Annotated in this window: 182 protein-coding genes and 22 pseudogenes; 99 read left to right on the plus strand and 105 right to left on the minus strand. The window is 71.6% G+C overall.

Annotated elements, in window-relative coordinates; all coding sequences use genetic code 11:
• Positions 1–127: 127 nt before the first annotated feature.
• The 3 genes from RM609_RS03420 (at position 128) to RM609_RS03430 (ending at position 3,155) form a co-directional block, all read left to right on the plus strand.
• A complete protein-coding gene (locus RM609_RS03420; protein ID WP_311607793.1) occupies positions 128–1,876 on the plus strand; it encodes a SpoIIE family protein phosphatase in 1,749 nt (582 codons plus the stop codon).
• 82 nt (positions 1,877–1,958) lie between these two features.
• Positions 1,959–2,405, plus strand: coding sequence for a hypothetical protein (locus RM609_RS03425; protein WP_311607794.1), 447 nt, complete (start codon positions 1,959–1,961; stop codon positions 2,403–2,405).
• A 42-nt stretch (positions 2,406–2,447) separates the two neighbouring features.
• On the plus strand, positions 2,448–3,155 hold the full coding sequence (locus tag RM609_RS03430; protein ID WP_311607795.1) for a TetR/AcrR family transcriptional regulator: 708 nt from the start codon (positions 2,448–2,450) through the stop codon (positions 3,153–3,155).
• Positions 3,156–3,459: 304 nt separating this feature from the next.
• Here the strand turns inward: RM609_RS03430 and RM609_RS03435 are convergent, their stop codons facing one another.
• Positions 3,460–4,281 carry a class I SAM-dependent methyltransferase gene (locus tag RM609_RS03435; RefSeq protein ID WP_311607796.1) on the minus strand — a complete coding sequence of 274 codons (822 nt, stop codon included), beginning with the start codon at positions 4,279–4,281 and terminating at the stop codon, positions 3,460–3,462.
• Between the two features lie 291 nt (positions 4,282–4,572).
• On the opposite strand from RM609_RS03435, the gene RM609_RS03440 reads away from it, so the two are divergent.
• Positions 4,573–5,736, plus strand: a complete 1,164-nt coding sequence (locus RM609_RS03440; protein ID WP_311607797.1) for a PP2C family protein-serine/threonine phosphatase — start codon at positions 4,573–4,575, stop codon at positions 5,734–5,736.
• An 18-nt stretch (positions 5,737–5,754) separates the two neighbouring features.
• On the opposite strand, the gene RM609_RS03445 is transcribed toward RM609_RS03440, so the two are convergent.
• On the minus strand, positions 5,755–6,339 hold the full coding sequence (locus RM609_RS03445) for a dihydrofolate reductase family protein (protein WP_311607798.1): 585 nt from the start codon (positions 6,337–6,339) through the stop codon (positions 5,755–5,757).
• Positions 6,340–6,458: 119 nt separating this feature from the next.
• Here RM609_RS03445 and RM609_RS03450 point away from each other — a divergent pair, with 119 nt between their 5' ends.
• Positions 6,459–7,043 (plus strand): TetR/AcrR family transcriptional regulator, encoded by a 585-nt coding sequence (locus tag RM609_RS03450; protein WP_311607799.1) that lies wholly within the window; start codon positions 6,459–6,461, stop codon positions 7,041–7,043.
• Here the strand turns inward: RM609_RS03450 and RM609_RS03455 are convergent.
• Complete coding sequence (locus RM609_RS03455; protein WP_438828374.1) at positions 7,018–8,283, minus strand: cytochrome P450; 1,266 nt, start codon at positions 8,281–8,283, stop codon at positions 7,018–7,020. The two genes, RM609_RS03450 and RM609_RS03455, sit on opposite strands and share 26 nt — an antisense overlap.
• Before the next feature lie 188 nt (positions 8,284–8,471).
• On the opposite strand from RM609_RS03455, the gene RM609_RS03460 reads away from it, so the two are divergent.
• Complete coding sequence (locus RM609_RS03460) at positions 8,472–10,046, plus strand: APC family permease (RefSeq protein WP_438828386.1); 1,575 nt, start codon at positions 8,472–8,474, stop codon at positions 10,044–10,046.
• A 64-nt stretch (positions 10,047–10,110) separates the two neighbouring features.
• Here the strand turns inward: RM609_RS03460 and otr(A) are convergent, their stop codons facing one another.
• On the minus strand, positions 10,111–12,090 hold the full coding sequence (gene otr(A) / locus RM609_RS03465) for a tetracycline resistance ribosomal protection protein Otr(A) (protein ID WP_311607801.1): 1,980 nt from the start codon (positions 12,088–12,090) through the stop codon (positions 10,111–10,113).
• 235 nt (positions 12,091–12,325) lie between these two features.
• Positions 12,326–13,264 carry an SGNH/GDSL hydrolase family protein gene (locus RM609_RS03470; protein WP_311607802.1) on the minus strand — a complete coding sequence of 313 codons (939 nt, stop codon included), beginning with the start codon at positions 13,262–13,264 and terminating at the stop codon, positions 12,326–12,328.
• Positions 13,265–13,443: 179 nt separating this feature from the next.
• Here RM609_RS03470 and RM609_RS03475 point away from each other — a divergent pair, with 179 nt between their 5' ends.
• Together RM609_RS03475 and RM609_RS03480 are read left to right on the plus strand one after the other, a co-directional pair.
• Positions 13,444–14,640: a PucR family transcriptional regulator gene (locus tag RM609_RS03475; RefSeq protein WP_311607803.1), complete on the plus strand. Its 1,197-nt coding sequence runs from the start codon at positions 13,444–13,446 to the stop codon at positions 14,638–14,640.
• A 101-nt stretch (positions 14,641–14,741) separates the two neighbouring features.
• Positions 14,742–15,848: a PP2C family protein-serine/threonine phosphatase gene (locus tag RM609_RS03480; RefSeq protein WP_311607804.1), complete on the plus strand. Its 1,107-nt coding sequence runs from the start codon at positions 14,742–14,744 to the stop codon at positions 15,846–15,848.
• Between the two features lie 11 nt (positions 15,849–15,859).
• Here RM609_RS03480 and RM609_RS03485 read toward each other — a convergent pair whose 3' ends face one another.
• Positions 15,860–16,078 carry a hypothetical protein gene (locus tag RM609_RS03485; protein ID WP_311607806.1) on the minus strand — a complete coding sequence of 73 codons (219 nt, stop codon included), beginning with the start codon at positions 16,076–16,078 and terminating at the stop codon, positions 15,860–15,862.
• A 123-nt stretch (positions 16,079–16,201) separates the two neighbouring features.
• Here RM609_RS03485 and RM609_RS03490 point away from each other — a divergent pair, with 123 nt between their 5' ends.
• On the plus strand, positions 16,202–16,939 hold the full coding sequence (locus tag RM609_RS03490) for a TetR/AcrR family transcriptional regulator (protein ID WP_311607808.1): 738 nt from the start codon (positions 16,202–16,204) through the stop codon (positions 16,937–16,939).
• Positions 16,940–16,982: 43 nt separating this feature from the next.
• On the opposite strand, the gene RM609_RS03495 is transcribed toward RM609_RS03490, so the two are convergent.
• The 5 genes from RM609_RS03495 to RM609_RS03515 form a co-directional block, all read right to left on the minus strand.
• Positions 16,983–18,110: a tetratricopeptide repeat protein gene (locus tag RM609_RS03495; RefSeq protein WP_311607809.1), complete on the minus strand. Its 1,128-nt coding sequence runs from the start codon at positions 18,108–18,110 to the stop codon at positions 16,983–16,985.
• Positions 18,107–19,384 (minus strand): ATP-binding protein, encoded by a 1,278-nt coding sequence (locus RM609_RS03500; protein ID WP_311607810.1) that lies wholly within the window; start codon positions 19,382–19,384, stop codon positions 18,107–18,109. Before RM609_RS03500 ends, RM609_RS03495 begins: the two co-directional genes overlap by 4 nt.
• Positions 19,385–19,444: 60 nt before the next feature.
• Positions 19,445–20,572: an amidase domain-containing protein gene (locus tag RM609_RS03505; RefSeq protein ID WP_311607815.1), complete on the minus strand. Its 1,128-nt coding sequence runs from the start codon at positions 20,570–20,572 to the stop codon at positions 19,445–19,447.
• A 192-nt stretch (positions 20,573–20,764) separates the two neighbouring features.
• Positions 20,765–22,015 (minus strand): cytochrome P450, encoded by a 1,251-nt coding sequence (locus RM609_RS03510; RefSeq protein WP_311607821.1) that lies wholly within the window; start codon positions 22,013–22,015, stop codon positions 20,765–20,767.
• Positions 22,016–22,118: 103 nt separating this feature from the next.
• Positions 22,119–23,045 carry a DMT family transporter gene (locus RM609_RS03515; protein WP_311607823.1) on the minus strand — a complete coding sequence of 309 codons (927 nt, stop codon included), beginning with the start codon at positions 23,043–23,045 and terminating at the stop codon, positions 22,119–22,121.
• A gap of 316 nt (positions 23,046–23,361) precedes the next feature.
• On the opposite strand from RM609_RS03515, the gene RM609_RS03520 reads away from it, so the two are divergent.
• Entirely contained in the window at positions 23,362–24,795 is a 1,434-nt protein-coding gene (locus RM609_RS03520; RefSeq protein ID WP_311607831.1) for an alkaline phosphatase family protein, read from the plus strand.
• A gap of 98 nt (positions 24,796–24,893) precedes the next feature.
• On the opposite strand, the gene RM609_RS03525 is transcribed toward RM609_RS03520, so the two are convergent.
• The 9 genes from RM609_RS03525 to RM609_RS03565 all read right to left on the minus strand — a co-directional run bounded on the left by RM609_RS03525 (position 24,894) and on the right by RM609_RS03565 (position 42,712).
• On the minus strand, positions 24,894–25,637 hold the full coding sequence (locus RM609_RS03525) for an IclR family transcriptional regulator (protein WP_311607832.1): 744 nt from the start codon (positions 25,635–25,637) through the stop codon (positions 24,894–24,896).
• 281 nt (positions 25,638–25,918) lie between these two features.
• The gene (locus tag RM609_RS03530; RefSeq protein ID WP_311607834.1) at positions 25,919–26,983 is read right to left on the minus strand and encodes a class I SAM-dependent methyltransferase; all 1,065 of its coding nucleotides are present in this window, start codon (positions 26,981–26,983) and stop codon (positions 25,919–25,921) included.
• Complete coding sequence (locus RM609_RS03535) at positions 26,980–28,146, minus strand: glycosyltransferase (RefSeq protein WP_311607836.1); 1,167 nt, start codon at positions 28,144–28,146, stop codon at positions 26,980–26,982. The genes RM609_RS03530 and RM609_RS03535 overlap by 4 nt, the downstream gene beginning before the upstream one ends.
• Positions 28,143–28,937, minus strand: a complete 795-nt coding sequence (locus RM609_RS03540; RefSeq protein ID WP_311607837.1) for an alpha/beta fold hydrolase — start codon at positions 28,935–28,937, stop codon at positions 28,143–28,145. Before RM609_RS03540 ends, RM609_RS03535 begins: the two co-directional genes overlap by 4 nt.
• Complete coding sequence (locus RM609_RS03545) at positions 28,934–29,254, minus strand: acyl carrier protein (RefSeq protein ID WP_311607839.1); 321 nt, start codon at positions 29,252–29,254, stop codon at positions 28,934–28,936. Before RM609_RS03545 ends, RM609_RS03540 begins: the two co-directional genes overlap by 4 nt.
• A complete protein-coding gene (locus RM609_RS03550; protein ID WP_438828387.1) occupies positions 29,251–33,708 on the minus strand; it encodes a beta-ketoacyl synthase N-terminal-like domain-containing protein in 4,458 nt (1,485 codons plus the stop codon). The genes RM609_RS03545 and RM609_RS03550 overlap by 4 nt, the downstream gene beginning before the upstream one ends.
• A gap of 56 nt (positions 33,709–33,764) precedes the next feature.
• Positions 33,765–40,559: an SDR family oxidoreductase gene (locus tag RM609_RS03555; protein WP_311607841.1), complete on the minus strand. Its 6,795-nt coding sequence runs from the start codon at positions 40,557–40,559 to the stop codon at positions 33,765–33,767.
• A 280-nt stretch (positions 40,560–40,839) separates the two neighbouring features.
• The gene (locus tag RM609_RS03560) at positions 40,840–41,664 is read right to left on the minus strand and encodes an SDR family NAD(P)-dependent oxidoreductase (RefSeq protein WP_311608492.1); all 825 of its coding nucleotides are present in this window, start codon (positions 41,662–41,664) and stop codon (positions 40,840–40,842) included.
• Positions 41,665–41,749: 85 nt separating this feature from the next.
• Complete coding sequence (locus RM609_RS03565; RefSeq protein WP_311607842.1) at positions 41,750–42,712, minus strand: helix-turn-helix transcriptional regulator; 963 nt, start codon at positions 42,710–42,712, stop codon at positions 41,750–41,752.
• A gap of 304 nt (positions 42,713–43,016) precedes the next feature.
• Between RM609_RS03565 and RM609_RS03570 the strand changes: the two genes are divergently transcribed.
• From RM609_RS03570 to RM609_RS03600, 7 genes are all read left to right on the plus strand, one after another.
• Positions 43,017–44,033 carry a 3-oxoacyl-ACP synthase III family protein gene (locus RM609_RS03570; protein ID WP_311607843.1) on the plus strand — a complete coding sequence of 339 codons (1,017 nt, stop codon included), beginning with the start codon at positions 43,017–43,019 and terminating at the stop codon, positions 44,031–44,033.
• 151 nt (positions 44,034–44,184) lie between these two features.
• A complete protein-coding gene (locus RM609_RS03575) occupies positions 44,185–44,895 on the plus strand; it encodes an SRPBCC family protein (protein WP_311607844.1) in 711 nt (236 codons plus the stop codon).
• Complete coding sequence (locus tag RM609_RS03580) at positions 44,882–46,648, plus strand: thiamine pyrophosphate-binding protein (RefSeq protein ID WP_311607846.1); 1,767 nt, start codon at positions 44,882–44,884, stop codon at positions 46,646–46,648. Before RM609_RS03575 ends, RM609_RS03580 begins: the two co-directional genes overlap by 14 nt.
• Before the next feature lie 103 nt (positions 46,649–46,751).
• Complete coding sequence (locus RM609_RS03585; protein ID WP_311607848.1) at positions 46,752–48,350, plus strand: FAD-binding oxidoreductase; 1,599 nt, start codon at positions 46,752–46,754, stop codon at positions 48,348–48,350.
• A gap of 12 nt (positions 48,351–48,362) precedes the next feature.
• Entirely contained in the window at positions 48,363–49,361 is a 999-nt protein-coding gene (locus RM609_RS03590) for a histidinol-phosphate transaminase (RefSeq protein ID WP_311607849.1), read from the plus strand.
• 121 nt (positions 49,362–49,482) lie between these two features.
• Complete coding sequence (locus RM609_RS03595; RefSeq protein ID WP_311607850.1) at positions 49,483–50,322, plus strand: NAD(P)H-binding protein; 840 nt, start codon at positions 49,483–49,485, stop codon at positions 50,320–50,322.
• Between the two features lie 59 nt (positions 50,323–50,381).
• Complete coding sequence (locus RM609_RS03600) at positions 50,382–51,431, plus strand: methyltransferase (RefSeq protein ID WP_311607852.1); 1,050 nt, start codon at positions 50,382–50,384, stop codon at positions 51,429–51,431.
• A gap of 264 nt (positions 51,432–51,695) precedes the next feature.
• Here the strand turns inward: RM609_RS03600 and RM609_RS03605 are convergent, their stop codons facing one another.
• From RM609_RS03605 to RM609_RS03625, 5 genes are all read right to left on the minus strand, one after another.
• On the minus strand, positions 51,696–52,619 hold the full coding sequence (locus RM609_RS03605) for a MurR/RpiR family transcriptional regulator (protein ID WP_311607854.1): 924 nt from the start codon (positions 52,617–52,619) through the stop codon (positions 51,696–51,698).
• Positions 52,620–52,699: 80 nt separating this feature from the next.
• On the minus strand, positions 52,700–53,371 hold the full coding sequence (locus RM609_RS03610) for a response regulator (protein WP_311607855.1): 672 nt from the start codon (positions 53,369–53,371) through the stop codon (positions 52,700–52,702).
• Positions 53,368–54,651, minus strand: a complete 1,284-nt coding sequence (locus RM609_RS03615) for a sensor histidine kinase (RefSeq protein ID WP_311607856.1) — start codon at positions 54,649–54,651, stop codon at positions 53,368–53,370. The genes RM609_RS03610 and RM609_RS03615 overlap by 4 nt, the downstream gene beginning before the upstream one ends.
• A 10-nt stretch (positions 54,652–54,661) precedes the next feature.
• A complete protein-coding gene (locus RM609_RS03620; RefSeq protein ID WP_311607858.1) occupies positions 54,662–55,846 on the minus strand; it encodes an acyltransferase family protein in 1,185 nt (394 codons plus the stop codon).
• Entirely contained in the window at positions 55,843–56,805 is a 963-nt protein-coding gene (locus RM609_RS03625; RefSeq protein ID WP_311607860.1) for an alpha/beta hydrolase, read from the minus strand. The genes RM609_RS03620 and RM609_RS03625 overlap by 4 nt, the downstream gene beginning before the upstream one ends.
• 152 nt (positions 56,806–56,957) lie before the next feature.
• On the opposite strand from RM609_RS03625, the gene RM609_RS03630 reads away from it, so the two are divergent.
• Entirely contained in the window at positions 56,958–58,514 is a 1,557-nt protein-coding gene (locus tag RM609_RS03630) for a GMC family oxidoreductase (protein WP_311607863.1), read from the plus strand.
• Positions 58,515–58,593: 79 nt separating this feature from the next.
• The gene (locus tag RM609_RS03635; protein ID WP_311607864.1) at positions 58,594–59,658 is read left to right on the plus strand and encodes a cobalamin-independent methionine synthase II family protein; all 1,065 of its coding nucleotides are present in this window, start codon (positions 58,594–58,596) and stop codon (positions 59,656–59,658) included.
• A 63-nt stretch (positions 59,659–59,721) separates the two neighbouring features.
• On the opposite strand, the gene RM609_RS03640 is transcribed toward RM609_RS03635, so the two are convergent.
• From RM609_RS03640 to RM609_RS03680, 9 genes are all read right to left on the minus strand, one after another.
• Complete coding sequence (locus tag RM609_RS03640; protein ID WP_311607866.1) at positions 59,722–60,372, minus strand: DUF4360 domain-containing protein; 651 nt, start codon at positions 60,370–60,372, stop codon at positions 59,722–59,724.
• Between the two features lie 52 nt (positions 60,373–60,424).
• The gene (locus tag RM609_RS03645; RefSeq protein ID WP_311607867.1) at positions 60,425–61,069 is read right to left on the minus strand and encodes a DUF4360 domain-containing protein; all 645 of its coding nucleotides are present in this window, start codon (positions 61,067–61,069) and stop codon (positions 60,425–60,427) included.
• 198 nt (positions 61,070–61,267) lie between these two features.
• The gene (locus RM609_RS03650) at positions 61,268–62,161 is read right to left on the minus strand and encodes a DODA-type extradiol aromatic ring-opening family dioxygenase (protein WP_311607869.1); all 894 of its coding nucleotides are present in this window, start codon (positions 62,159–62,161) and stop codon (positions 61,268–61,270) included.
• 12 nt (positions 62,162–62,173) lie between these two features.
• Positions 62,174–63,148, minus strand: a complete 975-nt coding sequence (locus tag RM609_RS03655) for a quinone oxidoreductase family protein (RefSeq protein WP_311607870.1) — start codon at positions 63,146–63,148, stop codon at positions 62,174–62,176.
• Positions 63,148–65,028 (minus strand): asparagine synthase (glutamine-hydrolyzing), encoded by a 1,881-nt coding sequence (gene asnB, locus RM609_RS03660; protein ID WP_311607871.1) that lies wholly within the window; start codon positions 65,026–65,028, stop codon positions 63,148–63,150. The genes RM609_RS03655 and asnB overlap by 1 nt, the downstream gene beginning before the upstream one ends.
• A 16-nt stretch (positions 65,029–65,044) precedes the next feature.
• Entirely contained in the window at positions 65,045–66,559 is a 1,515-nt protein-coding gene (locus RM609_RS03665; protein ID WP_311607873.1) for a 4-hydroxyphenylacetate 3-hydroxylase family protein, read from the minus strand.
• On the minus strand, positions 66,556–67,428 hold the full coding sequence (locus tag RM609_RS03670) for a TauD/TfdA dioxygenase family protein (protein WP_311607874.1): 873 nt from the start codon (positions 67,426–67,428) through the stop codon (positions 66,556–66,558). The genes RM609_RS03665 and RM609_RS03670 overlap by 4 nt, the downstream gene beginning before the upstream one ends.
• Positions 67,418–68,227 (minus strand): TauD/TfdA family dioxygenase, encoded by an 810-nt coding sequence (locus RM609_RS03675; protein ID WP_311607875.1) that lies wholly within the window; start codon positions 68,225–68,227, stop codon positions 67,418–67,420. Before RM609_RS03675 ends, RM609_RS03670 begins: the two co-directional genes overlap by 11 nt.
• Positions 68,224–69,231 (minus strand): L-tyrosine/L-tryptophan isonitrile synthase family protein, encoded by a 1,008-nt coding sequence (locus RM609_RS03680; protein WP_311607877.1) that lies wholly within the window; start codon positions 69,229–69,231, stop codon positions 68,224–68,226. The genes RM609_RS03675 and RM609_RS03680 overlap by 4 nt, the downstream gene beginning before the upstream one ends.
• Positions 69,232–69,277: 46 nt before the next feature.
• Between RM609_RS03680 and RM609_RS03685 the strand changes: the two genes are divergently transcribed.
• Complete coding sequence (locus RM609_RS03685; RefSeq protein WP_311607878.1) at positions 69,278–70,915, plus strand: hypothetical protein; 1,638 nt, start codon at positions 69,278–69,280, stop codon at positions 70,913–70,915.
• Positions 70,916–71,251: 336 nt separating this feature from the next.
• On the opposite strand, the pseudogene RM609_RS34425 reads toward RM609_RS03685, so the two are convergent.
• From RM609_RS34425 to RM609_RS03705, 3 genes and pseudogenes are all read right to left on the minus strand, one after another.
• Positions 71,252–72,601 (minus strand): annotated as a pseudogene (locus tag RM609_RS34425) (AfsR/SARP family transcriptional regulator); the annotation flags it as partial.
• Between the two features lie 136 nt (positions 72,602–72,737).
• Complete coding sequence (locus RM609_RS03700) at positions 72,738–73,445, minus strand: RraA family protein (RefSeq protein WP_311607883.1); 708 nt, start codon at positions 73,443–73,445, stop codon at positions 72,738–72,740.
• 114 nt (positions 73,446–73,559) lie between these two features.
• Entirely contained in the window at positions 73,560–74,291 is a 732-nt protein-coding gene (locus tag RM609_RS03705; RefSeq protein ID WP_311607885.1) for a transglycosylase SLT domain-containing protein, read from the minus strand.
• A 638-nt stretch (positions 74,292–74,929) separates the two neighbouring features.
• Between RM609_RS03705 and RM609_RS03710 the strand changes: the two genes are divergently transcribed.
• Positions 74,930–76,519 carry a M4 family metallopeptidase gene (locus RM609_RS03710; RefSeq protein WP_311608493.1) on the plus strand — a complete coding sequence of 530 codons (1,590 nt, stop codon included), beginning with the start codon at positions 74,930–74,932 and terminating at the stop codon, positions 76,517–76,519.
• 71 nt (positions 76,520–76,590) lie between these two features.
• On the opposite strand, the gene RM609_RS03715 is transcribed toward RM609_RS03710, so the two are convergent.
• Positions 76,591–77,244, minus strand: coding sequence for a transglycosylase SLT domain-containing protein (locus tag RM609_RS03715; protein WP_311607887.1), 654 nt, complete (start codon positions 77,242–77,244; stop codon positions 76,591–76,593).
• A gap of 352 nt (positions 77,245–77,596) precedes the next feature.
• On the opposite strand from RM609_RS03715, the gene RM609_RS03720 reads away from it, so the two are divergent.
• From RM609_RS03720 to RM609_RS03750, 7 genes are all read left to right on the plus strand, one after another.
• Positions 77,597–78,658, plus strand: coding sequence for an AI-2E family transporter (locus RM609_RS03720; protein WP_311607889.1), 1,062 nt, complete (start codon positions 77,597–77,599; stop codon positions 78,656–78,658).
• 114 nt (positions 78,659–78,772) lie between these two features.
• Entirely contained in the window at positions 78,773–79,927 is a 1,155-nt protein-coding gene (locus tag RM609_RS03725; RefSeq protein WP_311607891.1) for a PP2C family protein-serine/threonine phosphatase, read from the plus strand.
• Positions 79,924–80,856 (plus strand): cyclase family protein, encoded by a 933-nt coding sequence (locus RM609_RS03730; protein ID WP_311607892.1) that lies wholly within the window; start codon positions 79,924–79,926, stop codon positions 80,854–80,856. The genes RM609_RS03725 and RM609_RS03730 overlap by 4 nt, the downstream gene beginning before the upstream one ends.
• 81 nt (positions 80,857–80,937) lie before the next feature.
• The gene (locus tag RM609_RS03735) at positions 80,938–83,808 is read left to right on the plus strand and encodes a SpoIIE family protein phosphatase (RefSeq protein ID WP_311607894.1); all 2,871 of its coding nucleotides are present in this window, start codon (positions 80,938–80,940) and stop codon (positions 83,806–83,808) included.
• Positions 83,809–83,854: 46 nt separating this feature from the next.
• Positions 83,855–85,417, plus strand: a complete 1,563-nt coding sequence (locus tag RM609_RS03740) for a sugar ABC transporter ATP-binding protein (RefSeq protein WP_311607895.1) — start codon at positions 83,855–83,857, stop codon at positions 85,415–85,417.
• Positions 85,414–86,448, plus strand: coding sequence for an ABC transporter permease (locus RM609_RS03745; protein WP_311607898.1), 1,035 nt, complete (start codon positions 85,414–85,416; stop codon positions 86,446–86,448). Before RM609_RS03740 ends, RM609_RS03745 begins: the two co-directional genes overlap by 4 nt.
• A 23-nt stretch (positions 86,449–86,471) precedes the next feature.
• Entirely contained in the window at positions 86,472–87,590 is a 1,119-nt protein-coding gene (locus tag RM609_RS03750; protein WP_311607900.1) for a substrate-binding domain-containing protein, read from the plus strand.
• A gap of 91 nt (positions 87,591–87,681) precedes the next feature.
• Here RM609_RS03750 and RM609_RS03755 read toward each other — a convergent pair whose 3' ends face one another.
• A complete protein-coding gene (locus RM609_RS03755) occupies positions 87,682–88,236 on the minus strand; it encodes a GNAT family N-acetyltransferase (protein WP_311607901.1) in 555 nt (184 codons plus the stop codon).
• Between the two features lie 159 nt (positions 88,237–88,395).
• On the opposite strand from RM609_RS03755, the gene RM609_RS03760 reads away from it, so the two are divergent.
• The 6 genes from RM609_RS03760 to RM609_RS03785 all read left to right on the plus strand — a co-directional run bounded on the left by RM609_RS03760 (position 88,396) and on the right by RM609_RS03785 (position 95,066).
• Positions 88,396–88,716 carry a hypothetical protein gene (locus RM609_RS03760; protein ID WP_311607902.1) on the plus strand — a complete coding sequence of 107 codons (321 nt, stop codon included), beginning with the start codon at positions 88,396–88,398 and terminating at the stop codon, positions 88,714–88,716.
• Positions 88,717–88,789: 73 nt separating this feature from the next.
• Entirely contained in the window at positions 88,790–89,524 is a 735-nt protein-coding gene (locus tag RM609_RS03765; RefSeq protein ID WP_311607903.1) for a hypothetical protein, read from the plus strand.
• Positions 89,517–90,242, plus strand: coding sequence for a hypothetical protein (locus RM609_RS03770; RefSeq protein ID WP_311607904.1), 726 nt, complete (start codon positions 89,517–89,519; stop codon positions 90,240–90,242). The genes RM609_RS03765 and RM609_RS03770 overlap by 8 nt, the downstream gene beginning before the upstream one ends.
• Positions 90,239–92,131 (plus strand): carbamoyltransferase C-terminal domain-containing protein, encoded by a 1,893-nt coding sequence (locus RM609_RS03775; protein WP_311607906.1) that lies wholly within the window; start codon positions 90,239–90,241, stop codon positions 92,129–92,131. The genes RM609_RS03770 and RM609_RS03775 overlap by 4 nt, the downstream gene beginning before the upstream one ends.
• A gap of 46 nt (positions 92,132–92,177) precedes the next feature.
• Positions 92,178–93,479, plus strand: a complete 1,302-nt coding sequence (locus tag RM609_RS03780) for an MFS transporter (protein WP_311607908.1) — start codon at positions 92,178–92,180, stop codon at positions 93,477–93,479.
• A gap of 141 nt (positions 93,480–93,620) precedes the next feature.
• Positions 93,621–95,066 carry a glyceraldehyde-3-phosphate dehydrogenase gene (locus tag RM609_RS03785; protein WP_311607909.1) on the plus strand — a complete coding sequence of 482 codons (1,446 nt, stop codon included), beginning with the start codon at positions 93,621–93,623 and terminating at the stop codon, positions 95,064–95,066.
• Between the two features lie 179 nt (positions 95,067–95,245).
• Here the strand turns inward: RM609_RS03785 and RM609_RS03790 are convergent, their stop codons facing one another.
• Positions 95,246–96,625, minus strand: coding sequence for a helix-turn-helix domain-containing protein (locus RM609_RS03790; RefSeq protein WP_311607910.1), 1,380 nt, complete (start codon positions 96,623–96,625; stop codon positions 95,246–95,248).
• A 204-nt stretch (positions 96,626–96,829) separates the two neighbouring features.
• Here RM609_RS03790 and RM609_RS03795 point away from each other — a divergent pair, with 204 nt between their 5' ends.
• From RM609_RS03795 to RM609_RS03810, 4 genes are all read left to right on the plus strand, one after another.
• A complete protein-coding gene (locus RM609_RS03795) occupies positions 96,830–97,831 on the plus strand; it encodes a Gfo/Idh/MocA family protein (RefSeq protein ID WP_311607912.1) in 1,002 nt (333 codons plus the stop codon).
• Positions 97,828–99,081 (plus strand): DegT/DnrJ/EryC1/StrS family aminotransferase, encoded by a 1,254-nt coding sequence (locus tag RM609_RS03800; RefSeq protein WP_311607913.1) that lies wholly within the window; start codon positions 97,828–97,830, stop codon positions 99,079–99,081. Before RM609_RS03795 ends, RM609_RS03800 begins: the two co-directional genes overlap by 4 nt.
• On the plus strand, positions 99,078–99,536 hold the full coding sequence (locus tag RM609_RS03805; protein ID WP_311607914.1) for an NUDIX hydrolase: 459 nt from the start codon (positions 99,078–99,080) through the stop codon (positions 99,534–99,536). Before RM609_RS03800 ends, RM609_RS03805 begins: the two co-directional genes overlap by 4 nt.
• 122 nt (positions 99,537–99,658) lie before the next feature.
• Positions 99,659–99,925, plus strand: coding sequence for a VOC family protein (locus tag RM609_RS03810; protein WP_438828375.1), 267 nt, complete (start codon positions 99,659–99,661; stop codon positions 99,923–99,925).
• Positions 99,926–99,938: 13 nt separating this feature from the next.
• Here RM609_RS03810 and RM609_RS03815 read toward each other — a convergent pair whose 3' ends face one another.
• Both RM609_RS03815 and RM609_RS03820 read right to left on the minus strand, forming a co-directional pair.
• Positions 99,939–100,970, minus strand: a complete 1,032-nt coding sequence (locus RM609_RS03815) for a helix-turn-helix transcriptional regulator (RefSeq protein WP_311607916.1) — start codon at positions 100,968–100,970, stop codon at positions 99,939–99,941.
• 31 nt (positions 100,971–101,001) lie between these two features.
• Entirely contained in the window at positions 101,002–102,708 is a 1,707-nt protein-coding gene (locus RM609_RS03820; protein WP_311607918.1) for an amidohydrolase, read from the minus strand.
• Positions 102,709–103,033: 325 nt separating this feature from the next.
• On the opposite strand from RM609_RS03820, the pseudogene RM609_RS34430 reads away from it, so the two are divergent.
• Positions 103,034–103,432: pseudogene (locus RM609_RS34430) on the plus strand (cytochrome P450); the annotation flags it as partial.
• A gap of 159 nt (positions 103,433–103,591) precedes the next feature.
• Here the strand turns inward: RM609_RS34430 and RM609_RS03825 are convergent.
• Complete coding sequence (locus tag RM609_RS03825; protein WP_311607919.1) at positions 103,592–104,491, minus strand: MBL fold metallo-hydrolase; 900 nt, start codon at positions 104,489–104,491, stop codon at positions 103,592–103,594.
• Positions 104,492–104,677: 186 nt separating this feature from the next.
• Here RM609_RS03825 and RM609_RS03830 point away from each other — a divergent pair.
• Together RM609_RS03830 and RM609_RS03835 are read left to right on the plus strand one after the other, a co-directional pair.
• Positions 104,678–105,630, plus strand: a pseudogene (locus RM609_RS03830) (amidase); the annotation flags it as partial.
• A gap of 74 nt (positions 105,631–105,704) precedes the next feature.
• Positions 105,705–106,271: a TetR/AcrR family transcriptional regulator gene (locus RM609_RS03835; protein WP_311607920.1), complete on the plus strand. Its 567-nt coding sequence runs from the start codon at positions 105,705–105,707 to the stop codon at positions 106,269–106,271.
• On the opposite strand, the gene RM609_RS03840 is transcribed toward RM609_RS03835, so the two are convergent.
• The gene (locus tag RM609_RS03840; RefSeq protein WP_311607921.1) at positions 106,255–107,460 is read right to left on the minus strand and encodes an FAD-dependent oxidoreductase; all 1,206 of its coding nucleotides are present in this window, start codon (positions 107,458–107,460) and stop codon (positions 106,255–106,257) included. The genes RM609_RS03835 and RM609_RS03840 overlap by 17 nt on opposite strands.
• A gap of 160 nt (positions 107,461–107,620) precedes the next feature.
• On the opposite strand from RM609_RS03840, the gene RM609_RS03845 reads away from it, so the two are divergent.
• A complete protein-coding gene (locus RM609_RS03845) occupies positions 107,621–108,124 on the plus strand; it encodes a TetR/AcrR family transcriptional regulator (protein ID WP_311607922.1) in 504 nt (167 codons plus the stop codon).
• 190 nt (positions 108,125–108,314) lie between these two features.
• On the opposite strand, the gene RM609_RS03850 is transcribed toward RM609_RS03845, so the two are convergent.
• Both RM609_RS03850 and RM609_RS03855 read right to left on the minus strand, forming a co-directional pair.
• Positions 108,315–108,650, minus strand: a complete 336-nt coding sequence (locus tag RM609_RS03850; RefSeq protein WP_311607923.1) for a hypothetical protein — start codon at positions 108,648–108,650, stop codon at positions 108,315–108,317.
• A gap of 188 nt (positions 108,651–108,838) precedes the next feature.
• Entirely contained in the window at positions 108,839–109,489 is a 651-nt protein-coding gene (locus tag RM609_RS03855) for a DUF1707 SHOCT-like domain-containing protein (RefSeq protein ID WP_311607924.1), read from the minus strand.
• Positions 109,490–109,607: 118 nt separating this feature from the next.
• Between RM609_RS03855 and RM609_RS03860 the strand changes: the two genes are divergently transcribed.
• A complete protein-coding gene (locus RM609_RS03860; protein WP_311607925.1) occupies positions 109,608–116,954 on the plus strand; it encodes a type I polyketide synthase in 7,347 nt (2,448 codons plus the stop codon).
• Here RM609_RS03860 and RM609_RS03865 read toward each other — a convergent pair.
• Complete coding sequence (locus tag RM609_RS03865) at positions 116,863–118,176, minus strand: hypothetical protein (protein WP_311607926.1); 1,314 nt, start codon at positions 118,174–118,176, stop codon at positions 116,863–116,865. The two genes, RM609_RS03860 and RM609_RS03865, sit on opposite strands and share 92 nt — an antisense overlap.
• 131 nt (positions 118,177–118,307) lie before the next feature.
• Here RM609_RS03865 and RM609_RS03870 point away from each other — a divergent pair, with 131 nt between their 5' ends.
• From RM609_RS03870 to RM609_RS03880, 3 genes are read left to right on the plus strand one after another with little or no spacing between them, the layout of a single operon-like run.
• Positions 118,308–118,523 (plus strand): ferredoxin, encoded by a 216-nt coding sequence (locus tag RM609_RS03870; protein ID WP_311607927.1) that lies wholly within the window; start codon positions 118,308–118,310, stop codon positions 118,521–118,523.
• Position 118,524: 1 nt separating this feature from the next.
• Positions 118,525–119,880, plus strand: coding sequence for an NAD(P)/FAD-dependent oxidoreductase (locus RM609_RS03875; protein ID WP_438828388.1), 1,356 nt, complete (start codon positions 118,525–118,527; stop codon positions 119,878–119,880).
• A gap of 16 nt (positions 119,881–119,896) precedes the next feature.
• The gene (locus RM609_RS03880; protein WP_311607928.1) at positions 119,897–121,114 is read left to right on the plus strand and encodes a cytochrome P450; all 1,218 of its coding nucleotides are present in this window, start codon (positions 119,897–119,899) and stop codon (positions 121,112–121,114) included.
• Positions 121,115–121,155: 41 nt separating this feature from the next.
• Here RM609_RS03880 and RM609_RS03885 read toward each other — a convergent pair whose 3' ends face one another.
• Positions 121,156–122,106 (minus strand): SDR family oxidoreductase, encoded by a 951-nt coding sequence (locus RM609_RS03885; RefSeq protein ID WP_311607929.1) that lies wholly within the window; start codon positions 122,104–122,106, stop codon positions 121,156–121,158.
• A 125-nt stretch (positions 122,107–122,231) separates the two neighbouring features.
• Between RM609_RS03885 and RM609_RS03890 the strand changes: the two genes are divergently transcribed.
• Positions 122,232–122,798 carry a TetR/AcrR family transcriptional regulator gene (locus RM609_RS03890; RefSeq protein ID WP_311607930.1) on the plus strand — a complete coding sequence of 189 codons (567 nt, stop codon included), beginning with the start codon at positions 122,232–122,234 and terminating at the stop codon, positions 122,796–122,798.
• 76 nt (positions 122,799–122,874) lie between these two features.
• On the opposite strand, the gene RM609_RS03895 is transcribed toward RM609_RS03890, so the two are convergent.
• Entirely contained in the window at positions 122,875–123,285 is a 411-nt protein-coding gene (locus tag RM609_RS03895) for a pyridoxamine 5'-phosphate oxidase family protein (protein ID WP_311607931.1), read from the minus strand.
• Between the two features lie 179 nt (positions 123,286–123,464).
• On the opposite strand from RM609_RS03895, the gene ctaD reads away from it, so the two are divergent.
• Positions 123,465–125,129, plus strand: a complete 1,665-nt coding sequence (ctaD, locus tag RM609_RS03900) for an aa3-type cytochrome oxidase subunit I (RefSeq protein WP_311608495.1) — start codon at positions 123,465–123,467, stop codon at positions 125,127–125,129.
• A 53-nt stretch (positions 125,130–125,182) separates the two neighbouring features.
• On the plus strand, positions 125,183–125,638 hold the full coding sequence (locus RM609_RS03905; protein ID WP_311607932.1) for a hypothetical protein: 456 nt from the start codon (positions 125,183–125,185) through the stop codon (positions 125,636–125,638).
• A 59-nt stretch (positions 125,639–125,697) separates the two neighbouring features.
• Here RM609_RS03905 and RM609_RS03910 read toward each other — a convergent pair whose 3' ends face one another.
• The 3 genes from RM609_RS03910 to RM609_RS34435 form a co-directional block, all read right to left on the minus strand.
• Positions 125,698–126,351, minus strand: coding sequence for an HhH-GDP family DNA glycosylase (locus RM609_RS03910; protein WP_311607933.1), 654 nt, complete (start codon positions 126,349–126,351; stop codon positions 125,698–125,700).
• Positions 126,352–126,367: 16 nt separating this feature from the next.
• The gene (locus tag RM609_RS03915) at positions 126,368–126,535 is read right to left on the minus strand and encodes a hypothetical protein (protein ID WP_311607934.1); all 168 of its coding nucleotides are present in this window, start codon (positions 126,533–126,535) and stop codon (positions 126,368–126,370) included.
• Between the two features lie 641 nt (positions 126,536–127,176).
• Positions 127,177–127,566: a glycoside hydrolase family 15 protein gene (locus tag RM609_RS34435; RefSeq protein WP_369016226.1), complete on the minus strand. Its 390-nt coding sequence runs from the start codon at positions 127,564–127,566 to the stop codon at positions 127,177–127,179.
• Positions 127,567–127,910: 344 nt separating this feature from the next.
• Here RM609_RS34435 and RM609_RS03920 point away from each other — a divergent pair.
• Positions 127,911–128,339, plus strand: a pseudogene (locus tag RM609_RS03920) (IS5 family transposase); the annotation flags it as partial.
• A 21-nt stretch (positions 128,340–128,360) separates the two neighbouring features.
• Here RM609_RS03920 and RM609_RS03925 read toward each other — a convergent pair.
• Both RM609_RS03925 and RM609_RS03930 read right to left on the minus strand, forming a co-directional pair.
• Positions 128,361–128,846: a hypothetical protein gene (locus tag RM609_RS03925; RefSeq protein WP_311607935.1), complete on the minus strand. Its 486-nt coding sequence runs from the start codon at positions 128,844–128,846 to the stop codon at positions 128,361–128,363.
• A gap of 428 nt (positions 128,847–129,274) precedes the next feature.
• Complete coding sequence (locus RM609_RS03930; RefSeq protein WP_311607937.1) at positions 129,275–130,144, minus strand: universal stress protein; 870 nt, start codon at positions 130,142–130,144, stop codon at positions 129,275–129,277.
• A 194-nt stretch (positions 130,145–130,338) separates the two neighbouring features.
• Here RM609_RS03930 and RM609_RS03935 point away from each other — a divergent pair, with 194 nt between their 5' ends.
• Positions 130,339–131,211, plus strand: coding sequence for an alpha/beta fold hydrolase (locus RM609_RS03935; RefSeq protein WP_311607939.1), 873 nt, complete (start codon positions 130,339–130,341; stop codon positions 131,209–131,211).
• Positions 131,199–132,422: a hypothetical protein gene (locus RM609_RS03940; protein WP_311607940.1), complete on the plus strand. Its 1,224-nt coding sequence runs from the start codon at positions 131,199–131,201 to the stop codon at positions 132,420–132,422. The genes RM609_RS03935 and RM609_RS03940 overlap by 13 nt, the downstream gene beginning before the upstream one ends.
• Positions 132,423–132,437: 15 nt before the next feature.
• Here RM609_RS03940 and RM609_RS03945 read toward each other — a convergent pair whose 3' ends face one another.
• Positions 132,438–133,010, minus strand: coding sequence for a hypothetical protein (locus RM609_RS03945; RefSeq protein WP_311607942.1), 573 nt, complete (start codon positions 133,008–133,010; stop codon positions 132,438–132,440).
• Between the two features lie 135 nt (positions 133,011–133,145).
• Positions 133,146–134,057, minus strand: a complete 912-nt coding sequence (locus tag RM609_RS03950; RefSeq protein ID WP_311607944.1) for a nuclease — start codon at positions 134,055–134,057, stop codon at positions 133,146–133,148.
• A 267-nt stretch (positions 134,058–134,324) separates the two neighbouring features.
• Here RM609_RS03950 and RM609_RS03955 point away from each other — a divergent pair, with 267 nt between their 5' ends.
• The 6 genes from RM609_RS03955 (at position 134,325) to RM609_RS03980 (ending at position 140,716) form a co-directional block, all read left to right on the plus strand.
• On the plus strand, positions 134,325–134,453 hold the full coding sequence (locus RM609_RS03955) for a hypothetical protein (protein WP_311607945.1): 129 nt from the start codon (positions 134,325–134,327) through the stop codon (positions 134,451–134,453).
• 97 nt (positions 134,454–134,550) lie between these two features.
• Positions 134,551–137,778 (plus strand): lantibiotic dehydratase, encoded by a 3,228-nt coding sequence (locus RM609_RS03960; protein ID WP_311607946.1) that lies wholly within the window; start codon positions 134,551–134,553, stop codon positions 137,776–137,778.
• Positions 137,775–139,076 carry a lanthionine synthetase C family protein gene (locus RM609_RS03965; RefSeq protein WP_311607947.1) on the plus strand — a complete coding sequence of 434 codons (1,302 nt, stop codon included), beginning with the start codon at positions 137,775–137,777 and terminating at the stop codon, positions 139,074–139,076. Before RM609_RS03960 ends, RM609_RS03965 begins: the two co-directional genes overlap by 4 nt.
• A gap of 79 nt (positions 139,077–139,155) precedes the next feature.
• Entirely contained in the window at positions 139,156–140,133 is a 978-nt protein-coding gene (locus RM609_RS03970; protein ID WP_311607954.1) for a JmjC domain-containing protein, read from the plus strand.
• The gene (locus RM609_RS03975) at positions 140,130–140,357 is read left to right on the plus strand and encodes a hypothetical protein (RefSeq protein WP_311607956.1); all 228 of its coding nucleotides are present in this window, start codon (positions 140,130–140,132) and stop codon (positions 140,355–140,357) included. Before RM609_RS03970 ends, RM609_RS03975 begins: the two co-directional genes overlap by 4 nt.
• 134 nt (positions 140,358–140,491) lie before the next feature.
• Entirely contained in the window at positions 140,492–140,716 is a 225-nt protein-coding gene (locus tag RM609_RS03980; RefSeq protein ID WP_311607957.1) for a hypothetical protein, read from the plus strand.
• Positions 140,717–140,739: 23 nt separating this feature from the next.
• Here the strand turns inward: RM609_RS03980 and RM609_RS03985 are convergent, their stop codons facing one another.
• Positions 140,740–143,700, minus strand: a complete 2,961-nt coding sequence (locus tag RM609_RS03985; protein ID WP_311607959.1) for an AfsR/SARP family transcriptional regulator — start codon at positions 143,698–143,700, stop codon at positions 140,740–140,742.
• A 197-nt stretch (positions 143,701–143,897) separates the two neighbouring features.
• Here RM609_RS03985 and RM609_RS03990 point away from each other — a divergent pair, with 197 nt between their 5' ends.
• Positions 143,898–144,767 carry a universal stress protein gene (locus RM609_RS03990; RefSeq protein ID WP_311608496.1) on the plus strand — a complete coding sequence of 290 codons (870 nt, stop codon included), beginning with the start codon at positions 143,898–143,900 and terminating at the stop codon, positions 144,765–144,767.
• Between the two features lie 57 nt (positions 144,768–144,824).
• Here the strand turns inward: RM609_RS03990 and ftsH are convergent, their stop codons facing one another.
• The gene (gene ftsH / locus RM609_RS03995) at positions 144,825–146,630 is read right to left on the minus strand and encodes an ATP-dependent zinc metalloprotease FtsH (RefSeq protein WP_311607961.1); all 1,806 of its coding nucleotides are present in this window, start codon (positions 146,628–146,630) and stop codon (positions 144,825–144,827) included.
• A gap of 277 nt (positions 146,631–146,907) precedes the next feature.
• On the opposite strand from ftsH, the gene RM609_RS04000 reads away from it, so the two are divergent.
• A complete protein-coding gene (locus RM609_RS04000) occupies positions 146,908–147,801 on the plus strand; it encodes a universal stress protein (protein ID WP_311608498.1) in 894 nt (297 codons plus the stop codon).
• A gap of 174 nt (positions 147,802–147,975) precedes the next feature.
• Here the strand turns inward: RM609_RS04000 and RM609_RS04005 are convergent, their stop codons facing one another.
• Both RM609_RS04005 and RM609_RS04010 read right to left on the minus strand, forming a co-directional pair.
• The gene (locus tag RM609_RS04005; RefSeq protein WP_311607962.1) at positions 147,976–148,896 is read right to left on the minus strand and encodes a hypothetical protein; all 921 of its coding nucleotides are present in this window, start codon (positions 148,894–148,896) and stop codon (positions 147,976–147,978) included.
• A gap of 347 nt (positions 148,897–149,243) precedes the next feature.
• On the minus strand, positions 149,244–149,834 hold the full coding sequence (locus RM609_RS04010) for a hypothetical protein (RefSeq protein ID WP_311607963.1): 591 nt from the start codon (positions 149,832–149,834) through the stop codon (positions 149,244–149,246).
• Between the two features lie 148 nt (positions 149,835–149,982).
• Between RM609_RS04010 and RM609_RS04015 the strand changes: the two genes are divergently transcribed.
• On the plus strand, positions 149,983–150,264 hold the full coding sequence (locus tag RM609_RS04015) for a 4-hydroxyphenylacetate 3-hydroxylase N-terminal domain-containing protein (protein WP_311607964.1): 282 nt from the start codon (positions 149,983–149,985) through the stop codon (positions 150,262–150,264).
• On the opposite strand, the gene RM609_RS04020 is transcribed toward RM609_RS04015, so the two are convergent.
• Complete coding sequence (locus tag RM609_RS04020; protein ID WP_311607965.1) at positions 150,251–150,409, minus strand: hypothetical protein; 159 nt, start codon at positions 150,407–150,409, stop codon at positions 150,251–150,253. The genes RM609_RS04015 and RM609_RS04020 overlap by 14 nt on opposite strands.
• Before the next feature lie 44 nt (positions 150,410–150,453).
• Here RM609_RS04020 and RM609_RS04025 point away from each other — a divergent pair, with 44 nt between their 5' ends.
• Together RM609_RS04025 and RM609_RS04030 are read left to right on the plus strand one after the other, a co-directional pair.
• Positions 150,454–150,783 (plus strand): 4-hydroxyphenylacetate 3-hydroxylase C-terminal domain-containing protein, encoded by a 330-nt coding sequence (locus tag RM609_RS04025; protein ID WP_311608500.1) that lies wholly within the window; start codon positions 150,454–150,456, stop codon positions 150,781–150,783.
• A 500-nt stretch (positions 150,784–151,283) separates the two neighbouring features.
• Positions 151,284–152,495: a cytochrome P450 gene (locus RM609_RS04030; RefSeq protein WP_311607969.1), complete on the plus strand. Its 1,212-nt coding sequence runs from the start codon at positions 151,284–151,286 to the stop codon at positions 152,493–152,495.
• A 22-nt stretch (positions 152,496–152,517) separates the two neighbouring features.
• Here RM609_RS04030 and RM609_RS04035 read toward each other — a convergent pair whose 3' ends face one another.
• The 7 genes and pseudogenes from RM609_RS04035 to RM609_RS04065 form a co-directional block, all read right to left on the minus strand.
• Positions 152,518–153,108, minus strand: coding sequence for a GTP-binding protein (locus RM609_RS04035; RefSeq protein ID WP_311607970.1), 591 nt, complete (start codon positions 153,106–153,108; stop codon positions 152,518–152,520).
• Positions 153,095–153,463, minus strand: a complete 369-nt coding sequence (locus RM609_RS04040; RefSeq protein ID WP_311607972.1) for a DUF742 domain-containing protein — start codon at positions 153,461–153,463, stop codon at positions 153,095–153,097. The genes RM609_RS04035 and RM609_RS04040 overlap by 14 nt, the downstream gene beginning before the upstream one ends.
• Positions 153,463–153,867, minus strand: a complete 405-nt coding sequence (locus RM609_RS04045; protein WP_311607973.1) for a roadblock/LC7 domain-containing protein — start codon at positions 153,865–153,867, stop codon at positions 153,463–153,465. The genes RM609_RS04040 and RM609_RS04045 overlap by 1 nt, the downstream gene beginning before the upstream one ends.
• Positions 153,864–156,182, minus strand: a complete 2,319-nt coding sequence (locus RM609_RS04050; RefSeq protein WP_311607975.1) for a sensor histidine kinase — start codon at positions 156,180–156,182, stop codon at positions 153,864–153,866. Before RM609_RS04050 ends, RM609_RS04045 begins: the two co-directional genes overlap by 4 nt.
• 323 nt (positions 156,183–156,505) lie before the next feature.
• Positions 156,506–157,549 carry a hypothetical protein gene (locus RM609_RS04055; RefSeq protein WP_311607976.1) on the minus strand — a complete coding sequence of 348 codons (1,044 nt, stop codon included), beginning with the start codon at positions 157,547–157,549 and terminating at the stop codon, positions 156,506–156,508.
• A gap of 96 nt (positions 157,550–157,645) precedes the next feature.
• Positions 157,646–157,783: pseudogene (locus tag RM609_RS04060) on the minus strand (macro domain-containing protein); the annotation flags it as partial.
• 36 nt (positions 157,784–157,819) lie between these two features.
• Complete coding sequence (locus RM609_RS04065) at positions 157,820–158,920, minus strand: cytochrome P450 family protein (protein WP_311607978.1); 1,101 nt, start codon at positions 158,918–158,920, stop codon at positions 157,820–157,822.
• Positions 158,921–159,284: 364 nt separating this feature from the next.
• Here RM609_RS04065 and RM609_RS04070 point away from each other — a divergent pair, with 364 nt between their 5' ends.
• The 8 genes and pseudogenes from RM609_RS04070 (at position 159,285) to RM609_RS04105 (ending at position 169,973) form a co-directional block, all read left to right on the plus strand.
• Positions 159,285–160,058 carry a GNAT family N-acetyltransferase gene (locus RM609_RS04070; protein WP_311607980.1) on the plus strand — a complete coding sequence of 258 codons (774 nt, stop codon included), beginning with the start codon at positions 159,285–159,287 and terminating at the stop codon, positions 160,056–160,058.
• On the plus strand, positions 160,055–160,984 hold the full coding sequence (locus RM609_RS04075) for a lysophospholipid acyltransferase family protein (RefSeq protein WP_311607981.1): 930 nt from the start codon (positions 160,055–160,057) through the stop codon (positions 160,982–160,984). The genes RM609_RS04070 and RM609_RS04075 overlap by 4 nt, the downstream gene beginning before the upstream one ends.
• A 72-nt stretch (positions 160,985–161,056) precedes the next feature.
• Positions 161,057–161,362: an acyl carrier protein gene (locus RM609_RS04080; protein WP_311607982.1), complete on the plus strand. Its 306-nt coding sequence runs from the start codon at positions 161,057–161,059 to the stop codon at positions 161,360–161,362.
• On the plus strand, positions 161,359–162,594 hold the full coding sequence (locus tag RM609_RS04085; protein WP_311607983.1) for a beta-ketoacyl-[acyl-carrier-protein] synthase family protein: 1,236 nt from the start codon (positions 161,359–161,361) through the stop codon (positions 162,592–162,594). Before RM609_RS04080 ends, RM609_RS04085 begins: the two co-directional genes overlap by 4 nt.
• On the plus strand, positions 162,591–164,768 hold the full coding sequence (locus RM609_RS04090) for an MMPL family transporter (protein WP_311607984.1): 2,178 nt from the start codon (positions 162,591–162,593) through the stop codon (positions 164,766–164,768). Before RM609_RS04085 ends, RM609_RS04090 begins: the two co-directional genes overlap by 4 nt.
• A gap of 171 nt (positions 164,769–164,939) precedes the next feature.
• Positions 164,940–166,328, plus strand: a pseudogene (locus RM609_RS04095) (pyridoxal phosphate-dependent decarboxylase family protein); the annotation flags it as partial.
• A pseudogene (locus RM609_RS04100) lies at positions 166,232–167,185 on the plus strand (3-methyl-L-tyrosine peroxygenase-related protein); the annotation flags it as partial. The pseudogenes RM609_RS04095 and RM609_RS04100, both read left to right, overlap by 97 nt.
• Positions 167,169–169,973 carry a pyridoxal-dependent decarboxylase gene (locus RM609_RS04105; RefSeq protein ID WP_311607989.1) on the plus strand — a complete coding sequence of 935 codons (2,805 nt, stop codon included), beginning with the start codon at positions 167,169–167,171 and terminating at the stop codon, positions 169,971–169,973. The pseudogene RM609_RS04100 and the gene RM609_RS04105, both read left to right, overlap by 17 nt.
• Positions 169,974–169,985: 12 nt before the next feature.
• On the opposite strand, the gene RM609_RS04110 is transcribed toward RM609_RS04105, so the two are convergent.
• The 3 genes from RM609_RS04110 to RM609_RS04120 form a co-directional block, all read right to left on the minus strand.
• Positions 169,986–170,405, minus strand: a complete 420-nt coding sequence (locus tag RM609_RS04110; RefSeq protein ID WP_311607991.1) for a hypothetical protein — start codon at positions 170,403–170,405, stop codon at positions 169,986–169,988.
• Between the two features lie 185 nt (positions 170,406–170,590).
• Positions 170,591–172,063, minus strand: a complete 1,473-nt coding sequence (locus RM609_RS04115) for an MFS transporter (RefSeq protein ID WP_311607993.1) — start codon at positions 172,061–172,063, stop codon at positions 170,591–170,593.
• On the minus strand, positions 172,060–173,475 hold the full coding sequence (locus tag RM609_RS04120) for an FAD-dependent monooxygenase (RefSeq protein ID WP_311607995.1): 1,416 nt from the start codon (positions 173,473–173,475) through the stop codon (positions 172,060–172,062). The genes RM609_RS04115 and RM609_RS04120 overlap by 4 nt, the downstream gene beginning before the upstream one ends.
• Positions 173,476–173,681: 206 nt before the next feature.
• Between RM609_RS04120 and RM609_RS04125 the strand changes: the two genes are divergently transcribed.
• Together RM609_RS04125 and RM609_RS04130 are read left to right on the plus strand one after the other, a co-directional pair.
• A complete protein-coding gene (locus tag RM609_RS04125) occupies positions 173,682–174,533 on the plus strand; it encodes a hypothetical protein (RefSeq protein WP_311607996.1) in 852 nt (283 codons plus the stop codon).
• A gap of 27 nt (positions 174,534–174,560) precedes the next feature.
• Positions 174,561–175,166, plus strand: coding sequence for a hypothetical protein (locus tag RM609_RS04130; RefSeq protein ID WP_311607997.1), 606 nt, complete (start codon positions 174,561–174,563; stop codon positions 175,164–175,166).
• Positions 175,167–175,452: 286 nt separating this feature from the next.
• On the opposite strand, the gene RM609_RS04135 is transcribed toward RM609_RS04130, so the two are convergent.
• Positions 175,453–176,247 (minus strand): maleylpyruvate isomerase family mycothiol-dependent enzyme, encoded by a 795-nt coding sequence (locus RM609_RS04135; protein WP_311607999.1) that lies wholly within the window; start codon positions 176,245–176,247, stop codon positions 175,453–175,455.
• A 533-nt stretch (positions 176,248–176,780) separates the two neighbouring features.
• Between RM609_RS04135 and RM609_RS04140 the strand changes: the two are divergent.
• The 3 genes and pseudogenes from RM609_RS04140 (at position 176,781) to RM609_RS04150 (ending at position 181,773) form a co-directional block, all read left to right on the plus strand.
• A pseudogene (locus RM609_RS04140) lies at positions 176,781–178,987 on the plus strand (MGH1-like glycoside hydrolase domain-containing protein).
• Between the two features lie 1,075 nt (positions 178,988–180,062).
• Positions 180,063–180,275, plus strand: coding sequence for a hypothetical protein (locus RM609_RS04145; protein WP_311608001.1), 213 nt, complete (start codon positions 180,063–180,065; stop codon positions 180,273–180,275).
• 241 nt (positions 180,276–180,516) lie between these two features.
• Positions 180,517–181,773: a protein-glutamine gamma-glutamyltransferase gene (locus tag RM609_RS04150; protein WP_311608002.1), complete on the plus strand. Its 1,257-nt coding sequence runs from the start codon at positions 180,517–180,519 to the stop codon at positions 181,771–181,773.
• A 276-nt stretch (positions 181,774–182,049) separates the two neighbouring features.
• Here RM609_RS04150 and RM609_RS04155 read toward each other — a convergent pair whose 3' ends face one another.
• The 3 genes and pseudogenes from RM609_RS04155 to RM609_RS34440 all read right to left on the minus strand — a co-directional run bounded on the left by RM609_RS04155 (position 182,050) and on the right by RM609_RS34440 (position 184,151).
• A complete protein-coding gene (locus RM609_RS04155; protein WP_311608004.1) occupies positions 182,050–182,211 on the minus strand; it encodes a hypothetical protein in 162 nt (53 codons plus the stop codon).
• Between the two features lie 606 nt (positions 182,212–182,817).
• Positions 182,818–183,375, minus strand: coding sequence for a TolB family protein (locus tag RM609_RS04160; RefSeq protein ID WP_311608005.1), 558 nt, complete (start codon positions 183,373–183,375; stop codon positions 182,818–182,820).
• 312 nt (positions 183,376–183,687) lie between these two features.
• Positions 183,688–184,151 (minus strand): annotated as a pseudogene (locus RM609_RS34440) (transposase domain-containing protein).
• A 175-nt stretch (positions 184,152–184,326) separates the two neighbouring features.
• Between RM609_RS34440 and RM609_RS04165 the strand changes: the two are divergent.
• Positions 184,327–185,349: a GNAT family N-acetyltransferase gene (locus tag RM609_RS04165; protein WP_311608007.1), complete on the plus strand. Its 1,023-nt coding sequence runs from the start codon at positions 184,327–184,329 to the stop codon at positions 185,347–185,349.
• 55 nt (positions 185,350–185,404) lie between these two features.
• Positions 185,405–185,686: a hypothetical protein gene (locus RM609_RS04170; protein WP_311608009.1), complete on the plus strand. Its 282-nt coding sequence runs from the start codon at positions 185,405–185,407 to the stop codon at positions 185,684–185,686.
• 298 nt (positions 185,687–185,984) lie between these two features.
• Here RM609_RS04170 and RM609_RS04175 read toward each other — a convergent pair.
• Positions 185,985–186,248: pseudogene (locus RM609_RS04175) on the minus strand (macro domain-containing protein); the annotation flags it as partial.
• 246 nt (positions 186,249–186,494) lie between these two features.
• On the opposite strand from RM609_RS04175, the gene RM609_RS04180 reads away from it, so the two are divergent.
• Positions 186,495–188,441, plus strand: a complete 1,947-nt coding sequence (locus tag RM609_RS04180; RefSeq protein WP_311608011.1) for an APC family permease — start codon at positions 186,495–186,497, stop codon at positions 188,439–188,441.
• A gap of 138 nt (positions 188,442–188,579) precedes the next feature.
• Here the strand turns inward: RM609_RS04180 and RM609_RS04185 are convergent, their stop codons facing one another.
• Positions 188,580–188,720 carry a hypothetical protein gene (locus tag RM609_RS04185; RefSeq protein WP_311608012.1) on the minus strand — a complete coding sequence of 47 codons (141 nt, stop codon included), beginning with the start codon at positions 188,718–188,720 and terminating at the stop codon, positions 188,580–188,582.
• A gap of 1 nt (position 188,721) precedes the next feature.
• Positions 188,722–189,948 carry an amidohydrolase family protein gene (locus tag RM609_RS04190; RefSeq protein WP_311608014.1) on the minus strand — a complete coding sequence of 409 codons (1,227 nt, stop codon included), beginning with the start codon at positions 189,946–189,948 and terminating at the stop codon, positions 188,722–188,724.
• An 84-nt stretch (positions 189,949–190,032) separates the two neighbouring features.
• Between RM609_RS04190 and RM609_RS04195 the strand changes: the two genes are divergently transcribed.
• Positions 190,033–190,992 carry a LysR family transcriptional regulator gene (locus RM609_RS04195; RefSeq protein ID WP_311608015.1) on the plus strand — a complete coding sequence of 320 codons (960 nt, stop codon included), beginning with the start codon at positions 190,033–190,035 and terminating at the stop codon, positions 190,990–190,992.
• On the opposite strand, the gene RM609_RS04200 is transcribed toward RM609_RS04195, so the two are convergent.
• Together RM609_RS04200 and RM609_RS04205 are read right to left on the minus strand one after the other, a co-directional pair.
• Positions 190,976–191,950, minus strand: a complete 975-nt coding sequence (locus RM609_RS04200) for an aldo/keto reductase (RefSeq protein ID WP_311608502.1) — start codon at positions 191,948–191,950, stop codon at positions 190,976–190,978. The two genes, RM609_RS04195 and RM609_RS04200, sit on opposite strands and share 17 nt — an antisense overlap.
• Before the next feature lie 68 nt (positions 191,951–192,018).
• Complete coding sequence (locus RM609_RS04205; protein ID WP_311608016.1) at positions 192,019–192,951, minus strand: oxidoreductase; 933 nt, start codon at positions 192,949–192,951, stop codon at positions 192,019–192,021.
• Between the two features lie 259 nt (positions 192,952–193,210).
• Between RM609_RS04205 and RM609_RS04210 the strand changes: the two genes are divergently transcribed.
• Together RM609_RS04210 and RM609_RS04215 are read left to right on the plus strand one after the other, a co-directional pair.
• Positions 193,211–194,053 carry a helix-turn-helix transcriptional regulator gene (locus RM609_RS04210; RefSeq protein WP_311608017.1) on the plus strand — a complete coding sequence of 281 codons (843 nt, stop codon included), beginning with the start codon at positions 193,211–193,213 and terminating at the stop codon, positions 194,051–194,053.
• Positions 194,054–194,332: 279 nt separating this feature from the next.
• Positions 194,333–195,193, plus strand: coding sequence for a YwqG family protein (locus RM609_RS04215; RefSeq protein WP_311608018.1), 861 nt, complete (start codon positions 194,333–194,335; stop codon positions 195,191–195,193).
• A 473-nt stretch (positions 195,194–195,666) separates the two neighbouring features.
• Here RM609_RS04215 and RM609_RS04220 read toward each other — a convergent pair whose 3' ends face one another.
• From RM609_RS04220 to RM609_RS04230, 3 genes and pseudogenes are all read right to left on the minus strand, one after another.
• Positions 195,667–196,545 carry a TauD/TfdA family dioxygenase gene (locus RM609_RS04220; RefSeq protein WP_311608019.1) on the minus strand — a complete coding sequence of 293 codons (879 nt, stop codon included), beginning with the start codon at positions 196,543–196,545 and terminating at the stop codon, positions 195,667–195,669.
• Positions 196,546–196,765: 220 nt separating this feature from the next.
• Positions 196,766–196,879 (minus strand): annotated as a pseudogene (locus RM609_RS04225) (IS5/IS1182 family transposase); the annotation flags it as partial.
• A gap of 56 nt (positions 196,880–196,935) precedes the next feature.
• Positions 196,936–197,358 (minus strand): hypothetical protein, encoded by a 423-nt coding sequence (locus tag RM609_RS04230; RefSeq protein WP_311608021.1) that lies wholly within the window; start codon positions 197,356–197,358, stop codon positions 196,936–196,938.
• Positions 197,359–197,537: 179 nt separating this feature from the next.
• Here RM609_RS04230 and RM609_RS04235 point away from each other — a divergent pair, with 179 nt between their 5' ends.
• Together RM609_RS04235 and RM609_RS04240 are read left to right on the plus strand one after the other, a co-directional pair.
• Complete coding sequence (locus RM609_RS04235; RefSeq protein ID WP_311608023.1) at positions 197,538–198,743, plus strand: ATP-grasp domain-containing protein; 1,206 nt, start codon at positions 197,538–197,540, stop codon at positions 198,741–198,743.
• Positions 198,740–200,440 carry an IucA/IucC family protein gene (locus RM609_RS04240; protein ID WP_311608025.1) on the plus strand — a complete coding sequence of 567 codons (1,701 nt, stop codon included), beginning with the start codon at positions 198,740–198,742 and terminating at the stop codon, positions 200,438–200,440. The genes RM609_RS04235 and RM609_RS04240 overlap by 4 nt, the downstream gene beginning before the upstream one ends.
• A gap of 139 nt (positions 200,441–200,579) precedes the next feature.
• Here RM609_RS04240 and RM609_RS04245 read toward each other — a convergent pair.
• The 3 genes and pseudogenes from RM609_RS04245 to RM609_RS04255 all read right to left on the minus strand — a co-directional run.
• Positions 200,580–201,317 (minus strand): annotated as a pseudogene (locus tag RM609_RS04245) (IS5 family transposase); the annotation flags it as partial.
• Between the two features lie 105 nt (positions 201,318–201,422).
• Positions 201,423–201,866: pseudogene (locus RM609_RS04250) on the minus strand (IS5 family transposase); the annotation flags it as partial.
• Positions 201,867–202,046: 180 nt separating this feature from the next.
• Positions 202,047–202,577 (minus strand): hypothetical protein, encoded by a 531-nt coding sequence (locus RM609_RS04255; protein WP_311608027.1) that lies wholly within the window; start codon positions 202,575–202,577, stop codon positions 202,047–202,049.
• A 340-nt stretch (positions 202,578–202,917) separates the two neighbouring features.
• On the opposite strand from RM609_RS04255, the gene RM609_RS04260 reads away from it, so the two are divergent.
• Together RM609_RS04260 and RM609_RS04265 are read left to right on the plus strand one after the other, a co-directional pair.
• Positions 202,918–203,223 carry a hypothetical protein gene (locus RM609_RS04260; RefSeq protein WP_311608028.1) on the plus strand — a complete coding sequence of 102 codons (306 nt, stop codon included), beginning with the start codon at positions 202,918–202,920 and terminating at the stop codon, positions 203,221–203,223.
• 416 nt (positions 203,224–203,639) lie between these two features.
• Positions 203,640–203,833: pseudogene (locus RM609_RS04265) on the plus strand (IS5/IS1182 family transposase); the annotation flags it as partial.
• A gap of 23 nt (positions 203,834–203,856) precedes the next feature.
• Here the strand turns inward: RM609_RS04265 and RM609_RS04270 are convergent.
• Positions 203,857–205,127, minus strand: a pseudogene (locus RM609_RS04270) (transposase).
• Positions 205,128–205,270: 143 nt separating this feature from the next.
• Between RM609_RS04270 and RM609_RS04275 the strand changes: the two are divergent.
• Positions 205,271–205,708, plus strand: coding sequence for a glutaredoxin domain-containing protein (locus tag RM609_RS04275; RefSeq protein ID WP_311608030.1), 438 nt, complete (start codon positions 205,271–205,273; stop codon positions 205,706–205,708).
• Between the two features lie 169 nt (positions 205,709–205,877).
• Here the strand turns inward: RM609_RS04275 and RM609_RS04280 are convergent, their stop codons facing one another.
• The 4 genes and pseudogenes from RM609_RS04280 to RM609_RS04295 form a co-directional block, all read right to left on the minus strand.
• Positions 205,878–206,711: an NAD(P)H-binding protein gene (locus RM609_RS04280; RefSeq protein ID WP_311608033.1), complete on the minus strand. Its 834-nt coding sequence runs from the start codon at positions 206,709–206,711 to the stop codon at positions 205,878–205,880.
• 438 nt (positions 206,712–207,149) lie between these two features.
• Positions 207,150–207,353, minus strand: a complete 204-nt coding sequence (locus RM609_RS04285) for a cold-shock protein (protein ID WP_030069301.1) — start codon at positions 207,351–207,353, stop codon at positions 207,150–207,152.
• A 251-nt stretch (positions 207,354–207,604) separates the two neighbouring features.
• Positions 207,605–207,871 (minus strand): annotated as a pseudogene (locus RM609_RS04290) (MarR family transcriptional regulator); the annotation flags it as partial.
• A 170-nt stretch (positions 207,872–208,041) separates the two neighbouring features.
• Positions 208,042–208,380: a MerR family transcriptional regulator gene (locus RM609_RS04295; RefSeq protein ID WP_311608035.1), complete on the minus strand. Its 339-nt coding sequence runs from the start codon at positions 208,378–208,380 to the stop codon at positions 208,042–208,044.
• An 892-nt stretch (positions 208,381–209,272) separates the two neighbouring features.
• Here RM609_RS04295 and RM609_RS04300 point away from each other — a divergent pair.
• Together RM609_RS04300 and RM609_RS04305 are read left to right on the plus strand one after the other, a co-directional pair.
• Positions 209,273–209,926 (plus strand): recombinase family protein, encoded by a 654-nt coding sequence (locus RM609_RS04300; RefSeq protein WP_311608036.1) that lies wholly within the window; start codon positions 209,273–209,275, stop codon positions 209,924–209,926.
• 87 nt (positions 209,927–210,013) lie between these two features.
• On the plus strand, positions 210,014–210,430 hold the full coding sequence (locus tag RM609_RS04305; RefSeq protein WP_311608038.1) for a Tn3 family transposase: 417 nt from the start codon (positions 210,014–210,016) through the stop codon (positions 210,428–210,430).
• A gap of 94 nt (positions 210,431–210,524) precedes the next feature.
• On the opposite strand, the gene RM609_RS04310 is transcribed toward RM609_RS04305, so the two are convergent.
• Positions 210,525–212,027 (minus strand): carboxylesterase/lipase family protein, encoded by a 1,503-nt coding sequence (locus RM609_RS04310; protein ID WP_311608039.1) that lies wholly within the window; start codon positions 212,025–212,027, stop codon positions 210,525–210,527.
• Positions 212,028–212,171: 144 nt separating this feature from the next.
• Here RM609_RS04310 and RM609_RS34445 point away from each other — a divergent pair.
• Positions 212,172–212,492 (plus strand): annotated as a pseudogene (locus RM609_RS34445) (Tn3 family transposase); the annotation flags it as partial.
• Between the two features lie 13 nt (positions 212,493–212,505).
• On the opposite strand, the pseudogene RM609_RS04315 reads toward RM609_RS34445, so the two are convergent.
• A pseudogene (locus RM609_RS04315) lies at positions 212,506–213,418 on the minus strand (Vgb family protein).
• A 5-nt stretch (positions 213,419–213,423) separates the two neighbouring features.
• Positions 213,424–214,089: pseudogene (locus tag RM609_RS04320) on the minus strand (CatB-related O-acetyltransferase).
• Between the two features lie 27 nt (positions 214,090–214,116).
• On the opposite strand from RM609_RS04320, the pseudogene RM609_RS04325 reads away from it, so the two are divergent.
• Both RM609_RS04325 and RM609_RS04330 read left to right on the plus strand, forming a co-directional pair.
• Positions 214,117–214,383 (plus strand): annotated as a pseudogene (locus RM609_RS04325) (aminoglycoside phosphotransferase); the annotation flags it as partial.
• A gap of 637 nt (positions 214,384–215,020) precedes the next feature.
• A complete protein-coding gene (locus RM609_RS04330; RefSeq protein WP_438828376.1) occupies positions 215,021–215,500 on the plus strand; it encodes a hypothetical protein in 480 nt (159 codons plus the stop codon).
• Between the two features lie 323 nt (positions 215,501–215,823).
• On the opposite strand, the gene RM609_RS04335 is transcribed toward RM609_RS04330, so the two are convergent.
• Positions 215,824–216,579, minus strand: coding sequence for an RICIN domain-containing protein (locus tag RM609_RS04335; RefSeq protein WP_311608042.1), 756 nt, complete (start codon positions 216,577–216,579; stop codon positions 215,824–215,826).
• A gap of 502 nt (positions 216,580–217,081) precedes the next feature.
• Between RM609_RS04335 and RM609_RS04340 the strand changes: the two genes are divergently transcribed.
• Positions 217,082–217,456 (plus strand): hypothetical protein, encoded by a 375-nt coding sequence (locus RM609_RS04340; RefSeq protein WP_311608044.1) that lies wholly within the window; start codon positions 217,082–217,084, stop codon positions 217,454–217,456.
• A 74-nt stretch (positions 217,457–217,530) separates the two neighbouring features.
• Here the strand turns inward: RM609_RS04340 and RM609_RS04345 are convergent, their stop codons facing one another.
• Both RM609_RS04345 and RM609_RS04350 read right to left on the minus strand, forming a co-directional pair.
• The gene (locus RM609_RS04345) at positions 217,531–218,070 is read right to left on the minus strand and encodes an IS5 family transposase (RefSeq protein WP_311608045.1); all 540 of its coding nucleotides are present in this window, start codon (positions 218,068–218,070) and stop codon (positions 217,531–217,533) included.
• A gap of 46 nt (positions 218,071–218,116) precedes the next feature.
• A complete protein-coding gene (locus tag RM609_RS04350; protein ID WP_311608047.1) occupies positions 218,117–218,701 on the minus strand; it encodes a DinB family protein in 585 nt (194 codons plus the stop codon).
• A gap of 326 nt (positions 218,702–219,027) precedes the next feature.
• On the opposite strand from RM609_RS04350, the gene RM609_RS04355 reads away from it, so the two are divergent.
• Positions 219,028–219,504 (plus strand): GNAT family N-acetyltransferase, encoded by a 477-nt coding sequence (locus RM609_RS04355; protein ID WP_311608049.1) that lies wholly within the window; start codon positions 219,028–219,030, stop codon positions 219,502–219,504.
• 16 nt (positions 219,505–219,520) lie between these two features.
• Here the strand turns inward: RM609_RS04355 and RM609_RS04360 are convergent.
• A pseudogene (locus RM609_RS04360) lies at positions 219,521–219,927 on the minus strand (transposase); the annotation flags it as partial.
• Between the two features lie 571 nt (positions 219,928–220,498).
• On the minus strand, positions 220,499–220,858 hold the full coding sequence (locus RM609_RS04365) for a hypothetical protein (protein WP_311608050.1): 360 nt from the start codon (positions 220,856–220,858) through the stop codon (positions 220,499–220,501).
• 178 nt (positions 220,859–221,036) lie between these two features.
• On the opposite strand from RM609_RS04365, the gene RM609_RS04370 reads away from it, so the two are divergent.
• The 3 genes from RM609_RS04370 (at position 221,037) to RM609_RS04380 (ending at position 225,452) form a co-directional block, all read left to right on the plus strand.
• Complete coding sequence (locus tag RM609_RS04370) at positions 221,037–222,176, plus strand: peptidoglycan DD-metalloendopeptidase family protein (RefSeq protein WP_311608051.1); 1,140 nt, start codon at positions 221,037–221,039, stop codon at positions 222,174–222,176.
• Positions 222,177–222,247: 71 nt separating this feature from the next.
• Positions 222,248–224,041, plus strand: coding sequence for a family 43 glycosylhydrolase (locus tag RM609_RS04375; protein WP_311608053.1), 1,794 nt, complete (start codon positions 222,248–222,250; stop codon positions 224,039–224,041).
• A 55-nt stretch (positions 224,042–224,096) separates the two neighbouring features.
• A complete protein-coding gene (locus RM609_RS04380; protein WP_311608055.1) occupies positions 224,097–225,452 on the plus strand; it encodes a peptidoglycan DD-metalloendopeptidase family protein in 1,356 nt (451 codons plus the stop codon).
• Between the two features lie 189 nt (positions 225,453–225,641).
• On the opposite strand, the pseudogene RM609_RS04385 reads toward RM609_RS04380, so the two are convergent.
• The 4 genes and pseudogenes from RM609_RS04385 to RM609_RS04400 form a co-directional block, all read right to left on the minus strand.
• Positions 225,642–225,833, minus strand: a pseudogene (locus RM609_RS04385) (telomere-protecting terminal protein Tpg); the annotation flags it as partial.
• Between the two features lie 113 nt (positions 225,834–225,946).
• Positions 225,947–226,384, minus strand: a complete 438-nt coding sequence (locus tag RM609_RS04390) for a DUF2267 domain-containing protein (protein ID WP_311608057.1) — start codon at positions 226,382–226,384, stop codon at positions 225,947–225,949.
• Between the two features lie 56 nt (positions 226,385–226,440).
• A complete protein-coding gene (locus tag RM609_RS04395) occupies positions 226,441–226,836 on the minus strand; it encodes a DUF2267 domain-containing protein (protein WP_311608058.1) in 396 nt (131 codons plus the stop codon).
• Positions 226,837–226,933: 97 nt separating this feature from the next.
• Positions 226,934–227,365, minus strand: coding sequence for an Hsp20/alpha crystallin family protein (locus tag RM609_RS04400; protein ID WP_311608059.1), 432 nt, complete (start codon positions 227,363–227,365; stop codon positions 226,934–226,936).
• 128 nt (positions 227,366–227,493) lie between these two features.
• Between RM609_RS04400 and RM609_RS04405 the strand changes: the two genes are divergently transcribed.
• Positions 227,494–228,126, plus strand: coding sequence for a type III effector protein (locus RM609_RS04405; protein ID WP_311608060.1), 633 nt, complete (start codon positions 227,494–227,496; stop codon positions 228,124–228,126).
• A gap of 561 nt (positions 228,127–228,687) precedes the next feature.
• Here the strand turns inward: RM609_RS04405 and RM609_RS04410 are convergent.
• A complete protein-coding gene (locus RM609_RS04410; protein ID WP_311608062.1) occupies positions 228,688–229,254 on the minus strand; it encodes a P-loop NTPase family protein in 567 nt (188 codons plus the stop codon).
• A 453-nt stretch (positions 229,255–229,707) separates the two neighbouring features.
• Entirely contained in the window at positions 229,708–230,091 is a 384-nt protein-coding gene (locus tag RM609_RS04415; RefSeq protein WP_311608063.1) for a winged helix-turn-helix transcriptional regulator, read from the minus strand.
• A gap of 101 nt (positions 230,092–230,192) precedes the next feature.
• On the opposite strand from RM609_RS04415, the gene RM609_RS04420 reads away from it, so the two are divergent.
• Positions 230,193–230,594 carry a RidA family protein gene (locus RM609_RS04420; RefSeq protein ID WP_311608065.1) on the plus strand — a complete coding sequence of 134 codons (402 nt, stop codon included), beginning with the start codon at positions 230,193–230,195 and terminating at the stop codon, positions 230,592–230,594.
• Positions 230,595–230,686: the final 92 nt, after the last annotated feature.

The following is a 230,686-nucleotide window of genomic DNA, read 5'->3' on the forward strand; positions in this document are numbered from 1 at the left end:
CGGGGCGTCCGCCCGGCCGTCGCCCGCCTCGGCCGGTGGCCGCCGGGGCCGTCGCGCGTGCGGCTCCCGGGCCGGGCGGCCAGCATGGACGGTGGCCGCCTCGGGCCGGTGAGACGAGGAGGAGACGGTGGCCCCTGACACGCCGCCTCCGCGATGGCTCTTCCCCGCCGAGGCGGACACGACGGGCGGAGCGGACGAGGAGGCGGCGCGGGCGCGTGAGCACCGGCTGCTGCGGAACGTGCTGGAGGGCACCGCGGCCTCCGTCTTCGTGCTCGACCCGCAGTTGCGCTACCTCTACGTCAACCCCGCGATGGCGCGGATGTGCGGCATACCCGCGTCCGCGTTCCTGGGCCGGACCATCGGCGACGTCCTGCCCGAGGTCCGGCGGCCCGAGGACGTCCTGCGCCAGGTGCTCGCGGACGGCCTGCCCCGGGAAGTCTCCGTCACGGGACGCACCCACGCCCGCTCCGCCTACGCGCAGCGGCAGTGGCGCACCGTCTATCACCGGCTGGAGGACGGGGGCCGGATCGTGGGCCTCTGCGGCATCGGCGTGGAGGTGAGCGGCCTTCGCCAGTACGTGACGGAGCTGGAGGCCGCCCATCAGCGCCTCGCCCTGCTCGACACGGCCGCCACCCACGTGGGGACCACCCTCGACGTGGAGACCACGTGCACGGAACTGGCCGACTTCCTGGTGCCGGAGCTGGCCGACGCGGCGAGCGTCGAGATCACCGAGGAGGAGGCCGGCGGGACGCCGCCCCCGGCGCCGGGCATGCTGCGGCTGCGCCGGATGGCCCTGGCGGCGGTGCCGGAACTGATGTGGCACCTGGCCCGGTTCGGCGAGCCGGGGGACCATGTGGACGTCCAGCGGGGCTCGGCGATCCGCCGGTGCCTCGACACCGGGCAGCCGTGGGTGGGCAACCTCGCCTCGGACGAGCTGCTCCGGCGGATGGCCCCGGACCCCGGCCGCGTCACGGCCTACCGCGCCGCCGGGATCCACTCCCTGCTGGTGGTGCCCCTGCCCGCGCCACAGCACCCGGTGGGGACGATCATCCTGTCGCGGGCGGGGGAATCGCCCCCGTTCGCCGAGGACGACATCGTGGTGGTGCGGGAGCTGGCCGCGCGGGCCGCCGTGACCGTGAGCAACGCCCGTCAGTACACCCATGAGCACGCCATGGCCCTGGAGTTGCAGCGCGCCCTGCTGTCGGAGCCCGGCAGCCCGCACCCGGATGTCGAGACGGCCTCGCGCTATCTGCCGGCGGGCCGCAGCGCCCTCGTCGGCGGCGACTGGTACGACTCGCTGGCGCTGCCCGACGGACGCACCCTCCAGGTGATGGGCGATGTGATGGGCCATGGATTCGCGGCGGCGGTCGCCATGAGCCAGTACCGCTCGCTGCTGCGGACGGTCGCCACGTCCGGCGCGTCGCCCGCCGCGATCCTGGAGCGGGCCGACCGGGACGCCGCCCGGATCGGCCTGGACCGTGTCGCCACGTGCCTGCTGGCGCTGATCGATCCCGGCGCGGGCACGGTCACGGCCGCCCGCGCCGGGCACCTGCCGCCCGTGCTGCTGCGCCCGGACCGCGAGGGCGAGTTGCTGGACGTACCGGCCGGTCCCCCGCTGGGCACCGCGCTGTGCGGCTACGAGGCGTTCACGGCGCGGATGCCTCCCGGCAGCGTCCTGCTGCTGTACACGGACGGGCTGGTGGAGCGACGGGGTGTGGACATCGACGTGTCGTTGCGGTGGCTGACGCGGCTCCGGCTGCCGCTGGCCGGCCCGTTGGACGGTGTCCTCGACACCCTGCTGTCCCGGCTCGCCGAGGGACCCGCCGAGGACGACATCGCCCTGCTCGCCGCGCGGCTGCGCCGGGACCCGGCCTGAACGCCCGGCTTGAACGTGTTCAAAAACAGGTCTACAGTCCCGATCAAGAAAGTTTTGAACACGTTCAAGAAAGGCATGGGACGTGGACCTCACAGTCATCGCGTACGCCGTCTACCTGCTGGTCGGCCTGGGACTCACGATCTGGGTCGCCCGTACGCTGAGCCGCAACGGCCAGGTCTTCCTGGCCGATGTGCTGCACGGGGACGAGAAGCTCGCCGGCGCCGTCAACCACTTGCTGGTGGTGGGCTTCTATCTCGTCAACCTGGGATTCGTGGCGCTCTACCTCCAGGACGACACCGCGGTCACGAACGCCCGCGAGGTGTTCGAGACCCTGTCGCGGAAGCTCGGCGTCGTACTGCTGGTGCTCGGCGTGATGCACCTGGGCAATGTGTACGCGCTCAACAAGTTCCGCCGCCGCGGCATGACGGACCGTGGGCAGCTCCCGCCCGTCCCGCCGCAGGGATGGCACACCGCCCCGCAGGGTTACCCCGGCCCGCAGGGACCGTGGGCGGCGCCGGCCGGGCAGTGAACCGGGCACAGCCCCTTCAGGCCGCGCGGCTAGGCTCTGACCGTGTCAGCAGAGAACGAGCCCCGAGCCCCCAAGAGCGAGCAGACCCGCGCCCTGATCCTGGAGACGGCGCTGAGACTGTTCCAGGAACGCGGCTACGACAAGACCACGATGCGGGCCATCGCCAAGGAGGCCGGGGTCTCCGTCGGCAACGCGTACTACTACTTCGCCGGCAAGGAGCACCTGATCCAGGGCTTCTACGACCGGATCGGCGCCGACCACCAGAAGGCGGTCCGCGAGGTGCTGGACCGGGAGACCGACCTGGAGGCGCGGCTGGCCGGGGTGCTGGAGGCGTGGCTGGACGTGGCCGGGCCGTACCACGAATTCGCGGCGCAGTTCTTCAAGAACGCCGCCGACCCCGACAGCCCCCTCAGCCCCTTCTCCCCCGAGTCCGAGCACGCCCGCGAGGCGGCCATCGCCGTTCACCGCGAGGTGCTGGCGGGCTCCAGGGCGAAGGTGCCGGCCGAGCTGGCCGACGTACTGCCGGAGCTGATGTGGCTGTCGCAGATGGGGCTCACCATGTACTGGGTCTTCGACCGCTCCGCCGGCGGCGAGCGCAGCCGCCGGCTGGCCGGCCGGGGCGCCCGGCTGACCGCCCGGGGCGTGGTGCTGGCCCGGTTCCGGGTGCTGAGGCCGCTGGTGCGCGAGGTGCACGAGCTGTTCACGGACTTCCTGCCGGGAATGGCCGGGAAGGTCGCCGCCCGCGCCTGAGAGCCGGGCACCGGGGGCCGGAATCCGGTCCGGACATTCCAGATGTTACCGGCCGGTCTCCCCTTGACATGGGATATAGGGGGAGGAAAATGGCGATTACACCAGACAACCGGTGAGAGCCGCACCGTTCGATGGAGACGTTCATCGAATCCGAGTGACCCCCATCTCGGCAACTGGCCAGGCCCCCGGAAGGGCCCAGAACCGAAGGCGAAATCGAGGCGACGACCGAGATTCGCGGGTCGGGGATGGAGCGCCGGGGGCTGTGTATGTCCGGACCCGGGCACGCACGGCGGCTCGGCGGTGACTAAACGTGTCCGGCGGTGCCGGGCTTCCTCCCCTGGACCGAGTACATCAGGCAGGAGGCGGCCAGGAAGTCGGGGTGGCTCATGGCCGCCCGCGCGGCCTCGAGCCCCTCGTCGGTCAGGCCGGCCGCCAGGAAGCGGTCGCGCAGATGCCATGTGTTGTGGATCTGGAGGGCCGTTCCCGGCGAGCCCGCGCGCCACCGCTGGACCTCGGGCTCCGCGTCGACGTCCGTCAGCCCCGCCCCGTGCATGGCGGTGGCCGCGTCCCGACCCCAGGTCAGGCCCGCTCCGGCGGACTCCAGGAGGGCGATCTTGGCGTCGAGGTACGCGCCGTAGGCGGCCCGCGCCGCGTCGCCGGACTCCCCCACCGGGATCAGCGGGCCGTAGGTGGTCTCGTCGAACTCGTCGAGCTGGAGCCGGCCCCCGGGCCGCAGCGCGGCGACGAGCCGCCGGAGCACATCGAGGCGTCCGGGCAGATGGAGCAGGACGAGACGGGCGTGGATGACGTCGAACTCGTTCTCAGGGAGCGGGTCGCTCGTGATGTCGTGCGTGAGCACCCGCAGGCCCGGCGCGGGTGCCAGGTGCAGCGGTGTGACGTCCGTGGCCAGCACCGATCCCGTGGGCGCGACGCGTCCGGCCAGCCACCGGGCCACGCTGCCGCCCCCGGCCCCCACCTCCAGCACACGGGCGCCGGGGCCCACGCCGAGCCGGGCCAGCCGGCGGGTGGTGAAGGGGTCGTAGGCGGCCGCCAGACAGCGGTGCTGTTCAGCCGCGTTCTCGTTCTCGTTGTCGAAGACATAGCCGCGCGGCGGTGTCGTCGTCACGTAAACGTCCCGTCCCGTCCCGGAGGTCGTCGTCGCCGGCCCGTCGTGCGTGCTCGGGCGTGGGTGTTCCGGGCCGAGGGTACGGCTGCGGCACCGGCGCGTACAGGTCGCCTCCGGCGGCGGCGCGGGGAGGCGGCGCCACCTCGGCCGATGGAACGGGCTCGTTCGGCCGGACGGGCGAGTGCCGCTGACGGGTTCGTCGTACGGGCGTGCCGCCGTGGCTCAATGGCGGGACGCGCCGCCGCGCGTCGTGCCCGCGGCGGCGCGGTGACCGTGCGAGAGGAGTGGCGGGTGAGGCAGCGGCAGCGCGACGACGCCGGCGGGGCCGACGTCGCGCGTCCGGCGCGGCTCAGCGGCGCCACCGGCCTGGAAGCGCCCGTGACGCCGGTCTGGATGCGGTGGCTGCCCGCCGTCTTCGTCGCCGCCGTGCTGCTGCTCGAACCGCTCACGCCTGTGAAGTGGCCCGTGAGCTTCCTGCTCATCGCCCTTCCCGTGATCGCCGCCTTCGCGCACGGCCCGGTCGGCGTCGCCGCCGTCACGGTCTTCGCCGTCGGGCTGGAGGGCGCCCTGGCCGGCAGCGTGTGCTGCGCGGGGCGCCCCTCGCACGATCTGTGGGAGCGTCACTACGTCGGCGCGTATGTCTCCACCGCCGTCGTCGGCGTCCTGGGCACCGTTCTCGCCGCGCACCGGCGGCGGCAGGCGGCCCGGCTGGTGCGGGCCGGCTCGGTCGCCAAGGCGCTGATGCTCACGCTGCTGCGGCCGGTGCCCCGTGAGGTCGGCGGGGTGCTGGCGGCCGGGGTCTACCGGCCCGCCGAATCCCTGGTCGGCGGCGACCTCTTCGAGATCCGGGCGACGGACGCGGGTGAGCGCGCCGTCGTCGGCGACGTCCGCGGCAAGGGGCTCGCCGCCGTGCGGACCGTTGCCGATCTGCTGGGCTGCTACCGCCAGGCCGTCCACGACGCGGGCCATCTGGCGGAGATCGCCGTCAGCATGGAGCGCTGCGTCGCGCGCGAGGCGGCGGCGGTGCCGGACGACGAGCTGTTCGTCACCGCGATCCTCGTCGAGTACGACGCGCTCGCGCGGCGGGTGGAGATCGTCAACTGCGGCCATGTCGAGCCCGTCCTGATCTCGGACGGCGAGGTCCGTACCCTCGCCGGGCCGCCCGCCCTGCCCCTGGGCCTGGCGGCGCTCACCGACGAGGCCCCCGTGGCCTACAGCCACCCCTTCGGGCCCGGCGACGTGCTGCTGCTGTGCACCGACGGGCTGGTCGAGGCCCGTGACGCGTCCGGGGACTTCTATCCCCTCCTGGACCGGCTGCGCGACCGCTTCGGCGGCCGCCCGGCCCCGGACCCGGAGGAGGTCGTCGACTTCCTCGATGCCGACCTCCCCCGGCACACCCTCGCGCTCCACGACGACGTGGCCGTCCTCGCCATCGCCCCGCGCGCACGGCCGTAGCCGCACGCGCCCGGCACGTCAGCGCTTGCGGCTGTACGTCCGTACCAGGACGCCGTTGTCGAAGGCGCGGACCGACTCCAGGGCGAAGTCGGTGACCGCGAAGTCCGCGCCGAACATCGGCATGCCCGACCCGTAGACCTGCGGATAGGTCTTGATCACCAGTTCGTCGATCTCGTCGAGCAGCTCGCCCGCCAGCTGGGAGCCACCGCAGAGCCAGATGCCGAGCTCGCCGTCCTCCGCCTTGAGCTTCCGGATCGCGCCGGGCACGTCCTCCGTGATGAGCGTGACGTTCGCATCGGGCGACTCCCCGAGCGTCCGGGACGCCACATACTCGCGCAGATGCCCGTACGGGCTGGTGATGTTGACGTCGAGGGCGACCTGGTAACTGCCCCGGCCCTGGACGACCGTGTCGAACCGCCGGTGCTCCAGGTCCGTCATGCCGAGGGCCGCGCGGCCCTCGGCGGAGACGGTCTCCGGGTATTCCGTCCTCAGGTAGTCCAGGAACTCCTCGTTGACGAACTGGTACATGGACGACGCGTCACCCTTCGGGTCGCCGATGAAGCCGTCGATGGAGCAGGCGACGTAGTAGGTGAGCTTGCGCAAGGCGTTCCTCGTTCTCGTAGACGACATACGAACCACTTCGCATATAGTGCTTCACCTGTAGTGGTTGCGCAAGCCCCTTTTCACGGCTCATCGAGCGGCTCACCGAGAGGACATGACGGATGGCCAGGAACCCGGAACGAAGAACGGCACTCGTCGACGCCGCCATCGAGGTACTGGCGCGCGAGGGGGCGCGAGGGCTCACCTTCCGCGCGGTCGACGCGCAGGCCGGGGTGCCCGTCGGGACGGCGTCCAACTACTTCACCAGCAGGGACGATCTGTTCACCCAGGCCGGCCGGCGCATCCATGTACGGATGACGCCCGACCCCGCCCAGGTCGGCGAGGCCATGCGGGCGGCCCCCTCGCGCGAGCTGGTGACGGAGCTCATGCGGTGGCTGGTGCGCCGTATGACCGCCGAGCGCACCGGCTATCTGGCCATGCTGGAGCTCCGGCTGGAGGCCACCCGCCGCCCGGACCTCCAGGCCGAGCTCAACCGCGCCGTCCGCGCCGCCCTGGAGGAGAGCGTCCGTTTCCACCTGGACGCCGGCCTGCCCGGCGACGCGGACACCGTGCTCGTGCTCTATCTCGCCATGACCGGTGTGCTGCTGGAGCACTTCACGCTGCCGGACGTGCTCTCCGGCACCGAGCTCGACCGGCTCGTGGAAACGGTGGTCAGCCGGATCATCCCTCCGTCGGGTCCCAGGTGACCGGAAGCCGGTGGGCTCCGTAGAGGTTCATGTCGTCGCGCAGCGGCACCTCCTCGGGCGGGACGGCCAGGCGCAGCGACGGGAAGCGGGTGAAGAGGGCGGGCAGGGCGACGCGCAGCTCCACGCGGGCCAGTTGCTGGCCCAGACACTGGTGGATGCCGTGGCCGAAGGCGAGGTGGCCGGTGGCGGTGCGGCTCAGGTCCAGGGTGTCGGGGTCGGTGAACCGGGCGGGGTCGCGATTGGCGGCCTGGACGGAGAGGGTGACCGTCTCGCCGGCCTTGATCAGCGTGCCGTCCACCTCGACGTCCTCCAGCGCCGCCCGCACCCCGGTGTGGCCGATGCTCAGATAGCGCAGCAGTTCCTCGACGGCCTGGTCGGCGATGCCGGGGTCGGAGCGCAGGGCGGCGGCCTGTTCGGGGTGGTTCAGGAGGGCGAAGGCGCCCAGCGCGATCATGTTCGCGGTGGTGTCGAGGCCGGCGGCCAGGAGGAAGCTCCCGAGGCCGGCGACCTCCTCGTCGGTGAGGTCGGTGGTGGTCAGGTCGCTGAGCAGGTCGTCGGTGGGGGCGGCGCGCTTGACCGGCACCAGTTCGCGGACGAATTCCCCGAGCGCGGTCAGGGCGGAGTACTGCTCCTCGGCCGTCGCGCTCGTGCCGCTCACCGTCGCGGCACGGTTCCGGAAGCCCTCGCGCTCGTCCTCGGGCACGCCCAGCAGTTCACAGATCATCAGGGCCGGTACGGGGTGGGCGTAGGCCGCCACGAGATCGAGGTCCGGGCCCTGGCGCTCCATGGCGTCGAGGTGCTCGGCGGCGATCTCCTCGACGCGGGCGGTGAGGGCGCGCATCCGGCGGACGGTGAAGTTCCCGGCGAGCAGCCGCCGGTAGCGGGTGTGCTCGGGCGGGTCGATGCCGGTGAGGTCCCCGAGGGTGGCCGGGGGCAGGGTGGTGACCCCGGGGATGGCCACGGGCAGGTGTAAGGACTCGTACCGCGAGCTGAAGCGGCGGTCCGCCCCTATCTTGCGGATCACGGAGTGGCCGGTGGCCAGCCAGCCCAGATGACCGTCGGGGTAGCGCATCCGGCGCAGCGGTTCGGTGTCGCGCAGCCGGGCCAGCTCGGTGGGCGGGTCGAAGGGGCAGCCCTCGGGGCGGCTCAGCGGCAGCCCGGGGAGCGGGTCGGGCTCGGGGCGCGGCGCGGTCGCCTGGGCGGTCCGCTCGGGCGGATTCATCGACGGTTCGTTGTGCAAGGTGCCCTCCGGGTGCAGAGTGACGTGCGGGAACGGTGATGACGCCGTGTGGCGTCATCATGGCCCACAAATAGCGCCAAATTAAGATCGATTAACCGACATACTGGCTCAACTCACACCTTCAAGGCGCTATGGCAGGCACTCACTCGTCTCCGGAGGGCTCTCACGTGTCGGACCGTTCGCTGCCGGTGGAGCCCGGCACGCCCGAAGTGGCCGTCCAGGAGCGGCGACTCCGCCGCGACCTGGGGTTCTGGGGACTGACCGGAATCGGCTTCTCCAACATCGTCGGCTCCGGCTGGCTGTTCGCCGCGATGTACGCCTCCCAGACGGCGGGGCCCGCGTCCCTGCTGACCTGGGTCGGCGCGGGCCTGCTGTGCGGGCTCGTCGCCCTCGTCATGATCGAGCTCGGCGCGTCGCGCCCCGAGGGCGGCGGAACGGTTCGCTGGCCGCTGTACGCGAGCGGCCGTCTGGTCGGCACGGTCGTCGGCTGGTCGGTGCTGCTGTCGGTGGGCGGCACCGCGGCCGAGATCAGCGCGATCATGCAGTACGCCAACCACTATCTCCCCGGCCTCTACACGGGCCACACCCTCAGCGTCTCGGGCCTGGGCGTCGCCGTGGCGCTGAGCACCCTGCTGACGGCGCTGAACTGGTTCGCGGTACGGACGTTCGCCCGGCTCAACAACCTCGTCTCGGTCTTCAAGGTCGTCATGCCCGTGGTCACCGTGCTCGCGCTGCTCGCCTCCGGCTGGCACTCGGGACGGCTGACCGACCACGGCGGTTTCGCTCCCTACGGCTACGCGGCCTGTCTGTCCGCGCTCGCCGGGGGCGGCGTGGTGTACTCGGTGAACGGCTTCCAGGCCCCGCTGGACTTCTCCGGCGAGGCCCGCGACCCCCGCCGGACCATCCCGGCCTCGGTGCTCACCGGCATCGGGCTGGCCCTGCTGATGTATCTGGGGCTCCAGCTGGCCTTTCTCTTCACCGTTCCCGAGGACCTCCTCGGCGGTGGCTGGAAGGGCGTGAACTTCGAATCGCCCTTCGGCCAGCTGGCGCTGATCTTCAATCTCCACTGGCTGTCCACGCTCCTCTACGCGGACGCGGTCGTCTCGCCGGGCGGCTCGGCGTACGTGGGCGTCGCCATCGACGCCCGCCACACCTACGCCCTCGCCAAGAACGGCACGCTGCCCCGGGCGCTGATGAAGGTCGACAGCCGCTCCGGGATCCCGCACCGGGCGCTGGCGCTGAACCTCGCCGTCATCGTGGTCTTCCTGCTGCCGTTCGGCGGCTGGCAGCACATCGTCAGCATCATGGGCGACATGTACCTGCTGATCTATGCCGCGTCGGCCGTCGCCGCCGCGGTCTTCCGGAAGCAGCCGGGTGGGGAGATGGCGGGCTGGGTGCCCGGGCTGCGCTGGATCGCGCCCGTCAGCTTCGTGGTGTCGAGCGAGTTCGTGTACTGGTCGGGATGGCACGACCTGCGGCTGGCGCTGCCGCTCGTGCTGGGCGGGCTGCTGATCTTCCTGGCGATGCGGCGCTCGGGCCATGAGGACGTCCCGCTCGTCGCCGAACTGCGCACCGGTGCCTGGCTGATCGTCTATCTGGCCGTGCTGACGCTGCTCTCCTGGCTCGGCACCTTCAAGGGCTCGGGCCGGCTGCCCGCGCCGTACGACTCGCTGACCGTCGCCCTCGTCGCGCTGGGCGTCTTCTTCTGGGCGGTCCGTTCGGGCGTACGACAGCTGCCGCCCGCGGTGGGCGCTCACGCGTGACAGACCGGCGGCCCGGCGGAGCGCCCGGGCGGAACGGATCCGCCCGGGCCGTCCGACGAGGGCGCTACAGGCGCTTGAGCACGTGCAGCAGATACGCGTCCCGGTTCAGCGGGTCCGGGCCCTGGGGGCGCGGCCGCACCGGCTGGTGTCCCCGGACGGGCCGGTAGCCGTGGAAGGCGGACAGGAAGACGCCCTCCCCCTGGGTGAGCCCGGGGACCCGCTGCTCGAAGCCGTGCGTCCGGCCCGCCGCCAGCAGGCCCTCCAGCCGGTAGACGTCGCCGTCGGCGACGGGCGGGAAGGGGGTCGCGCCCACCTCGGCCAGCCTGGCGAGGACCGGGCTCAGGGCGCCTGTGGGCAGCTCCAGTTCGAAGGCGTTCACCGGTTCGTGGACCTCGGTCCCGGCCCGGCGCAGCGCGTCCATCAGCACCAGCGGGGTGACCTTGCGGAAGTCGTCCGCGGCGCTGACGGGGCTGGCGTAGCCGGTGTGGGTGAGCGTCACCAGGCAGTCGGTGACCTGCCAGCCGTACAGGCCGTGCCGCAGGGTCGAGTGGACGGTGTCCTCGATGGCCTTGTGGAACGCCCGGGGCAGTGAGCCCAGTTCGACGCCCAGGCGGAACACGACGCCCTCGCCGGGCCCGGCGGGCTCGACGCGGAGCCCCACCGTCGCCCAGAAGTAGTTCTCGTAGGCGCGGGTGTCGATCTCCTCCAGTGCCGTGCCGGCGCCGACGGGCTTCTCGATGTGGACCGTGCGGGTCTCCTCGAAGCGGACGGCGACGCCGAACTCCTCGGCGAGGGTGGTGTGGATGATGTCCTTCTGCACCTCTCCGTAGAGGCGCAGAACGGCTCCCCCGGTGTCCGCGTCCTGCTGGAGCTCGATGTGGGGGTCCGCTTCGGCGAGGGCCGTCAGGGCCGTGTGGAGCCGGGGCGCCGCCTCGGGCCGCAGGGGGCGGACGACGGTCTCCAGGGCGGGCGGGGCGAAGACGCCGGTGCGCCCGGTGGCGTCCGCCGGGCCCAGCCGGTCGCCGACGCGGAGGTCCTTCAGGCCGCGGATCTGCGCGATGTCCCCGGCCTCGGCCCGGGTCTCGACGGTGGTGGCGCCCCGTTCGAACACGCGTAGCGAGGTGATCCTGCCGCAGTGCCGGGTGACGTGCCCGGCGTGGTCGGTGCGGTGGAGGACGGCCTCGTCGCGGGCGGCGAGGCTGCCGGCGGTCAGATGGAGGTAGCCGATCCGTTCGCCCCGGGAGCCGCGTTCGATCTTGAATACGGTGCCGGCCGGTTCCCCGCCGGGGCGGGTGTCGTCCGGGGCGGGGAGCAGGTGCCGTACTCCGGCGAGGAGTTCGTCGATGCCCTCGCCGGTGGCGGCGGAGCCGAAGTACACGGGGTGGGTGAGTCCCTTGGCGGTCTGGAGGGCGAGTTCCGCGGTGTAGTCGTCGGAGGTAAGGGTGTCGTCCAGGTAGGAGCCCAGGAAGGCGTCACTGTGCCCGGCGAGGACCTCCGCGAGTCCGTCGGTGAACGCCGGGTCGTCGAGGGTCCGCGGGCGGACGCGTACGGCCGGGGTGCCGAGGTCCGTGACGGTGGTCATGGCGACGGCGGAGCCGGTGAGCCGCCGGCGGATCCCGGCGAGCACGGCGTCGGTGTCCGCTCCGGCGCGGTCGGCCTTGTTGACGAAGACCAGGGTGGGGATCGCGAGTCTGCGCAGGGTGCGCATCAGGACGCGTGTCTGCGGTTGTACGCCTTCGACGGCGGAGACGACCAGGACGGCGCCGTCCAGCACCCGCAGGGCGCGTTCGACCTCGGCGATGAAGTCGGAGTGCCCCGGGGTGTCGATCAGGTTGACCTTGAGGTCGTCGAGGACGAAGGCGGCCACGGCCGAGCGGATGGTGATGCCCCGGCGCCGTTCCAGCTCCAGGGAGTCGGTCTGTGTGGTGCCGTCGTCGACGCTCCCCACCGTGTCGATGACTCCGGTGCGGTGGAGGAGGCGCTCGGTGAGGCTGGTCTTACCGGCGTCGACGTGGGCGAGAATCCCCAGGTTCAGCTTGTTCATACGGGCTCTTCACAGTCATGGGTGCGGGCATTCGGTCCTTGGTCGTCGGAGCTCCGGTCGCCTGCCGCATGATGTCCCGCTCTTTCCGTTCGTGGTGAAGTGGTTCGTGAAGTAGCCCGTGAAGCAGCCCATGCGGTAGCCCATGAAACGGCCCCGCACGGTCTCGTGCGGGGCCAATCAATCAGTCGCCGCGGGCGTTGTCCAAGGGTTTTCCCCGGGTGCTCGCTCCGTGCCGTCAGCGGCGGAGGGTGTTCAGCACCGCGTCGGCCCTGACGCGCTCACCCGTGGCGTTGGGGTGGAGCGGCAGGGTGGGCTTGCCGGGAATGAGCGGCTCGATCCAGGGGTCCGCCGAGCAGGGGTCGTGCCCCGTGGTCGGGGTGAGGGTGTCGACGAAGGTGGCGTCGTTGGCTGCGGCGGTCCTGGCGGCCATCTTGTTGAGGTCGCCGAGGACGGTGCGCAGATAGCCGATGTCGCCGGTCGTGATGGGCATCTTGCCGAGGCAGGTCCTCGGGTCGTCGGGTACCACCGACGGATAGCCGACGACCAGCACCTTGGCCCCGGGCGCCTTGGCGTGGATCCGCTTCAGGCCGTCGGCGAGCCGGGGCGCCACGGCGTCCAGGCGCTTGGTGAGCGTGTCCTTGTAGAAGTCGCGGCAGGGCGCGCCGAAGGGGTTGGTGAGGGCCAGGCCGGAGCACGCCAGGACGACGTCGACGAAACCGAGGTCGGAGGTGCCGAGGTTGTTGCCGCCGATGGTGAGGGTGACGAGCCCGGTGTCCGGCTTCACGGCGTCGAGCTGTGGGCCGTTGACGCGGATGCCGGCGTCGGTCTGCGCCGTGGTGAGGGCACCCACCTTGGCCGCGGCGCAGGTGGCGTCGGTGTACGAGGCCGGTTTGAGGTTCGCGGCGACGAGGCGGCCGTAACTGCGGTCGGAGCGCAGGCACAGTCCGCCGGAGACGGCGGGGATCCCGGCACCGGCGGCGTACGAGTCGCCGAGGGCCACATAGGACGTACCGGAGCCGGCCTGCGCCGCGGCCTGGGCGGGGGTCGCCACGGCGGTGGTGAGGGGCGTGGCGAGGAGGGCGCAGCCGGTCAGCAGGGCGGGCCATCTCCGGCGGGATGTGCCGTCGTGGGTGTCCGTACCGCTGTTCTTACTGCGGGTCGCTGCTCTGGGCACGGGTCCTCCTGGGGGGTACGGAGAGGTCGGGCGGGCGACGAAACCGGCCGGTAACGTTGCCGATATCGTCGTGGTCTCCCGCCCCGTGGGCCACGTACCGGTGCACAGTGATGACGTCGGCCCATTGTCCCCGCGCACAACGTCGCCCGAATCGCACCTCTGTTTGTAACCTGCGGTACATGAACCGCACTTCATCTCCCCCCGCCGAGGTCGCCCCCGCCGCCGCGACGTTGCTGGGGCGCGCGCGGGAGGTGAGCGAGCGCATGGCCCTGCGCATCCGGTCCGAGGTGGCCTACTACGGCAGCGAGGACCGGGTGCCGTTCGAGGAGTTGGGCGCCTCCTGCCGGGACAACACCGAGCTGGTGCTCGGTCAGCTCGTCGACCGCCGGGGGGCGGATCTGGCCCCGGCGCGCAACACGGGCCGTGAGCACGCCCGCCGGGGCGCGCCGCTGGCGGAGCTGTTGCACGCCTATCGCGTGGGGTCCGAGTTCCTGTGGTCCGAGCTGGCCGCCCTGGTGCGGGCCGTCGACGGCATCACCGTCGACACCGTCGCCTCGCTCGCCGCCTGGTGGGTGAACGAGGGCCTGGCGGCGGCGGCCGGGGACGCCTACCGGGAGGCGGCCTCGGAGCTGGTGCTCCAGCGGGAGCGCGAGCGTTCCGCGCTGGTCGAGGCCCTGTTCACGGGGATGCTCACCGACCGCACCACCGTCTGGGAGGCGGCCCAGGTGCTGGGGCTGCCGACCGAGGGGCCGTTCGTGGTGGTGGCGGCGGACGTGCCCGCCCCGGGCCGGGAGGCGCTGCCCGGCATCGAGTCCCGGCTGCTCGCCGAGGAGGCACGCTCGGCGTGGCGGCTGCTGCCCGATCTCCAGGTGGGCGTCGTCGCCGTGCGGGGCGCGGGGGGTGCGGAGGCGGCCCTGCGTGTCCTGGGCCGGGCCGCCGGCTCCCCGGTCGGGGTCAGCCCGCCGTATGCGGCGCTCCAGGACACCCCCCGGGCGCTGCGGCTGGCGCGGCTCGCGCTGTCCGGGGCGCGGGGGCGGGCGGCGGGCGTCGTCCGGTTCGACGACAGTCCCGTCTCCCTGCTGGTGGCGGCGTCCCCGGAGGAGGCCGGGCGGATCGCGCGGACGGTCTTCGCCGGCGTTCTGGTGCTCCCGGCCACCGAGCGCGCCCGGCTGCTGGAGACGCTGGAGCAGTGGTTCGTCGCGGGCGGTTCGGTGGCGGAGGCGGCGAAGCCGCTGTACTGCCACCGCAACACCGTCCGCTACCGGCTGCGCAGGGTGGAGGAGCTGACGGGCCGTTCCCTGCGCGACCCGCGCGCGGTCGCCGACCTGGCCGTGGCGCTCGGCGCCCTGCGGCTGCTGCCCGACGGGCCGGCCTGAGCGCGCGGGCGAGGGACCGGCCGGAAAGGCATGACGGAAAGACGGGGCTGAAAGACGTGTCGGAGCCGGGTGACGGTCGCCGGGAAATGTAAGCAGGAGGAATGCACCTCCGGCACCGGTCGCGGGGGGCCGAGGGGCCCTGGCACAACAGTCGCGCACTGCTCGCGGCGCCGCTCGGGCTCATCGCGCTGATCATGGTGCTCGACCTGTGGACGGGCAGGTCCATCCAGCTCGGTCCGCTGCTGGTGGTGGCGCCGGCGATCACCGCGACGTTCGGCAGCCCCCGGCTCGTCGCCCTCGTCGCGGCCCTGGCCGTGGGCGCGCAGCTCCTGCTCAGCGCCCTCCTGGGCGGGTTGACGACCGCGAACCACCAGGCCCAGATCGGTGCCCTGCTGACGATCTCGCTCTTCGTCGTGGGCTTCCGCTACGCGCACGAACGGCACGAGCGGCAGCTCGGCCGGGCACGGCTGGTGGCGGACGTCATCCAGCGGTATCTGCTGCGCCCCCTCCCCCACCGCGTCGGCCCGCTGCGGGTGGCGGCGGTGTACGTCGCGGCGGAGGCCGAGGCGCTCATGGGCGGCGACCTCTACGCGACGGCGCGCACCCCGGACGGCAGCCGGTTCCTGATCGGCGACGTGCGGGGCAAGGGCCTGCCCGCCATCGGGTCCACCACCCTGCTGCTCGGCGCCTTCCACGCGGCGGCGCACCGCAACCCCCCGCTGGCCCGGCTCGTCGCCCATCTGCACAACACCGTGTACTGGGACACCGTGGCGCCCTCGGACGACCCCGACAACATGGAGGGCTTCGTCACCGCCGCGATGCTGGACATCCCCGACGAGGAGCCCGTGATCCGTCTCATCAGCTGCGGCCATCCGCCGCCGCTGCTGGTGCACAAGGGCCGGGTCACCGCGCTGACGGTCCGTGACCCGGCGCTGCCGCTGGGCGTGGGCTCGGACATGGAGGCGGACGACTACGAGGTGGAGACCTTCCCCTTCGAGGCCGGGGACCTGCTCCTGCTCTACACCGACGGGGTCAGCGAGGCCCGGGACGCGCGGGGCGTCTTCTACCCCATCGCCGAACGGATCGCCGCCTGGCGGGAACGCGATCCTCAACGGCTGGTCCAGCGCCTCCACGACGACCTGCTCGGCCACGCGGGCGGCAACCTCACCGACGACGCCGCCCTCGTGGCCGTCCTGCGCTGCCGCTGACCGACGCCGCGTCAGCGCGGCAGGGCGCCGCACGCGCTCTGGAGCACCCCGGAGTACTGGCTCACCACCGGCAGGGACTTGGTCTCCCCATGGCACAGCATGGCCTCGGCCGGAGCGGCGAGCTGGGCGACGGGATCCGGCCCGGCACCCGGTCCGGCGGCGTGGGCGGGGGACGCGGTGGCGCAGAGCACGGCCGTGCCGAGCACGCCGAGAGCGACGATCCTTCTCATGCCCGGCCCAACGATCCGTCAGGTCGGCGGATGCGCTCCGGCCGGGAATCACCGCGGGTTTTCGTGTACGGGGTACGGTAATAGCTCATGACGGTATGACCGGAGGAGGAAGGAGAGGTCGCCATGGCCCGTACCGGCTCGTCCGGCCGTCCCGCCGGGGTGGATCCCGAACGGCTCTGGTCGCGCGCCGAACGTCCCCGCCGGGGCAGGCCGCCGGCCCACAGCCGCGAGGCGATCACGGCGGAGGCCGTCGCCCTCGCCGACGCCGAGGGGCTCTCGGCGGTCACGATGCGCGCGGTCGCGGCCCGGATCGGCGCCGGGACGATGTCCCTCTACAGCTATGTCCCCAACAAGGAGACGCTGCTGGAGCTCATGATCGACCACGTCGGCGGCGACCACTCCCTGCCGGCCGGTCCCTCCGGGGACTGGCGCGCCGACCTCCGGCGGATCGGCCGGGAACAACGCGCGATCATACGGCGGCACCCCTGGCTGCCCGAGGCGCTGTCCGTCCGGCAGACGCTCGGTCCCAACACCCTGGCCGTCCTGGAGTACGTCCTCGCCGTGCTCGAACCCGCGGGCCTGACCGCCCGGGCCCGGCTGGAGACCTTCAGCCTGCTCACCGGCTTCGTGGCCAGCCATGTCTCGCACGAACTCGCCCAGGAGCGGCTGATCGAGGCGACGGGCGGCGCGCCCGGCGCCTTCTTCGAGGCCCAGGCCCGCCATCTGCGGTCCGTCGCCGAGGGCGGCGACTACCCCCGGCTCGCGGCGGCCCTGGCGGCCCCGGCCGACGACTCCTCGCCGGAGGCCGTCTTCGACCGTCTCCTCGACCGCATGATCGACGGACTGACGGCGACGGCGTGACCCGTCCGCCCCGGGCGGACGGGCCGGCGGGCCGGCGGGTGACTCAGGGCCGGCTCGCCGGGTCGGCTCCGGCGGAACGCGCCGACTTGGCGGCCCGCTCACGCTCCTCGCGGCGCTGCGCGGCCCCGTACCACATGGCGAGCACCACCGGCACGGCGCCGGCCAGCGCGAGCGTCCGCTCGTACGTCCGGTCCGTCCAGGGGACCGCCACCAGCGCCACCGCGCACAGCGTGCCCCACAGCGCGTGCGCGACCGGCAGGCGCGCGGACCAGCGGAGCCGGAGCAGCGACCACACCGTGGACCGCGCGCCGCGCGGCAGCTTGCGGTAGGCGAGGAACCAGCCGCCCAGCACCCAGAGGACCCCCATCAGCACCAGGGCCCACAGCCGGATGCCGAGCGGTACGGGCAGTTCCGTCGGGGCGTCGCCCGTGGGGAAGGCCCGGGACGCCTGAGCGGCGATCACCAGAGCGGCCAGGGCGAACCAGCGGGTGCGGCGCAGCAGCCGCAGGACGATCAGCTGGAGCCGGTGTTCGAGGTGGCGGGCGTCCGGTTCGGTGCCCAGCGCGGCGGCGTACTCCCCCGCCAGCTCGGGCAGCTTGATCTCGCGGGCGTCGGCCCGTATGTCCGCGAGCTGGGCGCGGGCGTCGGCGAAGTCCGGGTCCAGGCGGAGCGCGGTGCGCAGGGCGTCGACGCGGATGTCGGCGCGGCCGACGTCCCCGGCGGCCGAGGCCAGGTTGAAGTGCGCGACGGCGCTGTCCGGGGCGAGTTCGACCGTCTTGAGCTGCGCGGCGTACCGTCCCTCGCGGTCGCCCGCCAGGAGCAGGCACCTGGCCAGCACGGCGTGGGTCTCCGCGACCTCGGGGCCCACGCGCACGGCCTCCCGGGCCGCTTCCAGCGCGTCGTCCAGGCGGAGGAGGAACGGCAGCAGGAAGGAGCGCCGCTCCCACGCGTACCAGCACGCGGGGTCGGCGGCTATGCCCTCGTCCGCCGCCTTCAGGGCGCCCTCGCGGTCGCCGGAGCGGAAGCGGCAGTGGGCGAGCCAGGCCCAGGCCCAGGCGTCGGCGGGCGCGTCCGCCAGGTAGCGGGCCAGGAGCTCGGCGGCCTGCTCGAACCGGTCGACCTCCATGAGGGCCAGCGCGCGTTCCTTCAGCTCGGTCGTGCCCGTGCTCACAGCATCTTCTTCCGCTTGAGGTGGACGAGGAGGTCGTCGTAGGCCCCGCCCTCGTTGGCGAACTGCGCGACGTTGCGCGCGGAGGCGAACCAGGGGCCGGTGGACGGCCGGAGACCGGCGAGGACGGCCGTGAAGTCGGCCGTGCCGATCATCCGGGCCTCGCCAGTGCGGACCGAGTCCAGCAGCGCCCGTTCGGCCGCCGACTCGCACAGGTGCCGGAGGTCGGCGCCGGAGAACCCGTCGGTCCGCTGGGCGAGCTTCGCCAGGTCGATGCCGGCGACCGGCCGGTCCGTGAGGTGGTGCCGGAGGATCGCCTCGCGGGCCGGCCGGTCGGGCGGCAGCACCAGGAGCGTCCGGTCCAGGCGGCCGGGGCGGCGCAGGGCGGTGTCGACGTCCCAAGGGTGGTTGGTCGCGGCGAGGACGAACACGCCGTCGTCCGACGCCGCGTCCACGCCGTCGAGTTCGGCGAGGAGCTGATTGACCGTGGTGCGCATGCCGGTGTGCCGGATCTGGCTGCGCTTGGCGCCCAGCGCGTCGATCTCGTCGAGGAACAGGACGCAGGGGGCGTTGCGGCGGGCGGTCTCGAAGAGCCGGTGGAGATTGCGCTCGGAGTTGCCCATCCACATGTCGAGGACGTCGCTGATGCTCACGGACAGGAAGCGGGCGCCGAGTTCGCCCGCGACGGCGCGGGCCACATAGGTCTTGCCGCAGCCGGGCGGGCCGTACATCAGCAGGCCGCCGCTCAGGCTCTTGCCGTAGAGGCGGCGCAGGGCGGGGTTGCGGAGGGGGGCGAGGAAGGCGGCCTCCAGCCGTGCCTTGACCTCGTCCATGCCGCCGACGTCGGCGAGGGTGAGGGCGGTGCTCTCGACGTCCCAGGGCGATGCGAGGTCGTCGCCGTGCGCGGCGAGGTGGGCTTCCCCGGCGCGTGGCTCGTTCTCCGGCGCTGTTTCCGTCTCCGGGCGGGATTCGACGAAGCGGGGCGGGACCACGCCGGACAGCTCATCCTCGCCGCGCCGCCAGTCGTAGGCGGCGCCGCGGTCCGGCTCCGGGGGTGCGGCCGGGGCGGCGGGGGGTGCGACGGCGCGGGCCATCAGGGCCTGGGCCTCGGCGTTGCCGGGGTCCCGCTGGAGGGCGGCGGCGAGCTGGGCTATCGCGTCCTGGCCGCGGCCCGCGTCGAGCAGGAGCCCCGCGAGATGGAGGCGCAGCGGGAGGTCGTCGGGCGCGGCGTCGACGGCCGCGCGCAGGCTGGTGACCAGCGGGGACTCTTCAGGCATGGGCCACAGCCTAGACACGCCCGGTGGGCCCCGCCGGAGCGGGACCCACCGGGCGGGCTGTCAGGTGCGGTAGGCGTAGTAGACCGCGTCCGGGTAGGACGCGATGATGCTCGCCAGCGACTTACGGAACGTGTTGGTCGAGTGGTAGGTCATGTACGGGATGCCGATGCGGCTCTTGTACGTGACGATCATGGAGTGGTCCTTCGAACCGTCACGGTCGAAGTCCATCTGGAGGATGTCGCCGACGTCCATCTGGTAGACGTTCTTCAGGTTGGTGACCCGCTTCGACGACATGGCGTACCAGGACCACTCGTTGGCGCCCACGAAGGACGTCGACTCGGCCTTGGAGTTGTTCCACCACTTCTTGTAGTCCGAGGCCGAGCCCGGCTCGTCCTTCCAGCCGCCGGCCCGCAGGGCCTGGCTGATGAAGTTGGTGCAGTCGCCGCCGGCGTCGTTGTACTGACGGTACTGGGGGTTGTAGTTCCGCCAGTACTTCTCGGCGTAGGCGGCCATGGCCTTGTAGTCGTAGCCACCCGCCTTCTGGGTCTTGGGCACCGGACGGGCGCCCCAGGATATGGAGGCCGGGGTGGCCTTGGGGAAGCCCCCGGTGTCCACGGCCGGGGCGGCCGGGGCGGTCTGCGGCTGGTTGATCGCACCCGGGCCGTCGTCCTGGGCCTTGAGGTCCGACAGCTCCCACTTGCCACCCTTGCCGCGGGTGAAGGTGAGGGTGTGGTGGGCGGTGAAGCCGGTGGTGCCCGGCTCGTCGCCGCGGACCTTCTTGTAGGTCAGGACGGTGGTCTCGGTGACCTCGACCGTGGCGCGGTCGCCCTTGACGGTCGTCTTGTCCGTGGTGACCTTGGTGTCCGCGTTGGAGTACGCCTCACCGAGGGAGGCGAGGCGCTTCTTTCGGGTGTACAGCGAGGACACACCGCGGTCCTCGGCCTTCTCCATACCGTTGGAGAGGCGCACCTTCTTCTCCTGCGGAGCGTTGTAGCCCCGCTCCTTCTGTCCGTCGACGAGCGCTGCCGTGCGCTGGGTCAGCACGTCGTCGGCGATGCGACCGAAGGCCGCCGTGGTGGCACCGTCGACCTTGTGGTCTTCGGAGGCGTTCGCGCCGGGCAGCAACAGGGCGGAGGCACCCACTGCCAGCGTCGCACCGATGGCGATGCTCAGTGTTCTCTTCTTCACGAAGTTTCCCCTTGTCACCCGGTCCGTTCGGACCGGGAGTCGGAATCTTCGCATGAACATTCGTACCGTCGGTCACATGGTCGACTCAAGCGTCAAAAATCCCTGTTCAACGGGGTGTACGGGACTCTGGAGATCCCGGGGCATACCGTGGGAACCGGTCAACCGGAATGCGCTCGGCGCCGCTTCCGGGGGTCACCACTCCACGGTGAACCGGGCGGGGGCGATGACGTTGATGCCCTGTTCGTACATAGGTGTCCGCTCCGCGACGCGGCGCATTCCCGGGTGGCGCCGCATAAGCGCGCCGAGGCCGGCCCGGGTCACCGTCCGGGCGAGGTTCACACCGAGGCAGTAGTGCAGCCCGTGGGAGAAGTGGAGGCTGGTGCCGAGCTGTGGGCGGTGCGGGTCGAAGGAGTCCGGGTCGGCGAAGTGCCGTTCGTCGCGGTTGGCCGAGGCCGTCAGGGCCCAGACGGCCGAGCCCGCGGGGATATGGACACCCTCGATCTCCACGTCGGCCGCGGTGGCGCGGAAGACCCCCGTGGCCAGCCCGGAGCGGCGGAGGGTCTCGTCGAACAGGCCGTCGAAGCGGCCGGGTTCCGCCAGCAGTCCCTCCCAGCGGCGCCGGTCCCGGAGCAGCTCGTCGCACAGGTTGATCAGGGCGAAGCTGCTCGGCCGGATGCCGGCGGTGACGATGTCGAAGCTGAAGAGGCTGATGAGCTCCTCGTCGGTGTAGTCCGCCTCCCCCTGGGACACCTTCCGTGTGAGCAGGCCGATCAGATCGTCCCCGGGGCGGCCGCGCCGCTCTTCGATGACTCCGGCGAGGTACTCCTCCCACGCGCGGATGTCCTTGGCGTAGCCGAGCTGGACGTCCGGGGCGGGCCTGCCGAAGAAGAAGTCGTTGAGGGCGCGGTGGCCGCGCAGCACGCGGTCGCGGTCACCGGCCGGGAACCCGGCCAGCTCGATGATGACGCTGTTCGCCAGCGGGCGGGCGTACGACTCGACCAGGTCGGCCGGGGGCCGGTCGGGCATCCCGTCGAGATGCCGGTCGGCGATGGCGCGTATTCGCTCCTCCAGGCGCGATACGCCCCGGAAGGAGAAGTACTGCGTGAGCGGCCTGCGCAGCCGCTCGTGGACCGGCTGGTCGTCGAACCCCATGTTGGGCGCCGAGAAGGTGCTGGTGACGGCGAGGATCTCGCGGACCTCGGGCGGATAGCTCGCCAGGATGAAGGACCGGGTGGCCGCGGGAAAGCGCCGGGGGTCCTTGAGGATCCTCGCGACGTCGTCGTACCGCGAGACGATCCACATGTTCAGCTCTTCACTGAAGAACACCGGGGCCTCGTCCCGCAACCGCTTCATCACCGGGTACAGATCCGGCGAACCGGGCGTGAGGAACACGGCCGACACGGCCGCGGAAGTCAGGGGGCTGATCTCGGTCGACTCCGGCACGTTCCAGCCCGCCCTCGTTGGTGCTCGTCGGTTCGGTCATATGGATCCCCACAACAGCGCATATCAACGTATCAACATGGAATGCTCCCCAGAAGGACTGGATTTACCGGTCCTTCGGTACGACACCCGGTCCGTCGTTCCGCCCATCGCCGGCTACGTCCTCACCGGCAGGACCCTTCAGCGCCTGCGGCTCCACTCCCGGCAGGGCCAGCACTCCGGCCGTCACCAGCAGGGCGCCGACCGCCGCGGGGAGCAGCCACCACCCGGTGCGGATGTGCTCCCCGTACACCATCAGCCCCAGCGCCAGACTGACCGCCGCGTCGCCGAGGGTGAGGGCGGGCTGCGAGGCGATCAGCGGGCCGGACTCGACGGCGTTCGACAGCAGGAACAGCGAGCAGGCCCCGGCCGCGGCGAAGGCGTACGTCTCCCACGCCGTGAAGAACGCGGCGGCGCCGTGCAGGGCGAAGGCGTGGACGGCGGACTTCATCAGCGCGGCGGTGAGTGCGTAGCCGATGGCCGCGGCGGTGCCGAAGAGCGCGGCCCGGGCCCGGCCCCGGGGGCGCCGCAGGGCCGCGCCGACGCACAGCGTCATCGCACCGGCGGCGACGGCCAGGGTGAGCACCCACGTCGCGAGGCCGATCCCGGTGCGCCCGCCGGAGGGCGAGGCCGCCGCCAGCGCGATCCCGATCCCGGCGGTGACGGCGATGATGGCGGCCCAGCCCCGGGCCGGCAGCCTGCGCCGGAAGGCCACGCTGGCGATGAGCAGCGCGAAGGGGAGCTCGGTGACGAAGATCGGCTGGACCAGGGCCAGCGAGCCCATGCTCAGGGCCAGCGCCTGACAGACCGCGGCGCAGAGGATGGCGGCGATGCCGCCGAACCACACGGGCTGGTGCAGCAGATGGCGGATCAGCCTGAGGCTGAAGGAGTCGGCCTTGGGCACGGTCCGCGCCGCCGCCCGCTGGAGCACCATGGCGATGGCGTTGCTCACGGCCGCCAGCACGGCGAAGAGGGCGGCGAGCGGCGCTGACACGGGGAGGCTCCTCGGGAGGGACCGACGGGGTGGCTGTCGATCACGACATTGGCAGAGCGGCGAGGCGGGGCGCGGTGGCAACACGCGCGGGCCGGACCCGCGTTTCCGGGCTCGCTTTCGGGCTCGTTTCCGGGCTCGTTTTCGGGCGTCGCCGCCCGGGGGCCCATACAGCAGCGGATATATGCGCCATCTCCCGCCCCTTTACAGCCAATTGACACCTTGTTCACTTCCTCCCCCCTGCCCCTGAGGCGTGCGCGCCACGAAAGTCGTAGCGGTCATTCGTGTGGCACCGCACGACTCCAGGGAGGGATTCCCCATGCCCGACATCACCCGGCGCAGGCTCCTCGGCACGGCGGTCGGTACGGCCGCGAGCGCGGCGGCGCTGTCGCTGCTGCCGCCGAGCGTGCAGCAGGCGGTGGCCGCCGGTCCGGCGCGGCGCGGTTCGCTCGAGGACATCCAGCACGTGGTCCTGCTGATGCAGGAGAACAGATCCTTCGACCACTACTACGGCACGCTCAAGGGCGTCCGCGGCTTCGCCGACCCCGACGCCCTCAAGCTCCCCGGCGGGCGCAGCGTCTTCCACCAGCCCGACACGGAGAACCCCAAGGGTTATCTGCTGCCCTTCCACCTCGACACGCGCAAGACGAGAGCCCAGGCCATCCCGTCCACCGACCACTCCTGGCGGATCCAGCACGAGTCGTGGAACGGCGGGAAGATGGACCGCTGGATGCCGGCGCACCGCAGAGCGGACTCGGACGGCAAGAACGCGCCGTACGTCATGGGCTACCACACCCGCGAGGACATCCCGTTCCAGTTCGCCCTCGCCGAGGCCTTCACCGTCTGCGACAACTACTTCTGCTCGGTCTTCGGGCCGACCTGGCCCAACCGGCTGTACTGGATGACCGGCACCAACGACCCCTCGGGCACCCGGGGCGGACCGGTCATCGACAACACCGCCCCCACGCCGTACCGCTGGACCACCTACCCCGAGCGGCTGGAGGCGGCGGGGGTCAGCTGGCGCGTCTACCGGCAGGAGGACGACTACGGCACCAACATGCTGGAGCAGTTCCGCCAGTTCAAGGACGCGAAACCGGGCAGTCCGCTGTACGAACGGGGGCTGCGGACGTCCCCCGAGGGCACGTTCGAGGACGACGCGCGCAACGACCGGCTGCCGGCCGTCTCCTGGCTGCTGCCCACCACCGCCGGCTGCGAGCACCCCGACTCGATGCCCGCCGCGGGCGCGGACTTCATCGCGAAGAAGCTGGAGGCGATCGCCGACAACCCCGAAGTGTGGCGGAAGACCGTCTTCATCCTGAACTTCGACGAGAACGACGGGCTCTTCGACCACGTGCCCCCGCCCGTGCCGCCGAAGGGCACCAAGGACGAGTTCGTGGGCGGCCTGCCGATCGGCGGGGGCTTCCGGGTGCCGTGCCTGGTCGTCTCGCCGTGGACGGTGGGCGGCTGGGCGGCCGGGGAGGCCTTCGACCACACCTCCGTGCTGCGCTTCCTGGAGCGCTGGACCGGGGTGCGGGAGCCCAACATCAGCGCGTGGCGGCGCCGTACCTTCGGCGACCTCACCTCGGCCTTCGGCTTCGGCTCGCCCGCCGCGAGCCCGCCCGCGCTGCCGGGTGACACCGAGGAGCGGCTGCGCCAGGCCGAGTGGGACGTCGCCCATCTGCCGGCGCCCACGTTCCCGGGTGCCACGCAGCGGCCTCCGGTCCAGGAGCCGGGCACGCGGCCGCGGCGGTAGGAGGCGGCATCAGAGGTTGTCGCGCCGGTCCCGAGCCCCGTGCGGGGCCGGCGCGACGGGCCTCTCGCGGGGGCCGGCGTCCGCGTGGATCGTGTGGCTCACGATGCCCGCCCCAGCGCGGGTCCCCGCAGGGCCGCGCTGATGGCCCGGCCCGTCCGGGCGACGGCGTGGGCGAGCCGTCCCAGGTCATGGGCCGGGTCGACCATCGCGCACAGCCCGGCGACGACCTGCCCACCCGGAGCCGTCAGCGGCACGGCGACACAGCACACGCCGGGCACCAGCTCCTCCCGGTCGAGGGCCACTCCCCCGTCGCGGATGACGGCGGCCTCCCGCCGCCAGGCGGCCGGCAGCGGATCCAGCGGCGCCCGCGGCGACGCGGCGGCCACCAGGACCTTTCCGGCCGCGGCGTACCAGGGCCAGGTGGCGCCCGGCCGGAGGGGCGCCAGGTGGTCCACCGTGCCGGGCACGCCCTGGACGGCGAGGGTCCGGCCCTCGCGCAGCACGCAGATCCCGACCGAGGCGCCGGTGGCCTCCGCCAGCCGGCGCGCCGGGACGCGCGCCGCCGCGCACAGCCCGGGTGGCGGCTGCCAGCCCAGCCCCAGGCGGAACATCCGCGGGCCCATCCGGTAGCGGGTGCCGTGGTGTTCGACGACGCCGAGGCCGGCCAGCTGCTCCAGGAGCCGGTACGCCGTGGTCTTGGGCAGCCCGCTGTCCGCCGACAGCTCGGTCAGCCCGGCCTCCCGCGCCTGTCCCAGGGCTTCCAGCAGGGCGAACGCCCCCTCGAGAACTCCCCGTCCGGGAGTCGGCCGCTCACCCGTCCCCCCGGCCGTGGTTCTGGCCATCGCCGGTCCCCTTCCAAGAGCGCCTTCCGTATGCCACCGTCCGGACCGAGTGAACACCCACGGGGTAAACGCGCCCTAAATGCGCTGGCCGTCCGCCCCGGTGGCGGTCCGCTCACCGGACCGCCGCGCGACAGTCAGGCCGTCACGGCCCATGCTCGATACCACGGGGGAACTCCGGCGGGCGCCGTCCTCCGGGTCTCCGGCGCCCGCCGGGGGACGGACCGGTCGGGCCTGTACGGCGAAGCCCGCGCCGACGGCGTGTGGATGGCGGAGTACCGGGATCAGGCCGCGGTTCCGTACCGTGCCACGACCCGGTACGCGTTGGAGAGCCGCGTCCGGCGCAGGAGCGGGGCGAGCAGCTGTTCCGCACCGTACACACCGGCCAGCAGGGGGACGGACGACCAGAACAGGGCCGCACGGGCCTTGCGCTGGAGGCCGCTGGGCGGAGCGGGGTACCAGGGGTCGTCGGCGGGCGGCAGGGCGTGGGCGAGAGCGAGGACCGCGGCGCCGGTGAGATCGAACGGGATGTGCGGCTCGTGCCGTTCGACGGCGACGACGGTGTAGCCGAGCGACTCCAGTTCGCGGCGGAGGTTGGCGAGCGGGATGAGGTGCAGGTGCTGGGGCTGGAAGTACGGCATCCACCAGCGGCCCAGGATCCCGCTCGACACGCACTCCGGGTCCGGGACCTCGATGATCAGGTGGCCACCGGGTGCGAGGACCGTGCGGGCGGCGGTCAGCTCCGCGCGCGGGTCGATGGTGTGCTCGAGGTAATGGAACATGCTCACCGCGTCGTACCTGCCCTCCAGCTTGGGAGCGAGGTCGGTGAGGAGGCCGCGGTGTGCCTCGTCGATCCGGCCCTGGCGCTCGGCCTCCTCGGCACCCTCGCTGATGTCGAGGCCGTCGAAGACGGTGGCCGGATGGACCGTTTTGGCGCTCTGGGGGAAGTGGCCGTGTCCGGTGCCGACGTCCAGCCAGCGGCGGGGGGTTCCGAACGGGAGGAGGGCACGGGCGCTGGCGAGGTAGCGCTTGCGGTTGCCACCGCCGTTGAAGACCCATTCCGTCAGCTCGGCGCCCAGGCCGTCGTAGAAGTCCCGGTAGTAGAAGTCCAGCCCCTCGGGCGTGAGCCGGGGGTTCTGGAAGGAGTGGGAGCAGTCGCGGCACTGGTCGATCACGAAGGTGCCGGGCTTGTGCTGGAGCAGGTCGACGGTGCGCAGCCGGGTCCGCAGCCGGGAGGAGTCGCACCAGGGGCATGTGGTGCGCCTCGGCGCGTGGAAGCGGTCCGTGCCGCCGGCGAGTTCGCGCTGGTACGCGATACGGAGCTGAGCGACCTCTTGGGTCCGGTTCATGGTTCTCCCTGTCGTGTGGCAACCGCTTCGAGGTGTGCGGCCGCCGCGGCGGCGCCGCCCGCCGAGCGGAAGGAGTCGCGCACGCGGCAGGCGGCCGCGCGGTATCCGGGGGTGGTGAGGACGCCGTCCAGCGCGGCGCCGATCGTGTGGCGGTCGCCACGGCCGAACCGGATCCGGATCCCGGCTCCGGCCGTGGTGACCTGTGCGGCGATCACGGGCTGGTCGTCCCGGATCGGGGCGACGACCAGCGGCACCCCGTGCAGCAGGCTCTCGGCGACGGTGTTGTGGCCGGCGTGGCAGACGACCGCGGACACCCGTCGCAGCAGGGCGAGTTGCGGCACCCGGCGTACGGGCAGCACGGCGTCGTCCGCGGTGCCGTCGAGCGCCCCGCCCGGGTCGGCGATGACGGCCTGGACATGCCCTGCGCGCTCCCGTACGGCCGCCGCGCACTCGGTGAGGAAGCGGTCGCCGAGACCGGTGTTGGCGGTGCCGAGGGAGACCAGGACGGTGTGCCGTGCGGGGTCCAGCCGCTCCCAGGGGAAAGGGACCGGCTCGGGCCGCCCGGTGAGGGCGGGGCCCACGAAGCGGGTCTGCGGAGGGACCGCGCTCTCGCCCGCGAGGGCGGTGGTGGTGAAGGCGAGGACGAGGTCCGGTGAGAAGCGGGGATCGTGGGTCCGTGACGGGTCGCCGAGCGCGGCGCGCAGCTCGCCCAGCAGCCCTCGGATCCACTCCGCCACCTTCGGCGTCCCGGCGAGCGGGCCGGAGAATTCGGCGGACGTGGTCGCGGAGGTGGCGCAGGGGATGCGGAGCCGTTCGGCCACCAGGGCCCCGGCGAGCGCCTGCTGGTCGGTGACGATCACGTCCGGGCGGAATTCGGCCACGGCCTTCTCCACGCCGGGCGCCATCGCCGTGGCGAGCGGCCCGAGGAAGTCCTGCCACAGGAAGCGCAGCGCGGCGACCCCGCGCAGTTCGGGTGCCCGCCGCGGATCCCCGGGTACCGCGCAGGCGTGGATCCCGGCCCCGGGCCCCGCCAGCTCTTCGACGAGTCCGGGGTGTCCGGCCCAGGCGACGTGGTGTCCGCGCCGGGTGAGTTCGGCGGCCACCGCGACGGCCGGGTTGATGTGCCCGACGAGCGGCGGCACCACGAAGAGGAACCGGCTCATACCCGTACGGCCTCCGCGCGGTGCCGGTGGCCCGCACGGACCCAGTCGAGGATGAGCGCGCCGATGGTCGCCGGGGCGCCCACCAGCACGGAGTGGCCGTGGCCCGGCACCTGGTGGGTACGGCAGCCGGGGAGCAGGGACTCCATCCGGGGCGCCATGGCGGCGAGGTCTGAGGTGGCCCCGTACACCGCGAGGACGGGCAGGTCGAGGTCCCGCCAGCGTTCCTCGGGGGGTATGCGGCTGGCCGCGATGTCCTCGGCGATCGTCGTCCCGTGCAGCAGCGGGCGGGCCTGGCGGACCAGCCGGGCCGCGTGCCATCCGTAGGTGCGCTCGATCCAGGGCAGGGCCCGCTCGTCGTGGAGCCTGTGCGCCGAGCCCCCCAGCAGGGTGCTCATCTTCGCCGCCCAGGCCGCGGTGGGTGGTTCGGACTCCACGACCAGGACGCCGGCGACCCGGTCGGGGTGGCGCAGGGCGTAGTCGAGGGCGACGGTGCCGCCGAAGGAGTTCCCCACCAGGTGAACCGGACCGGCGAGGCGCGTGTCGTCGAGGAGGGCGGCGAGGTCGCCGGTGAAGTCCTCCAGGCGGTAGCCGGTGGGCGGGCGTTCGCTGCGGCCGTGGCCGCGCTGGTCGTACATGAGCACGTCGTGCCCGGCCGCCGCGAGGGCGGGGGCCACGGTGAAGTAGTAGCTGGTCAGGTTGTCCGTGGCGATGCCGTGCACCAGGACGACGGGATCCCGGCCGGGCGGCCCGATGCGGGCGGTGTTCAGGCGCGGGTGGCGGGTTGCCGTCACCCCAGGCGTCCGGTGATGTAGCGGACCATCCGGCCGGCGGAGAGCCCGATGATCTCGGTGAGTTCGAGGGAGGCGAAGAAGGCCGGGAAGTCGACGCGGTCGCCGTAGCGGCGGCCGAGCTCGGCGGTGAGGGTGACCAGGTCGATGGACTCCAGATCGAGGTCCTCGACGAAGCGGGTGTCCATGGTGACGGCGGTGCCTTCGAGGCCGAGCTCGGGGATCACGGTGTGCAGGGCCTCGGTGAGCTCGGCGAGAACGGCGCGTTCGCCGGGCTCCGGGTGGGAGGTGACGGCGTCGGGTGTGGGGGTGGTGGTCATGAGGGGGTCTCCTCGTGGTGCTGCCGGTGGGTGTCCTCGGTCCAGGCGACGACGTAGCGGCGGGGGCGCAGGCCCGCCGGGTTGCGGGTCTCGGCGAGGGACACGGAGTGGGTGCGGCCGGAGGGTGTGCGTACCGTCAGGCGGTCGTCGTCGGCGGTGGTGACGCGGAAGTCCCGCGGTCTGCCGCGCAGGCCGGTTCCCTCGGCCTTGGCCGCGGCTTCCTTGGCCGCCCAGAAGCGGACGAGGGTGCGCGCGTCGCCGCCGAGGCGGTTGTGGAGCGGGATCTCCTCGGGGGCCAGGACCGCGTCGTGGGTCGCCGTGGGCCGCTCGGTGATCTCTTCGATGTCGATGCCGGTGGGGGCGGTGCCCGCGGGGCGTACCAGGGCGACCGCGGCTTCCGCGCAGTGGGCGAGGGACAGCTCCAGGGGCGGCAGTTCCCTGCCGTGCACGCCTTCCGGGTGCGGTCGGCCGCTGTCGTCGTTGCGTACGCGGATCTCGGCGGGGTAGACCGGGCCGGCGCCGTGCCGCCACAGGTGATGGCGTACCGCGTCCTTGGCGGCGATCCGGCCGAGCAGCCACTGCTGTCTGCCCTGCGGGGACCGGGCCGCGTAGGCGTCCCGTTCGGCGCCGCCCAGCACGTTGCGCATCATCAGCTCGCGGGAGGCCGGGTCGGGCCAGTGCTCGAAGACCAGGTGCCAGCCGCCGGGCTGGATCCGGGCCAGGGTGCTGTGCTCCGGGTGGCGCCGGATGGCGTCGGTGGCGGGCGGTGAGTCGAACCGGCGGTCCTCCCAGCCGTCGATCTCGCACCAGACGGTTCCGCGGTGGCTGAGCTGGATGTCTGCTGCCAACAGGGTCTCGGTGAGGGAGGTGATGCGGATGTGGCAGTCGAGGCGCTGGCCCGGCGTGGGTTCCGGGCCGTGGAAGCGGATGTCGCGGATGCCGGCCGGCAGTACCACCGTGCGGTCGGAGCGGGTGGCCATCAGCCAGTAGCCGAGCAGCTGTCCGGCGTTGTCGAGGAGCGCGCCGGGTGCGGGCGGAGCGGTGAGCACGCCCCGGACGTGCCGTGCGCCGATCCCGGTGACCGTGGTGACGCCCTGGAAGAGCGGGCCGTGGAACATCCAGCGCTCGTCGTACATCCGCCGGGCCGAGACGGTGGGCGTCTCCTCGCCGGCCGGAACGGGCCAGCGGGCGGGGGGTGCCGGGTGGCGGGGGGCCGTCTCGGTCTCCGCGCGCGCGTACCGGCCGAACTCCACGGTATGGCGGCCCGGACGGCCGGGGACGCCCCGGACGGTCACCGCCACGTCGACGGCCGGTTCGGCGACGAGCCAGGCGAGGAAGCGGGCGCCGCGGACGGCGACGGTGACACCGGTGCCGGGCGGCGCGGCCACCGCTTCGGACATGTGCCGGATCATGGTGGTCGCGGGGACCACCGGCCAGCGGTCGCCGATGTCGGGCCAGTCCGGTCGCTGCCGGTAGAAGCAGTGGTCGGCGAGGTACGGCATGGTGTCGAGGGCGACCCGGACCGTGGTGGTCCGGCCGGGGTCCGCCGTGGGGCGCGGTGTCGCGGGGCCGGGGCGGGAGGTCCTGGCGTCCGGGATCGCCGTCGTCCGCACCGGGACCGGTGCGGAGCTCCCCGGTCCGTCGTGCGCCGCGAAGAGGGCCGCGGCCGTGTCGGCCGTCTCGGTCAGCAGGGCGCGCAGCTGTGCCGCTTCCGCGAACCGCCCCGCGACTCCGTCGAGTTGCGGGACTCCGGGCGTCCCCCCGCCGGTGAGTGCCTCGCGCAGCACCGTACGGAGCCGGTCGCGGGTGACGGGTTCGAGGCGGACGGGTCCGGCGTCCAGGCCGAGCCGTACGCCCGTCCGTTCGGGCGTGCCGGCGGGGGGTGCCGGGACGGTACGGATGGCCCGGCCTCCCCGGGGGTGGAGGGCGGCGACGTCGGGCTCGGCCCCGTAGGCCCACAGCCCGGCCACGGCCCGTCGCAACTGGCCCAGGCCGTCGCCGTCGGTGGCCGCGGCCGTGACCGCCAGGTGCTCGCGCCCGGCGAGGATGTCCCCGGTCAGGGCGGGCAGCTGGCCCTGACCGGCCTGGACGAAGGCCCGGAACCCGGACGCGTACAGGGATTCGACGAGTCCGCGGAACCGGACCGGCTCCAGGAGGTGGCGTACGGCCAGCTCGCGGACCTCGGTCTCCCGGTCGGGGAACGGCGCGCAGGTCGTGCCCGACCAGACCGGTACCGAGGGCCGGTGCAGGGTGAAGCGCCGCATCGCCTCCCGGATGGGCCCCAGGTAGGGCGCCAGCATGGGCGTGTGGAAGCCGGACGCGAAGGGCAGCGCGCGGCCGATCACGCCGTCGCGGCGCAGGCGTTCCGTCACCTTCTCCACCTGGGCCGCGGGGCCGCAGATCACCGACTGGTGCGGGGCGTTGTCGTGGGAGAGCACCACCTCGCCGATCCCGGCCAGGGCCGCCTCCACCTGGTCGGCGGGGGCCCCGAAGGTCATGAAGACCAGGTCCGGGACCAGCAGGGCCAGGGGGTCGAAGTCCTTGAGGAAGGCGTCCACTTCCTTGTCGGCGAAGATGCCGCCGACGGCCATGGCGGCCCACTCCCCCACGCTGTGCCCGGCCAGGGCGTCGGGGGTGACACCGGCGCGGCGCAGCGCGGTGGCCAGGAGGCGGCCCGCGTCGACGACACCGGCGCCGTGTTCGGCCACGGCGCCGACCCGGGCCTGCTGCCAGGTGGGCCGGGGCAGTCCGAAGTGGCGGGCGACGTCCTCGCCCTGGGGGGTGAACCCGGCCTCCAGGCCGGGGAAGAGAAAGGCGGTGCGGCCGCCGCCGGCCGGTCCGAGCAGCGGCCGGGGCGCGAACCACACCTCGCGGCGGCCGCCCCAGGCCCGGCCGCGGGCGACCGCCTTGCGGGCCAGCGCGAGCCGTTCGCCCCCGGGCCCGGCCACGGCCAGCCGGGCGCCTCCGGTGCCGATGTCCCCTCCCGCGCGCAGGAGGGCGTCCTCGGCGTCGAGCAGCGCGCGCAGTTCCCCGGTGGTGTCCGCGGCGATCCGCAGGACGGGTTCGGGCTCGGCCACGTGGAGTGCCGTGGACGAGGATCTCCTCCTGCCGGCCGTGGGGTGGAACTCCTCCAGGACCACGTGGGCGTTGATGCCGCCGAAGCCGAAGGCGTTCACCCCGGCCCGGCGCACCTCCGCCTCCCAGGGGCGGGCCACCGCGGACGGGCGGAAGCGGGTGGCGAGCAACCCGGGGTGGGGGTCGTCGCAGTGGAGGGTGGGCGGCAGCACCTGGTGGTGGAGCGCCAGTGCGGCCTTGACCAGGCCTGCGGCGCCCGCCGCCGGCATGGTGTGGCCGATCATCGACTTGACCGAGCCGATCACCGCGTCCGGTGCGCGCGGGGTGCCGAACACCCGGCGCAGCGTGGTGATCTCGGCCGCGTCGCCGTTGGGGGTTCCCGTGCCGTGCGCCTCCAGCAGACCGATCGCGCCGGGGGCGGCGGGGTCCAGGCCGGCCGCCTCCCAGGCGAGCCGGACCGCCCGGGTCTGACCGTCCGGGTCCGGGTTCACCAGGGTGGCGGCGCGCCCGTCGCCGGCCACTCCGGTGCCCCGGATCACCGCGTAGACCCGGTCGCCGGCGCGCACGGCGTCGGCGAGCCGTTTGAGGACGAGCACCGCGGTGCCCTCGCCGATGAGCACACCGTCAGCGTCCCGGTGGAAGGGGCGGATCCGCTGTGTCGGGGAGAGGGCCCCGAGCCGGGCGAACACCGACCACAGGGTCACGTCGTGGCAGTGGTGCACGCCTCCGGCGAGCATCACGTCGCAGCGTCCCGCGGTCAGCTCGCCCACGGCCTGGTCGACCGCCAGCAGGGAGGAGGCGCAGGCCGCGTCGACCGTGTAGGCGGGGCCGCGCAGGTCGAGCCGGTTGGCGATGCGCGAGGCGGCGAAGTTGGGGACCAGGCCGATGACCGCCTCGGGGCTGTCCGGTCCCAGGGCCTCCTCGAAGGCGGTACGGACCCGGGTCAGCCGCTCCTCGCCGAGCTCGGGCAGCAGTTCCCGCAGGGTGCGGGTCAATTGGCCGGCGGTGCGGACGCGCTGGTCGAGTCGCGCCAGCCCGGCCGTGAGGTAGCCGCCGCGGCCCAGCACCACTCCGGTCCGTGCGGGATCCACCGTGGAAAGGCCGCCCGCGTCGGCGATCGCGGCGGCGGCCGTACGCAGGGCGATCAGCTGGTCGGGCTCGGTGGCCGGGACGGAGTCCGGCATGATGCCGAAGGCGACGGGGTCGAAGCCGGTGAGCCGGTCGTCGACGAAGCCGCCGCGCCGGCAGTAGATGGCACCGGAGCGGTACTCGTCCTCGTCCCAGCGCCCCGGCGGCGTCTCGGTGATGGCGTCCACGCCGGTGCGGAGGTTGTGCCAGTAGCGGTCCAGGTCGTCCGCGCCGGGCAGCGTGACCGCCATGCCGGTGACGGCCACCGGTTCCTGTGCGGGATTCCCGGAACGACCGTGGCGCACCGTCACCACCCCGGAGCGGCGTAGACGACCTCGCGCGTGTCGTCGTCACCCCAGGTCAGTTCGCGCAGCAGGGCGAGTGTCCCCTCCCTCGGGTCGATCAGGCCGACGCCGCGCCGGGCGTACTCCCGGGCGAGTTCCGGGCCGACCATCCCGCCGTGCGTACCGTCCGGGGCCCAGGGCCCCCAGTGGACGGTCAACGCCCGTGTGCCCGTGGAGCGGTGCCATGCTCCGCCCAGTACGGCGAGGGCGTCGTTGGCCGCGGCGTAGTCCGCCTGCCCCCGGTTGCCGTGGACGGCCGCGACGGAGCCGAACAGTACGGTGAAGCGGGGTGGCGCGGGGAGCCTGCGCAACGCGGCGAAGAGCGTACGGGCGCTCTCCGCCTTCGTCTCGTGGACGCGGGTGAAGGACGCCGGGTCCTTGTCGGCGATGAGCCTGTCCTCGATGACTCCGGCGGCGTGCACCAGGCCGTCGATTCGTCCGTGGCGGGCGTGGATCTCCTTGACCGCCTGCTCGACGGCCTCCGCGTCCCGCAGGTCGACGGAGCGGTATCCGCCCTCGCCACCGGCCGCGCGGATCGCGGCGAGGGTCGCCTCGATCCCCCGGCGGGCCAGGACGAGGCCGGCTTGCCGGTCGATCTCCGCGGGGCGGAGCTCGCCGCGCCCGGCGAGTGCGGCCCGCAGCGCGGCGCGCCCGTCGACGCCCGCGATGCCGGGCGGCTCGGGGGCGTCGGCCAGGGCGGTACGACCGAGCAGTTCGACCCGGCAGCGGGCGGCCGCCGCGAGGGCCACGGCGACGCGCGCGGCGATGCCGCGTGCCCCGCCCGCGAACAGCAGGACGGACTCCGGCCCGAGCCCGAGGGCTGCGGCCGCCCGCTCCGCCGTGGACTCGTCGTCCGTGAGCAGCGGGCCCAGCGGGGCTTCCCGCGGCTCGACGCCGAACCGCCGGCCGTCCTCGGTGCGGACGACGACGGGTTCCCGGTCGGGTGCGAGGAGTTCCCCGACGACCGTGTCCGCCCATTCGCCGGCGTTCCGTCCGTCGGGGACGGACACCAGGCGGGCTGTCGTGTCCGGATACTCGCGGGCGACGGTGCGGAGGAAACCGCCCATGCCATCGCCCGTGCCGCCGTCCTCGGCCGGCCGGACACACAGCAGACGGCGCGGGCCTCGCCGGAGCAGATCCTTCAGGAGGGGGAAGGCGCCCGGCAGCACGGGCCCGGGCAGGAGGACCACTCCGTCCAGCGGTCCGGCCGGATCCCGGGGCGTGTCGTCGGAGCGGGTGGCGTGCGCTCCGTGCTCCCGGAGCCGGGCGAGGAGGGCCTGGGCGGTACGGTCGTCGCCGCCGAGCACGAGGAGGTGGGTGTCGCGCAGGGCGGCGAAGCCGTCCGGCGGCGGCGCGCCGTCCAGGGCCACGCTCCGCAGGACGTACCGCCGGGGCGCGATTCCGGTCGGCTCCGTGGCCGCGGTGTCGTCCGGCTCCCGCTCCGGGCGTGTGGTGGGAGTCCCGGCTTCTGCCGGACCACCCGTGTGCGCGTCCATCCACTCCACGATCGACGCGGCTGTCCGTGCGCGGGTCAGGCTCTCCAGGTCCGCGTCGTCCGGGATCCGCGCTCCCGTGCCTCCCAGCCGTTTCACCAGTTCGCCCGCGATCTCCGTCCGCTTGATCGAGTCCACGCTCAGATCGGCCTCGAGGTCGAGCCGGGGGTCGAGCATCTCCACGGGGTAGCCGGTCCGTTCGCTGATGACCGCCAGCACCGTGCGCAACAGGTCGGGCTCGTCGGCTTCCTCGGGAACAGCCATCGCCGCCGCCGGAACGGCGGCCGTCTCCGTCACCGGCACGGGGGCTTGGGGCGGGATGGCCGCCGTCTCGCCGAAGTACGTCAGCAGGACGTCCCGCTGCGCCGCGATCATCTCGCGGCTGCCGCGCAGGAAGTCCTGGAGCAGGGCCGCCCGGTCCGCCCCCGCGGTCCCGTTCGCGCCGTCACCGCCCGGGGCCGGTGTCAGCGGTGCGATCGGCCGGGCCGGCCGCATGCCTCCGGGAAGCAGCCCGCCGTCCGCGGTGCGGACCAGGTGCCCGTCCACGATCCAGCCGGGGCGCTCCGGCGTCCGCCCGGGCTCGGCCACCACCGCGTCCCGGCCCGCGAACAGCGCTTCCGCGTCGACGTGGACGCCGCCCGAGACCGCCAGCCGGGCCAGCGCCTCCAGGTGGCCGCGCAGCCCCGCCTCGGGGTGCGGCTCGAAGGGGACGGCCAGGTGCGGCCGGTCGCCGAGGGTGGCGCGCACCAGGCCGGTGAGCGCGGTGCCCGGGCCCGCTTCGACGAAGATCCGCGCTCCGGCCGCGTACATCGCCTCGATCTGCTCGGTGAAGCGCACCGGCGCCGTGATCTGCCCGGCGAGCCGGGCCCGCAGCTCCGCGGTGTCCGCCGGGTAGCGGGTCGCCGTCAGCCCGGACCACACCGGGATCTGCGGTGCCCGCAAGGGGCGGGAGGAGAGCACCTCGGCGAAGGTCTCCGCCGCGCCCGCCATCATCGGGCTGTGGAAGGCGCACGCCACGTCGAGCGGCTGGACGCCGAAACCGGCGTCCTTCAGCGCCGCGACTCCTCGGCGCACCGCCTGGTCCGGCCCCGCGACCGTCGTCTGGGACGGGGAGTTGTGGCCCGCGACCACCACGTGGCCGGCGAGCCCGGCCCCGGCCAGTACGGCTTCCACGGCGGCCGCCCCCGCTGTGACGGCGGCCATGGTGCCCGGCTCGTCCCCGGCCGCGCTCAGCATCGCCTCGGCGCGCAGTTCGCTCAGCTCCGGCAGATCCGCGGCGGAGAACGCGTCGGCCACGCACAGCGCCACGAGTTCCCCGTAGGAGTGGCCGGCCACCATGTCGGGGCGGACTCCGAGCTTCGACAGCACGTCGTGGACGGCGAGGCCGGCGGCCCCCAGGGCGGGCTGGGCCCGTCGGGTGTCGGCCAGATGGGCACGCTGCGCTTCCCGGCCGGCCTGGTCGAACACGGCCGGCGGGAACATCGCGGCGACCGGGGCCCGGCGCAGGTGCTCGTGCGTCTCGGGGAAGGCGGTGAACAGGTCCGCCAGCATGCCGGGTCGCTGGCTGCCCTGGCCGGGGAAGAGGAAGGCCAGTGTGCCGGTCCCGTGCCCGGCGGTGGCCGCGTGGTCGTCGTTCCGTCCGGCCCCGGCCGTGAGGACGCCCGGCACCTCGTGGCCCGACAGCGCGGCCCGTAGCAGGCCGGGCAGTTCGTCGAGCCCGGCGGCGACCACGGCCGCGGTGACCGGCCCGGCGGCCGGGTCCGCGGCCCGGCGCGCCGCCGTGCGTGCCAGGTCGCGGAGCCGCCACGGCCGCCAGTGGGCCGTGGCCCTCCCGCCCGCGGCGACGGCCGTTCCCGCGACCGCTCGGTCCGCGTCCGTCTCCGCCAGTCGCAGCAGTTCCTCGATCGCCGCCTCGCCGCGGAACAGGAACAGCTCGGCGGGCCAGGCGTCGGCGGCCTGACGCGGCGGCGCCCCGTCGTCACCCCCGCGCAGCACCACGTGGAAGTTGGTGCCGCCGAAGCCGAAGGCGCTCACTCCGCCCACCCGTTCCCCGGGCGGCGTGGCCCAGGGCAGGGCCCGTCGGTGGAAGGCGAACGGGCTGCTCTCCGGCCGCCACGCCGGATTGGGCCGCCGGATGTGCAGGGTCGGCGGGCGCACCCCGGTGTACAGCGCCAGAGCCGTCTTGATCACACCGGCGAGACCGGCCGCGCACTTGGTGTGGCCGATCTGCGACTTCACCGAACCGATCACGCATCCGCCCGGTACCGCCCCCGATTCCCGGAACACCTCGGTGAGCACCTCGAGTTCGGTACGGTCACCGACCACCGTGCCGGTGCCGTGCGCCTCGACCAGGCCGACCCGGGCCGGTGAGATCCGGGCCTGGGCGTAGGCCCGCTCCAGCGCCGTGCGCTGGCCCTCCGGCCGGGGCGCGGTCAGGCCGCGGGAGCGTCCGTCGCTGGAGGAACCGACGCCCTTGACGACGGCGTAGATCCGGTCGCCGTCGCGCCGCGCGTCGGCCAGTCGTTTGAGCACCACGCAGGCGACGCCCTCGCCCAGGGCGATGCCGTCCGCCCCGGCGTCGAAGGTCCTGCAGCGGCCGGTGGGGGACAGCGCGTGCACGGACGAGAAGAGGATGTAGTCGTTGATGCCGTTGTGCAGGTCGGCGCCGCCGCACAGGACGAGGTCCGCCGCGCCCGTCGTCAGCTCCTTGCAGGCGATGTCGACGGCTGCCAGCGAGGAGGCGCAGGCGGCGTCCACGGTGTAATTGGCCCCGCCGAGGTCCAGGCGGTTGGCGATCCGGCCGGAGATGACGTTGGCGAGCATCCCGGGGAAGGAGTCCTCGGTGAGGGCGGGCAGCTGCTCAGCCAGGTCCTCCGGGAGCCGTCCGCCCAGATAGGACGGCAGGACGGTGCGCAGCGTGGTCGCGTTGGACATGTCGCTGCCCGCCTCGGCCCCGAAGATCACGGCGGTGCGCGCACGCGGGAAGTCACGCCGCTCGTAGCCCGCGTCGGCGAGGGCTCGCCGGGCCGCCTCCAGGGCGAGCAGCTGCACGGGGTCGACGGAGGCGAGCGAGGACGGCGGAATGCCGAAGCGCAGCGGGTCGAAGGGGATTCCCGGCAGGAAGCCGCCCCATCGGGAGGCCGAGGTGTCGTGCGCGGGCGCTTCCGCGCCGTGGTGGAGGGCCCGGTCCCAGCGGTCGTCGGGCACTTCGGTCACGGCGTCCGCGCCGTCGAGCACCTGGGCCCAGAAAGCGGGCAGGTCGGGGGCTCCGGGGAACATGCCGGCCATGCCGATGATCGCGACGTCGAGCGGGGGCGGCACGGGCGTGGACGCGGTGCCGGTCGTCGCCCCGCCGGTCAGTTCCGCGGCCCGCCGCTCGTAGAAGGCGGCCGCGCGGTGGGTGACGTCACGGTGCAGTTCGGCGACGGTCGTGGTGGCGTCGCGCAGCACGGCGACTTCCCCGGCCATGAACATGCCCTCGTCGAACTGCCGCTGTTCGTCCACCTCGCGGAGTGCGCCGTCGACGCGCTCGACGCCCTTGCTGGCGATGCGCAACCGTCCGAGGTTGAGCCGCTCCAGCCGCTCCCAGGCCTCTCGTCTGGGAACGCCCTGGCGCCGCAGCTCCTCCTGGTGCGTGCGGTAGGTGTCGGTGAAGGGGCTGGGTACGCAGCGGGTGACATGGCCGGGCGCGGTGTCCAGCAGGACGGTGCTCTCGGCGGTGAGCACGGTGCGCTGGAACGCCGGCCGGACCGCGCCGCACTCGACCGCCTCGTGGGTGAAGAGGTACGCGGTGCCCATCAGGACGCCGACCGCGGCGCCGCGTCGGGTGAGCCCGGCGGACAGGGCGGCGACCATCGTCGCGGAGCGCTCGTCGTGCACCCCGCCCGCGAACAGCACCTCGATCCCCGGTGGCTCCTCGTGCCGCGGCCGGGCGTCCAGGAAGTCCTCCAGGACGGCCAGCTGGGCCTCCCAGAGCGGGAAGGAGTTGCTGGGGCCGACATGGCCGCCGCACTCGGCGCCTTCGAAGACGAACCGCCGGGCCCCCGCGTCGAGGAACTGGCCGAGCAGCCCGGGGGTGGGGACCTGCAGGAAGGTGCGGATGCCCTGGGCTTCCAGCGCGGCGGCCTGCGCGGGGCGGCCGCCCGCGAGAATGGCGTGGGTGGGCCGGAGCTCGCGCACGGCCTCCAGCTGGGCGGCGCGCACGTCGTCCGGCGCGAAGCCCAGGATGCCGACGCCCCAGGGCCGCCCGCCGAGCGCGGCCCCGGTCTCCTCCAGGAGGGACCTGGTCCGCTCGGGACCGGCGAGGGCCAGCGCGACGAACGGCAGGGCGCCGCCCTCGGCGACGGCGCCGGCGAACCGCGCCTGGTCGCTGACCCGTGTCATCGGCCCCTGCGCGACGGGGAGCCCGGTTCCGAAGGAGCGGCTGAGGGCCGAGCCGGGGAGCAGTGCCGTCGCCGCGCCGGGGGTCCTGAGCGCGCGGTCGATGCCCTCGCGCACGGACCGTACCGCGGCGCCCACCGTGCGGTGGTCCCGGGCGAAACGGCGGGCGAGGAAGGCGTCCTGTCCGAGCGGGACGGGGCGGTCCCGCAGTTCGGCGGGGAGGCCCGGTCGGTCGCGGTCCAGCAGGCGCCGTCCGTCGGCGAGGACCGTGCCGGTGCCGTCCGTCGCGCGCAGCAGGCGGGCGAGCGCGGGCGGGGTGGCCGCCTCCTCCAGCAGGGCGAGCTGTACGTCGAGGACGACGCCGGTGGCGCCCGCGAGGACGGCCGCGGCGGCGGTGTTCGGCCCGATGCCGCCGCACGCCCAGACGGGAACGCTCAACTCCGGGTCGGAGAGCAGCTGTTGCAGCAGGACGAAGGTGGACAGTTCACCGGCCGGGCCACCGCACTCGCTGCCGCGCGCGACGATGCCCGCCGACCCCGCCCGTACCGCGGCACGGGCCTCGGCCCGGGAGCGGACCTCGGCCAGGACGGTGACGTCCCGCCCCCAGTCCGCGGGCCGGCCGGCCCCAGGGGCGAGCAGGACGGTGTGGGGCCCCGGCTCACGCCGGTCGCGCAGTTCGTCCGGCCGGAGGGCGCAGTCCTCCGCCACGCGTACACCGAAGGCGCCGCCGGTCCAACGGCGGGTGAGGGAGAGGGCTTCGCGGGCCCGCCGGCCCCCGGCGCCGAGGTCGAGGACGCCGAGCCCACCGGCTCCGCGGACGGCCGCGACGAGTCGCGGATCGGTCTCCCCGAAAGGACTGACACCGATGACGGTTGTCTGCACCACGGAGGCGGCTCCCCACCAGGGACTCTGGAAACTGATGATGCCGGAGGAGCCGGACGCAAGGACGATCGCTCCCGCCTCCGCAGTTGCTTGCGCCTCAGCAGCAAACGTTCCGGGTTACCGTTTCACGCCCGCAACCGGAGGGGCAAGTCCGTTTGGACGGCGCACAGTTGCGCATACGGGAATCCCGTCGGCGCCCGCGCATCGTATTCCGCTTGACAACGGACCTCAATACCTCACCCTCGGACCAGCCGTTCGCTCGTCTCCCCGGAATGACGTGTCGTCAGCTTGCCGTGCCGCCGTCGCGCGGCTCGATACGGAAGCCGAACGCGGCGGTGCCGGGGTCGACGGCCGTCGCTCCGCCGTCGACGGTGAGGGTCGCGCCGTTGACGAAGGAGGCCGCGGGCGAGAGCAGCCAGGCGATCGCCTCGGCCACCTCCTCGGGCGCGCCGGGGCGGCCCGTGGGGAGGAGCCGGGTCGCCTCCTCGTACGCGGCGTCGGCGCCGCCCTCACCCAGGCCCGCCTCCTCGGCGAACCGGGTCATGCGGCGGTCGGCCATCTCCGTGCGGATCCAGCTGGGGCAGACGGTGTTGGCGCGCAGCCCGCGGTGGCCGTAGTCGACGGCGAGGGAGGAGCAGAGCTGGCGGAGGGCCGCCTTGGAGGTGGCGTACGCGGCGTTGGCCACGCCGTTGCGCAGGGCCGAGACCGAGGCGACGGCCACCACGGAGCCCCGGGTCTCCAGCAGGTGCGGCAGGGCGGCGCGCATGAGTAGGAAGGGGCCGGTGAGGTTGGTGCTGATGACGGTGCCCCAGTCCTCGACAGAGAGGTCGCCGACGGCTCCGCCGCGGCCGACGCCGGCGTTGAGCACCACGCCGTCGAGCCGTCCGTAGGCGGCCAGGGCCGCGTCGACGAGGCCCGTGACGGCCTCGGGGTCGGTGGCGTCGGAGGGGTGGGCCAAGGCCCCGGTCTCCTCGGCGACGCGCCGCAGCGGCTCGGGGCGGCGTCCGGATATCACCACCTGGTGCCCGGCCGCGCGCAGGAGCCGGGCCGTGGCGGCGCCGATGCCCGTACCGCCGCCGGTCACGATGACAACGCGCTGATCGGTCATGGTCGTACCGCCTCCGGAGTTGATCACTGACATATCGTCACGATCATACGGACGCGGTTTCCCCGGCGCCCTTGCCGATCCGGCCCTACCAGTCCACCCCCACCGGCGCGGCCGCCCCCGGCCCGGCCGGCAGGCCGTCGCCCGGTGTGCGCAGCAGCCCCGTCTGCGCCGCGCGGGCGCCGGCCTGGAAGCGGCTGACGGCGCCGAGTTCCGCCATCGCGGCCTTCATATAACGGCGGCACGTTCTGGTGGAGATGGCGAGGCGGCGGGCGATCACCTCGTCCTTCAGCCCGGCGGCCATCAGCCGCAGCACGGTGCGGTTCAGCTCGTCGACGACCTTCTCGTACCGGGCCTCCTGCGGGGCGAAGGGCTGGGCGAGGACCCAGACGTCCTCGAACCGGCGGTGCATGAAGTCGGCGACCGTCTCGTTGGTGACCATCGCCGCGCCGCCCTCGGCGCCGCCCTCCGGCGCCTGGGGTACGAAGGCCACGGACCGGTCGAACACGACGACGTACTCGCAGACCTCGGCGCTGGTGCGCACCTCGGCGCCGGCCTCGGCGGCCTGGCAGACGAAGGCGCGGGTGGCCAGGCTGGCCCGTTCGGCGTGCTGGTAGACGACGCGCATCCGCACGCCTCTGCGCAGCAGGGCGAGGCTCCACTCGCGCGTGTGGCGGACGATGTCCGTGTCGCGGCCGCCGTTCGGCTGGATCATCACGGCCTCGTGGCGGCAGCGCCGGGCGGCGGCGTCGAGCTGACGCCGGACCTCCTCGGGGTCGTGGATGGTGCGGGTGCCGTCCGGCGGGTGGGGCGAGGGAGCGCTGTCGAGGTAGACGGGCAGCAGCGCGTGGAGCTGGCCGCGGAGGTGGGCGATGCGCCGCTCGTGTTCGTGGATGTCGCGTTCGAGCGGGGCGACCACGACGGCCTCGGCCAGTTCCGGGTGGACGGGGACGAGCGGGCCGCCGGCCCCGGTCGCGGAGAGCAGCCCCATGGCGTGGAGGGTGTCACGGGCCCTGGCCAGTTCATCCGGCGGGATGGCGAGCTTTTCCATGATCGCGACTTCGTCGAAAGAACCGTGTTGCAAGGCCAGCGTGTAGACGGAAACGCAGGCCGAATCCAGATCGGTCAACTTTGCCCCCCGGCATTCTCAATGTCCTTGTTCGCTCCCACGCTTTCCGCTTGTTGCCACGCCACTATAGGACACCCCTATCCGGTTGTTGCCAGGTCACTATAGGACAGCGGTACGTCATGGCCCGGGGGACGCCGACCGCCGCATACTCGAGGTGTCGGGGGCCGGTGCTGAGGCACTCACCCGTGCCCGCGACGGCTGAGTTGCTACATGGGGGGACTACGGGGTGCGCAACAACCGGGCGAACTTTGCCCAGATCATCGATGTCGTCAACTACCTCCCCGAGCGAATCGTCACCAATGGGTCGCAGTCGGCCGGTGACGACCTGGGGGACGATCCATTTTTTCGGGGAGTCGCGGAGCGTCGCTTCGCCTCGCCGGACCACAGCTCCGCCGAACTCGGGGCGCTCGCCGTGGAGAAGCTGCTGAACCGTACCGGTGTGGCGGCCACGGACGTGGATCTCATCATCTACAACTGCGTCTTCAACGACACCTTCTGGCCGGGCATCGGCCCGGCGGTGCAGAAGGCCGTGGGCGCGGATCGCGCCATGATCCTCCAGGTGGACACGAGCTGCTGCTCCTGGCTGTCCGGAGTGCGGACGGCCGCCGCCTTCATCGAGTCCGGGCAGCACCGCAATGTCGTGGTGCTCACGGTCACCAACTTCGTCTCACGGCTTCCGGAGTTCCAGAAGTCGTCGCGCTCGCGCGTCCTGGGCGACGGCGCCACCGCGACCTTGCTGGCCCCGGGTGAGCAAACGATTCTCTCCACCTACGAGCGGTCGCACGGGGAGAACTACGGGCTGCTGCGCTTCGAACCCGATCTGGTGGACGGACAGTTCCGGCAATTCTGGGAGCGGGGCTGTGGCCCCATCACGGTCAACTTCACCCGGGAGAGCGTCGACGCGCTGCGCGCGAACGCGATGCGCCTGGTGCCGGAGGCCGTGGGGGTCAGCCTTGAGCGGGCCGGTCTGGAGAGCCGGGACGTCTCGCTCCTCATCACCCACCAGCCGAACGACGAATACCTCGCCGAGTGGCGCAGGCGCTGTGGCATCGAACCACCGCGCGCGCATGACACGCTGGCCAAGTACGGGAATCTCTTCGCGGGCTCGATCCCGGTGACGCTGGCCGACGCGCTGGACAACTCCCTGGTCAAGCCGGGTGACATCCTGGCTCTCGGCACCTTCTCCAACGGCGGTGACATGGTCAGCGCCATGACGCTGCGCTGGCCCGCCGCCCGCGCGTGAGCACCACCGGATCCGGTGTGCCGCTCCGCGCTGATTCCGGGAATTCACCGGGGAAATCCGCAATGCCGCCGAAGAATGCATACGGATTCTTTACGGCCGCGCGATCCCCGCTCCCGTAACCTTTCCGGACCACAGTATTCAAGGAGGCGTCATGACGCCTGAACCGAATCCCGCCGTGCCTGCCGACGGTTCCGACCTGTCCCGGCTCGATCTCATTCGCTGTGAGAACACCGATGCGGAAGAGATCCACAAGGTGATGCTCGGCATGACCAAGGAAACCTATTCGCACGAGGAGATATTCGGCCCCTACTGCACACTCGGCGAGCACATCGACGTCCCCTACGACGTGGTTTTCGACTACCTCGCCGACATCCGTTCCCTCGAGGAATGGTCGTACAGCATGCGGGAGCTGAGGCACATCGGTGGCGGGCTCTACCGGGGCCGCGAGGCCATCCAGCCCAACACCGAGATCTTCATCCGGGCCGAGGTCACCAAGGGTCCCCAGCACGGCCAGGTGGTCTGGCCCTGCGCCTGGGACCAGGGGCAGGAGCTCTGGATGCGCTACTACTTCACGATCATCGACGCGTGGCCGACCCTGCGCCGCCCCGGCACGGTGATCATCTGGACCAACTGCCGCCACCCCTATTACGACCGTGAGGTCACGGACGTGCCGGAGTACATAGCCGCCGGCCGGGCGCGCGACGACCGGTACTGGGTCGGTGACATCTGGCCGCAGTTCGACGCGATCCACAAGGTGGAGATGGCGAACCTCAAGCGCATCCTCGAGCACCGGTTCTCGGTCGGCGCCGTCGGCCCGGCCGGCTCCCCCAGCGTGTCGGGACCGAACGATGCGACTGGATGACGCGCTGGTCAGCACGCTCCGCGACTGGGACGTCGGCCATGTCTTCGGCGTCAGCGGGGCCAATATCGAGCACGTCCACGACGCCATCAACCGGCTGGGCGGCGACCGGCTGCGGTCGGTGATGGCCCGGCGCGAGGACGGCGCCTCGTTCATGGCCGACGGCCGGGCGCGGGTCCACCGCACCCTCGGCGTCTGCTGCGCCACCTCCGGCGGCGGCATGGTCAATCTCCTCGCCGGGCTCGCCGAGTCCTACGCGGAGTCGGTCCCGGTCCTCGCCCTCATCGGGCAGCCGCCGCTCCAGCTGGAGGGGCGCGGCGCGTTCCAGGACTCCTCCGGGATAGGCCGCACCGTCGACGCGGTCGGGCTGCTGAGGGCCACCACCAAGCGCGTGGCCAAGATCGAGGACCCGGCCGACTTCTGGCCCGAGCTCCACGCCGCCGCCGTCGCGGCGCTCACCGGCCGGCCCGGCCCGGTGGCGCTGCTGCTGCCCCGGGACGTCTTCGAACTGTCCGTGGGGCCGCGCCCAGAGGACTTCCCGGCCGAGCTCTCCGCGCTGCTCGCTCCCGCCGAGGCCGCCCCGCACACCGTCCGCCCGCTGTTCGACGCGCTGCGCTTCGCCGAGCGCCCGGCGCTGCTCATCGGGCACGGGGTGCGCCGCAGCGGCGCCACCGACGTCGTCACCGAGTTCGCGCGCCGCGCGGGCGTCCCGGTGGTCGCCACCATGGCGGCGCGCGGCGAGTTCCCCAATGACGACCCGCTGTTCCTGGGAGTGGCGGGTGTGGTGGGACACCCCTCCGCGCACCGCTACCTCAAGGAGTCGGACCTGGTCGTCGCGGTCGGCACCGGGCTCGGTGTGATGACCCGGGGGCCGCTGGGACCGCTGGACCCGGCGCACCTCGCCGTGGTCAACATCGACCCCGGGGAGGCGGAGCGGGCCACCGCGCCCGGCCTGGTCGTCGCGCGGGACGCCGGGGCCGTCTTCCGTACGCTGCTGGAGCTGCTCGACGCCGAGCCGTTCACCGCGGCGCCGCCCGACGACTACGAGCTGCTCCGCTACCGTCCACGTCTGGCGCCCGCCACGGGCGGGGGGCGTACGCCCCGCACCGCCCGCGACACCCTGCGGCAGAGCGAGGCGATCCGGGCCATCGAGCCGTATCTGCCGCGTGACGGCCACATCGTGCTGGACGCGGGCAACTGCGCCTCGGCCGCGATCCATCTGTCGCACGTGCCGGAAGGAACCTCGTCGACCATAGCGCTGGGCATGGGCGGCATGGGCTACAGCATCGCCGCGGCCATCGGCGCCCAGCTGGGCTCGGCACCGGGCACCCGGTCGGTGGTCCTCTGCGGGGACGGGGCGTTCCTGATGAACGGCTTCGAGGTGCACACCGCCGTGGCCGAGCGACTGCCCGTGCTGTACGTGGTCTTCAACAACAACATGCACGGCATGTGCGTCACCCGTCAGCAGACGTTCTTCGACTCCCGGCTGGAGTGCGTGAGCTATCCGTCGCTGGACGTGGCCACGGTGGCGTACGGGCTGGGCGGGCCGGACCGGCTCTGGGTCGGCACCGCCGGCACGCTGGACGAGCTCCAGGTCCGGCTCGCCGACTACCACGACGCCCACGCGCATCTGCCGGGCGTCCTCGAACTGCGGCTTCCGGTCGAGGAGGTGCCGCCCTTCGCGGCCTTCCTCCCGGAGGACGAGCCGACGTACGCCGTCGGCCGCCGCACCGACAGCCGGGTACTCGCCGGCTGAGCACCGCCCGTGTCCGGTGGCCGCCCCTCGGCGGCCACCGGACGCGGTAAGGCCGGCCGGTTCCACCGGCCGGGCACCAGAAACACTCAGGGGGAGAACACAGATGGAGCAAGACACTCGCCGTGTCGCCGGGACCGAGGAAGCCGCCGCCGGCGGCGGGCTCGGGACGGCACCGCCCGCCGCGGCCCTGGACGACGCCGCGCGGGCCGGGACGGTCACCATCGCGCCCGGCGACGCCCGGTACGCGGACCTGCGGCGCGGGTACAACCAGCGCTGGATCTCGAACGCCGAGTCCATTCGTCTCGTCCACACCCGGCGCCAGGTGGAGGACGCGGTCCGCGAGGCGTTCGCGGCCGACAAGAAGATCGCGATCCGCAGCGGGGGGCACTGCTACGAGGGCTTCGGCATCGACGCGAAGATCCTCCTCGATCTGTCGCACATGAACGCCGTCTACTTCGACCAAGGGCGCGGCGCCTTCGCCATCGAGCCCGGCGCGACGCTCGGCGAGGTGTACCGGGCGCTGTACAAGGCCTTCGGCGTCACCATCCCCGGCGGCGCCTGCCCCTCGGTGGGCATCGGCGGGCACATCGCCGGCGGCGGCCACGGCCCGCTGTCGCGGCTGCACGGCCTGACAGTCGACTACCTCCACGCCGTCGAGGTCGTCACCGTCAACGCCGCGGGCAAGGTCACGACCGTCGTCGCCACCCGCGAGGACTGGGAGAAGGGCCGGCCCAAGGGCGCGCTGTGGTGGGCCCACACCGGCGGTGGCGGCGGCAATTTCGGCATCGCCACCCGCTACTGGTTCCGCACCCCGGGCGTCACCGGGAACGACCCGGCCACGCTGCTGCCCAAGCCGCCCGAGGAGGTCTTCGTCTCCACGGTCACCTGGCAGTGGGCCGAGGTGACGGAGGAGACCTTCACCCGGCTGGTGCGCAACTACAGCACCTGGTGCGAGAACAACAGCGCCGCGGACTCGCCCTACGCCGCCCTCTACAGCCAGTTCATGCCGACGCCGCGCGCCGCCGGCTCGTTCTCCATGATCGCCCAGTTCGACGCCACGCGGCCGGACTCGGAGCAACTGCTGAACGACTTCTTCGCGGCGGTGGGCGAGGGCACGGGCCTGACGCCCAAGACGCAGGTCCAGCGCCTGCCCTGGCTCCACGCCACGCTGTGGCCGGGCATCACCGGGCCGAACTCCCCCACGTTCAGCTTCAAGGCCAAGTCGGCCTACCAGCGCGCCTGCCTGCCGGACGAGCAGCTGCGGGCCATGTACCGGCACCTCGGGGGCGAGGTCGCCTACGCCAACCCGGCCGCCCGGCTCCTCATGATCACCTTCGGTGGGAAGATCAACACCCGCCCCCGGGAGGCCACGGCGTATCCGCACCGCGACTCGGTGATGGAGCTGCACTACGTCACCACCTGGGCGCCCGGCACGGACGAGACCGCCCATCTGAAGTGGCTGCGGGACTTCTACGCGGACGTCTACGCGCCCACGGGCGGTGTGCCCGTGCCCAATGACGTCACCAACGGCTGCTACGTCAACTACCCGGACACCGACCTCGACGACCCGGCGTACAACAGCTCGGGCCTGTCGGCTCACCAGCTCTACTACGCCGACAACCTCGAGGCCCTGGTCGCGGCCAAGCAGGCCTTCGACCCGCACGACGTCTTCCGCCACGCCCAGTCGATACCGGTGAAGTGAGGTCGGAGAAGGATGACGCGATTACACGAGTTCCGGCTGCACCTCAACGAGAACCCCTACCCGCCGCTGCCCGAGGTCCGCGAGGCCCTGGCGGCGGGGCTGGACGCGGTCAACCGCTATCCGGAGTTCACCCCGGACACGCTCGTCGGGATGATCGCCGACTGGCTGGGGGTCGCCCGCGAGGCGGTGGCGGTCGGCAACGGCTCGGTCGGGATCGCGCTCCAGGTCCTCGACCTGAGCACCGGCCCGGGTGACGAAGTGGTGTACGGGTGGCGGGCGTTCGACGCCTACCCCATCATCACGCGGATGGCCGGGGCCGAGTCCGTGCAGGTGCCGCTGACGGCCGCCGGCGAGCAGGACCTCGACGGGATGCTCGCCGCGGTCACGCCCCGGACCAGGGTCGTGGTGCTGTGCAATCCGCACAACCCGACGGGCACGGTCTTCGACCGCACCGCGCTGAAGTCCTTCCTCGCCGCCCTCCCGGAGCGCGTCACGGTCATCCTGGACGAGGCGTACCACGAGTTCGCCCGCGACCCCGGGATCCCGGACGGGCTGGACCATCTCGCGGACCACCCCAACCTCCTGGTCCTGCGCACCTTCTCCAAGGCCTACGGGCTGGCCGCGCTGCGCATCGGCTACTGCGTCGCGGCGCCGGAGCTCGCCGGGCGGCTCAGGGAGGCGTCGCTGCCGTACGGCATCAACCCGCTCGCCCAGATCGGGGTGGCGGCGTCGCTGAAGGTCCGGGAGCAGCTCACCGAGCGCGTCGACGCGATCATCGGCGAGCGCGACCGGCTGCGCGAGGGGCTCGCCCGCCTCGGCTGGCACAGCTTCCCGAGCCACGGCAACTTCCTGTGGCTCCGGGCCGGGGACGCCGGCGAGCGGCTGACGGCGGCGCTGGGCGGGGCCGGGGCGCTGGTGCGCTGCTATCCGGGCGAGGGGGTGCGGCTGACCGTGGGCCTGCCCGGCGCCAACGACCTCGTCCTGCGCGCGGCCGGTTCCGCGGCCGCCTGATCGACGGCCCCTCCCCCCGTGCGGGGAGGGGCCTCCCCGACGTCCGGCCGATCCCGGGCCGGCGCACCACCGAAGGAAACCGTAGATCGGGCAACCGATCGCAGAGCACGGGAAGGACATGATGAGCGAGACATTCTTGGTGCTGGGCGCCACCGGCAAGACCGGCCGCCGAGTGGCGGACCGGCTGCGGGAGGCGGGTAAGACCGTACGCTCCGCGAGCCGGAGCGGTGAGACCCGCTTCGACTGGCAGGACGAGTCGACCTGGGCGGCGGCGCTGGCCGGCGTCCACGCCGTCTACCTGGTGGCACCGACCGTGCCGAGCCAGGCGTGGCAGGTCGTCCCGCCGTTCGTGCGGCAGGCCGTGGCGGCGGGTGTCCGCCGGCTGGTGCTGCTGTCGGCGCGGGGCATCGACGCGGCGGGCGACGACAAGTTCCTGACCTCCGAGCACGCGGTGCAGGGGTCGGGCCTGGAGTGGACGATTCTGCGCCCGACGTGGTTCGCGCAGAACTTCAGCGAGGCGTTCTTCCTCCCGCAGATCCTCGAGGGCGTCCTGGCGGTGCCCACCGGTGAGGGCAAGGAGCCCTTCATCGACGTCGAGGACATCGCGGACGTGGCCGTGGCCGCGCTCACCCAGGACCACCACGCCGGCAAGATCTACGAGCTGTCCGGGCCGGAGGCGCTGACCTTCGGCGAGGCGGCCGCGAAGATCGCGGCGGTGTTGGGCCGGGAGATCCGCTTCGTGGACCTCGACGGCGAGGCCTTCCTCAAGGGCTCGATCGAGGCAGGTGTCCCGGAGGAGCACGCCGGGGTGCTGCTGGGCCTGTTCACGGCCATCCGCAACGGCTTCGACGGACACCTGAGCACCGGAGTCCGGGACGCGCTGGGCCGTGAGCCCCGCAGCTTCGACGCCTATGTGCGCACGGCCGCCGGGTCGGGTGCCTGGGCCGGCCAGGCCCGCTGATCACGTCCACACATGCGGTGGCCGGCACCGGCGGGTGCCGGCCACCCGGGGAGGTCGTAATGAACACCAACTCGTACACCGGGGTCCGGCCGCTGACCCCGGCGCCGCTGATGGCGATGGCGGACGGCTTCCGCGTCGCCAAGGTGCTCGCGGTCGCGCTCGACTTCGACCTGTTCACCAAGCTCAGCGGCACCGAGGGCACCACGCCCGAGGAGCTGGGCCGCGCCGAGGGGCTCGCCGCGCGCCCCGCGACGCTGCTGCTGACCGCGTGCGCCTCGCTGGGGCTGCTGGACAAACGGGACGGACGGTACGTCAACTCGGAGCTGTCCGAGGAGTTCCTGGTGCGCGGCAAGCGCTACTTCTTCGGCGATCTGGTCACCTTCACCGACCGGCGCGAGTACGAGGCGTGGGGCAAGCTCGACGTCGCCCTGCGCACCGACCGGCCCAACACCTGGGACCCGGAGACGGAGCAGACGCTGTTCGACCCGCAGGACGAGCACATGGCGGAGCTCTTCCCCAGGGCCGCGCACTCCGGCGCGGTCTTCACCGCCCGGGCGATGGCCCTGTCGCACGACTTCACCGCCTACCGCAAGCTGCTCGACGTCGGCGGCGGGCTGGGCTCCTTCTGCGGCGAGCTGTGCGCGCACCACACCCATCTGCGGGCCACCGTCTACGACCTGCCGTTCGTCAGCCGGATGGCCGAGAAGCGGCTGGCGGAGACGGAGGTGGGCGACCGGGTGAACGCGCTGGGCGGGGACTTCTTCGCCGACGACCTGCCCACCGGCTACGACGCCATCCTGCTGACCAACATCCTCCACGACTGGAGCGACGAGGAGAGCGCGCGGATCCTGGCGAAGTGCCACGCGGCGCTCGGCCCCGGGGGCGAGGTCATCATCGGCGAGGCGTTCCTGGACGACGACGGCACCGGTCCGGTCGCGGGTGCCGTGGCGGGCCTGAACATGCTGGTCGAGACGGCCGCCGGCACCAACCGCAGCCGCGAGGCGTACACGGGGATGCTGACCCGGGCGGGGTTCACGGACATCCGCCGCGTCGGGCTGGTCCTCGACGCGCCGCTGATCAACGGAGCGCTGGTGGCACGCCGGGCCTGAACGTTTTTTCCGGCGGCCCGGGTCCAGGGGGAGACCAGGGCCGCCGGAAAAGAGGGGGATCCGAGGGAGCGGACCACCCGGACGACATCCGCGGGGCGATGAGGAGGACTCGTCCCTGGTGGTCGTCACCGTGGCGCCGGACCAGGGCGCCAGGGGAAGTAAATATATTTACCGCCGAGTACGCAAGGGCATGAAAAATTTCATGCCGTTCTGCCCCTGAAAAAGGGCCCCTGCCACGCGGCCGGGCCCGGGTCGGCGGCTCGCTCAGTCGTCCAGGAAGAAGGCGTGCTGCTCCGCCGCCTGCTCGTACTTCTCCAGCCGGAGCTGGGTGCGCTCGGGGTCGGCGTCGGCCATGGCCTGGAGCAGGGCCGCGCAGAGGACCCCCGGGGCCGCGTACGAGTCGAAGACCAGGCGGGAGCCGGTGGGCGCGGTGAAGGTCACATCCGCCTCGTCCACCAGGGGGCCGAGCGTGAGGTCGGTGACCAGCGCGACGCGCAGGCCCGTGCCACGGGCGGCCCGGACGGCCGCCAGGGTCTCCTTGGCGTGCCGGGGCATGGCGAAGGCGAGCACCCAGGTGCCGCCCGCCTCGCGGGACTGGAGCAGCGCGTCGTAGGCCACGCTGCCGCCCCGGGAGACCAGGCGGACGTCCGGGTGGACGCGCCTGGCCGCGTAGGCGAAGTACTCCGCCAGGGAGACGGAGATCCGCAGGCCCAGCACGGTCAGGGGGACCGAGCGGGCCAGTTCGCGGCCGACGTCGAGGATCCGGTCGGTGTCGGCGAAGACCCGGCGCAGGCTCTCCAGGTTGGCGATCTCGGCGTCGACGGCCGCCTGGAGCTCGTTGCGGCGGCTCTCCGCCCGGGCCTCCGGGGCGCCGGCGACGGCGCTCAGGGCGATGGGCTGGAGCGCCTCCCGGAGCGCGGGGTAGCCGTTGAAGCCCAGGGACGTGGCGAAGCGGGTCACCGAGGGCTGGCTCACGCCCACGCGCTCGGCCAGGTCCGTGATCGACAGGAACGCGGCCTCGGTGAGGTGGTCGGTGATGTACTGCGCGATGCGCCGCTGGGCGGGGGACAGCCGGTGGCCGCCGAAGAGGTCGCGCACGGTGCCCGCCGGGGGCGGCTCCGCCCCCGGGGACCGCCCGCCGGGAGTGATCGCGGACGCCTGCGCTCGTGCCTGCTGCCCTGATCGCACCGGTGTGCCCCCTTACTTCCTCTGCTCTCCGGCTCAACATAACCCACCCGTCGTGACGGGCGGGGAGAGTCCGGCGAGGGTCAGTGGCCGGACGGGCGGACCAGTCCCGTGTCGTACGCGAAGACCGCCGCCTGGGTCCGGTCGCGCAGGCCCAGTTTGAGCAGGATCCGGCTGACGTGGGTCTTCACGGTCTGCTCCGCCACCACCAGCGCCCCGGCGATCTCCGCGTTGGACAGGCCCCGCGCGACGAGGGAGAGCACCTCGGTCTCGCGTTCCGTCAGCTCGCCTATACGGGCCTGCGACGGGGCGGGCGCGGTGCCGGAGATCCGGGAGAACTCGGCGATCAGGCGTTTGGTGATGTTCGGGGCGAGCAGGGCCTCGCCGGCCGCCACCACCCGTACCGCCTGGGCGAGTTCGGCGGCCGACGCGTCCTTCAGCAGAAACCCGGACGCGCCCGCGCGCAGCGCCTCATAGACGTATTCGTCGAGGTCGAAGGTGGTCAGGACGAGGACCTTGGCGCGACTGTCGGGGGCCTCGGCGATCCGGCGGGTGGCCTCGATGCCGCCGAGCTCCGGCATGCGGATGTCCATCAGGACGACGTCCGGGTCGAGCTCGGCGGCCCGGGCGACGGCGTCGAGTCCGTCCACGGCCTGGCCGACGACCTCGATGTCCGGTTCGGCGTCGAGCAGCACGGTGAAGCCCTGACGGACCATCACCTGGTCGTCGGCGATCAGGACGCGGATGGTCGTCATACGAGGTCCTTCGTGCTGTGCGCGGGGAGTTCGGCCACTATCTCGTAGCCGCCGTCCGGGGTGGGGCCGGTCGCCAGTTCGCCGCCCAGCATGGCGACGCGCTCCCGCATCCCGAGGAGGCCGTGGCCCGCGCCCGTCGAGGGCGGGGCGGGGCGGTCCGGGGCGGTGTTGGTCACCCGGACGGTGAGCACCGCCGGGCCGTAGGCGAGCGTCACCCGCACCGTGGCACCGGGGGCGTGGCGCATCGCGTTGCTGAGGGCCTCCTGGACGATGCGGAAGGCGGACAGTTCGACGCCCGGCGCGAGGGGGCGCGGCTCCCCCGTGGTCCCGGTGGTGACCGTCACCCCCGCCCCACGCACCTTGCCGACCAGTTCGCCGAGCCGGGCCAGGGTGGGCTGCGGGGCGTGCCGCACCCCGTCCGCCGCGGCGTCCTCCGCGCGCAGCACGCCGAGCACCCTGCGCAGTTCGGTCAGTGCCTCCACGGCGCTGCCGCGGATGGCGGCGAGGTTCTCCTTCAGCTCGTCGGAGGGGTCCGTCACGAGGTGGGGGGCTACCTGTGCCTGGATGGAGATCACCGACATGTGGTGGGCGACGACGTCGTGGAGTTCGCGGGCGATGCGGCCGCGCTCCTCCAGGAGGGTGCGCCGGGACCGTTCGGCGGCGGTGAGCTCCTTCTGTTCGGCGAGCCGGACGCGGGCGACGCGGCTGCGGCGCAGGGAGCCGCCGACGGCGGCGGCGGCCGCGAAGCACAGCGTGCTCCCGCCGAGGCTCACATTGTGGGGCTGGGTGGTGAAGGACATGCCGGCCAGCCCGGACAGGACCGTGAGCGCCAGCGCCGTGCAGGTCACCCAGGAGCGCACGCGCAGTGCGAGCAGGAGCAGTACGAGGGTGTGCAGCGCGGTGCCCTCGATGCTCCAGGGCCACAGCACATCGGGGTCGACGGTCGCTTCCCGGTACGCGCCCACGAGGACGAGTCCGGTCGTCGAGAGCCACCAGGCGGGCACCGGGCGGGAGAGCGCGAGCAGCGCGGCACCGCACTGGAGCAGATTGAGCAGCAAGCCGGTCGTCGAGTGCCCGACCCCGTGCGCGGACCGGCCGGCGTTGGACACACCCAGACCCAGGATGAGCGCCACCGCGTGGACGTGCGGTACCCGGCCCAGCCAGACCGAGCGCGGCAGCGGGTCGCGCGCCACGGTCAGCAGTCCTTCGCCTACGGCGCGCGGCACCTCCCGCACGGCGGCGGTCAGCCGCCGTCGTCTTTCCCCGTCCCCCCGATTCACAAGATCCACTCTAGACACGCGACACCTGCGGGGTGCGGGCGGTGTGGCGTTCGCCCGTGCTCCGGCGGTCCCGGCGCGGCCGTCCCCGCTCGTACGCCCGGAACGCGGTCACGCACACCAGGAGGGCGGCCGCGAACACGGGCAGCCAGGCGAGCCGGGCGAGCACCCAGCCGGGCCTGTCGGGGAGGGTGTGGAGGCCGGGCAGCGGGCCGTCGGCGAGCAGGCCGGTCGCGGTGACCGCCATCATCGCGGTCTGGTGCCAGAGGAAGACCGTCATCACGGAGAGGTTGAGCAGGGCCACGGCCGCCCAGAGGGCGGGCCGGCGGGTGAGGAGCCGCCTCAGCGGGCCGAGCAGCAGCAGGGCGGCGCCGCACTGGGCGAGGCCGAAGGTGACGGCGGCGAGGGTGGGCGGGTTGAGGTTGGAGACGGGGGCGCCGGGGACGCCGACCATGGAGGCCGGGTAGCCGGCGTACAGGACGAGTCCGGCGGTGGCGGCGGTGCCGCCGAGCAGCAGGGCCCATCCGGTCGTCCGGCTGCTCAAAAGGCCCCGGGACCGGGCGGCGCCGAGGCAGTAGGGCACCAGCCAGCCGGCCGCCACGTTGATCCAGCCGAGCCAGGCGGGGGCGCCGAGGCCGAAGCGCAGCACGTCGACGGTGAGGACGACGGCGAACGGCCACACCGGGTGGAGCCGGGCGACCAGCGGGGTCGCGGCCGTCAGCGCCGTGAAGACCAGCAGGAACCACAGCGGGGAGAGCACCAGGTTGCACAGCGTGCTGACGGTGTCCGGGGTGGCACCGGCGGCGAGCATGGCGGCCGCCGCCACGGCCCAGACGGTCAGGACGGCCAGGACGGGGCGGAAGAGCCGGGCGACGCGGGCGCGCAGCCACGCCCCGTAAGTGGTGCCCCGGGCGCGGGCGGAGGCGTGGCCGCGCGCGGCCACCAGCCCGCCGACGAGGAAGAAGACGGCCAGGGTCTGGAACACCCAGGACACGGGGGTGAGCGTGGGCAGGTGGGCCAGGGGGCTCGTGCTGTGGACCGTGCCGCTGTCGGCGACCAGGGCGGTCACCAGCCAGTGGCCGAGGACGACGCCGAGGACGGCCAGGGCGCGCAGCGCGTCGAGGGCGCGGTCGCGGCCGGGCGGGGTGGCGGCGTCGACGCGCCGGACGAGATCGCGGAGGGCGGGGCGGGATATCACCGGGACATCCCCTCGGGCGTCAGGCCGGAGGCGATCCGGGCGATGTTGGTCAGGGACAGGGAGCCGGGCTTGAGGTAGTCGCTGTGGCCGCCGTCGCCCGCCGGGAAGACCCGTGCGCCGAACTCGGGCGAGACGGGGTCGGTGCCGAAGCCCACGCTGGTGAAGGAGAGCGGGATCCGGGCATGGGGTATGTCGCCGATCCAGTCGTCGGCGCCGCGGCCGGCCCAGACGGTGGCGCGGGTGCGCAGCGCGGCGGCATTGTCGCGGCCGGTGCCGGGGCTGCCGAAGACGACGATGTCCGCGACGTCGAGGCCGGGCGCGGCGCTGCCGCAGACCACGGAGCCGTAGGAGTGGCAGAGGAGGGAGATCCGGGCCGCAGGCGTGGCCGCGCGCAGTTCCCGGACGAAGTCGCGCAGGGCGGGGGCGGCGTCGTCGGCGAGGTCGGGGGTGACCGTGTCGGTGCTGAGCAGGGTGGGCGTCCGGTAGCCCAGCCAGGCGACGACGGCGGCGCAGTCGCCCAGTTGCCGCTGGAGGGCCGTCGCGCCGGCCCGCAGCCGTCCGTACGAGTCCAGGTTGGTGTCGGAGCCCGGTACGAGGACGGCGATCCGCTCGGCGCGGGAGAGGTCGCCGAAGACCTCGGTGGTGCGGCCGCCGTCGCGGCCGTCGAAGGAGAGGAAGTGCCGCGTGGGGTCGGCCATGGCGCGGAGGCCGGCGGCGCGCTTGTGGTCGCCGTGCGCGGTGGCGGCCCGTTCGGCGGCCAGGATGCCGGCGCGGCCGGTGGCGTAGCGCTCGGCGAGCGTGGCCGGGGCGGTGTCCCGCAGCGGGGCGAGCGGGGCCGGGGCGGGGGCCGGTACGGCCGCGGGCTGGGCCGCGCCCGCCACCGGAACGGCCACCGAGGCGGCGACGAGGGCCGCGAGCAGGGTGCGGCGCAGGCGGCGGCTGCGAGGGCGGGGCGCCATGGGTGGGTCCTTCCGTACCGGATCTTCGGGGTGCGGTACGGAAGGTACGGAGACGGCCGTGTGGTCGGCGTCCCGCCCGGGAGCCAGCTTTCGTGTAGCTCCGGAGTATGACGGGTAGGGGGCGGGGGCCGATCGAGCGGGAGGGGAAGTCCGTGAGTGAGAAGGCGTTCGACCACATCGTGGTCGGAGCGGGTTCGGCGGGGTGCGTGCTGGCGGCGCGGCTGAGCGAGGACCCGGGCGTACGGGTGCTGCTGGTGGAGGCGGGGCCCGTCGACGACGCGGCGGAGATCCGGATACCGGTGGCGTTCCCGAGGCTGTTCCGCACGGAGTACGACTGGGACTACTCGACGGAGCCGGAGCCCGGGCTGGACGGGCGCCGCCGGTATCTGCCGCGCGGCCGGACGCTGGGCGGCTCGTCGTCGATGAACGCGATGATCTACATCCGTGGCAACCACGCGGACTACGACGCGTGGGCGCGGGCGGGTGCCAAGGGGTGGGGCTGGGACGAGGTCTTCCCGTATTTCCTGCGGGCGGAGGACCATCACGGCGGGGCGTCCGAGTGGCACGGGGCGGGCGGGCCGCTCACGGTGAGCGAGGGGCGCTCGCGCCATCCGCTGATGGCGGCGTGGGTGGAGGCGGCGCGGGAGGCCGGGCACGCATTCACGGCGGACTTCAACGGCGCCGCGCAGGACGGTGTGGGCTTCTACGAGCTGACGCAGCGGGACGGGTTGCGGTGCAGTACGGCCGTGGCGTATCTGCGGCCGGCGCTGGAGCGGCCGAACCTGACGGTGCTCACGGACGCGCGGTGCACCCGGCTGCTGTTCTCCGGGGAGCGGGTCGTGGGCGTCGAGGTGGAACGATTCGGCACGTCGGCCCGGTTCCACGCGGAGCGGGAGGTCGTGCTGTCGGCAGGCGCGTACAACTCGCCGCAGTTGCTGATGCTTTCGGGGATCGGGGTCGCCGGGGAGCTGGCGGCGCTCGGCATCGAGCCCCGTGTGGACCTGCCCGTGGGCGAGAATCTCCAGGACCATCCGCATCTGCCGCTGATCCACCTCACCGGCACCGAGTCGCTGCTGGCGGCCGAGTCCCCGGAGAATCTGGCGCTGCTGGAGTCGGCGGGCCGGGGGCCGCTCACCTCCAACGGCGGCGAGGCGGGCGGCTTCGTCCGCACGCTGCCGGGACTGGCCGCCCCGGACGTCCAGTTGCACGCGCTGCCGGTGATGTTCCACGAGGAAGGGATGGGCGTAACGGCCGAGCACGCTTTCCACCACGGGGCGGCGCTGCTGGACACGACCAGTCGTGGCAAGGTCTCCCTGCGCTCCGCGCTGCCCAGCGCCAAGCCGCGCATCACGCACCGCTATCTGTCCACCGAGGAGGACCGGGCGGCGGCCGTACGGGCCCTGCGGGTGCTGCTGGACATCGCGGACCGGCCGGCCCTGCGGGCGCACCGGGCGTCCGATCACCTCGCGCCGCGCTCGGACTCCGACCGTGATCTGCTGGCGTACGCACGGGCCGAGCTGCACTCCCTCTACCATCCGGCGGGCACCTGTGCGATGGGCCCGGTCGTCGACTACGAGCTGCGGGTGCACGGGGTGAGCGGGCTGCGGGTGGCCGACGCCTCCGTCATGCCGACGCTGGTGCGGGGCAACACCAACGCGCCCACGATCATGATCGCGGAGAAGGCGGCCGACCTGATACGTGGCCGGTAATCGACGTTACGTCAATTTTCTTGCGGAACTGGTCAGTTGTGCGATTGATGGGGTACGGGGTGTTATCTACGCTCGTGGGGTGACTCTTCCCACGGAACCCATCGGCAGTATCCCCCGTCCCCCGGAGCTGCTCGCGGCCATGACGGCGCACGCGAAGGGCGAGCTCGACGACGCCGGTCTCGCGGCGGCCCAGGACCTCGCGGTCCGTGACACGATCCACCGCCTGGAGGCGGCCGGCTCGCCGGTCGTCTCCGACGGCGAGCAGGCCAAGCCCAGCTTCGCGACCTATCCGGTCGCGGGGCTGGGCGGGCTGGCGCCCGACGGCGTGGTCATCCCGTTCGCGGACGGGCACACCCGGCAGCTCCCCCGGCTGACGGCCGGGCCGCTGCGCTACACCGGCCACGCCGACCGCTATCTGGCGGCCGCCCGGCGCCATACGAAGGTGCCGGTCAAGCAGGCCGTCATCGCTCCTTCGGCGCTGAGCCTGCTCTATCCGTCCGACGGCATCGACGGCTATCCGCGCGAGGCGTTCCTGGACGACCTGGCGAACGAGTCGGAGGCGGAGATCCGGCGCTGTCTGGAGGGCGGCGCGCTCGTGGTGCAGCTCGACTTCACCGAGGGGCGGCTCTCCCTGAAGCTGGACCCCTCCGGCGGGGTGCTGGACCAGTTCATCGCGCTGAACAACCGGGTGCTGGAGCGGTTCACCGAGGCCGAGCGGGCGCGGATCGGGGTGCACACCTGCCCCGGCGGGGACCTGGACTCCACCCACAGCCTCGACGTCGACTACGCCGAGCTGCTGCCGAGACTGCTGCGGCTACGGGCGGGCAACTTCTACGTCCAGCTCGCGAGTGAACCCGATCCGGACAAGGTGCTGGCCGTCATCGCCGACCATCTGCCCGCCGACGTAAGGGTGTTCGTCGGCGTGACCGACCCGATCGACCCGCGCGTCGAGACGCCGGAGGAGGTACGGGACCGGGTGCTGGCCGCCGCCCGGCATCTGCCGGTGGACCGGCTGGGCACGTGCGACGACTGCGGCTTCTCCCCCTTCGCCGACGACACCTCCACCTCCCGAGACACGGCGTTCGCGAAGGTCGCGGCCCGGGTCGAGGGCACCGCCCTGGCCGCCGCGGTACTGGGGGTGTGACCGCACACCGTGAGCGGGTGGCGTGCGAGGTCGCGCACGCCACCCGCCCCTAGGGCCGGTCCCTCACGGTCGGGGGCACTCCTTCCACGCGAAGTGGTAGAGGGTGTTGATGCTGCCGTCGGTCGAGTCCATCGCCATGAGACTCGTGGTCCTGGTCGGGTCGGAGGTGCCGGCTTCCACCCGCAGCTCGGTGTTGATGTTGAAGTAGCGCATGGCGCCGCACGGGGCGTAGACCAGCTGATCGATGTCCGTGGTATCGGACGCCTGCCAGTCGTCGTTCATCGGGCCGGTGAAGTGGTGGTTGATGAAGGCGGTCTGGGACTGGCCCTGGAAGTAGTAGTTGGCCCGCTCCAGGCCGTTGGCGCCGCTCTCCAGGCGGGCGAAGCCCCGGTAGTCGGCCTTGGCTATCGCGTAGGTGAAGCCCTGGGGTACATGGACGTTCAGGCTGAGCTGACAGTTCTTCCGGAAGTCGGTGGGCTTGGCCCCCAGGCCGACCTGGGCGACGTAGTCGCTGTACGAGACGGTGAAGGCGGTGTTGTCCGGGGAGACGGCCACGTGCGCCGTCCCCGCCGGGCAGCCCGAACCGTTGACTCCCACCACGTCGATCACGATCTTGTCCGGGGGCGGCGCCACGCTCGCGGTCGCCGTCCCCGGGGTGAAGGTCGCGGCGAGGATCACCGCGGCCGCGCCACCGGTCGTCACCGGTCCGAACATCGAGTTCCCTCCCACTGCCTAGGGGCGCGCTCGGGCACCTGACGACCCCTGATCAGGGGCATTCCTTCCAGGCGAAGTGGTAGAGGGTGTTGACGCTGCCGTCGGTGGAGTCCATGGCCAGGAAGCTGTTGGTGCTCGAGGGGTCGGAGGTGCCCGCGCCCACCCGCAGCTCGGTGTTGACGTTGAGGATGCGCTGCACGCCGCACGGGGCGTAGACGAGGGAGGCGACGTCGGTGACGTCGGAGGTCTGCCAGTCGTCGCTGACCGGGCCGGCGAAGCGGTGGCTGGCGGAGGCGGTCTGGGACTGGCCCTGGAAGTAGTAGCTGGCTTTCTCCAGGCCCGTCGCGCCGCTCTCCAGGTGGGCGAAGCCGCGGTAGTCCGCCCGGGAGATGGCGTAGGTGAAGCCCTGCGGCACGTGGATGTTCAGGCCGAGCTGGCAGTTCTTGCGGAAGTCGGTGGGCTTGGAGCCGACGCCCACCTGGGCGAGGTAGTTGCTGTAGGAAACGGTGAAGGCGGTGTTGTCGGGTGCCACCGCCACGGCGGTCGTCCCGGCGGGGCAGCCCGAGCCGTTGACCGCGACCACGTCGATGACGATCCGGTCGGGCGGGGGATTCTTCGCCGCCGCGGCGGCCTGGGGGGAGAAGGAGGCACCGAGGAGTACCACGGCGGCGCCGCCGACGAGGACCGGTCTGAGCATGGGGATCTCCCTGCTGGTCGGGGGTGTCCGAACAGGACGCCCTTCGCGCGGTCCATGGCAGCACCGGATATAAGACATGTACAGCTCAACTCCAGCCACCTCCCTCCCCCGCCCGGGTCACGCCCCGACGGACCCGGGCCGAAGGGCCTGCCGCCGAGGTGGCGGACGGCCCGGCGCCGTCCGCCGCCCCGGCGCGGTTCACATACGGACCCTCCCGCTCCGCCAGCCGGCCCCGGGACGGTCGAACCACACATGGACCTGGCCGGTCCCGATGCCGCTCTCGTACGCACTGAAGCGGCGTCCCGGGGCCGCGCACTCCGCACCGCCGAGCGCTCCCGCGAGCATCAGGTAGTGGCCGAAACGCGCCTCGGGGGCGAACCGCCGGTACTCCGGCATCGTTGCCACGACCCGGTCGTGGCGGCCTTCCTCCAGCCACGCGATCCGCTGCTCGTCCGCCGCCCGGGCCTCGGGGGTGACGATGTTGTCCGGGTCCCCGGCCATGCGGTCGCGCAGTTCGGTCAGCGGCCGGAAGCGGTGCGAGAGCCCGCCCGAGGCCAGCAGCAGCACCCTCCGGTCGAGGTGGGCGACCGCCTCGGCGATGGCCTCGCCGGCCCGCAGATAGTCCTCGGTGGTCGCGGTCTGGCAGATCGAGACGGACACCCAGGGCGTCCCGGACCGCCCGAGGTACGTCCAGAGGTTGAGCGTCGCGTAGTGGACCGGCAGATACGGGTCGTCGTTCGCGGCGAGCCACAGGGGGCGCTTCGCCGCGAACTCCTCGACCGCCCGGCCGAGTTCCGGGTCGCCGGGCAGGTCGTAGGGCAGCCGGTTGATGGCGCCGGGCATCTCGTCCGAGGTGAACAGGCCCGTCCGGCGCGGATGGGAGGTGATCACCGTCTCGGTGGTGGTCGCCCAGTGGGAGTCGAGGACCACGACGGTGTCGTGCGCGGTCGTGTCGATCACCTCCTCGCGGAGGCGCCGCAGCCCGGTCGCGAGGGTGAAGTCGCGACCGCCGTTCTCCTTGACGCGTACCTGCTCGGGGAACATGATGACGGGCGCGTGCGAGAGCAGGCCCGCGCCGACGATGTCGCCCATGACGGGTCTCCTTTACGGGACGAGGAGGAGCTTTCCGGAGGTGGCGCGAGAGGCCAGGTCGGTGTGGGCGCGGTGCGCCTCGGCGAGGGGGTACGTCCCGGCGACGGTGAAGGTGAGCGTGCCGTCGGCGATGCCCCGGAACACCTCGCCCGCGCGCGTCTCGAACTCCTCGACGGTGGCCCGGAAGTGCTCCAGGTAGGGCCGGGTCAGGGTGAGCGAGCCGCCCCACAGCAGCCGCATCACGTCGACGGGCGGCACCGCGCCGCTGGCGCCCCCGAAGAGGACCAGCGTGCCGCGGGGACGCAGCGAGGCGAGGCTCGCGTCGAAGGTGGCGGCGCCGACGCCGTCGTAGACCGCGTGGACGCCCTCCCCGCCGGTGAGCGCGCGGACCTCGGCGGCCAGGTCGTCCGTCTCGGTGTAGCGGACGACCTCGTCGCAGCCGTTGGCGCGGGCGGTGCGTTCCTTCCCCTCGGTGGAGACCGTGCCGATGACGCGGACGCCGCGTCGCTTGAGCATCTGGGTGAGCAGGAGGCCCACTCCGCCGGCGGCGGCGTGGACGAGCACGGTCTCGCCGGCGCGGGCCGGGTAGGAGTCGTGGGCGAGGAAGTGGGCGGTCATGCCGTGGACGAGGACGCCGCCGGCGGTCCGCAGGTCGATGGCGTCGGGTACGACGATGGCCTTGTCCTCGGGCACGAGGACGCGCTCGGCGTAGCTGCCGAACACGGTCGTCCAGGCGACCCGGTCGCCGGGGGCGAAGCGGGTGACGCCGGGGCCGACGGCCAGGACGACGCCGGAGCCCTCCTCGCCGGGCACGCAGGGCACGGGCAGCGGATAGCGGCCCTCGCGGCGGTAGAGGTCGATGAAGTTCACTCCGGCGGCGACGAGTTCGACGAGGAGCTGGCCCTCGCCGGGCTGCCCGGGGTCGGGCTTCTCGACGTAGAGCTGGACCTCTGGTCCACCGGTCTCCCGGATCTCGATGGCGTGCATCAGCGCTGTCCCTTCGGATCGGTGAGTGCGATATCGGCGAGTGCGACGTCGTAGGTGCGCAGCCAGTCGTCCATCCGGACGGTGGACTCGACGAGGATCCGTTCGAACTCGGAGAGGCTGCCGTCGGTGGTCCTCCCGGTGAGGCGCTCCACCGCTCCGGCGTCGAGGTACGGGCTCAACGGCACCCCGTCGCCGGCGGCCGCGGTGAGGCCGGTGATGAGGGCGCGGTCGTAGGCGGGGTCCTGGATGGAGGGGTAGGCGGCCTTCTTGCGGCGGAGCACCGATTCCGGCAGCAGGTCGGCGGCGGCCGCGCGCAGCAGGGCCTTCTCCTCGCCGCTGAAGGTCTTCATCTCCCAGGGGACGTTGAAGACGTACTCGACGAGGCGGTGGTCGCAGAACGGCACCCGGCCCTCCAGGCCGACGGCCATGCCCATGCGGTCCTTCTTGTCGAGCAGGATGGGCAGCCAGCGGGTGAGGGTGACGTGGCCGAGCTCTCGGGTGCGCCGGTCCTCGGCGCTCTCCCCCTCCAGACGGGGGACCTCGGCCAGGGCGGTGCGGTACAGGTCGGCCTCGTACTCGGCGAGGTCGATGCCGTCCACGAACCACGGGTGGAACAGCGACCGGGGGTCGAGGCCGCGGTGGGCGCCCAGCTTGAGCCAGGGGAAGGTGGTGGCCCCTCGCGCCTCCGGGTCGGAGAACCACAGGTAGCCGCCGAAGACCTCGTCGGCGCCCTCCCCCGACAGGGCCACGGTCGCGTGCTCGCGGACGGCGGCGAAGAGGAGGTGGAGGGAGACGTCCAGGTCCGCGAAGTTGAACGGCAGGTCCCAGGCGCCGAGGACGGCCTTGCGGACGGCCGGGTCGAGGAGCCGCGCCCGGTCCAGGGTGATCATGTGGTGGTCGCTGCCGACGTGCCGGGCGACCTCCAGGGCGTAGGGGCCGTCGGGGGTGGGGCGGATGGCGTCGGCCCGGAAGTTCTCGGTGTGGCCGGTGAAGTCCACGGAGAACGTGCCGAGGCGTTCGCCGTCGGCGGCCCGGGCGCGGGCGGCCAGCGCGGTGACGGTGCTGGAGTCCAGCCCTCCCGACAGCAGCGAGACCAGCGGCACGTCGGCGACCATCTGCCGGGGCACGATGTCGTCGAGCAGCTCGCGGACGGTGGCGACGGTGGTCCGCAGGTCGTCGGTGTGCGGGCGGGCCGTAAGGGCCCAGTAGCGCTCCTCGGCGATCCCGGAGGGGCCGACGCGCACCAGGTGGCCCGGCTTGACCTCGCGCATCCCCCGGAAGGGCACCCGGCCGGGGGTGCGCAGGAACAGCAGCGCGTCGCACAGCTCCTCGGGGCCGGCGGCGGCCTCGGCCAGGGGGTTGGCGAGGATCGCCTTGGGCTCGGAGCCGAAGAGGACACCGCCGCCGGTGGGGTAGTAGAACAGCGGCTTGACGCCGAGGCGGTCGCGGACGAGCAGCAGTTCCTCGCGGGCGGTGTCCCAGATGGCGATCGAGTACATGCCGTTGAGGCGGTGGACGAAGTCCGTGCCCCACTGGAGGTAGGCGCGCAGCGCCACCTCCGTGTCGCTGCGGGTGGTGAAACGGTGGCCGAGGAGGACGAGTTCCTCGCGCAGCTCGCGGAAGTTGTAGATCTCACCGCCGTACGAGACGACGGCGCGGGGCCGGTCGCCGGGGCCGCGCTCGGGGGTGCGCATCGGCTGTGTGCCGTGCTCCAGGTCGATGACGGCCAGCCGGCGGTGGCCCAGGGCGGCGTGGGTGTCCAGCCAGACACCTTCGGCGTCGGGTCCCCGGGCGGCCAGGGTGCGGGTCATGGCCGTGACGGTCGTGTGCTCGGCGGTGAGGTCGCGGGTGAAGTCGACCCACCCGGTGATGCCGCACATGTGGTGTCTCCGTTTCTCAGTCGGTGTGCGCCGTGTCGTGCCACGGCCCCCGGCGCCAGCCGTCGGTGTCGTAGTCGTCCATGCAGTCCTGGACGAGGGCCTCGTAGCGGGCGAGGCTGCCGCGCTTGGTGGCCCAGCGCAGCGCGTCCAGCCGGACCTGTTCGCCGTTGCCGGAGTAGTTGCGCTCGTAGAGCTCGTGGCGGCCGCCGAACTCGGTGCCGATCGCGTCCCAGACCAGCTTGAGGAGCTTGATCCGGTCGAGGGCGGTGGTGTCCGAGCCCCGGTAGAAACGGTCGATGAGCGGCCGGAGTTCGGGGTTGGCGAGGTCGCGGGCGCTGGAGGGCACCGCCAGCGGCGCGCCGCCGAGGGTGGTCTCGAAGAGCTCGTGGACCCGGGCCCAGATCTGGGCGTTGTACATCCGCATCGCGGAGGCGTGCTCCAAGCGGGGGACGACCGTGCCGCCGCTGCCGGGCTCGGGGTCGTACGCCATGGCCGAGATGAGCGCCCACACCATGTCGCGCATGGTGATGATCTCGCCGACGGCGGCCTGTACGCCCCGGAAGGCGTCGGTGCCGTTCGCCCTGGTGCCACGGGAGAGCAGCCCGGCCATCAGCTCCAGCTTGACGCTCAGCCGGATCCCGGACTGGAAGTTGTAGAGGTTGGGGAAGCCGGAGGTGGCGTAGAAGCCGGTGGCGCGCTCGATGTCGCGGTGGACGAGGACGTCCTCCCAGGGGATCAGCGCCTCGTCGAGGAGGAGCACGGCGTCGTTCTCGTCGAAGCGGCTGCTGAGCGGGGCGTCGAACGGGCCCGTCCCGGCCTTGGCGTAGGGGGTGCGGCTGACGAGCTTCACCCCGGGGTTGTCCATCCGGACGAAGAAGACCAGCGCGAACGGCTCCGCCTTGCCCGGCACGAGGGCGGCCGAGCCCACGGGGGCGACGAACCCGGCGTTGGTGATGGCCGAGCCCGTGGCCAGCATCTTCGCCCCGCTGACGACCACTCCGGCGTCCGTCTCGCGCACGGCGCGGACGTAGACGTCCTCCATGTCGTGGATGGCGCGCTTGCGGTCGACCGGCGGGTTGATGATGACGTGGTTGAGGTAGAGCGCCTTGCTCGCGAATTCGCGGTACCAGGCGTCGGCGTTGGCCGCGTACGGGCCGTAGTAGTCGGCGTTGACACCGAGGCCCGCCATGAAGGACGCCTTGTACTCGGGGGTGCGGCCGAGGAAGCCGTAGCTCATCCGCGCCCAGGTGGCGATGGCCTCGCGGGCCTCGACGAGCTCGGCGGCCGAGCGGCTGGGCTTGAAGAACTTGTGGGTGCGAATGCCCGTGGCCGTATCGACGCCGGTGAGGACGCCGGCGGTGGCCGGGTCGTGGAGGGCGTCGTAGAGCCGGGCCACCGACAGGGCGGAGTTGCGGAAGGCGGGGTGGCGGGTGACGTCCTTGACGCGTTCGCCGTCCAGGTAGACCTGCCGGCCGTCGCGGAGGCTCTCCAGGTAGTCGTCGCCCGTCATGAGGGTGTCGTGGGTGGTCATCGCACCAGCCCCGGGTTGTCCAGCGGCGGGGTGCCGAGCACCTGGACGCGGCGCAGGTGGCGGGGGGCACCGCTGGTGAAGGCGTTCCGGCCGTGCAGCAGCGAGTAGTTGTCGGTGACGACCAGGTCGCCGGTGCGCCAGCTGTGGGCGTAGAGGTGAGCGGGGTCGTACAGGGCGGCGCGCAGGGTGTGGTGGACCTCGGCGATCCCGTCCTCGGGCAGGCCCGTGAAGCGGAGGTCGGGGTGGTTGACGAAGCCGGCGTCGTCCGTGGCCGTGGGCTCGTTGTAGCGGATGACGGGGGTGCCGCTGCCGGGGTGGGCGGTGACGAGCGGCGAGACGGTGACGCTGTCGTAGAACTCCATCTTGCGGTGGTAGGTGCCGGTCACCTGGGACCACTTGGCGACGATCGCAGGGTCGGTGTTCCGCAGTACGGCGGCGGTGTCGGAGAACGTGGTCTCGCCGCCGTTGCCCTCGCCGGGCGCGTGGACGCACTGGAATATCTGGAACTCGGGTATCTGCTCGCGGTACATGCCGTCCCAGTGCATCGGCATATAGCTGGAGTCGAAGATGTGGTCCTCGGGCCGTTCCTTCTCGACCAGTTCGAGGACGGTGCCGAAGGGCCAGACGCTCGGTTCGCCCCATCGCTCGCAGTACGCGGAGAGCTCCTCGGGCGTGCCGAAGGCGTCGAAGCCGCGCAGCAGCAGTACGCCGTGTTCGCGGACCAGCGCGCGCAGGGGGCCGACGGCGAGGTCGCGGACGTGGGCGCCGGGTTCCGGTGCCTGGATCGCCACGCCGAAGGGGGCGATCGCGGTCACGGCGTAACGGCTGTCGTCGAGCGGGTCGACGAGTGGTCCTTGCTCATCGGTCATGGTGGTCTCCTTGGGTGGTGAGGAGGGGTTCGCCCAGGACGCGGACCTGGCGGAGGCGGCGGTGGGTGCCGTCGGCCGGGGCCTCGCGGCCGTGGAGCAGCGCGTGGTTGTCGGCGACGACGACGTCGCCGGTCCGCCAGGCGTGGGCGTAGAGGTACCGGGGGTCGTACAGGGCCGTGCGCAGTCCGTCGAGGAGGCCGGGCACGGCGGTGGCGTCGATGCCGTCGAACTGGTGGCTGGGCCAGTCGAGGAGGTCCCGGTCGTCCTCGCGGGGCGGTTCGTGGTAGCGGAGCGTCGGTGCCCCGTGGCGTGGGTGGGGGACGACGAGCGGGCGCACGGCGCGCGGGCCCCGGGGGACGCGGTAGGTGACCGTCACCGCCCGCCACGGTCCGGCCGGGCCGGGGCCGGCGTCCGCCAGCAGCCGGACGGTGTCGCAGTACAGGGTCCTGCCCGCCCGGCCGCCCTCGGAGGCGCTGACGCAGTCGAGGATCTGGAACTCGGGCGCGCACGGGTCGAACATGCCGTCCCAGTGCAGGGGCACGCGACCCTTCTCGTCCGTGTCCAGAACCTCTCCGGCGCGCCCCCAGGCGCTCGCCCACTCGGCCAGTTCGCCGTCGCCGACGCAACCGGCGAAGCCGCGAAGGACGACGAGCCGGTGGCGGCGGACGAGTCGGCGCAGGGTGTCCACCGGGAGCTCGCGCAGGTCTCGGCCCAGGGAGCCGGGGCGGAGGAGGACGCCGAAGGGGGCGAGTCCGACGACGCGTACGCCGTCGGGATGGAGGGTGGGGGCGGTGTTCACGCGCAGGCCCTGTTCCACGGCTCGCGGTGCGCGGGGGCGGGGAGTTCCTCGGCGGCGGCCGGCTCCAGGACGTAGTGGCTGGGGCGCCCCGCCCGGTACGCGAGCGTGGCGCCCGCCTCCTCGGCCTCGGCCCGCTTCATGAGCGTGTAGCGGCCGCCGGTCTCGACGGCGACGCTGTGCCAGGGCGTCAGCCAGACGTCCGGGGTGTCGGCGAGCAGGATGCCGATCTTGTCCGTGGCGCAGGGCTGGGGGTGGATGGACAGCCGGACGGCGGCGGGGAAGAGCTGTCCCAGCAGTTCGCCCCACGCCTTGCTCCGCTGGATGACGCCGTAGGCGAGCTTGCGGCAGTGGCGCTGGAGGGCGGACCGGGTGCCGGTGTAGCCGGGGCCGGAGAGGTCCTCCAGCATGAACCGGGTGATGCCCCGGTACATGGCCAGCGGGGCGCCTCCGGCGCGGACCTCCTCGCGCAGTTCCTCGACCGTGGGGGCGTAGCCGGAGGAGAGCATGGCGCGCATGTCGACGTGGCCGGCGCCGCTGTAGACGTCGTCGAGGGTGAACTGCTCGAGGTGGGTCGCGCCGATCCTCTTGATCATCCGGTCGATGCCCCGGACGTAGCCGGTGACGTCCTCGTCGCTCACGCCGAGCAGGTCGCTGAAGACCCGTCCGTCGGAGCAGAGGAGGATCGCGGCTCCCGGCGGGTGAATGGCGGCGATGCGCTCGCACAGCCCGTCGAGGAAGCGCAGGGCGAGTTCCTCCGCCAGGTCGGGCAGGGGGCCGAGGACCTTGGCGGGGTTGGGGGACTTCGTCGGGAAGGCGGGCAGGACGAAGTCGATGCGCCGTCCGCTCTCCATGGCGCTGCGCACCGTGTCCAGGTGATGTCTGACGCACCGGAGGCAGATCCGTCCGGCGCAGCCTCCGTCGCGCAGTCTGCGCTGGTGGGCCAGGACCTCCCGGAGTACTTCTACGGCGGCCAGTTCGATATCGGGTGCGGCCGGATGGGACACCGCGTCTCCCTTCGTGGACGTGGGTCCCACCGTGCCGGTCGGGCGCATGAGAAACGCACAAGGACCGCACGGGGCCGCACAGCGCGGCGTGCGTCCGGCCCAGCCAGTACGCGGCGAGGGCCGCGCCCCGGCGCTCGCCGAGCTCGGCGAAGATGGACGCCGCCTCGCCGAGCGGGCCGAGCGCGCGGGGTGCCTGGTCGAGGCCGAGGCCTACGTGCATCCGGCCCAGCGTCAGCAGGGCGTACGCCTCGCCGGGGCGGTGCCGCACCATGCGAAACCCGGCCAGGGCACGGTGGAGATGGCGGGCGGCGCGGCCGAACCTGCCGTGCCCTATCTCGGCCCAGGCCAGCATCTGGAGGACGTCGGCGAGCGCGAGCGGGTGACCCAGCCGCTCCGCCGCCTCCAGGGCCGGCTCCAGGACGTCGATGGCCTCCGCCTCGCGCTGCCGGCACAGCAGGGCGAAGCCCAGGCTGCGCAGGGCGACGACCCGGCCGTGCGCGTCGCCGAGGCGCTCCATGACGGCGGCGGCCGTCTCGGCGTCCTCCTGGGCGAGCCGGTCCATGCCCCGGTCGGCGACGGCGAAGCCGCGGTGGGTACGCAGCCGGGCGGCGTGGTGCTCCTCGCCCAGCTCGTCGAGCCGTTCGATGGCCGGGGCCCATCGGGTCACCGCCTCGTCCACCTGCCCCCGGACGGCCAGGGCCCTGGCCAGGGAGCCCTGGGCGACCGCGGCGGCGACGGGGTCGCCGTCGGCGGTGGCCCGGTCGAGCGCGGCCTCCGCGACCCGTTCCCACTCGTCCCACCAGTTCCGCAGGTGGCAGATGTCCTCCATCGCGGCGGCGAGTCCGGCCGTCTGCGCGCCGTAGCCGGATGCGGCGGCGAACTCGACGGCCGTGACGAGGCCGGGCCGTTCGCTCTCCAGCCAGCCGAACGGGTCGTCCGTCGCGGCGCCCGGGGCCTCACCGGCCCCCGGCCCGGCGACGTCGCCGGTCCCCGCCCGGACGAGCCGGTCGGCGGCGGCGCGGACACGGGCGAGACAGTCGTCGAGAAGCCGGGCCACCGCCGCCCGCCGCCACTCCGGAGTCTCCTCGGCGAGGGCACGCTCGGCGGCGTAGGCGTGCAGCAGATCGTGCGTGCGGTAGCGGGGCCGCCCCTGGGCGTCGACACGGGCGACGCGTATGAGGTTCGCTTCGAGGAGGGCGGCGAGGAGGGCGTCGGTGGTACGGGCGGGCACGGGGGCGGCCTCATGGCCGGGGTGCGGGTCGGTGACGGGGGCCGGGTCGTGGCGGGCCCCGTGGCCCGCCGGGCCGTGGCCCGGGCCGTGGCCGGACTGACGGTCCGTTCCCGGGCCGGTGGCACGATCGGCATCGGACCCCATGCCGAGAGCCGTGCCGGAGCCCGCACCGGGGCCGGCGCCGGGACCCGCACCAGGACCCACGGAGGGACTCGTACCGGGACGCCCGCCGAGACCGTCGCCCGAGCCCATGCCAGGACCCGGGCCGAGGCCCGTGCCGGGTTGCACACTGGGCCCGGCACCGGAGCCCGTGCCGAGCCCCGCACCCAGGCCCACCTCAAGCCCCGCGCCACGGCCCGCGTCAAGACCACCCGCCCCGCCCGGTGCGGCGGCCGTGTCCCCATCCCGGCCGGTCAGGAGCGCCATGAGCGCCCAGGACGGGAATTCCGGTGACGGGAGCATCCCGATGGCCCGGAAGGCCCTCGCGGCGTCGGGCGCCAGGTCGCGATAAGCGGCGGCAAGCCAGACGTGGGCGGTGAGTTCTCCCGCCGGGTGCCGGTGTTCCTCGGGGCACGACCGGGCCTCGGCGAGGCGGTCGGCCAGGCAGCGCACCCGCCAGTGGGGGCGGCTCGCGAGGGCCGCGCCGGCGACCCGTAGTGCCAGGGGCAGCCCGGCGCAGCCCGCCAGGACCTGTTCGGTCGCCTCCGGTTCCACGGCGAGGCGCCGGGTGCCGATGATGCGCCGCAGCAGGGTGGCCGCCTCCTCGTCGTCGAACGGGGCGACGTCGATGAGGTGGGCGCCGGCGAGGCCGGAGAGCCGGTTCCTGCTGGTGGCCAGGACGGCGCATTCGGGGGCGCCGGTGAGCAACGGGCGGATCTGGTCCGCGTCGCGCACGTCGTCGAGGACGACCAGCGCCTTGCGGTCGGCCGCCAGGGAGCGGAACATCGCCACGCGGTCCACCGTCGCCCGGGGCACGGACGAGCCGGGGACGCCCGCGCGGCGCAGCAGCTCCGCGAGGAGCGCGGCGGGCGTGCGCCGGGGGCCGCGCGCGCCGTCCAGGTGGAGGAACAACTGGCCGTCGGGGAAGGCGTGCCGCAGCAGGTGGGCGAGGCGGGTGGCCAGGGTGGTCTTGCCGACGCCCGGGGGGCCGGTGAGGACGACCACGGACGCGGCCGGGGCCGGGCCGCCGGAAGGGGCGGTGGGCGGGAGCGCGCTCACGGAACGCGCGGCGGCGAGTTCGAGCAGCGCGGCGGCGCGTGACATCACCAGGTCGCGTCCGGTGAAGTCGGCGATGTCGGAGGGGAGCCGGGGGTCCGGCCGCCAGACGGCCACGGGCCGTACCGGCTGGACGGGATGGACTGGGGCGTCGCCCAGCGCCGGGTCCCTGGTGAGCACCGCGCGGTGCAGCCTGCGCAGTTCGTCGCCGGGTTCGAGGCCGAGCTCGTCCCGGAGGGCGGCGCGGGCGAGAGCGTACGACTTGAGCGCGTCGCCCGGCCGGTGGCAGCGGTACTGGGCCACCATCAGCTTGGCCCACAGCGATTCGCGCAGCGGGTCGCGTTCCACCTGTGTCAGCAACTGGCCGACGAGTTCCCGGTGTTCGCCGAGGGAGAGCCGGGTCTCGGCGTAGTCCTCGAAGGCGGTCAGCCGGGCCTCCTCCAGTCGTGCCACCTCGATCTGGAGGGCCTCGTGGTGCGTCACCCGGTCGAACGCGCGGCCGCGCCACAGCGCGAGCGCCTCCCGCAGATTGCAGACGGCTCTTCGCTGGTCGCCTTCCGCCAGCGCGGCCCGCCCCCGGGCCATCAGGTCCTCGAACCGGTACAGGTCCAGCTCGTCGGGGTCCACGCGCAGTTGGTAGCCGCGGTGGCCCAGGCTCAGCCGGTCCTCGCCGGAGGCGGGGCCGAGCACCCTGCGCAACGCGGCGACGTAGCTGCGGACGTTGGCGTGGGCGGAGGCGGGCGGGCTCTCCCCCCAGATCTCGTCGCAGAGGCGGTCCGCGGACACGGCGGTGTTGGCGTTGACCAGCAGTGTGGCGAGCAGGGTGCGTTGTTTCGGCCCGCCGAGCGGCAGCGGACGGCCGTCCGCGACGGCCTCGAGTGGCCCCAGCACCTTGAACTCGACGCGCGGCACCTCGACCCGCATGACCACCCTTCCCCCGGTCGCACGGCAGAGCGCGTGACCGCTCCGCTGTGCGCGACTCGGACGAACACAAGTCCGTCAACCATAGGGTGAATGCGGTGGACGATGTTCCACTTGCCGTGGCGAGGGGTAGGGGCCGCTACTCCTCGATGGCCCCGCCCACGGCCCGCAGGTGGTCACGGAACGTCAGGGACGGGTCCTCCCGGCGCCGGGCGAGATAGGCGCCGAAGCGCACCTGGTCGCGCAGGGACTCCCCCGCGCGGATGCGTTCGGCCTGACGTCGCTCGGTGTCGCGGATCGTCTCCGCGAGCGTGACGAGCTCCCCGGCGCGGTCCGCCGGAAGGAACAGCACGCCGTCGTCGTCGCCGACGACCACGTCCCGGCGGCCCACCGTCCACTCCCCCACCGTGGCGGACTCCAGCGCGTCACCGGGCCGGGCGTCGAGGCGCAGGGGGCCGGTCGGGATCGCCCCGAGGCTGAAGACCGGCAGTCCGATCGCCCGGATGTCGGCGGTGTCGCGGTGCAGCCCCCAGATCACGACGCCCTCCAGCCCGGCGCCGCGGGCCTCCAGCACCGCGAGGTCGCCGACGCACGCCTCGTCGAGCCGTCCGTCGTTGTCGACCACGAGGATGTCGCCGGGCGCGGCGTTCTCGAACGCCTCCAGGAAGATGTCGACGCTGCCGACGTGCCGGGCGGGCAGCACCCGGCCGGCCAGCCGCCCGCCGGGTTCCACGGCGCTCAGCCCGGCGGGCCCGCAGCGCACCGGGACCCGGGCGCGTACGCACGCGTCGGCCAGGTGGGCCGTGGTCAGGGACGCGAAGCGTTTACGGAGCTCGTGCTGGTCCATGCGGTCTCCCCCTCATGGTTCCTCAGGGGCTCAGTCTAGGCACGGCTACCGCATACGACAGGGCGGCGGCGCCCCGGGTGGGGTGCCGCCGCCCTGTGGCGACTGCTGGTTTGATCAGTACGCGGAGTTGACGTTGTCCATCGAGCCGTACTTGTCGGCCGCGTAGGCACAGGACGCCGTGATGTTGGCGACCGGGTCGTAGATGTCCCAGGACGTGCCCTCGACGTGATACGCCTTGAACGTCGGGTCGATGATCTGAAGCAGACCCTTGGACGGCACACCGTTGACGGCGTTGACGTCCCAGTCGTTGATCGCACGCGGGTTACCGGTCGACTCACGCATCACATTGCGCTTGATGCCCTCGTAGGAGGCCGGGATGCCCTTGGCACGCAGGACGTCCAGGGACTGCTTGATCCAGCCGTCCAGGTTGTCACCGTAGGCCTTGGCGGCCGGGGCGGCGGCCTTGGCGGGCTTGGTGGCGGGCTTCAGGGCGGTGCGCTCGGTGGAGCGGCTGGCGGCCTCCTTGGCGGCACGCTCCTTGTCGGCGCGCTGCTTGTCGGCCTGAGCCTTGGCGTCGGCCTCGGCCTTGTCGGCGGTGGCCTTCTTGGCCTCGGCGGCGACCTTGGCCTGCGCGATGGCGGCGTCCGTCTGCTGGGTGAGCTCGACCTGCTGCGTCTCGCCGAAGGAGTCGGCGTTCCACGCGACGGTCTTCATGGCGTGGGTGTCGGCGGCGGTGGCCGGAACGGCGGCCAGGGCCACGGCGGCACCGGCGGCCACGAGGACAGCGGTGGCGGAGATCTTGTGGGCCTTGGGCAGAGCGGTATAGCCGGAGATGGTGGAGCGCATAACTGAGCTGAACCCTTCCAATCGCGTAGTCGCAGTGGCCGTCATTGGCGCGAAGAAAGCGCCGCGTCTCGATCGACGGCGCCCTGCGACCCCGTAATTGTTAGCGGCGACGAAAGCCGCTGGCAAAGGTGTGACCTACTACCCCACACCCCCAAGAACCAGGTCCAGACCACCCCGGAATGTCCGTTTTGCACCGCGCGAGCGGCCCTGCACCCCACTAACCGCCTTCGTATGTGATCCAGCTCCCATGAGCGGCCTCACAGCGGGCGCCCTCACCGCCCACACGGAGCGACGGGCCGGACACGGCCCGTCCGGACTTCCCGCCCGATTCGGGGCCACACACCCCGTTGTCCGTTAATCGGCGACACTCCCCCATCCATCGGTCAACTCACGACCAACTCTTCGTCGTGGACCTGCCAAGCACTCGGATTCGGTGGCACGCTCACCACGGCTCGTCCGAACAAGCTTCGAACGACCCCCACCGAACGCACCGAACGCACAGCAGGCACCACCCCGGCGACAATCGGCCGCCGGGCCAGCGCAGGCCGGTGAAAACCGGCCGGGCCCAAGGAGTTCGCGTGAGACCCACCCCCCATGACGACGACCGCCGTTCCTCCCGCACCTCCCGCCGGACGCGGATGAGCGCGGCGTTCGTCGCCACGGCCGCGATGGTGGCCGTGGGCGTCCAGGCCGGCACCGCCGGCGCCGCGCCGGGTACGGCGAGCGCGTCGGCCGGTGCCGCCGCGGCATCCCCCGCCCAGCGGACCGCCCTGATATCCGCCGCCGAGAACGGCGCCGGGTCCACCGCCCGGTCGCTGGGCCTCGGCACGCAGGAGCGGCTGGTCGTCAGGGACGTCGTCAAGGACGCCGACGGCACCGTGCACACCCGTTACGACCGGACGTACGCGGGGCTGCCCGTCCTCGGCGGCGACCTGGTCGTGCACGTCAAGGGCGACCGGCGCACCGTCACCAAGGCGACGTCCCGGAGCATCGCCGTGCCCAGCACCACCCCCAAGGTCCCCGCCGCCACCGCGCAGCGGACCGCGCTCGCGCACGCCTCCGACGCCAGCCTCGCCCGCCCGGCCCAGGACAACGTGCGCAAGGTCGTCTGGGCCGCCTCCGGGAAGCCGGTGCTGGCCTGGGAGTCGGTGGTGACGGGAACGCAGAAGGACGGCACCCCCAGCCAGCTGCACGTCATCACCGACGCCACCAGCGGCAAGAAGCTCTACGCCTTCGACGGCATCGAGACCGGCACCGGCACGGGCCAGTACAACGGCCGGGTCACCATCGGCACGACGAAGAGCGGCAGCTCGTACCAGCTGCGCGACAACACGCGCGGCGGGCACCAGACCACCGACCTGCGCCAGGGCACCTCCGGCAACGGCACGCTGTTCACCAACTCCTCCGACATCTGGGGCAACGGCAGCGCGAGCAACCGCCAGACCGCCGCCGTCGACGCCCACTACGGCGCGCAGGAGACCTGGGACTTCTACAAGCAGACCTTCGGCCGCAACGGCATCCGCAACGACGGCGTCGCGTCCTACTCCCGCGTCCACTACGGCAACAGCTACGTGAACGCCTTCTGGGACGACAGCTGCTTCTGCATGACCTACGGCGACGGCCAGGGCAACACCCACCCGCTGACCTCCCTCGACGTCGCGGGCCACGAGATGTCCCACGGCGTCACCTCGGCCACCGCGGGCCTGGAGTACAGCGGGGAGTCCGGTGGTCTCAACGAGGGGACCAGCGACATCTTCGCCACCGGCGTGGAGTTCTTCGCCAAGAACCCCGACAACCCGGCCAACTACCTCATCGGCGAGAAGATCGACATCAACGGTGACGGCACCCCGCTGCGCTATATGGACCAGCCCAGCAAGGACGGCGCCTCCCTCGACTACTGGAGCCCCGACGCCGGCAGCGTCGACGTCCACTACTCGTCGGGCATCGCCAACCACTTCTTCTACCTGCTCTCGGAGGGCAGCGGTACGAAGACGATCAACGGCGTCACCTACAACAGCCCCACCTACGACGGCTCCTCCGTCCCCGGCATCGGCCGGGACAAGGCCCTGGCCGTCTGGTACAAGGCGCTGACCACGTACATGACGTCGACCACGGACTACGCGGCCGCCCGCCAGGCGACCCTCCAGGCCGCCGCCGACCTGTACGGCAGCGGCAGCACCGAGTACCAGGTCGTCGGTAACACCTGGACGGCGGTCAACGTCGCCTGACGCGACCCGCACCGCACGACGACGGCGGCACCCCGGAGTGGGGTGCCGCCGTTTCGCGTCCGCTGGTTTGATCAGTATGCGGAGTTGACGTTGTCCATGGAGCCGTACTTGTCGGCGGCGTAGGCGCAGGAGGCGGTGATGTTGGCGACCGGGTCGTAGATGTCCCAGGAGGTGCCTTCGACGTGATACGCCTTGAACGTCGGGTCGATGATCTGAAGCAGACCCTTGGACGGCACACCGTTGACGGCGTTGACGTCCCAGTCGTTGATGGCGTGGGGGTTACCGGTGGACTCACGCATCACGTTGCGCTTGATGCCGTCGTAGGAGGCGGGGATGCCCTTGGAGCTCAGGATGTCCAGGGACTGCTTGATCCAGCCGTCCAGGTTGTCACCGTAGGCCTTGGCAGCCGGAGCGGCGGGCTTGGTGGCGGGCTTCAGGGCGGTGCGCTCGGTGGAACGGTTGGCTCGCTCCTGGCCGTCAACCTTGGCCTTGGCCGTGGTGGTGGCCTGGGCGGTGGCGGCGTCGGTGGCCTTGTCCAGCTCGGCCTGCTGCGTGACACCGAACTCGTTCGCGCTCTGCGCCACCGTCTTCACACCGGTGGTCTCGGCGGCGGTGGCCGGGACGGCGGCCAGGGCCACAGCGGCACCAGCAGCCACCAGGACAGCGGTGGCGGAGATCTTGTGAGCCTTGGGCAGAGCGGTATAGCCGGAGATGGTGGAGCGCATAACTGAGCTGAACCCTTCCAATCGCTTAATCGCCGGTGGCCGTCATTGGCGCAAACAAGAGCGCCGTTTCTCGATCGACGGCGCCAGGCGACTCCGCAATTGTTAGCGGCGCCCGAACCCCCTGGCAAAGGTGTGACCTACTACCCCACACCCCCAAGAACCAGGTCCAGACCACAACCCAAATGCCCGAATTGCACCCACGGGCACACCACCCACCCACTACCCCACCTCGTAGGTGACCCACCTCTCATGGCCCGGCTCACACCCCGCACCCGATTCACCCACCCGACGTGATCGCACCCTCACGCAAAGGGGTACGTAGAGCCGCGACCCCCTGAAGAGAGGACGGGATGTGCCGAGCGACGGTCCGGGGCGCGGTCTGCGGGTGCGGCCGACGTCGTCCTGGTTCACGACCGGCTTCAGCGTGGGGCTGGGGCTGACGCTGGCCTATACGGCCCTCCAGACCGTCCTGCGCATCAGCGGCATCCTCACCCTTCTCCTTCTCTCCCTTTTCTCAGCGATCAGCCTGGAGCCCGTGGTCGCCTGGATGACCAGACGGCGGATCCGCCGGGGCTGGGCGGTCGCTCTCGCGGTCGCCGGGCTGCTGGGGCTGCTGGCGGGGTTCCTCGCGCTGGTGATCCCGCCCGTGTCCGACGAGGTCTCGGCGCTCGTCGCCGCGGTGCCGAAGTGGCTGGAGCAGTTCCACGACCGCAACTCCTTCCTCGGGCACCTGGAGGCGCGCTACCACCTGCTGGACCGGGCCCGCCGGGAATTCGGGCCGCACGCCGGCACGACGGTGGTGGGCGGGCTGCTGGGCGCCGGGCACATCGTCGTCAACGCGGTGACGGGCGCGGGGCTGGTCGTCGTCCTGACCGTCTACTTCATGGTCGGGATGGAGCAGCTGAAGCGGTTCGGCTACCGGTTCGTCCCGCTCAGCCGCAGAGCGGCCGTGGTGGAGCTGACCGAGGAGATCCTGCTGCGGGTCGGCCGGTACATGCTCGGCAACGTCGTCACGTCCGTCATCGCGGGCCTCGCCACCTTCGCCTGGTGCGCCGGGCTGGACGTGCCCTACCCGGCCGCGCTCGGCTTCTTCGTCGCCGTCATGGACATGATCCCGATCGTGGGGTCGACCATCGGCGGGTTGGTCGTCAGCCTCGTCGCCCTGGCCGTGTCCTTTCCCGTCGCCCTGGGAACCGCGGGCTTCTATGTCGCCTTCCGGCTGGCCGAGGACTACCTGATCATGCCCAAGGCGATGAGCTTCGCCGTCAATGTGCACCCCATCGTCACGGTCGTCGCCGTCGTGGTCGGCGGAGCGCTGCTGGGCATCGTCGGGGCGCTCATCGCCATCCCCGTCGCCGTGGGCATCGGCATCGTGCTCGACGACACGGTCTTCCCCCGCATCGACCGGGCCTGACCGCGCCTGACCGCCCCGGCAGGCGACACAGCCGATCGCCCGTTCGCCCGGCCGTTCCGCCGGCGGCGGGCATGGCGGCGGGGGCGGTGATCCCGGGTGGTGTAAGCAGGATCCATGCACCTTCGGCGACCACCCGGGACGCCCCGATCGCCGGGGCGGCCGAGCCGGGCGCTGATCGCCGTACCACTCCTGATCATCGTGGCCGTCACCATCGTCGACGTCCTCGCCCCGCCCCAGGTGCACCTCGGCCCCTTCCTCGTCGCCGCTCCCGCCATCACGGCGTCCTTCGCCGGCCCTCGCCTGACGGGGGCCGTCGGGGTGATCGCCGTCGTGGCCCAGTCGGTCGTCGCCGTCATCCGCACCAGCCTCACCGACCTCAACCACACCCTCCAGATCAGCGCCCTGATCCTGATCTCGGTGATCGTCACCCTCTTCGCCCACCGCCGCGAGCGGCACGAGAAGGAGATGACCCAGCTCAGATCGGTCGCGGAGGCGACCCAGGGCGTGGTGATGCGGCCGCTGCCCCGTCGGGTCGGCCCGCTGCGCATCGGGTCCGTGTATCTCGCGGCCGAGGCGGAGGCCCGGATCGGCGGCGATCTGTACGCCGTGGCCCGTACGGCCCACGGCACCCGGCTCGTCATCGGGGACGTGCGCGGCAAGGGCCTGGAGGCCATCGGTGACGCGGCGCTCGTGCTCGGCGCCTTCCGGGCCGCCGCGCACCGGCAGGCCGAGCTGCCGGTGCTGGTCGCCGACCTCGAAGGAGCCCTCTCCTCGGGGCTGAGCGACCCGGGCGCGGCGCGGGAGGGGCGGCCGCACCGGGAGGAGGCGTTCGTCACCGCGGCCGTGCTGGACGTGCCCGACACCGAGCCGGCCCTGCGCTTGGTCAGCTGTGGGCATCCCCCTCCCCTGCTGCTGCGCGACGGCCTGGTCACCGCGCTGGAAGTGGAGCAGCAAGGGCTGCCGCTGGGGCTGACCGAGTTCTCCCTCACCGGCTTCGCCGTGGAGTCCTTCGCCTTCGGGCCCGGCGATCTCGTCCTGCTGTACACGGACGGGGTGATCGAGGCCCGTGATGCCGCCGGGCGGTTCTATCCGCTGGCCGAGCGTCTGGCGTCCTGGCCGGGCGGCAAGCCCGAGGCGCTCCTGCGGTATCTGTGCGAGGACCTGCTCGCCCACTCCGGGGGTTCCCTCGGCGACGACGCGGCCTTGGTCGCCGTCCAGCGCCTGCGCGAACCAGTAAGCCGAGCGACCGGAGGGCCGAACGGCAGATGAGCAGCCACCCGCCTCGGGCGGTCTCCCGCCAGGAGTTCGACACGCTCTTCGACGCCGTTCGCGCGTGGGGGCGCTGGGAAGCGGCGCCCGACCGGGGGGCCTGGAACCGGGTGACGGACGAGCATGTGCGGCGGGCCGTGTCCCTGGTGCGGTCCGGGACCGTGGTACCGATGGGACGGCCGTGGGACACCGCGTCCGGGCCGGACAACGCCAGGCCCGCGCTCCACTACATGTCCGACCTCGGCGACGTCGAGGCCCCCGAACCCGCCACCCACAAGGACTTCCTCGGCGCCGACTACCACGGCAAGAGCGTCAGCCATCTGGACGCGCTGGCCCACGTCGCCTACCGGGGGCGGCTCTACGACGGCGGTGTCGCCCGGGAGCTCGTCGGCGCGGCGGGCGCCCGCTTCGGCGCCGTCCCGGCGCTCGGCCCCCTGGTGACGAGGGGCGTCCTGCTGGATCTGCCCGCCGTCCGGGGGCGTGCCTGGCTGGAGCCCGGGGAGGCCGTGGACGCGGCGGAGCTCGCCGCCGCCGAGGCGGCGCTCGGCGCGCGGATCGGCGAGGGCGACGCGGTGCTGGTGCGCGTCGGCCGGTACCGCCGCCGCGCGGAGCTGGGCCCCTGGGACGCCGACGCGGCCTGCGCGGGCCTCCACGTGGACGCCGTGCCCCTGCTGGCCGAGCGCGGCATCGCGCTGCTCGGCGGCGACGGCGACAGCGACGTACGGCCTTCGCCGGTGGAGGGCGTGCACTCCCCCGTGCACGCCCTCGCCATCGCCGCGATGGGGGTGCCGCTACTGGACAACCTCGATCTGGAGGAGCTCTCGGCGGCCTGCGCGGCGGCGGGACGGTACACGTTCCTGCTGGTCGTGGCGCCGCTGAACATCCCCGGGGGCACGGGCTCGCCCGTCAACCCGGTCGCGGTGCTCTGACCTCCCGCCCCGGAAGCGCTCCCCGGTCTGGACGAAGTTCTAAAATGGAACATCGGTGCACCAGTGAGGGCGGTGATCCGGATGGGGCTCGTGGCGGACGACATCGGCCCCGTGCTCGCCCGGGACCAGTTCCTCCGCGGCGAGTCGGTCGAGGCGGCCGTGCGCGGCCCGATCCTCAACTCCTGGCAGCGTTCGGTGTCCCTGGGGCTCTCCCCGGACGGCTGCGAGCTGCCCTTCCTCCAGGACCTCGACGTCGACGGCCGGCTCGCCCGCGCGGCCGGGCCCGTCATGGACCGGCTGCGGGAGCGGTTCGCGGGGCGGAGCGTGAACGTGTCGCTCGCCGACGGGCGCGGGGCCGTGCTGCAACGCCGCTTCGGCGAGGCCTCGATGGTCGGCCGGCTGCCCGCGATCCAGACCGTGCCGGGCTTCGTGTTCGACGAGAAGTTCGCGGGGACCAACGGCATCGGCCTGGCACTGGCCGAGCGACGGCTGATCCACGTCTACGGCGCCGAGCACTTCGCCGAACGTTCCCAGGCCAACGCGTGCTCCGCGATACCCGTGCGGGACCCGCTCAGCGGGCGCATCGAGGGGGTGCTGTGCCTGGGCTATCCGCACACCGACGTGGATGTGGCCCTGGACATCGTCATGAGCAAGGCGGCGGGGGTCATCGAGCAGCGGCTGCTGGATCAGAGTTCGGCGCGCGAACGCGCCCTGCTCCAGGCGTACCTCGACATCCGGCGCCGACTGCCGTCCGCCGACGGCCGGCCGGGCCGGCCGGTCATGGTCGAGCTGGACTGGCGCGACCGGATGATCCTGGAGGAGCGGGCCACCGAGCTGATCTCCGCCGCCCAGCGGGCCGCCGTCGAGGTGGCCCTGCCCAGCGGCCGGCGGATCACCCTGGTGAGCCGCCCGGTGACGAGCTCCTCCGGCGTGGAGGGCGTCGCCGTCGAGGCGGTCGTACCCACATCGGACATGCGCCTCGCCGTCCCCACCGAGATCACCGCCCCCACCGGAATTGCCACCTCCGCCGAGATCACCGCCCTCACACCGGTCGCCGACGTCAACCCGCTCGCCCGTGCCGTCGCCACGGCCCACCCACCGGGCGCCGCGACGCGGCCGCCCGGCGGCGCGACGGGCGACGGCGCGGGGGCCGACGGGCTCGTGCTCGTGGGCGAGCCGGGGGTGGGCAAGTACGCCGTGGCGGCCCGGCGCCGTCTGGAGCTGCTGTCCGAGGCCAGCACCCGCATCGGCACCACCCTGGACGTGGGCCGCACCGCCCGGGAGCTCGCCGAGATGGCCGTACCGCGCCTGGCCGACTTCGTCACCATCGACCTCCCCGAGGCCGTGCTGCGCGGGGACGAGCCCACCGACCCCACCCGGGACCTCCACCGGACCGTGGTGCACGGCATCCGCGACGACTGCCCGTTCTACCCCGCCGGCGAGCGGGTCCACCTCCAGCCGAGCACGCCCCAGCTGCGCTGTCTGACCAGCGGGCGGACCGTGCTGGTGCCGGATCTCAGGTCCGCCGCCGGCTGGATCGCCCAGAGCCGCGCCAACGCCCAGCGCATCCTCGCCCACAACGTCCACTCCCTCATCGCCGTCCCGCTCCTGGCCCGCGGGATCGCCCTGGGCATCGCGAGCTTCTACCGCGCGCGCGACCCCGCCCCCTTCGGGGACGACGACCGTTCGCTCGCGCAAGAGCTCGCCACCCGCGCCGCCATCTGCATCGACAACGCGCGCCGCTACACCCGCGAGCACGCCATGGTGCTGGCCCTCCAGCACAGCCTGCTGCCGCAGGGCTTCCCCGAGCAGAACGCCGTCGAGGTCGCGCACCGCTACATGCCCGCCGAATCCGGCGTCGGCGGCGACTGGTTCGACGTCATCCCGCTCTCCGGCACCCGCGTCGCCCTCGTCGTCGGGGACGTCGTCGGCCACGGGCTGCACGCCGCCGCGACCATGGGGCGGCTGCGCACCGCCGCGCGCAACTTCGCCGAGCTGGACCTGCCCCCGGACGAGGTCCTCATCCACCTCGACAACCTCGTGGGCCGCCTCGACCGGGAGGAGTGCGGGGACGACCCCTTCTCCGGCATCACCGGCATCATCGGGGCGACCTGCCTGTACGTCATCTACGACCCCACCTCGCAGCGGTGCACCATGGCCCGGGCCGGTCACTGCCCGCCCGCGCTGGTCCGCCCCGACGGCACCGTCACCTTCCCCGACCTGCCCGCCGGACCGCCGCTGGGGCTGGGCGGCCTCCCCTTCGAGACCGCCGAGTTCCAGCTGCCAGAGGGCAGCCAGCTGGTCCTCTACACCGACGGGCTCATCGAGGACCGCGACCGCGACTTCGACACCGCCCTGGAGCAGCTGCGCCGGGCCCTGGCCCACCCGAACCGGCCGCCCGAGGAGACCTGTCAGGCGGTCATGGAGGCCGTCGTCCCCGAGCACCCCGCCGACGACATCGCCCTGCTCGTCGCCCGCACCCACACCCTCGACCCGCACCGCGTCGCCACCTGGGACCTGCCCGCCGACCCCGCGCTCGTCGCCACCGTGCGCGCCGCGGTCGCCCGGCAACTGGTCGCGTGGGGGCTGGACGAGATCTCCTTCGACATCGAACTGCTGCTCAGCGAGCTGGTCACCAACGCCGTCCGCTACGGCGGCGGCCCCATCCAGGTGCGCCTGCTCTACGACCGCACCCTGACCTGCGAGGTCTCCGACACCAGCAGCACCGCTCCGCATCTGCGCCACGCCGCGACCACCGACGAGGGCGGCCGCGGTCTGTTCCTCGTGGCGCGGCTCTCCCAGGCCTGGGGCACCCGCTACACCGTCGAGGGCAAGGTCATCTGGGCCGAGTGCGCGCTGGAGATGCCCGCGGGGAAGGACGGCGAACCCGCCGGGCTCGCCCTGGACGCCTTCGGGTCCCTCGGCTCGTTCGACGACATCCCCGCGATCTGACGGCCCATCCGGCGCCGGGGCCGACGAGGGACGTAGCATGTCGGATATGCGGTATCTCGTCCGCATCCGCGGTCTCAGCAAGCGGTTCGGCGGCACCATCGCCCTGGACGCGGTCGACCTCGACATCCCGGCCGGCGGCGTCCTGGCGCTGCTGGGCCCCAACGGCGCCGGGAAGTCCACCCTCATCAAGGTGCTCGCGGGCGTCCACCACCCGGACGCGGGCGAAGTGACCGTCGCCGGGCATCCGCTGGGCACCGAGGCGGCCCGCCGCGCCATGTCCTTCATCCACCAGGACCTGGGCCTGGTCGAGTGGATGACGGTCGCCGAGAACATCGCCCTGGGCGCCGGCTATCCACGCCGCGCCGGACTGGTCTCCTGGCGGCGCGTCCGCCGGCAGGGCGCCGAGGCCCTCGGCGTCGTCGCCGCGCACCTCGACCCCGACGCCGTCGTCGCCGACCTCACCCGGGCCGAACGCTCCCTGGTGGCCATCGCCCGCGCCCTGTGCGTCCGGGCCGCGCTGATCGTCCTGGACGAGCCGACCGCCAGCCTCCCGGCGGCGGACTGCGCGCGGCTCTTCGCCGTCCTGCGCACCCTGAGCGACCGCGGTCACGCCGTCGTCTTCGTCACCCACCGGCTGGACGAGGTGGGGGAGGTCGCCGACACCTTCGCCGTCCTGCGCGACGGCCGGGTCGCCGGCCACGGCCCGGTCGCCGGCTATCCCACCGCCCGGCTGGTGCGTGACGTCGTCGGCCACGACCCCGGCCGCCACCACGTCCCCGCGCCCGCCACCGGGCCGGTCGTCCTCGGTCTCGACGGCGTCCGCACCGAGCACACCGCGCCCGTGACACTGCGGCTGCGCGCCGGCGAGGCCCTCGGCCTCGTGGGGCTCACCGGCGCCGGACACACGACCCTGGGCCGCGCCCTCGCCGGGGCGCGGCCGGTCCTCGGCGGCCGGATCCGGCTGGCGGGCCGGCCCTACCGCCCGGACTCCGTCGCCCACGCCGTGGCCGCCGGCGTCGGCTTCGTCAGCAGCGACCGGCAGGGGGAGGGCTGCGCCCCCGACCTGACCGTACGGGAGAACTTCCTGGCCAACCCCCGGGCGGGCGGGACGTCCGGCACCCACTGGATCAGCCCCGGGCCCGAGCGCGCCGAGGCCGCCGCGCTGATCGAACGCTTCTCGGTGCGGCCCCGCGGCAGCGAGCGGCCGATCGCCACGCTGTCCGGCGGGAACCAGCAGAAGGTCATGCTCGGCCGGTGGCTGCGGCTGCCCCGGACCCTGCTGATCCTGGAGGAGCCGACGGCCGGGGTGGACGTCGGCGCCAAGGCGGCGGTCCACCGGCTGCTGCGGGAAGCGCTGGCCGACGGGCTGGCCGTGCTGCTCGTCTCCAGCGACTTCGAGGAGGTCGCCGACGTGTGCCACCGTGCGCTCGTCCTCGTCCGCGGCGCCGTGACGGCGGAGCTGGACGGGGCGGCCCTGACCGCCGGCGCGCTCACCCGCGCCGCCTCGGCCATGACACCGCTCACCGGCGACGCCCCCGGCGAGGACGGTCCCGGTGGGGACAACGGCGGGGACGACGGCGGGAGCCACGCCACCGGGGCGCCGGGATGACCCCGCCGGGCCCGGGCCGGCGGCTCCTGGCCGGCCGCCTCGGGCACCTCGGGCACCTCCTCGGCGCCTACGGCCTCCTGACCCTCACCGTCCTGCTGTTCGTCGTCTTCTCCCTCGCCCTGCCGGACACCTTCCCCACGCTCGACAACATCTCCGCCGTCCTGTCCAACCAGTCCATCCCCGCCGCCCTCGCGCTCGGCGCGACGATCCCCATCGCCGCCGGCCGGTTCGACCTGTCCATCGGCTACGGGCTCGGCCTCGCGCACGTCATGACGATGCGGCTCATCGTCACCCAGGGGTGGCCCTGGCCGCTCGCCTGCCTCGTGGTGACCCTCGGCGGCGCGGCCGTCGGCGCCGTCAACGGCGTCGTCGTCGAATACGCGCGGATCGACTCGTTCATCGCCACCCTCGGCACCGGCAGCATCATGTACGCCGTCACCGGCTGGATCACCGACGGCGCCCGGGTCGTCCCCGGCCCGCACGGCCTCCCGGCCGCCTTCACCGACCTCTACGACTCCCGGTTCCTGGGCCTGCCCGTCCCCGCCTTCTACGTCCTCGCGCTCACCGCCGTCCTGTGGCTGTTCCTGGAACGGCTCCCCCTGGGCCGGTACCTGTACGTCATCGGGTCCAACCCCCGCGCGGCCGAGCTCGTGGGCATCCCCTCGCGGCGCTTCGTCATCCACGCCTTCACCGTCTCGGGCCTGGTCGTCGGCGGCGCCGGGGTCCTCCTGGCCGCGCAGCAGCAGATCGGCAACCCCAGCGTCGGCATGGACTACCTGCTGCCCGCCTTCGTCGGCGCGCTGCTCGGCTCCACCGCCATCAGGCCCGGCCGGGCCAACGCCCTGGGCACCCTCGTCGCCGTCACCGTCCTCGCCGTGGGCCTCGCGGGCATCGGCCAGCTCGGCGCCCGCTTCTGGGTCACCCCGCTGTTCAACGGCGGCACCCTGCTCGTCGCCGTCGGCCTGGCCGGCTACGCCGCGCGCCGGCAGCTGCGCCGCCGCCGGGCCGAGCCCTCCGGGGTCACTCCGTGAGAGGCGTCCCCGGTGGGACAGCCTTGGTGCTCGTCCTGCTGCTCCCCGCACTCACCGGCTGCGAGCGGGGCTCCTCCACCCGCCCCGCGCCCCCGCCGCCCCCGAGGACCGCGACCGTCGGCTGCCCCAGCGCCCTGGGCCGGGCCGGAGCGGCCGTCCGGCGGGCCGAGTCGCCCGCCCCCGCCTGGAACGGCCCGACCACCGGCCCCCGGGCGGTCCCCGGCAAGACCCTCGTCTATGTCGCGCAGTCCATGACCAATCCCGGCGTCGCAGGCGCCGCCGCGGGCGTACGGGACGCCGCGCGCGTCATCGGCTGGAACGTGCGGGTGATCGACGGCCAGGGCACCCCGTCCGGCATCCAGGCGGCGTTCAGTCAGGCCGTCACCCTGCGTCCCTCGGGCATCGTCGTCGGCGGCTTCGACCCCCGGCTGACCTCCCGCCAGGTGGCACAGGCCGACGCCGCGCGCATCCCGCTCGTCGGCTGGCACGCGGTCGCCACCCCCGGCCCGAGCGAACGCCCCCGGCTCTTCACCAACATCACCACCAAGGTCGAGGACGTCGCCAGGATCAGCGCGGACTGGGTCGTCGACCACTCGGGGGGCGACGCCGGGGTCGTCGTGTTCACGGACGCCTCGATCCCCTTCGCCCGGCACAAGTCCGACCTCGTCGAGGAGCAGCTCGCCACCTGCCCCGGAGTCCGGCTGCTGGCGGAGGAGAACATCCCCCTGCCGGACACGAGCAGCCGCACCCCTCAGGAGGTCTCCTCGCTCCTCGCCCGCTTCGGGGACGGCTGGACCCACTCCGTCGCCATCAACGACGTCTACTTCGCCGACGCCGCCCCGGCCCTCCGCGCGGCCCGCAAGAAGGGCGCCGGCGCCCCGTACAACATCGGCGCGGGCGACGGCGACCCCTCCGCCTTCCAGCGCGTCGAGAGCCGGCAGTTCCAGGCGGCCACCGTCCCCGAGCCGCTCTCCCAGCAGGGCTGGCAGGCCGTCGACGAGTTCAACCGGGCCTTCTCCGGCGCCCCCGCCAGCGGCTATGTCGCGCCCGTCCACATCGCCACGGCCGCGAACAGCGATGGCGCCACATCCTGGGACCCACCGGGATACCGGGAGGCGTACCGGAGGATCTGGGGCCGGTGACAGGAGACGAGCAGGAACCACGCGAAGGGCGCGGTTCGGCATCACACGATGTGACACCGACCCACCGGGACGGGGATGACCGATCAGGCCATCAGCCGGACTCCGAGGGAGAGTTACGCGGGTCGAAGTCGGCCCACAGCATCTCGGAGTCGTGGACCTCGCCGGTCGGCTTCATACCCAGGGCCCTTGCGATACCGGCCGAAGCTCCATGGCCGGGATGCACATGGGCCACAAACCCGGCGACCCCCTGGGTGCGCAGCCACAGGACCATGGCGGAGGCCCCTTCCTTGCCGTAGCCGACCCCTTGGAAGGCGTGGCCGACCACCCATGCGAGCTCGGCTTCGACGCGGTCGGGGCGGGGACGGTAGAGCGTGGCCTGTACCGTTCCGATCAACTGCCCGTCGGTCCTGCGCAGCATCCAATTCAGCCAACCTTGCCGCCCGTCGGGTGAATGGCCGACGGTCTGCCGCCGATAGCGCTGCTCCAGTTCTTCTCGTGTGGGCGGCGTGCCCCCGATCCACTCATGCAAACGACCATCATTGAGTATCTCCTCAGCTTCATCGGCATGCGCGATCACGAGCGGTTCCAATTGCAAACGTTCCGCTTGAAGTAGGGCGGCAGTCGGCCAGAAGTTGGTTTCAGACATGGGGCGATCTTAACCCCGGCCGGCAAGACCGCGTCTCCGGCCACACTCAAACCAGGCCATCAAAAATGCCGCTGGGTGAAAGCGAATTGATCCTGTTAGCTTAATTCCGTTGTACCGAGCAAAAAAAATGGGCGCGACGCCCGAAAGAGGAGGAAAAGGATGGCGAACGAAACCGAAACGGACATCACCACCCAGAACCCCGATCTTATGCTCGATGCCGAACTGGACGCGGCGGCGCTGGAAGCCGCGCTTCCCACGCTGGCCGAGAAGCTCGGGCTTCTGTCCGCGGATCTCACCGTGGACGAGCGTGCCGTGCTCAGCTCCATCGTGACCTCGGCCAGCCTCCACCTGCGCGAGCTGCAGAAGGACAACGAGGAGGCGCTGTTCATCTTCGCGAAGCCGATCTCGGCGGCCGCCACGCCGGAGATCCGGATGGGTCTGATCGACCTCCCCGAGCAGCTGGGGTTCACCGGAGAGTAAGCACTCGTCGGCGTACAGACACTGATCGCAAGCACCATCGGTAAACACCGGAGAGAAGTCAGGGGATCGAAATATGGCGTCTGCGGAGGAAGCTTCGGCGTTGGCGCAGCGGTTGTCTCAGCTGTCGACGGATCTGACCGCCGCAGAACGGGAGAACCTGAAATTCCTCCTGAGCATGGCCGCTGGCGGTGTGCTCAGCGGCCATGCTCAACAAATACCGGAAGAAATGCGGGAGACCGCCCTCGGGGCCACGCAGCATTCGCTGCCGAAGCTCCTCGCCGGGGCGCGGGAGAAATTCCCCACCGGCGTTGTGTTCTACGGCCGGGCGCCTTTCCTGTCCGATGGGGACCTCGCCGCGCTGGATCATGAATCACGTGCCTGCCGCCCCGGCGCCGAGCGCTTCCTCGACCACTACGTGTCCTCCAGCGCCGCCATGGCCAGGGAAATCTCCATTTCCCAGCCGATCCGCGCGTTTCTCAACGAGAACGTCGGTCCCGTGGCCCCGACGCGCAGGGCGAATTACCTGTACTACGACGAGCCCGGGCTCGGTATCGATCCGCACGTCGACAAGGACGAGTTCTCACTGAACATCCTCACCATGCTTGAGCACCGGGCGAGCAGCCCGCAGCGGTCCGAACTCATCCTTCATCCGCCGGGTCAGGAAGCGATGCACTTCCATCTGCGGGCGGGAGAGTCCCTGGTCTTCTTCGCGGACAGTGTCACGCACCAGCGCACCAGGACCGTCGCGGGCGAGGAGATCCGACTGGTGTCCTTCGGCTACCGCACCCTTGGGGGAACACATGAGTGACACGTCGACCATGGGCCGACGCCTCGCCGGCCTGCACGAGCGGCTCACGCCCGCCGAGCAGGCGAACCTGAAGCTGATCCTTGGGCTGTCCGCAGGACGCCTGGTGGCCGCGACCGAGGCCGAGGCGGCGCCGGGCCGCGAAGCGGTGACCGATGCGCTGGAGATGCTCTGCCCCTACGACGTACCGGACCCGCGCGGGGTGCAATATCGAGGACGCCCCGACTTCCTCACCGACGAATTGCTGGCGTCCTTGATCGAGGAGTCCGGGCACGTCGGCAAGACCGCGGTGCCCTACGACGAGCACTACCTCGGCTACGGCGGACCCGTCGCCGGCCGCCTGGCGACCAGCCGGGAACTGGCCGACCTGGTGGCCTCGGTCGTGCCGAAGGCGGAGGCGACCGGAGTGGCGAGCTATCTGTACTACCGCGACGCCGGCCAGGGCATCATCCCGCACATCGACACCGATATTTTCTCCCTGAACGTGTTGATGATGCTCGCGCACGACATTCCCGACGGGACACCGGAACCCTCGGCGCTGCACATGCACTACGCGGATGGCAGCAAGGAGCGGTTCCAGCTGGAGTCCGGCGAGGTCGTCATCTTCCTGGCCGGCACGCAGGCGCACAGCCGTACGCCGATCCGCCAGGACGAGCGGGTCTCCATCCTCACGTTCGGCTTTATGCCCGAGGGCGCCCCGTTGGAGAACTACAAGCGATGACCGTCGCCCTCGGAATCCACTGCGGACACGAGTCTTCCTGCGCCGTCGTCCGGGACGGTGTCCTGCTGGCCGCGATCCAGCAGGAGCGGGTCACCCGGCGTAAGTACGACGGCCAGGAGGCGCTGACCAACAGGCTCCCGGTCCGGGAGGTACTCGCCGCGGCCGGCCTGACCCTCGAAGACGTCGATGTGATCATCAGCTCCTTCCAGGCCGCGGGTCCTTCCGGTGTGGGCCTGCAACGGCCCCTGGTGTCGGCTTCCTTCGACCTTTTCGACCCGTTCGACGAACGCCACCACGTGGTCTCCCACCACCTGGCGCATGCGGCATCCGCCGTGTACGCGTCGGGCTTCGCGGAAGCGGCCGTGCTGGTCTCGGACAGCGCCGGCACCTCGTCACGGGACGGCGCGGACTTCCACGTCCCGTTCGCGGAATTCTTCCGCACGTATTACAGAGACGCGACGGCCTCCCGGATCTTCACCGAGATGCGTTCCATGTACGCGTTCCGGCAGGGCCGTTTCGAGCTGCTGGAACGGGCGTTCAGCGAACCGCACAACCAGCCCGACGTGTTCGTGCAGAGCGAAGCGAGCCTCTACGACAACGTCGCCCGGTTCCTCTTCCGCAAGGAGCACGCCCACGGCCAGTTGATGGCACTGGCCGCGCTGCCCTTCGACCGGCCCGCCCGGCTCGGCGCCGACGACATCGTCACCCCAGGTCCCCGGCCACGGCTGCGCAATGGCTGGCAGATCCTGGAAGCGACCGCCGACGTCGCACAGAGCGCCGACATCGCGCACGCGGTGCAGGAGGCGTTCAACCGCCTTATCGTCAGCCATGCCGCACACGCCGTCGAACTCAGCGGAATATCCAACCTTTGCTGTGCGGGCGGAGTTTTCCTCAACCTTTCGGGGAACACCGCCATCGGCGCGCTGCCACAGGTGGAGAACCTGTATGTGCCGTCCTGCCCCCACGACGCGGGCATCTCTGTCGGCGCCGCCTACCTCGGTTGGGCCCGTGCCTCGCGGACGCCACCCGTGGCGCCCAGGAAGGTCACTTCCGATTTCCTGGGGCGCGACGCCGAACCGATCACGTCGCAGGACGCGCAGGAGCGGGGATACGCCGTCTCCGCCGTCCACGCGACGGCTGACCTGAGTCGGCGGGCCGCCGAGGTACTGCTGGACGGGGCGATCGTGGTCCGGTACGCGGGCCGGGCCGAATTCGGTCCGCGGGCGCTGGGGAACAGGTCGATTCTGTGCCACCCGGTCGTCTGCACCAACGCCAAGTCGAAACTCAACGGGATCAAGAAGAGGCAGTCGTGGCGACCGGTCGCCCCGATGGTGCGGATCGAGGACCTGGAGACCTACTTCATCGGGCCCGGGGAAGCGCCGTTCATGAACTACGACTTCACGGTCCGCGAGGAATACCGTGACGTGCTCAAAGAGATCGTGCACGACGACGGCTCGGCGCGGGTGCAGACCGTCACGGCCGACGACAACCCCGGGATCCACGACATCCTCACGCACATGGCGGAGATGGGGCAGATCCCGGTCCTGGTCAACACCTCCCTCAATGGGCCCGCCCAGCCGATCATCGACTCCGCGCCGGATGTGCTGGCATTCTCCCGGCACCCGGACATCGGGTTCCTGCTCACCGAGGACGGCCTGTTCGCGTCCCCCTCCCCGCGGAAGATCCCCGTCCGCCGTGCGGACGCGACGGTGATGGCGGTCTTCGGCACGGGCGACAGCGCCCGGTACGTACTGAGCAACGGCGGCGCCCAGGTCCCGGTCGGCCGGGACCTGTTCGTATCCCTGCTGGAGCAGGAGTCCGTGCTGACCGACAGCACCGCCGCCGACGTCGTCGAGTGCCTGCGCACCGGCGTACTGGCGGAAGCCTGAGAACTCAACGCCCGAGAACAGACACCTGAGAAGAGCCCGAGAACGGATGACGACCACCACCGAACCGCTGAGAGGGAACGACTCGCTGGCGGCATCGCTGCCAGTAGCGAACTTCCTCTCCTTTTTCGCCATCGCCGCTGTCGAGTTCTCGGTGCCGTTCGTGGCCGTGGACGCTCTCGGCGCCAACGCGACGATCGTCGCGTTGCTCGGCATCTGCCGCTTCGCCCCCCAGGTGCTGCTCGCCGGCCGGGCGGCCCGGCTCGTCGAACGGTTCGACCAGAGGGCCGTCATGATCGGCTCCGAGCTGCTGCGGGCCATGGCCTTCGCGCTCGCGGCGCTCGGTCTGGCCTTCGCGCCCGGCGTGGCGATCGGCATCTTCTGCCTGGCGAACATCTCCCTGGCCTGCGGCTCCATCCTGACCGCGGTCTCCACCCAGGTACTGATCCCGCGGGCCTTCGCCGACGAAGCCCTTCCGAAGATCTACTCACGTCTCGGCATGGCCGAGTCCTCCGCCGACGCGGCGGCGCCTTTCGTGACCGGCCTCGCCCTGGCCGGGCTCGGGCTGGCACCCACGTTCGGCTCGGCCGCGGCGCTGGCCCTGGCCGCCTGCGGGCTGCTGGCGCGCATCCCGCGCGTGCGCGTACCGAGCGGCAGCACAGCCGACGAGAAGACCGGGGAAGCGAGCACCGCTCCGGCAGACCCGGCGGAAGGCACCGCCCCTGCCGGGAAGAGCACGCTGCGTGACGGTCTGGTCGTCAACTTCCGCACACCGGCGTTGCGCACCGTCACCGTCTGGTCTCTGTCGTACAACTTCGGGCAGTGCGTCATCGAGGCCGTGCTGCTGATCACACTGCTCAAAACCACGCCGCTGACCGCAGCGATGTTCGGCGTCATCCGCAGCTGCGCGGTGCTCTTCGCCGTTCTCGGCGCCTATATGGCCGCCCGGCTTCCACGAGCGCTCCGCGGCGGGCGGGGGACCTCGTTGTTCGGGTGCGGGGCGGTCGGCGCCTACACGGTGATCGGGCTCGGAGCGTACGCGGGCGGCACCAGTGGACTGCTGCTGGTGCTCGCCGGATTCGTCATCGACGAGTTCTGCTCGGGTGTCGTCCTGGTCCGGGTACAGACATTCCGCGCCCGGGCCATCACCGACGCGGAACGGCCCATGGCCACGGCCTCCTACCGCGCCGCGAACCTCACGGCGGTGCCCGTAGGGCTCGCGGTCGGCGGGATCACCGGCGTGCTGATGAGTTCGGCCACCCTGTTGCTGATCATCGGGCTCGCCATGGTCATACCCGCGGTCATGATCTGGTCCCGGCCGGTCCGGGAATCCGAGCCCACCATGGCCTGACCGAGCGCTGCCCCCGTGACACCACCGAATCGAAGGGAAATCGGTGGTGAAGAGTGGCACATCTCCTAGTGGACACCCCTTGAAGGATCGAAAGAGGGTCGGGTTAGCATGTGAGCGCCTCCTAGCTCGAAAGAGAAGCCTGTGACTGTCAACGACGACTCGTTCACAAACTGGAAGAACCGCGAGGAGATCGCGGAGTCGATGATCCCGATCATCGGAAAGCTGCACCGCGAGCGGGACGTCACCGTTCTGGTGCACAGCCGTTCCCTGGTGAACAAGTCGGTGGTCAGCATCCTCAAGACCCACCGATTCGCCCGGCAGATCGCCGGTGAGGAGCTCTCGGTCACCGAGACGCTGCCCTTCCTCCAGGCTCTCACCACGCTCGATCTCGGCCCCTCCCAGATCGACATCGGCATGCTCGCCGCGACGTACAAGTGCGACGACCGCGGCCTGTCGGTGGAGGCGTTCACCGCCGAGGCCGTCGCCGGCGCCACGGGCGCCAACAAGATCGAGTGCCGCGAGGGGCGCGACGTCGTCCTCTACGGCTTCGGCCGCATCGGCCGCCTCGTCGCCCGGCTGCTCATCGAGAAGTCGGGCTCCGGCAACGGTCTGCGCCTGCGCGCCATCGTGGTACGCGGCGGCGGCGACCAGGACATCGTCAAGCGCGCGTCCCTGCTGCGCCGCGACTCGATCCACGGCCAGTTCCAGGGCACGATCACCGTCGACGAGGCGACCGACACGATCCTCGCCAACGGCAACGAGATCAAGGTGATCTACGCCAACGACCCGTCGGAGATCGACTACACGGCGTACGGCATCAAGAACGCCATCCTCATCGACAACACCGGCAAGTGGCGCGACCGCGCGGGCCTGTCGGAGCACCTGCGCCCCGGTATCGACAAGGTCGTCCTCACCGCGCCGGGCAAGGGCGACGTCCCCAACATCGTCCACGGCGTCAACCACGACACGATCAAGCCCGACGAGCAGATCCTGTCCTGCGCGTCCTGCACCACCAACGCGATCGTCCCGCCGCTGAAGGCGATGGACGACGAGTACGGTGTGCTGCGCGGCCACGTGGAGACCGTCCACTCGTTCACCAACGACCAGAACCTGCTGGACAACTACCACAAGGCCGACCGTCGCGGCCGTTCGGCGCCGCTCAACATGGTCATCACGGAGACCGGCGCCGCCTCCGCCGTCGCCAAGGCCCTGCCCGACCTCAAGGCGCCGATCACCGGCTCCTCGATCCGTGTCCCGGTGCCGGACGTCTCGATCGCGATCCTCAGCCTGCGCCTGGGCCGCGAGACCACCCGCGAGGAGGTTCTCGACTACCTCCGCAACGTCTCGCTGACCTCGCCGCTCAAGCGCCAGATCGACTTCACCACGGCGCCGGACGCGGTCTCCAGCGACTTCATCGGCTCGCGCCACGCGTCGATCGTCGACGCCGGTGCCACCAAGGTCGACGGCGACAACGCGATCCTCTACCTCTGGTACGACAACGAGTTCGGCTACTCCTGCCAGGTCATCCGCGTCGTCCAGCACGTCTCCGGGGTGGAGTACCCCACCTACCCGGCTCCGCTGGCCTGATCCCCGGCAGAGCCCGAGCGGCCGTGGCCTCCGCCCGTACAACACGGGCGGAGGCCACGGCCTTTCCTGTGCCATGCAGTACCGAGGGCCGGTCCCAGGACCAGGACCGGGAGGCATCCCTCGAACTGCTCGTCCATCTTGGAGACTCCTTCGTGTCGTTCGCTTCGAGAGCCCGGCCGTCAGGAGAGAACTCCGACGCGGGCGGCGAGCCCGCGTAGTTCGCCGGTGGTCCGTCCCGAGACCAGGAGGCCGGAAACCAGGGACCTCACCGCGGGGCGGGCGTGGGTCTCCTCGGGGGCGTGGTGTTCGGCGGCCAGGAGTGCGCGGGTGCATTCGTCCCGGCGGTTCCACCGGGCGAAGGCGGTGGCGACGTCGGTGTAGTACCGAGCCCGGCGCTCAGTACTGGGCAGGCTCCCGGGCACCACCGCCTTCGCGGCGGCGAGCGCGGCGGCGGGGTCACCGGCGGAGTTCTCGGCCGAGATGAGATGAAGCTGAACCGTGGTGGGGCTGAACCCGCCGCCGTGGTCGCGCAGCACGGCGGCCGGGCCGAGCTGCCGGGCGATGGCCGCCGCCTCCCCCGTCAGCTCCCTCATCCCGGCCGCGTCGCCGGTGCGGGCGGCGGTGTAGGCGGCGGACTGGATGAGCAGGCCTCGCTGGGCCGCCAGCGCCGGCTGCCCGCCCCGGAGGGCGGGGTGGTCGGCGGCCGACAAGGCAATAAGCAGGGCCTGCTCGTGCCATTCGGCCTTGCGCGCCAGCACCGCGAGCTGCCGCGCGGCCTCGGCGACGAGCAGCGGTTCGCCGGTGGCTTCTGCGGTCTGGCGGGCGCGGTCGGCTGCCATCCAGCCGAGCTGCTGCTCGTCCAGCTTGATCAGCATCCGGGTGGCCAAAAGGTAGCTGTGGGCCAGCAGGCCATCGGCGTCTCCGCCGGTGGCGCGGGCGTGGGCCGCGCAGATCAGCCTCGGCAGGCGTGCGGCGAGGCTGCCGTAGTTACAGGCATGGAAGTCGGTGAAGGCGCGGGCCAGGTCGGCACGCAGGACGGCCCGGGACGGTGCGGCGATGTCGGTGTGGAGGCCGAGCATGGCGTCTCGCACGCGCGCGACCAGGACCTTGCCGACGGCAGTGTCGTCGCCGGTGGGCTTCGTGCCGCTCGGCAGGATGGGGGCGCCGACGGCCGCGGCGGCCGTGACCGCAAGGTTGGCCAGCAGCTTCCTGCGCCGCACCGGATCCTCCCCGTCTCCCGGACGAGCCGTCCCCGCCAGCGTAGGGCGCGGAAAGCGCGGATAGGCCGCAGTTGGACCGATCGCGTGCCCGTGCCGGATCTCGGGAGGGGCGGTCAGGCCCAGGGTCTGCGGCCGGAGGCCCAGTGCATCGGCGAAGCGCCGCAGCACGGTGACGTCCGTCAGCGGCGAGATGCCGCGTTCGTAGCGGGAGACCTGGGCGGCGGAGTAGCCGGTCAGCTTCCCCAGCTGGGCCAGCGTCAGCCCCTGCTTCTTGCGCTCCTGCCGGACCAGCTCGCCCAGGCTGCCGTCCACCGCCGGCTGTGCTGCGACCGCGTCCATTCCTGTCCCCCCGCTCGCCGGGAGTGCGCCGCCGCACACCGTAGCGGCACCGGCCGCCCGGGGACAGGTGCTTTGCACCGGATGCAAACGGCGTTGCGGTTCATGACAACGCCCCTGCCGCCGCCGGTGCGGTCGCGGTGTCCTCGAAGGGCGGGCGGCCCGGACGGCGGGCCGCCGCCGCGTATCCGAAGGGGGATGTCAGCGATGACCGTACGCAAGAGGGCCGCCATGGTGGGTCTCGGCGGCCAGGCCACCAGCGACCATCTGCCCGGCCTGGCCCGGTGCCACCTTGCCGAGCTCGCCGCTGTCTGTGACGTGGACGCCGCGCGGGTCGCCGCCGTGGCGGACGAACACCGCGTGCCGGGCTTCACCGACGTCGAGCAGCTGCTGAAGGAAGTACGGCCGGACTTCGTCATCGCCGCGGTGCCGCACCACGCCGGGCAACAGGTCGTCGCCGCGTGCGCCAAGGCGGGAGTGCACGTGATGAAGGAGAAGCCGTTCGCCACCGACCCGCACGAGGCCTCCGAGCTGGCCGCGCTGTGCGGCAAGGCGGGCATCGAGCTGATGGTCACCGTCCAGCGCCGCTTCCACCCCGTCTACCCGGCCGCACTCGCCCTGCTGGGCCAGATTGGGGCCCCCTACCTGGTCGAGGGCCGGTACACGTTCCACTGCCCTGACCCGGCGGCCGGATGGCGCGGGCGGGCGAAGCTCGCGGGCGGCGGGTGTCTGGCCGACATGGGCTACCACCTGATCGACCTGCTCCTGTGGTACCTCGGCCTGCCCGACCGCGTCCTCGCCACCATCTCGGCCACGGCAGTGCCGGGGGCCGAGTACGACGCGGAGGACACCGCCCTGGTGCACCTCGCCTACGACTCGGGGCTGCACGGCTCGCTGCTGGTTTCCCGCTGCGCCGGGCCGAAGACCGAGCGCCTGGCTATCACCGGGCCCCACGGCACCCTCGTCGTCGAGCGCGGCACGGTACGCCTGAGCGATCCGGCGGGGCAGGTGGTCGAGTCGCTGGTGCGCGAGCCTGCCTGGCCGTGCCCGCCCGCCAGGCTGATCGACCGCTTCTGTCGCGTCCTGGACGGTACCGCCGCCAATCCGTCGGGCCCGGCCGAACACCTGCCGCACGCTGTGTTCCTGGCAGCCGCCTACGCCTCCGCCACCACCAACCGTCCCACCGAGCCCAAGGAGTTCCTGGCATGAACGACTCCCCGCTCGCCCTGCTCGGCGGCGAACCTGTCGTCACCGCACCGGGCCCCCACTTCCTCTGGCCTCCCATTGAGGATGCCGACCGGCACGCGATCGCCGCCCAGCTGGAGACGGCCGTCTCCATCCCGGACCGCTCCGGCGTCATCGCCGACCTGGAGAACGCGCTCGCCTCCTACCTCGGCGTCCGGCACGTCGTGACCACCTGCACAGGCACCGCCGCGCTGCACTCGATGTACGTGGCCGCAGGCATCGGCCCCGGCGACGAGGTCATCGTCCCGGCGCTGACTTTCCACGCCACCGCCACCCCGCTGTTCCATCTCGGCGCGTACCCTGTGCTCGCTGATGTCGACGACCGCGGGCAGCTGGACCTGGCGGACGTGGCCCGCCGTATCACCGCTCGGACGAAGGCGGTGGTGGCGGTGCACCTATGGGGGCTGCCGGAGGACCTGGACGCGCTGACGTCGTTCGTTGACGGGCACGAGCTGATGCTGCTGGAGGATGGTTCCCACTCCCACGGCGCCACCTGGAATCACCGGATGACCGGTACTTTCGGTGCCGCCTCGGCGTTCAGTCTCAACGGGCCCAAGCCGCTGTCCGCCGGCGAGGGCGGCTTCGTCGCCACCGACGACACCGAGCTGTACTACCGGGTGCTGCTGCACGGCCAGTACAACAAGCGGTGCCGCCGCGAGATCCCTGCCAGCCACCTGCTCGCCCGTTTCGCCGTCACCGGTATGGGGCTGAAACTGCGCATCCACCCTCTGGCCGCAGCCCTCGCCCGCACCCAGCTCACTCGTTTGGAGGACCACCTGACCGGGCGCCAGGTGGTTGCGGCGCGGATGTGCGCGGCGCTGGAGGATGTGCCCGGCATCCGCGTCCCGGACCTGTCGGTCGCGGCGCGGCCGTCGTGGTACGCGCTGCCGCTGCGCTATGAGCCGGCCGAGCTCGGCGGGCTGCCGATCGAGCGGTTCCTCGACGCCGTCCACGCGGAAGGCGCGACGGAGGCCGACCGACCGGGCTCGACCTGCCCGCTGCACACCCATCCGCTGTTCCGGGCCCCCGGCGCCCTGCTGCCTGGCTACGCTGACCGCCAGGACGCCGTCGTCGGCGGCTTCCCGGCGGCCGAGTACGTGCACGCCACGACGTTCAAGCTGCCGGTGTGGAGCGGCGCCAACGACATCGGCCTCGCCGACGCCTACACCACCGCTATCGCCAAAGTCGCAGCCCACGCGAAGGACCTGTCGTGACCTCCTCCACCGTGACCCCCGCTCTCCTGGACGACCTCACCAGCACAGCCGTGCGCGACGGCGTCGAGAAGGCCGTCGTCGGCGCCGTCATCGCCGACCCGGACGGCCGGGTGCTGTTGCTGCGTCGGCCGGCCGACGACTATCTCGGCGGGCTGTGGGAGCTGCCCTCCGGCGGCGTCGAGCCGGGCGAAACACTCGTCGAGGCCCTGCGGCGCGAGGTCGCCGAGGAGACCGGCCTGACCGTGGCCGACATCGGGAACTACCTCGGCCACTTCGACTACCGCTCCGGCTCGGGCCGCCGCACCCGCCAGTACAACTTCACCACCACCGTCACAGGGCACACGGTGCAGCTCAGCGAACACGACGCCCACCAGTGGGCCGATGACGAACAGCAGACTCAGGCCTCCAGCGCCGTCCAGGCCGTCCTGGGCACCTGGCGCAAGACGGCGGCCTGACCGCACGCGCGAGCGGGCGTAGCCCAAAGCGGAACGTCGACGAGGCTTCACCGTCTCGCGAGCTCTCACGGAACGTCTCACCAACCGTGCGGCCCCCCGGACTATGACGCTCTGACCTGGCATTGAGTTGGAAGCTGGTCATCGACAGCACGAACGCACCCGTCCTCGCGGACTTCTGGGCCGCGGCCCTGGAGTACGAGGTGGAGGACCCCAGCGCTCTCATCGAGCAGCTGCTGGCCGCCGGTCACCTCGGCGAGGAGGCCATGATCGAGAACACCGCGGCCGCAAGAACTTCCGCGGCTACGCCGCGATCCGCCACCCCGAGGACCCGTTCGACGAGACCAGCGGCGTCGGCCGCAGCCGCCGGCAACGAGTTCTGCGCGGCGTAGGCCCGAGGGCCGGTCAGGGGGCCGGTTCGAGGCCCCAGGCGACGGCTCGGCCCGCGGCTGCCACGCGGTTGGGGACGTCGAGTTTGGCGAGGATGTGCTCGATGTGGGTGGCGACGGTGCGTGGGCTGACGTACAGGCGGTCGGCGATCTCGCGGTTGGTGCGGCCCTGGGTGAGTTCCGCCAGTACTTCCAGCTCGCGCGGGGAGAGCGCCGCGGGGCGGGTGACCGTGCGGCACACGACGATCGTGCGGTCTCCCTGGCGGGTCAGGTGCAGTTCGAGCATGCGCTGCCGGTAGGGCACCAGCACCGTGGCCGGCAGGGTGCGTCGTGCCGCCGTCCGCCGCAGCAGGGTGACGAGCGGGGAGCCGGGCTCGGTGAGGCCGGGCAGCGGCTCCCCGCTCAACGGCACCGGAGCCGCTTCTTCCGCGCCTTCGGCGCCGTCGGCGTCCGGCAGGAGGACGGCGCAGGTGTGGCCGGTGCCGCCGGGCCCCTGGGAGCGGTGCCCGGCGAGCGGGTCGGCGACGGCCGCGAGGCACTCGCCGAGCAGGGTCATCACGGCCCGGACGGCCGGCTGGTCGCACCGTGCCCGTGTGGTGCTGACGTTGAGGATGCCCACGTAACGGCCGTCCGCGGTGAACAGGCACTGGGCCACGCCGTCCTGGACGCCCAGGGGTTCGAGGACCTCCTGGAACCCGGTGGAGACCCCTCGCACCGGCGCGGGCACGTCGTGCCACCAACTCGTCGTGCCCGGCGTGTGCCGGATGAGCGCGAAGGCCGGATCGTCGTGCAGACGGGTCTCGATGTAGCGGGTGGTGCGCGCCGGGTAGCTGCCGGCCAGCGTCACATGGCGGCGGAGCAAGGGGTCCCACCGGGACAGTGCCGCGTGGTCGTGGTCGATCAGCGCCGAGAGCGCCGTCAGGACGGCGTCGGCACCGCCCTTCTCCCGCACCGCGTGGCGCGCGGCCTCGCGTACGCCGAGGGCGGCGCCGAGGATGTCCGTCGTGCTCGGCTGTGCTGTCACGGTCGTCGGCGGCTCGGCTGTCATCCGCTCAGAATGATCACCGGGTGTCCGGACGTCAAACGGTGAGTTCGTCATGGACGATGTCGCCGCCGACGACGGTGAACACCACCGGTATGGCGGGGATGTCGTGCGGGTCGGTGGCCAGCAGATCGTCCGCGAGCACGCACAGGTCGGCGACCTTGCCCACCTCCAGGGTGCCCTTCCAGTCCTCGGCGAAGTCCTGCCAGGCCGCGTCGGAGGTGTAGGTGCGCAGGGCCTCGGCGAGCCGGATGCGCTGGTCGGGGCCGCTGACGCGGCCGCTGGCCCTGGACTCGCGCAGCATCATCGTGGAGACGCCCTGCCGCCAGTCGGGGAGGGTGACGGGGGCGTCGGAGCCGCTGGTGACGGTCACGCCGGCGTCGATCGCGTCCCGGTAGGGCCATTCGTACCCCGCCCGCTGCGGGCCGACGAACTCCTCCTCGAGGTCGGCGACGGTCCATTTGATGGTGGGGTTCATATTGACGCCGAAGCCGTGGCGCGCCAGCGTCCGCATGCTGCGGGCGGTGAGGAAGTCGCCGTGGATGACGTAGTGCCGGGCGTCGGGCCGGGGCCGTTCGGCGGCGGCCGCGGCGAAGGCGTCGACGACGGTGTCGATGGCCCGGTCGCCGGTGACATGGACACCGGCCTGGTATCCGGCGGCGTGGGTGTACCGGATCATCTCCGCGATCTGCCCGACGCGTTCCTCGTCGGTGTCCCCGCCGACGCACAGCGAGCCGCAGCCGCCGCCGATGTACGGCTCGTGCATCCAGGCCGTCTTGTTGACCGGGATGCCGTCGGCGAACAGCTTGACGCCGAGGACGGCGAGTCGGCGGGGGTCGGTGGACGGCGGTTCGTCCATGGCCGACAGAGTCCTGACGAAGTCCTCTGCCGTACTGGTCATTCCGGTCGGCAGCAGCAGCACGCCGACGCGGGCGGTCAGTTCGCCGTCGGCGAGGAGGCGACGGTAGACGTCGAGGGTGCTGTGGGCGAGGGCGCCGCGCATCAGGGCGTCGCCGCCCGGGCCGAGGCCGGGCTCGGTGTAGCTGGTGATGCCGAGGCGGGCCAGGGTGCGCAGCGTGGCGCGGATCGCGTCGGCGCGGACCTCCGGGGAGAGCACGGGCAGCGCCTCGTGGACGAGATCCTGGGCACCCTCCTGGAGGAGGCCGGTGGGCTCGCCCGCCGCGTCGGTGACGATGACGCCTCCGGGCGGGACGGGGGTGTCACGGTCCACCCCGGCCCGTGCGAGCGCCGCGGAGTTGACCCAGGTGGCGTGGCCGGTGGCGGAGTACAGCAGGACGGGGTGGTGCGGGCTGACGGCGTCCAGGTCGTGCCTGCCGGGCAGCCGGGAGGGGTCGGCGACGCACTCGGCGAGGTAGCCCGCGTCCCACCCGTGCCCGGTGATCCACTCCCCCGCGGGGGCCGACTCGGCGGCCTTCCGCACGGCCTCGGCCACATCGGTCAGCGACCGTACGGCGGGGTGGGAGACGTCGACGGACAGCGGGGGCCTGGTGAGCCCGAAGGCGCAGCCGTGCAGGTGGGTGTCGTTGATGCCGGGCAGGAGGGTCCCGCCGCCGAGGTCGATGATCCGGGTGGCGGGGCCGGCGTGCGCCATGACCTCGGCCCGGTCGCCGACCGCGCTGATATGGCCGCCGGTGACGGCGAGGGCGGAGGCGACGGTGAAGCGGGAGTCGACGGTGAGGACCGAACCGTTGACGAAGACAAGATCTGCCGGAGCGGCGGGCACAGGGATGTCCTAACTGACAGGGGGTGCTGACGGGGCTCCCGCACGAGCGGGCCGGGAGCCGAGAGCACTGTGCGTCAGGGAGGCGTGCGCGCACATCGGTCATCCAACCGATGCCGGGCTCGTCCGTCGCCCGTCCCTCGCCCGTCCGTCGCCCGTTCATCGCCCGGATGGGTCACGCGGAGTGCATGAGGCCCCGGTCAGCCGGCTGCGGCTGCCGACCGGGGACGGGACGTGGCTGGTGACGCGCTACGCCGACGTGCGGGCGCTGCTGCGCGACCCTCGGCTGCCCTCGGTGGCCCGCCACCCGGTGCCCGAGGCGCTGACCATGATCCCCGCACATCTGCACCCGTGCTTCTTCCGGGGCGTACGGGACGTCGGCGCGCCCCGCCACACCGTGCTGCGCGCGCTGCTCTCGTCCGCGCTGTCCCATCGGTCCGTGGAGCGCCTGGCGGCCCGCACCGGGCGCACCGCCCAGGTGTTGGTTCGTGGCCTGGCCCGGCGGCAACGGGCCGACCTGGACGTCGAGGTGGCGGGGACCGTCCTGCCGGCCGGATCCACGGTCATGCCGGCGCTCGCCTCCGCGAACCGCGATCCGGCGCAGTTCCCCGACCCGGACCGGCCTGATCCCGGGCGGGGGAACCTCCACACGCATCTGGGCTTCGGGCACGGGATGCACCGGTGCCCCGGCGCCGCCCTGGCCCGCAGCCAGGCCCTGATCGCGACCCGGGCCCTGCTCGCGACCCCGCCCGGCCTGGCCTGGCCCTGGAGGACGCCGGCACCGTCTGGCGGACCGCTCACCAGCGCGGCCCCGCCCACCTGCCCGTCGAGTTCAGGGGTGGTGGTGGCCGACCGGGCGTCTGACCGGCCGGTGACGGCTCGTCGCTCAGGTCGCGGGGACGAGCCGGTAGCCCTCGCCGTCGGCGGTGACGTGTCCGGCGGTCGGGGGCGGGAAGTGGGTGCCCAGCAGGAGGGTGTCCGTGCCGGCGAGCGCGGCGAGGAGTTCGCGGCGCGTGCGGACGGCCTGTTCGGGGTCGATGTCGACGCAGCTGGTGATCGCGGGGTGCGCCAGCTGTACGGGGTGGTGGACGCAGTCGCCGGTGATGACGGCCGTCCGTCCGGCGCTGTGGAGTTCCACGGCGACCTGGCCCGGTGTGTGCCCGGGGGTGGGGAGCAGCCGGATCCCGGGGGCGATGTCGGTGGGGCCGTCGCCGGTGTCGGCCAGGTCGATGAGCCCGGCGTCCCGGATCGGGTCGACGGAGTCGCGGAACATCTGGCGGCGGTTCTCGTCCATGCTGTCGGCCTGGTCCGCCCAGTGGTCCCATTCGGTGCGGGAGGTGACGTAGCGGGCGTTGGGGAAGGTGGGGATCCACGTTCCGTCTTCGCCGGTGCGGGTGTTCCAGCCGACGTGGTCGGTGTGGAGGTGGGTGAGGACGACCAGGTCGACGCTCTCGGGCGGGAAGCCGGCGGCGGTGAGCCGCTGGAGGTAGCCGGTGTCCAGTTGGTTCCAGGCGGGGTTGGCGCGGGTCTTGCCGTTGCCGATGCCGGTGTCGACGACGACCTTCAAGCCGCCCGTCTCGAAGGCGAAGCTGTGGCTGGCCAGCCGGAGGGTGCCGTCGGGGGCGGCGAAATCGGGCCGGAGCCAGGGCTCTTCGGTCACGACCGCGGGGGTGGCGGCGGGTAGCAGCCAGGCGCCGGTCTCCGGCAGGAGGGCGATCTCGTCGACGCGGTGCACGACGACGTCTCCCACCGTCCAGGTCTGCTCGGTCTGCTCGGTCCGGTCCATCGGCAAGCCCCTCCGTTGGCTCAAAAGCTCATCCTTTGCGTTAGCTGATCGTATCCCTCACCCTCCACTAACGCAAAGAATCTGCTTTTGGCCGGGAGGCCGGGCGCACCATGATCACCTCAGACGAACACGAAGCCGCCGTGGCCGCCACGGCGCGGCACATCGTATGAGCTGTCCCTCGCCGACGCGGCCGGGCGGCGCCGGGGCCCGTTGCACGGTGTCCCGATGGCCCTCAAGGACCTGATCGACGTGGCCGGGCTGCCGACCACGGCCAGCTCCCGGGTGCGGGAGCACCATGTGGCGGAGCGGGACAGCACCGTAGCCGCCCGCCTCGCGGAGGCCGGCGCGGTCGCCGCCGGGACGGCCACGTTCGCCCTGGGCACGGACACCGGCGGCTCCATCCGGGTCCCGGCGGCGCTGAACGGAGTGGTGGGGCTGAAGCCGACGTACGGGCTCGTCCCCGTCGACGGGGTGGTCCCGCTGTCCTGGTCCCTGGACCACGTCGGCCCTCTCACCCGCGCAACCACTACTTCGAGCGGGTCGCACCCGAGGTCACGGAAGCGGTACGGGCGGCGACAGCCCGTCTCGCGGATCTCGGGGCGCGGCTCGTGGACGTGGAGATCCCCATGGCCGACCACGTCCAGGGCACGCAGTGGGGGCTGATGGTGCCCGAGGCGTCCGCCGTGCACGAGGAGACCCTGCGCACGTCCCCGGAGCTGTACACGCCGGACGTCCGCCTCCTACTGGAGGCCGGCGAGCACGTCCCGGCCGGCGACTACCTGCGGGCCCAGCGCGCCCGCGCCCGCATGCGGCAGGAGTGGGCGCGTCTCTTCGCCGAGGTGGACGTGATCGCGGCGCCGACCGTACCCATAGTCGCGGCCCGCGTCGACCAGCCGGCCGTGGCATGGCCGGACGGCACCATCGAGACCGTGTCCGACGCCTATGTGCGGCTGTCCGCCCCGGCGAACATCACCGGCGCGCCCGCGCTGTCCCTGCCGGTCGGCATCGACGGTGCCGGGCTGCCCATCGGGATGCGGCTCATCGGGCGGCCGTTCGGCGAAGCGACGCTCCTGGGCGTCGGCCGCGCCATCGAGGAAGCCTGCGCGAGTCTCGCGCGACCCGCCCCGCTGGCGGCCTGACCACTCCCCCGGCCCGGTCACCGATCCGACCAGCTCGCGGACTCACGCAATGATTGTGCGTTAAGGTGAGGGGCATGAGCCCCAGACCAGCAGCCCGCCCCGGAGGACGCAGCGCCCGCGTCCAGGAGTCGGTACACCGGGCCGTACGCGAGCTCCAGGCCGAAGGGGTCGCTCTCACTGTGCCGCTCGTGGCGGCACGGGCGGGAGTGACCCCGTCGACCGTCTACCGCCGCTGGGGCGATCTTCAGGAGCTGCTCTCGGACGTGGCGGTCGAGCGGCTGCGCCCCGAGGCTCCCCCGGCGGACCACGGGAACCTGCGCGCGGACCTGGAGCACTGGGCCTCGGCGTTCCTGGAGGAGATGTCGTCCCCGGCCGGCCGGTCCTACGTCCGGGACGCCCTCGCGGGCGACCCGGACGGGCCCAACGCCGGGCAGTGCTCGGCATTCGCGCGCGACCAGGTCGAGGCGATCCTGTCCCGCGCGGCGCGGCGCGGCGAACACGTACCGGACGCCGAGACGGTGATGGACCACGTCGTCGCCCCGATGATGTACCGCGTCCTCTTCCGCCCCGGACCGCTCGACGCGGGCTATGCCCACGAGCTGGTCGCCACCGTCTTCTACCGGCTCATGCCGCTTCCGTGACCGGGGCGCCCCGGTCACGGCGATACGCCGCTGCCGCCTCCTTGTACCGCTGGTGCTCGGCCGCGTGGTCGGGGGCGTGGGAGCCGGTGGTGAAGAAGCGTTCCAGGCCCTGGCCGGCACCGACCGCGAGCGGACCGGAGCGGGCGAACATCACCTCCTCGTAGCGGGCGACGGCGGCGTCCAGGGTGGGCTCCTCGGCCACCGCCCGGGCGAGTTCGGCCGCGTCGAGCAGGGCGAGGTTCGCGCCATTGCCGCCGAAGGGCGACATGAGGTGGGCCGCGTCGCCCACCAGCGTCACCCCGGGAGTGTGCTCCCAGGCGAGCGGGGCGGGCAGGGCGTACAACGGCCGGTTGACGTAGCCGTGGTCGGCGTCGGTGAGGAAGGGCAGCAGTCGCGCGTCCCAGCCGCCGAACTCCGCGAGCAGGAAGTCCCGTACGGCGGCGCCGTCGTCGAGGGCGACGCCCGCGGCGGTGTGCCAGTCGTGTGCGGTGCGCATGCCGATGTAGGCGCGGATGTGGCCGCTGCTGTTGCGCTGGGCGATGATCGCCTGGCCGTCGCCGTTGTTGGCGAACACATGACCGTCGCCGACGAGTCGGGCGATCCCCGGGTGGCGGCGATCGACGTCGTCGAAGCGGACCTCCAGCAGGCAGACGCCGCTGTAGTAGGGGACGGCGTCACTGACGAGCGGCCGTACCCGCGACCAGGCGCCGTCGGCCCCGACCACCAGGTCGGCCTCGGTGTGGCCGCCGCCTTCGAAGGCGAGGCGGTGCACGCCTCCGCCCAGCGGCTCGGCGGCGAGCAGCTTGTGCCCCCACCGGACGGTTCCGGGCGCTACGTGCGCGGCGAGCATCGCGCGCAGCTGACCGCGGTCGATCTCGGGCGCCGCGTCGTCGTCCGGGCCGGGGACGAAGGAGTCGAGCACAGCACCGTGCTGGTCGAGCCGGAGCTTGGCCTGCCCCTCGGGACGGGCGAGCGCGGTGAACGCGTCCATCAGGCCGGCGTCCTCGAGCGCGATCTGCCCGGAGTCGGCGTGCAGGTCGAGGGTGCCGCCGGCGTCACGGGCGTCGGCGGACGCGTCGGCGTCGTACACGGTGACGTCGATGCCGTGCCGCTGGAGGACCCGGGCGCACATCAGGCCGGCGGGCCCGGCGCCGACGACGGCGATGCGTGGTGTGGCCTTGGGCTTCATGAGGAGCTCTCCCCTACTCAGAGTTACTGAACGGGCGGTCAGTAAGCCTTACGCTAGCTGAACGGGCGGTCGGTAAGCAAGAGCTGAACGGGCGGTCGGTAAGAGGGTGGATAGGATGGCGCCGACAAAAGGGGCCGACAAAAGGGAGCGAGGAGCAGGCATGACGTCCGCCAAGTCCGCCAAGGGAAGCGACCGGCGCTCAGGCGCGGAGACGCGTGCGGAGATCCTCCGCGTCGCTCTGAGGCTGTTCACGGAGAAGGGCTACGAGGCGACGTCGACCAGGGACCTCACCGAGGCGCTCGGGCTGACGAAGTCGTCGCTCTACTACCACTTCCGCAACAAGGAGGAGATCGTGTCGAGCCTCCTGACCGCGCGCCGCCACGACCTCGACGACCTCATCGAGTGGATCGCCGCCCAGCCGAGGACGCCCGACCTGCCACGGCGGGCGGCACAGCGCTGGCTCGACTCCACCACCCCGGAACATCTCCAGGCCATGCGCCTCGCGCACGCCAACCAGCCGCTCATCCGGCGGCTCGCGGCCGACGGCAGGGACGTCCGCAGGAGCTTCGACCGCGTCATCGACCTGCTCACCGACGAGGACACGAGCCCGCAGGACCGCATCCTGCTGCACATGTCCTTCGACACGGCCGGCGACTCCGTGTAGCGGGTACGAGTGCGGCCCCGGCATCTGTCGGGGCAGACGCCGGGGCCGGGGTGTACCGCTCAAGCGGCTGTGGGGGTGGTACGGGGGTGGTTACTCATCACTGCCGGAAAGACATCCGGCTCCCCCACGGCCTCCCGGGACATTCGTCCTGCGGGCGGCCGTGGAGGCCGTTCGAGGGCGTGAGCCCCCGTCATCCCGTGACGGTGACGGTGACGGTCATGTTCTCGGAGACGCTCCACCGGCCGTCGGCGCGACCCACGGCGTAGCTGACCCGGACCATGCCGGGCGCGGGCCAGGGGAGGTCGAAGACGGTGCTCGCCCCCACCGCGGAGGCGGCGACGAGCCGGGTGTCGATCAGCGAGGTGCGCAGGATCCCGGTGTCCCAGCGCAACCGCACCTCGTCCCCGGCCGACATGCCCGCGTACGGGCCGACGCGCACGACGAGCCGCGCCACACCGTCGTGTGCGGTGATCGCGCCGTTGCTCGCCCCGTCCACCTCGGGCGGTGCGAGCGGCTTTTCGTCCATCCTTCAGGACCTCCTACGGACGCCGTCGTCCGTCCGCCGGGCGGCGGCGGACCCGGCCCCGGGGCCATCGTCCCCTGCCCGGCCGATCCGTACACGTCCTGTTTGCCCTGAGTTCATGCCCGCGCAAGTGGTGGCGGCGCGACCGGCCCGGCCCCCGCGCCTGTCGCGTACTGCCTATCGCCCCTCGCCTATCGGGAGGTGAGCGCCTTCGCCTCGCGCTCCAGCTGACGCCGCTCCCTCCCCTTCGGGTGGCGCACGACGACGCCGGCCATGCCGCCCGTGCCGGTGATACGGAGGAGCGGGGCGTCCGGGGCGTGGTCGGGAGTGGTCCTGTCCTTGACACCGCCGAGGCCGGGCTCGATGCCGCTGGTCTCGGCGGCCCAGTCGTCGGGTATGACGACGACGCCCGCCATCTGGCCGTGGACTTCGAGGTCAATGGCTCGCGGCGGGCATTCGGCCCGGGTGAAGTCGAGGACGACGCCGCCCATGCCACCGTGGGCGGTCACGCGTGACGGGACCTTCCAGCCGCCCTTGCGGACGACACCGTGCAGACCGCCTTTGAGGATCAGCGGGCGGTCCTCCACGAGCTCCCGCCCCGCACCCGCTATGCCCCGGAGACCCACGCCCTGGAGACCCGCGCCCTGGAGGTCGGTCGTCAGTACGGCCAGCTCGCCGTGGGTCTTCGCGTTGAGCGCCTGCTCAAGCCGTTCGTCCAGCTCGTGGAAGTCGATGCGGCCTTCGGCCGCGGCCTGCTGAAGGCGCTCGACGACCGTCTCGCGGTCGGTGTGGGACGCGCGCTGTTCGCCCCAGGGGGCGGCTTCCGGGAACCCTGCTGTCATGAGTACGAGCCTAGGGACGGCACCTGTCCGGCCGCCCCGGGGAAGCCCCTGGGGGAACCCTGATCCCACCCCTACGGGACGCGTCCGCCGTAGAGTGAGGGCGGCCGGAGGGGGAACGATGGCAAGGGTCCACAGCGAGTTACTCCGCGCGCTGCCCACAGCGCTGAAGGAGCACGCCGCGCGCCGAGGAGGGAACACCGCCTATGAGGACGCACGGCGGAGCGTGACCTACCGGGAGCTGGAGCGGCGCACCGCCCGGCTGGCGGGCCATCTCCAGCGGCTGGGCGTACGACGCGGCGACCGGGTGGCGCTCTGTCTGGGCAACCGGGTGGAACTGGTGGAGAGTTGCCTCGCCGTCGTACGCGCGGGGGCGGTGGGCGTGCTGCTGGACCCCGGCGCGACGGACGCCGAACTGGCCCACCAACTCCGGGACTGCGAGCCCGTCCTGGCCATCACGGAGGCCGTGCCACCACCGGTGACCGGGCACGCCGGCCCGGCCCTCCGTACGGTGGCCGTGGGCGCCGCGGCGACCACGGGTGACGACCCCGCCGTCGCGCTCGCTTTCGAGGACCTCGCGACGACCGACCCCGGGATCCCGCCCCGCGACGACCTCGGCCTCGACGAACCCGCCTGGATCCACTACACCTCGGGCACGACGGGGCGGACCAAGGGCGTGGTGTCCAGCCAGCGTGCCGCGTTGTGGTCGGTGGTGGCGGGGTACGTTCCGCTGTGGGGGCTGGGTCCGCGGGACCGTCTGCTGTGGCCGTTGCCGATGACCCACGCCTACGCGCACTCGCTGTGCCTGACGGGTGTGGTCTCGGTGGGGGCGAGCGCGTACCTCCTCGACCGCGGTGTGAGCCCGGCACACGCTCCGGCCGGTCGACCGTTCACCCTCCTCGCCGGCGTGCCCGCCACATACCGGCTGCTGATGGACGGGACGCGCCGGACGTCCCGGCCGCCGCTGCCCGGCCTGCGCCTGTGCGTGACCGGGGGCGCGCCCTGCCCCGAGGAGCTGCGCGCGGAGGTCGAGGAGCGCCTGGGCGTCCCACTGCTCGACGGCTACGGCAGTACCGAGACGTGCGGAAAGATAGCCATCGCCCCGCTCGCGGCCGCCACGCCCGGCGCGCCGACACCGCCGGTGCCGGTGCCGCTGCCCGGCGTCGACGTGCGGCTGACCGACCCGACGACCGGCGAGGACGTCACCGGCGGGGACGAAGGGGAGATCCGCGTCCGCGGCCCGCATCTGATGATCGGCTACCACGATCGCCCGGACGAGATCGCGCGGGCCCTCGTCGACGGCTGGTACCGCACGGGGGACCTCGGGCGCCGCACCCGGCACGGCGGTCTGCTCGTCACCGGCCGGGTGAAGGAACTGATCATCAGCGGCGGCGAGAACATCAACCCCTCCGAGGTCGAGAACGTACTGCTGCGCTGCCCCGGCGTCGCCGACGCGGCGGTCGTCGGCGGACCGCACGACGTACTGGGCCAGGTACCTGTGGCGTTCGTGGTACCCGGCCCGCAGGGGGTGGACCACGAGGCCGTCCGTCGCGCGTGCCGCCAACATCTGTCGGCCTTCAAGGTTCCCGTCGAGATCCACGAGAGCGCCGCACTGCCCCGTACCGCCTCCGGAAAGACCGAACGGCGGCTGCTGGCCCGGCGATTGGCCGAGCACTCGCCGGAGGCACGCGCGACCGCAACCGCGGCGCTCCTCGCGCGCATGCGACCGCTGCCCGCGCCCGCGCGGTACGAGGCCCTCCTGCGACTGGTCCTGGACGCCCTGGCCGCGACCGGCGGCACACAAGGAGACGTGGCACCGGATCTGCCCTTCACCGCCCTCGCGCTCGACTCCCTCGGGGGCGTACGGCTGCGCGACCGGCTCGGTGCGGCGACCGGTCTGATGTTGCCCGCGACGCTGGTGTTCGACCATCCGACGCCCGCCGCCGTCGCCCGAAGCCTGTACGCCGCCCTTCTCGACGAGCCCACACCCAACGTCAACGCCGACATGACGCCCCGTCAGAGCAGCGACGACAGCGATCCGGTGGCCATCGTCGCGATGGCCTGCCGCTACCCGGGAGCCACGCGCGACGTCACCTCCCCCGAGGACCTGTGGCGGCTGGTCGCGGACGGCACCGACGCGACGTCCGGCTTCCCGTCCGACCGCGGCTGGGACCTGGCCGGGATCTTCGACCCCGACCCCGACCGGCTCGGTACGTCCGTCACCCGCCGGGGAGGATTCCTGCGCGGGGCGGCGGACTTCGACGCGGCGCACTTCGGCATGTCCCCCAGGGAGGCCCTGGCCACGGACCCGCAGCAGCGGCTGTTGCTGGAGGTCTCGTGGGAACTGCTGGAGCGGGCGGGCATCGTCCCGGCCACCGTACGCGGCAGTGACACCGGCGTGTTCGTCGGCGTGATGCACGACGACTACGCGGGCCGTCTCCTGCACCGGGGGCCGCACGAGTTGGAGGCGCATCTCGCGCTGGGGTCGGCGGGCAGCGTGGCGTCCGGGCGTATCGCCTATCAGCTGGGGCTGCGCGGTCCCGCCGTGACCGTGGACACCGCCTGTTCGTCGTCGTTGGTGGCGCTGCACTGGGCGGCCCGGGCGCTGCGGTCGGGCGAGTGCTCGCTGGCCGTCGCCGGAGGAGCGACCGTGATGGCCACGCCGGCGCCGTTCGTGGCCTTCAGCAGGCTGCGCGGTCTGGCACCGGACGGCCGGTGCAAGCCGTTCTCCGCGGCGGCCGACGGCACCGGCTGGTCCGAGGGGGTGGGCCTGGTCCTGCTGGAGCGGCTGTCCGACGCCCGTCGCAACGGTCACCCCGTGCTGGCCGTCCTTCGCGGTTCGGCCGTCGCGTCCGACGGCGCCTCCAACGGGCTCACCGCCCCCAGCGGCCCCGCCCAGCAGCAGGTCGTCCTCCGGGCGTTGGCCGACGCGGGTCTGTCACCGGCCGACATCGACACCGTCGAGACGCACGGAACGGGCACCGCGCTGGGCGACCCCGTGGAGGCCCAGGCACTACTGGCCGTCCACGGGCGCGAACGTCCCCGGGAGCGGCCGCTGTGGCTGGGCGCGCTCAAGTCCGTCATCGGGCACACGCAGGCCGCGGCGGGCGTCGGCGGAGTCATCAAGACCGTCATGGCCATGCGCCACGGGACGCTGCCGCGCATCCTGCACTGCGCACAGCGCTCCCCTCACGTGGACTGGTCCTCGGGACGGGTGCTGCCGCTGACGGAGGACCGGCCCTGGCTGCCGGTGCCGGGCCGTCCCCGGCGTGCCGGGGTTTCCGCGTTCGGGATCGGCGGGACCAACGCCCACGTCGTCCTGGAGGAGGCCGTCCCCGCGACAGCCGCCACCTCCCGGCCCCCGGCGCGGAAACCCGTACCCGCGCTGCTGCTGTCGGGCACGGACGCCGAAACGGTCCGTGCCCAGAGCCGACGGATCGCCGGCCTGCTGCGGCGGGACCCCGAACTGTCGCCGCTGGACGTCGGCTTCTCCCTGGCCACCACCCGCGCCGCGCTCCCCCACCGCGCCGCCGTACCGGCCGGCGACCGTACCGCGCTGCTCGACGCGCTGGACGGCCTGGCGGCGGGCACGATCCGCAGAAGCGTCGTCCAGGCGACCGCCGCGCCCTCGGCCCGGCTCGCCGTGCTCTTTCCCGGCCAGGGGACGCAACACCCGGGCATGGGCCGCGCCCTGCACGACGCGTTCCCCGCCTTCGCCACCGCCTTCGACTCCCTCTGCGAGCGTTTCGACGAGTTGTTCAAGACAGACGAGGCGTTCAAGGAATTCGAGGTGTTCGAGGCCGGCCGGAGTGACTGGAGCGACTGGAAGCTGCCGCCCCTCCGGGATGTGCTGTGGGCGGAGGAAGGTTCCCGGGAGGGCCGGGCGGTCCTCGACCGGACGGACGTCGCCCAAGCGGGCCTGTTCGCCTTCGAAACAGCGCTGTTCCGGCTGCTGGAGTCCTGGGGTGTACGCGCCGACGTCCTCGCCGGGCACTCCTTGGGGGAACTGGTCGCGGCCCATGTGGCGGGCATCCTGACGGAGCACGACGCCGTGGCCCTCGTGGCGGCGCGCGGACGGCTCATGCAGCGGCTCCCCACGGGCGGGGCCATGGTGGCCCTGGAAGCCTCCGAGGACGAAGCCCTGGCCGAACTGGCCGAACTCACCGAACTGTCCGAGGTGGCGGACCGCGTGGCCGTCGCCGCGGTGAACGCACCGCGCTCGGTCGTCGTCTCCGGTGCCGAGGCGGCGGTACTCGCCGTCGCGGACCGCTTCACCGCCCGTGGGCGACGTGCCACCCGGCTGCGGGTCGCCCACGCCTTCCACTCCCCGCTGATGGAACCGGCGCTCACCGCCTTCGGACGGATCACCTCGGGCCTCACCTACCGCGAGCCCCGCATCCCGGTGCTGTCGTCCCTCACCGGGCGCCCTGCCGAAGGGGACGATCTGCGCTCGGCCGCCTACTGGGTACGTCACGCCCGCGAAACCGTACGCTTCGCCGACGTGGTGCGCCGGATCACGCACGACGAACACATCACCGTCCTCGCCGAGCTCGGCCCCGGCGCACCCCTCACCGCGGCGGCGAGGGCCGCATGGACGGAGGAAGCGGCGGAGAACGACCGTCCGCCCGCGAGGGAGCCGGTGTTCACCGCCACCATGCGCCCCGAGGTCCCGGAACCCGTCACACTCCTGTCCGCCGTGGCGCGACTTCACGTGGAGGGCGTCACGGTCGACTGGCACCGGGTGTACGAAGGCAGCGGCGCCCGGCGCGTCGAGCTGCCCACCTACCCGTTCCGGCGACAGCGCTACTGGCTGCCCGACAACGCCGCCCCGCCGACGCCCACTGGGGACGATCCCGGCCATCCGTTGCTCACCGAGACCATCACCCTGGCCGGAACGCGACGCCTGCTGCGCACCGGCCACCTCTCCGGCACGGCCCAGCCATGGCTGCGCGAGCACACCATCGCCGGGCGCGTGCTCGTACCCGCGACGGTGTTCGCCGAAATGGCCCTCCACGCCGGTGACGCCTGCGGGCTCGACGTACTGGAGGACTTCGTCCTGCTGACTCCGCTGGCTCCGCTGGACCTGCCCGGCGCGGACGGCCCGGTTCAGCTCCAGGTCGTGCTCGGCGAGCCGGACTCCGACGGCCGCCGCACGGTGAACGTCCACTCCCGCCCCCACGCTTCGGGCGCGCTCGGTGCCTGGACCCACCACGCGACGGGACGACTCGGGCCCGTCACGGCAGTCACGGCAACCCAGAAAGACAACCCGGAGGGCCATGCCGAGGCATGGCCGCCGATGGGGGCCACGCCCGTGGACCTCACCGGCGCCTACGAGCGACTGGCCGACGCGGGACACGCCTACGGCCCGGCTTTCCGGGGCGTGACGGCCCTGTGGCGGAGGCGCGCGGACGACGGGCCGGGGGACCGGGCCGCGTCGGAAGAGCTGTTCGCCGAGGTGCGGCTGCCCCGGGAGCTGCACCCCGAAGCGCGCCGCTACGGCATCCATCCCGCGCTCCTGGACGCGGCACTGCACGCCCGCCTGCTCGCCACCGCGCCGAAGAAGACCGGCCCCGCGCGTGTCCCCTTCGCCTGGCGCGGCACGGCCGTCCACGCCGTCGGGGCCACGGCGCTGCGCGTCCGCATCCGCAGCACGGGAACGGATACGTTCACCGTGCGCCTCACCGATCCGTCGGGCGCACCGGTGGCCCGGGTGGAGTCCTTGACCACGCGCCCGCTGCCGCCGTCCCTGCCCGACGCCGAGGACAGTGCCGATGAGGGGAAGGGAGCGCTGTACCGCCCCCACTGGGTGCGCCTTCCGGTCGGCGGGGGCGGGCGGGCACCGGTCGTGGGGGTGCCCGACGACCTGGGGCTGGGCGCCCTCTTCCCCGACACCGGTGCCGCCGAGAGCGGCACAGGCTACAGGGCAACGGTCGTCTCGCTGGCCGGCTCGTCGGCGGGCGAGCCGGTCGCGGTCACGCATTCCCTCACCGCGCGGGCCCTGCGGGTGCTGCGCGAGCATCTGTCCCGTCCGGCGGTGCGTGGTGAGCGACTGGTCGTGGTCACGCGTGGGGCCTTCCGCCACGATCCGGGCTCTTCGGATCTGTCGGCGGCGACGGTATGGGGTCTCGTGCGTTCCGCGCAGTCGGAGTATCCGGACCGGCTGGTGGTCGTCGACCTGGACGGGCATCCCTCGTCCGCCGCCCTGCTGCCCGCCGCCATCGCCACCGGCGAACCGCAACTGGCCCTCCACGAAGGCACCGTCCGCGTCCCCCGCCTGGCACTCGCCACGCCTTCCCTCCCCCTGGGAAAGCCACCCCGCGACGGCCTCATGGGCGGCGGCACCGTGCTGATCACGGGAGGCACCGGTGGGCTCGGCGCGCTCCTCGCCCGGCACTTGGCCGGCCGTCATCGGGTCCGGCATCTCGTCCTTGTCAGCCGCCGTGGCCCACGGGCGGCAGGAGTGTCCACGCTACGGGCCGCGCTGGAGCGGAGCGGGGCCCGCGTGGACGTACTCGCCTGCGATGTCGCCGATCCCGCTCAACTGCCGGACCTCGTCGCACGGTACGCCGTCACGCTCACGGCCGTCGTGCACGCGGCCGGTGTGCTGGACGACGGCATCCTGGAGTCCCTCACCCCGGGACGGCTCGAAGCGGTGCTGCGGCCGAAGGCGGACGCGGCGTGGGCCCTCCACGAGGCCACCAGGGAGCTGCCGTTGTCGCGCTTCGTCCTGTTCTCCTCCGCCGCCGGTCTGCTGGGAAACCCGGGGCAGGCCAACTACGCCGCCGCCAACGCCTTTCTCGACGCCCTGTCCCGCCATCGCGCCGCCCTCGGCCTTCCGGCACTGTCCCTCGTCTGGGGGCCGTGGGGCGGGCAGGACGGCATGGCGGCCGCACGAGCCGACCGCCCCGGCGGAGCGGCGGCGGACGGGTTGCTGCGACCGATGGCGCCCGCCCGCGCGCTGGCCCTGTTCGACGCCGCACTGGCCGCGGACGAACCGGTGCTCGCGCCACTTCTGATCGCCCCACCGAGCGCCGACGCCGACGTCCCACCACTCCTGCGGGAGCTACGGCGCCCGGCTCGCCCCACGGCCCACTCCATGCCCGAAGGCGACGGCTCCGACGCGACGGCCGTGACAGCCGTGACAGCCGTGACAGCAACGACATGGCGGTATCGACTCGGTGCGCTGCCGGACGCCGAGCGGGAGCCGGCGCTGCTGGAGCTGGTCCGTGAGGAGATCGCCGAGGTGCTCGCCCATCCGCACGCGTCGGCCGTGGCACCCGACCGGCTCTTCCTGGAGCTGGGCTTCGACTCCCTCACGGGGGTCCTGCTGCGCAACCGCCTGAGCGAGTGCACGGGTCTGCCCTTGGCCGCGACCGTCATCTTCGACCGTCCCAGCGCTCGGGAGCTGGCCGGTCACCTGCACGAGGAACTGCGTCGGGCAGGGGCCTTCTCGCTCCCGCCCTCTTGAGCAGTTCGTTCACGGAGCCGGTGAAGCGACGGCCGTCGACGAGGCGGCAGCCGATGGTCCAGGCGCCGGGGTCGTCCCCCAAGTGGTGGTCGGCCGACTCCGTGATGCCCCGGACCAGCCGCATCGCCCCCTCCTGGTCCTGACGGGTGATCACGCACTGTCCCGGGTACCGTCGCGCGGCACCGGGCAGCCCTGCCGCGTCACGCAGCACGAGATCCGCGGGGTGCGCCAGCTCAAGGATGTCGGCGACGTCGACGCCGCCCTCGGCCACATACGAGAGGGGCGCCGAGAGGGAGAGGTCCCGCTGCAACGGCAGGGTGCGCAGCAGGTGGAGGCCTGTGGGACGGTCGGAAAGGAGCCGGGACCACACGAGCCGGTCCGTCCATTGGGTGGCCACCAGTGCCCGCAGCTCCTCCGGACACCGCGGGTGGGTCACGAGCTCGGGTGCCTGTCGGCGCAGCTCCGGGTTGTCGGCGTCCACCGCCCGCCGGACGGCGTCCCAGTCGATCGTGATCCACCGCTGGTCGGGCTCGGGGTCGGGTTCCGCGGCGTATTCGCCGAAGAGGTGGTCGCGGCGCCGCCGGTCGTCCGCGAGGGCGTCGCGCAACGCCCGCGCGGTGCCCTCGCGCGTGGAGGTCTCGAAGGCCGGACGCACTTCGTCCAGGAGCGCCCGGCCGCCCGCCTCCACCACCTGTGCGAGCAGGTCGAAGCGGTCGCCGCGCGCCAGCAGCAGGCCGGCCGCCAGTTGTTCGCCGGCGTCCAGGTGGACGCGGTCGCGCGCGTAGCCGGGGGCGGGCCAGTCGGGCAGCAGGGCGCGCAGGCGCAGCAGCGGGTGTCCGGCCAGGAGGAAGTCGCGTGGGAAGGGCTCGCCGGCGAAGGGCCAGTCGGCTTCTCCGTCGCGCCAGGCCGTCAGGAACGGCGGCAGGTCGGGGCGGGCGAAGAGTGCCGGGGAGCCGGGGCTGACAAGCGTGGTCCTGCGGGCCCACTCCTGCCGGGGGTCCCACAGCAGGCCCTCGAACTGGTCGCGTCCCCGGTCCGCCCTCTCGCCGTCCTCGGCCGCCGTCTTCGCGTCGCGGCGTATGGCGTGGTTCTTCTCCCACAGGCCCTCGGGCAGCCGGTCGCCCGGCGTGGCGATCAGGCGCAGCCGTGCGGCGACCTCCTTCAGGAGCTGATGAGAGCCCACGTAGTACAGCAGTGAGGGAATCCGGGTGGCGGCAGGCATGCGCCCACGGTAGCCGCGCGGTGCGGCCCCGCCGTGCCCCGGACGGAGCAATCCGCCTGGCGTCGAGCCCCGGACGGGCATAGGTAGGAGGAGGCGGTGAACGGCATGCGGGCCAGGAGGAGCTGTCCGGGATGCAGATCGTGGTCGATCTCAATCGGTGTCAGGGGTACGCCCAGTGCGTGTTCCTCGCTCCTCGGGTGTTCGAGCTGCACGGTGAGGAGGGCCTGCTCTACGTGCCCACAGTGCCGGAGGGCCAGGGCGAGCATGTGCGGCGGGCCGCGGCGGCCTGCCCGGTGCAGGCCATCATGGTCGGGGAGCAGGCGGGTGGTGACGCCGGTGTCCGGTGAGATGAGGGACGGGCGGATCGTCGTCGTCGGGGCTTCGCTGGCCGGGCTGCGCGCGGCCGAAGCGCTCCGGGACGGGGGGTTCGAGGGTGAGCTGACCCTGGTCGGGGACGAGCCGCGGCGGCCCTACGACCGGCCGCCCCTGTCCAAGCAGGTGCTGCTCGGCAAGGCGGGTGCCCAGGAGTGCGGGCTGCCGGCCCGCCGTGAGCTGGACGCGCGGTGGAAGCTCGGCGTGGCCGCCACCGGCCTCGACCCCAACGGCAAGAACGTGCTGCTCGCCGACGGGGAGCGGCTGCCCTTCGACCGGCTGCTGATCGCCACCGGCACCCGCGCCCGGCCCTGGCCGAACCCCGACGAGGCCGCGCTGGAGGGCGTCTTCACGGTCCGTACCAGCGACGACGCGGGCCGTCTCGCCGCGGCCCTGGACGCCGGGCCCCGCCGGGTCCTGGTCATCGGCGCCGGGTTCACCGGCTCGGAGGTCGCCTCCGCCTGCCGGGAACGCGGCCTGGAGGTGACCGTCGCCGAGCGCGGCCGGGCGCCCCTGATCGGCGCGCTGGGCGGCACGGTCGGCGACTGGGCCACGAAGCTCCAGCGGGCGCACGGTGTCGACCTGCGCTGCGGCGTCACGGTCACCGCCCTGACAAGCTCCGGCGGGCGGCTCACCGGCGCCGAGTTCTCCGACGGCAGCCGGATCGAGGCCGACGTCGCCGTGGTCTGTCTGGGCGCGGTCCGCAACACCGAGTGGCTGTCCGACTCCGGCCTGGCGGCCGGCCCCCGGGGGGTGGCCTGCGACGCGGGCTGCCGCGTCTTCACTATGTACGGCATCGTCACGGACGACGTCTTCGTCGCCGGTGACGTGGCCCGCTTCCCCCACCCGCTGTTCGAGTACCAGCTGATCGCTCTGGAACACTGGGGCAACGCCGTGGCGCAGGCCGAGGTGGCCGCCCACAACATGATCAGTCCCGGTCCGCTGCGCCGGCCCCATCTGGCCGTACCGGCCTTCTGGTCCAGCCAGTTCGGCCTCAACATCAAGTCGGTGGGCGTGCCGACCTTCTCCGACCAGGTCGTCCTCGCCCAGGGCTCTACGGACGAACGCCGTCTGGTGGTCGTCTACGGCTATCGCGGGCGTGTCACCGCCGCCGTGACCGTCAACCGGGCCAAGTGGCTGGAGCATTACCAGCGTCTCATCGAGACCGCGGCCCCGTTTCCGCCCGGCCCGGGCGCCGCCGATCACCTCGCGGACGGCGAGCCCGTCCCCTCCGACGTACCCGACCCCCGCGTGCTCACCCACGGCCCGACCGTCGCCCTCACCGGGCACCTGCCCGACCGCCGCCTGACCCTGATCCGGCCCGCCGGCTGACACCAGGAGCCCGTCCATGTCCTCCGAGACCCTCTTCCGCCGGATCACCGACTACGCCGGCCGTCCGGACCCCTACCCCCTTTACGCCGAACTCCGCGAGCACAAGGTGGCGCGGCAGGAGGACGGCAAGTACCTGGTGGGCACGTACCACGAGATCACCGCGCTGCTCCACGACCCGCGGATCAGCTCCGACGTGCGCAACCGCACCGAGCCCGACCCGGACCTCCTGCCGACGGAGGGACTGCCGCCCGCCTTCATCGGGCGCGACGACCCCGAGCACGACCGCCTCCGCCGCCTGGCCATGCGGCCCTTCGGCCCGCCCCACACCCCCGGCCGGGTCGACGCGCTGCGCGGCGACATCACCCGCATCGCCGGGGAGCTGGCGGACGGGCTCCGGGACAAGGAGCGCCTCGACCTCGTCGAGGACTTCGCCTTCCCGCTGCCGGTCACCGTCATCTGCGACCTGCTCGGTGTGCCATCCGAGGACATCCCCCAGGTCCACGCCTGGGCCGACACGGTCGTCTCCGGGCTCGACTTCACTCCCGGAGAGGACCCCGGGCCGCGCCTGCGCGCCGCGCAGGAGGCGCGGACGGCGATGGGCCTGTACCTCGGCGGACTCGCCGAGCAGCGGCGCCGAAACCCCACCGACGACATGCTCTCCGCCCTGGCCAACGAGAGCGGCCCCGACGGACTGCTCACGCAGGAAGAGCTGATGGTCACCACCGTCCTGCTCCTGATCGCCGGCCATGAGACCACCGTCAACCTCATCACCAACGGCATGCTCACCCTCCTCCGCAACCCCGAGGCTCTCAAGCGGCTGCGCGCCGAGCCCGAGCTGATGCCCAGAGCCGTGGAGGAACTGCTGCGTTTCGAACCTCCCGTGCAGTTCCTACCGCAGCGCACCCCGCTGGCCGACATCGAGGTCGCGGGAATCACCATCCCCAAGGGCGTGCCGTTGGTCCTCGTCCTCGCCTCCGGCAGCCGTGACCCGCTGCGCTTCCCGGACGCCGACCGCTTCGTCCCCGACCGCGAGGACAATGTGCACTTCGGCTTCGGCAGCGGCATCCACAACTGCTTCGGCGCGCCCCTGGCCCGCCTGGAGACACAGATCGCCCTCACCACACTCATCAACCGCCTGGACAACCCACGACTGTTGGAGGATCCGCCGGAGTACCGCAGCAGCCCCGTCCTGCGCGGCCCGCGCCACCTGCCGCTCGCGCAGGAGCCGCGCTGACCGGGGTGGTCAGCGCGTGCGCCGGGGCGGGGACGACCGTGTCACCACGCGTTCGTGGGGGCCGAGGCGTCGAAGTAGTGGCCCTTCTCTAGGTCGTCGACGAGCCCCGGGCGCGTCGGCCGCCACCCCAGCAGTTCGCGGGTCAGCGCGCTCGACGCCGGGCTGTCGAGCGCGAGGAAGCTGGCCAGCCAGCCGAAGTGCGCAGCGGCGTCCTCGGGGGCGATGGAGGCCACGGGCAGGCCGAGGTGTCGTCCGGCCACTTCCGCGACGGCGCGCAGGGGCACGGCCTCGTCGGCCACCGCGTGCAGAGTCGAGCCGTCGGGGGCCTTCTCCAGCGCCAGCCGGAACAGGTGGGCGGCGTCGAGCCGGTGTACCGCCGGCCAGCGGGCGGCACCGTCGCCGATGTAGCCGGAGACCCGCTTCTCCCGGGCGATGCCGACCAGCGCGGCCATGAAGCCGTGGTCGCCCGCACCGTAGACGGTCGGCGGCAGGCGCAGGACGCAGGCGCGGACCCCGCGGGAGGCGAGCGAGAGCGCCAGTTCCGCGACGGCGTGCCGGCCTTGCAAGCCGCCGTTGTCGTGCGCCGCCGGGTCCGGGGCGGTGTCGTGCCCGTCCTTCTCGGTGCTCACTCGGCCCGGCGTGACCCCGAGCAGGCCGGAGGCGAGGACGAAGGGCCGGCCGGACCCGGCGAGCGCCGCGCCGAACGCCTCGACGGCGCGCCGGTCCGCCTCGACGGCGCCCGCGAAGTCCCCCGAGAAGGCGATGTCGTGCTTGAAGGCGAGGTGGATGACGCCGTCCGACTCGGCGGCCGCGCTCCGCAGGCCGTGGAGGTCGTCGAGGGTGCCGCGGCGCACCTCGGCCCCGGCGGCGGTGAGGGCGGCGGCCGAGGCGTCGGAACGGGCGAGCCCGACGACCTGGTGGCCCGCGCCGATGAGCTCGGGGACGACGGCGGAACCGATCCAGCCGGAAGCGCCGGTGACGAATACACGCATGAGAAGACCCCCCTGGTGAGTGGCCGCCGGGCCGGTAAGGCCCATGGCGGCGCCACGCTGATGTCAGCCTCTGACATCGACGGTAGCACTCGATGTCAGAAGCTGTCATCACGTAGGATGCGCACATGGGGAGATGGCAGCCGAACGCGCGTGGCCGGCTCGCGGAGGCCGCCATGGAGCTGTTCACCGAGCGGGGTTACGAGCAGACCACCGTGGCCGGGATCGCCCAGCGCGCGGGCCTGACGGAGCGGACGTTCTTCCGGCACTACGCCGACAAGCGCGAGGTCCTGTTCGGTGGTTCGGGCGCGCTGCGGGAGATCATCGCGGGCACCCTCGTCGGCCTCCCGGAGGCCGTGGCGCCGATGCCGGCGATGGGTGCGGCGCTGGAGTCCGTCGCGGCCGAGTTCCATGAAAGCCACGCCTACGCACGACGCCGCCAGGCCGTCATCGCCGCCAACGCGGAGCTCCGGGAACGCGAGCTGATCAAGCTGGCGTCCCTGGCCGCGACCGCCGCCGACGCATTGCGTCAGCGGGGCGTCGGGGAACCGGCGGCGACCCTCGCCGCCGAGGCGGGCATCGCCGTCTTCAAGGTCGCCTTCGAGCGCTGGACCGCCTCGACCGGTCGTCGGCCCCTGTCACAGTTCATCCAGGAGTCGCTCGACGAGCTCAAGGCCGTGACTGCGGGCGCCTGAAGGGCTGCGCCGGGGCTGCCGGCCGCGCTGGGCGCCACCCTGGTACTGCTGTGGTTCCGCCGCCCGGCCCGGCCTGTCACGCCGTCGTCTGTGAACTGATGCGATAGCCCGTGACCAGATCGAGGCTGATGCTGACCGTATGGGTCATGTCGGCGCCGATCCATGGTTCGAGCGCGGCCTGATAGCGCTGCTGGAGGTCCGGATCCCGTACGAGGCGGGCCTCGCCTGTCACCACCACGCTCCACCCGGTGCGTCGCTCGGTGTCGAACTCGTCGGCTTCGTACGCCACCACCGCTCCGTCGCGTGCGGGGCCGAGGAGCGCGGCGCCGGTGTGGGCACGGATGATGACGCGATCGTCGAGGAGGACGTGGTTGACGGGACGGACGGCGGGCAGTGCCCGATGGCTGAAGACCAGCCGGCCGATCTTCGCGCCCTTCAGCAGCCTGAGCGCCTCGTACCGCGGAAGCGGTTCTGTGATACGGGCCATGTCCTCAGTAGACATATCCGCCGAGCGGGTTCCTAGGGCTGAACGGTCCCGGACCGGGGCCCCTCGGGGCGCGTACGTCGGGGCCCACGGCCCTGTCGGCTGCCCGGCGGGGAAGCCGACCATGATCCCGTCATTGTCCTGAAATCATGTGGAGTTGATGGTCCGTGGACGGTATCGGCATGGGAGCGGACGGGAGGACCGAGGAGCGGCGCGCGCCGGTGGCGGCCGGCACGGAGTCCGCGCGGAGTCCCCGGGGCGCGGTGGTGGACTGGCTGACCACCACGGACCACAAGAGGATCGGGACGCTCTATCTGGTGTCGGCGTTCGCCTTTTTCGTCATAGGCGGCCTGATGGCCCTGCTGATGCGCGCCGAACTCGCCCGGCCGGGGACGCAACTCCTGACGAACGAGCAGTTCAACCAAGCCTTCACGATGCACGGGTCGGTGATGCTGCTGCTGTTCGCGATGCCGTTGTTCACGGGGTTCGCCAACTGGCTGATGCCCTTGCAGATCGGCGCGCCGGACGTGGCGTTCCCGCGGCTGAACATGCTCGCCTTCTGGCTCTTTCTCTTCGGTTCGCTGATAGCTGCGGCCGGGTTCCTCACACCGCAGGGGGCCGCGGACTTCGGCTGGTTCGCTTACGCGCCGCTGTCGGACGCGACCCACTCCCCCGGTGTCGGCGCCGATATGTGGATCATGGGGGTGGCGCTGTCGGGATTCGGCAGCATTCTGGGCGCGGTCAATTTCATCACCACCATCGTGGGCATGCGCGCGCCGGGCATGACGATGTTCCGTATGCCGATCTTCACCTGGAACGTGCTGCTGACCGCCGTGCTCATCCTGCTCGTGTTCCCCGTGCTGGCCGCCGCCCTGCTCGCGCTGGAGATGGACCGGAAGTTCGGCTCGCACGTCTTCGACTCCGCCAACGGCGGCGCGCTGCTCTGGCAGCACCTGTTCTGGTTCTTCGGCCACCCCGAGGTGTACGTACTGGCCCTGCCGTTCTTCGGCATCGTCTCGGAGGTCGTGCCGGTGTTCTCCCGGAAGCCGATGTTCGGCTATTGGGGCCTGATCGCGGCGACGATTTCCATCGCGGGCCTGTCGGTGACCGTGTGGGCGCATCACATGTATGTCACCGGTGGTGTGCTCCTGCCGTTCTTCTCCTTCATGACCTTCCTGATCGCGGTCCCGACCGGTGTGAAGTTCTTCAACTGGATCGGCACCATGTGGAAGGGCTCGCTGTCCTTCGAGACCCCGAGGCTCTGGGTCACCGGTTTTCTTCTCACGTTCGTCTTCGGTGGGCTGACGGGCGTGATCCTCGCGGCACCACCGCTCGATTTCCACGTCTCCGACACATATTTCGTCGTGGCCCACTTCCACTACACACTCTTCGGCACCGTGGTGTACGCCATGTTCGCCGGCTTCCACTTCTGGTGGCCGAAGTTCACCGGCAAGATGCTCGACGAGCGGCTCGGCAAGGTCACCTTCTGGACCCTCACCGTTGGCTTTCACACCACGTTCCTGGTGCAGCACTGGCTGGGCGCGGAGGGCATGCCGCGCCGCTACGCGGACTATCTCGCGTCCGACGGTTTCACGACGCTGAACACCGTCTCGTCCATCGGCTCGTTCCTGCTGGGCCTGTCGATCCTGCCGTTCTTCTACAACATCTGGAAGACCGCCAAATACGGCAAGAAGGTCGAGGTCGACGATCCGTGGGGCTACGGCCGCTCGCTGGAGTGGGCGACCTCCTGCCCGCCGCCGCGGCACAACTTCACCACGCTGCCGCGCATCCGCTCCGAATCCCCGGCGTTCGACCTCCACCACCCGGACGTCGCCTCGCACCCCTGACCCCTTCGCGCCCCCGGAGAGCCCCGAAGAGAGAGCCCCGAAGAGGGAGAGAGATGTCGAACCTGGTCCTGGCCCTGGCCGCGGCGGCACTCACCGTCGCCGGCACCGTCTGGTACCTGCCGGCCGCGGCGGAGCTGCGGGCCGGCGCCGACCGGCCGTTCTTCCGGCGCGTCTCGGCGGCCGGGTGCCTCACCGGCTGGACCGCCTGCGCGGGCGCCGTCCTCCTGCTCCTGACCGGGGTTCCCGGGCCCGCCACGGTCGCCGCCGTGGCGGCGGGCGTGACAGCCGCCGGCTGCCTGTACGCGGTGGCCGGCGCGCTACGGCGGCGCGAGCTGAGGGCCTCCGCCCGCGCCTGGACGGAACTGGCCGGCCCCGCGCCCGTCGCGCCGCCGGGGCGCAGCCTCAAGGGCCGCGCGGCACGCCTGGCCGTCGCCTGGTGCCTGTCCGCAGTAGTGCTCGCGTCCACCGGCACGGCACTTCTGTTGATGGCGGCGTCGGGCCGCGCCTGACCGGCGGTTCCGCCCGCGTCGCCTGCCCGGCGCGTGCGTCGTTCAGGCGGCGGGCCCCGTCACGAGCCCGAGCCGGCCGCCTCGCGTACGTCCTCGGCCACGGCCTTGTCCAGCGCAGCCCTGATCAGGCCGGCGGCCAGCGCGGGCGTCTCCTCCCGCTTCACCAGGCGGGCCAGCGAACGGGGATCGGCGGGCAGGCCGAGCCGCTCGGCGCCCTGGAGGGTCTTGGCGTCCAGATAGGGGTGGACCTCCGGCCAGATGCCCTGGACCTCGCGGAGGAAGATGTCGGCACCCGTCGGGCCGATGCCCGGGATCTCCGTGAGCAGCTCGCGCAGCCGGTCGACATCGCCGTCCGCTTCCTTCCGCATGCCCCGCACGTCACCGCCGTAGCGCTCCAGCAACAGTTCGGCGCCGTCCCCCAGTTGGGTCGCGGTGCGCTCGTCGTAACGCCGGTAGCCGCCTTCCCCGAGGGCGTCCACCCGCTCCTGCCAGGTCGCGGAAGCCATCCGGCGGGCGTCCTTCATTCCTGCCCCGGCCAGGGCACGCGCCGTCTCGACGGCGACGGACGCGCGGATCCGGGCGCTCAGCAGCAGGGCCAGTACCAGGAGCCGGTACAAGGGCTGCGGGGTGTCCTTGAGCCGGATGCCCGCCTCCTCGGCGAACGTCTGCCCGTGGGTGCGCAGCAACGTTCGCGCCGTCTCCTTGTCGCTCACGACCGGATGGGCCGTCTCACTCCTTCGGAGGCCGCTGTTTGCGGGGTGAGTCCTCATCGTGTTCGAGCGCCTCGGGTTCGCGCCACTCCTCCGACCGCGTCATGCGGCCCGTGCGGGCCTGGTGCTTCGTCGCCTTCTTCAGCTCGTCGTCCTTCTTGGGACCGTGCTTGCTGCTGCGCTCCATGACCGCGCCGCTCCTTGTCTACGCCCCTGCGTGAAACCCTCCCGCCCCCAGCCTAGGCGGCGCTCGCGCGGGCGGCGCGGCGAGGCTAAGCGCGCCATGGCCGGCTCAGCCGGATCGCGCATTCGAGCATCAGGGCGTGTACGAAGGCTTGGGGCAGGCTGCCGCGCATCTGTCCGAGACCGACGTCGTACTCCTCGGAGTACTCCGAGGAGTACAGGCCCGCCGGTCCGCAAGCGGCGCGGTTCCGCTCGAGCCAGCGGTGCGCTTCGACCTCGTGGCCCTGTTGGTGTTCCGCCAGGGCGACGGCGAATCCGCACAGCAGGAACGCGCCCTCCGCGTCGTTGAGCGGGCGTCCGTCGTGGCGGAAGCGGTAGGCGAAGTGGTCGTGTCCGCCAGCTGTCGGGGGTAGGCGCGCAGGGTGGCGGTGGTCCGTGGGTCGTCCGCGGGCAGGGCGCCGCGGACGGGGGGCAGCAGGGCTCCGTCGAGACCGGGGTCACCCGGAGAGCGCTGCCAGCGGCCCGAAGGGTGGAGGCTGTGCGCGGTGGTATCGGCGATCAGGGCGTCCGCCAGGTCCGTGCAGTGTGCGGTCCGGGCGGCGGACGGACCGGCCTGCGCCATGGCGCGCAGTCCGGCGGCGCAGATCAGCCGGCTGTGGGCCAAAGGCGTCGAGCTGGAACTGTTCGCCGCCCCGGTTTCCCACCAGGTCGTAGCCTCCCGGATAGCCGGGGAGTTCGAGCCGGTGCTGTTCGGGTACCCCGCGTCCGTCGGCGGTGTAGGCGGGGGCCAGACGGGGGCCGTCGTCGCAGGGGGTGGGCCCCGTCGGCGGCGACAGCCTGGCCCGCGATGCACAGGTCGCGGATCCATGCGTACCGGTAGTCGTTGTTGCGTCCCTCTCCGGCGCGCTCGGGCAGGCTGGTCGTGGCCGCCACCATGCCGCCGGACCGGGTGGTGAGTCCCCGCAGGACCGCGTACGACTGACGGGCGCCCCGGGGGCGACGGTGTTCTCCAGGCGGGGCACCGCCCGTTCCCATGCCGCCTCAGTCTCCGCCCAGCAGCGGGAGGCTTCGGGTGCGCGCGGTGAGAGTTCCCGGTCGCTGATCTCGGGCACCAGGTCGTGGTGGGTGCCCGGCTCGACCGTCAGGTCCATGGTCAGCCTGTGGCCCTCCGGGCCTGTGGGGCGTGCGGTCGCGCCGCTCGACCAGCGCATTCGCAGCTCTCCGAGGGACCCGATCCATACCCCGTTGTGTTCGCGGAGCGCCCTCGGCGGACGGCGGCCGAAATCGGCGCGTGGTTCCAGCACCACGGTCAGCCGCGCGCGGTCCGGTGAGGCGAGGATCCGGCGCAGGATCACCGCACGGTGCGGATCGCCAGTGGCGTGGGGCGGGGTGATTTGAGTGAGGCGGAGTGGGTCCGGTTGGAACCGCACCTGCCCGGGAATGTCGGGCGGGGCGGGCGGTGGAAGTGTCACCGCACGGTGATCAACGGGATTCTGTTCCGGTTGCGCACGGGGATTCCCTGGCGGGACTTGCCGTCCCGGTTCGGCAAGTGGCAGACGGTGCACGGCCGTCATCACCGGTGGTCGGCGGACGGTACCTGGGCGAGGGTCCTACGGGGGCTTCAGGTCGTTGCCGACGCGGAGGGGCGGATCGACTGGTCCATGGTCGGTGTGGACTCGACCATCCTGCGGGCCCATCAGTACGCAGCCGGCGCCCGCAAGCGCACCCCGAAAGTCCCGGGCAAACGGACTCGCCCTGCGTGGCACCGGCCGGACGAGGCCCTGGGGCGCCCCGGATCCCGCTCCGGGGCGCCCGTGATCGCCGAGGGGTCATGAACCGTTGATCGTCACGGTGGCTGTGCCGATTTGGCTGGTCACCCCTTGCGGGGAAAGGCACTGGGTTACGTCCGGCTGGGCGTAGGTGAGAACCACCTTGGCGGAGTCGCCCTTGAACTCCCCGTCTGTCACGATCCCGTTGCCGACCAGGATGTTCTGGCCGTCGGCGAAGGTGGCGCCGTAGTTGAGGAGGAGGTTGCTGGTCTGGCCGTTGTTCCAGGTGATGGGGTTGGGGGCCGTGCCGGTGCGCAGTGGCTGGAGGCACGAGAACACGGTCGTGAAGCTGATCACCGTCCTGCCGGTCTTGATCGTGGGATCCGACGACGTGCAGATGGTGTAGAGGTCGTTCTCGACAAAGTGGATGGACCTGGGCTGAATCTTCAGCCCAGGGGAGTAGTTGACCTGGGTCGTCCCGACGCAGGTGACATCCACTACCGCGGCATGCGCCACCGGCGCTACGCCGAGGACCATGGATGCCATCGCCCCCAGCGTCGTGAACAGGGCGAGTATGCTATGCGTTGCCGGATCATTGACGATCAGCCTCCTCGTACGCCGGCGCAAGGCGCCTCACCGGCTGCCGTGGGTAAATCGGATACCCAACGCTGGTTTCGAGCCAGAGTGGCTGCTTGTTTCACCCCAGGCCATAGGTGCAACAGGAGCGCCCACAGCACACCACCCGCGCGTACACGATGCCCACACATAGCAGTTGGGGCAAGTGCGATGCCTGTGACATACGGACACCCGAATGCCGTTCCAGCCGAGCTCACTTTGCGTCGGATGGATCACCAAGCCCACGAGCGACGGAACGTCATGTTCAGCGGGGGGCGCGCCGCAGTCGGGGGATGCGGGACGGTGGCGAGTGCCCGCCGGTTCGCCCGCGACCCGGGGCCTCACCACACGTCGTCACGTCATCGCGCCGACGGGGGCGGTGCGATGATCAACGGGCAGTCGGTGCCGTGGATGAGGGTACGGCTGGTCGAGGCGAGCAGCGCTTCCTTGAGTCCGCTTCTTCTGCGCGTGCCGACCACGAGGCAGCGCGCGTGGCGGGACGACGAGGCGAGCATCGCCGCGGGATCGCCGACGAGGACTTCCTGCCGGACCTCGACGCCCGGGTACCGCTCGCGGTGTCCCGCCAGCGACTCCGAGAGGCGCGCCCGGGCCTCCTCCAGGGCATCGGCCCTCTCCGCGTCCCGGGGCTTGCGGACCAGGATCGCGACCAGGCCGACCCCGCGCAGGAACGCCTCCTCGAAGGCCAGGCCGACGGCGGCCCCCGCCGAGGGCGTGCCGTCCGCCCCGACCGTCACGGGCGCGTCGTCCGGCACGCCGGGGAGCGGCTCCCGCACGAGCACGACCGGACAGGCCGGGTGCCCGGTCAGGGCGTCGGCCTCGTCGCGGGGCGCGAAGAGCGAGTCCGCCACGGCCTGGCGTGGTGTGGGCAGTACGACGAGGCTCGCGGACCGGGCGGCTTCCCGTAGGACCCGGGCGGGCCGCCCGGAGGCCAGCTCGGTGTCGATCTCCAGCTCGCGGTGGTGGCGCAGCGCCTGGTCGCGTGCTTCGCGCAGCAGCGTTTCCCCCCGCGCGTGGAGGTGTGTGGCCCAGGAGTGGGCCCGGCTTCCGGGCTCCGTGTCCGGCAGGGTGCCCGCCACCCCCACCTGGACGTGCAGCAGCCGCAAGGGGAGGCTCCGGAGGGCGGCCTCGTCCGCCGCCCAGCGCACGGCGTGCTCGCTGAGGGGCCGGTCGGAGACCTCCGCGAGAACGGCCTGCCGGCTTCCATTCATCCGGAGACTCCCTCCGGTCTGTCCTGGCCCGCTCTCTCCGCTTCTCTGTTTCCAGCGTGCGGCCTTTACCGGCACCACGCCACGGGGCGGTATGCGAGCCGTGCGCCTGGGCATGCCTATGGCGACGCCCTGACCCTGTCGCGACGGGCTCATGCCGGGGTCCGGTATCGCTGTCGGTACTCACCTGGAGTGCGATGGACACGCTCACGACCGGGACGCTCGCGGTGCCGGGCGCGCGGCTGTACTACGAGGTACGGGGTGCGGGCCCGCCCCTGTTGCTCATCGCCGGTGGCAACAGCGACGCGGCCGTGTTCGAGGACTTGGCCGTCGTACTGGCCGCGCGCTTCCGCGTCGTCAGCTACGACGCCCGCGGCAGCTCCCGCAGCACGCTCGAAGGGCCGCCGATGGAGCAGCGGATCGAGGTGCACGCGGACGACGCGTCCCGTCTGCTGGCGCATCTGTTCCCGGCGGGCGAGCCGGTCCGCGTGTTCGGCAGCTGCCTGGGAGCGCTCGTGGGACTGGAGCTCACATCGCGTCATCCGGGCCGGGTACGGGCGGTGGTGGCTCACGAGCCGCCCGCCCTGGGCCTGCTGCCGGACGCCGGGGAGCAGCTCGCGCTCGTCGACGACGTCCTCCGGACGTTCCATCGCGAGGGCGTGGCGCCGGCGCTGGCGAGGCTCAGCGCGCTCTACGGCGGCCGTCCCGCGCCGGCACTGCCCGAGGAGCGTGACAACACCGTGTTCTTCCTGGCCCATGTCCTGCGTCCGTCCACGCGGTTCGTGCCCGACCCCGCCGCGCTCGCGGCGGTGGCGGACCGGGTCACGATGGCGGGGGGCCACGACTCGCGTACGTATGTCATCCACCGCCCGGCGGTGGCTCTGGCGCACCGGCTGGGGCACCGGCTCGCGCTGTTCCCGGGCGGCCACGCCGGATACGCCGGGCAGCCTGTGGCGTTCGCGGAGCGCCTCGTCGAGGTCTTCGCCGCCCGGCCGGCGGGCGGCGGCGAGGGCGGCGGCTCGGGCCGGGGCGGGACCGGAGGTCCGGGGGCGCGGTCATGCGTATCGTGATGGGGGCGCAGAACTGCGGCTTCGGCCCGGTCGCCGAACTCGCCGCGGTCTCCCGGCTGCTCGCCGGCCACGAGCGGGTGTTCGTGGGTGACGGTGTGGCGGCGTCCTTCGCCCGTGCCGACCCGGACGCCTTCGACGACATCCGGCCGGTGTCCGGGACGGTCGACGCGCTCGTGGAGTCCAGCGATCACGTGGTGTCGGCGATGGACGCCGGCCTGGCCCTGCGGGCCGTGGTGGCGCGGCGGCCGGTGGTCATGGTGGACAGCCTGTTCGGCTTCTGGCAGCTCGGACGGCCACTGGCCCGCATCCGTGACCTCTGCGAGAGCCTGCCGCGCTCCGGGTTCACGGCCGCCGACGCCCATCTCCGTCAACTCTCCTCGCACGAGCGCGTCGTGGCGGCGCATCTGCTCGCCACCGACAGCGTGATACAGAACTTTCCGGGTATCGGCGCGCGCCTTGCCGAGTTCGCCGCGCTCGGATCGGGACCCGCCATGCATCTGACCGGCGCGATCATCGATCACACCGGCCTGCCGGGCGCGTCGGGTGCGGCGCCCCCGGAGTACGACCTGCTGGTCAATGTCGGTGGGTTCAGGAACTTCCTGCTGGATTTCGAGTCGAACAACGACTATCTGTTGCTGCTGGGGCGCCGGCTCGAGGACCTGCCATGCGACTGGCCGCGGTTCCGGCGCGTACTGGTCTGCGGTGGCCCCTTCGCCGGACGGCGGGAGCGGACCGTCTCGTACGCCGGGCGGGAGACCACCTACCGCTGCCTGCCCCAGCGCGAGCTACTGCGGCAGGTCGCGCACACCCCCGCGTACCTGATGGCACCTGGACTGACCGCGCTCCACGAGGCGCTGGCCCTGGACCGGCTGCCGCTGGCACTGCACGAGCAGCACTACGCCCACGTCTTCACCGTGCGGCGCCTCGACGGCACGCTCTTCGGGCGGACCGCCAACCGGTTCTCGGACATCGTGCCGTACGACGACGTACCGGAGGAGGACTTCGCCGGCACCGCGGCCCTGGTGCGGATCGCGGGCCGGATACGGACGGACGAGGACCTCTATGCCGCGTTCCGGCGCTCGTTCAACGAACGCGTCGAGCAGTACCTCTCACTCACGTCGGCACGGCGGCGGCACGGCGTGCGGGAGCTGCGGGACGTTCTCGGCGGGGAGCCCGTCGCCTCCGTGGTGGCCAGGATCTTCGCCCAATGAAGGGGGCAATGCCGTTCAGGTGATCGTGAGCGTCGTAAGCCCCGTCGCACCCGTAAAGCCGGTGGTGAGGCACTCAAGCGCGCTCGGTTGCGCGAGGGTGATGACCTCGACCGCGGTCCGGCCCTTGAACCGGCCCTTGACGACCTTGCCGGTGATCGTGGTGACGACCTGTCCCGCCACCTCCGTACTGCTGCCGCTGATCTCGGCGACGCTCGTGTCGGCGGTGCTCCAGCCGGTGCTCCAGTGGAAGGTCCGCTGCGCCGTGAAGCCCCTGAGAAAGTCGTCGCAGCCGGCGGACAGACCGAACGTCTCCTGGTACGACCCGCTCCTCACCCTCCCTCCCACGTCGACGCACGACACGAACCGTCCGTCGATGGTGACGTCGAAGTGCCGCGGCCGGAAGGTGACTCCGGGGCTGTAGGAGACGGACTCGGTGCCCTGGCACTGGAGGAGGACCGACCGCTGGTCGTGTTCGTGGCCCTGCGCCGAGGCGGACGTCAGGGGCATGGCCACCGCCAGGCCGAGGGCGGCGATCGCCGCCGCCAGGGCACGGGCACGTGAACGCCGACGTGATCTCTCAACAGTCATGGTGCGTGGCATCCCCCGCCCGGACGCCCGCGACACAGGCGCGCGGGAGTGACCGGAGTGCGGGCCGTGTCACCATCAGGCGCGCCGTAGGGGCACGGGCGCCGCCCCCACGGCGTCCCCCGCCCCCGCCACCGGTCACTTCTCGTCGAAGAGGAGCTCCTCGGAGGGGTGGGTCATCTTCACGGTCTCCCCGTTGGTGATCTCGACGATGTTGTGGAGGCCGGTGATGAGGTTGGACGCGTGGTCGCCCGACAGGGTGCGGAACTTGTCCGCGGCGCCGCCCAGGTACGCGGGGAAGCAGGCCAGCGACGTGTTCCCGAGCGACAGGTACTCCTTCAGCCGGCGGAACAGTTTCGGGAGGATGACCACGTCGTCGGTGATCGAGGACATCCCGGTGACCTTCGCTCCGCTGAGCGTCACATCGCCGAGCGAGCCGGCCGTCACGTTCCACACGCCCTTGCCGGGGTCGGCCTTCGCCGCCAGGGCGGCGGCGGTCAGTGCGCGGCGCAGTTCGTCGGGGAAGCCCGAGTAGAAGGTGGGGTAGGCCAGCCCTTCGGCGAGAAGGTGCTGGTTGGCCGTCTTCTCCAGGAGTTTCGGCTTGACCTCGATCTCGTAGCCGCTGGCTCCCGGTGGGACGCCGGGGACGACCAGTGCCACGCAACGGCCGAAGACGTCGCTGCCGCGGGTGAGGATGTAGCCGGGGACGCTGTTGGGAGTCGCGGAGATGGTCTCGCCACCGGTGTCGGGGGCGGGGGTGCGCCGGATGTCGCTGAAGCCGAGCCACGTCAGCAGGGCGTCCGTGGCGGCGTCGGCGAACTTCCTCGGCTGGCGTTCTTCCGTTCCGTAGTTCCCGCTGTAGTGGGTCTCCAGCGCGTCGATGCCCTCGAGTCGCACATCGACGTGCCCGTCCGGCCCCGGCGCCGGCTTGCGGCACCCCCGGACGAGCTTCCACTCGCCGACATAGTCCGGAATGAACGGGATGGTGTCCCCGTCGGGCCGGGTGTGACCCGACAGATGGAAATTTCCCTTGATCAACAGCATGGACATGGCAACTCCCACCGACGCCGGGACAGACCATGCCTCGCGAGGCGATTACGGAGTGGCAAACCGGTTCATCTCCATGCTGCGACCGCCCCCGCGCGACCGCCATCGGAGGCCGGGCGGGGGACGAGGGATCCGGAGTGGTTCCCGCGTCGATCCGGCGTATATCCGCCGTAGAAAGGCGCTCCGTACGTTGATGTCAGTCGCCGGGAAGAAGCCCGGGGCCGCCACCGGAGACGGGGGCGCATCGCACATGGAAATGAAGGAGTCGTCATGAACAACTTCGACGAGCTGTTCGAGCTGGACGTCATCGAGATCGCCGCCACCGGCGAGGACGAGCAGGCCGCGGCGGCCCAGGCCGCGACCGGCTCCTGGCCGTTCTACTGCAAGACCACCATCTGACGGTCGGTCCTGCAGTCTGAACAAATTCACAAGTGAGGCGGCCCGACCCCCAAGGGCCGCCTCGCTCGTTCCCCCGCACTACTTCTGGAGGCTCCCCGTGGCGGCACCCACGGCCCAACCGGGCAGTGACATCCCCGGTCCGTCGACCTTCCGTTGCGCGGACGCCCTGCTCTTCCGCGCCGCGATCCGGCCGCCGGAGCCGTCCGACGGCCCCGAGGAGCCCGGCGACGGCGACCGCGACGGTGCCGGCGAGGCGGAGCTGCGGGACCTGCTGCGCACCGCCGCGGCCGATTCCCGGTTCGGGGAGGCGGTCTCGCTGGCGAGTCCTTCCCTGAGCCGGACCCTCGACGCCGTGCTCGCCGGGGAACCGGTCCGTCTCAAGCAACTGCGCCGCGCGGTACGGGCATTGGCGCGCTACCGGCTGCGGATGTCCGGCCGGGCCACGCCCTTCGGCACGATGGCGGGAGTCGCCGCGATCGGCTTCGCCGAGGAGCCCGGGGCGGTCGAGGCCGGCTGGGGCGAGCGTCACCGCAAGGCGGTGCGGCCCGACATGGGCTGGCTCACCGAGGTGGTGGCGCGGCTGGAGCGTGAGCCGGCCGTGCTGCGACCGCTGCGCGTCACCGTCAACGACCTGTGCTTCGTACGGGGCGACCGGCTGGTCGTCCCCTACGTCCCGGCCCCCGGGGCGGGCAACCGCCCGGCCGCGCAGGAGGTGTCGGTACGGGCCGGCGCCGTGGTGCGCCACGTCCTGCTGCGTGCCGCTCTGCCCGTGCCGTTCGAGGATCTCGTCGCCGACCTCCTCGCCGCCTACCCCGGGGCGCCGGCCGCCACCGTGGAGCGGCACCTCGTCGACCTCATCGGGTCGGAAGTACTGCTGACGGAGCTCCGCCCGCCGCTGGACGGCCCGGATCCGCTCGGCCACGTACTGGACCTGCTGGTCGCGCGGGACCGCACGGCCGCGCCGCTCCCCACCCCCGTGGCGCGGTTCGCCGCCGAGCTGTCGGCGGTCCACGAGGAGCTGGCCGCCTACGCCGCGGCCCCGCTCGGCAGCGGCCGCGAGGCCCGCGACGCCGCCGCCCGCCGGATGGCCGCCCTCCACCCTTCGGACCACCTCCTCCAGGTCGACCTGGGACTCGACGTGGCGGTCCGGCTGCCGCCGGCCGTGCGCGCCGAGGCGGAACGGGCGGCCGAGACCCTGTGGCGACTGGCCGCGGCCCGGCCGGGCCCGGCCCATCTGCGCCAGTACCACCTCGACTTCCTCGAACGGTACGGGGCCGGGCGCGCCGTACCCCTCAAGGAGGTCCTCGACCCCGACATCGGCCTCGGCGGTCCCGCCGGGTACCGGCTGCCCGCCAGCGCGCGGACCCCGCACACGGGGTCGGCGGATCAGCGGGCAGAGCGGGAGCGGGAACAGGACCGGCTGCTGACCGAGCTCGCCCAGGAGGCGTCCGTCAACGGCGAGCGGGAGATCGTCCTGGACGACGCGCTGCTGGAGCGGCTGGCCGCCGGCGGCGGGGACGCGCAGGCGCCGCCGCCGCCGTCCTTCGAGATCCTGGCGCAACTGCTCGCCGACACGCCCGAGGCGCTGGCCGACGGTGACTTCCGGCTGGTGGTCACCGGTGGGGCGCGTACCGCCGGAGCGCACGCGGGGCGCTTCGGGTTCGTGCTGGGCGCCGACGACGAGCAGGTCACCGGGCTGGTGCGGCAGGTGCCCGGGACCGCGCCCGGTGCCGTCGCCGCGCAGCTGAGGTTTCCGCCGCCGCGCGGCGCCACCACCAACGTGGCACTGGTTCCACGCCGTCTGACGCACACCATCACGCTCGGCGCGTTCGCCGATCGCACCGACGGGACGGACCTCGGCGTGTCCGACCTGGCCGTCGTCGCCGACGTCCACCGGCTCGCCGTGGTCGCGCCCCGGCTCGGCAAGGAGGTCGTGCCGGTCGTCCCCAGCATGCTCGCGACGGTGTGGCACGCGCCGAACGCGGCCCGTTTCCTCCACGAGGTGACCCAGAACGGCCTCCCGGCCTGGCCGCGCTGGCGCTGGGGAGCCGCCGACGATCTGCCGTACCTGCCCAGGATCCGGCGCGGACGCACCGTCCTCGCCCCGGCCCGCTGGCGGCCGACGGACCCCGCGCTCTTCGACCGGGCCACCGCGCCCGGCGGCTGGGAGCGGCTCTTCGACGCGTGGCGGTCCCGCTGGCGGGTGCCCGACCGGGTGGAGAGCGTCAGCGGGGACAACCGCATCGCCCTCGACCTGCGCCGCCCCTTCCACCGCGCCCTGCTGCGCGACGAATGGCTGCGCCGCCCGGGCTGCGTCCTTCAGGAGCTGCCGACGGACTGCGGCCACGGTTTCGGCTGGCTGGCCGACGGCACCGAACGGTCCGGCCGGGTCAACGAGATCGCGTTCCCGATGGTCCGGTCGGCCCTGCCGTCCGACGGTCCGGCCGCGTCCTCGCTCCGGCCCGTGCCCGTCCCCGAGCCCCGCCGCGTCCGCGTCGCCCACTCCCCCGGCTCGCGGTGGCTGTACGCCAAGGTGTACTGCTCGGCCGAGCGCCAGGACGAGATCCTCGCCCGGCGGCTTCCCCGGCTGCTGGAGGGGCTGCCAGGTGAGGTCGATCGCTGGTTCTACCTCCGTTACCGCGACCCGGATGCCCATCTGAGGCTGCGTTTCCACGGCGACCCGGCCGTCCTCACGGGCTCCCTGCTGCCCCGGCTGCGTGCCTGGTGCGACGGGCTCGCCGCCGAGGGGCTCGGGGACAGGCTGGTGCTGGACACCTACGATCCCGAACTCGAGCGCTACGGAGGGCCCGCCGCCGCGGCCGCCGCCGAACGCGCCTTCCACGCCGACAGCCTCGCCTGCCGGGAGCAGGTCGAGCTGCTCGACAGCCGTGAGCTGGCCCTGGACAGGACGGTGCTGGGCGCGCTCGGCCACGTGGACCTGGCCTGCCGCGTCGCGGGCACCACGGAGGGCGTCCGGTATCTGCTGGACCGCCCGGTGCCCGTGGGGGCTGCCGAGCCCTCGCGTGCCGCCAAGGACCTGGCGCGGGAGCTGACCGACCCGTTCGGCGACTGGCAGCGGCTGCGCGCCCTGCCCGGCGGCCCGGCGCTGCTCGCGTGCTGGGAGCGCCGTGCCCCCGCCCTGACCGCGTACGGGGAGCTCCTGCGGGAACTCGGCGCCGGTACGGGACCGTTGGGCTCCCTCCTCCACATGCACCACAACCGGCTCACCGGCATCGACCGCTCCGCCGAGGAGCGCTCCTTCGCGCTGGCCGCCGCGGCTCTGCGCAGCCGCCTGGACCGCGATCGCGTACGGCCGGTCCGGTGAACGCGCCCGTGAACACGTCGGTGGACGCGCTGCGCCGGCGGGCCGCCGACGTCGCGGCGACCGTCGCGCTGCGGCTGGCCGATCCCGGTGCCCTCGTGGCCCGGGACGTGTCCGCCTTCCGCGCGGCGAGCCTCAGCGACGGTGCGCCCGGCGTCGCCCTGCTCCACGCCGAGCTGGCGCACACCGACCCGGCCCACCGGGCCGCCGCCCACCGGTGGCTGCGTCATGGCGCCGCCCTCGCCGGACGGGCGGCGTCCCCCGGGCCGCAGGGGCTGTACGGGCCCGTGGCCGCGCTGTCGTTCGCCCTGCACCGGGCGGCGGAGGGGCCGGGGGCGCGGAGCACGGCACGGACCCGGCTCGGGGACCGGGTCGCCGAGATCGCGCGCACCCGGGCCGAGCGCGAGGAGCGACGTCTCCGTGAGGGCCTCGGCTGCACCGCCTTCACCGCGTACGACGTGATCAGCGGGCAGGCCGGGCTCGGCGCGCACCTGCTGGAGCTCGGCGGCCCGGCCGAAGCCGCCGTCGCGCGCCTGGTAGGGGCGCTCACGTCGCTCGCCCGGCCGGTGCGCGTGGACGGCCTGCTGCTGCCCGGCTGGTGGGTGGCGCTCGACGGGGACTCGTACCGGCCGGTGGACCCGGCCCGGGGCCACGCCAACCTGGGCATGGCCCACGGGCTCCCCGGCCCCCTCGCCCTGCTGGCCCTCGCCTGGCGGCAGGGGGTACGGGTGCCGGGGCAGCGAGCCGCGATCACCGGTTTCGCCGATTGGCTGCTCGCGCGGCGCCGTACGGACACGGCGGGCCCCTGGTGGCCCGGCCAGCTGACCGCGGGTCCCGCGCAGTCGCGGCCGGGACGGCCGTCCTGGTGCTACGGCACCCCGGGCATCGCCCGGGCCCTCCAGCTCGCGGGCCTCGCCCTGGGCGTCCCCCGCTGGCAGGAGGCAGGCGTGGGCGCGTTGCGTGCCGCGCTGACCCGCGCCGCGTCGGCGGAGGCGGAGCCGCCGGCCGAGGCCGGGCTCTGCCACGGGCTGGCCGGGCTGCTCCAGATCACCTGGCGCGTCGCCCGCGACAGCGGCGACGCGGAACTCGCCGGGCACCTCCCGGGGCTGGCCGCCCGTCTGCTGGACCTCGTCGACGAGGACCGGCCGTTCGGCTTCGCCGACGCCCCGGGCGAACGCCCGCCCGAGGAGCACCCGGGCGGCTTCCTCACCGGCGCGGCCGGTGCGGCGCTCGCCCTGCACACCTTCGCCACGGACACCGCCCCCGCCACCCGCTGGGACCGCGCGCTCCTGCTGGCCTGACGCCCAGACGAAACCCGGCACCCAGACCGATCCTGACGGCCCGACAGGGTCCTGACCGCCCGACAGAGAGAAGAGATCCATGCACCGGGAGGAACTCACCCGCTGGGTGGGCGACACGGACGCCTTCCTGGACCGGTACTGGCGCACCACGCCGGCCGTCTTCCGGCCCGCGCCCGGCACCGGACCGACCGCCCCGCTCACCCTGGAGGAGATCGACACCGCCATCGCGGGCGGGCTCCTGCGCGTTCCCCACCTCGAACTCGCCCGGGCGGGCGACCCGGTGCACTCCTCCCGCTACACCCGGGCCCGCACCGTCGCGGGGGTCACCACCCCCGGATACGCCGACCCGGACCGCGTACGCGGGCTGCTCGCCGAAGGCGCCACCCTCGTGCTGCGCAACGCCGAGCACTGGCACCCCGCCACCCGTGCGCTGACCCGCGCGCTGGAGGCCGAACTCGGCCGCCGGGTCGAGGCTTTCTTCTTCGTCACCCCGCCCGGGGCACAGGGGCTCGACCTCCACCGCGACGACGCCGACGTCCTGCTGCTCCAGCACACCGGCAGCAAGCACTGGACCGTGCGCGGCGGCCCCACCGGCCCCGACTGGGCGCCGGGCGAGGTCACCGACGGCGGCCCGGCCCTGCTGACCGGCACCCTCGGCCCCGGGGAGGTGCTCTACATCCCCCGCGGCTTCGCCCACGAGGCGGTGGGCGGCGAGGGGCTCTCCTCCCATCTCTCGCTCACGATCCGCGAGGTAGGCACCCAGCAGCTGTTCGCCTCCCTGCAACGTCTGCTGCTCGGTTCGCTGCCGGTGCCCGGCCGTCCGCTGGGCGACGACGATCTGCACGCGGCCGCCGCGTCGCTGCTCGACCGGTTCCGTACCCGGCTGCCGGAGCTGACCGCCGCCGACGTGGTGGAGCACGCGCGCCGCGCGCAACTCGCCGAGGGCACGGTCCCCGGGCTCGGCTCCGATCCGGGCATCGCCGCACTGGCCGCGCGCCTCGGCACCCCGCACGGCTCCCCCGCGACCGCGGTGGTGCGGGAGGGGGGAAACCCGTGAACGAGGTGTACGGGCTCGGTCTGCCCCCGCTGCCCTCGGACCACTATGCGCTGCGCGCGGTCGTGGTCGTCGAGTGCCTCACCGAGAACGGCCTGGCCCTGCGCTACATGTACTCCGGCACCACCAGCTGGGGGGCGCTGGGGATGGTCGAGGCCACGAGGATCCGGCTCGCCGGCGCTCTGGATCCCGAGGCCCCCTGGGAAGGCCCCGAGGAGAAAAGCTGACTTCCTCCGGCTTCCTCCCTCTCGGTGACAAGCCTCCGTATATCGAACGTAGATGGACGGCGCGCACAATCAGCGCATCGAAGCCCTCCACCGAGAGAGCGTCGAAGCCCTCCCCCTAGAGACAGGAACCTCCCGTGTCGCGCACCTCCGTGTCCCGCAAGCGCCGTGCAGCCCTTCTCGCCCCGGCCGCCCTGGTCGCCCTGCTGGCCCTCGCCGGGTCCCTGTCGTCCGCCACCGGCTCCACCGGCGCCGCGCAGGCCACCGCCGAAACCCCCGCCACCCACTTCACTGTGACCGAGGGGAACAACGGCCACCGCCAAGGCGACCACGACCAGACCGAGTACAACACCAAGGCGTGAGGGCCCGACGGCCGCGGCCCGCCCTACACCGTCGCGGGCCGTATGCCGTCGATGAGCGCACGCACCTGCGCGGCCTCGGGCAGCGCGGTGCGGGTGAAGACCTCCAACGCCTCATTGGCCTGGTCCAGGGCCCGGCCGTGGTGCCCGGCACCGAGCGAGACACGGGCCTGGGTCCACAGCGCGTAGCCCCGGTCGCGGTCGCGGCCGGGCACGGTCCGGTAGTAGGCCACCGCCCGGTCCGCCGACTCCAGCGCCTGCTCGACGTCGCCCATGACGCGCAGGGTCTCGGCGCACCGGTACCACGCCTGCGCCTGCTGACCCGGGATTCCCGCCGTCGCGCAGACGTCCAGGCACTCCCGGTAGCCGTCCAGCGCCTCCTGGTACCGGCCCAGTTCGTGCAGGGCCTGGCCGCGCACACACAGCGCGTGGGCCACGCCGTGCTGGTCCGCCATCCCGCGCAGGGCGCTCAGCGCCTCCTCGCAGGCGGGCAACGCCTCCTCGGCCCGGCGGCCGCGGATCCGGGCCAGCGCCGCGTTGAGCGTGGTGATCAGCTCGCCCGAGCGCTGCCCCCACTCCCGGGCCAGCACGAGCGCCTCGTCGAAGAAGCCGGCCGCGTCGTCGTAGCGCTGCTCGAACTGGGCTATCACCCCCAGGTCGTTGTACGCCTGCTGGAGGATGGCCCGGTCGCCGGCCCGGCGGCAGAACTCGGCGGCCCGCTGGGCGTGGGTACGGGCCCGCGTCAGCCGGGTCTCCTGGATCGCCGCGTTACCGCAGATGAAGTGGGCGCGGCCGGCCGCGCGGTGATTGCCCGCCAGAGCGGCGGTCTCCGCCAGCGCCTCGGCGGCGGTGGCCATCTGCGCGTAAGGGACGTCCTGGCCGAACGAGCTCAACGCCACCAGGACGTCGGCGGCCTCCGTCAGCAGCTCCGGCTCGGCGGCCTCCCACCGTCTGACGAGCAACTGGACGGTGTGGAGGGCGCAGTCGAATTCGGTGATCACCCATTCGCGGGCCTCGGCCAGGTCCGTGAAGCGCGGGCCGTCCGGCCGCACGGCACCGGCGGCGATGGTGCTGTGCACCGGATCACCGGGCACCATCCGCCTGAACGCCTCCCCCGCCATCTCCAGCAGGTGGTCGAGCAACCGCCGCTCCACAGCGGAGCCCTCGTCGGACGGGGACGTCCCGGTGGGCGGAGGCAGCTGCCGGGCGAAGTCACGTACCAGATCGTGGTACCGGTACCGGCCCGGTGCCGGCGACTCCAGCAGCGCGGCGTCCACCAACGGCTCCAGCAGGTCCTCCGCCTCCGTCTCGTCCAGGCCCAGCGCGGCGGAGGCCGCGCCCAGCCCGATGTGCGGCCAGGCGACCGACGCCAGCGACCGGAACGCCATCGCCTGCCGGTCGGTCAGCTGGTGGTATCCGAGTTCGAAGGCGGCGGCCACCGCGAGGTCGTCGGCGCGCAGTTCGGCCAGCCGTCGCCGCTCGTCGGCGAGCCGGGCCACCAGGTGCGCCACCGTCCAGCCCGGCCGGGACGACAGCCGGGTGGCCACGATCCGCACCGCCAGGGGCAGGCACGCGCAGGCGACGACCAGCGCCAGCGCGGCCTCCTCCTCCGGGGCGATACGGGACTCGCCCACGATGCGCCGCACCAGGGAAAGCGCCTCCCCGGTGCTGAACTCCGCCAGCCGGACATGGGCACCGCACGGCACATCCACCAGGCGCGCCCGGCTGGTCACCACCACCGCGCAGTGGGCCGCTCCCGGCAGCAACGGTCTGACCTGGGCGGCGTCGCGGGCGTTGTCGAGCAGCAACAGCACCCTGCGGTCGTCGAGAAGGGTGCGGAACATCCGGGACCGGTCCTCCAGCGAGCCGGGGACCTTCCGCCGGGAGACGCCGAGCGCGGTCAGGAAGCTCACCAGAATGGTGCCGGGGTCGGCCGCGTCCGTCCCCGAGCCGCGCAGGTCGGCGTAGAGCTGCCCGTCCGGGAAGTCCCCCTTGACCTGGTGCGCCACCTTCAGGGCCAGGGTGCTCTTGCCGATGCCGCCCATCCCGCTGACGGAGGCGACCGCGAGGGCGGTGCGGTCCGGGTCGGTGAGGGCCCGGCACAGCTCGGCGACCGCCTCGTTCCGGCCGCTGAAGTCGGAGATGTCGGCCGGGAGCTGAGCGGGGCGGGCGAAGTCCGTCGCCCCTGCCTGTCCGGCCGCCGCACCGGCCTCCTGGGGGTGTGCCGCCGGCGCCACGGCCGTCACCGGGGCCGCCGTGGGAACGAGGTCCGGGGCGCAGGCCAGGATCCGTTCGTGGAGGGCGCGCAGTTCGGGCCCGGGATCCAGGCCCAGCTCGTGCGCCAGCACCTCGCGGGCCTTTCCGAACACGGCCAGGGCGTCGGCCTGCCGTCCGGCGGCGTAGAGCGCCCGCATCAGGAATCCGTACGGCCGCTCCCGCAACGGCTGTTCCTGGATGAACGCGGTCAGCTCCGGGACCGACTGGGCGTGCCGGCCCAGCAGCAGATCCAGGTCGAAACGTTCCTCCATCAGGGTCAGCCGTAGCTCGGAGAGCCGGGAGCGCTGCCGGTCGGCGAACGGCCCGGGCACTCCCGCCAGGGGCTCGCCCCGCCACAGGGACACGGCCTCCTTCAGCAGCATGGCGCACTCGTCGTACTTCTCGGCCCCGCGCGCCCGCGCCGCGTCCGCCGCCAGGTGCTCGGCCTCGAAGGCGTCCACCGACAGCGGTTCCTCCGCGAGCCGGTAGCCGTCGCCCACCCTGGCCAGCACCTGCGGATCACAGTCGGCCGATGTCAGCAGTTTGCGCAGCCGCCACACATAGGTGCGCACGATCATCACCGCCGAGTCCGGCGCCGTATCGCCCCACACCCCGCTCACCAGCTCGTGCAACGGCACGGCATGGCCGCGGCGGAGCGCCAGCATCGCGAGGGTCGCCTGCTGCTGCGGCGGCCCACACGGCACGACGGACTCACCATCGCGGATGCCCACGGCTCCGAGCACAGAAAATTCCACAGTCCCCCCACCACCGGCACAAGCCAGATAAAGCTGGGCGCCATGGTAACCAGTGGTTCATATGTATGAACGCCCGTGGGGTGAGGAGGAGGCCGCCCCACACGGACGTGCCGCGCGGGCGCCGACGGGAGATGGTGGTAGCGAGGGACGACGGACATGAGGCGGTGAGCACGATGGAGCGTCCTGTGGTCGTGGGCGTCGACGGGTCGGACGGCAGCCTCGCCGCCCTGGACTGGGCTGTGGAGGAGGCGGCCCGCCTCCGGCTCTCCTTGCGCGTGGTCCACGCGTCGCTGTGGGAGCGCTACGAGGGGTCGATGCCTTCATTTACCGGTCAACGGCCGGAGGAGGAGCTGGCGGAACAGCGCATCATCACCTCGTCCGAGCAGCGGGCCCGGCGGCTCTCCCCGGAGTTGCGGGTGGATGCCGTGACCCTGCCGGACGAAGCGGTGGCGACGCTGGTGAAGGAGTCGCGCGGCGCGGCGGTTCTGGTGACGGGTTCGTCCGGGCGGGGCGCTGTCAAGGGATTCCTGCTGGGCTCCGTGAGCCTCGCGGTGGCGGGACGCGCCGACTGCCCGGTCGTCGTCGTGCGCGGCGAGGAACGCAACATCAAGGGCGTGGGCGACCGGGTCGTCGTCGGCGTGGGCGAGGCGGACGAGGCCGCGGCCGCGGTGCGGTTCGCCCTGCGCGAGGCCGAGGCCCGGGGGTGCGAGCTTCAGGCCGTACGGACCTGGCGCGCCCCCCAGCCGTCGGCGGACCCCCTGATCGTGCTCGATTCCACCGCCGTGGCCTACGAGGAACAGGCCACCGCCGTCCTGGACGAGGTGCTGGAGGAGGCCATGGCCGAGCACCCGACGGTGTCCGTCACCCGTACCGTGCTGGAAGGGCCCCCGCACCGGATGCTGCTCGACCCGGCGGCCGACGCCGACCTGCTCGTACTCGGCGCCACCAGGCGACAGGGCCGGTTCGGCCTGCAACTCGGGCGGGTCAACCACACCGCCCTGCACCGGGCGGCCTGCCCCGTCGCGGTGGTACCGCATCAGTGACCGGCACCGACGAGGACGACGCGCAGGCTGACGTGGTGCGGGCCGGGCTGCCCCCGCTCACTCTCCGTCCGGTGGGGAGTTCTCCTCCCGGAGGACGTCCAGCACCACGGACCCGTCGACCGTCTCATGGCTGACGAGCAGGGAGGCCAGCCGGTCCAGGGCGGCCCGGTGGTCGCGCAGCAGGGTCAGGGCCCGGTCCTCGGAGCGCCGGATCATCCGGGCCACCTCCTCGTCGACGATCCGCTGGGTCTGCTCGGAGTAGGGCCGGCGCAGCAGGTCCTCCGGCGGGGTCTCGCCGAGGAACTGCGGCGTGCCCGAGGCGTAGCCGACCGGGCCGAGGGCCGGGGAGAGGCCGAACTCCCTGACCATGCGGGTGGCGATCTGGGTGGCGCCCGCCAGATCGTTCGCCGCGCCCGTGGAGCCCTCGCCGAAGACGACCAGTTCCGCGGCCCGGCCGCCGAGGCGGACGGCCAGGAGGTCGGTGAGGTAGCTCTCGCTGTAGAGGTGCCGTTCGGCCTCGGGGAGTTGCTCGGTGACGCCGAGCGTCACGCCGGAGGGCAGGATGGTCACCTTGGCGACCGGGTCGGCGTATTCGCACAGGGCGGCGACGAGGGCGTGCCCGGACTCGTGGACCGCGACCGAGTGCCGTTCCTCGGGGAGGAGGGCGTTGGACGTCTCGCGGCGGCCCAGCAGCACCCGGTCCCGGGCGGTGTCGACGTCGTCGGCCGTGATGACGGCGCGGTCCGCGCGTACGGCGTTGATGGCCGCTTCGTTGACGAGGTTGGCGAGGTCCGCTCCGGAGAATCCCGGTGTGGCGCGGGCGACGGTGTCGAGGTCGACGTCCTGGGCGAGCGTCTTGCCGCGGGCGTGGACCGCGAGGATCGCGGCCCGTTCGTTCTGGTTGGGCAGGGGGACGGTCACCTGCCGGTCGAAGCGGCCGGGGCGCAGCAGGGCGGGGTCGAGGGCGTCGGGGCGGTTGGTGGCGGCCAGGACGACGATGCCGCTGCTCTGGTCGAAGCCGTCCATCTCGGCGAGGAGCTGGTTGAGGGTCTGTTCCCTCTCGTCGTTGCCGCCGAGCCGGGTGCCGCCGCCGCGGCGTCCGCCCACGGCGTCGATCTCGTCGATGAAGATGATCGACGGCGCTCGTTTGCGGGCTTCGTCGAAGAGGTCGCGTACGCGTGAGGCGCCGACTCCCACGAACATCTCGACGAAGCCCGAGCCGGTCACCGAGAGGAACGGTACGTCCGCCTCGCCCGCCACGGCACGGGCGAACAGCGTCTTGCCGGTGCCCGGGGGCCCGACCATGATGACGCCGCGCGGTCCCTTGGCCCCGGCGGCGGCGTAGCGGCCGGGATTGCGCAGGAAGTCCACGACCTCGCCGATCTCCTGTTTCACGCCGTCGTAGCCGGCGACGTCGTCGAAGCCCGTGGTTGGCCGCTCGGCCTCGATGATCTTCGCCCGGGAGCGGCCGATGGCGCTGATGCCGCCGGTGAGGGAGCCGGCCGTCCTGCGGATGCTCCACAGGAGGATGCCGATCAGGACGAGGAAGGGCAGCAGGCCCACCAGCAGAGATGTCCAGACGCTGCCGCCGCCGCGCGTGGCCGTGATCGTCACGTGCTGGGCCTGGAGTCGCTGTTCGAGGCCGCCGTTGCCCAGGGCCGTGGGAAGTTGCGTGGTGAACTTCTTTCCGTTCTTGAGCGTGCCGGCGACGGTTCCCTTGTCCCCGACGTCCACCGTGCGGACCTGGCCGGCGTCCACCTTGCCGACGAAGTCGCTGTACGAGAGCGGTGCGGCGGTAGGACCGGAGAGCCCTCGGGCCAGCAGGACCACCAGGAAGAGGTTCAGCAGGATCAGGGGCACCATCCAGCGCCGCCATGGAGACGCGGGAGGCGTAGGGGGCTGGGGGCCCGGCCGGGGTTGCGGCTTGGACGGCTCCCCCGGCGGCCGGGGCCGTGCCGGAGGCGCCAGGTGCCGGTGCGGCAGCCGTATTCGAGTGATCACCGCCTGCTCCTCCCCTGCGAGAGGTATGTGCACGGCGGTCGGCCTCTGACCTGGCCTCTTCCACCCGGCATGCAGGGGTCGCGCCGCTGCACCAGTATGGGTGACAGACCCGGAAAGCACGATCGGCTGGGAGATGCCCATGGTCTCGTCCACGGACCGCCGACCGGTCGTCGTCGGCGTCGATCCCGACCCCGCGAAGCGCATGGCACTCGCCTGGGCGGCCGACGAGGCGGCACGGCGCCGGGTACCGCTCCGCCTGGTCCACGCCGAGGGAACGCCTACGCGCGGCTATCGCAAGCGCGAGGTCCGGCCGTCCTGGGAGGAATGGAACCAGGCACTCCACGCGGCCGGGGAGCATGTGCTCCAGGAGGCGGCGACGTTCGGCGAGAACCGGCAGCCGCAGGTGGAGGTGTCCGGGCTGCTGGCCGAGGGGGACCCGGTGTGGGTGCTGCGCGAGCAGTCGCGGGATGCCGCCGTCGTGGTGGTGGGCTCGCAGCACCTGAGCCGGGTGGAGGAGGTGTTCGGCACCGCTTCGGTCGCCCTGCCCCTGATGGCTCACGCGTCCTGCCCGGTGGTGGTCGTGCCCGAGCCGGAGCACAGCCCACGGCAGCCGCCGTACTTCGTCGTCGGCGTGGACGGCAGTGCCCACTCCGCCGTGGCCCTCGACTTCGCCTTCGAGGAGGCCGCCTTGCACGGGGCCGCGTTGCGGGCGGTGTACGCGTGGTGGCCGGGACGCTTCGAAGTCCAGGACGAGGAGGCCGCCCGGCAGGAGTGCGAGCGCCTGCTCTCCGAGACGGTCGCCGGCCGCACCGCGGCGCACCCCGGGGTGGAGCTCCGGCAAGAACTCCTGGTCGGGCACCCCGTCGAGGCCCTGACCAAGGCGTCTGCCCAGGCCCTGGGCCTGGTGGTGGGCACCCGGGGCCATGGCGGCTTCACCGGCATGCTCCTCGGCTCCGTCAGCCAGGGCGTACTGCATCACGCGCGGTGTCCTGTCATCGCCGTCCCGCACCCGCACCCGCCTGCGGCGCAGTGAGGAGGGGCTCGCCTCGGCGGCCCCGGGCCGCCTCCGCGCGCCTGACCACGCCACGATCCAGTGGCTGACCGAAGCGTCGCGCTCATGACCGCGCCCGGTCCTCCGTCGGCGTGGGAGAACGGATGGCGTCGAGCACCGATGGTGCGGCGAGACCCGGGCGAGTGGACCAGTCGGTCAGTCCCTCGTGCACGCGACGATGTCGTCCAGCACGTCCACGGCGTGGTCCGCGATGAAGGAGACGACGTCCTCGCCGTCGCTGTCACTGAGTTCGAGCAGGAGGCTCCGCACTCCCGGCAGGTGCTCCGCGCACGCCGCCAGCAGGGCCGCGACGATGGAGCGCCCCTCGGGGTCGGAGGGGTCCACGGGCCCACCGGAGAGCTCAGCGTCGTCACCGGGGAATTCGTCGAGGAAGCCGATGCCGGCGATGGTGCCGTCGAGGCGGCGGGCCGCGACGAGAGGCGCCCAGCTCTCGCAGTAGAAGGCCCGGCGCTCCTGGCCCATCGGCGTCGGCGGGGTGGGGCGCGGCCAGGTCCGGGCGTCGAGGAAGTCCCACCACGCCTGCATGACGTCGTCCGGTGACCAGGTGGGCCCCTCGTGCCACTCGATCGCGTAGCCGTGCTCCACAGGGCCGAACGCCCGGGGACGGACCCGGAACGTTCGGGTGCGGTGTTGGTGGCGGAAACCGCGATCGGTCATCCAGCGGTGCGCCGGGGAGCCGGTGACGGCCTTGCCCCACGGACGCAGCCCCATTCCGCTCATCATCCTCGTCACGTAGGTCAGAGCTGCCGATCCCAGGCCGCGCTCCCGCAGCCGTGGGACGATCTCGACGTATGTCCACACCAGACGTTCGTCGAGGAGGACGGGGAGGCGACGAAACCCCACGACCCCCGCCAGCTCCCCCGTCGCACTGTCGCGGATCACTCGTGCACGGCACAGATCGTCGCCGTCCTGCTCGCTGCGCAGCAGTATTCGGCCCTGGCTCGCCGTCATGTCACCCGCGGGCCCCAACGCGGCCAGCACCGCACTCGCCTCCCCCGCGTCATCCGGCCACGGCTCGAACGTCAGCGAAGGGACCACATCGTCTGTTGTACGCATCAGCGCAGCGTAACGTCCTCTGGAAAGCGGCCGTCCGTGCGCCGAGCCCGTCATGGAGGAATCCCGGGCATGGGATTCCTGAGATTCCGGTACGGGTCCGGTGGTTCAGGAGTTGCGGACACACCACCGGGGCGAGGTGGGGGAATTCTGGTACGTGCAGCCCAAAGGTGCGGCAGCGATACCCAAAGGAGAGGCAAGCCGTGCCAGAATCCCGCGATGATCGGATACTCCCGCCGCCAGATCCATCGCGGCGAATGGAGCCCGCCGCAGAAGAGGAAGGCCAAGAAGCGCCGTTGACCGATACCGGGTGCTCTTGAAGCACAGCAGCAGGTGGGCGAGGAAAACGGTCAGCGGTCAGCGAACGTCGCGACGGCGAACGCCAGCCTGCGGTCCAGCCAGGAAGCCTCGATCCGGAATTCCTGGCCCACGGACTGCATGACCCGCTCCTCGCCCGCCAGCCACAGCAGGGTCCGTTCCTTCACCTGGTCATCGTCATACCCGAGGGAAAACGCGGACTCCACCAAATCGCCGAGGAATTTGCCCGCAGCGCGGGCCGCGGCCTCCTTGGGCGCGATGGCAGCCCACTTGTTGCGTCCGACGATTTCCGGGTGGCCCGCCTGTTGAATGCGCCAGGTGTGCCGCAGCAGTTTCCTCGACGGAGGTACGCGACGGATCACCCCGATCTCCCGGCCCTGACCGTCCCGCACGCTGTAGCGGCGATCGTCGCCCTCCGCGGCGCATTCCTCGATCGAGCACAGGACTTGCTGTGCCTCCCGGTCCTCGTACAGCACACGGCCGACGTCACGGACGCCCACGACGCCCGAGCGGAAGAAGGCACAAGGGGCCTTGACCCGGTCCTGACCCTCGCGCCTGGGCACGCGCACGGCATTGGGGCCCAGCACCGGACGCTTACGATGCGGACCGGTCTGCCGCTCCACGATGTCTATCGAGAACTCGTGGACGCCCCGCCAGTCGGTGGCGGCGACCGGTGGCTCACTGTTCCTGTTTCTTCTGAAGATCATTCCCCGACCCTAGACGGACAGCGGCGTCGGGCGTCCCGCGCGGCTCGCCGACTCGCGCCCCACCGTGCACGTCCAGGGGGAAACCCTGACCGGAGGGATCCACCGCCACCCCGCGTTCCGCAACGTCGTCCGCGCATACGCCGAGCTGTACGACATGCAGCATTCCGCCGAGCACAGGGACGTCCTGACCCACCCCTCCCCCACCTCGGGAGAACCCGTCGCCACCTCGTTCCTCACACCCACCACACCCGACGAACTCGTCAAGCGCCGCCGAGCGTTCAAGGTGTGGGCCGAGCACAGCAACGGCATGCTCGGGCGCACGGGCAACCACCTCAACAGCGGCTGATGGCCCTGGCGTCGGCCGAGAGCTGGTTCGCCGAGGCCGACCCGGCCTTCGACGACGTCCACGTGCCGTACGAGCGGTGCTTCCTGCTGGGGGACGTCGAGCGGTGCAATGAGATGTTCGCCCGGACGACGGCCGTCGTGCACATGTCCCACCAGGTCCTCACCCACACGGTGACGCTCCCCGCAGATCCTGCGCAAACTCGGTGCCGCCGGGCTGATGGCCACCCCCACCGGGCTCGACGTCACCGGGCCGGCCGCCACGGACATCGACGCCTACCTCCAGTCGGCGACGCTGACAGGGGCCGAGCGCGTGAAGCTCTTCCGGCTGCTGTGGGACACCTGCGTCTCGGCCTTCTCCGGCCGCCAGGCCCTGTACGAGTACTACTTCTTCGGCGACCCGGTCCGCATGGCCGACGCGTACGTCGCCGGCTACGACCGGGAGCCGCACAAGGCCCGCGTACGGGCCTTCCTCGGCGGATGCGGGGCCGACGGACACGAGGCCGGGGAGGCTCCGGCGTGAGCGCCACGACCCCCCGGCCTCCGACCGGCCATACGTGAAGGTGGCCAGGGGCGGGCCGGCCGACGTCGACCGGGCCGTGGACGCCGCCCGCCCGCACCGCCATCGACTTCCGCTGCTCGGAGACCATCGAGGGCGACGCACGAACTGCGGCGTGGATGTACCGCAAGCCGACCGTCCACGACGTCGCCTTCACCGCGGGGGCCGGACCCCGACGACCACCACGTCGAGATCTACACCTCCCACTACTACACCGGCGACCCCGGCCATGAGACATATCACTGGAACGTCCACGACGACCGTCGGTGCCGGACGGACCGCCGGCGGAGTCGTCCGCCCGGGTGGGAGCGGATGGGCTGGGCTGACGCCACGACGGGCAGGGCGCGTTCGGGCACGGTGCTCCCGCTCCCGTGGCACCCACCCAGGGCGTGACGCCAGAAGCGCGTCATAACTGCTTGCACATGGCGCCACTTTGGCGCCATGATGGCGTTATGGAGGACCTCATGTCCCAGCACCCATCGACGACCCCCGACCCCCTCGCGGCCCTGCCGGTGACCCGCCCCGCGGGCTGCCCCTTCGACCCGCCGGCCGAACTGGCACGGCTGCGCGAGGAGCAGCCGCTGCGCCGGATGCGCTACCCCGACGGCCACGTCGGCTGGCTGGCCACCGGCTACGCCACCGTCCGCGCGATCCTGGCCGACCCCCGCTTCAGCTCCCGTTACGAACTGATGCACCTGCCCCACCCCGGCAGCCCCGCCGAACCGCTGCCGCCCGCCCCGCCCGGCGACATGAGCGGCATCGACGCCCCCGGGCACACCCGCTACCGGCGGCTGCTCATGGGGAAGTTCACCGTCCGCCGGATGCGCGCGCTCACCGAACGCGTCGAGCAGTTCACCACCGACTGCCTCGACGCCATGGAACGGCAAGGGCCGCCGGCCGATCTGGTCGAGGCGTTCGCCCAGCCCGTCCCCGCCCTGGTGATCTGCGAACTGCTGGGCGTGCCCACCGACGGCCGCGACGTATTCCAGCGGCACACTTCCACGGTCACCGACAAGAGCCGCTCCATGAAGGAACAGGCGGCCGCCTACAACGCCCTCCAGGACATCATCCACGAGCTCGCCCAGGCCAAGCGCGCCGCGCCCGCCGACGACCTGCTCAGCGACCTCGCACGCCACGGCGACCTCACCGAAACCGAGCTCGCGGGCATCGGCACCTTCCTCCTCGGCGCCGGCCTCGACACCACCGCCAACATGCTCGCCCACGGCACCTTCGCCCTGCTGAGCAACCCCGGCCAGCTCGCCGCCCTCCGTGCCGACCCCGGCCTGGCCGACCAGGCCGTCGAGGAGCTGATGCGCTACCTCACCATCACCGACACCGGCATCCGCGCCGCCCTGGAGGACGTCGAAGTCGACGGTCACCTCATCAAGGCCGGCGAGACCGTCACCCTCTCCCTCCAGGCCGCCAACCGCGACCCGGCACGCTTCCCCGACCCCGACACCCTCGACATCCGTCGCAGGGCCACCGGCCACCTCGGCTTCGGCCACGGACCCCACCAGTGCCTGGGCCAGCAACTCGCCCGTGTGGAGATGCGCGTCGCCTTCCCCGCCCTCCTCGCCCGCTTTCCCGGCCTGCGCCTGGCCGTCGCGCCCGAGGACGTACCGCTGCGCACCACCTCGAACATCTACGGGGTGCGCCGGCTCCCGGTCACCTGGTAGCCCGGGTCCCGCCCGTCCGGGGTCAGACGACCGCGGTGACGCGCGCCTGGGCGATGAGCCGGTCCAGCAGCGAGAGCAGGCAGCCGCGGACGTCCTCACCGGAGCGGGCGTCGAGCAGGAGGACAGGGGTGTCCGGGTCCCTCAGGTGGAGGGCCGCCCCGATCTCCTCGGTGGTGTAAGGCTGCTCGCCGTCGAAGCAGTTCGCGCCGACGACGAACGGCAGTCCGCGGCTCTCGAAGAAGTCGATGGCGGGGAAGCCGCGGTCCAGCCTCCGGGTGTCGACCAGGACGATCGCCCCGAGCGCCCCGTTCAGCAGGTCGTCCCACATGAACCAGAAGCGTTCCTGGCCCGGGGTGCCGAAGAGGTACAGGACCACTCCGGCGTCGGTGAGGGTGATGCGGCCGAAGTCCATCGCGACCGTGGTCGCCGTCTTGCCCTCGACGCCGTCGAGGTCGTCGACGCCGACACCCGCGGACGTCAGCCGCTCCTCGGTGCGCAGCGGATCGATCTCGGAGATCGCTTCGACCAGAGTCGTCTTGCCGACTCCGAAGCCCCCGGCGATGAGGATCTTGACGGGGGACGCCTCCGGGGCGGCGGTGTCATAGGCGGGCAAGGTTGTCCCTGATTTTCATGAGCAGGTGGACGTTGGAGGTCTCGGAGGCGTCCAGCGGCGGCCGGTGGCGGATCAGGCCGCGCTCCAGCAACTCGCCGAGCAGGACCACCATGGGAGTCAGCCGCATCCGCATCCGGGCGGCGATCTCGGCGACGGCCCGTCCGCTCGGCGGCGGGCACATGGTGAGGATCTCCTGCCACTCCGTGGGCAGGCCGCCGTGACCGTGGCCGACGTCGGCGGTCGCGGTGATCACGGTGTCCATCGTCAGGCCGTGGCGGGACGCGGCCGTACGCCCGTCGGTGAGGGCGTACAGCCGCGTCCGGCGGCGCCGTCCGGGCTGGGGGGCGTCCGGCATTACGCGGTGGGCGCCTGTGAGCGTTCGGGGGTGTCCAGCCATTCGCCGAGGGCCTGCGCGGCGCGGACCGTCTCGCCGCCCAGTTCCCCGAGCCGGGCCTTGCGGGAGGCCACCACGATCAGGGTGCTGCCCGCTCCGCATCCGACGATGCACAGGTACCGCTCGTCCATCTCGACGAGTTGGCGGATCACTCCGCCGCCGTCGATCTCCCTCGAGATGGCCTTCATGGTGGACGCGATGCCGGAGGCCGCCGCGGCCACCCGTTCGGCCTGGTCCCGCTCCAGCATGTAGGCGCTGAGCTTGATCCCGTCGTTGGAGAGGAGTACGGCTCCCTGGATCCCCGCGATCCTGCTCAGGTTGTTGTCCAGGATGCTGTAGATCGCATCGTTCTGTGTCGTCGTCATGGCTGGTCCTGTCGGAGCTCGAGTTCCACTTGCCTGGTGCTGTCTTCGTAGTCCGCCCAGGCGTCGGCCACCTCTTCGGGCGTTGCGGCGTCCCGGCCCACCGGTTCGGCCGCACGCGGCTCGCGGAGCCGCTGGGTCATATGGGTCTGGGGGACGCGCTCGGGGAGGGCCGGCCGCCCGGGGACGTCCCCGGGCATGTCCCCGGAGCCGGACCGGGGCGGTGCCTCCGGCGCCGTGTTCCTGTCCTGCCGCGCCTGCTCCTTGCGCGGGCGGCGCGGCAGTTCCGGAGCGCCGGGAGTGCCGGGAGCGGGGTCGTCCGCCGGATCGCCGGCCCGCTGCCGCGTGACGAGCTTCGGCCGCCGCTCCTCGGCGGGCTGGGGCACGGGCGCGGGCTCCTTGACCGGCTCGGGCACCGCGGTGCCCTCCCGGGCCTCCCGGGTCGGCACGAGGTGCTCACCCGGGACGATCACCACGGCGGACGTCCCGCCGAACGCCGACCGGCGCAGCGTGACCGTCGCCCCGAGCTGGTCGGCGAGGTGGCCGACCACGAACAGGCCGAGCCGGTGGGCGTTCCGGGCCAGTACGGAGTACGGCGGGGCCGAGTGGAGGCGGCCGTTCATCTCCTCGTACCTCTCGGTGGTCACCCGTGGGCCGCGGTCCTCGACCTCGACGCAGAGGCCGTCGCCGACCAGTTCGGCCCGGATGGCGACCCTCGCCGTCGGCGGGGAGAAGCGCGTGGCGTTGTCCAGCAGCTCTGCCAGGAGGTGGCTGAGCTGGCTGATCACGCCGGCCTCGACGCTGGTCTCGTCCATGGCGTGCCGGTCGATGCGCCGGAAGTCCTCGACCTCGGCGGCCGCCTCCCGCAGCAGATCGGCGACGCGCATGGGTTCCATGTGCGGGTCGGGGATCTCGCCGCCCGCCAGGATGAGCAGGTTCTCGATCTGCCGCCGCATGCCCACCGTGAGCTGATCGGACCTCATGAGGTCGGCGAGGAGCGCCTCGTCCTGGCCGAAGGTGTCCTGGATGTGCTCGGTGAGGGCGAGCTGCCGGCTGACCAGGTTCCCGGTCCGCGCGGCGATACCGGAGGCGAACACGCTGAAGCCCTGGCGCTCGTCGGCGAGCTTGCGGTGTCCCTCGACGGACACGGCGACGACGTGGGCGAAGGCGTCGCTGATCCGTCCGACCTCGTCCTGGTCGCCCCTCGGCCGCGGTAGTGCGTCGGCGCCGACGGCCTCTCCGCGCTGGAGGCGGTCCACGACGTCCGGCAGGGTCTTCTCGGCGACCGCGACCGTGCGGTCGTGGAGGGAGCGCAGCCGGCGCAGGACCGAACGCGTGGTGAAGACCACGACGGCGACGACCAGCAGGAGAGCGGCACCGCTGGCGGCCACCAGCAGGACGACCTGATTCTCCAGCTGCGCCGCCCGGTCGTCGGCGTGGGCGAGCAGCTCTTGCAGCTCGCTCTCGTCGAGGGTGTTCAACTGGGCGGAGAAGGTGCTGTAGGCCGCCCGCCAGTCGCTGACGTACGGCGGCAGCACGATGCCGGAGGGGACGTCCTTGTGCTCGGAGACGATCGCCTTCTCGATGCGGGCCTTGGTCTGCCAGGCGTTCGAGGTGAGGATCCGCTGGATGGCGTCCTGGTCGTCGAGGGGCAGATCGAGGGTGACCGTGTCGTACAGGTAGTCGCTCGCGCCGACGGCTTCGACGAATTCGCCGAACCTGGCGGACGTCAGCTTTCCGGAGGGGCCCGCCAGCGCGAGGATGGCGTCCTCGCGAGCCACCGTCTCCGCTGCCGAGAACAGGGCCACGAGCGACGTCGTCTCCTGGGTGAGCGAGCCGTCGTCGACGTGGTTGAAGTCTCCGTAGCAACGGATCGTTCCGCTGATGACGTCGGTGTAGTAGTCGACGGTGTCGTCGGGGTTGCCGTGGCGCGCGTCGGCTCGTTCGCGCTGGGCGCCCAGGTCGGCCAGTCTCTCCGTGACGTCGCGGAGGCGGTCCTTCGCCCGGTCGGAGTGGAGCTGGCCGGGGTCCGACGACTTCAGGAAACCGGCCACGGCCCGGTCGGTCCCGGCCCGGCGGTCACGCAGATCGGCGCCGGACACGGGCATGCCCGACCACCACGCGGCGGTGGTCGCGCGCTCGGCCTGTAGCGCGGTCATGAGCCGGTACAGAGGTACGCCGGTCTGCCGGCCGGCCACCACGTCCTTGCGCAGGTGCTGGGACTCCTGAACCGACCGGTCGGTGCTGATGAGAACCTGGACGCCCATTGCCACGGTGGGCACCACCGCGAGCCAGACGAGCAAGGTACGCAGGCGCACGGTCCGTCGTCGGCTTTTCCGCGCCGACTCGCCAGCCGGCTCGCCCGCCGGTTCGTCCGGGCTTTCGGATCCTGTGGGAGTCATCAGTCCTCGTCAAACACAGCCGACCATTTCGGAGTGGATGCCGATCATAACCAGCCACTTTCCGAAAGGTCGGTGGAGGTTGGCGCACAGGATTGAGCAGGAGTCATTCACGAGAGCTTCATCGCTATTTGTGGTAATTGCCGAGTGTGCCCGGAGATTGACGAAAGCGGGTCCGGCCGACTCCGGACCCGCTCGTGTGAACTACGCGCGTCGCGCTCCGCTGGTGAGGCTTCCCGCCGCTACTGCACGGAGCGGAAGACGGCAAAGGCCTCGTCGCGCCAGACCGCGGCGGCCGCGTCCTCCCCGAGGCTGCCGGAGAAGTTGCCGATCTGGACGGGGCCGCCGTTGTCGAAGGTGTCGCCGTCGAGGAGCGGGCCGCCGCTCGCGCCACCGGAGAGATCGCTGTCACCGTTGCAGGGCCCGCCGCGGCCCAGGATCTGGGGCGGGTTGTCCGGGCCCCAGTAAGGCTCCTTCACGCAGGTGTGGAACTGGTCGGACTTGACGGGTATGCCCGCGATCACCACCCGGTTCGGCAGCGTGGCGGTCCCGAACCGGTAGCCGGAGGAGCCGACCTTGTCCTGGACGTGGGTGCCGTTCTGGGTGTTGAGCGCGAGGAACGCGGAGTCGCTGCTCTGCCGGCCGGCGCTGTCGTTGACCACACCGACGGAGCGGAAGGTCCACTTGCCGTAGGGGGCGTGCTCGGTGCCGTTGGCATCCTTGGAGTAGCCGGGGGTGAACTCGTACTGCGCCTTGGAGTCCACCCGGCCCTGGTCGTCGTGGCGTATGCAGTGCCGCGCCGTGGCGATGACGTCCTTGCTGTCACTGGTGACCACATTTCCCGTGCACGAGGTGACCCACCAGGTGGTGGGGTTCTTCTCGTCGGGCCAGGCGATCCGGATGCGGCCGGTGGTGGCGCGCAGCCGGTTCTCGCCCGGGGAGCCGGCCGCGAACCGGCTCTTCCCGTTCTGCTGTGGCGCGACAGCGGGCGCCTTGGCGGCCCGCCCGGCGCCCGGCTCTGTCGCCCGCGTCGGCTCGGCCGCCGGCTTCCAGTCCGGCAGCTCCCCCGTTGACCGGCGGAAGGTGCCGTTCTTTTCGTGCTCGGTCCAGAAGGCACGCTGCTGGGCGTCGGTGGCCGTGGCCAGGGCCTGGACACCGCCGTCCGCCGCGCGCGGCGCGGACGCGGCGGGAGCTGTGGTCGGGGTGGTGGCGTACACCTGGGCCATGGGGAGAACGGCGGCCAGGCCGGCTGTGGCGAGCGCCAGGGTGACGGCATGTCTGCGCAACGGATGCTCCATCCATCTACGGGTGCGGTTGGTGGTGCCCGGACCGTAGGTGGATGTGTTCAACACGCGATTGACGGACCGATGAACGACCTGCCCTCGGTGGACGCCCGTCGAGATCGCCGGGAGGGCGATCGTGCGGGCGCCCGGTTCGTCCGCCACGCGGAGGGACTCACGATGGCAGGACGCCGGCGGCTCCGAGCGGTCCTCCGCCGCCGGGAGGACCGGCCCCATGGTGCTGGGGCGGGTGGCGGCGCAGCCGGTTCACGTATGTCAGTAGTTGTACGGCCCCAGGTCCACCGGCAGTCGTTGGAGTCCGTAGACCATCGCCAGACCGTGAAAGGGAATCTCGCGCTCGTCGATCGCGAGCCGCATCCGGGGATAGCGCTCGAACAGGGCCTGGTAGGCGATCCGCAGCTCCATGCGCGCCAGTTCCGCGCCGAGACAGCGGTGGGCTCCGTGGCCGAAGGCCACATGACTCTGATCGCCGCGAGCGCCACCGGTCATGGCCGCCGCGGCACCGGCACCGGTGTGACGATTGGCGCGCAGCAGGGAGCACAGAACCACATCGCCCTTGGACACCTGGTGGCCACCGATCTCCACATCTGTAAGGGCGTAGCGAGGGAAGGCCACCTGCACGACGGACAGGTGTCGCAGGAGTTCCTCCGTCAGAGCGCCGACCGTGCGGCCGTCGGCGGCGCGTTCGCGGGCTGCGGGGTCGCGGAGCATGAGGAGCGTGCCGAGTGTGATCATGCCGGCGCTGCTTTCCAGCCCCCCGGTGAGCACACCGTCCGCCAGACCCGCCAGTGTCCGGTCGTCGAGGTCGGCTCCGCGGTTCACCAGTGTGCCCAGCAGACCGCTTCCGGGCTTCCGGCGTTCGTCGGCGATCAGGCGTTCCAGGCGGAGCTGCGAGGACGAGACGGCGCCGAGCTGCACACCCAGCCCTGCGACGATGTCGAAGCGCCGAGTGCTGAGTTGCCGGAACGCGTCGAGGTCCGCGGCGGGAACTCCGAGCAGTTCGCAGATGGTACGTGCCGGGACGGGCCATGCGAAGGTCTCTACGAGGTCCACGGGCTGTGGTGCGGCGGACATGATGTCGAGTTGTTCGGCGACGATGTTCCGGATCACGGGTTCGAGGCGTCGCAGGCCTCGTGCGGTGAACTCGGGAGCGAGCATCTGCCGCATCCTGGTGTGCAGGGGCGGATCGCAGGTCCCCAGTCCGCCCAGCGCGTGATCGGGCAGAGCGGGCGATATGTACTGGAGTCTGGTCAGGTCGTTGCTGAACATCTCTTTGGCCGCGAGGACTTGCCGCACTTCCGCCGGGCCGCTCACCAGCCAGACGCTCGTCCCGAAGAGCAGGGACACCCGGGTCATCTTTTGGGCGGGGCACCCCGGGGGATGCGAGAGAGGCTCCAGGCCGTCGCGTCGGAACAGATCCAGGATCGGCTCGGGCAGCAGGTGCGGGGCCAGGGCGTCGCACCCGCTCCGGCTCCCGCGGCGGAGCCGACGGCGCAGGAGGCACGCCGACAGCCTGCTCGCGAACCCCATAGACGTGCCCCTCGTCGACCCATGGCGGTGCGAGGACATCAGACCATCCGCCTTCCGGCAATCGCCTGTGGAAGCGGGGAAGTTCAGTCTTTGGGGTGGAGATCGGCTCTCGTCGCATGGCGGGCATGGTGTTGGGAAGAAAGGCCGGGGGTCGGTCTGTCATACGCGTCGCGTTGGGGGGTGGGCCGCCATGGCGGTATCCCGTGTTCTGGCCCGTGTCGCCCGCCCGCCGGGCGGTCCCGCGGCTTGCGGCGGCGCCTACCAGGCCTTCCTGGCCCGGGACGAGGACGACGTGCGCAACGCCCAGCGACTGCGGTACCAGGTGTTCGCGGTGGAGCAAGGAGCCCGTCTGCCCTCCGCCGCCGACGGGCTGGACGTGGACGGGTTCGACCGGGTCTGCGATCACCTTCTGGTCCGGGACGAGACGACCGCGGAAGTGGTGGGGGCATATCGCCTGCTGCCCCCGGGAAGATCCGAACAGCTGCTTTCCGAGGAGGGGTTCGAGCTCGACGCCGTCACCTCCCTGTGCGGCGGGCTGGTCGAGATCGGGCGTGCATGCGTGCATCAGAGGCATCGCAACGGCCTGGTGGTGCTGTGCCTGTGGGCGGGCATCCTGCGCTATATGACGGACCGCCGGTTCCGGTGGCTCGGCGGGTGCGCCTCGGTGTCCCTGACCGACGGTGGGGCCCAGGCCTCCGCCGCCTGGCAGACCGTCCGCGCCCGGCATTACGCGCCGGACGCGTACCGGGTGCGCCCCCGGACCCCCTGGATTCCGCAGGATTCCGGCCCGTGCCCGCCCGCCGCGGTGCCGTCGCTGCTGCGCGGTTACCTCACGCTCGGTGCCTGGGTCTGCGGACCGCCGGCGCTGGACAGCGGCTTCCGTACCGCGGATCTGTTCACGCTGTTGGCAGTGGACCGGGTGCCGGCGGGCCGGCTGAACCCGCTGCGGGCCGTGGCGTCATGACCGATTCGCCCGATGCGACCGATGCCGTCGACGGGACCGGCGTTCAGGTGCCCGCCGATCCATGGCGGCCCACGTCGCCGTGCGGCCGCTCGTGCCTGCCCGGCCCGGCGCAGCAGGACCGGGTGGGGCCTCTGCGGCGAATCCTGCGGTTGACGGCGGTGCTGCTGGCCTGCTCGCTGATCGTCGTTCCCGCGCTGTCCTCCGCGGTGGGCCGCCGACCGCGGCTGTGGGTCTTCCGCCGGTGGGTCCGGCTGGTCGTCCGGGCCATGGGCGTGCGGGTGCGCTTCACGCCGTCCCCGGCCGGGCCGCGGGACACGGCGCCCGGCCTATTGGTGATCAACCACACCTCGCTGCTCGACGATCTCGTTCTCGTCGGCTACGACCCCGCCCGGCCGCTGAGCAAGGCGGATGTACGGCGATGGCCGGTCATCGGATGGGCCGCCGCGCTCGGCCGCACTCTGTACATCGACCGTGAACGGCTGTCGGCGCTGCCCGGCGCCGTGGCAGGGGTAACCCGGGCGCTGCGCGCCGGTGACCGGGTGTTCGTCTGTCCCGAGGCGACGACGTGGTGCGGCGTGGCCGGCGGGCCGTACCGGCCGGCGTTCTTCCAGGCCGCCTTGGACGCGGGTGTGCCCGTTCTGCCGGTGGTGCTGCGGTACCGGTCGGGTGGCCGTGCCACCACGGCGGCCGCCCTGGTCGGCCCCATGTCCGTGGTGGAATCGGTGATTCTGCTCATCTCCCAGCGTGGCCTGGTCGTCGAGGTCGAGCGGCTCGCGCCCCTGCCGGTCCGCGCGGGTTCCGATCGGCGGTCCCTGGCACGGGCCGCCGAGCAGGCGGTGGACCGTGCCATACCGGAGGTGCCCCGGCTCCGGAAGCCCGGAAGCCCGTGCCGGCCGGCCGCTCTCGTGGCCACCGACGAGAGGTGAGGCCCATCGCCTGTGGACCTGTTCAGTCTCCCCCGGTCCTCCCGGACCTCGACCGCCCGAGGAATCTCGTCCATGCCCCACAGCCAAGACGGTCACGACCGCATCTACGCACTTCTCGTCCAGGCCCTCGTGGAGAGGATCGGCTGCGCTCCCCAGGAGCTCGGGCCCGGCCGCACCTTCGCCGAGCTCGGGCTCGACTCCGTCTCCATGCTGGAGGTCTCGCTGGTCCTCGCCGAACACGTGCCCGGCGCCGTCACGTTGGAGGACTTCACCATGAGCACGTCCCTCGGCGAAGCAGCCCGGATCATCGGTGCCGGGTCGCACACCGGTACCGACCCGTCGGCCCCGGCGCCGGAGGAGGCCGGAGAGAGCCGGTGAGGCGGACCGCGGACAGCAGGGACGTGGCCGTCACCGGGCTCGGAGCGGTGACTCCGGCCGGTCCGACGGCGCCGGAGACGTGGGCCGGCCTCCTCTCCGGAATCCCGCGCGCGGTGCCCGATCCGCTGCTCGCCGGACTGGCCGTCGACTTCTCCTGCCCGGCCCCCTTCGACGTGTCCGCACGTCTGGGACCGCGCCTCGCCGCCCGGCTCGACCGCTACACGAGCATGGCGGTGAGCGCGGCCCGCGAGGCCGTCGCCGACGCGCGGCTGGACACCTCCCAATGGGACTCCTCCCGCGTCGCCGTCGTCATCGGCACGGCCAGCGCGAGCGCCGAACACCACGAGCGGGTCTACGCGTTGATGGCCGCCGGCACGCCGGAGAAGGTGTCTCCGATGGCGTTGATGCGCAGCATGCCCAACATGTCCGCCGGGGAAATCGGCATCGACCTCGGCGCCCGCGGGCCGAACCTGTCCGTCTCGACCGCCTGTGCCTCCGGCGCCACGGCAGTCGGGCTGGGCTGCGGCCTCGTGCGGTCCGGTGCCTGCGACATCGCGATCGTCGGCGGCAGCGAGTCGATGCGTACGCGCAGCGCTGCCGTGTGTTTCCACCAGATGAGGGCGCTGTCGACCCGCCGGTCCGATCCGAGCGCCGCGTCACGGCCCTTCGATGCCGGGCGCGACGGCTTCGTCCTGGGAGAGGGCGCCGGGGTGCTCGTGCTCGAACGGGCGGCACACGCCGGCGCCCGGGGCGTCTCCCCGTACGCGTACCTCGCCGGGTACGGCGCCTCGTGCGATGCCCACCACATGACGGCACCCCACCCCGGCGGCCGAGGCGCGGCCGAGGCGCTGCGCAGCGCCCTGGCCGACGCCGGTCTCGCCCCGGCCGACATCGGCCACGTGAACGCTCACGGCACCTCGACCAGGGCCAACGACCTCGCCGAATACCGTGCGCTGAGAGCGGTCTTCGGCGAGAAGGCCCCTCCGGTCACCGCGTTGAAGGCAGTCCTGGGGCACGCGGCCGGCGGCTCGGGCGGCATCCAGGCGGTGTGCGCGGCGTTGGTCCTGCGGCACCAGATCATCCCGCCCACCCCCAATCTCGTCGCCTTGGACCCCGCCATTCATCTCGACGTGGTCACCGCGGCACCCCGGCGCACAGCGGTGGGTGCCGTGGTCAGCAATTCCTTCGGCTTCGGAGGCCAGAACGCGGTACTGGCCTTCCGCGCGGCATGACAGCCGCGCCGCCGAGCCGACGGCTCGGCGACGGGGGCCGCTGGTGTGCCCGGCACCCCTGGCGCGTGATCGCCTCATGGCTGCTGGTGCTCGGCACACTGGTCACGCTCAACGCCGTCCGGGGCGGAACGTACCGGGACGACTACTCCTTGCCCGGGTCGTCCGTTCAACGCGGAGCCGACCTGATCACAGCCGCTGCGGACGGCAACCTGCGCGGTGTCGGCTCGCAGCTTGTCGTCCAGGCCCGGACGGGGAAGCTGACGACGCATCGGCAGGCTCTCGACACCGTGGGAGCCACCCTGTCGCATCTCCCCCATGTGCTGTCCGTAACGGCTCCGCTCACCACCCCGGGGGGACTTTCGCAGGACGAAAGGACCGGATACTTCACGGTCCGGCTCGCGGACTTCCCGAGCGCGTACGGCACGTCCTGTCTCACGCGCGTCGAGGAGGCGGTGAAGCCACTGCGCGCCGACGGCCTCACCGTCGAGTACGGAAGTCCGCTCGGAGAGCTGGCGCGTCCCCCGGGAAACGACCGGTTGTCGGAGCTGATCGGTCTCGTGACCGCGGTGGCCGTGCTGATCCTGGGCTTCGGCAGTATCGCGGCGGCCGCGATACCTCTCGTCACCTCGATGCTGGCACTGCTCGTCGGGCTCAGCTCGCTCGGCCTGCTCGCCAACGCGTTCACCTTCGCCACACCGTCCCCGACGGTGGCCACCATGATGGGCCTCGGTGCCGGGCTGGACTACACGCTCTTCCTGACCACACGCCACCGCCGAGTGCTGCGTGGGACCAGTGACCCGGTCGAAGCCGCCGGGGCCGCGATGGCCACCGGCGGACATGCCGTACTGATCGCCGTCGCGGCCGTGATCCTGGCGCTGACCGGTCTGTGCCTCTCCGGCACCGGCTTCATCGCCACGCTCGCGGTCGCTGCCGGAATCACCGTACTGGTGGCCGCCGCTGCCTCGCTCACCCTCGCCCCGGCCCTGTTCGGGCTGCTCGGCCGGAACATCGACCGTTTCCGCCTCGGCCGTCCCGTCGACGAGGCCACCGGCACTGCGGACCTCTGGTACCGATGGTCCCGCGCCCTCGGCCGGCACCCGTGCCGTTTCCTCGCCATCGGTGTCCTCGCGGTGGGGACGCTGAGCATCCCGCTCGCGTCCGTGCGCCTGGGTCACATCGACGCCGGTTCCACACCCGGCCGTTACACCGACAGACGCGCCTACGAGCTCATCGCGAAGAACTTCGGTCCCGGCGCCAACGGCCCGCTGACCGTCGTCGTCGAACTCCGCCCCGCCCGGACCGGCGCGGAACCGAGTCCGTCTGCCGACTCCCTCTCCGCAGCCCTGATACGGACCCCGGGTGTCGCGGCGGTCAGCACGCCGGCGCCCACCGCCGACCGCACCCTCCTCATCGCGACCGTCACTCCGGAGCACGGCCCCCAGGACCGCAGAACCGCCGACCTGCTCCACCGCCTCGACCGCACCGTCCTGCCCAAAGCCCTCGCAGGCACCGGAGCACGCGGTTACATCACCGGCCTCACCGCCGCCCGGCTCACCTTCGCCGACGTGCTGCTCGGGAACCTGCCCACGATCATCGCCTTCGTGACCGGCACGGCCTTCCTCCTGCTCCTCGTCACCTTCCGCGGTCTGCTCGTCGCGGCGAAAGCCGCCCTCCTCAACCTGTTCTCCATCGGCGCGGCCCTCGGAGTGGTCGTCGCCGTCTTCCAGGAGGGCTGGGGCGGCTCCCTCGTCGGCATCACCGAGCCCGTCCCCATCGAGCCCTACGTACCGGTCCTGGTGCTCACCATCGTCTTCGGACTGTCCATGGACTACGAGATCTTCCTGATCGTCCGCATCCGTGAAACCTGGCTTCGCACCGGGGACAACCACGAGAGCGTCGCCACCGGCCTCGCGGCCACCGCTCGCGTCATCACGAGCGCCGCGGTAATCATGACCAGTGTCTTCCTCGCCTTCCTGCTCAGCACCGACGTCGTCATCAAAATGATCGCCCTGGGCCTGGGCGCCAGCGTGATCATCGACGCCACGCTCATGCGCCTGCTCCTCGTGCCGGCCACCATGCACCTGCTCGGGAACGCCAACTGGTGGCTCCCGGACCTCCTACGGAGGAGAAGCGGTCTTGGGGACCGTCGGTACAACCGTCGGCGCCGAGATTGATCACGGTCGGCGGCATTGCCCGGCAGGGTGCGTCCGGACCTGCCGACCAGCCTCGGCGTAGAGACCCTCTCACCACTTTCAGGTGATTGCCGCCGATTGTCGTGATGGGGTGATTTTCCGCCGCTACGGTGATCGGGTCATCGGGGTCCGGGGGGCAGGGGTGGGGTGGGTATGGAGCTGGGGTACTGGCTCGGGCGGGGAGCCGAGGCTTTCCGGGAATGGGCGCGAACGTACGACGAGTTCGCGGCGCATACCGCGATGGCGGTCGACGAAGCGGCCTGTGAGGTGGCATTCGAGGAGCTGACCGCCCGGCTGCGCGGCAGTTACCCCTTCTTCCACCCCTGCTACGCGGGGCAGATACTCAAGCCGCCGCACCCGGTGGCGGTCGCCGGCTATGCGGCCGCCATGCTGGTCAACTCCAACAACCACGCGCTGGACGGCGGTCCGGCGACCTCCGCCATGGAGGAGGAGGTGGTGGAGCAGCTCGCGCAGATGGCCGGTTTCGCGGCCCACCTCGGGCACCTGACCAGCAGCGGCACCCAGGCCAACCTCGAAGCCTTGTTCGTCGCCCGTGAGGCCCGTCCCGGCACGGGGGTCGCCGTCAGCGCCGAGGCGCACTACACCCACGCCCGGATGTGCCATCTGCTGGGCGTCCCCGTGTACACGGTGCCGGTGGACGATCGTGGGCGCATGGACATGGCCGGGCTGGAGCGGCTGCTGTCCACCGGGGTCGCCGGCACGGTCGTCGCCACCACGGGCACGACGGCGCTGGGTGCCGTCGATCCACTGCACCGCATCGTCCCGCTGGCGCGCCGGTACGGGGTGCGCGTCCATGCCGACGCCGCTTATGGCGGCTTCTTCCGGCTACTGGCCGACGGAAGAACCGACAAGGAGCAGGCGCCCGTCGCGCCGGAGACCGGGGACGCCCTGCGGGCGATCGCGCAGTGCGATTCGGTGGTGATCGATCCGCACAAGCACGGTCTGCAGCCGTACGGTTGTGGAGCGGTGTTGTTCGGGGACCCGGACGTCGCCCGGTTCTTCCGGCATGACTCGCCCTACACCTACTTCACCTCCCGCAGACCTCATCTGGGGGAGATCAGCCTCGAATGCTCCCGCTCCGGCGCGGCCGCCGCCGCTCTGTGGCTGACGCTGAAGCTGCTGCCGCTCACCCCTGACGGGCTCGGGGCGGTGCTCGCCGCCGGGCGACGGGCCGCCGTCCGCTGGGCCGGGCTGATCGGCGCCTCTCCGTACCTGGATCCGTACCAGCCTCCCGAGCTCGACATCGTGACGTACTACCCGGCCGCTCCGGGGAGTTCGCCACCTCGCCTGTCCCATGTCGGCAGGGCGAGCGATGAGGTGCTGCACCGGGGGATGAACGCCAAGGAGGACCCCGTCTTCCTCAGCGTCGCCCGTGTCACCGCCGGCGCGTTCACCGCCCGCCACGCCGACGCCGTCGCGGACAGCGACAACACCCACGTATTGCGCAGCGTGCTGATGAAACCGGAGAGCGAGCTGTATCTCGACCGCCTCCACCAGCGGGTGGAGCAGCTGGCCAAGGCATCGTGGCCCGCTCCTCGGAGGTGCGGCCGATGAACAGCGAGACGCCGCCGACGCCTCTGACCCTGGCCACCGACTCGCGCGTCCCCGTGCGGGCGGCGGCCGTTGCCACGACCGCCGATTACGACCGCTACTTCCACATCGCGCGTCAAGCGCCGGACCTGACGTCCTGGACATACGACATGCTCCGGCTCCAGACAGCCGTCCTCGCCGACCTTCCGCACACCGGTCTGGACGACTCCCAGCGTGCCGCCGTCCTGACCGGTCTGTTGCACGCCTCCCACGCCACGCTGGCCGCGTGGCTGCGGTCCACGCCGGGATCCGTACCGGACGGGCCCGCCGACGGCCCGTACGGCGCACTGCGCCGCTGGAAACTCGGCCATCAGCTCTTCCATCTCCTGCTGACCACCATGAACAGCGCCCTCGACGACATCTTGGCCGCAGTGGGCGCGGCACGGTGGGCGTCCGTCCGCCACGGCCTGGAGCGGTTGCGGACGCTGTACGACGCGGCCACCGCCGCCATGGCCTACGCCTCGGACTTCCCCGCCTCCGTCTACGCGAACGACGTACGGCCCACGATGGAGCCGCCGTTCGCCGCACCGGGCTTCTCCGGAACGCTCAATCAGGAGCACCACGTCATGACCGAACGGACGCGCGCCCTCAGGACCGCGCTCGGAAACCTGTCGGCGCCGACGCCCCTCCTCGCCGTGATCCGTCACGAGGAGACCCTGCTGCGGGCGGCACAGCGACGGAACCGGAAGGCGCACGCGGCGATCTGCGAGCGCTGCGTGCCGGACGGCGCCTCGCTCCTGTCGCGGCACACCACCCGGCAGAGGAGCGACCGTGCGACATGTGAGTGAGTGGACGATCCCTGCGTCACGGGCCGTGGGGGACGTCGAGGGCATCGACGCACGGACCGGCCTGCGGCTGCTGGCCGGCCTGGTCGACGAGGTCGTGTGGCTCGACCACTGCCCCGCCGTGAGCGCCTCGTTCCAGCCGGCGCCCGCCTGGCTCCACCACGAACCGGTCTCCGCCTGGGAGCCCTTGCCGGAACCCCCGCCCGGCCAGCAGCCGTGCCCGCCCGACCCACGCCGTGTCTGTGTGTCCTTCGCTCCCGAGCACGGGGACAACGCCCGCACCTGGGCCCGTACGCACGGCTACCGGCTGCTGGCCCCGGACGCCGGTGTCACGGCGTGGGCCGCCGACAAGATCAGCGCCACCCGGCTGTTCGCCGAGGCCGGGGTCCCCGTCCCGCCCTTCCTGGTGATCCCCGCGTCAGGCCGCGAGCCGGCGGAGGCGTACTGGAGCGGCCGGTGGGAGCGGGCCGTCGCCCAGCGGGCGGAGAACAACCTCATCGGCCGCGGGACCGTCCTCGTCGACGGGCCGCCGGGCCTGCGGGCCTGCCTGGACTCCTGGCGGGGCGAACCCGTCAAGCTCAGCCGCTTCGCTCCCGGGATCTCCCTGACCGTCACCGCGTGCGCCGGGCCGGACCGGACCGTCGTCTCGGCGGTCTCCCACCAGCTCGTCGGGCTGCCCGAGCTGGCCGCCTCCTGGGGCGCGCACTGCGGCAACCAGCTCGTCGGCCCGGACGACCTGCCCGAGGGGCTGTACGGGCAGGCCCGAGCGGCCGCGTACCAGGTGGGCGAGGTCCTGCGGGGACGTGGTTTCCGCGGTGTCTTCGGCCTGGACCTGGTGGAGGAGGACGGCCGGCTGCTGGCCGTGGAGGTCAATCCACGCTTCCAGACGGTGGTGTCCCTGGTCCAGGCCGCCGAGGGCGCGGCGGGCCTTCTGCCGTCCCTGGGCCTGCACGTCCTGTCCTTCCTCCTTCCCGCCCTGCCCCCTCCGGCGGCCGGACCGCTGCCGCCCGGCCCGCGCCACAGTCAGCTCGTGGTGCATGCCCGTACGGACGCCGTGGTGCGCCGCCCGCCCCCGACGGGGCGCTACCGCAGGGACGGGCGCGCGGTGACGGGACCGCTTCCCGGGCCGCCCGTGGTGTCCCGGCTGGCCGACGACGAGGTCCTGTGGTGGGCCGTCGCCCGTTCCGGTCCGGTCATCGCGGGCGAGGAGCTGGCGCTCGTCCAGTTCCCGCGGCCGGTCGCGGGGCTGCGGCCCCGTCCGCGACTGCGGCCCGGCGCCTCGGCCTGGCTTGCGGCCCTCGCCCCGGACACGGGGCAGGAGGGATCGCACACCGAGGACGAGCCTCCCCCACTGCGGCTGGACGAACGGCGGATGCGCGAGGCGGGCCGCCACGCCGTCGAACTCGTCATCGACCGGATGACCACCCCCGGCTCCCGGCCGCCCTGCCACGTCCCCTCACCCGGCGCTCTCAGGGCCGCCCTCGACGAGCCCCTCCCCGAGCACGGTACCCACGACCTGCCCGGCCTCCTCGACCACGTCACCGAGCGCGCACTCGCCGAGGCGACCCGGCTGGACCACCCGCGCTGCTTCGCCTTCGTGCCCTCCACCGGCAACTTCCCCGCCGTGCTCGCCGACGCGCTGGCCTCCGCGTACCTCTCCGTCCCCGGCGCCTGGCTCGTCGGAGCGGGCCCCACCCAGATCGAACTGACCACCCTGCGCTGGCTGAAGACGTTCCTGGGCCTCCCGGACGGCCACGGCGGCCTGTTCGTCAGCGGCGGGTCCGTGGCCAACCTGACCTGTCTGGCCGTCGCCCGCGACCACCGCCTCGACGGCCGGCCGCAGCCGCACGCCCGGCTGTACTGCTCCTCCCAGGCTCACCCTTCCGTCGCACAGGCGGCGCACCTCCTGGGCCTCACCCGCGAACAGCTCGCCGTCCTGCCTCCGGACGACGACCTGCGCCTGGACGCCGACGTCCTGGCCGAGCGCGTCGGCCGTGACCGCCGCGCGGGACTGCGCCCCTTCGCCGTCGTCGCCACGCTCGGCACGACCGGCACCGGGGCCGTCGACCCGCTCGGCCGTCTGGCCGATCTGTGCCAGGAGGAAGGCCTGTGGCTGCATGTCGACGGCGCCCATGGCGCGGCCGTCGCCGGCGCCCCACGCGGTCACCATCTGCGGGACGCCCTCGGCCGGGCCGACTCCCTCACCGTCGATCCGCACAAATGGCTGTTCCAGCCCTATGAGATCGGCTGTGTCCTGCTACGGCGCCCCGAACTGCTTTCCGAGACCTTCGGTGTGGCGCGCCACGCCTTGGACCAGGGGTATCTCCGAGCGGCCCATCCGGCCGCCCCGGCATGCGAGGAGGTCAACCTCTCCGACTACGGCCCGCAGCAGAGCCGCGGTCTGCGCGCCCTGAAGCTCTGGCTCTCCCTGAAGACCTTCGGCGCCGGAGCCTTCCGTCAGGCCATCGAGCGGGGAGCGGACCTCGCCGAGTACGCCGCCGGACTCGTCGAGGCCCACCCCGAGCTTGAGCTGGTCACGCCGCCCGGTCTCGCCATCCTCACCTTCCGCTACCGGCCCCGGGACGCGCCCGCGACATGGGACGCCGACGCGGCGCAGGCACACATCAGCCGGAGGGTGTGCGCCGACGGCGGAGCCGTCCTCCTCACCACCACGGTCCGGGGAGCCACCGTGCTCCGCATGTGCACCATCAACCCCACCAGCACCCGTGCCGACGCCGCGTACGTGCTGGACCTGGTCACCCGCTACGGCCGCGACGACATCGGCCCCTGAGTGGCCGCCCGGTCAGACGATCACCAGCTCCGACGGCCCGGTGATCAGCTCCACCCCGTCCTTCGACGCGCACTTCAGCGGATCGAGCGCGACCTGAAGCCCCGGCGAGGCCACCGTCCGCCCCTTGAACTTCCCCTCCACCACCCGGCCCACGATCAGTACGACCGCCTGCCCGGCCACCTGCTGTACGTTCCCCAAGTGGTACACGACCGTCGTCCGCTCCCCGGTGTTCCAGGTGATCCGCTCGGCGGTGGTCGCCTCGGAGAAGAAGCAGCCGTTCCACCCGCCGCCGCTGATCGAGGACTCCCCCGACCGCAGCGCCGGGTCCGTGGAAAGACATCTGTACGCACCGCTGCCGCCGATCCGGGTCCGTTGCGCCGCCAGCGACAGACCGGGTGAGAACGTGATGGTGTTGTTCCCCGCGCAGCTCACGGCAGCACGCGATGCGTGTGCCGAAGGGTGTGCCGAAGCGTCGGGCGCCGCGTTCACCAGCGCGGCCAGCGACGCCGCCACCACACACCCGAGCCTCCTGCCCCATGACAACCGTCCGCCCATGTCTGCCCAACCCCTCCCGTAAAGCCACCGCGTACCGACGGCGGCATCCTTTCGTTCCATCCTCAAACCTGTCCGGCGCACGACCGTTGTCTCCTCCGTTCGTGTCGCCGACCGGTAAGCGTGAAAGCCATGGCAGCGGTGAGCAAACCCAGTAGGCAAAGAGCCGGTTGGGTACCCAGCGGCGTGCCGAGCGCGTCGCAGATCGATGCCCCGCAGCCGCGGGGAGGATGCCCAACCAGGGTGAGTGCGGCTCCTGCCACCGCCGGCCCCGTCGCGCCACCGAGCATGGCGAACGTTGTCGCCGTCGCCGCCGCTTGCGCGGTGCGGTGTGACGCGTGGTCGCGGCTGACGACGGTCATGGCAGAGCCGTTGGTCAGGCCCAGGCCGCATCCCACGAAGGCGCATGCGCCGCTGAGCAACCACAGGGGCGTGGGGTGCCGATGTCCACAGCCGCTGAGGAGCACACCGGCCGCGACGCACAGAAGCCCGGTACGCATGAGGCGTGAGCCGTCACACTGTTCACCGGTCCGCCGGGCGGCCAGGCGCGCGGTGAGAACGGCGGGGACCACGGCCGGCAGGGCGACGACCGCCGCCGAGAGCGGGCTCAGACCGTTTGCGCGGGTGAGAGTGAAGTAAGTGAGGAACGTGAAGGCGGAGTTCGCGCCGAAGAGCGCCAGCAGGACGAGCAGCGCTCGGCGCGTGACGGCCTGCCGCAGCAACCCGGCGTCCAAAGTGCCCTGAGGGTCACGTCGCGTTCGGAGGGTGAGAAGACCGATCAGTGTGACGGTCAGCAGCGCGGTCGCCGCCTGTGCCGGTGCGGAAGCGGTGACCGCCGGAGCGGTCAGCGTGATCAGCGCGGTGATGGCGGCCGCGGTGCACAAGGTGATTCCGGCGATGTCCATGGGCTGCCGAGGCGACGTCGCCGAGGGTCCGGGTTCGCCGAGTGCGTGAAGGGCGCAGCCCGCACTGGCGGTCGCGAGAAGAGTGAGGGCGCCGAAGGCCGCCCGCCAGTCCACCAGGCTGGTGAGCAGACCGCCCAGTACCGGCCCGAGGCAGGAGGCCGCGGCGGCGGTGGAGACCCACCCCGCAACGGCATGCGGCTCGTTTCCCGTTCTCCGGCGCAGGGTGAGCAGAAGGGCGAGGCTGACGGGCGAGAGAGCGGCACCGCCGATGCCCTGGAGCAGTCGAGCGGCGATGAGGACGGCGGCGGTGGTGGCCGCGGTGGCCAGCAGGCTCGCGGCGGCGAAGGTGGACAGGGCGACGAGCAGGATACGGCGCGCACCGTACTGGTCGGCGAAGTGGCTCACCCCGAGTTGCAGAGGGCCACAGGTGAGTTGATATGCGGCGGCGAACCACTGGGTCTGGACGGGCTCCATCTCCAGGTCGGCCGCGACCGCGGGCACGGCCGCCGTGACCGAGGCGATGGCGAGCGCCCCGCAGAGCAGCGCCGCATAGCAGGCGATGGGGGCGAGGCGCGGTACGCGGCCGGGCGTCGCTGTCCAGGCCCGGCGGTCGTCCGGCAGTCCGGGGCTCACAGGTAGTGCCCGTCCGGTCCTACGATGCATGGCTGCCGCCAGGCCGCGGACCGAACGGTGACCATGGGGAACGTGATGCCGGGTGCTCGAGCGTCCGGTGTGCCACGGGCGGGGGTCAGGTGCACATGATGGCCTGTCCTGAGGGCCTCGAACAGCCTTCTGGGGGCGGTGGTCGCCGTGACCAGTAGTGGCACATCAGGGGCTGCCGCGCCGCTCCGGATGCGCGTGCCGCGCCGCGCGGCGTTCCCCGGCAGGCCGGCCAGGCGCGCGGCAAGACGTCGTCGCGGGAGGGGTGGGCTAAGGGCGGTGAGGACGGTGGCGCGCAGTGCGTGGCCCCAGGGCGAGGGCAGCGCGTTGAAGTGGAGCATGGCGGCGGTGAGCCGCATGACGTGGGCGGCGGAGCGACGTCGTTCCTCGGCGTAGGCGTCCAGCAGTACCCCGTGGTGAGGCTCGGTGACCGCTGCCGCGAGGCGCCACCCCAGGCTCATGGCGTCGGCCAGGCCGGTGTTGAGGCCCTGGCCGCCGGTGGGTGGGTGGACGTGGGCGGCGTCGCCCGCCAGTACGACGCGGTGACGCCGGTACCGGGCGGCGTGGCGGTGCTCGCAGCGATAGCGGCTGAGCCACTCGATCTCGCGCAGCGCGAGCTCGCGGCCCGTGATCCGGCACAGCAGCTCCTGCACCCAGGCCGCGTCGCGGGCGTCGTTCTGTGTGTCGTAGGCCTCAAGGCGACGGTAGGGGTAGAGGACGACGCGCCAGCGTCCGTCGCCGAACGGCAGGAGCAGCACCATGCCGTCCGGCCCCCAGTGGCTCCACGGCTGTTGCGGCTCGAAGTCGAGCCGCGCGTCGACCGAGATGACGTCATAGGGGTGCACGGTGCGTGACGCGGCTATGCCCGACAGCCGGCGCACGGTACTCCGGGCGCCGTCGCACCCGGCGATGTAGGCAGCGCATATCCGCCGCACACGCCCCGAACTCCGGACGGTCAGCTCGGCACTTCCCTCGTGCTGCCGCATTCCGACGACTTCCGTCCCGCGCGCGATGAGTGCGCCGTTCTTGAGGGCGTACTCCTCCAACAGCGCTGTGGTCCGGTGCTGGGGCAGAGCGAGCGCATACGGAAAGGAACTGTCCAGCGCGGAGAAAGGCGCGATTGACCTGTCAGAACCCAGGGGATAGTGCCAGTAGCGATGACCGTGGGCGACAAATGGCTCGGCGATTCCGCGCATGTCGAAAAATTCCAGGGTCCGGGAATGCAGCACAAGCGCACGTGTCGCTTGCGGCGGCCGGACATCCCGTTCGAGCACGACGCAGCCGATACCCCGAAGGCCCAGTTCCCCGGCCAACTGCAGACCGACGGGCCCGCCTCCGACCACGGCGACCTGAACCTCATCGGGCAAGGCCGCGACGTCGGTCATACGGTGAATTCCTTCGTCCGTCCTCCCGTTGACCGGTCCAGGCTGACACCCTGCACCGTACGTGTCCAGACCGGCTTGGCCCGCCCGGCGAGATCACGGCCCATAGGATTTTCATAATTACATGTGGCCCGTTGACCATCCGAGTGGCTCCTGCCAAGGTGACCGCGGCACGTTCGCGCACTCCTCGTCCAGCCGAACGGAGAACGATGGGCCATTCCATCGGCGATCACGCGTACGGCGAATGCGGAATCGAATTCCTCCTCGTGGACCGGTCCGGGCCGCAGCAGCGGGTACGCCGGTTCCGGGCGGACGTCCGCCTGCTGATGGACCACCCCGAGGTCTACCGGGACGGTGACAACACCCGCCTGGTCCCGGTGAGTTCGATCAGCAACTCCGTACTGGCCCTCGGTGCCCGGCACACGGCGTCGGAGCCCGAAACCTATGCGCTCGCGCTTGCCGAGCGCTTCCTCACCGCGACCACGCGCGTCCGGAGCGCCGATGTGCGCCTGACCGCCTCCGGGTTCACCCCGCTCCCGTCCGACCGGCCGGCGTCCGTGGCCCAGCACTTCTCCGCACTCCCCCGCCACCAGGATCACGCTCACCTCACGCTCCCGCGCCATGGCGAACCCGTCCTCCGCAGCGGCCTGTTGAACATGGAACTCTTCGCGACCGGCGGCGCGACGTTCACGGGCTTCGCCCGCGACGCCTACACCACCACGCAGACCTTCACCGACCGGGTCTTCGGTGCCCGGTTCAACGTGACCTGGCGGCACTCCGGAACGGACACCGATCACGGCCAGAGCCGTGCCCGCGCCGAACAGGCCGTCGTCGAGGCCTTCAGCGAGCACACCAGCCGCTCCAGTCAGCACACCTTCCACCACCTGGGCGCCGCCGTGCTGGACGCCTGCCCCGAAGTCGCGGAGGTCCGAGTGGAGGGGACCCACCTGACCCGCGGCCTGGTGGACCTGACCCCCTTCGGAGTCGGCAACGAAGGCTGCGTCTACACAGCGGCGGACCACCAGCAGAGCACCGTCACCGTCGACATTCACCGCATCTGAGAACGAGGGACCGAGGAAGGGGACCGCGTGAACACCACAGGATCGCGCAAAGCCCGCAGGCTCGCCGTGACGGTCACCGTCATGGCGGCGGCGCTCACGCCCACAACGCAGACGGCACATGCCGACGACCAGCCGGCCGGCTCTCTCCTGGTGTGCGCCGGCACCGTCGCCGCCTCCTACGCGCCGGGGCTGACCTTCGCGCCGAGAGCCACCTCCGTCACGTCCCGGGCGGTCGTCGGATGCCCTCTCTCGACGGACGGCAGGTTCGCCTCCGCGACCTTCGGCGGAGACTCCGCCGGCATCTTGTCCTGCCTCCTGGGGCCCGCGAGCGGCACCCTTACGTTCCACTGGGGCGACAACAAGGGAAGGGGGAAAGCATCCCCCCACCACCACGGCAGCCCCGGCGGCCCCGGCGACACGACGTCGACCGCCTCGATCCATAGCCTGGCAGCCGTACGCCCGAACGGAAACATCGTCACCGTGAGCACGGGAACCATCACCGACGGCGCCTTCAAGGGGGCGGCAGTCGTCACCGAGGTGACCCTGCTCGCTTCCCGGCAAGCCGCCTGCCTGACCCCCCGGGGCCTCGCCTCCGCCTCCGGCCCCACCACCGTGACCATTACCCGGGTCTGAGAAGACGTCCGTCCTCGGTTTCGTCCCGGCCCACAACGCCACCACCAGGCATCATCCAGCGCAGAACGAGGCCGCCGGCCGTGGATTCGCTGCTACGTGGAACGCAGCCCCGCGTGGCGCCGAAGCCTGCGCAGTCTTCTTGCCGGGCCCGTGCGGAGTCCGCGCACCCTGTCTGGTCCGATTTTCGCGTCGGGCCAGGGCGGCATCGTCAGCGAGTACGGCCACGGGGCACTGGTCAGCGTGATGGTGGCCGCGGGCTGACCCGGGTGGTGCCGCCCCCGTCCGTTCAGAACGCGGAGTTCGCGGACCAGCGCGTCAGCAGGTCCGCGTCCCCGTCCACCCGGAGGGCGTCCCAGTCGTGGCCGAGGCGCCCGTACAGGAACAGCAGCAGGTCCGCGGCGGTTCCCTGGACGGACACGTCGGCGGCCGTGCGCGTGGCTTCCGAGTGCGGGCCCACCTCCACGGTGAAGCCGTCGGGGCCGAGACGGACGAGCCAGTCGCCGTCGCTGTCGGCGCACCGGAAGCGCAGGGTCTCTCCGGCACCGCGCAGCTCGGCCACCTTGGGGGCGAAGAACGCGGCGAAGGGCAGGTTGACGAGGAACTCGTCGACGCCGTCGGTGGCCAGGTCGGGGTCGATCACCGGGCGGAGGCCGAGGGCGCGTTCCGCGTCGGTGCGGTGGACCAGGGTCTCGAACAGCATCCGGCGGATCCAGAACCTGGCGTGCTGGTCGGCTCCCCAGGCCCACATCGGGGCGTCCGGGTCGAGCTCGGCGAAGACGCTCGCGGCCTCGGCGGCGCTGTCCGCCAGCCAGTCCGGGTAACCGTCCTCGCTCGCCGGGAGCCGCAGTTCCACCTCGCGGGTACGCGGCGGCTCCTGAACGCGTCGGCGCAGGAGCACGGAGAACCAGCGCTGCACGCTGCCGGTGTGCTTGACAAGGTCGGCGAGCGTCCAGCCCGGGCAGCCGGGCACCGGGGTGGCGAGGTCGGCGTCCTTGACCGCCGCGACGAACGCGGCGGTCTCGGCGGCGACGGCCTCGCGGTGGACGGCGGGGGCGGACGCCCGGCCCGATCGGTTCGACATGTGTGTTTCGCCGCGCTTCCTGCTGCTCCGGCCCGGCAGCCTTACCCGCGGGGCATCTCGGGGGCAGCCTGCCACAGCGGCTCCGCCGGCTCATGGGCGGGCCGGTCGGCGGGGGGCTGAGCCATGCCTCGGCTCGGATCCGGCTCACGGAGGGAACGGGGTCCGACACCGCCGCATGGGGCACCTGCTGGACGGCTCGAAGCCGACGTACCACCCTCGCGCCGTTGGCCCGTATGGCGGAGCGCGTAAGCGCCCCAAGCATTGGAGCCTCCCTTGCGCGCCGGCATCCTCGCCCCACGGCAGGGCTAGCCGCTGGCCTGGTCGTACCGCACCGCAAACACCGTCGACGGCAACTGCTGCCGGGCGGGAAGCGGCCCGGGAGCCTTTCTTCCGCTTGCGCACCCCGTCCCCAAGGGGGGGCGAGTTCCGGCCGGAGAGGGTGAATCGCGTGATGTGGGTGCCGCGCTTGTCCCATGCTGCCCAACACCCCGTTGGATCCAGCCCCGGCCCCTTGGAAGAACTGGAGTTCGCCGATGCTCCCGCGCCCGTGCGCCCTGTTCGCCCTCGCTCTCCTCCTGGCCGTGGCCACCACCTCGTTCCAGCCGTCGGATGCCGCCCCACCGTGGCGGACGGCCTCCCTGAACTACGACTGCGACTGTGCCGACAACGGTTACGACGACGTGCTCGATCTACGGGGCGCCCCGACGGCAGCACTTCCCGGACACGATAAGGACAACAACCCGATCAACGTCTTCGCCGACCGGGGGGCATGGCACGCCTACGCCCTGCCGACGGCCGACGCCGACGGCTACGGCGGATTCACCGGCCCCCTCTACATCGCGCAGGAGTACCCCTGGTGGCTCAGCACCTCCTTCAGCCGCATCCGGCTGAGCGAGGACGGCCGCGCGCTCGACCTTGCCGGCGGCGGACCGCCGCGCTTCATCTCCCGGCCCGGATCCCTGTTCCAGGCATACGACCTCGGCGGCGGCCTTCGGCTCACCCTTGAGCTTCGGTACGCCACGCACCGCACCGCGCTGGTAGGGGCCGTGGTGCGCAACACCGGCCACATCCCACGCGTCCTCGGCGCCGCCTGGGCCGGAAGTCTGCTGCGGCCTGCCGAGGCACCCATGAGACAGGCGCCGTCGCTGGCCGTCGCGCCCCGGGGCGTCGCCGTCGACTTCGCCAAGGTGCGCGCGGCAGACGACTTCCTCACCGACGGCACAGAACGGTTCGAGGTCCGGCACCGGGACCCGGTGCGCACGACGGTGTCGGGAGACGGGAACTCCTACCGTACGGAACTGGCCGCGCCCTTCACCCTCGCTCCCGGCACGGCACGCTCCCTGGACTGGACCGAGAGCTACACCTTCACCGAGGCCGAGCGCACCGCGGAAGCCGGTGGGGTACGACGGGTGCTCGCCGACCCGGTGCGGACCGTCCGGGCGGCCGACACCCGCTGGCGCGGGTACGTCGACGGCGTGACCGCCGGGGTACCGGCCGGCCGGCGGCGGCTCGCCGTCAAGGCGCTGGAGACGCTGGTGACCAACTGGCGCAGCGCCGCCGGCAGCCTCGCGCACGACGGGATCACGCCGTCCCTCTCGTACAAGTGGTTCGCGGGTGGATTCTGGGCTTGGGACACCTGGAAGCAGGCGGTCGGCACGGCACGCTTCGACACGGGGCTCGCCGAGGCGCAGATCCGCTCGGTGCTCGACCACCAGATACGTCCCGGCTCCACGACCCGCCCGCAGGACGCGGGGATGATCCCGGACGCCGTCTTCTACAACGATCCACAGCGGGGCGGAACCAACTGGAACGAGCGGAACAGCAAGCCGCCGCTAGGCGCCTGGTCGGTGTGGCAGGTCTACGAGCGGAGCGGGAACAAGGACTTCCTGCGGGAGGTGTACCCGAAGCTGGCCGCGTACCAGGAGTGGTGGTATCGCAACCGGGACCACGACCACAACGGGCTCGCGGAGTACGGTGCGACCGTGGACCCTGCCAACGGCTCGCCCGGGGAACAGCGGCTGGCCGCGGCCTGGGAGAGCGGCATGGACAACGCACCCCGGTTCGACACCGCGCTGGGCACCACTACCGTGCCGAATCGGGACGGCTCGGGGCAGGTGATCGGCTACTCGCTGACCCAGGAGTCCGTGGACCTCAATGCCTATCTCGCCGTCGACCAGGAGCATCTGGGCAGGATCGCCGCGGAGCTGGGGAAGCGGGCGGCCGCCGACGACTGGCAGGCCAAGACCGCCGCCACCGGCAGGGCCGTACGGGAAAGGATGTACGACCCGGCGACCGGCTGGTTCTACGACACCGCGCTCGGCTCCGGCACTCGGCTGACGGACCGGGGCAGGGGGATCGAGGGCGCGATCCCCCTGTGGGGTGGCGTCGCGACCCGGCGCAGGCCGCCGCTGTACGCGGACGGCTCCTGGATCCCACCGAGTTCGCCACCGAGATGCCCCTGCCGACGGTCTCCAAGAGCTCGCCGTACTTCGCCGCGCGGCAGTACTGGCGCGGCCCCGTCTGGCTCGACCAGGCGTACTTCGCGATCGCGGGGATGCGTGGTTACGGATTCGGCCGCGGCGCGGACGCACTGGCCACGAGACTGACCGAGAGAGCAACCGGTCTGACCGGCCACGGACCGATCATGGAGAACTACGACCCACTGAGCGGATCCGCCCTCAACTCGCCCAATTTCAGCTGGTCCGCGGCGCTGCTGTTGCCGCTGATCGCGGGGCGATAGCCCGGGACCTCGGCTCTCTCCGTGTCCCTTCACGGTTTCACGCCGCCGGCTTCGGGTGCGCAGGTGGCGCTGCCCGTGCCGACCGGGACGTACCCGGTCAGGAACGTCTCCCTCCGCCTCGCCGTCCGAGGCCGCCCCGACCCGTGGGGGACTCTTCCCACACGATCCAGACCCGGACCTCCCTCCGGCAGCGTGGGATCAAGGCCGTCATCCCCCGAGTCTTCCGACGGGACGCTGCTGTTGGAGCGCTACCCCGCCTTACTGATCGCCCGTGGGCCGGAAGCCGGCCAACCGGTCCCGGACTGACATCCTGCCCGAGCCGGACCTGTTCCTCCTCCACGTTCGAGTACCACGGCCCCGCCCCCTCCTACACCCCCGCGGCCACCATCTCCGAGCCGGCCCGGCCACTGCCCGACGCAGGCTGGAAACACGCCCTCGACGGGTGCTGCATCACGTGGAAGGCTCCCGTCGCCCTTGCCGCCGGCGTACAGGTCGACGCCTTCGCCCCCAGCGGACCAATGGTCCTCTTCCCACCTGGGCGATCTGGGCAGCCACGCGGTCCACCAGCCGGGCTGGGCCCTCCGTCTGTCCACGAGCGCCCTGGCAGCCCTCCTACAAGACTCCACCTTCGAACTGGCTCATGGGCAAGGGCGCCGACCGCCCGCACCGCCGACGCGCTCAGCCGCACTGCCCCCGCCTGCTCCGGACAGCCGCAGGGCACACACCCGCTGGCGAACCCGAACAGAATCCGGCCGTACGGATCAAGAGGTCCTGTCATGCGCGTTGTGGCCAAGTCGGCGTCTCGAGCCTGCCGCGGCAGGCTCGCTGGATCTCCTACAGCCGGGTGACCGCCGACGAATGGGGCTCTTCATCCGGTCGGCAACGACGACATCGACCGCGCCGTGGCGTTCCCGAACAACATCACATCTCCCCCGCCGGGCCGGATCAGATGCATGGCCAAATACCGCCTTGGTGGCAGGTTGGCCGGTTTCAAAACCGTGATGTTGCCGGGGAGTTAACACGGAGACATGATCACTGTTCGTATCAGCCTGATCACTCATCCAGGAGCCGAGAAGTGATACGCAGAACCGCTCTCCGCACCCTCACCACCGTCGCTGTGACCGCGACCCTCGCCCTGCCCCTCACCCAGGGAGTCCAGGCGGCCACCCCGGCCACGACCGCCCCGGCGACCGCCGCCCCCGCCACGATCAACACGGAAGACGACACCCCCTTCCGCTGGATGGAACTGGACGGCCTACGGGCCGACTCGACGACGACGCCAATGTAGCGCCGGGCCGCCCGGCGGCCACCGCGGCCATGATCGGCGACGAGCGCGCCGCCACCGCCATCTCCCGTATTTCCGTGTCTCCTTCCGCATCGCGGCGGCGGCCTTCCTGCCGTCGACACAGCGACGCAGGGCAGCGCGACCAAGGCCCTGAACGGAAGATCGCCGCAAACCCCCTCCATTGCGTCGCGCTCTCGCATGCCCTCGTTTCACGAGATTCACCACAAGGGAGTTGTTCATTCTCATGTACAAACGTCGGAGATTTCTCACCTTCGCCACTGCGGGGGCAGTCATATGCACCGCCGGATTCATCCCGTCGGTCAGCCAGGCCGCCAACAGCGGCGACAGTGAAGAGAAGGGGTCCTACGCCGAAACGCACGGACTGACGGCGGATGACGTCAAGAACATCAACGCACTCAACGAAAGCGCCCTGGCTCTGGGGCAACCCGGCAAGCCTCCGGGGGAATGGCCTCCGAGCGCCGGCCCGTCCTCCCGGACCCCCGGCTCCACCGACGACAGGGAAACCCCTCCGGCCGAGCCGCTCGAAAGGATGCCTGATGCGTACCGGGCCTACGGAGGAAGGGCCACTACGGTCATCAACAACTACATACGCAAGTGGCAGCAGGTCTACAGTCATCGAGGCGGCAAGAAGCAGCAGATGACCGAAGAGCAGCGAGAAAAGCTGTCCTACGGTTGCGTCGGCGTCACCTGGGTAAATTCGGGCCCCTACCCGATGAACAAATTGGCGTTTGCGTTCTTCGACGAGAACAAGTACAGGAACGACCTCAAAAACACCAGCCCCCGACCCGATGAAACGCAGGCAGAGTTCCAGGGTCGCATCGCCAAGGACAGTTTCGACGAGGGGAAGGGTTTCAAGCGGGCGCGTGATGTGGCGTCCATCATGAACAAGGCCCTGGAAAGTGCCCACGACGAGGGGACGTACATCGACAACCTCAAGACGGGGCTCACGAACAGCAATGACGCTCTGCTCCACGATGACAGCCGCTCGAACTTCTACTCGGCACTGAGAAACACACCGTCCTTCAAAGAAAGAGACGGGGGCGACTACGACCCGTCCAAGATGAAGGCGGTGATCTACTCGAAGCACTTCTGGAGCGGGCAGGACCAGCGGGGCCCCTCCGACAGGAGGAAGTACGGCGATCCGGAAGCCTTCCGTCCCGACCAGGGTACCGGCCTGGTCGACATGTCGAAGGACAGAAGCATCCCGCGCAGTCCCGCCAACTCTGGCGAAAGTTGGGTCAATTTCGACTACGGCTGGTTCGGGGCTCAGACGGAAGCGGACGCCGACAGGACGGTATGGACCCACGGCGACCACTATCACGCGCCCAACAGTGGCCTGGGCCCCATGCACGTATACGAGAGCAAGTTCCGGAACTGGTCTGCCGGGTACGCCGACTTCGACCGCGGAACCTACATGATCACGTTCATACCCAAGAGCTGGAACACCGCCCCCGCCAAGGTGCAGCAAGGCTGGCCGTAACAGAACCGGGCAGACGGGCCGGGTCGTCCGGCCCTCCACCGTCCACACCTGCGGAGACGCCCCGGTCCCTCACTTGACGCACGTATGGGCGGACCGGGGATCCAAGCGACGCAGTCGTCCCCTGAAGACGGAGTCAGCCGGCCTTCGGTGCCATCGCTGCCCAATGCAGTTGCTTTATGACGGCCGGTCTGACATAGAGCTGTGTCTCACCGCTTGGGTCTCTGTGAGGTCGACGAGCTCTTGGTGCTCGTCGACCTCGCTCTGGTTGCGCCGCAATCACGCGGGGCGAAGGAACATCACCACGCCGATGCCGATGGTCGCCGCGACCATCAAGGCCGGGCCGAACTGTGGGCGGATGTACGCCACGGCGCCGGCCATGATGGCGGCGAGCAAACCCACGACAGCGATCAGGGCGAGGAGCGTCTGCTCGGTGGTCACGAAGTCCTCCTGCGGGTCGGAAAGCAAAGCCCCTGCGAGGCCTGCCGGAACAGCAGCGGATCGTCGGGTAAGTCGTATGACACGGCAATCCAGGCACCTGGGCCGGTGACGCTGCCGTCGCAGCATGTCCATCCCGCTTAGGGCGGTGACGAGGGCAGGGTCGCCTTCAGCATGGGTCTTCCGGCTCGGCGACTACTCTTCTGCTTATTGGTCTGGTTGAGGACCCAGCGGCCGGGCTCGACCGTGTCCCGTCCGGCGCGAGTCCGCAGCAAGGGCCACCGGTTGGGTTTCTTGACCGCGCGTGGGCAGTTTCGGTTACGGCGGGTCGGGAGCAGGCGGCTTCGTGCCTCTTGACCGGCCTCGGCAAGGGAGCGGGTGAGCCTGGCCGTGGTGGCTCCGAGCTGGGAGGGAACGCTTCGGCGGATGATTCGGACACACTTCAGGCAGGAGACGCGGTCCGTATCCACGGCGGGGTCGGCGAGGGCTGCGTCGTGGGCGAACCGGCGGATCGCGTGGTGGACGGCGAGGTAGGCCCACAGCTCTTGCCGGACGCCTTCCGGCGTCCGGGATTGGATCGGCCCGCCGGGGCCGAGGTGGTTCTTGATCTCATCGAAGGCCGGCCCGATCTCCCAGCATTCGAGATATAGCGCGATGAGCTCGGCCGCCGGGTACTGCCTTGGCGTCGTCGCGCTCGGCTTCCCGGCGTTTGTCCTCGGTGGCGGGTTCGTCCTTGGCGAGCAGGGCGACGGTGCGGCCGTCGGGGAGCGGGCAGTGGTCGGAGATTCCGCCGCGCCACCTGGTCAAGGCCTCGGCCTTGGCGATGTCCTCGCTGCCATCCAGACGGATCCGCTGGAGTTGGGCGGTGCCCTGCTCCTCGCGGTCGGAGGTGAAGAAGAGAGAGGCCGAGTCAGGCGCCCACTTCGGGCCGAGGTCGCGGGCCGTGCCGTCGGTCAGCCTGCGCGGGGATGTGCTGCCGTCGGCGGCGGTGACCCAGACGGACCCGTGCGGACGCCCGCCCCTTCCGCCGTTCGCGACCACTCCGTGGGCGACCAGGCGGCCGTCCGGCGAGATGGCCGGTGCCACGGCGGCGGCAACGTCCACCACCAGTTCGGCGGTGAGCGGGTCGGTCGGTCCGGGAGTCGGCTGCGGTGCGCGGCGCGGCATGCGGACTGCCTTTCGCTCGCCAGTACGGCAAGCGGACATCCTGTCGCACTATCGGGTCGGCGTCAGTCGGAATTCGGAGAACGGGCCGCATGCGAACCTGCCCCGGACGCCCTGCCACAGCCCATGGCACAGAGTGGACATGCACTGGCGGAAGGGCGGTGACCTGCATGCTTGATCATCGCTATGAGTCGGACCATTCTCCCAGAAGGTACGGCTCGATTAACTTCCAATCCACAACCGATAGCTGAACTCGCGTGATGCCAGACGATCTACGGGATCACACTTCGCCACGGGGACGAATCCGTCTATTGATCACGACTCGATATGCGCCCTAGGGCCGTCGCAGGTGTCGCCGTTGCTCGCCGAGTCGGGAAGGTCGAACTGGGTGCCGTCCAGGGCGAGCAGCCCTAGCCCACGCCACCATGCTCCAGGCCTGTCCGGTCCAGCCAGCGGCCCAGCGACCTGCCGGAACAAGGTCTCCAGCACGCCCTCGCCGAGCCGCGCCCTGGCCCGGGACAACGACGATCGGTTGACCCGGGCCAGAACGCCGCTACCCGGAACGCCGTTGGTCGGCACGCACATGACCTTCTCATACGACTCCTGGGCGAACAGGCAAGCGCGAGCACGAAGTAGGCGACCAGCCGAGCCGGAAGCAGACGGCGCCGCTGCTCGGCCCGGCCGTGCTTGACCATCGCCACGTCGACCAGCTCTGGGTGAACACCTTCGTCAAGATCCCGATCCGCACCCGTTGCCCGGCGCTCCACACCTTCACGCATCGGTCAACGGCCCGGGAAGATCAAAAGCAACTGCATTGGCCATCGCTGCCCCCAGGGCCACATGGCAGCCCACGACGGTCCTGGCGTGGTCGTAGGCGATCGTCATCGTCACCCCGCCGATGTGGGCGCGCCCGCCGGTGGCGGTCGAAAGCAGGTCTGCAGGCCCTGGCCGGCGGTGAAGGAGCAGAACGGATCGCGCGAGTACGACAGCGTCATGCAAGCTCGGGCGAGACCGCAGAAGGCGAATGGCTCAGCAATCTCGGTTGAGATCGGCCCGGCTGTCAGAGACATTACGTCGTCAGGTTGGAGGCATGACGAAGGCCCGAGCCGACTTCTGCTTGGGCCCCGCCTGCTTCTTCGCCTGGATCACCGCACAGTCACTGAACAGGAGCCACCCGTGGCCAACACTTGGCAGACCACCCCCGACCCTGTCGAGGATCGAAGCCGGCAGGACCATCCGGATCGCCCCGCGGCCTTCGACGACGCGGCGATACGCCAGGCCCGCAACTCCGCCGCGTTCTGGACCGCAATCGGAAACTCCCGCGGCCACGAGGTGATCCGCCGCCGCAGCTTCCTCGCCGTGCTCGGCGGCGAGCGCGCCGGGACACGCTTCTTGCTGCAGGAACCCGACCCCGACGCGCACGAGCTCGCCGAGCTGACCGAGCTGGCGGTCCGGTCGACCGGACCGGTGGATGCTGAGGATCCGTTCGATTCCACCGACCTGAGTCACCTGGGCATGCGCAACTGGCAGATGCCGATCATGGTGCGCCCGCCCGGTCCTGTCCCCGCCCCCGCGATGGAGGTGATCCGAGTCCGGCGGACGCACGAGCTGCAGACTGCCGAGGAGATCCTGATCGACGGCTTCGAGCTGACCAGATTCACCCCCTACCGTCCCGGCGAGATGTTCCCCACGACGCTGACCGAGCAGCCAGGCGTAGGCGTCTTTCTCGCCGTCCTGGACGGCGAGGCGGTCGGAGCCGGTGTCACCGTCGTCCACGACGGGTTCGGCAGCCACTACTGGGTCGGCACGCCGTCGGCGCACCGCTCCCGCGGCGCCGGGCGGGCCGTCATGCTCGGCTCGCTCGCGCCCATGTCGAACCTTCCGGTGACACTCACTGCCTCACGGCTCGGACGGCCCCTGTACGAGTCGCTGGGCTTCACCGCCGTCACCTCGTCGACCTGGTGGTCCTCACAATGACCACCACCGAGGCGTGACTCAGCGCCCCCGGCCAACCCGGACACCACTTGCAAGGATGGCCCGTGGCCCCCGTCCCGGCGGCCGGGGAGCCGACCGGGCGCCGGGACGGACAACGCCGCGCGGTCCGCGGCCCAGACCTGTTGCCCTCGTCGTCCGCGACAAGCGCACCATCGACGACACGGTGGGCATCCGCGACTGGGCTGACGTCCTCGCCGACCGCGGCTACCTCGGCCGCACCGAAGCACGCCGCTTCAACGCCCTCCTCGACGAGGCGATCGCCTCTGGCCATCGCCTCCCTCAGCGCGCCGACCTCAGCACCCTGGGGTCATCACGCTGAGTAGCCATCATCTGGACTGACACACCGTCGCCAAAGTCAGCATCAGTGCCGCCACAGACCGCTGCCGACCGCCGGAGAGCGCCGAGACCAGATACTCCGTTCACCACCACTGACCTGCGGAAATACAGGCCACCGGCATGACCGTCCGTTACTGGAGGAGCCCCTCGTAAAAATGCTCATCGATCTCCCCGAACGGCAAAGCCGCTGAGATGCCGCAGCCTGACGGCACGGCGGCCTCCCAGCGGCTCTGTCGGGGGCTCGGGCCGAGCAGATGCTCTCAACGGGCGGGCAGGTCAGCTCACCTCTGCGGTGAACGCCTCGTACGCCCGTCGAAGAGGACAAAGCGGACCTCCTCGATGCTCGTCTCCGCTTGTCTCACCGTCTCGACCGCAATACGGGCCACGTCCTCCATCGGCCACCGGTAGACACCCGTCGAGATCGCCGGGAACGCCACCGTCCACGCGCCCATCTCGTCCGCGGCGCGCAAGGACTCCCGGTAGCAGGAGGCCAGCAGCGACTCGTCACCACCAGAAACCTGAAACACCGGGCCCACGGTGTTGAGCGTTTACCCACTGCGTCAGGCAGCGAGCATCAGCGACCGAGCCCCCACGGAGGTCGCCTGCTCGATGCCGGGTCCACGACCACCGATACGGCGTCCGAGACCGGCCTGGCTACGACCCATCCGCGAATCTTGACGCTTTCCTGACGCCCTGCCCCGGGTAGGCGAGGAATCCATTGCTTACGCTGGCTCGGCCGTCCGCATGATGGCCGAATTTCGACCCCCACGGCAGCATCCCAGGAGCACCACATGGCCACGCCGACCGACACGCACACGAGTCGTCTGCGGGGGTGGATGCTGGAGGGTCTCTCCGACATGGGCAAGGGCCGTCCTTCGCAGGCCGCGCCGACGCCCGAGCACGAGGGCCAGCCCTGGTACCGGGTGATGTGCCTGACCGGTGTCGACTATTTCTCGACCCTCGGCTACCAGCCGGGCATCGCCGCCCTGGCCGCCGGGCTGCTCTCCCCTGTCGCGACGGTCGTGCTCGTGATCGTGACGCTGGCCGGCGCGCTGCCCGTCTACCGGCGGGTGGCCGAGGAGAGCCCGCACGGCGAGGGTTCGATCGCGATGCTGTCCCGGCTGCTGTCCTTCTGGAAGGGCAAGCTGTTCGTCCTCACGCTGCTGGGCTTCGCCGCGACCGACTTCCTGATCACGATCACGCTGTCGGCCGCGGACGCCTCCACCCACCTGGTGGAGAACCCCAATCTGGAAGGGGTCCTGCACAACAAGCAGGTGCTGATCACCATGATCCTCATCGCGCTGCTCGGCGCGGTGTTCCTCAAGGGCTTCATGGAGGCGATCGGCGTCGCCGTCGTCCTGGTCACGGTCTACCTCGCGCTCAACGCGGTGGTCGTGGTCACCGGCCTGTGGCACGTCCTCACCGAAGGCCACGTCGTCACCGACTGGACCGCCGCCCTCACCACCGAGCACGGCAACGTCTTCGTCATGATCGGTGTCGCACTGATCGTCTTCCCGAAGCTGGCGCTCGGCCTGTCCGGCTTCGAGACCGGCGTGGCCGTGATGCCGCATGTCAAGGGCGCCCCGGACGACACCGAGGACCGGCCCGCCGGGCGGATTCGCGACACCAAGAAGCTGCTCACGACCGCCGCGGTCATCATGAGCGTCTTCCTGATCCTGACCAGCTTCATCACCACCGTGCTCATCCCGCACAAGGAGTTCGAGTCCGGCGGCAATGCCAGCGGCCGCGCGCTCGCCTACCTGGCGCACGAGTACCTGGGCAACGCCTTCGGCACGGTCTACGACGTCTCGACCATCCTCATCCTGTGGTTCGCGGGTGCCTCCGCCATGGCCGGTCTGCTCAACCTGATGCCGCGCTATCTGCCCAAGTACGGCATGGCCCCGCACTGGGCCCGCGCCGTGCGCCCCATGGTGATCGTCTTCACCCTCGTCGCCTTCCTCGTCACCTGGATCTTCGACGCCGACGTCGACGCCCAGGGCGGTGCCTACGCCACCGGTGTCCTCGTCCTCATCTGCTCCGCCGCCATCGCCGTCACCATCGCCGCCCGCAAGGCCGGCCAGCGCGGCTGGACCATCGCCTTCGGCGTCATCTCGGCCGTCTTCCTCTACACCACCGTCCTCAACGTGATCGAGCGCCCGGACGGCGTGAAGATCGGTGCCTGCTTCACCGCCGGCATCCTCCTCGTCTCCCTCCTCTCCCGCCTCGGCCGCGCCTTCGAACTCCGCGTCACGCATGTGGAACTCGATAAGAAGGCTGAACGGTTCATACGCGACATCTCACAGCGCACGCCGCGCTTCATAGCCAACGAACCCGACGAGCGCGACGCCGCCGAATACCGCGAGAAGATCGAACAGATCCGCGCCGACAACGACATCCCCACCACCGAGGACTTCGTCTTCGTCGAGGTCACGGTCACCGACCCCTCCGAGTTCGAGGCCGGCCTGACCGTACGCGGCGAGATCATGCACGGCCGCTACCGCGTCCTCACGATGGAGAGCTCCTCCGTACCCAACGCCCTCGCGGCCTTCCTCCTCCACGCCCGCGACCTCACCGGCACCCGCCCCCACGTCTTCTTCGAGTGGACCGAGGGCAACCCCTTCACCAACTTCGTCCGCTTCTTCCTCTTCGGCCAGGGCGAGGTCGCTCCGGTCACCCGCGAGATCCTGCGCGAGGCCGAACCGGACCGCGACCACCGCCCCCGCGTCCACGTCGGCTGACCGGCCGTCCACCGCGCCGGCCGGAACCGCGGCGGGCACACCACCACACCCGTGGCCCGACACACCGCGTGGGCGGCGACCGCCCCACGCTGGGGCTGCAACACCGCTGCCACAACTGCTCGGGCGCCGACTCCGGGATCAGGACGGTGACCCGGGTGTCCCATGCGGCTGCCGCCCGATCGTCCACGGAGACAGAGGGAGCTTGATGGCCTGCCCGTTGCGCAACGCCGAGCGGTAGAAGTCGGGCAGGAAGTGGTGATGGACGTCGATCTTCGTCACCTCACACCCCCTCGCCCTCGAAGACGACCCGGCCGCTGTGGATCACCTGGTGGACTCGGCCGAGGGCGGTGATGTCCTGGGCCGGGTTGCCGGAGACGATCAGCAGGTCGGCGAGCTTGCCCGGCTCGACGGTACCGAGGCGGTCGGCGATACCGAGCAGCTCCGCATTGGTCCTCGTCGCCATGGACAGGGCTGCGGGGGCCGCGATGCCCTGGTCGTGGACCATCATCACCAGCTCGTCGCGCAGCTTCCAGCCATGCAGTCCCGGGGAGTGCGCGTCCGAGCCGACTCCGATCCGCACGCCCGCCTCGTAGGCGCGGTGGACCAGGTGGTTGCCGTAGCGCAGGGTGCGGGCGTCCCCGTCGACGGTCGCCCCGAACTGGTGCGCCACCATCGTGGGCACCAGGTAGGTGCCGCGGTCCGCCATGAGGGCGAACAGCTCCTCGGCGGCCGCCTCGTCCTGCGGTTCCTCCGCGCGCAGCACCAGGTGCTCGATGTCGTCGACACCGCGCTCGACCGCCGCCCTGGCGTCCTCGACGGTCTCGGTGTGGGCGGCGACCCGCAGGCCGTGGGCGTGGGCGGCACCGGCGATGGCCTCGGTGAGGCGCCAGGGCATCTTCAGCTCGGGACGGGCCGGGCCGAAGATCGCGTTGTTCGAGATGATGATCTTGACGAGGTCGACACCCGCGGCGGCGAGCTCGTCGACCATCCGGGCGGCCTCCTCGGCCGTCTTCGGCATGCGGGCGCCTTCCCGTACGGCCGCCGGGTCGCTGCCCCAGACGGTGGCGTTGGGGTGGCCCCCCTCGACCTGGAAGCTCGGCCCGCTGGTCAGGATGCGGGCCCCGGTGAGCGTGCCGTTCTCGAAGCCGTCCCGCACGGCGATGCTGTCGTGGAGGAAGTCGCCCAGGCTGCGCTGGGTGGTGACCCCGTACCGAAAGGCCCCCTCGCGGGCCGCGGCGTAGTCGTCGGTGACGGCCCGGCCGCCGAACGGCGGCGAGCTGCGGAACCCCAGACCTCCCAGGTGCACATGGGCGTCGATCAGCCCCGGAAGAACCGCCTTGCCCGCCAGGTCGACCACCGTCGCCCGGTCAGGGACCGGTACGTCGGTCCCGGCGGCGGCGATCCGGCCGCCGGAGACGACGACGGTCGCGCCGACGATCACGGGCCCGCCGGTGCCGTCGATCAGCAAGGCATTGGTGAGCGCGAGGCTCGGTTCGTGCTGGTTCATGCCCTCGAGTCTTCTGCCGGACAAGCCATAACGGAAATCAATGATCCATATGCGTCTATCAGTGCAGCTGATAGCTTTGAGGGTGTGGCCCGTCCTGATCTGAACCTGCTCGTCGCCCTGCAGGCCCTGCTCGAGGAGCGGCACGTCAGCCGCGCGGCCGAGCGGATCGGGGTCAGCCAGCCGGCGGCCAGCGCGATGCTCGCGCGCCTGCGCCGGCACTTCGGTGACGACCTGCTCGTACGCGAGGGCAACCGCTACCGGCTCACCCCTCTCGGGCAGCAGCTGCAGGAACAGACCGGCAGCGTCCTACAGCTCTCCGACCGGCTCTTCGCCACCAAATCCCACTTCGCCCCCGCCACCACCGAGCGGGAGTTCACCCTCCACGTCTCCGACTACGCCATGGCCGTCCTCGGCCCCCGGCTCCTGACCGCCTTCCAGGAGCGGGCACCGCACGCCCGGCTGCGGTTCCGCCAGTTCGGCACCCCCGAAGCCATGCACGGTGAAGCCGGCGCCTCCGCGGCGGACGGGCTGATCGCGCCCCGGGACAGCGGCGTGAGCGGACTGCCGAGCCTGGCGCTCTTCGCCGACGAATGGGTCGTCATCGCCGACCAGCACCACCCCCTCACCCGCGCCGCACCCGGTGCGGACGACATCGGTGAACTGCGGTGGGTGCTGGGGCAGTTCGAGCCGCGCGACTCCCGCTTCATGCTGCACCGCCTCGCCGAAAGCGGCCTCCAGCTGAAGCCCGAAGCCGTCACCGACAGCTTCCTGGCCCTGCCCCTGTACGTGGCCGGCACCGACCGCGTCGCCGTCATCCAGCGACGCCTGACCAGGGCCGTACCCTTCCCGCCGTCCCTGCGCGTGCTCCCCTGCCCCTTCGACGCCGGGCCGGTCAACGAGGCCCTGTGGTGGCATCCCGTCCACACCCACGACACCGGCCACCGCTGGTTCCGCACCCTCATCCACGACACCGCCCGCCGGCTCGAAGCGGAAGAGCCCCTCGTCGGCCAGGCCGGTCGGGTCGGTGTCAGCCCTTGGGCATGAAGGGGGCCGCATAGCGGTCGCCGAAGGCGCCGTTCGGCAGGATCTCCTTGATCCGGGCGAGGTCTTGGCCGGTGAGCGTGACGCCGGTGGCGCCGACGTTCTCCGCCAGGCGCTCGGGGCTGCGCGTGCCGGGGATGGGGACGATGTCATCCCCCTGCGCGAGCAGCCAGGCAAGGGCGAGCTGGGCAGTGGTGATGCCCTTGGACGCGGCCGGCTCGGTGAGGGCGGCGACGGCTTCGACGTTGGCGTCGAAGTTCTCGCCCTGCCAGCGCGGGTCGAGGCGACGCCAGTCGTCCGCGGTGTACTGGTCGGCCGGCTTCATCGCTCCGGTGAGGAAGCCGCGTCCCAGCGGGGAGTAGGGCACGAACCCGATCCCGAGCTCGCGCACGACCGGCAGGACGGAGTCCTCGACGTGCCGTTCGAAGACGGAGTACTCGGTCTGCAGGACCGAGACCGGCTGTACGGCGTGGGCGCGGCGGATGGTCTCGGGGCCGGCCTCGGACAGACCGAAGTAGCGGACCTTGCCCGCCTCGATCAGCTCCTTCACCGTCCCGGCGACCTCCTCGATCGGCACGCCCGGGTCGACGCGGTGCTGGTAGAAGACGTCGATGTGATCGGTGCCGAGGTAGCGCAGGCTGTTGTCGGCGACCTTGCGGATGTTGTCCGGCCGGCTGTTGAGACCGCCGGGGTTGGCGAGGTCGTAGCCGAACTTGGTGGCCAGCACCACCTCGTCGCGGAAGCCCTTGACGGCCTCACCGAGCAGCCGCTCGTTCGAACCGGTGCCGCCACCGTAGACCTCGGCGGTGTCGAACAGCGTCACCCCAAGGTCGTAGGCGCGGCGGATGGTGGCGAGGTTCTCGTCGCGGTTGCTGGGGCCGTAGAACATCGTCATCCCCATCGTGCCCAGCCCCAGGGCGGAGGTGGTCAGGCCCTGGCGGCCGAGGAGGCGCTTGTGCATGGTCATCCGTGGTGCCTTTCTTATGTCTTCATGTCTTCGTCGATGGACGCGATGGCGGCGGGCGGCGGTCAGTGGAAGGGGTAGTGGACCTGGGTGAGCTGCTCGGAGACCGACCACAGGCGTCGGGCGACGTCCAGCTCCTGGGCGGCCTTGTCGGGCTGGACGACGGTGGGGTGGCCCCGGTACTCGCCGAAGCCGTCCGGGCCGATGAACCGGCCGCCCTTCATCCCGGGTGCGGTGGCCGCGTAGAGCTGGTTCCAGGCGCCCTTCTCGACGAGCTGGGCCATCAGCGGATTGGCGATCTTGGAGAAGAAGAACCGCAGGAAGCCGGTCGGGCCGCTGGACTGCAGGTTGGTGCCGGCGTAGCCCGGATGGGCCAGGACGCTGGCCACCGTCGATCCGGCCGCGCGCAGCCGCCGGTCGAGTTCCAGGCCGAACAGGGTGTTGGCGAGCTTGGACTGGGAGTAGTAGGCGCGCAGGGCGTAGTCGCGTTCGCCGTGCAGGTCGTCGAAGAAGACGGTGCCGCCGCGGTGCTCGACGGAGCTGACCGTCACCACGCGGGCGTCGCGGCCCTGGGCGGCGGACTTCTCCAGCCGGCCCAGCAGCAGGCCGGTGAGCGCGAAATGGCCGAGGTGGTTGGTGGCGAACTGCAGCTCGTAGCCCTGCCGCGTGAGCCGGTGCGGGGGCCACATGACGCCCGCGTTGTTCACCAGGACGTCCACCGGCAGGCCGTCGTCGAGGATCTTCTGTGCGAAGGCGGCCACCGAGTCCAGGTCGGACAGATCCAGCAGGCGCAGCTCGACGCTCGCCCCCGGCTGCTCGGCCAGGAGCCGGTCCACAGCGGCGGTGCCGCGGGTACGGTCACGGGCGGTCATCACGACGTGGGCGCCGTGGCGGGCCAGCTCGCGGGCCGTCTGGAAACCCAGGCCGCTGTTGGCCCCGGTCACGACAGCCGTGCGGCCCTTCTGGTCGGGGATGCGGGCGCTGGTCCACTTGGCCATGGGATGAAGCTCCTCAGCAGTGCTCGACGGCTGCAAAGCACCGTCTACGTGCGAAAACACCGGCACGGGGGGAAGTCTCCCGGCGGCTGTCTCCCAGCCTGCTGCGGGCACGAGGAGGTATCCACGGTGCGTTTATCGTCGGTCCGGCAGTGCGTGGATAACCGGGTGCGGACGTACGAAGCTGGTCATGTCAGCGCTTGCGAGCCGGTCCCGCCCCGACCGCCCGCAGCGCCCGCCGTACCGCCAGGGAGCACCGATCATGACCGACCGCCGAGAGCTGGGCCGCTTCCTGCGCGCCCGCCGCGAGGCCCTGCGCCCCGCCGACGTCGGCCTCGTCCCCGGCGGACGGCGCCGCACCCCCGGCCTGCGCCGCGAGGAAGTGGCCATGCTGGCGAACATCTCCACCGACTACTACGAACGCCTCGAACAAGCCCGCGGAGTCAACCCCTCCGAAGCCCTGACCGGCTCCCTCGCCCGCGCCCTGCGCCTGTCCACCGACGAACGCGACCACCTCTACGCCGTCGCCGGCTACCAGCCCCCGCAACACCGCTCCGCCGACGGCTACGCCGACCCCGGGCTGATGCACATCGTCGACGCCCTCACCGAGACCCCCGCGCAGATCGTCGACGAGCTCGGAACGGTGATCGTGCAGAACACCGCGGCCGTCGCCCTGCTGGGACCGCTGGCCAACCGTCCGGGCCGGGAGGGCAACGGCGCCTGGCTCTGGTTCACCCACCCCCAAGGCCGCCGGCTCTACCCGCAGGAGGATCACGAGGTACTCGGCCGTGTCATCGTCGCCGACCTGCGCGCGGCCGTCTTCCGCCACGGCCCCCACCCGGCAGGCGAGCAACTCGTCAACGACCTGCTCGAGCGCAGCGAGGAGTTCTCCGAGATCTGGGAGCTGGGCGAGGTCGCCACCGTCCGCTCCGCCCGCAAGACCCTCCTCCACCCGCACGTCGGCCGCCTCGACCTGCAATGCGATGTCGTCCTGAGCCCCAGCACCGGCAACCGCCTCTTCTTGTACCGGCCCCAGCCCGGCACCGACGCCGCCGAACGCCTGGAATTCCTCCGCGTCCTCGGCCACCAGACCTTCACCACCTGACACCGCCCGCTCAGCCCAGCCTCTCAGGCCCCTGGACGCGCGCCGACGGGGCGCGGGGTGTGCCCGGCCTGGCGGTCCGTCGGGCGGGAGTGTCCGTCAGCCTCGGCGGCATGCCATGAGTGTCATTCGCCGGTGCGTAGCCGCTGTCCACCGAGACTGGTACGCGTTCCCGTACAAGGACGGAGGCGTTCCGGCTACCGCTCCAGCCAAGTCTCTGAGCTGTAGTTACTCGGTTGTCGTCAAGGCCCATTGTCAGTGGCATCCGTCATTATCAACGGCATGACACAGATCGCACCCACCGAGCCGGCCGACGAGCTGCACGACCTTGCCCGCGAGTTTCTGCCGGCCGATGTGGCCGAGCGGTGGATCGGCCTGCTGCGGCCTGGTCTGCGCCTGGCGAAGGCAGACGGGGCCGAACGGGTCGTGGGCCGACTCGGCGGCCTCCCGAGGCTGCCGGAGTACCGGCAGTGGCCCGTCTGGGAGGGGCACGGCCCGCTGTCCTTCATCGCGTCGTTCGACTGCGCCGCCCTGCCGCAGATACTGGACCTGGACTTCCCGGCGGACGGCACCCTGTCGTTCTTCTACTTCGACGGGCAGGCGGACGACGGCGAGGCCGTCGTGTGGCCCGACAACCCCGACACGTGGGCGGGCGCATGCGTCGTATACGTCCCCGCAGGCGTGCCCACGACCGAGCGCCTGACGCCGGAGGGACTGGAGCCGTACGGCGAAGTACCGCTGACCGCCCGCGCCGAGACAACCGTGCCGCACTTCTGGCATCCGATCGTCCACGAGGCATTCGGCACCATGGACGACGACCACCCCGTCTGGGACGACGAGTTCCGGGAGACCGTGTCGGCGTACTCCTGCGGCCCCGAACACCGCGTCGGCGGCCACGCCAGCCCCGTGCAGGACACGGTCGAGTGCGAGGTCGCCCACGCGGTACTGGGCGCGGACGTCTCCTGGGACGACCCCCGCATCAACGAAGAGGCCCGCAACTGGACGCTGCTCGCCCAGTTCGACAGCGATCGCGGCGCGGGCATGAGGTGGGGTGACTGCGGCGTCCTGTACTGGCTCATACGCCCGGAGGACCTTGCGACGCGCCGTTTCGACCGGGCGATGCTGACCTGGCAGTGCTCCTAGCGGTGGTTTGTCAGACCGGGCAGTAGCGGATGAGGTTCCCCCCTCTCTCTGAGCTGCCCGCGGGCGGGGCCGGTTCCTGTTCCGCGGGCAGCAGCTCAACCCGCCGGTCGTTGACTCGCTCGTGGCCCCAGGCCGACTCCGACAGGAAGAACTGCAGCCGCTGTGCCAGCGGCCTCCGCGGCCCCGGAGCAGGCGGACACGGCACACGACGGGTCACCACAGCCTCCGGACGGCGAGGCGACGTTCCTCTGCTACCGGCCTACCGCCACCCTGACCCGCCGTCAACAAACCACCGCTAGGATCAGGGCCGGGGCGTCTTCGATCAGATATTGCACGCACCCCTGTTCGCGTGAAACTCCACGCCGTCGACTTGGCCGCCGCAGGCAGAGGCCGCCTCAACGTTCGACGAAACGAGCGTCCAGGTGAATCGGCCTGGTTCCAGACGCATTCGACACTGCAGGTTGAAGAACGGATCAGTCGGCCCACACCCGCACCAGGCAGCGGCCGGCGTGCAGTGGGGGTGGGTCGGTGAATGAAGTCCTGCCGTGCAGGATGGCCATGTTGTCCACCAGCAGCAGGTCACCGCGGCGGAGCCGCACGCGCAGGGCCATGCGAGGGTCCGCCAAGACCTCGTCGAAGGCGTCCAGAGCGGAAACCTGAGCGGTGGACAGCGGGATTCCGTGCTCTTGCTGGCCGCGGGTGATCCAGTATCGGTTGTACTGCACGTGGAGGCGGCCGGCGCTGCGCCGGAAGACGGGGTAGATGTGTTCGAAGTCCGGCCCGCGGCCGAAGTGGAAGTCCTGGTAGAGGTCAGGCAGGACAGCCGGTCGGGACCTGAGCAGTACGTTGTGTACGGCGTGGCCGCTCACCAGCACCGATTCGCCGCCGTGGCGCGCCGGGCGGATGCACAGCATGCCCAGCAGCCGTGGAGGTCCGGGGAATTTCGCCCGGTCGGTGTGCAGGGCGAGCCCTCTGTCGGGGCGGTGCGGACGTGCCGGGGGTGCGGGGGTGGGGGCCGCAGCCGTCACCAGGTTGTCGCCCGGGTGGTCCGGGTTCACAGGGCGCACGTCGCCCAGCGGTGCCATGAACCGCCGGCACGCCTCGACGCACTCTTCATCGGTCAACGTGTCAAGGCCGAGGCCGCGCACCACGGCCAGCCCGGGACCGTGGCTCAGGCACTGCGCGGCCCGGGCCACGGGATCGGCACTGTCCCGGCCTGAGGGCGCGTCGCCGGTGGCACTCCCGGGCGCCCGGGCGAGCAGCGGAGGGTGTAACGGGACCAGCCAGTCCCGTTCTTCCAGCGTCGCACCCTGCCACGCGGAGGGCCCCACGACCGCAACCGGTGTGTCCATCAGCGGGCTCCTTCCAGTCTTTCGGTCCCTTGTCATCGCCGGTGGATCGGACCAGACATACGTCAGGGTGAGGTCATGTGATCTCCCAATGCCGGATGGCGAGGAAGGCGGCCACGGCACGTTCGATGCGATGCTCGTCGGCCCTGGCAGTCGGGACGACACTGAGGTGGTCGCAGTCGGAGCGGTAGAGAGGATACTCCGCGCCGGCCTGATGTCCGGTGATCACCAAACGGTGCCGCCCCAACCGTTCACTGGAGTCAACGCCTTTACGGGCGATGCGGCCGCCAACCCGCTTGCCCCACAGTTGTTTCCGCAAGTGGGGGACGTCGTAGGCCCCTCGTCGGAAGAGGGCGCCCTCCCTCCCGGAAGGCGGGAAGGCAGGCAGGCGTCTCAGGGGCGGGCCAGTAGGCCCATTGTGCCGAACGCGTGCGACGCCCCGTACTGCTCGTCGCCCCGGAAGGTGGCGACGTAGCCGTTGGTCAGAGCGCCGGCGCTCGCCGTACCCAGGCGGAGGGGTCCGATGCACGCGGCTTCGCCCTCGGCACCGGTGATGGCACGGCAGATCTCGCTGCCGTCGGGGGTCGTGAAATCCACACGCTTACCCCTGAGCGGCTTGCCGGTCTCGGCGTCGTACAGAAAGGCCCTCGCGCCGATGGAGGGCGGGAAGAGGTTGGCGTTCGCGTTCTCGGCGAAGAGGCGCGTCGTATGCGGTTCGTGGGAGCCGTGCTCCCCGTGGGCCGAGGCGGCTTGCGTGCAGGACAGGACCGTCGCGGCGGCGAGGACCGCGGTGCCGAACCAGGACCGTACGGACATGGGTCTCCTTGAAAGGCGGGTTCCGGAGCTGAATGATCTGCTCCTCATACCGTTCGCCTAACGGTGAGATGCGGCGGAGGTTACGGGGCGAACGGACCGGGCGGCGCGGCGTGCGGCAGGCCAACTACATGACTCCGCAGTGGGGTTGACATAACCGATGCCAGTTCTACAGTTCCCTCGTGCTGTATTTGCTGGCGCTGCCCCCAACCGACTCCGTCACCGAGGGCTACCTCCCGGCCGCCGACCGGCTGGGGCTTGACGTCACGCTGCTCACCGACGCACCCGAAGCGCACCGACAGGCCTACGAGGGTCGCGACGGGGACGCGTGGCCCCGGATCGACATCGTCCCCTGCGAGGTACGCGACTTCCGCGAGGTGATCGCCCGCATCGCGGCGCTCGACCGCCGACCGGAGGCCGTGTTCACCAACAGTGACCACCTCCAGGTGCAAGCGGCGCTCGCTGCCGACTGGTTCGGCCTGCCGGGCAAGGGCTGGCGGGCCGCGCTGCTCACCAAGAACAAGGCGCAGATGCGGCGGGCCCTCGCCGAGGCGGGGCTGGAGATCGTATGGAGCGCGGAGTTGGCCCGGACCGGGGACGCGGAGGATGTCCGGCCGCCCTTCCCTTGTGTGGTCAAACCCCGCGAAGGGGTGGCCAGTGAGGACGCCGAGCTGGTCGAGGACCGGGCGGAACTGCTCCGCCACTGCCGGGACGTGTGGTCCCGGCGGCCCGGCCTGCCCTTGGTCGTCGAGGATTACCTGCCGGGGCCGTTGCACACCCTGGAGACCCTGGGGGACGGACGCGTCCTGCACATCCTCGGTTCCTTCCATGAAGTGGATGTCGTGCCACCGCACTTCGTCCTGCGGCGCGCCGATCTGCTGCCTGCGCCGCCCCGGACGCACGTGGAGCAGGTCGTCGCACGGCTCGAGGCCCTCGGTGTCGGGTTCGGCGCCTGCCACACCGAGTTCGTGGTCCAGGGCGAGCGGGTCCGCGTGATCGAAGTGAACTACCGCTCCGCCGGCGACCAGGCCGACCTCGGTCTCGCCGAGGCGCTCGGCATCCCCTTGTTCGAGCACATCCTCGGCACCCACCTCGGCCACCTGCTCCCGGCCGACCTCGGCACACGGAGAGCGGGACGGACGCTCCGTATCGAGACCGTGCATGCCGAGCGCGCCGGAGCCCTCACGTCCGCACCGGGGCCCGCGGAGTGGGACCGGGACGGGGTGCGGCTGATCTACCGGCCGCAGCGCAAGATCGGCGAGGATCACCCCCTTCACCACTCCGACCGCGACCACCTCGGCGTCATGCGGGCCACCGGACCCGACCAGGACCGGATCGGACGTGTCGTGGCAGCGTTCCTCGCCGCCCATCGCTGGGAGATCGCGTGACGGCGGAGGAGGACGAAATCCTCACCCGGGCCCTCGGCGCCCTGCTGCGGGAAGACCCGTATGACCTGCGCCCCGGGGCGGTCGTCGAGCGACGGCCCGACGGCGACTGGCTCGTCCTTCCCAAGGTGGACATTCCCATACGTCCCGACGGCTTCCAGTGCGAGATCCGGGTTCGCCCGGTCCCCGGCCTCGGTGCCGTACTGGACCGGCTGCGCGAGGGCGTGGCCGAGCGGGATCTGCCGGGTTTCGACGCCTTCCGCGCCGAATGCGACCAGGCTGTGGCCATGGTCCGGTTGCAGCGGCGGGAGCGGTCGCGCGTGGTCGAGAGGCTGGCCGAGGAGCACGGGCCCGTGGAGGAGTGGACGGGGGTGCGGGGTTCCCTCGCATTCGAGGCGCTGGCCGCCTTCCGGGACCACCCGGTCTACCCCACCGGTCGAGTGCGCAACGGTCTCGACGAGCGCCAACTCCTCTCATACGCACCGGAATTCCGGCCCGCATTCGGCCTGCGCTGGCTCGTTCTGCCACGTGACGCGCTGGCCCTCGGACGGCGGGCCCGGCTGCCGCGCTGGTGGCCGACGCCTGCCTCCCTCGGCCTGGCCCGGTCCGGCGACGGGTACCTGGCGCTGCCCGTTCACCCGCTCACCGCCGAGGGCCCCCTCGCCAAAGCCGTCACCGCCGCCGGTCTCGGCGGCAGCGCGCGGCTGGCCGAGACGACGTGGCCGGCCGTGGTCCCCACGCTGTCCATGCGGACCGTCGCCGTTGTCGACGACCCCGGCGTCCACATCAAACTCCCCCTGGCCACGTCCACCTTGGGACTACTCAACCGGCGCACCATCAAACCGGGTGTCCTGCCCAACGGCGAGTGCGGGCAGCGACTGGTGGCGGAGATCGCCGCTCGAGAGCCCTGCTTCGCCGACGCCGTGCTGCTCACCGATGAACGCACCCACCTCGGCGCGGGCCACGAACTGCTCGCCGCGCTGGTCCGCCGCTACCCGTCCGGCCTCGACGACGCCCGTGTGGTGCCGGTCGCCGCCCTGCTGGCCACCTGCCCCGACGGCCGTCCCGTCGTCGACGTCCTCGCCGAATGCCATTACGGGGGCTCGGCGGTCGCGCTGCTCGACGCCTACCTCCGGCTGCTGCTGGACTGGCACACCACCCTCTTCTCCTATGGCATCGCGCTGGAATCGCACCAGCAGAACACCTCGATCGTCCTCGACAGCCACGGCGGCCTCCCCCGGATGCGGCTGCTGCTCAAAGACAACGACGGGCCACGCGTGCACCCTGCGCGCCTTGCCGCACGGATCGGCGGGGCGGCAGCCGCCGGTCTGCTGGGCTTCACCGACCCCCGAGTCCTCGTCACCGACGACGGCCCGCTGGCCGATCTGTTCACGACCGTGCCCGTCCATCTGTGTGCGGCTGCCCTTGCCTTCGAACTGGCCGAACGCGGCCGGGCCCCGTTGGACACCTGGCTGGGGCTCCTCCGGGACCGGCTCACCGAAGCCGTCGACCGGCTTCCCGCAGGACCGGCCGCGGTGCTGCGCGCCCGGGTGCTCAAGGCGCCCCGGCTGCCGATCAAAGCGATGGTCACCGCCGGAACGCTGTTCAGCAAGGACCGCTCGGGGGCCGTGGACATCAACAAGTACTACGCCGACGGGCCCAACTACCTGCTCCCCACCGATTCGGGGCGGCCGGCATGACCACCGTCCCCCAGCCTGCCGGTGCACGCCGGCAACATCGTCAGCCACACCCTGCTCAACTGCCTCCACGAAGTCTCCGGCCCCGGACGGCAGACTGCGATCGCCGGGCACGGCGGACACCTGCTGCTGTGGCAACCCGGTACCGGGTTGCCACAGCGCGGAAGCCCTTGAGAGCGTTGACGGTTCGTTCGGCTTCGTTCTGGCGGGCATAGCGGGCCCGGTCGCAGCCGGTGGGGCGACCGCCGCGGCTTCCACGGCGTTGGCGGTTGGCTCGCTGGTCCCGGCGTTCGGGGGTCGTGTGCCGGATCTGTCGTCGCCTCGGGTAACAGCGGTTGCCGCGAGAACTGTTCGCTTTGTCACCGCAGACGTGGTCCCCCGCGCCGGGCAAACGCTGGGCGAGTCCGCGGATGCCCTCTGGCCGGGCGCGGAACCCGGATGCGGTACAGGACCGGAATCATCTGCGGGCGTCACCCCGCTGCCCGGGGATGACCAGGACGGCCAGCGGCCGGCAACCGCCGCCGCTCGCCAGGTGGATCTTGGTGGTGAGCCCGCCGCGTGAGCGGCCGATCGTCTCGTCAGGCCGGTGGTGGGCTGGCCGCCCACGTTGGCCTGGTATCCGCACCGGACGGTGGCGGGCTCCGGCGGCATGCTGATGGGCGCGGCATGATATGGAATCGACGCTGATCACGGACCAGTCGATCCGGCCCTCCGCATCGGCATCGGCTTGGACGTCCCGCAGGGCTCTCTCCCACGTGCCGTCAGCTGACCACCTGTGATGCCGGTCATGGCAGGTCTTCCAGTTCCCGAACCGTGTCGGCAGATCCCGCCAGGGGATACCGGTCCGCTGCCGGAACATGATCCCGTTGATCGCCTTGCGGGCGTGCGGATCGACCATCGCGCTGGTGACTTTCACCAGCGATGGGGCACCCTAGCGGTCATGGCTGAGGGCTTACGGGCGGCCACGAAGCATGCAACACTCGCATTAAAAGATCATTTCAGATGCCGTTCGGAGTCGGCGGATGCACATGATGCTGCAGGCAAGTACGAGCAGACCCTGGTGGAGGTCGGCGCGTCGCTCGTAGCGGGTGCGGAACCGCTTGAACGGGTGCAGCCAGGCGAACGCACGCTCGACGACCCAGCGCACCTTGCCCAGGCCGGAGCCATGGGCGACGCCGCGTCGGGCAATCAGCGGCTTGACGCCGCGCTTCCAAAGTAGGCGGCGGTACTTGTCGAAGTCGTATCCCCGGTCGGCGTACAGGCGCCGGAGCCTATGGCGAGGGCGCCTCCGCAAGCCCCGGATCGGCGGGACCGCGTCCAGCAGCGGCAGGAGTTGGGTGACATCATGGCGATTTCCCCCAGTGAGCGTCACGGCGAGCGGGGTTCCGTGAGAGTCGACGATCAGATGGTGCTTGGAACCGGGGCGGGCGGGAGCGGGCGGCAACAGCGGAGCCACGCGCTCCCACAGGCTATCCGGAACAAGATCAACACGCGCCCAGATAGCCTGCGGCCAAGATCGCCGAGCGACCAGCAGCCCCACTCATCCTGAAAGGAACAGCAAGGCCGACCATGGCCGAGCCGGTTCCCTTCTCAACTGGCCTGCGCCTTGTCAGTACCGCCGACCCCGTTCGCGCAGGCGGCGGTTGCGCGCCGCTCGTCGTCGAGCTTCCTCTTTACGCGCCCGCTCGGCTTGCGCGCGGGCGCGCTCAGCTTCTGCATGCTTCCGCTCGGCTTCCGCACGGGCCTGTCGCCGGGCCTCGGCGTCCGGGTCCTCTGCGGCACGCGGGGTCTGGAAGTTCCTCTGCTCGTCGGACTGCGGAGGAGGCGGCGCGTCCGTCCGCCAGGTATGTCCGCCGGACTGCGGCGTGTCCTGCTCGGCTCGCGCGTACGGTCCAGGAGGAAGCGGTTCATCCGGACTCCCGGCTCGGCCGCCGGCGATCCACCGGCGTAACGCGACGCAGGCGACCAGCGGCCCGAGGAGCAGCGAGAGCAGCCACAGCATGACGACCGTGGACCAGAGGGTGCCGTGGGGCCTGGGGCCTTGCAGAAGCGATCCCAGCAGCACCATCAGCACGAACAGCGCCAGCCAGGTAGCGACGACCACAGCCGCCGCCCGAGCGGCAGCCACCACATACCCCATAGCTCCCCCTCGTGCAGTATCGGCACCGGAGCGCGCCCACAACAGATCGCCTACCGTTGGTCATTACTCCTGACGCAGCAGCACGCTCACCGTGTCCTACCCGCTCGCTGACAGGCTATCTGCGGTTCAAGTTCGCCAGAAGAACACGGGTGAGTGCCGGGCGTCACTGATCTGGGGATACCTCAGCTCCCACCAGACTCGGCACGTGGTGGACACCGACCTAGAGCGTTCAACTTAGCGGCCAGCTCAGGCGCTGACACCTCGATCCGCTGTCGCTCCACCCGCAGCGCGTGTCATATTGAAACGGTCAATAAGGGTCGGGCTGGTGCAAGGATGGGACATGGAGACAACGGAACGCTGTCCACACTGCTCGGGCAAACTCAGGCAAGACGTGGCCGGCGTCCTAGGCTCGCTCGCCGCCACCGCCGCAAGCGAGGTCGCAACCCCCTTCAAAGCGTTTACGAACGCCGTCAAAGACATCCAGGCATCGCGCGGACGCAGTCGCGTCTTGGGCTGGTTCAGGTGTGTCTCGTGTGGCAAGAAGTCCGGCGTCTGTCCCAAGTGCACGCGGGCGTTCCACCTCAGCGTGACAAAGCGCAACACCCTGGTCGACTGCCCGCGTTGCGGCGCTGACCTCTATATCTGATGGCCCTCGGCCCGGGATACCGCTGCCGATATCGGCTTTGAGTTCGACTTGTCCGTGCCGCCGGGCGAGCTCCCGCAGCTGCCCGACCGGCGGCCTGCACCAACCGGTATCGGCGGTCCAGTCGAGAACTGCAGCCTCGACTCGTCGTCGGTGCCAGCTCAGCTTTGCGGTAGTCGACTCAGCGCTTGCTCACATCTGTCTCGCGTCGAGCTGATGGCAGACCCCGGACCCACAACACGTTCAGCCACCCGCACAGCACGACGCACACGTGCCGCCCGGATCCTCATCCAGACGGCGCGTCGCAACAGGACGAGAGTTGCCTGATGCGGCGCCAAGTTCGTCCCGGGCACCGGGGAGCAGGGCAGGAAGTCCGAGAGCCGCGAACCCGGGCGGAGTCACGGTGGGACGATCCCGGCGTGGCTGGCGTGATCACGGCGTCGGAGACGTCCTGGATAGTCCCGTTCACCGGGCTGAGCCCGCTGGCGTTCCGCAAGCTGGTCACCACCGTGCGCAGAGACGCAGCAGGCGGATCTCGCCCGGGCGTCCATGGTCGCTGCCTCTGGAGGACCGGGTCCTCCTAGTGGCCGCCTACTGGCGAACGAACTTTACCTAGCTGCTACAGAACGTCACGGATCAGTAGATATGACATAGCTTCTGACCTTGTTTTTTATGGTCTGAGTCGGTCGCGTTCGGTGATGTTCTCGGGCCGTTCCACGGTTTTGCCCACGTCGTAGCGGGCGGCGGGCCGCCGGTTCTTTGAGCCGAGTGGCCATCCGGGCCCGGGGCGTGAGGGCTTGGGTGCACGGGCGGGGCAGGTGAGGTGCAGGCGGAGGTTTCTGAACCCTCGGCGGACCCGGGCGGGGGTGAGCCGGCCGGGCTCGGCAGGCTTCTCCCAGGGGCGCCATAAGTCAGCGGCAGCCTGCCGCAGGAGCCCAGGGTCTGCTTCATCAGCCGAAAGGTGTGCTCCACGTCGAACCGTCGCAGGAACGCCTGCCAGCGCACGTCGACGGCCTCGCCGCTCAGGCCGGTGGCGGACGACCACAGCCAGACCGGGAGCGGGTCGCCACCGCCGGGCAGGTGGTCAACCTGCAGGCGGATCAACGTACCTTTGATTGCGGGGAGTTCGCGGGTGTGGTCGATCCACGCGGAGCGGGTGGTCAGCCGTGGGTGGATGCGGTCCCAGGCCATCGCGCGGGCGGTGCCGTACCGGTCGGTGACCTGTACGGTGGCCGCGTCCGGCTCGCCCCATATCTCCGGTGCCGCGAAGCGGAACTCTTTGCCGTGCTTGGGCGGGCGTCCGCCCTGCGGCGGTGAGATCCACGGGACCGGGACGGGCTTGCGCATCACCCGGTCCGAGCGCATCCGCCCCAGGTCCTCCACCGGCAGTCCGCGCGGGAGACGGGCCATGCGCGGGGCGTCGTAGCCGGCGTCGAGGACGATGAGGATGTCGCGGTCGCCGACGTGCCAGCGGCCCATCCCGATGAGGTCCTCGGCCACTCGGCGGAGTTGGGCGGCAGTGACCTCCGCGACGTCGTCCTCCGGCCCGAGACGGACGGCGTCCAGGAGCCGGCACCAGGAGGTCCGGCCCGATTCCAGGGCGGCGACGAAGGAGTAGGGCCAGCCGGGGATGAACTGGTCCGAGGACCGGCCAATGCGGCCGTAGACATGGCAGAACAGACGGTCCCGTGGTTCAGCGCGTCGTACATCGCGCCGTGTCCGCGTCGGTGCTCGGCCACCAGCGTGAGGTCCACCGGGGCCGCCATCGGCCCGTCCGCGCACAGCAGCGCGTCGACGAGCTCGAACAGCTCGTCCCCGCGCGCGGTCAGGCAGTCGAATAGGTCGTCCCGGAAGCGTGACACTTGCGCGAACGCTGCCCCGGGACCGGCACCAGGCAGCAGGCTCACCTACACGGCCTTCGTTTTGATCGGTGCACCTTGGTCGGAGCACATGCGCAGGCGCAGGCGCAGTCCGCCTCAACGTCCTGCGAACACCCAGGTGAGTGGCCTAGTTAGAGGTCCATTTCGGCTCATCGGTAGCCTTCGTGTTCATGATGCGCGCCTGGATCCTGCCGATACTGCTGGTGTTCTGCGGCTCAGTCCTTGCAGCCGGGCCGGTCTTCAGCGGGACCCCCGGCACAGCCGCAGCAGTCCTGCTGGTGTTCGTGCTGCTCGCAGGCGTCAACTCGCCCCTGATCTTCCCGAGGTCGATAGGTGCGCTGGAGGCACAACGCCGCAGCGCGGCCGACGGCCGGCCGGTCGTCTTCTGGCGGCCGGGCTGCAAGTACTGCTTCCGACTGCGCATCCGGCTGGGCCGCAGCGCCCGCCGGCTGCACTGGGTCGACATCTGGCGCGACCCGGCTGGAGCGGCAGCGGTGAGGGCGGCCAACGACGGCAACGAGACTGTGCCGACCGTCATCGTGGCGGGTCAGCCGCACACCAACCCCGACCCGGCTTGGGTGCGCGAACAACTCGCCCGCTCCGCATAACCGGAAGCGGAGCCACATCACAGAGACATCCGCATGCCCCGAACGACCGACAGCCGGTATGGCGCCGTCTCAACCTCCGTCTGCACCGTGCAACGCAGACGGGGTTAAAAGACAAGGCTGACCGGCCATGGAGAACCACCAGACGACCGGCTCTGACGGGCCGGATGTCTCAGCGGAAGACGACGGCATTCTCCGCAGCCCACTGCTGGAACGATCTGGCCGAGGATCCGGTGATCCGTGAAACCGTGTCGCGCACCGTCAGCAGCTCGTCATTGACGTCTCCGCCCGTGACATCGAGCACCGCGTCCGCGGCCTCGGCCCCGAAGACCGCGGCCATCTGAGCGTGAGCCTCCTGCCTACTGATCTCGACGAAGGGCATATCCCGCCCGAGTGCTGCCGCGATGGCCTCGACCTGCTGCCGGGCGGTCACCAGCTCCGGGCCGGTCAGGGCATACGTCCGCCCCTGGTGGCCGGGCTCGGTCAGTGCCACCCGCGCCACCGAGGCGATGTCCGCGGGGTGGATCGTGGGCAGCCCGGTGTCCGCATACGGTGCGCGGACCGTCTCGTGGTCGCGGATCGACGCTGCCCACATCAGAGCGTTCGAGGCGAACTGCGTCGGCCGCAGGATGGTCCAGGCCATACCGCTGTCCTTGAGCAGCCGCTCGACCGCCAGGTTCTCGCCAGCGGGGCCCAAGTGCGGATGCGTCTGGACGGTAATGGACGACACCAGCACCACGTGCTCCACACCCGCCAGCCGGGCGGCCTCGATGATGTCGGCATCGGAACCCAGACGCGATACGAGGAACAGGGAACGCACCCCGTCAAGAGCGGGCTTCAGTGACTCCGGCTCCGCAAAGTCACCCTCAACGGCCTCGGCTGTTTCAGGGAACGTGGCCCGTGCGGCGTCACGGGTCAGCCCTCTCAGCGGTCCCGCACCACATGCGTGCAACTCCCTCAGCAGTGCACTTCCTATGTTTCCGGTGGCTCCGGTCACGAGGATCATGAGCGCGTTCTCCTGTCGTCAAGTGATCAACGTGATGACAAACTAAAAGCTCAATCGCACTTCAGGTCAAGGAGGCTCCTGGCTCTTCCCGCTGCCAGGTGCGGCTCGGAAACCCCCGCGCTTCGCGCCGACTGCTTCCCCAACGATCTACCACTGCCCTTGTCGCATACCCCGAGTGACATCGAAACTCACCGACGTTCAGAAACGCGTAGACCCTCTGCTGACATCCGAACTCAGGCTCTGATCCTTCTTCATGGACCAGAACCCACGGATAGTGACGCAGCCATCCGTGTCGAGCTGGGGGCCGCATTGTTCTGCCGCTGATGGAGATCAGGACGCGGCCGGTGCCACGTGAGGCTTCGATGTACAAGGCCGCGGCGCAAACCGGGGCCCGCACCATGACGGTGCGGGCCCCGGTGAGCGAATCACGTCCGGCGATCAGGCAGGGACAATGTTCTCCGCCTGCGGGCCCTTCTGGCCCTGCGTGACGTCGAAGGAGACCCGCTGGCCCTCCTGGAGCTCGCGGAAGCCCTGGGTCGCAATGTTCGAGTAGTGAGCGAAGACGTCGGGACCGCCGCCGTCCTGCTCGATGAAGCCGAAGCCCTTCTCGGCGTTGAACCACTTCACAGTTCCCTGTGCCATGACCTTCTCCTTCTGTAGACAGAGGCCCCATCCGGAGATGCCGGAAAACAGATAATGCGCCTGAGGGGGAAACATTCCCGGCAGGCGCACACAGGTTCATGGGTACCGTAACTGCAACGCCGAGACCGTAGCACGGCCTCTCGGCGGCCCGGAGCGGATCACCGAACCACCGGGCCTTGACGTGATCATTTGCACACCGCTTCCCGGGCCGACGACGAGATCACCCTCGCGCCGGCCACCACCGAGGCGACAGTCTTCGCACCAGGTACGGCGCGCGGGTCGCGGGAATCGCGGGTTCGCTCGATCAGGCAGGCCGACTCCAGGGCGCGCGCCGACTTCGAGACGTACAGCGCCTCCAAGCCGGCATGGTCGGCGAGTCGGCGCCGACTGAGCCGCTCGCCAGCGGGCTGCATGCCGTACAGCGACGCGACCAATGAGTATTGCGCGTGGGTGAGACCCAGCGGAGCCACCGCGCGATCGACCGCGACGCGCCACTTGTTGGCGAGCCGCCATACCAGGAAGCCGGGCGTGGGGCCCGGTGAACCTTTTGAGAGTGACTCTCCGTGCGTAGGTCGCTCTCAGCCCCGGAGCGATAGAAGACGACGTTGCCCGGAACGCTTTGCGTCCCGGGCGGTATGCATGGGCGGCAACCGCCAAGCCCTAGGGCCAGTTGCAGGTCTCAGCCGCCTCAGGCCGTGGCCGTCGGGTTCGCTGATTCGGCGGCACGGCGGTATTCGGCGTTGATGCGCTGGGCTTCTTCGAGCTGGTCTTCGAGGATGACGATGCGGCAGGCGGCCTCGACGGGCGTTCCCTGGTCGACGAGTTCCCGGGCGCGAGCCGCGATGCGCAGCTGGTAGCGGGAGTAGCGGCGGTGGCCGCCCTCGGATCGGAGTGGGGTGATGAGGCGGGCTTCGCCGATGGCGCGCAGGAAGCCAGGGGTGGTGCCGAGCATCTCGGCGGCCCGGCCCATGGTGTAGGCGGGATAGTCGTCGTCATCGAGACGGCCGAACGAGTCGTCTGCTGTCATTGAACCTCTCTATGGAACACGCTGGAGGGGCCCTGGTGCCATTGGCACCAGGGCCCCGAAGGAACTGCTACACCATCTGCCGGCCCTGGTACTGCGCCGGCATCATATTTCCGCCGACCCGACCGAGTTGCTGTCGGGGTGCGGGGATCGCGGTTGCTTGACCGGAGACCACCTCACTATCGATGTCCTGCGGTACCCGGGCTCAGACTTCCACCCGGGCGATCCAGATGGCGCGTGGCTCCTCCGTTTCTTCCCTCTGGGATCAACTGCTTACCAATCGGGGCACTGCGTACTGCTGGTGATGCGAACCTCTCAGCGGCCTGCGACAGCGCCACTCTTCGGCAGCCAGCCTCGTCGCCCGTCCTGCGTTTGCTCTGGCTTGGAACCCCACTGCCGAAGCTCCCGGTGCGCGCGTCCGCAGCCGACGCCTTCACCGAGGTGCTGCTTACTGACTTCACTGCTGGGTACTGCGACCTGCACTTGCGGGTACTGCCACTGCGGTACTGCTTACGGCGGCCCCTGATCACTGCGGGCCACCCGGTCCGGTCGCCAGTCCCGTCGCCGTCCTGCAACAACCCTGGCTTCGGAACTCCACCACCGCACCGTCCTGCGAACTGCAACTGCGTGTACTACTGCCTGCCAGTTCGTCTCTGTCAGGCCCCTTTGATCTCGGCTACGAGAGAAACCATAACCACGCCACAGCCCAATGTCTACTCCAGCCGACATAGATTTCCGGGTGTTCGAAAGAGAGGTAATCCACCTCGAACAGCGATGGAGGGACGGGAGCGAGACGGTCGTCGCCGAGTTGGCGTACCGCCGGCCGGGGGCACAAGCACCGGCAGGCAGGACCGGACATTGACGACCCAGAGACCAGGGCGACCCGGTGGACACGATGAGGCCACCGTCGCCCCCCCCCCCCCCCCCGGACACCCGGCGGCAAGACCGTAAGCGCCCTCCTCGCCCGGTAGCGCCAAGGCGCGGCACCGACCGGATTGACCGGCGACCTCCCAATTGGGTAACGCCTTGGTCAGCGCGGCGGCTCGGCCGCGACGCGGCCGGGCTCACCGCGCTCGCCGACCACCTCACCGCCCACGGCCTGGTCCTGGAGACGCTCACTGGTCCCCTGCCCGGCATCTACGACCCCACCGGTCCGGGGAAGCTGCTGTTCGCGTTCTTCGCCGCGATGGCGGAGACCGAGCGGGAGAACCTCCGCGAGTCCACGCTCGAAGGGCTCGACACCACAGCCCGCAAGGGCAAGCACGGCGGCCGGCCGCCGGTCATCACCGACGACATGCTGCACACCGTGCTGCGACGCCGGGCAATCGGCGAGTCCGTCGAGCAGATCCAGCCCGACCTGATCATCCCCACCGGCAAGCGCAAGGGACAAAGCCCCTCCGTCGCCAGCATCTACCGGACGCTCGCCGAGCACGCCAAGCGCGAGGCGTACCCCGAAGCCGTCGAACAGGCCCACGCCGACTTCGCCGCCCTCCAGGCCGGCGAAGTCCCCGGACCCCGTCTCACTCTCCCTGACCGAGCGTCACTCTGATTACAAAGAGCTACTTGTCGATTCGTGGCAGCTTCGGGAGAACAGGGCCGATCCGCTGGGAACTCATCACCCAGCAGTACGACCCAGGTGATCAAGTATGCGACCGCGATCCGGACCCGGACCGCGTCCACCGAGGCGATCCTGCGCCGCTCCGCCCGCAACGCCTCCTACCCCACCTACGCGGCGACGCTGAAGGTCGGACGCGCGCAGAAGACCATCTTCGTCGCCCGATACCTGCGGCTGCGGGACCTCCAGCGGGAGATCGAGGAGGGCCTGAACGTCGTGGAGTCCTCCAACGGCGCCAACAGCGTGATCGCCTACGGCAAGGGCGAAGAGATCGCCTCGAACCGGCGCGGCCTGACCCCACTGTTCTGGTCGCATGTCCGGCCCTACGGAGAGGTCAACCTCGACATGGACGCCCGCCTGAACCTCGCCGTTGCCGGGGTGCCCGGCACGCGCACCCCGGCAGACGCCGCCGACCAGCCCCGGGCGGAGCAGGGGTGACCCACCCTGAGCGACTTCTCCCAGGCGGACTGGCGGGTGACGCCGAGCACGTTGACGCCCCTCTGCCAGGATTCGTGCTGAGGCGGTTCTCCCCTCACGCATACAGGAGTGGAAAGCCGACCTCGGCCCAAAGGGCACGCGGAGCAGCGGGCCAGTCGGAGGCCGGGTGGTCGTTGGTGGTCCACACCTTCGCGTGGGAGGTGGAGTTGTCGACCGATGGCCAGCCCGGGTCACCAGTCGCTGCGAATTCGGCCCATGCACGCACCATTCGGCGTGCCAGTCCACGGTCCGCGGGGGTGGGTGCGCCCCCGATGAGGAATGCGAGACGGTCGTCATTGAGGTTGCCGAAGGCGAAGGGGATGTCCGCACAGTGCCAGGCCCGCACAACCCCGTCCTCTCCCGCGCGCCGACGATCGAAACGCGATAGGTAAGTCCGGCCTCCGGCTTGGCTGTGAACCTCGGCGAGTCGGTTGCTGTATTCCCCGAACAGCAGATCACCGAAGATGGCGAGGTAGACGTCGAGCACTGGAGCGTGGGGCATCACGGCGCGATAGCCGGCCACCAGGCCGTCGGAGAGGCCGAAGTCTTCGGCGAAGAGAGCCAGCTGTTCATCGGTGGTGATCTTCGCGCTGCTGCCGACGGCATCGAGCAACCAGTATTCCTCCGTGGCGTGGCAGACCAGCAGGTCCACGTCCCGGGCCGCTCCAGTGCTCATCCCCGTGAGCGGATCGGTGCGCAGGACATCACCGTCGAGGACTGGCGCGTAGAGCGAGGGGTCGTAGTGACGGGATCCGGAGGAAGGGTCCCGCCGGTACTGCTCGACCACCCGGTCGGATGCCATGACCAGTGCCTGCGGAGTCGCCGATGTCAGGTCTTCGGGCGTGGCGGGACAGCCCGCCGCCGCGGCGACTTCGCGCGTAGTCGCCGCAGCGATATCGAGCGTGTAGCAAGGGCTGGCGGCGCTGTGGGCGATGGCGCGGTGGAACAGGCCGCGGGCGCGGTCCATGACCATCAGGCAGGCCACCGACGCAGCCCCGGAGGACTGGCCCGCGATCGTGACGTTGTCGGGATCACCACCGAACTCGGCGATGTTCTCACGTACCCAGCGCAGGGCCGCGACCTGGTCGAGCAGCCCCCGGTTGTCCGGGTAGGCGGCTGTCTCCCCACCGGGTACGTGGCCGAAGCCCTCGAAGCCGAGCCGATAGTTGAGGGTGACCAGGACGAGCCCGGCGCCGGCCAGGACAGTCCCGTCGAAGTCGGGCTGGGCCGAGGATCCGAAGGTGTAGGCACCGCCGTGCATCCACACCAGGACGGGAAGACGGCCTCCGTCTGGAACCGGCGTCCACACGTTGACGGTGAGGATGTCCTCCTCGCCTGGTGACCACACGGGCGCGCCGGGCAACTGTGCCGACTGCGGGGCCACCGGGCCGAAGTCCGTACAGTCCCGCGCGCCGGTCCACGCCGGTGCCGGAAGAGGTTCCCGGAACCGGTTGGCACCGAACGGAGGTGCGGCATAGGGGATGCCGAGGACGGCGACGACGTCGGCAGAGGCCCGAAAACCTCGGACCGAACCGCTCGTCGTCTTGAAGACGTCCATGGAGACTGCCTCTCTTGACAGGCCAGATCGCCGGGATGGAGTGAGGGCCAGCCTGAACGTTACTCAGTACGCCAAGTCCAACAACAAGATCGTCGTGATTGGCACACGAGTGATGTCAATGGGGCATGACCCACCGCGTTCCGCGAGGTCGGCCGCGTCATCCGCACCGTCCAGCTGCTGCGCTACCTCTCGGACGCCTCACTGCGTCGGCGGGTGACCGCCGCCACGAACAAGGTCGAGACGTTCAACGGCTTCTCCCGGCCCACATCTCGCCGTACCTGGACGTCGACTTCAGCCCGCTGCGCGGCGATGGTCTGCCCGCCCCGGACGGCTACGGCCAGGCGGCATGATCAGACGAAGCCGGGCGGCACGACAGCGGCGGCCCCGCGGCCGGGCGCTGTCGTGCCATCGGGACGGTCCCCCGTTCCGGCCGCCGTACCGGCGACCGCTGCTGATGGGGTGTGAGGGGGCGGCCCGGTCAGGTGGCGCTGTCCGCCAGGACGATGCGGGCGAGTGCGCCGATCTCCAGCGCGGTCCACAGGGCGCAGTCGGGGCCGAGGGCGATGCCGTGCGGTTCGGAGTGGGGGGTGGGCAGGTCGTGGACGGTGAGGGAGCCGTCGGGGGTGATCGCGCCGACGCGGTTGCGGCCCCATTCGGTGAACCATGCGGTGCCGTTGCCGTCGACGGTGACGGCGTGCGGTCGGGCGGTGCGGTCGGGCGGTGCGGTCGGGCAGCGGGAACTCGGTGATCTGCCCGTCGGGAGTGATCCGTCCGAGCTGCCCGGCGACGATCTCGACGAACCACAGCGCGCCGTCGCGGCCTGCAGCAATCCCGACCGGCGCTGCCGCCTCCGTCGGCAGGGGATGGAGGGTGACCGCACCGTCCATGTCGATCCGTCCGATGGCGTTGGCCTGGTTGAGGGTGAACCACATCCCGCCGTCGTCACCAGCGGTGATCGCTGAGGGAAACGCGCCGGTGACGGGGAGCGGGAACTCGGTGATGTGGCCGTCGACGGTGACGCGGCCGATACGGTCGGCGGCGGTCTCGGTGAACCACAGCGCCCCGTCCGGTCCCGCCGCGATGCCGAACGGCCCGCAGCCGGGCGTGGGCACGCCGAATTCGTCGATCACGCCGTCGGTGGTGATCCGCCCGATCCGGTCCGCCTGGTACTCGGTGAACCACAGCGCGCCGTCGGGGCCGGGTGTGATGACGGTCGGCCCGCAGTCGGGGTCGAGCCGGTGGCTTGTCGGCTCCTCGCCAGGGACGAGCCGGCCGATCCGGCCGCTGTGGACGAGGGTGAACCACAGCGCGCCGTCCGGTCCCGTGGTGAGGGCGTAGGGTCCGGCCGCGCAGTCGGCCACCGCGTGCTCTTCGATGGATACCTGGGTCACATGATTCAAAGAGACTGCCCCAATCCGTGCTCGGTGGCGATGCCTTCGATGTCGGCCGGGGTTCCGGCCATGATGGTGCGGGCGTGTTCGGTGACCAGGTCGGCGGGCCAGTCCCACCATGCGGCGCGCTACGGCCTCTCGATGTCGGCGCCGTCGAAGCGCTGCCGGATCGGTCTGGCCGGGTTGCCGCCGACGATCGTGTAGGGCGGGACGCCGGAGGTGACCATGGCGCCGGCCGCGATGATGGCGCCGTCACCCATCCGTACGCCGGGCATGACGGTCGCCCCGTACCCGAACCAGACGTCATTACCGACGACCGTGTCGCCGCGGCTGGGCATGGCGGTGACGATGTCCAGCGTCTGCTCGGCCCACCGGCCGCCGAACATGGTGAACGGGTATGTCGACACGCCCATCGTGGGGTGTTCGGCGCCGGCTATCAGGAATGTGGCCCCCGAGGCGATGGCGCAGTACTTGCCGATGATGAGACGCTCCGGCCCGTATGCGTAGAGGACGTTGCAGTGCTCGAAGTCCGTGACGCCGTCCGGGGCGTCGTAGTAGGTGTACTCGCCCACGGCGATGTTCGGTGAGGTGACCGGCGGGCTGAGGAACACCACGCGGTCGTGGGCGGGCAGCGGGTGCACGGTGGTCGGGTCAGGGGACGCAAGGAGCACGCCTGGCTGCCCTCCCTCGCCCCGCGCGGCGTGATCGATTTCGGTGACCTCTTCGCGGGTGATCCGGCCTTCGACCTCGCTGCCCCGTGGATACTGCTTCCGGACGGCGCCACTGACCGCTTCTACGGGGCCTACCAGCCGACCCCGGACGCGGCCTTGCGTCGCGCACTCGGCTGGGCGGTGCTGAAAGCCCTCGCCTGCGTCCTCATCGGAGAGGCCGGCGTGCGCGGACGCCCCGGCGGCAAGGCCGCCTGGGGCCCACCGGCTCAAGCCGCGTTGCGACGCCTCGTCGCTCGGCGGTCTCATATGACGTTGCCGCGCAGCAGCGGATCCGATAACGAGACCCAAGACAGCGGCAACGAGAGGTGGGACGGGACAAGGGCTGCGTGGAATGGGCCCAATCCCGGCTGATACGCCGCAGGCACACTTGTCATCGCCGTTCGCGGAACGGTCACAGTGGCTGTTCGCCGAGCCATTTCCCAAATCTTACGTTTCAGGCGTCGGTGCCTTGGCCTGCCTCTTTGAGGTTCGCAAACAGGTAGTCACCCGTAGGGCCCCGGCCACCCGTCCGGGCTCTACGGGCACTGGGCCGTCCTGCCGGCCTCGACCGCGAGCGCGAGGTCGTCCCTCACCAAGCCGGTTCAAAGTTCAGGCCAAAGCCGGTGCAACCCTCGCGTGCGGGTGTAGGCACACGCACTGCCGGAGGGTTAGCTTCGCCAGCATCAGTTACTTCACGGGGGGACCCATGCATCGTCGTCACGTACCGGCAGCCGCGCTCGCGCTCGCCGTAGTCGCCCTGGCTGGCTGCGCCAGCCCGGCATCCAGCGCCACGAAGCCCGCAGAAACGAATCTGCAGCGAGCGCAGCACACTGGCCGTGCCGCAGGAGGCGGGGGACTTCCGACGGGGCCGGGGCCGCAGGCCCGGTACACCGTGCAGGAGCAGCCCACCCCCGGCACCTGCCTCTACCACTACACCACGGCGAAGGAACCGCTGCCGGACCCGGCGTGCACGCCCGGCGCCGTGAGCCCCGCCGTCACGCAGACGAACCTCGCGCAGACGATCTGCAACCCGTCCGGGTACACGAAGGGCATACGCCCGCCGGTCGCGGTCACGGGACCGGAGAAGACCGCGAACGAGGCCTCCTACGGCTACAAGGGGGACCTGCACGACGCCGAGTACGACCACCTCGTCAGCCTCGAGCTCGGCGGCGACCCCAACGACCCCCGCAACCTCTGGGTCGAGCCCCCCTCCCCCAGCCACAAGCCCGGCGGCGGCCCGAACAACCCGAAGGATCAGGTCGAGTCGAAGCTCCACACCGCGATCTGCTCCGGCCAGGTACAGCTCCGCGACGCCCAGCAGGCGATCGCCACGGACTGGACCACGGCCCTCAGCCGCTTCCGAATCAAGTAGACGGGCGCGAATCCCCAGCCCTCGAGCCCTACGGCGTACCGGGGCCGGGGGATGCGGTCGTCGAGCCGGTACTTGCCGCCGGTGCTCCGGCCGGTGGAAGCACCGGGTCGACGAGCGCAGGTCCTGACCGGTGAGCGCATAGGCATGGCCGGTCACGAGCGTTCGGTGAGTTCACCACTTCGTGGCGTGGCTGTCAGGGGTTGGCGGGGTGGGGCGGGGTGACGTTCCCCAATCGTTCCCTGACGCGTCCCTGAGCCGCATCCGCCCCCGACCCCGAGGTCTGGGAACCGCAAGATGCCCGGCAGCCCACTGGCCGCCGGGCGTCAGGCGATGCGCCGCGGGTGTCGGTCTCCCGTTTCGTCGGGTCCGGGGGAGGTGTCGAAGGGTGCGAAGGACCAGTGCTGGGAGTCGGAGTCACCACCTCCGCATTGGGTGGTGTTGACGATGTACAGGCCGGTGCCGGCAGCCAACCGGTCCATGTCCAGGCAGGCGTCGTCGCCGTGGACGGGCTGGTCGTTGCGGAGCCGGAAGGCGTTCTCGCTGACCGGCTGCACGCGCCAGGTCTGGGCGCGGGAGTTGTTGCAGGCCCGTAGGTCGATGCCGAGGAACCCGTCGCTGGGGAGGTTGGCATCCGTCTGGATGCAGAGGCCGGTCGCGGCGTCGCGCATCCGCACGCTCTGCTCGTCGGCCCATTCGGGGATCCACTTCTCCCTGTTGGGCGTGGGCTGGGTGCGGTGCGGGTAGGTGCGCACGCGCATGCCGTCGATCCCCCGGGGTTCGCCGGCCAGCATCCGGCCGGACCGGACGTGCTCCAGACCGACGGGACCCGGGTGGGAGACGGACAGATCGGACGCGAGGGCTTTGTTCCTGGAGTCGGAGCCGGCCGGGGGCGTCAGGAGCCAGTGCTGGCTGTCCACCGCCTTGCAGGTGGTCAACGCGAGGTGGGTGACGTGACGCGGGGTGGTCGACACGCCCACGTCCAGGCACAGCCCGGTCGCGATGCCGCGGATCTGGAACTGCTCGTTGCCGAACGAGAGCAGCCGCCGGCGTTCGAGGCCGCCCAGCCCGCAGTTGAGCATGACGGCTTTGCCGTGGTCCTTGCGGTCCAGCAGGCCGTCGGGACACAGCCCCTTGGGGTTGCGGATGCGGACGGTGTCGGTCCCGTTGAAACGCTGCTCGCGTCTGGGCGAGGGAGCGTGACGGCCCTCCGCTCGAACACCGGCGTCACACGGACCGCCCCCCGCCGTGGGACTGCGCCTTGCACCGGCCCGCGCGGCACGAGCCCGGCGCAGCGTGGCCGCCTCCGTCGCGACGGCTTGGCGGTGGCGCTGAACGCGGGCCTGTTCGATAGGGACCAGCGGATCGTCCGCCGCTGCCTTCGGCTCGGGGAATGCGCGACGGCCCAGCTCCCGCGTCGCGGCGGTGCCGCTCCACCGTTCCCGCGATGGCCGGGTTCACCTCTCGCTGCGGAGCGCCGCCTGAAGCGCGGCGAGCGGGCGGCGGCGCAGGTGACAGGGGTCAGGGCCGGGTCGGCCGGGATGGACTTCGGTGCACGTGCGCGCTCGGCGTTATTGTGGGCGCATGGACGAGAGGCGTGCGCTTCGAGTCGTGGACGTGTTGCGGCAGCGGGGCACGGATGCCCACGTGGCCCGCGAGGGCGTCTACCAGATCGGCGTACGTGTGGTCCTGCACGACGGCCGTGAGGCGGTCTGGGACACCGACGACACCGCCGGCCTGGAAGCCCAGGTCATGCGGGACGGCGTCCTGGTCGGCTTCGTGCCGTGCATCGAAGGCTCCGAGGACTTCGACGACGACCAGACCGTCGACGCGATCGTCCGGGCCGACTACGACCAGCCGATCGCCCGCGAGCGACCCACGGCTCCCCCGCCGTCCGCCCCACTACCCCGGATGGGCGGCCTCTTCCGGCGCTTCCTCGGCGGCTTCCGGGAACGTTGAACACCGGCCGGAGCCGTTCGGCCGCCTCGCCGTCGGGCGGCCGGCCTTCGCTCCCGCCACTGCCCAAGCCGTGATCAAACTCCTCGACCCCGGCGGGACCGGACCGCGGGGATGCCGAGGATGAGCGGCTTGAGGGCGAGACTTTCGTGCATATTCGCACCTGACACGGCGAAGGCGAGCGGGACTCCCTGGGCATCGGACAGCACGTGCAGCTTGCTGCCCTTCTTTCCGCGATCGACCGGGTTCGGCCCCGTCAGAGATCCCCCCCTTTTGGCGCGCACGGAGGCCGCGTCGACGATCGCCGAGGTCCAGTCCACCTCGCCCCGGGCTCCGAGTTCGTCCAGCACCGCCCGATGCAGCCGACGCCACAGGCCGACCCCGGTCCATACCGTGAAGCGACGATGCGCGGTGGCGGAGGACACGCCGAACGTCGGCGGCAGATGACGCCAGGCACAGCCGCGGATCAGCACGTACACCACTGCGGTGAACACGGCCCGCTCGTCACGCGGAGCGGTCCCGCCACCTTGCGGTCGAGCCGCGAACGACAGCAGGAACGGGGCGACCAGCTCCCAGAGCTCATCAGGAACCAGACGCTTCGACAGATCAGCACTCACGGCCGGCACCATGCCGCTCGAACATCAAGTCACGTGGCACAGCCTTCTATGCCTTGACCGATGCGGCCGATCTGGCGGCCTGCTCGATCTTCGCGCAGTAGGCGTCGCGGGCTTCCTGGTCGATCTGCATCTCGTGTTCGGGCCGCATCCCGGTTCGGCCGTCGACGTCTTCGCGCAGGATGTCGGCGTGCCCGGCATGCCGGTTGGTCTCGCCGAGGACGTGGACCATGATGGCGAACAGGTTCGTGTTGGGATAAGGCTCCGGCCACCACGGCACATGACCGGGGGCGTCGAGGGGAAGCTCCTGGATCGTCGCGTCCGAGTGTTCCCACGTACGCCGGTAGAACCCGATGATCTGATCGCGGGTCTCGTCCTCGGTCGCCCACTGATCGCTGCCGTCGGAGTCCTGCCACCGGGACAGCGGTTCCGGGGAAGGGCGGTCGAAGACCTCGCCGAAGTACCTGGCCTCGACGGTGGCCACGTGTTTGACCAGGCCGAGGAGGTTGGTCCCGGTCGCTGTCAAAGGCCGGCGGGCGTCGTATTCGGACAAGCCGTCGAGTTTCCAGAGCAGCGCCTCGCGGTCCCGCCGCAGTCTCCCGTGCAGGTTGTCCTTCGCGAATTCATCGATCATGCGGCATGAGCCTGCCATGGACTACTCGCGGCCTCAAGATCCCGTACGCGGACCGCAACGACCGGAAGAACCGAAGCCCGGCCATGGCCACTGCCCCGAGCTGCCGCAAGAAGCTCGCGAAACTTGCCACGTGAGACAACCTCTAAGCCGCCCTCAACACCTTCGAGATCACCTTCGACGGCCGGCTCTCCGCCGCCCGTCGCTGAATCGCTAACAACTCCAGACCCACCGTTAACTTTACGGCCCCGTACTAGGTCCTGTCCGGAGTCGTGATCACGAGATGGGGACTGAAGTCCACAGATGAGGGGCCGGTTAGGGTCTGTGCCATGTCTGCTGTCACTGAGCCCGCGCCTGCTCATACCTTGCGCCCCGCGACCCGTGTTGACCTGCCTGCGGTACTGGCCCTGCTCGCGGACGAGGACCAGGTGGTAGACCCGGCGACGATTGTGGTGACGGAGGCGTATGAGCGCGCATTTGTGGCGATCGACACGGACCCGCGCAACGAAATGCTGGTCCTGGTGGAGGACGGCGACACGGTGGTGGGATGCCTGCAGGCGACTTACATCCCGGGACTTGGCAAGGGCGGCGCCGAGCGCGCCCTGGTCGAGGCGGTGAGGATCCGCGCAGACCGGCGTGGGGATGGGCTCGGCCGGACCTTGATGGCGCACGCGATCACCAGGGCGCGCTCACGTGGCTGCGTGCTGGTGCAGCTGACCAGCAACAAGCAGCGTGAGGCCGCGCACCGCTTCTATGCGGCACTGGGCTTCGCACGTAGCCATGAAGGGTTCAAGCTCGCGCTTTAGTTGCTGTCGCCTGTCATCAAGCGGGGCGGAGGCTGCGCAACCAGATGACCGCGCCGCGCGGATGAAGCCCCGCCATGTAGCTGTCCGGCCTTTTATCGAAGCGCGTGGCCAGCCCCTCTCCAGTCCTTGATCTTGTTGATGTGCCGCTCCACGGTGTTGCGCTCCTTGTACAACTCGGCGTCGTGCGAGACCGGACGCCCGCCTCTCGATCCCTTCTTCCGGCTGGCCGCCTGGTCGGCCTTCTCCGGGATCACCGCCTTGATCTTCCGTTTCCGCAGGTGGGCGCGGTTGGCGCGGGAGGAGGCGGGAGGAGTACGCCTTGTCGCCGGCCACCACGCCGGGCCGGGTGCGCGGGCGCCCGACCGGCCCGCGCACCCGCACCCCGGCCAGCACTGCGGAAAACTGCGGGCTGTCGGCGGCCTGCCGGGGGTGACCACGAACGACAACGGGTGGCGGCCCGGCGGTGGATCCAGCGTTCGCCGTTGATGGCGCCTCGGCAGGGCAGCCGGCGGTTGCCCCGGTGGACGAGCCAGGCGGATCTACGGCGTCGGCTCCAACACCGACACCGCCCGCTACCGCCTCCTCCTCGCCGACCACCTCCACGTGCCCGTCGACTATGTCCAGGGCCACGTCATCGGCGAACACAGCGACGCCGCCGTCATCTGCGCCTCCTCCATCCGGGTCGCCGACCCGCCCGCCGCCGTGCCCGTACAGCACATCCGCGCAGCACTGGCCGCCTGTCCCCGCCTCATCAACGCCGGGGCCGGCTGGCCGGGCCCCGACTTCACTGGAATTTCAGCCCGCGCTGCCAGAGTGACGTCGGCACCAGGACGGCAATATGGGATGGCCCCGTGCTGCGTTGGCCGGCCCTTGGGAACGATTTCAGTGACCTACAAGGGTGAGCGTTCTGTGCCTGTTGGAGGTGCTCTGCCCGTCTGCGTGATCTGGAGGTCACCAGGATGATCGAGACGCTGATCATCGAGACTGTCGACCGTCAGCCAATTCCCCGGTCCTGTGCGCAAGTAATTCTCCGGGTGTGGGCATGTGTTGATGCCCACGCGGCCTTTTTACCGGTGTCCCCGGCGGCTGCTCCGGGCCGCCAGTCCGGCCGGTAGCCGGCTCTGTTCATGAAGAGCTGGTGGCTGTTGTTGATGAGGCGGTCGAGGAGGGACTCGGCGACCACGGGGTTGAGGAAGAGCGGATACCAGGCTTGCGGGGCCCGGTCGGGGGTCAGGATCAGCGAGCGCCCGGCGCGTTCGGTGATCAGCCCGTAGGGGTCGTTCGGCCTGAGGCGGGGTGAGCTCGCGCATGGCCGGGTCGTCCAGGATGAGGATGTCGGGACGGGCGAGTTCACGCAGGCGCCGTTCCCAGCAGGAACTTCTGCGGCCACGTCAGCCGACGAGTTCATCCAGAACGCAGACGCCAGAAATCACCACACGACTGACACCATTCTGCGATCCAATCCACACCTTCACCTCTTTTCAGTCGGTTCATCACGGCCTTTTAGGATCCATCTCATTCCAAGGAGATGCATGAGAATCACACGGGTCGGCCTCCTGGCAGCGGCGGCGGCGCTGCTGCTCGCACCGATCGCGCCCACGCCCGCCTCGGCCTCCGGCCCGGTCTCCGCCCCGGCTCCACAAGCGAAGGCGGTGGCCGACCGGCCGGACTTCCAGCTTCCCTTTCCCTGCGACAGCACGATCGAGCTGAAGACCTACCGGGGCCATAACCCGGACGACAAAAAGATCGACATGTACCGGCAGGGCATGCGGGAGGGAAGCCCCGTCCTGGCCTCAGCCGACGGCTACGTGCACGAGAACTTCTCGCCGGGCGGGCTGGAGATCCGGCACGGCGGCGGATGGTTCACCACGTACATGCACATGACCGGCGTCGCGAAGGCCGGCACGTGGGTCAAGCGCGGCGACGTGGTCGGCTACATGGGGGATGTCGGCTCGGAAGGCAAGCCGCACCTGCACTACGAGCAGCTCTACAACCCCGACAGCGACCAGGACGCCGACAACCAGCACATCGTCAACCCCGTCCTTCAGGGGCGGGGGCCGTTGGTCATGGACCCCGACAACCCGATCACTATGACCAGCACGAACTGCGGTGTGTCCGCCGGCAGCAGCCTGTTCGCCGCGTCTCCGGACCGTTCCGGTGTGTTCCAGTGGTCCGGCAACGGCACCGCGTGGAACAAGGTCGGCGGGGCAGCGGGGACACTGTACGCGGGCGGAGCGGGCCTGTTCGCCACCAACCCCACCAACGGCGACCTCTACAAAATGAACGGCCCCAACAACTGGAGCAAAGTCGGCGGACCCGGCAAGACCTTCGCCGTCACCGGCAACGGCCTCTTCGGGCTCTCACCCGACGGCAACGCCGTCTTCCAATGGTCCGGCAACGGCACCACATGGAACAAAGTCGGCGGAGCGGCGGGGACACTGTACGCAGGCGGAGCGGGCCTGTTCGCCACCAACCCCACCAACGGCGACCTGTACAAAATGAACGGCCCCAACAACTGGAGCAAAGTCGGCGGCGCAGGCCACCAGTTCACCGTCGCCGGAGACGCGTTGTACGGCCTGTCGCCCAATAGCGACGCGGTCTTCAAGTGGAGCGGCAACGGCACTACCTGGCTCAAGGTCGGTGGTCCGGCCTCCTTCATCGCGGGCCGGTAGCCGGCGACGTCACCAGCGGACGGGACCGGGCCGCCTGGGCCGGGCCCGTCCGCTCTTCCCTCTGGAGCCACGTGTTTTCACGCATCACCCTGGCTGCTGCCTTCGTCACGGTCTCACTCGGGATGCTCCCCGCCGTCGCCGCCCCGGCACCCGCCCACCCCTCCTCCTCCGCCTCCGCGAACTCCGCCTCTGCGAACACCGCCTCCACGAACACCGACTCGGTGACCACCGACGCGGTGACCACCGGAGACTTCGTCCGGGTCTACAACCCCGGCACCGGGGAATCACAGCCCTGGTACATCAACGACCACACCTTCATCCGTGACGAGGCCACCGGCACCTGGCACCTGTTCGGCATCACCCACGCCGAACCGGCCGACCCGGCGAACGAGGACTCGTTCGCGCACGCCACGGCACCCAGCCTGCGCGGGCCATGGACCAAGCAACCCATGGCCCTGACGGTCGACTCCTCCTACGGAGAGTCGCACCTGTGGGCACCGCACGTCATCCGCTCCGGCTCCACGTACTACATGTTCTACGCAGGCGGGCAGACCATCGGCGACCCGTCCAGGAGTCAGATCAACCTGGCCACCTCCACCGACCTGATCCACTGGGAACGGCGGCCCGGAGGGCCACTGTTCCGTGACGGACTCGAAGCACGCGACCCGATGGTCGCCCGGGTCGGATCCCAATGGGTCATGTACTACACCGCCACCGAGACGGCCACCGGGGGACGCAACATCGTCGCGTACCGGACGAGTCCGGACCTGATTTCCTGGAGCCCCCGCAAGACCGCGTTCACCGCCCCCGGCGACGGCTGGACCGAATCCCCGTACGTGACACAGCGCAACGGCCTCTGGTACCTGTTCGTCGGCGGTTCCGCACCGGAGGACTATGTCGGGGCCGAGGTGTACGCCAGCTCCGATCCGCTGCACTTCACGGCCACCGGCCAAGTGGGCCGCCTGCCGTCCCACGCCGCCGAAGTCGTCACCGACCGCGACGGGAGTCAATGGCTCAGCAGCGCGGGCTGGGGCACAGGCGGAGTGGACCTGGCACCGCTCACCTGGCGGGCGGGGCCCTACACCCCGCATCAGCTGTACGCACTGAGCCCCGACAAGAGCGCCGTCCGCCAGCGGACGGCCGGAAACTCCTGGACGAGGATCGGCGGACCGGCAGGCACACTGATCGGCGGCGACGGTGGCCTGTTCGCCACCAACCCCACCACCGGCGACATCTACAAGTACAACGGCACCCCGGACAACTGGACCAAGATCGGCGGACCGGGGGCCCAGTTCGTCGTCACCGGCGGCACACTGTACGGGCTCAGCCCGGACAAGAAAGCCGTCTTCCGGTGGACCGGATCAGGGACCACCTGGACGAAGATCGGCGGACCGGCCGCCACGCTGCACGCGGGCGGCGCCGGCCTGTTCGCCACCAACCCGACCACCGGCGACATCTTCAAATACAACGGCACCCCGGACAGCTGGACCAAGGTCGGCGGACCCGGAAAGACCTTCGCGGTCACCAACGAGGCACTGTACGGCCTGTCGCCCAACGGTGGTGCGGTCTTCAAATGGACCGGGTCAGGCACGACCTGGACCAAGGTCGGCGGACCGGCCGGAACCCTCTACGGCGGTGGCGCAGGGTTGTTCGCCACCAACCCCGGCAACGGCGACATCTACAAGTTCAGCGGCATACCGGACAACTGGTCCAAGGCCGGTGGTCCCGGGAAGACCTTCGCGGTCACCGGTGACCGGCTCTACGGGTTGAGCCCCGACCAGAGCGGCATCTTCCAATGGTCCGGGTCGGCGACCTTCCAATGGACCAAGGTCGGCGGGCCCGCCGCGAGCATCGTCACCGAATAGCGATCGCCCCCACACTTCCCCCTTCCCATATCGCACCCCCGCCCCAAGGAGATGCATGAGAATCACATGGGCCGGCTTCCTGGCGGCGGCAGCACTGCTGCTCGCACCGATGACAACCCTCCTGCCCGCCGCCCCGGCGGCGGCCGCGACCATCGCAACAGTCCCGGCGGCGAACACCGAGGTCGCCACCACTCCCCCGTTCCAGCTTCCCATTCCCTGTGGGCAACGGTGGACGACGTCCACGCACGATGGACACGCCAGCCAGTACATGGTCGACATGGTCTCCGTCGGTGGAGCCACCCAGGGCACACCCGCACTGGCCTCGGCAGGCGGACGCGTCGTCACCTCACAGTTCGACAGTCAGGCCGGAAACTTCATCGTGATCGACCACGGCGGCGGCTGGCAGACCCGGTACCTGCACCTGGACCGGCGCGACGTCGCCGTCGGCGACGACGTGGAGCAGGGCCGACCGATCGGCATCGTCGGCAACACCGGCAGCTGGACCACCGGGGCGCACTTGCACTACGAGCAGAAACTGAACGGCTCCGTCGTGCAGGCCACCATTGACGGGCACCTCGTTCCCGTGACATGGGAGTACAACCAGCACTTCGAGACCAGCGGAAACTGTGGCGTGTCAACCGGCAGTAGCCTGTTCGCCCAGTCCCCGGACCGTTCCGGCGTCTTCCAATGGACCGGCAACGGCAGCAGCTGGATCAAGGTCGGTGGACCGGCGGGCAGGCTGTACGCGGGCGGCGCCGGTGTATTCGCCACCAATCCCGACAACGGAGACCTGTACAAGATGAACGGGCCCAACAACTGGAGCAAGGTCGGCGGTCCCGCCAAGGTCTTCGCCGTCACCGGCAACGGCCTGTTCGGGCTCTCACCCGACGGCAGCGCCGTCTTCCAGTGGTCCGGCAACGGCACCACGTGGAACAAGGTCGGCGGGGCCGCCGGCACCCTCTACGGCGGTGGCGCAGGGTTGTTCGCCACGAATCCGAACAACGGGGACCTCTACAAGTTCAACGGGCCCAACAACTGGAGCAAAGTCGGTGGCGCAGGGGCACAGTTCGCCGTCACCGGTGACAGCCTGTTCGGACTCAGCCCCGACAAGAGCGCCGTCTTCCAGTGGTCCGGCAACGGTACCGCGTGGAACAAGGTCGGCGGCGCTGCCGGAACCCTCTACGCAGGTGGAGCCGGCCTGTTCGCCACCAACCCCACCAACGGGGACCTGCACAAAATGAACGGCCCCAACAACTGGAGCAAGATCGGTGGCGCGGGCCGGGACTTCGCCGTCGCCGGAGACGCCCTGTACGGCCTGTCGCCCAACAGCGACGCGGTGTTCCGGTGGACCGGCAACGGGACGGTGTGGCACAAGGTCGGCGGACCCGCGTACTCCATCGCGGGCCGGTAACCGACGTCACTCCAAAGCGGGCGGCAGGTGGCCCACCGGAGCTCTCCTCTGACGCGAGGGTTTCGGTGGTCCGCTCTTCCACGCCGTCGATCGGCGCTTCCGGGCGCTGTCGTTGCAGAGCCCGTACAAGATGCCCTGCGGGCACAGCCGGTCCGACACCTGCCGCGGACCTGGTGGCCGCTTGGGCCAAGGCGGCGCGACGGTGAGGTGGCGGAGGCGATCCTCGTCAGTCGAGCCGATCGACGCGGTGATGCCGGTCCGGGCCTGGGTGTCGATGGCGATGCCGCTGGTGGTCGCCGTCTTCTCCTTGGTCTTGGCCCGGATCCACGGCTGCCGGCGCTTCTTCACCTCGCGCTCAAGGCGCGCGGCGAGGTCCGGGCGGCCCTCCGGGCCGGACATCCGCAGCAGGTCGTACGTTCTCTTCGCGCGCCCGGGCGCAGGGCGGGCAGCGACGCAGTGGTCGTCGCGCCCGCCCCGAGCGCGCACGTCTTCGTCTACGCGGCCGGGGTGAGTTCGGCGCGGCCGAACAGCAGGGCGTAGCCGGTGGGGAGCTGGTGGAGGATGCGGGTGATGAGGTCGGGGCCGGCGTAGGCGGCTACGGCGGAGAAGACGGAGCCGGTGTCCCAGCGGGTGGTGGCCAGGGAGGCGCCGGTGCGGGCGGCGAGGTCCTTGACGAAGGCCCAGCCGGTCAGTGGCTGGGTGTCGGGGATCTGTGCGGTCAGCACGCGTGCGGCTTCCAGGGGCAGGCAGCCGGCCAGGTCGACGCGTTCGTCGCCGGTCAGCCGGCGCCCCAGTCCGGCGAGCACCAGGCGGACGGCTTGGTCGGCTCTCTCGCGAGTGGGGTAGGCGCCCTCGTAGCGGACCTTCTCCAGCATCTGCTCGTATGCCGTCCCGTACTGCTGCTGGGGCAGTGCGTGCCGGTCGGAGATCACGGGGGTGGTTGCCTTTCTTGCTGTGGCCGGTGTGCGGGCACCGGCGTGCGGGATGGTCAGGTGGGCTGGGGACGGCCGAAGAGCAGGTCGTAACCGGCGGGGAGCTGGAGCAGGATCTGGCCCAGCAGGTCCTCGCCGACGGCGTCGGCGACAGTGGACAGCACGGCGCTGACGTCCCAGGCCGCGGTCTGCTCGGTGGCGCCTTCGATCCACGCGGCGGTTGCGCGGACGAACCGCTCCGGAGACAGCGGCTCGGCGCTCTGCAGCGGGTTGAGCAGGATCAGGGCGAACGCCTCAGGCAGGCGCGCCGCCAGCTGGGCGCGGACGCCGCCGACCAGGTGTGCCCCGAGGAGGGCGAGCACCACACGGGCCGCGCGCTCGGCTTCTTCCACAGTGCCGTACTCGCCGCGTTCCTTCACGTGGCCGAGGAACGCTTCGCGTCGCAGAGTCATGTCGGCCGCCACCCCTTTCTGTATCGGACTACTTGGGTGCGGAGAGCGGGGTGAGGGGGAGGTCAGGTGCCCGCCCTCCGCACCCGTCCGGCCGGTGTCAGCCGGAGATCTCTTTGCGGCCGGAGCCGACGCCGATGGAGACCTTGCGGGGCTTGGCGCGCTCGGCGATCGGGATGCGCAGGGTGAGCACGCCCGCGTCGTAGTCGGCCTGGATGTGCTCGGTGTCGAGGGTGTCGGCGAGCACGATCTGGCGGGAGAAGACGCCCAGCGGCCGCTCGGACAGCTCCATCTGCACGTCGTCGGACTTCGCCAGCGGCCGGCGCTCGGCCTTGACGGTGAGCATGTTCCGCTCGACGTCGATGTCGATCGCGTCTGCGGTGACGCCCGGAAGATCGAAGGCCACCACGTACTCGTCGCCCTCGCGGTAGGCGTCCATCGGCATCGCCGATGGCCTCGACCAGGTGCCCGGGCCCATCAGCTGCTGTGTCAGCCGGTCCAGCTCACGGAAGGGGTCAGTGCGCATCAACATCGTGAAAACACCTCCAGCAGGTTCAGGCAGTTGCTGCCAATGCGCCTCACTGCCACCGTTGTAACATGTCATCCAATGGATGACAAGCACGATGTCGTCCATACGACGACAACGAGAGGGAGGTGCCCGTGACCGCAGCCCACCAGCCACCCACGACCAGCACGAATACCCACACCCCCGTGCCGTTCCTCGCCGCCGCAGCGGCCCTGCACGCCATAGACGACGCCCTGCACGACGCCCAGCGAAAGTCCCCGGGCACCCGGGACGCGCCCGGCCCCGGGCCGGAGCAGGCGCTGGCCTCCCTGCTGCTGCTGCGGCAGGTCCGCGAGCAGCTCGCCGGATGGGAAACAGGCCTGATCGAAACGGCCCGCCACGCGGGAGCCAGCTGGGCCGACCTCGCCCACCCCCTCGGCGTCGCCAGCCGCCAGGCCGCCGAACGCCGCTACCTACGCGGCCGCCCCGGCCCCGCCGGAACCACCGGCGAACAACGCGTCCAGGCCACCCGGGAACGTCGCGCCGCCGAACGCACCACCGCCACCTGGGCCCGCCACAACGCCGCCGACCTGCGCCGCCTCGCCGGCCAGATCACCGCCCTCACCGACCTGCCCACCGCGGCCCGCCTCCCGCTCAGCCAGCTCCACACGGCCCTCGGTCACGACGACCCCGCCGCCCTCATCCACCCCCTCAACGCCACCCGCCCCCACCTGACCACCACCCACCCCGACCTCGCCGCCCAACTCGACACCCTCACACCGCCCTGAACCCACCCGATACCCCAAGGCGTGCGCGAGACCACCCACGCCGACGATCAAGGAGCAGGCCAGTGCCCACCAACCTGCTGAGCGAGCACGGCCTCCGGGAACGGCACTGAAGGTGATGAGGTTCGCCTTCAGCCGGGCCCGGCATCGCGGCCATGGCGCGATCCAGGACAGCCGGCTCGGCCGCTACCGCCTGGCGCCACTGCCTCACGGCGGTCTGCTCCGCGGTCTGCTCCGAGCCGCAGGCCGGCCGAGGCTCGCCCGCAACCGCCCTCCACCGGCACCCCGGACGGCAACCGAGGAGAACCGGCGCACCGGCTCGACGACAGCACTGGCACCCGGTAAGGCCCTGGACCGGCCGGGCCACTCCACTCCATAAGACCAGCAAGAGCGCATACGCAACGTGCACGGATCTCCCTACCTGACCACGAGCGGTCGCAACGGGACCGCCCACCCACCATGTCACTGGCCGGGTAGCGGTATCAGTGGCCAGCCATCGCGCAGCTGTGGCTGGCCACCGTAGTTGGCCCCGGTGGACAACTACGGTGCTCAGCTCTCCGCGATCTACTGAGCCCGGATCCAGCCAGTGGCTTCGAGGACTGTGGCAGCGACGTCTGCGGGTGCCAGGTGGGTCGTATCGACGGCGATGTCCGTGATGGCGGCCCGGTCGAGGACGAGGTCGAGTTCTTCGGCTCGTTCGAGGTGCCACGGCAAGGACTCGGTGTCATGGTCGGCCTCGTGCCGTTGGCGGAGTCGGCCATGAATGGTGGGCAGGTCCGCGGTCAGGCGGCACACCTGCAACGACATCCCGAGCGCGGCTTGGTAGGCATTCCGTTCTGCCGCGTTCTCCGCGACGCCGGCCAGCACGAGGTGCCGTACGCCGAAGGACCGGTAGTTGGTGGTCACGGCGCGCAGGTTGCCGAGGAGGAGGCGCTGGTGGAAGGGGTCGTCATCAGGCGGGGGCCATGCTTGGCACAGGCGGTCGAGGTCGATGACGGCGTGGGGGACGCCGGCATCGGCGAGGAGGCCGCTGAGGAGATCGGCGGTCGAGGTCTTGCCGACTCCGACCGTGCCGGTGATCAGCAGGGCGCTCGGCTCGCCGTCGAAGGTGCGGTGATGGGTGGCGGGCATGACGAATCCTGAGGTGCGGGCGTTCGAGCTGGCGGAGGATTGGGGGGCTGGGCTGGAGGCCGGCGGACGAAGGACACGCGAAGCCCACCACCGGGGTCAGCCCCGCCCTGCCGTGCAGAAGATCCTGACAAAAGGTCCAGAGCCGGCCAGGCGGCCAGGCTCGAGGCCTCCCGATCCGGGAGCGGATCGACCGGGCGGCGGGTTTCGGCGTCCACCAGTACGGTGCCGTAGTGGCGACCCTTGCGGGTGGTGTACTCGTCGGCGCCAGCACGCGCGGGGCCGGTTGGCCGGGCTCGGGAGGGGCTTCGACCAGCCGCAGGACCGTGCTCCGGCTGCTGTGACACAGGATGGCTCGGATAGCCTGATCAAGCGGAGCGCGGGCCACGCTGGTGGCCACCAGCGTGAGACCGATCAAGAAATCGCGCAACGCGCGAGGGTGTCGCCGCGTGCCCGTCAGGCATCGAAACGGCCGCGTGCGCTCTCGATGTGACCGAGGTGCTGGTGGGTCCAGCCGCAGATGGCGTCGACCGCGGTGCGCAGGTCCCGGCCCGGATCGGTGAGGGTGTACTCGACTCGCGGCGGCACGGTGGGGTGTACCTTCCGGTCGACCAGGCCGTTGCGCTCCAGCATGCGCAGGTTCTGGGTGAGCATCTTGTGGCTGACACCCTCGACCTCGTTCCGCAGCTCGCTGAAGCGCAGGGTGCGCTCGCCGAGCGCCTCGATGATCAGGAGCGCCCACTTGTTGGCGACGTCCGAGAAGATCTCCCGCGCCAGGGAGTCCGCGCGCCTCAGATCCGCGTCCTCGGGCAGGCCCTTGAGCAGCTGCTTGGTCACCATCGGGTTCCCCAGTCACCGAAAAGTGCGTTCTTCCAGGTCAACCGTCACTCTCCTACAGTTTCCGAGTAACTACAAGAGAGCAGACCGGAAGGGCGAGCACCATGGCCACCATCGATGTCTTCAACTACAACGTGCCGGCCGAGAGCGACTTCGGCTACTCACAGGCGATCAAGTCCGGCGAGCTGATCCACGTCTCCGGACAGCTCTCGTTCGATGAGGAAGGCGAGTTCCTCTACGCGGGCGACTTCGCCGCCCAGCTCAAGCAGACCTACGCCAACATGGACAAGGTCCTGGAGCACTACGGCGCCACCCGGAACCAGGTCGTCTCGCAGACCCTGTACGTGGTGAACCTGCGCCGGAATGCCGCGGCGACGGCGGAGGGCAACCTCGGGTACTTCGGCGACCACCACCCGGCCAGCACGGTCTTGGGCATCACTGAACTGACCTTTCCCGGCCAGGTCATCGAAATCGGCTTCGTCATCGACACAAACCTGCCCGCTTGAGGTCTCCTCCTCGCACGTCCCACAGCCCTCTGGGGGCTCCGTTCGTGGAACAGCCACAATGACTGTTCCACCAACCGCCAGCGAGGCTTGAC

The organism is Streptomyces hesseae (genome assembly GCF_031845785.1).
In the GTDB taxonomy this organism is placed as follows: Bacteria; Actinomycetota; Actinomycetes; order Streptomycetales; family Streptomycetaceae; genus Streptomyces; species Streptomyces hesseae.

Excerpts from the sequence above, each read along its gene's own strand:
- RM609_RS03625 (WP_311607860.1), bottom strand. The coding sequence starts at position 56,805 with ATGGCGCCCCGCCCTCGCAGCCGCCGCCTGCGCCGCACCCTGCTCGCG.
- RM609_RS04180 (WP_311608011.1), top strand. The coding sequence starts at position 186,495 with ATGGCCACGCCGACCGACACGCACACGAGTCGTCTGCGGGGGTGGATG.
- RM609_RS04310 (WP_311608039.1), bottom strand. The coding sequence starts at position 212,027 with ATGGACGTCTTCAAGACGACGAGCGGTTCGGTCCGAGGTTTTCGGGCC.
- RM609_RS03800 (WP_311607913.1), top strand. The coding sequence starts at position 97,828 with ATGAACGACTCCCCGCTCGCCCTGCTCGGCGGCGAACCTGTCGTCACC.
- RM609_RS03875 (WP_438828388.1), top strand. The coding sequence starts at position 118,525 with ATGAGGGACGGGCGGATCGTCGTCGTCGGGGCTTCGCTGGCCGGGCTG.
- RM609_RS04200 (WP_311608502.1), bottom strand. The coding sequence starts at position 191,950 with ATGCACAAGCGCCTCCTCGGCCGCCAGGGCCTGACCACCTCCGCCCTG.
- RM609_RS03990 (WP_311608496.1), top strand. The coding sequence starts at position 143,898 with ATGGAGCGTCCTGTGGTCGTGGGCGTCGACGGGTCGGACGGCAGCCTC.
- RM609_RS04160 (WP_311608005.1), bottom strand. The coding sequence starts at position 183,375 with ATGCCGCGCCGCGCACCGCAGCCGACTCCCGGACCGACCGACCCGCTC.
- RM609_RS04260 (WP_311608028.1), top strand. The coding sequence starts at position 202,918 with ATGGAGACAACGGAACGCTGTCCACACTGCTCGGGCAAACTCAGGCAA.
- RM609_RS03595 (WP_311607850.1), top strand. The coding sequence starts at position 49,483 with ATGAGCGAGACATTCTTGGTGCTGGGCGCCACCGGCAAGACCGGCCGC.
- RM609_RS04090 (WP_311607984.1), top strand. The coding sequence starts at position 162,591 with ATGACAGCCGCGCCGCCGAGCCGACGGCTCGGCGACGGGGGCCGCTGG.
- RM609_RS03710 (WP_311608493.1), top strand. The coding sequence starts at position 74,930 with ATGAGCGCGGCGTTCGTCGCCACGGCCGCGATGGTGGCCGTGGGCGTC.
- RM609_RS03955 (WP_311607945.1), top strand. The coding sequence starts at position 134,325 with ATGAACAACTTCGACGAGCTGTTCGAGCTGGACGTCATCGAGATCGCC.
- asnB (WP_311607871.1), bottom strand. The coding sequence starts at position 65,028 with ATGTGCGGCATCACCGGGTGGGTCGACTTCACCCGCGACCTCACCGCC.
- RM609_RS03775 (WP_311607906.1), top strand. The coding sequence starts at position 90,239 with ATGACCGTCGCCCTCGGAATCCACTGCGGACACGAGTCTTCCTGCGCC.
- RM609_RS04215 (WP_311608018.1), top strand. The coding sequence starts at position 194,333 with ATGACACAGATCGCACCCACCGAGCCGGCCGACGAGCTGCACGACCTT.
- RM609_RS03500 (WP_311607810.1), bottom strand. The coding sequence starts at position 19,384 with ATGCCTGAAGAGTCCCCGCTGGTCACCAGCCTGCGCGCGGCCGTCGAC.
- RM609_RS04170 (WP_311608009.1), top strand. The coding sequence starts at position 185,405 with ATGGCCCGTGGCCCCCGTCCCGGCGGCCGGGGAGCCGACCGGGCGCCG.
- RM609_RS03895 (WP_311607931.1), bottom strand. The coding sequence starts at position 123,285 with ATGGCCCGTATCACAGAACCGCTTCCGCGGTACGAGGCGCTCAGGCTG.
- RM609_RS04220 (WP_311608019.1), bottom strand. The coding sequence starts at position 196,545 with ATGGACACACCGGTTGCGGTCGTGGGGCCCTCCGCGTGGCAGGGTGCG.
- RM609_RS04005 (WP_311607962.1), bottom strand. The coding sequence starts at position 148,896 with ATGCGTACAACAGACGATGTGGTCCCTTCGCTGACGTTCGAGCCGTGG.
- RM609_RS03735 (WP_311607894.1), top strand. The coding sequence starts at position 80,938 with ATGGGGCTCGTGGCGGACGACATCGGCCCCGTGCTCGCCCGGGACCAG.
- RM609_RS03865 (WP_311607926.1), bottom strand. The coding sequence starts at position 118,176 with ATGCCTGCCGCCACCCGGATTCCCTCACTGCTGTACTACGTGGGCTCT.
- RM609_RS04395 (WP_311608058.1), bottom strand. The coding sequence starts at position 226,836 with ATGACTCTGCGACGCGAAGCGTTCCTCGGCCACGTGAAGGAACGCGGC.
- RM609_RS03815 (WP_311607916.1), bottom strand. The coding sequence starts at position 100,970 with ATGACAGCCGAGCCGCCGACGACCGTGACAGCACAGCCGAGCACGACG.
- RM609_RS04030 (WP_311607969.1), top strand. The coding sequence starts at position 151,284 with ATGTCCCAGCACCCATCGACGACCCCCGACCCCCTCGCGGCCCTGCCG.
- RM609_RS03970 (WP_311607954.1), top strand. The coding sequence starts at position 139,156 with ATGCACCGGGAGGAACTCACCCGCTGGGTGGGCGACACGGACGCCTTC.
- RM609_RS04080 (WP_311607982.1), top strand. The coding sequence starts at position 161,057 with ATGCCCCACAGCCAAGACGGTCACGACCGCATCTACGCACTTCTCGTC.
- RM609_RS03850 (WP_311607923.1), bottom strand. The coding sequence starts at position 108,650 with ATGGACGAAAAGCCGCTCGCACCGCCCGAGGTGGACGGGGCGAGCAAC.
- RM609_RS03915 (WP_311607934.1), bottom strand. The coding sequence starts at position 126,535 with ATGGAGCGCAGCAGCAAGCACGGTCCCAAGAAGGACGACGAGCTGAAG.
- RM609_RS03645 (WP_311607867.1), bottom strand. The coding sequence starts at position 61,069 with ATGCTCAGACCGGTCCTCGTCGGCGGCGCCGCCGTGGTACTCCTCGGT.
- RM609_RS03890 (WP_311607930.1), top strand. The coding sequence starts at position 122,232 with ATGGGGAGATGGCAGCCGAACGCGCGTGGCCGGCTCGCGGAGGCCGCC.
- ftsH (WP_311607961.1), bottom strand. The coding sequence starts at position 146,630 with ATGGTGCCCCTGATCCTGCTGAACCTCTTCCTGGTGGTCCTGCTGGCC.
- RM609_RS03870 (WP_311607927.1), top strand. The coding sequence starts at position 118,308 with ATGCAGATCGTGGTCGATCTCAATCGGTGTCAGGGGTACGCCCAGTGC.
- RM609_RS03650 (WP_311607869.1), bottom strand. The coding sequence starts at position 62,161 with ATGGGCGACATCGTCGGCGCGGGCCTGCTCTCGCACGCGCCCGTCATC.
- RM609_RS03950 (WP_311607944.1), bottom strand. The coding sequence starts at position 134,057 with ATGTCCATGCTGTTGATCAAGGGAAATTTCCATCTGTCGGGTCACACC.
- RM609_RS04255 (WP_311608027.1), bottom strand. The coding sequence starts at position 202,577 with ATGGGGTATGTGGTGGCTGCCGCTCGGGCGGCGGCTGTGGTCGTCGCT.
- RM609_RS04000 (WP_311608498.1), top strand. The coding sequence starts at position 146,908 with ATGGTCTCGTCCACGGACCGCCGACCGGTCGTCGTCGGCGTCGATCCC.
- RM609_RS04135 (WP_311607999.1), bottom strand. The coding sequence starts at position 176,247 with ATGTCGAACCGATCGGGCCGGGCGTCCGCCCCCGCCGTCCACCGCGAG.
- RM609_RS04230 (WP_311608021.1), bottom strand. The coding sequence starts at position 197,358 with ATGTCCGTACGGTCCTGGTTCGGCACCGCGGTCCTCGCCGCCGCGACG.
- RM609_RS04190 (WP_311608014.1), bottom strand. The coding sequence starts at position 189,948 with ATGAACCAGCACGAACCGAGCCTCGCGCTCACCAATGCCTTGCTGATC.
- RM609_RS04410 (WP_311608062.1), bottom strand. The coding sequence starts at position 229,254 with ATGCCCGCCACCCATCACCGCACCTTCGACGGCGAGCCGAGCGCCCTG.
- RM609_RS03565 (WP_311607842.1), bottom strand. The coding sequence starts at position 42,712 with ATGGAAAAGCTCGCCATCCCGCCGGATGAACTGGCCAGGGCCCGTGAC.
- RM609_RS03930 (WP_311607937.1), bottom strand. The coding sequence starts at position 130,144 with ATGAATGGAAGCCGGCAGGCCGTTCTCGCGGAGGTCTCCGACCGGCCC.
- RM609_RS04335 (WP_311608042.1), bottom strand. The coding sequence starts at position 216,579 with ATGCTCAACTGCGGGCTGGGCGGCCTCGAACGCCGGCGGCTGCTCTCG.
- RM609_RS04380 (WP_311608055.1), top strand. The coding sequence starts at position 224,097 with ATGAGAATCACATGGGCCGGCTTCCTGGCGGCGGCAGCACTGCTGCTC.
- RM609_RS04275 (WP_311608030.1), top strand. The coding sequence starts at position 205,271 with ATGATGCGCGCCTGGATCCTGCCGATACTGCTGGTGTTCTGCGGCTCA.
- RM609_RS04020 (WP_311607965.1), bottom strand. The coding sequence starts at position 150,409 with ATGTGCACGACGGCCGTCGTCCGGGCGAACATCTCATTGCACCGCTCG.
- RM609_RS03755 (WP_311607901.1), bottom strand. The coding sequence starts at position 88,236 with ATGTCTGAAACCAACTTCTGGCCGACTGCCGCCCTACTTCAAGCGGAA.
- RM609_RS03670 (WP_311607874.1), bottom strand. The coding sequence starts at position 67,428 with ATGACCGATGAGCAAGGACCACTCGTCGACCCGCTCGACGACAGCCGT.
- RM609_RS03790 (WP_311607910.1), bottom strand. The coding sequence starts at position 96,625 with ATGGACGCGGTCGCAGCACAGCCGGCGGTGGACGGCAGCCTGGGCGAG.
- RM609_RS04075 (WP_311607981.1), top strand. The coding sequence starts at position 160,055 with ATGACCGATTCGCCCGATGCGACCGATGCCGTCGACGGGACCGGCGTT.
- ctaD (WP_311608495.1), top strand. The coding sequence starts at position 123,465 with ATGGGAGCGGACGGGAGGACCGAGGAGCGGCGCGCGCCGGTGGCGGCC.
- RM609_RS03575 (WP_311607844.1), top strand. The coding sequence starts at position 44,185 with ATGACGCCTGAACCGAATCCCGCCGTGCCTGCCGACGGTTCCGACCTG.
- RM609_RS03845 (WP_311607922.1), top strand. The coding sequence starts at position 107,621 with ATGACGTCCGCCAAGTCCGCCAAGGGAAGCGACCGGCGCTCAGGCGCG.
- RM609_RS03740 (WP_311607895.1), top strand. The coding sequence starts at position 83,855 with ATGCGGTATCTCGTCCGCATCCGCGGTCTCAGCAAGCGGTTCGGCGGC.
- RM609_RS03935 (WP_311607939.1), top strand. The coding sequence starts at position 130,339 with ATGGACACGCTCACGACCGGGACGCTCGCGGTGCCGGGCGCGCGGCTG.
- RM609_RS04070 (WP_311607980.1), top strand. The coding sequence starts at position 159,285 with ATGGCGGTATCCCGTGTTCTGGCCCGTGTCGCCCGCCCGCCGGGCGGT.
- RM609_RS04415 (WP_311608063.1), bottom strand. The coding sequence starts at position 230,091 with ATGGTGACCAAGCAGCTGCTCAAGGGCCTGCCCGAGGACGCGGATCTG.
- RM609_RS03925 (WP_311607935.1), bottom strand. The coding sequence starts at position 128,846 with ATGGCATCCATGGTCCTCGGCGTAGCGCCGGTGGCGCATGCCGCGGTA.
- RM609_RS03585 (WP_311607848.1), top strand. The coding sequence starts at position 46,752 with ATGGAGCAAGACACTCGCCGTGTCGCCGGGACCGAGGAAGCCGCCGCC.
- RM609_RS04370 (WP_311608051.1), top strand. The coding sequence starts at position 221,037 with ATGAGAATCACACGGGTCGGCCTCCTGGCAGCGGCGGCGGCGCTGCTG.
- RM609_RS04280 (WP_311608033.1), bottom strand. The coding sequence starts at position 206,711 with ATGATCCTCGTGACCGGAGCCACCGGAAACATAGGAAGTGCACTGCTG.
- RM609_RS04205 (WP_311608016.1), bottom strand. The coding sequence starts at position 192,951 with ATGGCCAAGTGGACCAGCGCCCGCATCCCCGACCAGAAGGGCCGCACG.
- RM609_RS03795 (WP_311607912.1), top strand. The coding sequence starts at position 96,830 with ATGACCGTACGCAAGAGGGCCGCCATGGTGGGTCTCGGCGGCCAGGCC.
- RM609_RS03535 (WP_311607836.1), bottom strand. The coding sequence starts at position 28,146 with ATGAGCCGGTTCCTCTTCGTGGTGCCGCCGCTCGTCGGGCACATCAAC.
- RM609_RS03730 (WP_311607892.1), top strand. The coding sequence starts at position 79,924 with ATGAGCAGCCACCCGCCTCGGGCGGTCTCCCGCCAGGAGTTCGACACG.
- RM609_RS04045 (WP_311607973.1), bottom strand. The coding sequence starts at position 153,867 with ATGACGACGACACAGAACGATGCGATCTACAGCATCCTGGACAACAAC.
- RM609_RS03580 (WP_311607846.1), top strand. The coding sequence starts at position 44,882 with ATGCGACTGGATGACGCGCTGGTCAGCACGCTCCGCGACTGGGACGTC.
- RM609_RS04295 (WP_311608035.1), bottom strand. The coding sequence starts at position 208,380 with ATGACAGCAGACGACTCGTTCGGCCGTCTCGATGACGACGACTATCCC.
- RM609_RS03905 (WP_311607932.1), top strand. The coding sequence starts at position 125,183 with ATGTCGAACCTGGTCCTGGCCCTGGCCGCGGCGGCACTCACCGTCGCC.
- RM609_RS04040 (WP_311607972.1), bottom strand. The coding sequence starts at position 153,463 with ATGCCGGACGCCCCCCAGCCCGGACGGCGCCGCCGGACGCGGCTGTAC.
- RM609_RS03590 (WP_311607849.1), top strand. The coding sequence starts at position 48,363 with ATGACGCGATTACACGAGTTCCGGCTGCACCTCAACGAGAACCCCTAC.
- RM609_RS04300 (WP_311608036.1), top strand. The coding sequence starts at position 209,273 with ATGAGGCCACCGTCGCCCCCCCCCCCCCCCCCGGACACCCGGCGGCAA.
- RM609_RS04355 (WP_311608049.1), top strand. The coding sequence starts at position 219,028 with ATGTCTGCTGTCACTGAGCCCGCGCCTGCTCATACCTTGCGCCCCGCG.
- RM609_RS03715 (WP_311607887.1), bottom strand. The coding sequence starts at position 77,244 with ATGCGCTCCACCATCTCCGGCTATACCGCTCTGCCCAAGGCTCACAAG.
- RM609_RS03550 (WP_438828387.1), bottom strand. The coding sequence starts at position 33,708 with ATGGCGGTCACGCTGCCCGGCGCGGACGACCTGGACCGCTACTGGCAC.
- RM609_RS04065 (WP_311607978.1), bottom strand. The coding sequence starts at position 158,920 with ATGACCCGGGTGTCCCTGCTCTTCGGGACGAGCGTCTGGCTGGTGAGC.
- RM609_RS03490 (WP_311607808.1), top strand. The coding sequence starts at position 16,202 with ATGGCCCGTACCGGCTCGTCCGGCCGTCCCGCCGGGGTGGATCCCGAA.
- RM609_RS04400 (WP_311608059.1), bottom strand. The coding sequence starts at position 227,365 with ATGTTGATGCGCACTGACCCCTTCCGTGAGCTGGACCGGCTGACACAG.
- RM609_RS03560 (WP_311608492.1), bottom strand. The coding sequence starts at position 41,664 with ATGACCGATCAGCGCGTTGTCATCGTGACCGGCGGCGGTACGGGCATC.
- RM609_RS03840 (WP_311607921.1), bottom strand. The coding sequence starts at position 107,460 with ATGAAGCCCAAGGCCACACCACGCATCGCCGTCGTCGGCGCCGGGCCC.
- RM609_RS03885 (WP_311607929.1), bottom strand. The coding sequence starts at position 122,106 with ATGCGTGTATTCGTCACCGGCGCTTCCGGCTGGATCGGTTCCGCCGTC.
- RM609_RS03725 (WP_311607891.1), top strand. The coding sequence starts at position 78,773 with ATGCACCTTCGGCGACCACCCGGGACGCCCCGATCGCCGGGGCGGCCG.
- RM609_RS03480 (WP_311607804.1), top strand. The coding sequence starts at position 14,742 with ATGCACCTCCGGCACCGGTCGCGGGGGGCCGAGGGGCCCTGGCACAAC.
- RM609_RS03655 (WP_311607870.1), bottom strand. The coding sequence starts at position 63,148 with ATGCACGCCATCGAGATCCGGGAGACCGGTGGACCAGAGGTCCAGCTC.
- RM609_RS04420 (WP_311608065.1), top strand. The coding sequence starts at position 230,193 with ATGGCCACCATCGATGTCTTCAACTACAACGTGCCGGCCGAGAGCGAC.
- RM609_RS03765 (WP_311607903.1), top strand. The coding sequence starts at position 88,790 with ATGGCGTCTGCGGAGGAAGCTTCGGCGTTGGCGCAGCGGTTGTCTCAG.
- RM609_RS03450 (WP_311607799.1), top strand. The coding sequence starts at position 6,459 with ATGGCCAGGAACCCGGAACGAAGAACGGCACTCGTCGACGCCGCCATC.
- RM609_RS03945 (WP_311607942.1), bottom strand. The coding sequence starts at position 133,010 with ATGACTGTTGAGAGATCACGTCGGCGTTCACGTGCCCGTGCCCTGGCG.
- RM609_RS03685 (WP_311607878.1), top strand. The coding sequence starts at position 69,278 with ATGAGAAACGCACAAGGACCGCACGGGGCCGCACAGCGCGGCGTGCGT.
- RM609_RS03700 (WP_311607883.1), bottom strand. The coding sequence starts at position 73,445 with ATGGACCAGCACGAGCTCCGTAAACGCTTCGCGTCCCTGACCACGGCC.
- RM609_RS03860 (WP_311607925.1), top strand. The coding sequence starts at position 109,608 with ATGGCAAGGGTCCACAGCGAGTTACTCCGCGCGCTGCCCACAGCGCTG.
- RM609_RS03485 (WP_311607806.1), bottom strand. The coding sequence starts at position 16,078 with ATGAGAAGGATCGTCGCTCTCGGCGTGCTCGGCACGGCCGTGCTCTGC.
- RM609_RS03825 (WP_311607919.1), bottom strand. The coding sequence starts at position 104,491 with ATGGACCGGACCGAGCAGACCGAGCAGACCTGGACGGTGGGAGACGTC.
- RM609_RS03600 (WP_311607852.1), top strand. The coding sequence starts at position 50,382 with ATGAACACCAACTCGTACACCGGGGTCCGGCCGCTGACCCCGGCGCCG.
- RM609_RS03780 (WP_311607908.1), top strand. The coding sequence starts at position 92,178 with ATGACGACCACCACCGAACCGCTGAGAGGGAACGACTCGCTGGCGGCA.
- RM609_RS03530 (WP_311607834.1), bottom strand. The coding sequence starts at position 26,983 with ATGAACCGGACCCAAGAGGTCGCTCAGCTCCGTATCGCGTACCAGCGC.
- RM609_RS04150 (WP_311608002.1), top strand. The coding sequence starts at position 180,517 with ATGTACAAACGTCGGAGATTTCTCACCTTCGCCACTGCGGGGGCAGTC.
- RM609_RS04340 (WP_311608044.1), top strand. The coding sequence starts at position 217,082 with ATGGACGAGAGGCGTGCGCTTCGAGTCGTGGACGTGTTGCGGCAGCGG.
- RM609_RS03855 (WP_311607924.1), bottom strand. The coding sequence starts at position 109,489 with ATGACAGCAGGGTTCCCGGAAGCCGCCCCCTGGGGCGAACAGCGCGCG.
- RM609_RS03610 (WP_311607855.1), bottom strand. The coding sequence starts at position 53,371 with ATGACGACCATCCGCGTCCTGATCGCCGACGACCAGGTGATGGTCCGT.
- RM609_RS04350 (WP_311608047.1), bottom strand. The coding sequence starts at position 218,701 with ATGATCGATGAATTCGCGAAGGACAACCTGCACGGGAGACTGCGGCGG.
- RM609_RS04120 (WP_311607995.1), bottom strand. The coding sequence starts at position 173,475 with ATGACCGACGTCGCGGCCTTGCCCGATGAGGTTCAGGTCGCCGTGGTC.
- RM609_RS03880 (WP_311607928.1), top strand. The coding sequence starts at position 119,897 with ATGTCCTCCGAGACCCTCTTCCGCCGGATCACCGACTACGCCGGCCGT.
- RM609_RS03525 (WP_311607832.1), bottom strand. The coding sequence starts at position 25,637 with ATGGCCAGAACCACGGCCGGGGGGACGGGTGAGCGGCCGACTCCCGGA.
- RM609_RS03760 (WP_311607902.1), top strand. The coding sequence starts at position 88,396 with ATGGCGAACGAAACCGAAACGGACATCACCACCCAGAACCCCGATCTT.
- RM609_RS03665 (WP_311607873.1), bottom strand. The coding sequence starts at position 66,559 with ATGACCACCCACGACACCCTCATGACGGGCGACGACTACCTGGAGAGC.
- RM609_RS03940 (WP_311607940.1), top strand. The coding sequence starts at position 131,199 with ATGCGTATCGTGATGGGGGCGCAGAACTGCGGCTTCGGCCCGGTCGCC.
- RM609_RS03520 (WP_311607831.1), top strand. The coding sequence starts at position 23,362 with ATGCCCGACATCACCCGGCGCAGGCTCCTCGGCACGGCGGTCGGTACG.
- RM609_RS03835 (WP_311607920.1), top strand. The coding sequence starts at position 105,705 with ATGAGCCCCAGACCAGCAGCCCGCCCCGGAGGACGCAGCGCCCGCGTC.
- RM609_RS03770 (WP_311607904.1), top strand. The coding sequence starts at position 89,517 with ATGAGTGACACGTCGACCATGGGCCGACGCCTCGCCGGCCTGCACGAG.
- RM609_RS03640 (WP_311607866.1), bottom strand. The coding sequence starts at position 60,372 with ATGTTCGGACCGGTGACGACCGGTGGCGCGGCCGCGGTGATCCTCGCC.
- RM609_RS04125 (WP_311607996.1), top strand. The coding sequence starts at position 173,682 with ATGGGCCATTCCATCGGCGATCACGCGTACGGCGAATGCGGAATCGAA.
- RM609_RS03745 (WP_311607898.1), top strand. The coding sequence starts at position 85,414 with ATGACCCCGCCGGGCCCGGGCCGGCGGCTCCTGGCCGGCCGCCTCGGG.
- RM609_RS03475 (WP_311607803.1), top strand. The coding sequence starts at position 13,444 with ATGAACCGCACTTCATCTCCCCCCGCCGAGGTCGCCCCCGCCGCCGCG.
- RM609_RS03705 (WP_311607885.1), bottom strand. The coding sequence starts at position 74,291 with ATGCGCTCCACCATCTCCGGCTATACCGCTCTGCCCAAGGCCCACAAG.
- RM609_RS04210 (WP_311608017.1), top strand. The coding sequence starts at position 193,211 with ATGACCGACCGCCGAGAGCTGGGCCGCTTCCTGCGCGCCCGCCGCGAG.
- RM609_RS34435 (WP_369016226.1), bottom strand. The coding sequence starts at position 127,566 with ATGGGAACGGGCGGTGCCCCGCCTGGAGAACACCGTCGCCCCCGGGGC.
- RM609_RS03545 (WP_311607839.1), bottom strand. The coding sequence starts at position 29,254 with ATGACCACCACCCCCACACCCGACGCCGTCACCTCCCACCCGGAGCCC.
- RM609_RS04285 (WP_030069301.1), bottom strand. The coding sequence starts at position 207,353 with ATGGCACAGGGAACTGTGAAGTGGTTCAACGCCGAGAAGGGCTTCGGC.